Source organism: Aminobacter sp. BA135 (genome assembly GCF_050859125.1).
GTDB lineage: Bacteria > Pseudomonadota > Alphaproteobacteria > Rhizobiales > Rhizobiaceae > Aminobacter > Aminobacter ciceronei.
In genome coordinates this window covers 4,626,562-4,855,119 of sequence record NZ_CP139572.1, presented here as the reverse complement: position 1 = coordinate 4,855,119, position 228,558 = coordinate 4,626,562, and the positions used below count along the sequence as shown (strand labels likewise).

General features: G+C 64.7%; 212 protein-coding genes and 2 tRNA genes (2 of these 214 cut by a window edge). 132 read left to right on the top strand and 82 right to left on the bottom strand.

Annotated elements, in window-relative coordinates:
- On the top strand, nt 1–1,168 hold the 3' portion of the coding sequence (locus SLT36_RS23650; RefSeq protein ID WP_432284690.1) for an MFS transporter. 368 nt of this gene lie to the left of the window's left edge; only the last 1,168 of its 1,536 coding nucleotides appear in the window; its start codon lies off the left edge, out of view; the stop codon is at nt 1,166–1,168.
- Nucleotides 1,169–1,205: 37 nt separating this feature from the next.
- On the opposite strand, the gene SLT36_RS23645 is transcribed toward SLT36_RS23650, so the two are convergent.
- A complete protein-coding gene (locus SLT36_RS23645) occupies nt 1,206–1,808 on the bottom strand; it encodes a helix-turn-helix domain-containing protein (protein ID WP_432284689.1) in 603 nt (200 codons plus the stop codon).
- Between the two features lie 349 nt (nt 1,809–2,157).
- Here SLT36_RS23645 and SLT36_RS23640 point away from each other — a divergent pair, with 349 nt between their 5' ends.
- The 9 genes from SLT36_RS23640 to SLT36_RS23600 are packed head-to-tail and all read left to right on the top strand — an operon-like array spanning nt 2,158 to nt 12,740.
- Complete coding sequence (locus tag SLT36_RS23640) at nt 2,158–3,714, top strand: serine hydrolase domain-containing protein (RefSeq protein ID WP_432284688.1); 1,557 nt, start codon at nt 2,158–2,160, stop codon at nt 3,712–3,714.
- A 26-nt stretch (nt 3,715–3,740) separates the two neighbouring features.
- On the top strand, nt 3,741–5,345 hold the full coding sequence (locus tag SLT36_RS23635; protein WP_432284687.1) for an ABC transporter substrate-binding protein: 1,605 nt from the start codon (nt 3,741–3,743) through the stop codon (nt 5,343–5,345).
- Nucleotides 5,346–5,358: 13 nt separating this feature from the next.
- The gene (locus SLT36_RS23630; RefSeq protein WP_432284686.1) at nt 5,359–6,348 is read left to right on the top strand and encodes an ABC transporter permease; all 990 of its coding nucleotides are present in this window, start codon (nt 5,359–5,361) and stop codon (nt 6,346–6,348) included.
- Nucleotides 6,341–7,237, top strand: a complete 897-nt coding sequence (locus tag SLT36_RS23625; RefSeq protein WP_432284685.1) for an ABC transporter permease — start codon at nt 6,341–6,343, stop codon at nt 7,235–7,237. Before SLT36_RS23630 ends, SLT36_RS23625 begins: the two co-directional genes overlap by 8 nt.
- Nucleotides 7,238–7,239: 2 nt before the next feature.
- A complete protein-coding gene (locus SLT36_RS23620) occupies nt 7,240–8,070 on the top strand; it encodes an ABC transporter ATP-binding protein (RefSeq protein ID WP_432284684.1) in 831 nt (276 codons plus the stop codon).
- A complete protein-coding gene (locus SLT36_RS23615) occupies nt 8,063–8,884 on the top strand; it encodes an ATP-binding cassette domain-containing protein (RefSeq protein ID WP_432284683.1) in 822 nt (273 codons plus the stop codon). Before SLT36_RS23620 ends, SLT36_RS23615 begins: the two co-directional genes overlap by 8 nt.
- A complete protein-coding gene (locus tag SLT36_RS23610) occupies nt 8,877–10,370 on the top strand; it encodes an amidohydrolase family protein (RefSeq protein ID WP_432284682.1) in 1,494 nt (497 codons plus the stop codon). The genes SLT36_RS23615 and SLT36_RS23610 overlap by 8 nt, the downstream gene beginning before the upstream one ends.
- Complete coding sequence (locus tag SLT36_RS23605) at nt 10,367–11,269, top strand: CobW family GTP-binding protein (RefSeq protein ID WP_432284681.1); 903 nt, start codon at nt 10,367–10,369, stop codon at nt 11,267–11,269. The genes SLT36_RS23610 and SLT36_RS23605 overlap by 4 nt, the downstream gene beginning before the upstream one ends.
- Nucleotides 11,270–11,291: 22 nt before the next feature.
- Nucleotides 11,292–12,740, top strand: coding sequence for a M81 family metallopeptidase (locus SLT36_RS23600; RefSeq protein ID WP_432284680.1), 1,449 nt, complete (start codon nt 11,292–11,294; stop codon nt 12,738–12,740).
- Between the two features lie 22 nt (nt 12,741–12,762).
- Here the strand turns inward: SLT36_RS23600 and SLT36_RS23595 are convergent, their stop codons facing one another.
- Together SLT36_RS23595 and SLT36_RS23590 are read right to left on the bottom strand one after the other, a co-directional pair.
- Complete coding sequence (locus SLT36_RS23595) at nt 12,763–13,263, bottom strand: peptide deformylase (RefSeq protein WP_432284679.1); 501 nt, start codon at nt 13,261–13,263, stop codon at nt 12,763–12,765.
- 46 nt (nt 13,264–13,309) lie between these two features.
- Nucleotides 13,310–14,311 (bottom strand): LysR family transcriptional regulator, encoded by a 1,002-nt coding sequence (locus SLT36_RS23590; protein WP_432284678.1) that lies wholly within the window; start codon nt 14,309–14,311, stop codon nt 13,310–13,312.
- 60 nt (nt 14,312–14,371) lie between these two features.
- On the opposite strand from SLT36_RS23590, the gene SLT36_RS23585 reads away from it, so the two are divergent.
- Both SLT36_RS23585 and SLT36_RS23580 read left to right on the top strand, forming a co-directional pair.
- Nucleotides 14,372–15,790, top strand: a complete 1,419-nt coding sequence (locus tag SLT36_RS23585; protein ID WP_432284677.1) for an MFS transporter — start codon at nt 14,372–14,374, stop codon at nt 15,788–15,790.
- 26 nt (nt 15,791–15,816) lie between these two features.
- On the top strand, nt 15,817–16,887 hold the full coding sequence (locus SLT36_RS23580) for an alpha/beta hydrolase (protein WP_432284676.1): 1,071 nt from the start codon (nt 15,817–15,819) through the stop codon (nt 16,885–16,887).
- Between the two features lie 36 nt (nt 16,888–16,923).
- Here the strand turns inward: SLT36_RS23580 and SLT36_RS23575 are convergent, their stop codons facing one another.
- Nucleotides 16,924–17,361: an Lrp/AsnC family transcriptional regulator gene (locus SLT36_RS23575; RefSeq protein WP_067964726.1), complete on the bottom strand. Its 438-nt coding sequence runs from the start codon at nt 17,359–17,361 to the stop codon at nt 16,924–16,926.
- A 130-nt stretch (nt 17,362–17,491) separates the two neighbouring features.
- Here SLT36_RS23575 and SLT36_RS23570 point away from each other — a divergent pair, with 130 nt between their 5' ends.
- From SLT36_RS23570 to SLT36_RS23555, 4 genes are all read left to right on the top strand, one after another.
- Entirely contained in the window at nt 17,492–20,542 is a 3,051-nt protein-coding gene (locus SLT36_RS23570; RefSeq protein WP_432284675.1) for an aminotransferase class III-fold pyridoxal phosphate-dependent enzyme, read from the top strand.
- Between the two features lie 119 nt (nt 20,543–20,661).
- Nucleotides 20,662–21,678, top strand: a complete 1,017-nt coding sequence (locus tag SLT36_RS23565; RefSeq protein ID WP_432284674.1) for an amino acid ABC transporter substrate-binding protein — start codon at nt 20,662–20,664, stop codon at nt 21,676–21,678.
- Between the two features lie 234 nt (nt 21,679–21,912).
- Entirely contained in the window at nt 21,913–22,500 is a 588-nt protein-coding gene (locus SLT36_RS23560; RefSeq protein WP_432284673.1) for an NUDIX domain-containing protein, read from the top strand.
- A gap of 5 nt (nt 22,501–22,505) precedes the next feature.
- Nucleotides 22,506–23,537: a P1 family peptidase gene (locus SLT36_RS23555; RefSeq protein ID WP_432284672.1), complete on the top strand. Its 1,032-nt coding sequence runs from the start codon at nt 22,506–22,508 to the stop codon at nt 23,535–23,537.
- 195 nt (nt 23,538–23,732) lie between these two features.
- On the opposite strand, the gene SLT36_RS23550 is transcribed toward SLT36_RS23555, so the two are convergent.
- The 3 genes from SLT36_RS23550 to SLT36_RS23540 form a co-directional block, all read right to left on the bottom strand.
- Nucleotides 23,733–24,554 carry a DUF3800 domain-containing protein gene (locus SLT36_RS23550; protein ID WP_432284671.1) on the bottom strand — a complete coding sequence of 274 codons (822 nt, stop codon included), beginning with the start codon at nt 24,552–24,554 and terminating at the stop codon, nt 23,733–23,735.
- Nucleotides 24,555–24,618: 64 nt separating this feature from the next.
- The gene (locus SLT36_RS23545) at nt 24,619–26,082 is read right to left on the bottom strand and encodes an amidohydrolase family protein (protein ID WP_432284670.1); all 1,464 of its coding nucleotides are present in this window, start codon (nt 26,080–26,082) and stop codon (nt 24,619–24,621) included.
- Nucleotides 26,083–26,168: 86 nt separating this feature from the next.
- Entirely contained in the window at nt 26,169–26,858 is a 690-nt protein-coding gene (locus tag SLT36_RS23540; RefSeq protein ID WP_115733166.1) for a GntR family transcriptional regulator, read from the bottom strand.
- Nucleotides 26,859–27,116: 258 nt separating this feature from the next.
- Between SLT36_RS23540 and SLT36_RS23535 the strand changes: the two genes are divergently transcribed.
- On the top strand, nt 27,117–27,779 hold the full coding sequence (locus SLT36_RS23535) for a flavin reductase family protein (protein WP_432284669.1): 663 nt from the start codon (nt 27,117–27,119) through the stop codon (nt 27,777–27,779).
- A 102-nt stretch (nt 27,780–27,881) separates the two neighbouring features.
- Here SLT36_RS23535 and SLT36_RS23530 read toward each other — a convergent pair whose 3' ends face one another.
- Nucleotides 27,882–28,325, bottom strand: coding sequence for a MarR family winged helix-turn-helix transcriptional regulator (locus tag SLT36_RS23530; RefSeq protein ID WP_067964711.1), 444 nt, complete (start codon nt 28,323–28,325; stop codon nt 27,882–27,884).
- 175 nt (nt 28,326–28,500) lie between these two features.
- Here SLT36_RS23530 and SLT36_RS23525 point away from each other — a divergent pair, with 175 nt between their 5' ends.
- The 6 genes from SLT36_RS23525 (at nt 28,501) to SLT36_RS23500 (ending at nt 33,742) form a co-directional block, all read left to right on the top strand.
- A complete protein-coding gene (locus SLT36_RS23525; RefSeq protein WP_432284668.1) occupies nt 28,501–29,433 on the top strand; it encodes a LysR family transcriptional regulator in 933 nt (310 codons plus the stop codon).
- A gap of 126 nt (nt 29,434–29,559) precedes the next feature.
- Entirely contained in the window at nt 29,560–30,831 is a 1,272-nt protein-coding gene (locus tag SLT36_RS23520) for a Coenzyme F420 hydrogenase/dehydrogenase, beta subunit C-terminal domain (RefSeq protein ID WP_432284667.1), read from the top strand.
- Nucleotides 30,832–30,854: 23 nt separating this feature from the next.
- Entirely contained in the window at nt 30,855–32,075 is a 1,221-nt protein-coding gene (locus SLT36_RS23515; protein WP_432284666.1) for a PLP-dependent aminotransferase family protein, read from the top strand.
- Nucleotides 32,072–32,923, top strand: coding sequence for an SMP-30/gluconolactonase/LRE family protein (locus SLT36_RS23510; RefSeq protein ID WP_432284665.1), 852 nt, complete (start codon nt 32,072–32,074; stop codon nt 32,921–32,923). Before SLT36_RS23515 ends, SLT36_RS23510 begins: the two co-directional genes overlap by 4 nt.
- A complete protein-coding gene (locus SLT36_RS23505) occupies nt 32,920–33,324 on the top strand; it encodes a RidA family protein (protein WP_432284664.1) in 405 nt (134 codons plus the stop codon). Before SLT36_RS23510 ends, SLT36_RS23505 begins: the two co-directional genes overlap by 4 nt.
- A gap of 67 nt (nt 33,325–33,391) precedes the next feature.
- Nucleotides 33,392–33,742, top strand: a complete 351-nt coding sequence (locus SLT36_RS23500) for an ArsC family reductase (RefSeq protein WP_432284663.1) — start codon at nt 33,392–33,394, stop codon at nt 33,740–33,742.
- 54 nt (nt 33,743–33,796) lie between these two features.
- On the opposite strand, the gene SLT36_RS23495 is transcribed toward SLT36_RS23500, so the two are convergent.
- Entirely contained in the window at nt 33,797–34,669 is an 873-nt protein-coding gene (locus SLT36_RS23495; protein WP_432284662.1) for a LysR substrate-binding domain-containing protein, read from the bottom strand.
- 138 nt (nt 34,670–34,807) lie between these two features.
- On the opposite strand from SLT36_RS23495, the gene SLT36_RS23490 reads away from it, so the two are divergent.
- The gene (locus SLT36_RS23490; RefSeq protein WP_432284661.1) at nt 34,808–35,011 is read left to right on the top strand and encodes a hypothetical protein; all 204 of its coding nucleotides are present in this window, start codon (nt 34,808–34,810) and stop codon (nt 35,009–35,011) included.
- Here SLT36_RS23490 and SLT36_RS23485 read toward each other — a convergent pair.
- On the bottom strand, nt 35,008–35,412 hold the full coding sequence (locus SLT36_RS23485) for an MAPEG family protein (protein ID WP_432284660.1): 405 nt from the start codon (nt 35,410–35,412) through the stop codon (nt 35,008–35,010). The genes SLT36_RS23490 and SLT36_RS23485 overlap by 4 nt on opposite strands.
- Nucleotides 35,413–35,578: 166 nt before the next feature.
- Here SLT36_RS23485 and sbmA point away from each other — a divergent pair, with 166 nt between their 5' ends.
- A complete protein-coding gene (gene sbmA / locus SLT36_RS23480) occupies nt 35,579–36,853 on the top strand; it encodes a peptide antibiotic transporter SbmA (protein WP_432284659.1) in 1,275 nt (424 codons plus the stop codon).
- Nucleotides 36,854–37,097: 244 nt separating this feature from the next.
- On the opposite strand, the gene SLT36_RS23475 is transcribed toward sbmA, so the two are convergent.
- A complete protein-coding gene (locus tag SLT36_RS23475; protein ID WP_432284658.1) occupies nt 37,098–38,096 on the bottom strand; it encodes a polysaccharide deacetylase in 999 nt (332 codons plus the stop codon).
- A 573-nt stretch (nt 38,097–38,669) separates the two neighbouring features.
- On the opposite strand from SLT36_RS23475, the gene SLT36_RS23470 reads away from it, so the two are divergent.
- From SLT36_RS23470 to SLT36_RS23430, 9 genes are all read left to right on the top strand, one after another.
- Nucleotides 38,670–39,335 (top strand): tetratricopeptide repeat protein, encoded by a 666-nt coding sequence (locus SLT36_RS23470; protein ID WP_432284657.1) that lies wholly within the window; start codon nt 38,670–38,672, stop codon nt 39,333–39,335.
- A gap of 10 nt (nt 39,336–39,345) precedes the next feature.
- Nucleotides 39,346–40,782, top strand: a complete 1,437-nt coding sequence (gene der, locus SLT36_RS23465; RefSeq protein ID WP_432284656.1) for a ribosome biogenesis GTPase Der — start codon at nt 39,346–39,348, stop codon at nt 40,780–40,782.
- Between the two features lie 149 nt (nt 40,783–40,931).
- Nucleotides 40,932–42,119 carry a cell wall hydrolase gene (locus tag SLT36_RS23460; protein ID WP_432284655.1) on the top strand — a complete coding sequence of 396 codons (1,188 nt, stop codon included), beginning with the start codon at nt 40,932–40,934 and terminating at the stop codon, nt 42,117–42,119.
- A 240-nt stretch (nt 42,120–42,359) separates the two neighbouring features.
- On the top strand, nt 42,360–42,770 hold the full coding sequence (locus SLT36_RS23455; protein WP_115733150.1) for an AtpZ/AtpI family protein: 411 nt from the start codon (nt 42,360–42,362) through the stop codon (nt 42,768–42,770).
- A gap of 39 nt (nt 42,771–42,809) precedes the next feature.
- Nucleotides 42,810–43,559 (top strand): F0F1 ATP synthase subunit A, encoded by a 750-nt coding sequence (locus SLT36_RS23450; protein ID WP_432284654.1) that lies wholly within the window; start codon nt 42,810–42,812, stop codon nt 43,557–43,559.
- Between the two features lie 64 nt (nt 43,560–43,623).
- Nucleotides 43,624–43,848 (top strand): F0F1 ATP synthase subunit C, encoded by a 225-nt coding sequence (locus SLT36_RS23445; RefSeq protein WP_182575428.1) that lies wholly within the window; start codon nt 43,624–43,626, stop codon nt 43,846–43,848.
- Between the two features lie 61 nt (nt 43,849–43,909).
- Entirely contained in the window at nt 43,910–44,509 is a 600-nt protein-coding gene (locus SLT36_RS23440; RefSeq protein ID WP_432284653.1) for a F0F1 ATP synthase subunit B, read from the top strand.
- Nucleotides 44,510–44,519: 10 nt separating this feature from the next.
- Complete coding sequence (locus tag SLT36_RS23435) at nt 44,520–44,999, top strand: F0F1 ATP synthase subunit B (protein WP_182575427.1); 480 nt, start codon at nt 44,520–44,522, stop codon at nt 44,997–44,999.
- Nucleotides 45,000–45,181: 182 nt separating this feature from the next.
- A complete protein-coding gene (locus tag SLT36_RS23430) occupies nt 45,182–45,568 on the top strand; it encodes a DUF4180 domain-containing protein (RefSeq protein ID WP_432284652.1) in 387 nt (128 codons plus the stop codon).
- A 22-nt stretch (nt 45,569–45,590) separates the two neighbouring features.
- On the opposite strand, the gene SLT36_RS23425 is transcribed toward SLT36_RS23430, so the two are convergent.
- The gene (locus SLT36_RS23425) at nt 45,591–46,241 is read right to left on the bottom strand and encodes a ribonuclease HII (protein ID WP_432284651.1); all 651 of its coding nucleotides are present in this window, start codon (nt 46,239–46,241) and stop codon (nt 45,591–45,593) included.
- Nucleotides 46,242–46,390: 149 nt separating this feature from the next.
- The gene (locus SLT36_RS23420; protein ID WP_432284650.1) at nt 46,391–47,545 is read right to left on the bottom strand and encodes a PA0069 family radical SAM protein; all 1,155 of its coding nucleotides are present in this window, start codon (nt 47,543–47,545) and stop codon (nt 46,391–46,393) included.
- Between the two features lie 147 nt (nt 47,546–47,692).
- Here SLT36_RS23420 and SLT36_RS23415 point away from each other — a divergent pair, with 147 nt between their 5' ends.
- Nucleotides 47,693–48,196, top strand: a complete 504-nt coding sequence (locus SLT36_RS23415) for a glycosyltransferase (RefSeq protein ID WP_182575424.1) — start codon at nt 47,693–47,695, stop codon at nt 48,194–48,196.
- Between the two features lie 51 nt (nt 48,197–48,247).
- Here SLT36_RS23415 and moaB read toward each other — a convergent pair whose 3' ends face one another.
- The 6 genes from moaB to SLT36_RS23385 all read right to left on the bottom strand — a co-directional run bounded on the left by moaB (nt 48,248) and on the right by SLT36_RS23385 (nt 51,922).
- Entirely contained in the window at nt 48,248–48,799 is a 552-nt protein-coding gene (moaB, locus tag SLT36_RS23410) for a molybdenum cofactor biosynthesis protein B (protein WP_432284649.1), read from the bottom strand.
- Between the two features lie 12 nt (nt 48,800–48,811).
- Nucleotides 48,812–49,678, bottom strand: coding sequence for a 4-(cytidine 5'-diphospho)-2-C-methyl-D-erythritol kinase (locus SLT36_RS23405; protein ID WP_432284648.1), 867 nt, complete (start codon nt 49,676–49,678; stop codon nt 48,812–48,814).
- A gap of 10 nt (nt 49,679–49,688) precedes the next feature.
- Entirely contained in the window at nt 49,689–49,874 is a 186-nt protein-coding gene (locus SLT36_RS23400) for an NfeD family protein (protein WP_067964658.1), read from the bottom strand.
- Nucleotides 49,875–49,950: 76 nt separating this feature from the next.
- Nucleotides 49,951–50,814 carry a S49 family peptidase gene (locus SLT36_RS23395; protein WP_432284647.1) on the bottom strand — a complete coding sequence of 288 codons (864 nt, stop codon included), beginning with the start codon at nt 50,812–50,814 and terminating at the stop codon, nt 49,951–49,953.
- A gap of 86 nt (nt 50,815–50,900) precedes the next feature.
- On the bottom strand, nt 50,901–51,671 hold the full coding sequence (locus SLT36_RS23390) for a tRNA1(Val) (adenine(37)-N6)-methyltransferase (protein WP_432288453.1): 771 nt from the start codon (nt 51,669–51,671) through the stop codon (nt 50,901–50,903).
- A gap of 26 nt (nt 51,672–51,697) precedes the next feature.
- A complete protein-coding gene (locus tag SLT36_RS23385) occupies nt 51,698–51,922 on the bottom strand; it encodes a DUF2007 domain-containing protein (RefSeq protein WP_067964652.1) in 225 nt (74 codons plus the stop codon).
- Nucleotides 51,923–52,072: 150 nt separating this feature from the next.
- On the opposite strand from SLT36_RS23385, the gene SLT36_RS23380 reads away from it, so the two are divergent.
- The 4 genes from SLT36_RS23380 (at nt 52,073) to SLT36_RS23365 (ending at nt 56,791) form a co-directional block, all read left to right on the top strand.
- Entirely contained in the window at nt 52,073–53,089 is a 1,017-nt protein-coding gene (locus SLT36_RS23380) for a polyprenyl synthetase family protein (protein ID WP_154386784.1), read from the top strand.
- A gap of 175 nt (nt 53,090–53,264) precedes the next feature.
- Nucleotides 53,265–55,268: a tetratricopeptide repeat protein gene (locus SLT36_RS23375; protein WP_432284646.1), complete on the top strand. Its 2,004-nt coding sequence runs from the start codon at nt 53,265–53,267 to the stop codon at nt 55,266–55,268.
- Between the two features lie 121 nt (nt 55,269–55,389).
- Nucleotides 55,390–56,334: a glycine--tRNA ligase subunit alpha gene (locus tag SLT36_RS23370; protein ID WP_432284645.1), complete on the top strand. Its 945-nt coding sequence runs from the start codon at nt 55,390–55,392 to the stop codon at nt 56,332–56,334.
- A gap of 160 nt (nt 56,335–56,494) precedes the next feature.
- Nucleotides 56,495–56,791 carry an endonuclease domain-containing protein gene (locus SLT36_RS23365; RefSeq protein WP_432288451.1) on the top strand — a complete coding sequence of 99 codons (297 nt, stop codon included), beginning with the start codon at nt 56,495–56,497 and terminating at the stop codon, nt 56,789–56,791.
- Nucleotides 56,792–56,904: 113 nt separating this feature from the next.
- Here the strand turns inward: SLT36_RS23365 and SLT36_RS23360 are convergent, their stop codons facing one another.
- Entirely contained in the window at nt 56,905–57,078 is a 174-nt protein-coding gene (locus tag SLT36_RS23360) for a hypothetical protein (protein WP_432284644.1), read from the bottom strand.
- Between the two features lie 212 nt (nt 57,079–57,290).
- Here SLT36_RS23360 and glyS point away from each other — a divergent pair, with 212 nt between their 5' ends.
- The gene (gene glyS, locus SLT36_RS23355; protein ID WP_432284643.1) at nt 57,291–59,582 is read left to right on the top strand and encodes a glycine--tRNA ligase subunit beta; all 2,292 of its coding nucleotides are present in this window, start codon (nt 57,291–57,293) and stop codon (nt 59,580–59,582) included.
- A 45-nt stretch (nt 59,583–59,627) separates the two neighbouring features.
- On the opposite strand, the gene SLT36_RS23350 is transcribed toward glyS, so the two are convergent.
- Both SLT36_RS23350 and SLT36_RS23345 read right to left on the bottom strand, forming a co-directional pair.
- Nucleotides 59,628–60,011, bottom strand: coding sequence for a hypothetical protein (locus SLT36_RS23350; RefSeq protein ID WP_432284642.1), 384 nt, complete (start codon nt 60,009–60,011; stop codon nt 59,628–59,630).
- A gap of 74 nt (nt 60,012–60,085) precedes the next feature.
- Entirely contained in the window at nt 60,086–60,499 is a 414-nt protein-coding gene (locus SLT36_RS23345; protein WP_432284641.1) for a hypothetical protein, read from the bottom strand.
- A gap of 201 nt (nt 60,500–60,700) precedes the next feature.
- On the opposite strand from SLT36_RS23345, the gene SLT36_RS23340 reads away from it, so the two are divergent.
- The 3 genes from SLT36_RS23340 to SLT36_RS23330 all read left to right on the top strand — a co-directional run bounded on the left by SLT36_RS23340 (nt 60,701) and on the right by SLT36_RS23330 (nt 63,821).
- A complete protein-coding gene (locus tag SLT36_RS23340; RefSeq protein WP_432288449.1) occupies nt 60,701–61,639 on the top strand; it encodes an L-threonylcarbamoyladenylate synthase in 939 nt (312 codons plus the stop codon).
- Nucleotides 61,640–61,655: 16 nt separating this feature from the next.
- Entirely contained in the window at nt 61,656–63,086 is a 1,431-nt protein-coding gene (locus tag SLT36_RS23335; protein ID WP_432284640.1) for an FAD-binding oxidoreductase, read from the top strand.
- A 168-nt stretch (nt 63,087–63,254) separates the two neighbouring features.
- Complete coding sequence (locus SLT36_RS23330; RefSeq protein WP_067964634.1) at nt 63,255–63,821, top strand: DUF6101 family protein; 567 nt, start codon at nt 63,255–63,257, stop codon at nt 63,819–63,821.
- 10 nt (nt 63,822–63,831) lie between these two features.
- On the opposite strand, the gene ubiA is transcribed toward SLT36_RS23330, so the two are convergent.
- Nucleotides 63,832–64,815: a 4-hydroxybenzoate octaprenyltransferase gene (gene ubiA / locus SLT36_RS23325; RefSeq protein ID WP_432284639.1), complete on the bottom strand. Its 984-nt coding sequence runs from the start codon at nt 64,813–64,815 to the stop codon at nt 63,832–63,834.
- Nucleotides 64,816–64,950: 135 nt separating this feature from the next.
- Between ubiA and purD the strand changes: the two genes are divergently transcribed.
- On the top strand, nt 64,951–66,228 hold the full coding sequence (gene purD, locus SLT36_RS23320; protein WP_432284638.1) for a phosphoribosylamine--glycine ligase: 1,278 nt from the start codon (nt 64,951–64,953) through the stop codon (nt 66,226–66,228).
- 24 nt (nt 66,229–66,252) lie between these two features.
- On the opposite strand, the gene SLT36_RS23315 is transcribed toward purD, so the two are convergent.
- Nucleotides 66,253–67,458, bottom strand: coding sequence for a glycoside hydrolase family 25 protein (locus tag SLT36_RS23315; protein ID WP_432284637.1), 1,206 nt, complete (start codon nt 67,456–67,458; stop codon nt 66,253–66,255).
- 72 nt (nt 67,459–67,530) lie between these two features.
- Nucleotides 67,531–67,746 (bottom strand): hypothetical protein, encoded by a 216-nt coding sequence (locus SLT36_RS23310; protein ID WP_432288448.1) that lies wholly within the window; start codon nt 67,744–67,746, stop codon nt 67,531–67,533.
- A gap of 174 nt (nt 67,747–67,920) precedes the next feature.
- On the opposite strand from SLT36_RS23310, the gene SLT36_RS23305 reads away from it, so the two are divergent.
- Nucleotides 67,921–69,699 (top strand): acyl-CoA dehydrogenase, encoded by a 1,779-nt coding sequence (locus SLT36_RS23305; RefSeq protein ID WP_432284636.1) that lies wholly within the window; start codon nt 67,921–67,923, stop codon nt 69,697–69,699.
- A 20-nt stretch (nt 69,700–69,719) separates the two neighbouring features.
- On the top strand, nt 69,720–70,472 hold the full coding sequence (locus SLT36_RS23300; RefSeq protein ID WP_432284635.1) for a crotonase/enoyl-CoA hydratase family protein: 753 nt from the start codon (nt 69,720–69,722) through the stop codon (nt 70,470–70,472).
- Nucleotides 70,473–70,586: 114 nt separating this feature from the next.
- On the opposite strand, the gene pdxH is transcribed toward SLT36_RS23300, so the two are convergent.
- The gene (pdxH, locus tag SLT36_RS23295; RefSeq protein WP_432284634.1) at nt 70,587–71,204 is read right to left on the bottom strand and encodes a pyridoxamine 5'-phosphate oxidase; all 618 of its coding nucleotides are present in this window, start codon (nt 71,202–71,204) and stop codon (nt 70,587–70,589) included.
- A 108-nt stretch (nt 71,205–71,312) separates the two neighbouring features.
- On the opposite strand from pdxH, the gene SLT36_RS23290 reads away from it, so the two are divergent.
- From SLT36_RS23290 to SLT36_RS23275, 4 genes are all read left to right on the top strand, one after another.
- Nucleotides 71,313–71,711, top strand: coding sequence for an RT0821/Lpp0805 family surface protein (locus SLT36_RS23290; RefSeq protein ID WP_432288447.1), 399 nt, complete (start codon nt 71,313–71,315; stop codon nt 71,709–71,711).
- Nucleotides 71,712–71,800: 89 nt separating this feature from the next.
- Nucleotides 71,801–72,751 (top strand): DnaJ C-terminal domain-containing protein, encoded by a 951-nt coding sequence (locus SLT36_RS23285; RefSeq protein WP_432284633.1) that lies wholly within the window; start codon nt 71,801–71,803, stop codon nt 72,749–72,751.
- 129 nt (nt 72,752–72,880) lie between these two features.
- Nucleotides 72,881–73,699, top strand: a complete 819-nt coding sequence (fabI, locus tag SLT36_RS23280) for an enoyl-ACP reductase FabI (RefSeq protein WP_067964622.1) — start codon at nt 72,881–72,883, stop codon at nt 73,697–73,699.
- A gap of 21 nt (nt 73,700–73,720) precedes the next feature.
- Nucleotides 73,721–74,308, top strand: a complete 588-nt coding sequence (locus tag SLT36_RS23275; RefSeq protein ID WP_432284632.1) for a histidine phosphatase family protein — start codon at nt 73,721–73,723, stop codon at nt 74,306–74,308.
- Between the two features lie 20 nt (nt 74,309–74,328).
- Here SLT36_RS23275 and SLT36_RS23270 read toward each other — a convergent pair whose 3' ends face one another.
- Complete coding sequence (locus SLT36_RS23270; RefSeq protein WP_067964618.1) at nt 74,329–74,577, bottom strand: DUF1344 domain-containing protein; 249 nt, start codon at nt 74,575–74,577, stop codon at nt 74,329–74,331.
- Between the two features lie 263 nt (nt 74,578–74,840).
- Here SLT36_RS23270 and aroC point away from each other — a divergent pair, with 263 nt between their 5' ends.
- From aroC to SLT36_RS23255, 3 genes are all read left to right on the top strand, one after another.
- Nucleotides 74,841–75,941: a chorismate synthase gene (gene aroC / locus SLT36_RS23265; protein ID WP_432284631.1), complete on the top strand. Its 1,101-nt coding sequence runs from the start codon at nt 74,841–74,843 to the stop codon at nt 75,939–75,941.
- A gap of 115 nt (nt 75,942–76,056) precedes the next feature.
- Nucleotides 76,057–77,154, top strand: coding sequence for a 3,4-dihydroxy-2-butanone-4-phosphate synthase (gene ribB, locus SLT36_RS23260; protein ID WP_432284630.1), 1,098 nt, complete (start codon nt 76,057–76,059; stop codon nt 77,152–77,154).
- 186 nt (nt 77,155–77,340) lie between these two features.
- Nucleotides 77,341–78,324, top strand: coding sequence for a hypothetical protein (locus tag SLT36_RS23255; RefSeq protein WP_432284629.1), 984 nt, complete (start codon nt 77,341–77,343; stop codon nt 78,322–78,324).
- Nucleotides 78,325–78,370: 46 nt separating this feature from the next.
- On the opposite strand, the gene SLT36_RS23250 is transcribed toward SLT36_RS23255, so the two are convergent.
- Together SLT36_RS23250 and SLT36_RS23245 are read right to left on the bottom strand one after the other, a co-directional pair.
- Complete coding sequence (locus tag SLT36_RS23250; protein WP_432284628.1) at nt 78,371–79,579, bottom strand: MFS transporter; 1,209 nt, start codon at nt 79,577–79,579, stop codon at nt 78,371–78,373.
- A gap of 108 nt (nt 79,580–79,687) precedes the next feature.
- Nucleotides 79,688–80,908: an MFS transporter gene (locus SLT36_RS23245; RefSeq protein WP_432284627.1), complete on the bottom strand. Its 1,221-nt coding sequence runs from the start codon at nt 80,906–80,908 to the stop codon at nt 79,688–79,690.
- A gap of 155 nt (nt 80,909–81,063) precedes the next feature.
- On the opposite strand from SLT36_RS23245, the gene SLT36_RS23240 reads away from it, so the two are divergent.
- From SLT36_RS23240 to SLT36_RS23230, 3 genes are all read left to right on the top strand, one after another.
- Nucleotides 81,064–81,675 (top strand): TetR/AcrR family transcriptional regulator, encoded by a 612-nt coding sequence (locus SLT36_RS23240; RefSeq protein ID WP_432284626.1) that lies wholly within the window; start codon nt 81,064–81,066, stop codon nt 81,673–81,675.
- A 155-nt stretch (nt 81,676–81,830) separates the two neighbouring features.
- Nucleotides 81,831–82,757 carry a histone deacetylase family protein gene (locus SLT36_RS23235; RefSeq protein ID WP_432284625.1) on the top strand — a complete coding sequence of 309 codons (927 nt, stop codon included), beginning with the start codon at nt 81,831–81,833 and terminating at the stop codon, nt 82,755–82,757.
- A gap of 3 nt (nt 82,758–82,760) precedes the next feature.
- Nucleotides 82,761–83,012: an exodeoxyribonuclease VII small subunit gene (locus tag SLT36_RS23230; RefSeq protein WP_432284624.1), complete on the top strand. Its 252-nt coding sequence runs from the start codon at nt 82,761–82,763 to the stop codon at nt 83,010–83,012.
- A gap of 11 nt (nt 83,013–83,023) precedes the next feature.
- Here the strand turns inward: SLT36_RS23230 and SLT36_RS23225 are convergent, their stop codons facing one another.
- Nucleotides 83,024–83,416: a winged helix-turn-helix transcriptional regulator gene (locus tag SLT36_RS23225; RefSeq protein WP_067964600.1), complete on the bottom strand. Its 393-nt coding sequence runs from the start codon at nt 83,414–83,416 to the stop codon at nt 83,024–83,026.
- A gap of 81 nt (nt 83,417–83,497) precedes the next feature.
- On the opposite strand from SLT36_RS23225, the gene SLT36_RS23220 reads away from it, so the two are divergent.
- From SLT36_RS23220 to SLT36_RS23195, 6 genes are all read left to right on the top strand, one after another.
- A complete protein-coding gene (locus SLT36_RS23220; RefSeq protein WP_432284623.1) occupies nt 83,498–83,869 on the top strand; it encodes an MAPEG family protein in 372 nt (123 codons plus the stop codon).
- 88 nt (nt 83,870–83,957) lie between these two features.
- Entirely contained in the window at nt 83,958–84,224 is a 267-nt protein-coding gene (locus tag SLT36_RS23215; protein WP_432284622.1) for a DUF2277 domain-containing protein, read from the top strand.
- Nucleotides 84,225–84,286: 62 nt separating this feature from the next.
- Nucleotides 84,287–85,207, top strand: coding sequence for a pirin family protein (locus SLT36_RS23210; RefSeq protein ID WP_432284621.1), 921 nt, complete (start codon nt 84,287–84,289; stop codon nt 85,205–85,207).
- 97 nt (nt 85,208–85,304) lie between these two features.
- A complete protein-coding gene (dxs, locus tag SLT36_RS23205; RefSeq protein WP_432284620.1) occupies nt 85,305–87,218 on the top strand; it encodes a 1-deoxy-D-xylulose-5-phosphate synthase in 1,914 nt (637 codons plus the stop codon).
- A gap of 138 nt (nt 87,219–87,356) precedes the next feature.
- Entirely contained in the window at nt 87,357–88,091 is a 735-nt protein-coding gene (locus tag SLT36_RS23200; RefSeq protein WP_432288446.1) for a TlyA family RNA methyltransferase, read from the top strand.
- On the top strand, nt 88,088–89,329 hold the full coding sequence (locus SLT36_RS23195; RefSeq protein ID WP_432284619.1) for a class I SAM-dependent RNA methyltransferase: 1,242 nt from the start codon (nt 88,088–88,090) through the stop codon (nt 89,327–89,329). Before SLT36_RS23200 ends, SLT36_RS23195 begins: the two co-directional genes overlap by 4 nt.
- Nucleotides 89,330–89,370: 41 nt before the next feature.
- Here SLT36_RS23195 and SLT36_RS23190 read toward each other — a convergent pair whose 3' ends face one another.
- The 3 genes from SLT36_RS23190 to SLT36_RS23180 form a co-directional block, all read right to left on the bottom strand.
- On the bottom strand, nt 89,371–90,072 hold the full coding sequence (locus SLT36_RS23190; protein ID WP_432284618.1) for an NAD-dependent deacylase: 702 nt from the start codon (nt 90,070–90,072) through the stop codon (nt 89,371–89,373).
- Nucleotides 90,073–90,098: 26 nt separating this feature from the next.
- Nucleotides 90,099–91,511, bottom strand: a complete 1,413-nt coding sequence (tldD, locus tag SLT36_RS23185; protein ID WP_432284617.1) for a metalloprotease TldD — start codon at nt 91,509–91,511, stop codon at nt 90,099–90,101.
- Between the two features lie 88 nt (nt 91,512–91,599).
- Nucleotides 91,600–92,112: an invasion associated locus B family protein gene (locus tag SLT36_RS23180; protein ID WP_184769424.1), complete on the bottom strand. Its 513-nt coding sequence runs from the start codon at nt 92,110–92,112 to the stop codon at nt 91,600–91,602.
- A 381-nt stretch (nt 92,113–92,493) separates the two neighbouring features.
- Between SLT36_RS23180 and coxB the strand changes: the two genes are divergently transcribed.
- The 12 genes from coxB (at nt 92,494) to rnhA (ending at nt 102,060) form a co-directional block, all read left to right on the top strand.
- Nucleotides 92,494–93,360 (top strand): cytochrome c oxidase subunit II, encoded by an 867-nt coding sequence (coxB, locus tag SLT36_RS23175; RefSeq protein ID WP_067964583.1) that lies wholly within the window; start codon nt 92,494–92,496, stop codon nt 93,358–93,360.
- 37 nt (nt 93,361–93,397) lie between these two features.
- Nucleotides 93,398–95,047: a cytochrome c oxidase subunit I gene (ctaD, locus tag SLT36_RS23170; RefSeq protein ID WP_067964581.1), complete on the top strand. Its 1,650-nt coding sequence runs from the start codon at nt 93,398–93,400 to the stop codon at nt 95,045–95,047.
- Nucleotides 95,048–95,122: 75 nt separating this feature from the next.
- A complete protein-coding gene (locus SLT36_RS23165) occupies nt 95,123–96,064 on the top strand; it encodes a heme o synthase (protein ID WP_432284616.1) in 942 nt (313 codons plus the stop codon).
- A complete protein-coding gene (locus tag SLT36_RS23160; RefSeq protein WP_165915792.1) occupies nt 96,064–96,222 on the top strand; it encodes a hypothetical protein in 159 nt (52 codons plus the stop codon). The genes SLT36_RS23165 and SLT36_RS23160 overlap by 1 nt, the downstream gene beginning before the upstream one ends.
- Before the next feature lie 8 nt (nt 96,223–96,230).
- The gene (locus tag SLT36_RS23155) at nt 96,231–96,863 is read left to right on the top strand and encodes a cytochrome c oxidase assembly protein (protein WP_067966957.1); all 633 of its coding nucleotides are present in this window, start codon (nt 96,231–96,233) and stop codon (nt 96,861–96,863) included.
- 1 nt (nt 96,864) lies between these two features.
- A complete protein-coding gene (locus SLT36_RS23150) occupies nt 96,865–97,755 on the top strand; it encodes a cytochrome c oxidase subunit 3 (RefSeq protein ID WP_432284615.1) in 891 nt (296 codons plus the stop codon).
- Between the two features lie 83 nt (nt 97,756–97,838).
- Nucleotides 97,839–98,330: a L,D-transpeptidase family protein gene (locus tag SLT36_RS23145; RefSeq protein ID WP_432284614.1), complete on the top strand. Its 492-nt coding sequence runs from the start codon at nt 97,839–97,841 to the stop codon at nt 98,328–98,330.
- The gene (locus tag SLT36_RS23140) at nt 98,327–98,743 is read left to right on the top strand and encodes a DUF983 domain-containing protein (protein ID WP_432284612.1); all 417 of its coding nucleotides are present in this window, start codon (nt 98,327–98,329) and stop codon (nt 98,741–98,743) included. The genes SLT36_RS23145 and SLT36_RS23140 overlap by 4 nt, the downstream gene beginning before the upstream one ends.
- Nucleotides 98,740–99,495 (top strand): SURF1 family protein, encoded by a 756-nt coding sequence (locus tag SLT36_RS23135; RefSeq protein WP_432284611.1) that lies wholly within the window; start codon nt 98,740–98,742, stop codon nt 99,493–99,495. Before SLT36_RS23140 ends, SLT36_RS23135 begins: the two co-directional genes overlap by 4 nt.
- A gap of 146 nt (nt 99,496–99,641) precedes the next feature.
- Complete coding sequence (gene ispH, locus SLT36_RS23130; RefSeq protein ID WP_432284610.1) at nt 99,642–100,652, top strand: 4-hydroxy-3-methylbut-2-enyl diphosphate reductase; 1,011 nt, start codon at nt 99,642–99,644, stop codon at nt 100,650–100,652.
- Nucleotides 100,652–101,614: a homoserine kinase gene (locus SLT36_RS23125; RefSeq protein WP_432284609.1), complete on the top strand. Its 963-nt coding sequence runs from the start codon at nt 100,652–100,654 to the stop codon at nt 101,612–101,614. The genes ispH and SLT36_RS23125 overlap by 1 nt, the downstream gene beginning before the upstream one ends.
- Nucleotides 101,611–102,060: a ribonuclease HI gene (rnhA, locus tag SLT36_RS23120; protein WP_067964568.1), complete on the top strand. Its 450-nt coding sequence runs from the start codon at nt 101,611–101,613 to the stop codon at nt 102,058–102,060. The genes SLT36_RS23125 and rnhA overlap by 4 nt, the downstream gene beginning before the upstream one ends.
- Nucleotides 102,061–102,133: 73 nt before the next feature.
- On the opposite strand, the gene SLT36_RS23115 is transcribed toward rnhA, so the two are convergent.
- Together SLT36_RS23115 and SLT36_RS23110 are read right to left on the bottom strand one after the other, a co-directional pair.
- On the bottom strand, nt 102,134–102,619 hold the full coding sequence (locus tag SLT36_RS23115) for a peroxiredoxin (protein WP_154386006.1): 486 nt from the start codon (nt 102,617–102,619) through the stop codon (nt 102,134–102,136).
- Nucleotides 102,620–102,734: 115 nt separating this feature from the next.
- The gene (locus SLT36_RS23110; RefSeq protein WP_432284608.1) at nt 102,735–103,541 is read right to left on the bottom strand and encodes a protein-disulfide reductase DsbD domain-containing protein; all 807 of its coding nucleotides are present in this window, start codon (nt 103,539–103,541) and stop codon (nt 102,735–102,737) included.
- 148 nt (nt 103,542–103,689) lie between these two features.
- Between SLT36_RS23110 and SLT36_RS23105 the strand changes: the two genes are divergently transcribed.
- Nucleotides 103,690–104,298, top strand: coding sequence for a YqgE/AlgH family protein (locus tag SLT36_RS23105; RefSeq protein WP_067964563.1), 609 nt, complete (start codon nt 103,690–103,692; stop codon nt 104,296–104,298).
- Here the strand turns inward: SLT36_RS23105 and SLT36_RS23100 are convergent.
- The 4 genes from SLT36_RS23100 to thrC are packed head-to-tail and all read right to left on the bottom strand — an operon-like array spanning nt 104,289 to nt 110,496.
- The gene (locus SLT36_RS23100) at nt 104,289–107,177 is read right to left on the bottom strand and encodes an EAL domain-containing protein (RefSeq protein WP_067964562.1); all 2,889 of its coding nucleotides are present in this window, start codon (nt 107,175–107,177) and stop codon (nt 104,289–104,291) included. The two genes, SLT36_RS23105 and SLT36_RS23100, sit on opposite strands and share 10 nt — an antisense overlap.
- 2 nt (nt 107,178–107,179) lie before the next feature.
- Complete coding sequence (locus SLT36_RS23095; RefSeq protein WP_067964560.1) at nt 107,180–107,776, bottom strand: GNAT family N-acetyltransferase; 597 nt, start codon at nt 107,774–107,776, stop codon at nt 107,180–107,182.
- Between the two features lie 15 nt (nt 107,777–107,791).
- Nucleotides 107,792–109,084 (bottom strand): M16 family metallopeptidase, encoded by a 1,293-nt coding sequence (locus SLT36_RS23090; protein ID WP_067964558.1) that lies wholly within the window; start codon nt 109,082–109,084, stop codon nt 107,792–107,794.
- 14 nt (nt 109,085–109,098) lie between these two features.
- Entirely contained in the window at nt 109,099–110,496 is a 1,398-nt protein-coding gene (gene thrC, locus SLT36_RS23085) for a threonine synthase (RefSeq protein WP_432284607.1), read from the bottom strand.
- Between the two features lie 127 nt (nt 110,497–110,623).
- On the opposite strand from thrC, the gene SLT36_RS23080 reads away from it, so the two are divergent.
- Entirely contained in the window at nt 110,624–111,220 is a 597-nt protein-coding gene (locus tag SLT36_RS23080) for a hypothetical protein (RefSeq protein ID WP_432284606.1), read from the top strand.
- 101 nt (nt 111,221–111,321) lie between these two features.
- Here the strand turns inward: SLT36_RS23080 and SLT36_RS23075 are convergent, their stop codons facing one another.
- Nucleotides 111,322–112,017: an FMN-dependent NADH-azoreductase gene (locus tag SLT36_RS23075; protein ID WP_432284605.1), complete on the bottom strand. Its 696-nt coding sequence runs from the start codon at nt 112,015–112,017 to the stop codon at nt 111,322–111,324.
- Nucleotides 112,018–112,157: 140 nt separating this feature from the next.
- Here SLT36_RS23075 and SLT36_RS23070 point away from each other — a divergent pair, with 140 nt between their 5' ends.
- Nucleotides 112,158–113,039 (top strand): LysR substrate-binding domain-containing protein, encoded by an 882-nt coding sequence (locus SLT36_RS23070; protein ID WP_067964550.1) that lies wholly within the window; start codon nt 112,158–112,160, stop codon nt 113,037–113,039.
- Nucleotides 113,040–113,043: 4 nt separating this feature from the next.
- Here the strand turns inward: SLT36_RS23070 and SLT36_RS23065 are convergent, their stop codons facing one another.
- Nucleotides 113,044–113,625: a CGNR zinc finger domain-containing protein gene (locus SLT36_RS23065; protein ID WP_432284604.1), complete on the bottom strand. Its 582-nt coding sequence runs from the start codon at nt 113,623–113,625 to the stop codon at nt 113,044–113,046.
- A gap of 83 nt (nt 113,626–113,708) precedes the next feature.
- Between SLT36_RS23065 and SLT36_RS23060 the strand changes: the two genes are divergently transcribed.
- A complete protein-coding gene (locus tag SLT36_RS23060; RefSeq protein WP_432284603.1) occupies nt 113,709–114,614 on the top strand; it encodes an alpha/beta fold hydrolase in 906 nt (301 codons plus the stop codon).
- 5 nt (nt 114,615–114,619) lie between these two features.
- On the opposite strand, the gene SLT36_RS23055 is transcribed toward SLT36_RS23060, so the two are convergent.
- Both SLT36_RS23055 and SLT36_RS23050 read right to left on the bottom strand, forming a co-directional pair.
- Nucleotides 114,620–115,903: a glycosyltransferase family 4 protein gene (locus tag SLT36_RS23055; protein ID WP_432284602.1), complete on the bottom strand. Its 1,284-nt coding sequence runs from the start codon at nt 115,901–115,903 to the stop codon at nt 114,620–114,622.
- A 16-nt stretch (nt 115,904–115,919) separates the two neighbouring features.
- Nucleotides 115,920–116,609: an HAD family hydrolase gene (locus tag SLT36_RS23050; protein ID WP_432284601.1), complete on the bottom strand. Its 690-nt coding sequence runs from the start codon at nt 116,607–116,609 to the stop codon at nt 115,920–115,922.
- Nucleotides 116,610–116,781: 172 nt separating this feature from the next.
- Here SLT36_RS23050 and SLT36_RS23045 point away from each other — a divergent pair, with 172 nt between their 5' ends.
- Complete coding sequence (locus SLT36_RS23045; protein WP_432284600.1) at nt 116,782–117,915, top strand: site-specific DNA-methyltransferase; 1,134 nt, start codon at nt 116,782–116,784, stop codon at nt 117,913–117,915.
- A 152-nt stretch (nt 117,916–118,067) separates the two neighbouring features.
- On the opposite strand, the gene SLT36_RS23040 is transcribed toward SLT36_RS23045, so the two are convergent.
- Both SLT36_RS23040 and mutY read right to left on the bottom strand, forming a co-directional pair.
- Entirely contained in the window at nt 118,068–118,679 is a 612-nt protein-coding gene (locus SLT36_RS23040) for an HAD family hydrolase (protein WP_067964539.1), read from the bottom strand.
- On the bottom strand, nt 118,676–119,800 hold the full coding sequence (gene mutY, locus SLT36_RS23035; RefSeq protein ID WP_432284599.1) for an A/G-specific adenine glycosylase: 1,125 nt from the start codon (nt 119,798–119,800) through the stop codon (nt 118,676–118,678). Before mutY ends, SLT36_RS23040 begins: the two co-directional genes overlap by 4 nt.
- 56 nt (nt 119,801–119,856) lie before the next feature.
- Here mutY and SLT36_RS23030 point away from each other — a divergent pair, with 56 nt between their 5' ends.
- The 3 genes from SLT36_RS23030 to smc all read left to right on the top strand — a co-directional run bounded on the left by SLT36_RS23030 (nt 119,857) and on the right by smc (nt 124,760).
- Entirely contained in the window at nt 119,857–120,354 is a 498-nt protein-coding gene (locus tag SLT36_RS23030) for a DUF721 domain-containing protein (protein WP_432284598.1), read from the top strand.
- Between the two features lie 143 nt (nt 120,355–120,497).
- A complete protein-coding gene (locus SLT36_RS23025; RefSeq protein WP_067964534.1) occupies nt 120,498–121,241 on the top strand; it encodes a DsbA family protein in 744 nt (247 codons plus the stop codon).
- A 60-nt stretch (nt 121,242–121,301) separates the two neighbouring features.
- The gene (smc, locus tag SLT36_RS23020; RefSeq protein WP_432284597.1) at nt 121,302–124,760 is read left to right on the top strand and encodes a chromosome segregation protein SMC; all 3,459 of its coding nucleotides are present in this window, start codon (nt 121,302–121,304) and stop codon (nt 124,758–124,760) included.
- Between the two features lie 112 nt (nt 124,761–124,872).
- Here the strand turns inward: smc and SLT36_RS23015 are convergent, their stop codons facing one another.
- Both SLT36_RS23015 and SLT36_RS23010 read right to left on the bottom strand, forming a co-directional pair.
- Nucleotides 124,873–125,634 carry a glycosyltransferase family 25 protein gene (locus tag SLT36_RS23015; RefSeq protein ID WP_432284596.1) on the bottom strand — a complete coding sequence of 254 codons (762 nt, stop codon included), beginning with the start codon at nt 125,632–125,634 and terminating at the stop codon, nt 124,873–124,875.
- Nucleotides 125,635–125,811: 177 nt separating this feature from the next.
- Nucleotides 125,812–126,495 carry a TetR/AcrR family transcriptional regulator gene (locus SLT36_RS23010; protein ID WP_432284595.1) on the bottom strand — a complete coding sequence of 228 codons (684 nt, stop codon included), beginning with the start codon at nt 126,493–126,495 and terminating at the stop codon, nt 125,812–125,814.
- 17 nt (nt 126,496–126,512) lie between these two features.
- Between SLT36_RS23010 and SLT36_RS23005 the strand changes: the two genes are divergently transcribed.
- The 8 genes from SLT36_RS23005 to SLT36_RS22970 all read left to right on the top strand — a co-directional run bounded on the left by SLT36_RS23005 (nt 126,513) and on the right by SLT36_RS22970 (nt 139,912).
- Nucleotides 126,513–127,706, top strand: coding sequence for an efflux RND transporter periplasmic adaptor subunit (locus tag SLT36_RS23005; RefSeq protein WP_432284594.1), 1,194 nt, complete (start codon nt 126,513–126,515; stop codon nt 127,704–127,706).
- The gene (locus SLT36_RS23000; protein ID WP_432284593.1) at nt 127,703–130,789 is read left to right on the top strand and encodes an efflux RND transporter permease subunit; all 3,087 of its coding nucleotides are present in this window, start codon (nt 127,703–127,705) and stop codon (nt 130,787–130,789) included. The genes SLT36_RS23005 and SLT36_RS23000 overlap by 4 nt, the downstream gene beginning before the upstream one ends.
- Before the next feature lie 125 nt (nt 130,790–130,914).
- Nucleotides 130,915–131,511, top strand: a complete 597-nt coding sequence (locus SLT36_RS22995; RefSeq protein WP_432284592.1) for an ANTAR domain-containing response regulator — start codon at nt 130,915–130,917, stop codon at nt 131,509–131,511.
- Nucleotides 131,508–132,743 carry a CmpA/NrtA family ABC transporter substrate-binding protein gene (locus tag SLT36_RS22990; protein ID WP_432284591.1) on the top strand — a complete coding sequence of 412 codons (1,236 nt, stop codon included), beginning with the start codon at nt 131,508–131,510 and terminating at the stop codon, nt 132,741–132,743. Before SLT36_RS22995 ends, SLT36_RS22990 begins: the two co-directional genes overlap by 4 nt.
- A gap of 396 nt (nt 132,744–133,139) precedes the next feature.
- Entirely contained in the window at nt 133,140–134,432 is a 1,293-nt protein-coding gene (locus SLT36_RS22985; protein ID WP_432284590.1) for an MFS transporter, read from the top strand.
- A 20-nt stretch (nt 134,433–134,452) separates the two neighbouring features.
- Nucleotides 134,453–136,903: a nitrite reductase large subunit NirB gene (nirB, locus tag SLT36_RS22980; protein ID WP_432284589.1), complete on the top strand. Its 2,451-nt coding sequence runs from the start codon at nt 134,453–134,455 to the stop codon at nt 136,901–136,903.
- Nucleotides 136,904–136,908: 5 nt separating this feature from the next.
- A complete protein-coding gene (gene nirD, locus SLT36_RS22975; RefSeq protein ID WP_432288444.1) occupies nt 136,909–137,238 on the top strand; it encodes a nitrite reductase small subunit NirD in 330 nt (109 codons plus the stop codon).
- Between the two features lies 1 nt (nt 137,239).
- On the top strand, nt 137,240–139,912 hold the full coding sequence (locus SLT36_RS22970; protein WP_432284588.1) for a molybdopterin-dependent oxidoreductase: 2,673 nt from the start codon (nt 137,240–137,242) through the stop codon (nt 139,910–139,912).
- A 33-nt stretch (nt 139,913–139,945) separates the two neighbouring features.
- On the opposite strand, the gene SLT36_RS22965 is transcribed toward SLT36_RS22970, so the two are convergent.
- Entirely contained in the window at nt 139,946–140,797 is an 852-nt protein-coding gene (locus tag SLT36_RS22965) for a MurR/RpiR family transcriptional regulator (RefSeq protein ID WP_432284587.1), read from the bottom strand.
- 137 nt (nt 140,798–140,934) lie between these two features.
- On the opposite strand from SLT36_RS22965, the gene murA reads away from it, so the two are divergent.
- The 9 genes from murA (at nt 140,935) to SLT36_RS22920 (ending at nt 151,587) form a co-directional block, all read left to right on the top strand.
- On the top strand, nt 140,935–142,191 hold the full coding sequence (murA, locus tag SLT36_RS22960; protein ID WP_432284586.1) for a UDP-N-acetylglucosamine 1-carboxyvinyltransferase: 1,257 nt from the start codon (nt 140,935–140,937) through the stop codon (nt 142,189–142,191).
- 5 nt (nt 142,192–142,196) lie between these two features.
- A complete protein-coding gene (locus SLT36_RS22955) occupies nt 142,197–143,087 on the top strand; it encodes a BadF/BadG/BcrA/BcrD ATPase family protein (protein WP_432284585.1) in 891 nt (296 codons plus the stop codon).
- Between the two features lie 116 nt (nt 143,088–143,203).
- Nucleotides 143,204–144,136 carry an N-acetylmuramic acid 6-phosphate etherase gene (gene murQ, locus SLT36_RS22950; RefSeq protein WP_432284584.1) on the top strand — a complete coding sequence of 311 codons (933 nt, stop codon included), beginning with the start codon at nt 143,204–143,206 and terminating at the stop codon, nt 144,134–144,136.
- A gap of 81 nt (nt 144,137–144,217) precedes the next feature.
- The gene (locus tag SLT36_RS22945; RefSeq protein ID WP_432284583.1) at nt 144,218–145,732 is read left to right on the top strand and encodes an ABC transporter substrate-binding protein; all 1,515 of its coding nucleotides are present in this window, start codon (nt 144,218–144,220) and stop codon (nt 145,730–145,732) included.
- A gap of 153 nt (nt 145,733–145,885) precedes the next feature.
- Nucleotides 145,886–146,845 (top strand): ABC transporter permease, encoded by a 960-nt coding sequence (locus tag SLT36_RS22940; protein WP_432284582.1) that lies wholly within the window; start codon nt 145,886–145,888, stop codon nt 146,843–146,845.
- A complete protein-coding gene (locus tag SLT36_RS22935) occupies nt 146,845–147,678 on the top strand; it encodes an ABC transporter permease (RefSeq protein WP_432284581.1) in 834 nt (277 codons plus the stop codon). The genes SLT36_RS22940 and SLT36_RS22935 overlap by 1 nt, the downstream gene beginning before the upstream one ends.
- A gap of 14 nt (nt 147,679–147,692) precedes the next feature.
- Complete coding sequence (locus tag SLT36_RS22930; protein ID WP_432288442.1) at nt 147,693–149,441, top strand: ABC transporter ATP-binding protein; 1,749 nt, start codon at nt 147,693–147,695, stop codon at nt 149,439–149,441.
- 11 nt (nt 149,442–149,452) lie between these two features.
- On the top strand, nt 149,453–150,466 hold the full coding sequence (locus SLT36_RS22925; RefSeq protein ID WP_432284580.1) for a serine hydrolase domain-containing protein: 1,014 nt from the start codon (nt 149,453–149,455) through the stop codon (nt 150,464–150,466).
- A gap of 2 nt (nt 150,467–150,468) precedes the next feature.
- On the top strand, nt 150,469–151,587 hold the full coding sequence (locus tag SLT36_RS22920; protein ID WP_432284579.1) for an anhydro-N-acetylmuramic acid kinase: 1,119 nt from the start codon (nt 150,469–150,471) through the stop codon (nt 151,585–151,587).
- A gap of 72 nt (nt 151,588–151,659) precedes the next feature.
- Here SLT36_RS22920 and SLT36_RS22915 read toward each other — a convergent pair whose 3' ends face one another.
- The 11 genes from SLT36_RS22915 to SLT36_RS22865 all read right to left on the bottom strand — a co-directional run bounded on the left by SLT36_RS22915 (nt 151,660) and on the right by SLT36_RS22865 (nt 163,538).
- Entirely contained in the window at nt 151,660–152,091 is a 432-nt protein-coding gene (locus SLT36_RS22915; RefSeq protein WP_432284578.1) for a GNAT family N-acetyltransferase, read from the bottom strand.
- A gap of 141 nt (nt 152,092–152,232) precedes the next feature.
- Nucleotides 152,233–153,354 carry a branched-chain amino acid ABC transporter substrate-binding protein gene (locus SLT36_RS22910; protein WP_115733061.1) on the bottom strand — a complete coding sequence of 374 codons (1,122 nt, stop codon included), beginning with the start codon at nt 153,352–153,354 and terminating at the stop codon, nt 152,233–152,235.
- A 144-nt stretch (nt 153,355–153,498) separates the two neighbouring features.
- On the bottom strand, nt 153,499–154,683 hold the full coding sequence (locus SLT36_RS22905) for an acetyl-CoA C-acyltransferase (protein ID WP_432284577.1): 1,185 nt from the start codon (nt 154,681–154,683) through the stop codon (nt 153,499–153,501).
- Between the two features lie 22 nt (nt 154,684–154,705).
- Nucleotides 154,706–155,473, bottom strand: a complete 768-nt coding sequence (locus SLT36_RS22900) for a 3-hydroxyacyl-CoA dehydrogenase (RefSeq protein ID WP_432284576.1) — start codon at nt 155,471–155,473, stop codon at nt 154,706–154,708.
- A gap of 67 nt (nt 155,474–155,540) precedes the next feature.
- On the bottom strand, nt 155,541–156,626 hold the full coding sequence (locus SLT36_RS22895) for an AraC family transcriptional regulator (protein ID WP_432284575.1): 1,086 nt from the start codon (nt 156,624–156,626) through the stop codon (nt 155,541–155,543).
- Nucleotides 156,627–156,642: 16 nt separating this feature from the next.
- Entirely contained in the window at nt 156,643–158,268 is a 1,626-nt protein-coding gene (locus SLT36_RS22890) for an AMP-binding protein (protein WP_432284574.1), read from the bottom strand.
- A gap of 7 nt (nt 158,269–158,275) precedes the next feature.
- Entirely contained in the window at nt 158,276–159,025 is a 750-nt protein-coding gene (locus SLT36_RS22885; RefSeq protein WP_432284573.1) for an enoyl-CoA hydratase/isomerase family protein, read from the bottom strand.
- Nucleotides 159,026–159,035: 10 nt separating this feature from the next.
- On the bottom strand, nt 159,036–160,727 hold the full coding sequence (locus tag SLT36_RS22880) for a methylmalonyl-CoA mutase family protein (RefSeq protein ID WP_432284572.1): 1,692 nt from the start codon (nt 160,725–160,727) through the stop codon (nt 159,036–159,038).
- Nucleotides 160,724–161,722: a methylmalonyl Co-A mutase-associated GTPase MeaB gene (gene meaB / locus SLT36_RS22875; RefSeq protein WP_432284571.1), complete on the bottom strand. Its 999-nt coding sequence runs from the start codon at nt 161,720–161,722 to the stop codon at nt 160,724–160,726. The genes SLT36_RS22880 and meaB overlap by 4 nt, the downstream gene beginning before the upstream one ends.
- Nucleotides 161,719–162,177 carry a cobalamin B12-binding domain-containing protein gene (locus tag SLT36_RS22870; RefSeq protein ID WP_432288441.1) on the bottom strand — a complete coding sequence of 153 codons (459 nt, stop codon included), beginning with the start codon at nt 162,175–162,177 and terminating at the stop codon, nt 161,719–161,721. The genes meaB and SLT36_RS22870 overlap by 4 nt, the downstream gene beginning before the upstream one ends.
- A gap of 23 nt (nt 162,178–162,200) precedes the next feature.
- Entirely contained in the window at nt 162,201–163,538 is a 1,338-nt protein-coding gene (locus tag SLT36_RS22865; RefSeq protein ID WP_432284570.1) for an aspartate aminotransferase family protein, read from the bottom strand.
- Between the two features lie 96 nt (nt 163,539–163,634).
- Between SLT36_RS22865 and SLT36_RS22860 the strand changes: the two genes are divergently transcribed.
- Nucleotides 163,635–164,492, top strand: a complete 858-nt coding sequence (locus SLT36_RS22860) for a LysR family transcriptional regulator (RefSeq protein WP_432284569.1) — start codon at nt 163,635–163,637, stop codon at nt 164,490–164,492.
- A 93-nt stretch (nt 164,493–164,585) separates the two neighbouring features.
- Here SLT36_RS22860 and SLT36_RS22855 read toward each other — a convergent pair.
- Both SLT36_RS22855 and SLT36_RS22850 read right to left on the bottom strand, forming a co-directional pair.
- Nucleotides 164,586–164,660, bottom strand: a tRNA-Gln gene (locus tag SLT36_RS22855).
- Nucleotides 164,661–164,897: 237 nt separating this feature from the next.
- Nucleotides 164,898–165,233 carry a VOC family protein gene (locus SLT36_RS22850; RefSeq protein ID WP_067964478.1) on the bottom strand — a complete coding sequence of 112 codons (336 nt, stop codon included), beginning with the start codon at nt 165,231–165,233 and terminating at the stop codon, nt 164,898–164,900.
- A 206-nt stretch (nt 165,234–165,439) separates the two neighbouring features.
- Here SLT36_RS22850 and ppdK point away from each other — a divergent pair, with 206 nt between their 5' ends.
- Together ppdK and SLT36_RS22840 are read left to right on the top strand one after the other, a co-directional pair.
- On the top strand, nt 165,440–168,106 hold the full coding sequence (gene ppdK / locus SLT36_RS22845) for a pyruvate, phosphate dikinase (RefSeq protein WP_432284568.1): 2,667 nt from the start codon (nt 165,440–165,442) through the stop codon (nt 168,104–168,106).
- A gap of 220 nt (nt 168,107–168,326) precedes the next feature.
- On the top strand, nt 168,327–169,064 hold the full coding sequence (locus SLT36_RS22840; protein WP_432284567.1) for a polysaccharide deacetylase family protein: 738 nt from the start codon (nt 168,327–168,329) through the stop codon (nt 169,062–169,064).
- Nucleotides 169,065–169,082: 18 nt separating this feature from the next.
- Here SLT36_RS22840 and SLT36_RS22835 read toward each other — a convergent pair whose 3' ends face one another.
- Nucleotides 169,083–169,784, bottom strand: coding sequence for a hypothetical protein (locus tag SLT36_RS22835; protein WP_432284566.1), 702 nt, complete (start codon nt 169,782–169,784; stop codon nt 169,083–169,085).
- Between the two features lie 168 nt (nt 169,785–169,952).
- Here SLT36_RS22835 and SLT36_RS22830 point away from each other — a divergent pair, with 168 nt between their 5' ends.
- Both SLT36_RS22830 and SLT36_RS22825 read left to right on the top strand, forming a co-directional pair.
- Nucleotides 169,953–171,590 (top strand): fatty-acid--CoA ligase, encoded by a 1,638-nt coding sequence (locus tag SLT36_RS22830; protein WP_432284565.1) that lies wholly within the window; start codon nt 169,953–169,955, stop codon nt 171,588–171,590.
- Between the two features lie 140 nt (nt 171,591–171,730).
- Nucleotides 171,731–172,549: a DUF1499 domain-containing protein gene (locus SLT36_RS22825; RefSeq protein ID WP_432284564.1), complete on the top strand. Its 819-nt coding sequence runs from the start codon at nt 171,731–171,733 to the stop codon at nt 172,547–172,549.
- Nucleotides 172,550–172,589: 40 nt separating this feature from the next.
- On the opposite strand, the gene SLT36_RS22820 is transcribed toward SLT36_RS22825, so the two are convergent.
- A complete protein-coding gene (locus tag SLT36_RS22820) occupies nt 172,590–173,495 on the bottom strand; it encodes an MBL fold metallo-hydrolase (protein WP_432284563.1) in 906 nt (301 codons plus the stop codon).
- 220 nt (nt 173,496–173,715) lie between these two features.
- On the opposite strand from SLT36_RS22820, the gene SLT36_RS22815 reads away from it, so the two are divergent.
- Both SLT36_RS22815 and SLT36_RS22810 read left to right on the top strand, forming a co-directional pair.
- On the top strand, nt 173,716–174,309 hold the full coding sequence (locus tag SLT36_RS22815) for a biotin transporter BioY (RefSeq protein ID WP_432284562.1): 594 nt from the start codon (nt 173,716–173,718) through the stop codon (nt 174,307–174,309).
- Nucleotides 174,310–174,452: 143 nt separating this feature from the next.
- Nucleotides 174,453–175,460, top strand: coding sequence for an NAD-dependent epimerase (locus tag SLT36_RS22810; RefSeq protein ID WP_432284561.1), 1,008 nt, complete (start codon nt 174,453–174,455; stop codon nt 175,458–175,460).
- A 477-nt stretch (nt 175,461–175,937) separates the two neighbouring features.
- Here the strand turns inward: SLT36_RS22810 and SLT36_RS22805 are convergent, their stop codons facing one another.
- Complete coding sequence (locus tag SLT36_RS22805) at nt 175,938–176,630, bottom strand: outer membrane protein (protein WP_432284560.1); 693 nt, start codon at nt 176,628–176,630, stop codon at nt 175,938–175,940.
- 321 nt (nt 176,631–176,951) lie between these two features.
- Between SLT36_RS22805 and SLT36_RS22800 the strand changes: the two genes are divergently transcribed.
- On the top strand, nt 176,952–177,113 hold the full coding sequence (locus SLT36_RS22800; protein WP_432284559.1) for a hypothetical protein: 162 nt from the start codon (nt 176,952–176,954) through the stop codon (nt 177,111–177,113).
- Nucleotides 177,114–177,265: 152 nt separating this feature from the next.
- Here the strand turns inward: SLT36_RS22800 and SLT36_RS22795 are convergent, their stop codons facing one another.
- Nucleotides 177,266–177,499: a hypothetical protein gene (locus SLT36_RS22795; RefSeq protein WP_432284558.1), complete on the bottom strand. Its 234-nt coding sequence runs from the start codon at nt 177,497–177,499 to the stop codon at nt 177,266–177,268.
- Nucleotides 177,500–177,753: 254 nt separating this feature from the next.
- Here SLT36_RS22795 and SLT36_RS22790 point away from each other — a divergent pair, with 254 nt between their 5' ends.
- A complete protein-coding gene (locus tag SLT36_RS22790) occupies nt 177,754–178,011 on the top strand; it encodes a hypothetical protein (protein WP_432284557.1) in 258 nt (85 codons plus the stop codon).
- Here the strand turns inward: SLT36_RS22790 and SLT36_RS22785 are convergent.
- Nucleotides 177,978–178,316 carry a hypothetical protein gene (locus SLT36_RS22785; protein WP_432284556.1) on the bottom strand — a complete coding sequence of 113 codons (339 nt, stop codon included), beginning with the start codon at nt 178,314–178,316 and terminating at the stop codon, nt 177,978–177,980. The two genes, SLT36_RS22790 and SLT36_RS22785, sit on opposite strands and share 34 nt — an antisense overlap.
- A gap of 137 nt (nt 178,317–178,453) precedes the next feature.
- Between SLT36_RS22785 and cysD the strand changes: the two genes are divergently transcribed.
- The 3 genes from cysD to cysQ are packed head-to-tail and all read left to right on the top strand — an operon-like array spanning nt 178,454 to nt 182,101.
- Nucleotides 178,454–179,359 carry a sulfate adenylyltransferase subunit CysD gene (cysD, locus tag SLT36_RS22780; protein ID WP_067964446.1) on the top strand — a complete coding sequence of 302 codons (906 nt, stop codon included), beginning with the start codon at nt 178,454–178,456 and terminating at the stop codon, nt 179,357–179,359.
- 2 nt (nt 179,360–179,361) lie between these two features.
- Nucleotides 179,362–181,299, top strand: a complete 1,938-nt coding sequence (gene cysN / locus SLT36_RS22775; RefSeq protein WP_432284555.1) for a sulfate adenylyltransferase subunit CysN — start codon at nt 179,362–179,364, stop codon at nt 181,297–181,299.
- Nucleotides 181,250–182,101, top strand: a complete 852-nt coding sequence (gene cysQ, locus SLT36_RS22770) for a 3'(2'),5'-bisphosphate nucleotidase CysQ (protein WP_432284554.1) — start codon at nt 181,250–181,252, stop codon at nt 182,099–182,101. Before cysN ends, cysQ begins: the two co-directional genes overlap by 50 nt.
- 55 nt (nt 182,102–182,156) lie before the next feature.
- Here the strand turns inward: cysQ and SLT36_RS22765 are convergent, their stop codons facing one another.
- From SLT36_RS22765 to SLT36_RS22750, 4 genes are all read right to left on the bottom strand, one after another.
- A complete protein-coding gene (locus SLT36_RS22765; protein WP_432284553.1) occupies nt 182,157–183,299 on the bottom strand; it encodes a DegT/DnrJ/EryC1/StrS family aminotransferase in 1,143 nt (380 codons plus the stop codon).
- 234 nt (nt 183,300–183,533) lie between these two features.
- Nucleotides 183,534–184,457, bottom strand: coding sequence for a carbohydrate kinase family protein (locus tag SLT36_RS22760; protein WP_432284552.1), 924 nt, complete (start codon nt 184,455–184,457; stop codon nt 183,534–183,536).
- A complete protein-coding gene (locus SLT36_RS22755; RefSeq protein ID WP_432284551.1) occupies nt 184,454–184,900 on the bottom strand; it encodes an RbsD/FucU family protein in 447 nt (148 codons plus the stop codon). Before SLT36_RS22755 ends, SLT36_RS22760 begins: the two co-directional genes overlap by 4 nt.
- A gap of 2 nt (nt 184,901–184,902) precedes the next feature.
- Complete coding sequence (locus SLT36_RS22750) at nt 184,903–186,063, bottom strand: ROK family protein (RefSeq protein WP_432288439.1); 1,161 nt, start codon at nt 186,061–186,063, stop codon at nt 184,903–184,905.
- 359 nt (nt 186,064–186,422) lie between these two features.
- Here SLT36_RS22750 and SLT36_RS22745 point away from each other — a divergent pair, with 359 nt between their 5' ends.
- From SLT36_RS22745 to SLT36_RS22680, 14 genes are all read left to right on the top strand, one after another.
- On the top strand, nt 186,423–187,454 hold the full coding sequence (locus tag SLT36_RS22745) for a sugar ABC transporter substrate-binding protein (RefSeq protein ID WP_432284550.1): 1,032 nt from the start codon (nt 186,423–186,425) through the stop codon (nt 187,452–187,454).
- 103 nt (nt 187,455–187,557) lie between these two features.
- Entirely contained in the window at nt 187,558–188,640 is a 1,083-nt protein-coding gene (locus tag SLT36_RS22740; RefSeq protein WP_432284549.1) for an ABC transporter permease, read from the top strand.
- Nucleotides 188,640–189,422, top strand: a complete 783-nt coding sequence (locus tag SLT36_RS22735) for an ATP-binding cassette domain-containing protein (protein WP_192317963.1) — start codon at nt 188,640–188,642, stop codon at nt 189,420–189,422. The genes SLT36_RS22740 and SLT36_RS22735 overlap by 1 nt, the downstream gene beginning before the upstream one ends.
- Nucleotides 189,423–189,654: 232 nt before the next feature.
- Nucleotides 189,655–192,123: a glycogen/starch/alpha-glucan phosphorylase gene (locus tag SLT36_RS22730; RefSeq protein ID WP_432284548.1), complete on the top strand. Its 2,469-nt coding sequence runs from the start codon at nt 189,655–189,657 to the stop codon at nt 192,121–192,123.
- Nucleotides 192,124–192,177: 54 nt separating this feature from the next.
- Complete coding sequence (gene glgB / locus SLT36_RS22725) at nt 192,178–194,394, top strand: 1,4-alpha-glucan branching protein GlgB (RefSeq protein WP_432284547.1); 2,217 nt, start codon at nt 192,178–192,180, stop codon at nt 194,392–194,394.
- Between the two features lie 14 nt (nt 194,395–194,408).
- Nucleotides 194,409–195,671 (top strand): glucose-1-phosphate adenylyltransferase, encoded by a 1,263-nt coding sequence (glgC, locus tag SLT36_RS22720; RefSeq protein WP_432284546.1) that lies wholly within the window; start codon nt 194,409–194,411, stop codon nt 195,669–195,671.
- Nucleotides 195,672–195,674: 3 nt separating this feature from the next.
- Complete coding sequence (glgA, locus tag SLT36_RS22715; protein ID WP_432288438.1) at nt 195,675–197,120, top strand: glycogen synthase GlgA; 1,446 nt, start codon at nt 195,675–195,677, stop codon at nt 197,118–197,120.
- Nucleotides 197,121–198,749, top strand: coding sequence for an alpha-D-glucose phosphate-specific phosphoglucomutase (locus SLT36_RS22710; protein ID WP_432284545.1), 1,629 nt, complete (start codon nt 197,121–197,123; stop codon nt 198,747–198,749).
- Between the two features lie 217 nt (nt 198,750–198,966).
- Nucleotides 198,967–200,988 carry a glycogen debranching protein GlgX gene (gene glgX / locus SLT36_RS22705; protein WP_432284544.1) on the top strand — a complete coding sequence of 674 codons (2,022 nt, stop codon included), beginning with the start codon at nt 198,967–198,969 and terminating at the stop codon, nt 200,986–200,988.
- Complete coding sequence (locus tag SLT36_RS22700) at nt 200,985–202,616, top strand: alpha-glucosidase family protein (protein ID WP_432284543.1); 1,632 nt, start codon at nt 200,985–200,987, stop codon at nt 202,614–202,616. The genes glgX and SLT36_RS22700 overlap by 4 nt, the downstream gene beginning before the upstream one ends.
- 188 nt (nt 202,617–202,804) lie before the next feature.
- Entirely contained in the window at nt 202,805–204,397 is a 1,593-nt protein-coding gene (locus tag SLT36_RS22695; RefSeq protein WP_432284542.1) for a peptide ABC transporter substrate-binding protein, read from the top strand.
- 70 nt (nt 204,398–204,467) lie between these two features.
- A complete protein-coding gene (locus SLT36_RS22690) occupies nt 204,468–205,391 on the top strand; it encodes an ABC transporter permease subunit (RefSeq protein WP_432284541.1) in 924 nt (307 codons plus the stop codon).
- Entirely contained in the window at nt 205,384–206,502 is a 1,119-nt protein-coding gene (locus SLT36_RS22685) for an ABC transporter permease (protein ID WP_067964415.1), read from the top strand. Before SLT36_RS22690 ends, SLT36_RS22685 begins: the two co-directional genes overlap by 8 nt.
- Before the next feature lies 1 nt (nt 206,503).
- On the top strand, nt 206,504–208,120 hold the full coding sequence (locus SLT36_RS22680; RefSeq protein ID WP_432284540.1) for an ABC transporter ATP-binding protein: 1,617 nt from the start codon (nt 206,504–206,506) through the stop codon (nt 208,118–208,120).
- Between the two features lie 103 nt (nt 208,121–208,223).
- Here SLT36_RS22680 and SLT36_RS22675 read toward each other — a convergent pair whose 3' ends face one another.
- From SLT36_RS22675 to SLT36_RS22665, 3 genes are all read right to left on the bottom strand, one after another.
- Nucleotides 208,224–209,927, bottom strand: coding sequence for a pilus assembly protein TadG-related protein (locus tag SLT36_RS22675; protein ID WP_432284539.1), 1,704 nt, complete (start codon nt 209,925–209,927; stop codon nt 208,224–208,226).
- Between the two features lie 57 nt (nt 209,928–209,984).
- Nucleotides 209,985–210,587 (bottom strand): TadE/TadG family type IV pilus assembly protein, encoded by a 603-nt coding sequence (locus SLT36_RS22670; protein WP_432284538.1) that lies wholly within the window; start codon nt 210,585–210,587, stop codon nt 209,985–209,987.
- A 409-nt stretch (nt 210,588–210,996) separates the two neighbouring features.
- A tRNA-Pro gene (locus SLT36_RS22665) sits at nt 210,997–211,073 on the bottom strand.
- Nucleotides 211,074–211,273: 200 nt separating this feature from the next.
- On the opposite strand from SLT36_RS22665, the gene SLT36_RS22660 reads away from it, so the two are divergent.
- Together SLT36_RS22660 and SLT36_RS22655 are read left to right on the top strand one after the other, a co-directional pair.
- Nucleotides 211,274–212,794, top strand: a complete 1,521-nt coding sequence (locus SLT36_RS22660) for a phosphomannomutase/phosphoglucomutase (RefSeq protein ID WP_432284537.1) — start codon at nt 211,274–211,276, stop codon at nt 212,792–212,794.
- An 11-nt stretch (nt 212,795–212,805) separates the two neighbouring features.
- The gene (locus SLT36_RS22655; protein WP_432284536.1) at nt 212,806–215,046 is read left to right on the top strand and encodes a mannose-1-phosphate guanylyltransferase/mannose-6-phosphate isomerase; all 2,241 of its coding nucleotides are present in this window, start codon (nt 212,806–212,808) and stop codon (nt 215,044–215,046) included.
- Between the two features lie 59 nt (nt 215,047–215,105).
- Here the strand turns inward: SLT36_RS22655 and betB are convergent, their stop codons facing one another.
- Genes betB through betI form a run of 5 tightly spaced genes read right to left on the bottom strand, consistent with a single transcriptional unit; the run spans nt 215,106 to nt 221,382 of the window.
- Nucleotides 215,106–216,569, bottom strand: a complete 1,464-nt coding sequence (gene betB / locus SLT36_RS22650; protein WP_432284535.1) for a betaine-aldehyde dehydrogenase — start codon at nt 216,567–216,569, stop codon at nt 215,106–215,108.
- A 53-nt stretch (nt 216,570–216,622) separates the two neighbouring features.
- Nucleotides 216,623–218,275 carry a choline dehydrogenase gene (gene betA / locus SLT36_RS22645; protein ID WP_432284534.1) on the bottom strand — a complete coding sequence of 551 codons (1,653 nt, stop codon included), beginning with the start codon at nt 218,273–218,275 and terminating at the stop codon, nt 216,623–216,625.
- The gene (locus tag SLT36_RS22640; protein ID WP_371818657.1) at nt 218,268–219,266 is read right to left on the bottom strand and encodes a threonine/serine dehydratase; all 999 of its coding nucleotides are present in this window, start codon (nt 219,264–219,266) and stop codon (nt 218,268–218,270) included. The genes betA and SLT36_RS22640 overlap by 8 nt, the downstream gene beginning before the upstream one ends.
- Nucleotides 219,266–220,795 (bottom strand): choline-sulfatase, encoded by a 1,530-nt coding sequence (gene betC / locus SLT36_RS22635; RefSeq protein WP_432284533.1) that lies wholly within the window; start codon nt 220,793–220,795, stop codon nt 219,266–219,268. Before betC ends, SLT36_RS22640 begins: the two co-directional genes overlap by 1 nt.
- Nucleotides 220,792–221,382 carry a transcriptional regulator BetI gene (betI, locus tag SLT36_RS22630; protein ID WP_432284532.1) on the bottom strand — a complete coding sequence of 197 codons (591 nt, stop codon included), beginning with the start codon at nt 221,380–221,382 and terminating at the stop codon, nt 220,792–220,794. Before betI ends, betC begins: the two co-directional genes overlap by 4 nt.
- Nucleotides 221,383–221,583: 201 nt before the next feature.
- On the opposite strand from betI, the gene SLT36_RS22625 reads away from it, so the two are divergent.
- The 4 genes from SLT36_RS22625 to SLT36_RS22610 all read left to right on the top strand — a co-directional run bounded on the left by SLT36_RS22625 (nt 221,584) and on the right by SLT36_RS22610 (nt 225,088).
- The gene (locus SLT36_RS22625) at nt 221,584–222,747 is read left to right on the top strand and encodes an acetyl-CoA acetyltransferase (protein WP_154384976.1); all 1,164 of its coding nucleotides are present in this window, start codon (nt 221,584–221,586) and stop codon (nt 222,745–222,747) included.
- Nucleotides 222,744–223,475: an SDR family NAD(P)-dependent oxidoreductase gene (locus SLT36_RS22620; protein WP_432284531.1), complete on the top strand. Its 732-nt coding sequence runs from the start codon at nt 222,744–222,746 to the stop codon at nt 223,473–223,475. Before SLT36_RS22625 ends, SLT36_RS22620 begins: the two co-directional genes overlap by 4 nt.
- Nucleotides 223,476–223,547: 72 nt before the next feature.
- Nucleotides 223,548–224,552, top strand: coding sequence for an asparaginase (locus SLT36_RS22615; RefSeq protein WP_432284530.1), 1,005 nt, complete (start codon nt 223,548–223,550; stop codon nt 224,550–224,552).
- Nucleotides 224,553–224,617: 65 nt separating this feature from the next.
- Entirely contained in the window at nt 224,618–225,088 is a 471-nt protein-coding gene (locus SLT36_RS22610) for a GreA/GreB family elongation factor (protein WP_432284529.1), read from the top strand.
- On the opposite strand, the gene SLT36_RS22605 is transcribed toward SLT36_RS22610, so the two are convergent.
- Nucleotides 225,085–225,471 (bottom strand): type II toxin-antitoxin system death-on-curing family toxin, encoded by a 387-nt coding sequence (locus SLT36_RS22605; protein ID WP_432284528.1) that lies wholly within the window; start codon nt 225,469–225,471, stop codon nt 225,085–225,087. The genes SLT36_RS22610 and SLT36_RS22605 overlap by 4 nt on opposite strands.
- Nucleotides 225,468–225,698: an AbrB/MazE/SpoVT family DNA-binding domain-containing protein gene (locus tag SLT36_RS22600; protein ID WP_067964384.1), complete on the bottom strand. Its 231-nt coding sequence runs from the start codon at nt 225,696–225,698 to the stop codon at nt 225,468–225,470. The genes SLT36_RS22605 and SLT36_RS22600 overlap by 4 nt, the downstream gene beginning before the upstream one ends.
- Before the next feature lie 174 nt (nt 225,699–225,872).
- Between SLT36_RS22600 and SLT36_RS22595 the strand changes: the two genes are divergently transcribed.
- The gene (locus SLT36_RS22595) at nt 225,873–227,429 is read left to right on the top strand and encodes a helicase HerA-like C-terminal domain-containing protein (RefSeq protein WP_432284527.1); all 1,557 of its coding nucleotides are present in this window, start codon (nt 225,873–225,875) and stop codon (nt 227,427–227,429) included.
- Nucleotides 227,430–227,504: 75 nt separating this feature from the next.
- Here the strand turns inward: SLT36_RS22595 and SLT36_RS22590 are convergent, their stop codons facing one another.
- Together SLT36_RS22590 and SLT36_RS22585 are read right to left on the bottom strand one after the other, a co-directional pair.
- Nucleotides 227,505–228,245, bottom strand: a complete 741-nt coding sequence (locus SLT36_RS22590; protein ID WP_432284526.1) for a L,D-transpeptidase — start codon at nt 228,243–228,245, stop codon at nt 227,505–227,507.
- 179 nt (nt 228,246–228,424) lie between these two features.
- Nucleotides 228,425–228,558, bottom strand: the end of a protein-coding gene (locus SLT36_RS22585) for a haloacid dehalogenase type II (RefSeq protein ID WP_432284525.1). Its footprint extends 529 nt past the window's final position; only the last 134 of its 663 coding nucleotides appear in the window; the start codon falls outside the window, past its right edge; the stop codon is at nt 228,425–228,427.

Here is a 228,558-nt window from a genome sequence, read left to right as displayed (position 1 = left end):
GCCGACCATGCTCGTCGGCCGCGCCATCCAGGGACTCGGCGGCGGCTTCCTGTTCGCGCTCGCCTACGCCCTCACCCGCATCGTCCTGCCGGAGCATCTCTGGGCACGGGCCATCGGCCTCACCTCGGCAATGTTTGGCATCGCTACGCTGGTCGGCCCCGCCATCGGCGGCATCTTTGCCGAATATGGTGCATGGCGGCTCGGCTTCGTCTCGTTGCTGCCGTTCTGCGTTGCCTTCGCCATCGTCGCCTTCGTCACCTTGCCGAAGAAGAGTTGGGACACCAACGAACACGTCGCCGTGCCGTTCCTGCAGCTCGTCATGCTGACGGTGGCCGTGCTCGCGGTGTCTGCCGGCAGCCTGTCGGCGCAGTTGGCATGGAACCTCGCCGGGCTCGGCGCCGGCCTTGCTCTTGTCGTGCTGATATCCGGTGTCGATGCACGGGCCGGCGCACGGCTCCTGCCGCGCGGAGCCTTCAATGTCTCGACGCCGCTGGGCGCGCTTTATCTCACCATCGCGCTGTTGATGCTGGCCATACAGCCCGAGATCTTCGTGCCCTACCTGCTGCAGAACCTTCATGGCCAGTCGCCGCTCTGGTCCGGCTACATCGCGGCCGTCATGTCGCTGGGGTGGAGTGTCGCGTCGTTCATGAGTTCGCGCTGGCAGGCGCATGCCGACCGCCTGATGGTGCTCGGTCCGCTGCTCGTGCTGGCCGGCCTCGTGTTGTTTGCGCTGTTCATGCCTATCAACAGCGCCGGCAACCGCTTGCTGCTGCTGCCGATCTGGCTTGGCCTGCTGCCCATCTGTCTTGGCCTGCTACTGGTCGGCTTCGGCATCGGCGTCACCTGGCCGGGGCTCGTCACCCGCATCTTCCAGAACGCTCCGCCCGCCGAGCAGGACCTCGCCGCCGGAGGAATGACGACAGTGCAGCTGTTCTCCATGGCCCTCGGCACCGCCTGCGCCGGCATGGTTGCCAACTTCGCCGGCATCGCCGAACCGGGCGGAGCTGAGGGCGCTGCCAACGCCGCCGTCTGGTTGGGCGCGATCTTCGCCGTCGCTCCCGGGGTCTGTGTGCTGGTGGCGCTTCGCGTCGTGCGCCTCACCGGTCGGAGGGCTGGCCTTCAGCGATATGACGGTGGTCTGGAGCCTGTCGCGCCGCGCGACCGTTGACCGGCCGCTGCGGAGAAGGTCAGCATCCGCCGCCGGGCTAAGCCTGGTCGATAAGAACCTGTTCCAGCCCGGATTCGGGCGCCGAGCAGATGCACAGGATCGTCGCCTCGCCGTCGCCGACCGAGACGTAGCCATGGCCCATGGTCGAATCGATGTAGACGCCGTCGCCGGCGGCGAGCCGTGTCGGCGCATAGTGGTCGGTGTGGATCTCGATCTCGCCGTCGACCACATAGGCGAACTCCTCGCCGACGTGGCGGACCAGCGGGCCGAATTCGTCGAGCGAACGCGCATGGATCCTGGCGATGATCGGCACCATGCGCTTGTTGGTGAGATCGGTGCACAGATAGCGGTAGTCGTAGTTCCGCGTCGCCAGTTGCAGTGTGTTGGTGCCTGACACGATCGAGCGCCGCGTTCGCTCCACACCCTTTGCCGGCTCGACGTTCAGCAGCTCTGTAACAGGGATATCGAGCCCTGTGCATATCTGCAGGATCTTGTCGTAGGTCAGCGACATCAGGTCGTTCTCGACCTTGGACAGCGTCGACAGCGCCAGCCCGGTGCGCTCGCTGACTTCCTGCAGCTTCAGCCCATGGCGTTGGCGCATGGCGCGCAAGCATTCGCTCAGTCGCGGTTGGTGGGTCACATGGCCTCCGGTCTTCGCGGCGTGAGCGGGTTCATTTTCTGAAAATGGCAGGGATTTAGCGTTTACGCAAACGACTTGACGTATCAAAAAAGAAATCTTACCGATTGCATCACAAAAAAGCGGGAACGGCAAAAGTTTTGATTTTTTGCAGGGTAGCTCCTGCGCTGCAGCACGCCCCAGGCGGACTGCCACGGCCACTGTGGGAGGGCAGGACCATGCGTTGCGACAGGCATCAGGACGGCACGGCATCGACGCCAGTCGAGATGCGCTGCGGCAACGTCTTTCCACGCACATCCGGCGCAGCGCCCAGCGCCGCCGGCGATCCAAAAACTGTAAGGGAGTGACCGGCATGACCAAGGCACCGGCCGATTTCGCCGCGCGCATCGATGCGCTGTTTCAGGATTTCACCGGCCCCGGCAGCCCGGGCGCCGTCGTCGCGGTCACCGAAAACGGCAGCGAGATCTTCGCCAACGCCTACGGCCTCGCCAATATCAACAATGCCGTGCCGATGGGGCGCAAGACGATCATCCGGATCGGCTCGCAGACCAAGCAGTTCACCGTCCTGCTGATCCTGATGCTGGAGGCCGAAGGCAAGCTCAGCCTGTCCGACGAGGTGCAGAAGCACCTGCCTTACGTGCCGCGTCTCGAGCAGCCGGTGACGCTCGCGCATCTGGCCTCCAACACTTCGGGTTTCCGCGACCATCTCGAAGCGATGATCTTCGCCGGCCTGTCCATTTTCACGCCCTCCGACCGCCAGACCGGTCGTGACGTCATCGCTCGCCAGGACGCGCTGAACTTCAAGCCCGGCAGCGCCATGACCTACTGCAATGCCGGCTTCTTCATGCTGTCGGAAATCATCGAGCAGATCGAAGGCGCGACCTTCAACGAGGTGCTGCGCAAGCGCATCACCGGCCCGCTCGGTATGGACGACACTTCGCTTCTGATCCGCGACGGCGCGGCGATGAACCGGCTGGCCGCGCACTACACAAAACGTGAGGAGGGTTGGGCCAACCTCAACTGGGGGCTCGATCTCGGCGGCGAGGGCGGCATGATCTCGACCCTCGACGACATGATCGTCTGGCAGCAGAACATGTTCGATCCCAAGGTCGGCACGCCTGAGATGTACGAGCGCATGGGCACGGCTTGCGTCTTCGACAATGGCGCCACCGGCTTCTACGGCCTCGGCCTCGTCACCGACGTCTATCGCGGCCGCCGCGCCGTCGGCCATGGCGGCACGGTTGCCGGCGGCAAGTCGGAATCGACCCGCTTCGTCGATGATGGCTTCGGCGTCGTCATCATCGCCAACAACGACCAGGTCGCCTCCTTCGCGCTCGGCCGGCGCATCGCCGACATCTATTTCGGCGACACGCAGCCGGCGCCGATCGCGCTTGCGCCCGGCCGCTACCGGCAGGAAGGCGGTCCCGACGTCTTCGAAATCGTTGCCAGGGACGGCGTGCCGACCTTCCTCAATTCCGGCGGTGTCGGCGGCTTCGATTTCGGCCATCGGGGCGGCGCCAAGCCCGAGCGCGCCATCACCGACCTGGTGCTCAGCCCGCGCGCCGACGGCAAGGTCGACGGTGTCTTCTGCGGCACGCCGCGCCTCTATGCGCCGCTTCAGGCCACCGCCGTGGCGGCGCGGCCGCTGGCCGGGCGTTATGTCAACAAGGCGCAGGACCTCGAGGTCGAGATTACGGGCGACGCCTCGAAGGGCGAGTTCCGCCTGCGTTCCGGGCTCGGCGCCATGGCAGCCCCCATTGTCGCTGCCGATGCCGACCTGTGGTTCCTGCTCCAGCCCGGCACCGACATGCGGCCCGGCCTGCCGTGGAACGCCACTTTGGCGGTCACAGCAGACGGCTTCGAAATGAACTCCGACCGCATCAAGAAACTGGCCTTCAAGCGAGCCTGATCAACCACTTTACGGCGAGGTCCACCATGTCCCTACGCACTCTCACCCCTGAACAGTTCGACGCGCTGGCGCGTTCCTATCTCAAGCAGGCGACGCTGACGCGCCGCGCCTTCCTCGGTGGCGCCGCAGCGCTCACGGCCACGGCCATGCTCGGCATGCCCGGCAAGGCACTGGCCGAGCAGACCGGTGGCACGTTGCGCGTCGGCCGCTCGGAAGAGCCCGACACGCTCGATCCGCATAAGACCACGCTGTCGGTGTCGTCGACGACGATGGATATGATCTACGAGCCGCTGGCACGCGCCGGATTCGACGGCGAGGTGCTGCCGGGCCTCGCCGAGAGCTGGGCCTTCAGCAATGACAACAAGACGCTGACCTTCAAGCTCAAGCCCGGCGTCAAGTTCCACGACGGCACGCCCTGCGACGCCGAAGCCGTCGCCTGGACCGTCGCGCGCCATCTGGCGCCCGAGGCCGCTTCGCCCAGCGCCTTCTTCCTCGGCCCGCTCGAGCGCGCCGAAGCCGTCGATCCGGTCACCGTCGCCTACCACTTCAAGGAGCCCTTCGTCGCCGTCTGGGTCGGCCTGACGCTCGGCTATTCCGCGCCGATCTCGCGCGCCGCCGCCGAGGCGGCAGGCGACCAGTTCGGCCGCAAGCCGGTCGGCGCAGGTCCGTTCAGGTTCGTGTCCTGGTCGACAGATCGCGGCATGCGCCTCGAGCGCAACGACGACTACGCGCCCGTCGCCGCGCCGGCGCGTGTCGAAGCCGTCGAGCTGTTCCACTATCCCGAGGATTCGACACGCATCGCCGCCTTCGAAACCGGTGAGATCAACGCCATGTATGGCGGTGCCTCGGTGCCGCTCGACAGCGTGCGGCGCCTGCGCGGCAATCCCGATGCCGTCATGCTCGAGCGCCCGGCCCAGATGATGCGGGCGCTGGTGTTCAACCAGAAGCGACCGCCTTTCGACAATCCGAAGGTGCGCCAGGCCTTTGCGCACGCCATCGACCAGAAGCGGCTGATCGCCTTTGCGCTCGACGGCTTCGCCGTGCCGGCGACCTCGCCGATCGCAAGCTCCATCTCAGGCTATTCGCCCAAGACAGCCGAACTGTCCTACGGCTACGATCCCGAAAAGGCCAAGGCGCTTCTGGCCGAAGCCGGCGTCGACAAGGGCCTCAAGGTCAAGCTCGTCGCCAACGACACGCCGGTCATCCGCCGCACCGCCGAGGTGGTCCAGGCGCAGCTGCGCGAGATCGGCGTCGACATCACCATCGAAACCCTGCCGATCGCGCAATGGGCGGCCATCACCGCACAAGGCGGTCAGGACATGGTCATCTCGACCTATTCCTACACCGATGCCGACATCGTCTACCCGGTGCTGCACACCAAGGGCGCGCTCAACCGGGCCTTCCATGAAAATGCCGAACTCGACGGCATGATCGCCGAGCAGCGCGTGACGTCCGATCCGGCGGCAAGGCAAGTCATCCTCGACAAGATCCAGGCCAAGGTCGTCACCGAGGCCTACTGGAAGCCGCTGTTCGAGCCGCTCAACTTTGCCGTCGTCGCCAAGGACGTCGTCGATGCCCGGATGAATCCCGGCGGAGAGCTGCGCGTCGACCTGCTCGGCATGGCCTCGTGACCCGCGCCGACGGATGCTGAGGCTGGTCGTATCGAGGCTGCTCTATGCGGCCGTCATCCTGCTCGGGGTCATCCTTGTTGTGGCCTCGCTGGTCAAGCTCGTGCCGGGCGATCCGGTCGACGTGATTGCCGCCGGCAATCCCGGCATGAGCGTTCAGGACATGGACATGCTGCGCGAGAAGATGGGGCTGACGCGCTCCGTCCCCGAGCAGTTCGTCGCCTATCTCGGCAATGCCGTGCGGGGCGACCTCGGCACCTCGATCCGCCAGGGCGTTCCGGTCACCAGCCTGATCGCCGACCGCCTGCCGGCGACCGGCGAGCTAGCCTTCTGGACGCTGCTTCTGGCCTTCGTCATCGCCATTCCGCTCGGCATCGTCACCGCACTCAGGCGCGACAGCTGGCTGGATTATGCCGGCACCTTCATCGCCGTGCTCGGCGTGTCGATGCCGGGCTTCCTGCTCGCCGTGCTGATGATCCTGTGGTTCTCGATCGAACTGCGCTGGCTGCCCGCTTCGGGTTACCGCGGCTCGGCTCTTGCCAGCATCGGACGCGCCGTCGTCGAACGCGACATCGGCATCTTCTGGAATGCCTTCCGCTATTTCATCCTGCCGTCGATCTCGCTCGCCTTCGTGCTGGTGGCGGTCAATGCGCGGCTGATCCGCTCGGCCATGCTGGAAGTGCTGCAACAGGACTACATCACCTTTGCCGTCGCCAAGGGCGCGCCGCGCCTCACCATCATCCTGCGCCATGCGCTGCGCAACGCGCTGTTGCCCATCGTCACTTTGGCCGGCCTGCAGATGGGCGCTTTGCTGTCGGGTACTGTTGTCATCGAGACGGTCTTCGCCTGGCCCGGCATCGGCCGCCTCGCCGTCGATTCCATCCATGTCCGCGACTATCCGATCATTCAAGCGGTTGTGCTGGTGTCGGCGGCGCTGTTCATCTCGCTCAACCTGATCGTCGACATCCTGTACCGCTTCATCGACCCGAGGGTGCGCAATGACTGAGGCCGTGATCGTCCCCGCTGCAGCGCGGCCTGCCACTGAGCGCCGCTTCCTCGGCAGCCTCGGCCGCAGCGCCAAGGGCCTGACCGGCCTGTTCCTGATCGCCATCGTCGTGCTCTGTGCGCTGTTTGCGAAATCCATCGCCCCGCACGATCATGCCCAGCAAGTCATCGAATGGCGCTACGCCCCTGTTGTCTGGCAGGTGGGCGGCTCGACCACCAATCTGCTCGGCGGCGACAATATGGGCCGCGATATCCTCAGCCGCACCGTCATGGGCGCGCAGGTGTCGATCCAGGTGGCGCTCATCGTTGTCTCGATCGCCCTTGTCGTCGGCTCGACGCTCGGGGCGCTTGCCGGTTATTTCGGCGGCATCGTCGACACCATCATCATGCGCATCGTCGATTTCCAGCTCGCCTTTCCGTTCCTGCTGCTGGCGCTGATCTTCATGGCCGTTCTGGGCGCCGGTTTCACCACGCTGGTCATGGCGCTGGCCTTTGCGCTGTGGATCAATTTCGCCCGCATCGTGCGCAGCGAAACCATGCGCATCCGCACGCTCGATTATGTCGATGCGGCGATCACCATGGGCGTGTCGCAGCTTCGCATCATCTTCACCCACGTCCTGCCCAATGTGCTGCCGGCGGTGCTTGTCGTTGCCACCCTCGACATCGCGCTGGTCATCATCTCGGAGGCAGCGTTGTCCTTCCTTGGCCTCGGCGTCCAGCCGCCCACGGCATCCTGGGGCGTCATGATCTCGGAAGGTCGCGACTTCCTCTACGAGCAGCCATGGATCGTCATTGCGCCCGGCATCGCCGTGCTGATCTCCTCGGTCGGCATCAATCTGTTCGGTGATTTCCTGCGCGACTATTTCGATCCTCGGCTGGAGCGGATGTGACCATGACGGCCTCTCTTTTGCTCTCCGTCCGCGACCTGACCGTCGACTATCCCAGCCGCAGCGGCCCGGTGCGCGCCGTGGCCGGCGTCAGTTTCGACGTCGCGCCCGGCTCGGTGCTCGGCGTCGTCGGCGAAAGCGGGTCGGGGAAATCCTCGATCGGCTATGCGCTGATGGGCCTGACCGACGCGTCGCATGCCATTCTGGGCGGTGCGGTCACCTTCGAAGGCCGCGACCTGCTTGCCATGTCCCGGCGCGACTGGCGCCAGTTGCGCGGCAACCGTATCGCCATGGTGTTCCAGGATGCGATGGCGACGTTGAACCCCGTCATGCCGGTCGGCGACCAGATCGGCGAGGTGTTCCGTTTCCATCGCCCCGACATGTCGCGCAAGGCGATCCGCGCGGCCAGCCTGGAGCTGCTCGAACGCGTTGGCATCCAGGACGCTGGCCGCCGCATCGATGCCTATCCGCATCAATTGTCGGGCGGCATGCGCCAGCGCGTCGTCATCGCTGCGGCGATCGCGCTGAAGCCGGCATTGCTGATCGCCGACGAGCCGACCACCGCGCTCGACGTCACCGTGCAGGCGCAGATCCTCGGGCTGATGCAGGAGTTGAGCCGCGAGCAGGGCATGGCGATGATCCTGGTCAGCCATGACCTCGACGTCGTCGGCGACGTCTGCGAGGACGTCGTGGTGATGAAGGACGGTGTCGTTGTCGAGGCCGGTCATGTCGACGACGTGCTGAGCCATCCGAAACATGCCTACACCATGCAATTGCTCAATGCGCGGCCAAGCTTCGGCGCCGGCCACATGCAGGCGGAGGCCGCCCATGGCTGATGACGTTCTGCTCGAAGTCAGCGGCCTTGTCCGCCATTTCACCCTGTCAGGCCGGCTATTCGAGAAGCCGCGCCAGCTCACCGCCGTCAACGACGTCAGCTTCACCATCCGGCGCGGCGAAGCCTTCGGGCTCGTCGGCGAAAGCGGCTCGGGCAAGTCGACGATCGGCCGCATCATCGCCCGGCTGACCGACCCGAGCGCCGGCGCGGCAACCTTCGACGGCGTCGACTGGCTGGCTTTGCGCGGCAAGGCCCTGCGCGACAAGCGCCGCGACGTGCAGATGGTGTTCCAGAGCCCCTATGCCTCGCTCGATCCGCGCTGGCGCGTGCGCGACATCCTGGCCGAACCGCTCAAATCCTACACCGGCCTCAGGGGCGCGGCGCTTGTGGCGCGCGCGGCCGAACTGATGCAGCAGGTCGGCCTCAACCCGGACTGGATCGAGCGTTTCCCGCACCAGTTCTCCGGCGGCCAGCGCCAGCGCATTGCCATCGCCCGTGCCCTGGCATCGGGGCCGAAGCTCCTGATCGCCGACGAGCCGGTGTCGGCACTCGACGTCTCCAGCCAGGCGCAGGTGCTGCAGCTGTTGCGCAAGATATGCAGCGAACAGGGGCTGGCGATGCTGTTCATTTCACATGACCTGTCGGTCGTCGATCATCTGTGCCAGCGTGTCGGCGTGCTGAACCACGGCGTGCTCGAAGAGGTCGGCGCGACGTCGGAAATCTTCCGCACGCCTGGAACCGATTACACCCGCCGGCTGATCGACGCCGTCCCGGGCAAGAAGCGCCGCGCCGCCGAAAGGGCTGTCCATGCATGACATCGTAATCACCGGCGGGCGCGTCATCGATCCCGAAACCGGGCGCGACGGCATTGCCGACGTCGCCATTTCGGGCGGCCGCATCGCTGCCATCGGTGCCGACCTCGGCCCGGCGCTTGAAGTCATCGACGCAAGCGGCCTGGTCGTTGCCCCCGGCTTCATCGACCTCCATGCGCATGGCCAGTCCGTGCCTGCCGACCGCATGCAGGCCTTCGATGGCGTCACCACCGCGCTCGAACTCGAAGTCGGCGCCTTGCCGGTCGCCGGCTGGTACGAGGCGCAGTCAAGGACCGCGCGCCTGCTCAACTACGGCACCGCGTCAGCCTGGATCTTTGCCCGCAAGGCGGTGATGATCGGACTGGAGCTCAAGCCGGGCGAAGCGCCGATCAGGGTCATGGGCCGCGGCTTCGACGATCCGCGCTGGTCGACGGACGCTGCGACCGAAGCGCAGGCAGACGAGATCGTGGCACGTACCCGCCAGGGCATAGAGGAGGGCGGCCTCGGCATCGGCATTCCCGCCGGCTATGCGCCCGGCGCAGGCGCCAAGGAAATGAGCCTGATCTGCGATCTTGCCGCCGAAACCGACACGCCGACCTATACCCACATCGCACAGATGTCGAACATCGACCCCAAGAGCTCGATCGAGGCCTACGTCACCTTGATCGGACTGGCCGGGGCAACCGGTGCGCATATGCACATCTGCCACCTCAACTCGACCAGCCTTCAGGACGTCGAGCGCGCCGCGGCGATCATCGCCAAAGCGCAGGCGCAAGGGCTCAGGATCACCACCGAAGCCTATCCCTACGGCACCGGCTCGACCGTCGTCAGCGCCGGCTTCTTCGTCGATCCGGCCTTTTCCGCCCGCACCGGCACCGGCTACGACGCCATCGAGCTTGTCGCCACCCATCGCCGCCTCGACGGCATCGACGATCTCAAGCAGGTCAGGCAGGCCGATCCCTCGGCGCTGGTGCTCTGGCACTTCCTCGACACCGAGGACAATCCGCGCCATCGCGCGCTGCTCGACGTCTCCGTCACCTATCCCGGCGGCGCCATCGCCTCCGACGCCATGCCATGGAGCCAGCCCGACGGCACTCCTTACGAAGGCGACGAGTGGCCGCTCGGAGCCGACAAGACGGCGCACCCCAGATCCTCGGGCACCTTCACCCGCTTTCTCAGCCAGTGGGTGCGCGAGCGCGATGCCATCCCGCTTGCCCAGGCGATTGCCAAATGCACGCTCATTCCGGCGCAAATCGTCGAGAGCTGCGCGCCGCTGTTCAGGCGCAAGGGACGGCTGCAGCCGGGCTGCGATGCCGACATCGTCGTCTTCGATCTCGTCACCGTCACCGACCGCGCCACCTTCGCGGAGATGAACCTGCCCGCCCAGGGCATGCGCCACGTGCTGGTCAACGGCCAGGCGGTGATCTCGGACGGTGTCCTCGACCAGGCGGCGGCACCCGGGCGCCCGATCAGGCGGGGTGACCGGTGAGCGTTCCAGTCCTCGTCGTCACCGGCTTTCTCGGTGCCGGCAAGACGACCTTCATCAACCAGTTGCTGCAGCGTGCCGACGGCCGTCGCATCAGCGCCATCGTCAACGACTTCGGCGCCATAAACATCGACGCCGAGCTGATCGCGGATGCCGCCGACACCGTCGTCGGGCTGAAGAACGGCTGCATCTGCTGCTCGTTGCAGGGCGACCTTCTGCGTACCCTCAAGCTGGTGCTGTCCCAGCCCGTCAAGCCGGACCATATCGTCATCGAAGCCAGTGGCGTCGCTGACCCCAGGGGCATCACCGAAACGCTGATGGACCCGATCCTGTGGCACGATATCCGGCTCGATGCTGTCGTTGCCGTGGTCGACGCCGACGAGGTCGCCGCCAATCCGGCCCGCCTTCGCGACGAGCTCTGGCGCGCCCAGGTCGAGGCGGCCGATTTCATCGCCCTGTCCAAGACGAGGGAAAGCTCCGATGAGGCACTGCGGGCGGAACTCGTCTGGCTCAACAAGACGCTGGTCTTCGAAACCGATGGCGATGCCTTGCCGATCGAGGCGCTTTTCGTCATCGACCGGCCGCAGCCGGTACCGGGCCAGGCCAAGGTCGGTGCATCGCGCTTCACCTCGATCGAATGGCAGTCGTCAGGGCCGGTCACGCTCGACCGCTTCCAGGCTGCCATCGACCGGCTTGCGCCCAAGCTCATCCGCGCCAAGGGTATCGTCAGTTTCGTCGAGCGACCGGGGCAGAGCTTCCTGCTGCAACTCGTCGGTCGCCGCGCCACCTTGCGCCCGTTCCCGAAATTCGAGCCCGATTGCCGCCTCGTCCTGATCGCCGAGGCCAGCGTCCTCGACGCCGCGGCGGCGCATGCCGGCCTCGCCGAAATCACTGCCTCTTAATTCGCAAGCGGAGTTATCCATCATGCGTGTGTTCAGTGCCGTCCTTGCGACCGAGACCAATACCTTCTCGCCCATCCCCACCGGCCTCGGCGCCTTCATGAATGGCGGCGACTACTATCCTGCCGGGAAGCATCCGGACCACATGACGCTTTATGGCGGCCAGCTCTGGGCGGCACGCGAACGTGGCCGCCGCGAGGGCTGGACCTTGTTCGAAGGGCTGAGCGCCTCGGCCGAGCCAGGCGGCACGACGACCCGGCACGCTTATGAAACGCTGCGCGACCAGCTGCTCGACGACCTCCGTGCCGTCCTGCCGGTCGACATGGTCTTGATGTCGCTGCACGGCGCCATGGTCGCCGATGGCTATGACGATTGTGAAGGCGACATCCTCGCCCGCATCCGCGCGATCGTCGGCCCAGACACGGTCGTCGGCTGTGAGCTCGATCCGCACTGCCACATGACTTCAGAGATGGTCGACAGCGTCGACATACTCCTGACCTACAAGGAATACCCCCACACCGACGTCTATGAATGCGGCGTTCAGCTCGTCGACCTCTGCCATCGCATCGCCACCGGCCAGATCAAGCCGACGGCGGCTCTCGTCGACACCGGCATGGTCACCTTCATCCGGACCACCACCGAACCCGGGCTCTCGATCATCAACGGCATCCGCGCCTTGGAGCAGAAGGACAAGGTGCTGTCGGTGTCGATCGCGCAAGGTTTCCCCTGGGCCGACGTGCCTGAGATGGGTACACGCGTCGTCGTCTACACAGACGACAACCAGGACCTGGCGCAGTCGCTGGCCCAGCGGCTGGCCAACGATCTTTACGTCATGCGCTCCGAGATCGTGCCGCCGATGCCCTCGATCGACGAGGCGCTCGATCAGGCCCTTGTTGCACCCGCAGGCACGGTCGTCATTGCCGACACCGCCGACAATGCCGGCGGCGGTGCCGCCAGCGACTCGACCTTCTTCCTCGCCCGCATGATCGCGCGCGGCGTCTCGGATGCCGTGATCGGCCCGTTGTGGGATCCGATCGCCGTTCGCCTGGTGTTCGAGGCGGGTGAGGGGGCGGTGCTGCAGCTGCGCGTCGGCGGCAAGGTCGGCCCGCGCTCCGGCGATCCCGTCGATGTCACCTGCCGCGTCAAAGCCCTCAAGCGCGGCCTCGTCATGACCGGCCTCGGCGGCGTACCGTCGCCGATGGGCGATTGCGCCCTGATCGACTGCGGCGGCGTCGAGGTGCTCCTGGCCTCCGAGCGGTCGCAGGCGATCGACACCGACCTGTTCAGCAATATCGGCTGCGACCTCGCCGACAAGCGGATCGTGGTGGTCAAGTCGACGCAGCATTTCCGCGCGTCCTACGAGAAGGTTGCCAGCGCCGTGATCTATGCTGCCTCGGAAGGCACCGTCACCTCCAATCTCGCCAGCTTGCCCTACACCAGGATCAAGCTGCCGAAATGGCCGGTGACCGCGTAGCCGGGCTGGAACAGCGGGGGATTCAGATCGCCCGCTGCAGCTTTTCGTAGCGCTTGATCAGCCGGTCCCGCTTCAGCTTCGATAGCCGCTGGATCCAGAACATGCCGTCCAGTTGGTCGATCTCGTGCTGATGGCAGACGGCGAGCAGGCCCTCCGCTTCCTCGGTGCGCTCGATGCCCTGGAGATCCTGATAGCCGATGCGCACGCGTGCATGCCGCCTGATCTCATCGGTCACACCAGGCATCGAGACGCTGCCTTCGGTGTGGAGCATCGTCTCCTCCGAGGCCGAGAGTATCTGCGGGTTGACGTAGGTCCTGGCACTGCCAGGGCCTTCGAGCTCGAGCACCACCAGGCGCCTGGCGATGCCGATATGCGGGGCGGTGATGCCGATGCCGGGTGCCGCGCGCATCGTGTCGAGCAGGTCGGACGCCAGCGCGCGCAATTCGTCGTCAAAGACCGTCACCGGCGCGGCGACGAGCTTGAGGCGCGGGTCGGGAAATTTCACGATTGGCCGGGTCGTCACGTCAGGTCTCCCTCGGGCAGCGCTCGGCAGCCGCATAGCGCGAAAGTCACCGCGCGGCCAGCGCCGCGTGGCCTTGGAGCAGCGAGCCCGCCTCGCGGCTCAACTGGTCGATCAACAGCCGCACGCCCGGCAACATGCCCCGATGCGCGGCGTAAACCAGCGAAATGTCGAGCCCGGGTCCGGCCCATTCCGGCAGCACCGGCACGGCCAGGCCATGCTCGACCATCCTCCGTCCGACGAATGTCGGCAGCCGCCCGATGCCAAGTCCCGCCTCGATTGCCTCGGCGATGGCACGTACATTGTTGGCCGACATGCGCGGCTTGAACTCAATCTTCGCCGGTTTCTGCGTCGCATGATGCAGCAGCCATTGCTGCGTGTCCGACGGCGAAATCTGCTCGCCGATCAGCGGATAGGATTGGAGCGACTTGGGGTCTGACGGCAGGCCGTGCTCGGCGACCAGCGACGGTGCGGCAAACATCGAGGCTTCGGTGCTGCCGATCTTTCTGGCGATCAGCGTCGAGTCCTTGAGCCTGCCGACCCGGATGGCGAGATCGTAGCCCTCCGCGACCAGGTCGACATAACGGTCGGAGACGTCGATCTCGCAGCGCAGCTTCGGGTTGGCGGCGACGAAGCGCGCGATCAGCCGTCCCAGCCCGGCTTCGACCAGCACTGACGACATCGTCAGCCGCAGCCGCCCCGACGGTTCCGCGACCGCCTGCGCTGCTTCGTCGGCGGCGCGTTGCAAGGCATCAACGATCAGCCGGCCGTGGGTCAGGAACCGCTTGCCCGGCTCGGTCAGCGAGGATCGCCTCGTCGTCCGCGCAATCAGCCTGACGCCGAGATGCTCCTCGAGTTCGGCCACCCTTTTGCTGACGGTTGCCAGCGGCAGTCCCATCGCCCGCGCCGCGGCGGTGAAGCTGCCGGTTTCAGCCACGCGGGTGAAGATCACCACGGCCTCGACCGGCGGCAGCCTTTCATCCCTGGGGGCACCCGCTTCCCCGGGAGCACCCGTTTCCCTGGGAGCGCCCGCTTTATTGTCTCTGATCATGGATAGTCATTCCAGATTCGGCAAATTATCGACCATACAGGGATAATCTATCTTGTCGCCATGAACCAGATGTTTCCCCACTCCTCACCCGAAGCCGGCACGCCGGCACAACCCGCGTCGCTGCTGCTGCTCATCATCTGCGGCGCCCAGTTCCTGGTGGTCATCGATGCCGTCGTCCTCATGGTTGCCGGCCCCGCGCTGGCGCAGGCGTTCGGAGCCACCGAGCGCGACCTGCAATGGGTCTTCAACGCTTATGCCCTGGCATTCGGCGGCTTGCTGCTGCTCGCCGGCAGGGCCGGCGACCGTCTCGGCCACCGCGCCATGTTCGCTGCCGGCGCCGTCGTCTTCGCGCTGTCCTCGCTCATCGGCGCATGCAGCGTCTCGATGCCGATGCTGATTGCCGCCCGCGCCCTGCAAGGTGCGGGTGCCGCCTTGCTCGCCGCCAACTCGCTGGCCCTGCTGACCTTGTATTACCCTTCCGGTCCGGCGCGGCTGCGGGCGCTCGGCCTGTTTGCCTCCTCGGCCACCGTCGGTGTCGCCTCGGGAACTTTGCTCGGCGGCCTGCTCACCAGCACCTTCGGCTGGTCGTCGGCGCTGCTGATCAATGTCCCGCTCGGGCTGGTCATGGCCTGGGCCACAAGGCGCGCCGGCGGCGCGGCCGGCGACGGCCAGGCCCCGGCCGCCCCCATGGACTGGGCCGGAGCCATCACGGCAACCCTTGGCTTCGGCGCGCTCACGCTTGCCATCGCGCAGACATCACACCCGACGCCAATCACCCTTGTCCTGTGGCTCGCCGCCGCCGTTCTGCTGGTCCTCTTCGTCCTCATCGAGCGCCGCAGCGCAGCACCGTTGCTCGACCTCGCAATCCTGGGAAACCGCCCGGTCGCCGTCGCCAATGCCCTGATCTTCATTCACTCCGCCGGCCCGCTGACCTCGCTGTTCTTCGGCTCGCTCTACTTCCAGCAGTTGCGCGGCCTTGATGCGCTCGAAACGGGGCTGCTGTTCCTGCCCTTCGCACTCGCCTCGATCGTCGGTGCCCGCCTGGCACCCGTGGCGATGGGCTACATGGCGCCGCGCCTCATCGCCGCCCTGGGCTTTGCCTTGATGAGCCTGTCGGCTTTTGCCCTGTCATTCCTACCTGTCGCTGCCGGCGAGCCTTACCTGTTGCTCACCGTCACGGCCTTTGTGGCAGGCGGTTTCGGTTCCTCATTCTCCTTCGTCAGTCTCACCGAGGCAGCCACCGCCTCCGCCCGCAAGGGCGAAGCCGGCATGGTTTCGGGGCTGACCAACACCTCGCTGCAGATGGGCGGCGCCTCGATCCTCGCTTTGCTGATATCAGTCACCGCCTCGCTGCCTGCCGGCGCCGCAGCTCACGCGACCACCTTCTCCGCCGCCGCCGTCATCCTGCTCGCCGGTGCTGTCGCCGGCCTGTTCCTCTTTTCCGCCGCACCGCGCCAGGCCGCTTCGGCCGGCCGCTAATCCACGCCACATCCCAGGAGATCAAAATGCGCCTCAACCGCAGGGACCTTGCCGCCATGTCTTTTACCGCGCTCATGTCTTTTTCCCCCTTCATGCCGGCGTCGGGAGCACGTGCCGAAGCCGCCCCGCCGACCGCCGAACCGGCGGGTTCGGCCATCGACCCGCTGACCCTTGTCGATCCCGAGCTTCGCCCGATCCTCGATCACATCCCGCCGCTCGATCTTGGCATGGGCAATCTCCAGGCGGTGCGCGGTGCCCAGTTCCCGCCGGCGCTGCCAGTGCCGGTGGTCCAGCCGCGGGACCGGCTCATACCAGGCGGCGCCGGAAATCCGCGCCTGCGCGTCGTCCTGCTCGACCCAGCGCCGCAGGCGGCTGCCAAGCCGGCGATCCTGCACATCCATGGCGGCGGCCTCGTCGTCGGCAGGCCCGAAGTGGCCATTGCCGAACTGCAGCAGCTCGCCGCCGATCTCGGCGCCGTTATCGTGTCGGTCGACTACCGCCTGGCGCCCGAGCATCCGTTCCCGGCCGGCCTTGACGATGCCTATGCCGCGCTCGAATGGATGCATGCCTCGGCCGACGAACTCGGCATCGACCCCGCCCGCGTTGCCCTGCTCGGCGAGAGTGCCGGCGCCGGCCTTGCCGCAGCCGTTTCGCTGCGGGCGCGCGACCGTGGAGAACTGCCAATCCGCTTCCAGGCCTTGCGCTACCCGATGCTCGACGACCGCACCGCCCTGCGGAAGCCGCCGGCTCATATCGGCACCTTCATCTGGAACTGGCAGTCCAACGCGTTCGGCTGGGCCGCGGTGCTGGGGCGCAAGCCGGTGATGGATGCCGCACCCGAAGGTGCCGTTCCGGCGCGGGCAAAAAGCCTGCACGGCCTTCCCGCAACCTGGATCGGTGTCGGCACGCTCGATCTGTTCGCCAGGGAATCGATGGCTTTCGCCACCCGCCTCGTCGAAGCAGGCGTGCCGGTCGAGCTGTCGGTCGTGCCCGGCGCCTATCATGGCTTCGACACCATGGTTCCAGCCGCGCGCGTCTCAGCGACCTTCATCGCCGGCTGGAGATCGGCGCTGGGGCGTGCCCTCCAGGCCGACTGACCGGCTGCGGCGTCCGGCGGCAGCCGCTGCCGCCGGCTACTCGCGCCGCTCGATGTCGCGGCGCAGCACGATCAGCGTCGTCAGGTCCTGCACGCTCGGATGTGTGGCGATGATGTCGCGCAGCGTGTTCAGCCGGTCGATCGACGGCACCTCGACCTCGACCATCAGGTCGAGCTGGCCTGTTACCGACGATACCCGCCGCACCTCCGAATAGCGTGCCAACTGGTCGAGCACACCCATCGACGGCGTCGAGACCAGCGTCACCATCAGGAAGGCCGAGACCAGGTTCGAATCCATCTGGCCGATATCGGCGCGATAGCCGCGGATGACGCCGCTCTTTTCCAGCGCCGCGACGCGTTCGCTGGTCGCACTGCGGGAGAGCCCGATGCGCCCGGCAAGCGTCTTCAGCGGGATGCGCGCTTCCTTCGACAGGATGCCCAGAATGTCCCTGTCCTTGGCGTCGAGTTCCTTCATTTCCCGCTTCCGATCTGCGCCGTTAAAGTGCCGGTCCATGCAGTCATAGTGCCGGTGCAACCGGCGCTTTGCCGGATGCCCGATTTTTCGGCCCGTGCCAAGCTCCGTCAACTGCAAATCCGGATAGACCATGACCGACGTGACCCACCCCGCGCCTGCATTCTCCTTTGGCGAGGCCGCCGAGCTGGCGTCGAGCCGGTTCGGCGTCAGCGGTCGCGTGGCATCCCTCGACAGCGAGCGCGACCAGAACTTCAAGCTCTCGGCCGACGACGGCGCTGAGTGGATCCTCAAAATCGTCAATGCCAGCGAGCCGGCCTCCGAAAGCGAATTCCAGGTCGCCTTGCTTGATCATCTCGCGCGCTCGGGCGTCGCCGCTCCCCGCCTCAAGCCGTCCGCCGACGGTGCGGCGCTCTCGGAAGCGACCGGTGCCTCGGGCGAGCGCCATGCGCTGCGGCTGGTGTCCTGGCTGCCGGGCCTGCCGCTGGCCGAAGCGACGCGCACCCCGAAGCTGCTCGAAAATCTCGGCCGCGCGCTCGGCCGGCTCGACGGCGCGCTGCAGGGCTTCATCCATCCCGGCGCGATCAGGAGCTTCGACTGGGATATCCGCCAGGCCGGCGCCGCGCGCCTGCGCCTGCACCATGTTCCCGATGTCGCCGACCGCGCGCTTTTGCGACGCCTGCTCGACCATTTCGACGCTGCCGTGGCACCCCGTCTCGCCGGCCTGCGTGCCCAGGTCATCCACAATGACGCTAATGACTGGAACGTGCTCGTCGACGGGGACGACCACGACCGGGTTGCCGGCATCATCGATTTCGGCGACGCGCTCCATTCGCCTGTGATCGCCGAAGTCGCGGTCGCCTGCGCCTATTCGATCCTCGATGTCGAGGACCCGATCGGCGCCGCCGCGACGCTGGCCGCCGGCTTCCATGCCGAATATCCGCTGCGCGAAGAAGAGCTCGACCTCCTGTTCGACCTCATCGCCATGCGCCTGGTCATTTCGGTCACGCTGTCGGCGCAGCGCAAGGACAAGACCGGCGACAATCCTTATCTCGCCATCTCGGAGGCGCCGGCCTGGCGGCTGCTGCGCCGCCTCGGCGCGATGAACCGCCGTTTCGCCACCGCCATCCTGCGCCACGCCTGCGGTTTCGACGCGACACCAGGCGCCCGCGCCGTCACCGCCTGGATCGAGGCCAACAGGAAGAGCTTTGCACCGGTGCTTGATCGTCACCCGGCAACCCTGGTCAAGGCGCTGGTGCCTTATGGCGATCCGGCTCATCCGATGACGACCACTTCGGCCGGCCAGGAGCCCGACAAGGCCACCGCCTGGTGGGATGCCTGGTGCGCCGAGCACGGTGTCGAGCTCGGCATCGGCCCCTGGGGCGAGGCACGCACGGTCTACACCTCCGACATCTTCTGGTCGCGCTTCGTCGAAGGCGCCCGCCGGGTCCACCATCTTGGCCTCGACCTGTTTTTGCCGGCAGGCACCAAGGTCTACACGCCGCTCGCAGCCACGGTCAAAAGCGTCGAGATCGAGGAAGACCCGCTCGGTTATGGCTGCCTGATCGCGCTGGAGCACACGCCTGAAGGCTGCCCGCCCTTCGTCACGCTGTGGGGTCACATGGCGCATGAGGCGATGGCCCGCCTGAAGCCGGGCGAGACGCTCGAAGCCGGCGCGCTCGTCGGCGAAATGGGTGCACCGAGCGAGAACGGCGGCTGGGCGCCGCATCTGCATTTCCAGATCTCGACCGACCCCGAACTCGCCGCTCGTGACATCCTCGGCGTCGGCGAGGCGCGTTATCTCGACGTCTGGGCCGAGCTGTTCCCGGATGCCGCAACGCTTGCCGGCATCCCGCCCGAGACCTTTCACCAGACCGGCCGCCCCCGCCCCGAGATCGTCGCCGCGCGGAAAGCCTCGCTGCTGCCCAACCTGTCGATCTCCTATTCCGAGCCGATCAAGTTCGTGCGCGGCGAGGGCGCCTGGCTGATCGATGACCACGGCCGCGCCTATCTCGATTGCTTCAACAATGTCTGCCACCTCGGCCACGCCCATCCCGACGTCGTCGAGGCGATCGCCACCCAGGCAGCAAAACTCAACACCAACACGCGCTACCTGCACGACGCCATCGTCACCTATGCCGAGCGACTGACTGCGACCTTGCCCGAGGGCCTGTCGGTCGCCTCCTTCGCCTGTTCCGGCAGCGAGGCCAATTCACTTGCGCTGCGCATGTCGCGCACCTTGACCGGCAGCAACGACGCGCTGGTGCTCGACTGGGCCTATCATGGCACCACCCAGGAGCTGATCGACCTCAGTCCCTACAAATACAAACGCAAGGGCGGCAAGGGCCGGCCGGCCCATGTCTTTGAAGCGACCATCCCCGACAGCTACCACGCGCCGGATGATTGGCCGGTCGAAGAGCATGCCAGGCGCTTCGCCGAAAGCATAGCCGAGCAGATCGAGACGATGCGCACAAAGGGTCGCGCGCCGGCCTTCTTCATCGCCGAATCCATCCCCAGCGTCGCCGGCCAGGTGTTTCTCCCCGAGGGATATCTCAAGGAAGTCTACGCCATGGTCCGTGCCGCCGGCGGCTTCTGCATCGCCGACGAAGTACAGGTCGGCTTCGGCCGTGTCGGCAGCCACTGGTGGGCCTTCGAGACGCAAGGTGTTACCCCCGACATCGTCACCATGGGCAAGCCGATCGGCAACGGCCACCCGATGTCGGCGCTGGTCACCACGCGCGAGATCGCCGACCGCTTCAACAACGGCATGGAGTATTTCAACACCTTCGGCGGCAACCCGGTGTCCTGTGCCGCGGGCCTCGCCGTGCTCGACGTCATCGAGCGCGACCGCCTGCGCGACAATGCCGCCGATGTCGGCGCCTATCTCGTCGCGCGCTTCAGGGAGATGCAGCAGCGCTACGAGGTCATCGGCGACGTCAGGGGTCGGGGCCTGTTCCTCGGCATCGAATTGGTCACCGACCGCAGGACCAAGCAGCCGGCGACCGCCTTCGCCCGCAAGGTCAATGACGGGGCACGCGCCCGCGGCGTGTTGATCGGCACCGAGGGCCCCCACGACAACGTGCTCAAGATGCGCCCGCCGATGATCTTCAGTCGCGCCGATGCCGACCATCTCGTCGGCGTGCTCGAGGAGGCGTTCGCCGCGGTCTCGGTCGAAGGCGCATAGCTCAGGACCCGCGCGGAAAATCTCGCGCGGAGGGAATTTACGACAAGGGAATTCACCGACTTCCGGCGCTTTCGCGCCGGCGGCAAGCAGAGGCTTTGCCTCAACACCAGAGGGAGGAAATGATGAGGACAATTTTTGCAACGGCACTATTGCTGGGCTCGGCCGCGATGACCATTCCGGCAGTGGCCGACACCTTCGACATCGTCAAGCAGCGTGACAAGCTCACCTGCGGCGTGAGCCAGGGCGTCGCCGGTTTCTCGGCGCCTGACGATGCCGGCAAATGGTCAGGCTTCGACATCGACTTCTGTCGCGCCGTAGCCGCCGCCGTGCTCGGCGATCCGGAGAAGGTCAGCTACGTGCCGCTGTCGACCAAGGAGCGTTTCACCGCGCTGCAGTCCGGTGGTGTCGACGTGCTGTCGCGCCAGACCACCTGGACGCTGTCGCGCGATTCCAGCCTCGGCATTCGTTTCGTCGGCACCGCCTATTATGACGGCCAGGGCTTCATGACGCGCAAGGCTCTTGGCGTCGACAGTGCGCTCAAGCTCGACGGCGCCACCGTCTGTACCGAGCAGGGCACGACCACCGAGCAGAACGTCGCCGACTACTTCTCCGCCCACAAGATGAAATACGAGCCGGTGGTCATCGATTCCGCCGACGGCATCATCAAGGCCTTCGACACCGGCCGTTGCGACGTCTACACGACGGATGCCTCGGCACTCTATGCCCAGCGGCTGAAGCTTACCGATCCGGCTGCCTATGTCGTCCTGCCGGAGATCATTTCCAAGGAACCGCTCGGGCCTGCCGTTCGACAGGGCGACGACAAGTGGTTCAACATCGTGCGCTGGACGCTGTTCGCGCTGCTCGAAGCCGAGGAGCTCGGCATCACCAAGGACAATGCCGAAGCCGGCCTGTCCTCGGAAAATCCTGCCATCAAGCGCTTCCTCGGCGCTGAGGGTGACAGCGGCCAGCAGCTCGGTCTCGATCCGCGTTGGAGCTACAACATCATCTCCAAGGTCGGCAATTTCGGCGAGATCTTCGAGCGCAATCTCGGCCAGTCGAGCGAGCTCAAGATCGACCGCGGCATCAATGCGCTGTGGAATGCCGGCGGCCTGATGTACGCCCCACCGGTGCGCTGACAGCTTTCCTCCCCCCGGGGTCGCGCGTCAGCGCGGCCCCTTTTCTTCCCGCAAGAACTTCCAAGTCGCGCGTCAGCGCGGCCCCTTATCTTCCCGCCAGAACTTCCAAGTCGCACGTCAGCGCGGCCCCTTATCTTCCCGCCAGAATTTCCAAGTCGCGCGTCAGCGCGGCCCCGCCTATGCTGCCTCGCGAGATTCCCGGCACGTTCGTCGGGCCGCAGCATGGGTGCATTGATGAGCATAGCCGACCGCGTCCGCGTCAAGGATGTCAAAGTCCTCTCCGATGACTGGTACCTGTTGAAGAAGACGGTCTTCGAATACCGTCGCAACGACGGCGAATGGCAGCTCCAGAGCCGCGAGACCTACGACCGCGGCAACGGCGCCACCATTCTGCTCTACGATCCGACCCGCCGCACTGTCGTTTTGGTCCGGCAGTTCCGTTATCCCGCCTTCGTCAGTGGCTATGACGACATGCTGATCGAGACGCCGGCAGGCCTGCTCGACAATGCCAGCCCGGAGGAGCGCATTCGGGCCGAGACCGAGGAAGAAACGGGCTTCCGCGTCCGCGACGTCCGCCGCGTCTTCGAGGCCTTCATGAGCCCCGGCGCCGTCACCGAGCGGATCTTTTTCTTCGTCGGCCGCTACGAGCCCGGCGACCGCATCTCCGAAGGCGGCGGCCACGAAGGCGAGGGCGAGGACATCGAGGTGCTCGAAGTCGGCATCGACGTGGCGCTGGCCATGGTCGCCGACGGCCGCATCTGCGACGCCAAGACCATCATGCTGCTGCAATATGCGGCCCTTCACCTTTTGCGCGGAGCCTAGCGCCGATGTCGACCATCGCCCGCGAGCTCGGCATCTCCTTTGGCACGTCGCCGACCGGACCGCTCAACGCCATCACCGACGTGCCTGGCGTGGCCATCGGCCACCGCACCATCCGCTCGGGCGACCTCAACACCGGCGTGAGCGCGATCCTGCCCCATGGCGGCAACCTGTATCGCAGGAAGGTGCTGGCCGCCTGCGATGTCATCAACGGTTTCGGCAAGAGCGCCGGCCTGATGCAGGTCGACGAGCTCGGCACGATCGAGACGCCGATCCTGCTCACCAACACCTTTGGTGTCGGCACCTGCGCCAACGCGCTGATCCGCGCGGCGGTTCTGGAGAATCCTGACATCGGCCGCGAGACGTCGACGGTCAATCCGGTGGTCATGGAGTGCAATGACGGCCATCTCAGCGACATCCAGGCGCTTGCCGTCACCGAGGACGATGCCCGCGCCGCACTTGCGGCAGCCGCGTCCGGGCCGGTCGCCGAAGGCAATGTCGGCGCCGGCACGGGCATGAGCTGTTTCGGTTACAAGGGTGGCATCGGCACTGCTTCGCGCCGCATCGAGCTGGCCGGCAGCACGCATCATGTCGGCGTGCTGGTGCTGACCAATTTCGGCCGCGCCGGCGATCTCATCCTGCCCGACGGCCGCCGCCCCGATCCGCGCAGCAGGCGAGAGGCCGAGAAGGGCTCGGTCATCGTCATCCTTGCCACTGACATCGCGATGGAACACCGACAGCTCAAGCGCGTCGTCCGCCGCTGCGGCGCCGGTCTCGCCAGGCTCGGCGCCTATTGGGGGCATGGCAGCGGCGACATCGCGCTCGGCTTCTCGACCACCCAGACCTTCGACCATGACGAGCGTGCCGACTTCGTTTCCATCTCCGCCGTCAACGAAAACCGCATCGACCGCCTGTTCCGCGCCGCGGCTGAAGCAACCGAGGAGGCCGTGGTGAACTCGATGTGTGCAGCCGAGGTCATGCATGGCCGCGCCGGGCATTTCCGGCCATCGTTGGCAGATTGGTTGAGAGAGCGAGGCTAGTTACCTGTGGAACCGATCAGCCGATCAGGAAGCGCACGCCGTCCATTTTGATACCGTGCCGCCAGAAGCGGCGGCGTCTGAAATGCCTTCCTACCACGCGGATACGTCTGAAACGCCGGTGGCGTCACGCCAGCTGAGGCGAACGTATGGTCCGCTCGGGCGCTTGGCGTTGATCAACGCAGAGAGCTATTTCGGCTATCGAGAACCTGCCCCTTCGTCGGCAAGGAACGGGTCGATAGGCGTGAAAAGAATCTGCGCGGCGCGTTCTAGCGTGCCGCCCTTTAGGATGAAGTGATCCCTAATCTCGACCAACCGCTCTCTCGGATAGTGAACGGTCTTGATGCTACGATCTTCAAAGAGGGCGGTGCTGTCCCTTCTGACTGGCTTACCAGATGAGACGTTCGCGTTTCCTTTGCGAACGTGCCACGCAAGCAGGTCTGCGGCCTGTCCGGGATATGAAGCGTCCTTGTCAAAGAAAGAGTGGCGGATTACTGGAGGGCGCCCTTTGTTCCGCCAGACGGCCTCATCTTGGATTGCGAACTGAAGCAGATCGTTTGCTCTAGATTGCGTCTTGTAGCCTTGCTCGAAATAGAGGGATAGAGATTGTGGCCTGTTGGTGATGCACCATTTGGATACTTGAAGTAAGGCGCTCCACAGTAGGAAGCTGTACGCGTCACAGCCAAAGCCGCCGTCCTCCAAAATCTCGCGGTACTCTTCCTGCCAAACCACATACGCTGCGCCGTGAAGAGGGTGCTTTCGGGCAATAGCAATCGCACCTTTTGCGGCCTCAATGCGTTCTGGCTTGGTGAGGTGAGAGAATACATTTTCAGACGATAGCGGATCGTCCGCATTGCACTCCGTCATGTGGAAGTAGGGCAGTCGGTAGGTTTCGAGCAGCTTCGCCCATTCGCCCTCTAAGCCGCGAAGTCCGTCCTCCTCGAAGATGTAACCGGCCACGGTTAGCACTCCGTGGCCGACCTTCTCTTCAGCGCTCTCGTCAAAATAGGCGTGGATCAAGACAGCCAGACCTTCTCCGCCCGCAGCCGGAAGATCGGCAACTGGTCTCTGTTGGGCCTAGATGTTAGCCCGGCAACGGCTGCCGCGCCAAGCGCCAGAACTCCTGAGGTTCTTCCAGCAGATGTGTCAGCCCGACACGCTCGAAGGCGAGTGCCGCCTGTTCGGCGGCATCGGCGAGGATGTCGTCGGCGTCGAGGTGGTCGGTCTTGCGGCCGCGCATCAACACCTTGCCGTTGACGATGACGGTGTCGACGTCGGCGGCGTTGGCGAAATGGGCGATGCGCGTCACCGGCATGACGGGCGGGTAGAGATGCGGCTTGCGCATGTCGACCAGCACGATGTCGGCCTTCTTGCCTGTTTCCAGCGAGCCCAGTTCGTTTTCCAGGCCAAGCGCCCTGGCGGCGTCGATCGTCGCCATCTCAATGGTCTTGCCGGGCGGCAGGTAGGCCGGGTCGCGGAAGTGGCGGCGGTGATAGTGCATGCATTGCGCCATGTGGCGGAACATGTCGTAGCCGCGGTCGGGTGCTGCCGCGTCAGAACCCAGGCAGACAGTGATGCCGGCCTCGATCAGCTCCGGCACCGGGCAGCGACCATAGACCGACATGATGGCGCTCGGATTGTGGATGATCGATGCGCCCGTCTCCTTGAGCGCTGCAAAATCATCCTCGGTGAGGTCGACGCTATGACCCAGAAGCGCGAACTCACCGAGGACACCAAGATCGCGCGCCAGCGCGATCGACCCGTCGCGGTGGCCGTCCTGGGTGAACAGCACGCCCTTGCGACGGCGCAGATCCATGATTGCTTCGCCCATCTCGACGACCTGCCGGCGGGCATCGGCATCCGCCACCTGGGCGGCATAATAGACCGGCATGACAAGGCATACACCGGTGCCGCGGCCGAGCAGGTCGTTCCAGCGGTCGATCAGAATTTCGCTGACCTCGAGCTGGCGCTCGAAGCCGACGGATACGTCGCGCGCCTGACCGGTCTCCGAAAACTGGCGGTAGTTTTTCGGGAAGGGCGTCCGGCCGGGGCCGACAGCCATGAAGGTGCGCAGCCCGGATTCGGCGGTCGCACCGCAATGCGCGTCGCCATAGATGGGATCGTCGGTGCGGTAGATGTCGGCGCCGCCGCCGAGCAGCGTCATACCGGTGGTGATGCCGCCGCGCAGGCGCTCGAGCTGGGTCATGCGTGCCTCGGCGCGCCAGAATGCCGGCGTCGAGCCGCGGGCGTAGATCTCCTCGCAGGCGTCGAACCAGCTGTCGAGCCCGGCGCCGGCATTGCGCACCAGCCCGTGGCCGGCATGCGAATGGCTGTCGATCAAGCCGGGCATCGCCACCATGCCTGTGCCGTCGATGATGTCCCTGGCGCCGACAGGCTCGGCGTCGCCGTCGCCACCGATGGCGCTGATGCGGTCGCCGGCGACAGCGATCCAGGCGCGATCGATCACCCGGCGTTCCGGGTCGACGGTGATCGCCGTCACGTTACGCATGAGGATGTCTGGGCGCACGAGGATGTCTGGCTGCGTCATGTCACTGCTTTCCAAATGTCGGCGGTCGATACCGCATGGTCGCGGAAGGTCCCGGCCGGCCTTCCGCAAGCCATGTCAAACCGGGGCTACAGCCCCAGAATGTCTTCCAGGTCGCGCGCGAGCACGCGTTCGCTTTCGAGATCGAGCTGGTTTTCGATATGGGCGAGGTGGTGGTGCATGACGGCAAGTGCCGCCTTGGCGTCGCGCGCGGTGATGCTCTGCACGATCGCCGCATGCTCGTCGGGGCCGCAGTTCTGGATTTCCTTCTGCTGGTACATCGCCATGATCAGCGACGTCCGCGAAACCAGATCGCGCAGCAGGGTGGCGAGGATCTGCGATTGCGCCAGCTCGGCGATCAGCATGTGGAACGCGCCCGAGAGCCTGATCGCACCGGCGAGGTCGCCGCCCTGGTGGGCCTTGCGTTCCTGGTCGACATGTTCGCCCAGCCGGGCGATTCCGGCGGCGTCGATGGTCGCGCACAGCCGCTCGACCAGCCGTTCCTCGATGGTGCGGCGGGCGAAGAACACATCGCGCGCTTCCTCGATCGACGGTTTGGATACGAACGCACCGCGATTGGGAACCAGTGTGATCAGGCCGTCGCGGGCGAGGTTCTGCAGCACATGGCGGATGCGTGCCCGGCTGGCGCCGAAGATGTCGGCAAGCTGCTCTTCTTTCAGCCGCGTGCCGGGGCCGATCTGCCGCTCGGCGATGGCGCTCCAGATCTTCTCGTAGATTTCCTGATCGGTGGCATGCCGCATGCCTGCTTCAGCGTCCATCCAATCCTCCCCCGTTCGTCCCGATATGCGGCTCCAGCCTATTCAAACCTAAATGGACGCTAAGTCAACAAATCTGTCGACAGCAATTGTTGACAATAATTGGATACGATGTCAGCGTGAGCTGGAAGGAGCCCGAAAGCGCCCTGTACGTGGCAGGATGGGGCCGCCGTCGAAGCCATGAGGCGCCGGCGCTTCGGGTGTATGATTGGTCGATCAGCGCCGTCCATGCGCCTCGAAATGCGGTCCGAAGGAGAAAAGATGGATTTTGATTTCGCCGAGCTGCCCGAAATGGACCGCTACCGGCTGCTCACCAACTTCGTCGGACCACGCCCCATCGCGCTCGTCACCACCATCGACGCGCATGGCTGCAACAACGCCGCGCCGATGAGCTTCTTCAACGTCTTCTCACATGAGCCGCCGCTGCTCATCCTCGGCATGCAGACCCGTCCCGACGGCACCGCCAAGGACACCGTCGCCAACATCCGCCGCTCCGGCGAGTTCGTCGTCCACATGGTCGACATGGCGATTGCCAGCGAGATGATCGTCACCGGCATCAATTTCCCCGCCGACGTCGACGAGATCGAGCTCGCCGGCCTGACCAGCACGCCGTCGAAAAAGGTCGCGGCACCCCGCATCGAGGAATCGCCCTGCGCCATGGAGTGCCGTGTGTCGCAGATCCTCGATTATGGCCGCCGCACCATCGTCATTGGCGAGGTCGTGCAGATGTATGTTCGCGACGACTGCCTCGATGAGCGCGGCCGCTATGTCCGGCCCGAGGTCTACCAGCCGATCGCCCGTCTCCACGCCGACAACTACATCGTTGCCGCCGACCAGTTCGTGCTCAAGCGCCCGGCCGAGCTTTTTCCTCAAGAGGATAAAGCCGCCAATGCCGCCCCGAAGTCGGAAAAGGTCATCGGCTGAGGCTAGAGCCTTGTCGGCCCACCCGCTCCACCGCAAGGCGTAAGCCCCCGACGACCTTGCATGGGAAGGGCGCTCGTTTCGGGCGTCCTTTCTGTTTGGGCGTCAGTCCTCGGCCGCAGCGCCAATGTTCTCGCTCAGCACGCGCAGCACGCGGGTCGCGCTTTCGATGTCGGCGTCGTCAACACCGGTAAGCACTAGGCAGCGCAGCTCGGCGACGTCGGCGAACATGCTGTCGGCCTCGCGCCGCGCCGTCGGCGTCAGAAAGATGCGTTTGGTGCGCCGGTCGCCGTCGGTGGTGCAGCGCACCACCAGCCCCTTCTTCTCCAGCCCGTCGATGAGCCCGACCAGCGACGGCTGCTCGATCTGCATCTGCTCTGCCAGCTCGGCCTGCGTCTTGCCCTCGCATTTGGCGATCTGCATCATCAGTCGGGCGCGCGCCAGCGTCAGGCCGCGCTCCTTCACCCGCGCGTCGAACATCGTCCTGAGCTTGCGGTTGACCTTCAGCAATTCGTCAAAAAACGCGCTCTTCAGCTCGGCGCTGCTCATATCGATCCCCCTTTTGTTCTTTTGATTATCATTAGATACCTATGTAATTCGCGGCAATATCTCCGGCAAGAACCATCCTCCTAGTCCCTTCGGACGAGGCTGCGGCTTCGATCAGCGTAGGTAATGTCCATTCTCGCCAATGGAGCGGCGCAGCCGGGGACGGAGGAGGTAGGGTGTGGTCCTGCGCAATCTGGCAAAGCTCGACCTCAACCTGTTGCATGTCTTCGAGGCCGTCTACGGCGAGGCCAGCATCACCCGTGCCGCCGAAACGCTCAACGTCACCCAGCCCGCCGTCTCCAACAGCCTGGCGCGCCTGCGCGACATCTTCGGCGACCAGCTTTTCGTCCGTGCCCGGCAGGGCATCGCGCCGACGCCGCTCGCCGAAACGCTGATCGGCCCTGTCCGTGAAGCGCTCACCGCGCTCGACCGTACGCTCGCACGGCATGAGCGCTTCGACCCGCTCGCCTCCGAGCGCATCGTCTCCTTCAGCATGAGCGACTATGCCGAGGCGGTCGTGCTGGCGCCGTTTGTCGGCGAGTTGAACCGGCTGGGCTCGAGGCTGACGGTGCGCAACCGCTTCCTTGCCGAGCGCGACCTGTTTCCCGGCCTGGCCTCGGGCGAGATCGACTTCGCCGTAGAGTCGCATCCGCTGGCCGAGGATGGTTTCGGCCAGCGCTTGCTGTTCAGTGACGAATTCGTCTGTGTCATGCGCCGGGGCCATCCGGCGGCGACCGAACCCTTCACCATCGATCGCTACATGGCGCTCAGCCACCTGCACATCTCCAATCGCCCGCGCTTTGCCAATCTGGTCGACGGCGCGCTGGCCCGGATGAAGCTGAAGCGGCAGGTGGCGGTGCATCTCGAACATTGCCTGGCCGCTGCCGCCATCCTGTCGCGCAGCGACCTCTGCCTCACCATTCCGACCTCCTTCGTCCGGCACTTCCTGCCCGAAGATGCCTTCGTTGCGCTGCCCCGGCCTTTCCGCATGCCGCCGCTTCAGACCTGGCTCTACTGGCACCCGGCCTCTGAAGGCAGCCCGGCGCATGATTGGGTTCGCGGCGTGCTCGACGATTGTTTTCCGGACGCCTGCCGGGATCACTCAGGCTGATGTCGGTCATTCGGATTGGCAATTTGCACGGGCAAACACCGCCGACCTATAACTCGAGCCAACATCTGAGATCGAAAACCTGTCGCTGGGGCGACGGCCGCGAGGCTGTCGCCGGGAGGATGGCGCATGCGTGCTGCTGCAAGCATCGAGGAGATTGTCGAGCGTGGGCTTTGCACCGGCTGCGGCGCTTGCGCGAGCCTGCTCGGCCGTGAGGCGCTCAGCATGGACCTGTCGCCGGAAGGTTTCATGCGGCCGCGTCGCTGGCGCCGGCTCGAGAAGGCCGAACAGCAGGCGGTGCTCGAGGTTTGCGCCGGCCGCGCGCAACTGGGCGCAGCCCCAGTCGGGCTCGCGCCGCACCGCATCTTCGGCGCCATGCTGCATCTCGCCAAGGGGCATGCGACCGATCCCGAGATCCGCTTCAGGAGCGCGACGGGCGGCGTGCTGACCGCGCTTGCGGTCTATCTCGTCGAGAGCGGCGAGGTCGACGGCGTCCTCCAGCTCGGCGTCGCCGGTGACAATCCGCTGCTCAACGAACCGAGGTTCAACACCACCCGCGCGCAGATCGTCGCTTCGGCGGGGTCCCGCTACGGCCCGTCGGCGCCGCTGAAGGACGTCGCAGCCCTGCTCGACAGCGGCCGCCGCTTCGCGTTCGTCGGCAAGCCCTGCGACGTCGCCACCTTGCGCAACCTGGCGCTTGTCGATCCGCGCGTCGACCTGCAGATCCCCTACATGCTGGCGATGGTCTGCGGCGGCAATCCCAGCATCGCCGCGACCTACAACATCGTCAGGCGTTTCGGCGAGGACCACCGCGACGTCGACGAGTTCCGCTATCGCGGCCATGGCTGGCCCGGTCCGACCTATCTGCACACGCGGCAGGGCAGGGCGTACAGCCAGAGTTATGACGAGACATGGTTCTCTAATCTCACCTACGAGCTGATGTTCCGCTGCAAGATTTGCGCTGACGGCACAGGCGAGCACGCCGACGTCGTCGCCGGCGATTGCTGGGTCATGGAGGACGGCAGGCCAAGCCACCGCGAGGCCGGCGACGGCTGGAACATGCACATCGCCCGCACCGAGCGCGGCAGGCAGCTGATCGAGGATGCGGTCGTCGCCGGCTACATTCATGAGCAGGCGTTTTCGGTCGCCGAGCTCGAAGCCATGCATGACGACCACGGCACCAAGAAGCGTTCGGTGCTGTGGCGGCTCGCCGCTCTCGCTTTGACCGGCCAGCCGTTCCCCGACTACGGCGCGCTCAGGGTGGTGCAGGCAGGCCTTGCCGCCAGCTGGCGCGAACGCTGGACAGCCTTCTGCGGCACGCTTGCCCGTTCGCTCAAGCGCCGCAACCGCGAGAGCCCGATCACCTCGGGGACCTTCGTCCCGGACACCAAGACAAGCTGACAACGATCACCAAGGAGGAAACCATGTCTGTCGATCATCTGCGCGCCAAGCTCTCCGGCTCAGGTCCGGCCCTTTTCTTCCCCGATCCCGAGGTTCCCGCGGTCTTCAATTTCGACCAGGGACTGGCCGCGCCCGAGACCTTTCCGACCGAGGACCTCGTCCGCCTCGCCCGCAAGGCACTCGACGAGCATGGCGCCAAGGTGCTCGACTATTTCGACCCGGCCACCGGTTATGAGGAGCTGGTCTTCGGCTTCAAGGGCCTGCGCGAGGAGATAGCGGACCGCATCGAGCGCACCCAGGGCAAGCAGCTCGGCACGCTGGGCGTCATCCTGACCTCGGGCTCGGTGCAGGGCATCGCCCTTGCCGCCAACGGCTACGTCAATCCGGGCGACGTCGTCGTCGCCGAAGCCGCCTCCTTTCCCTATGCGCTGCGCTTCATGCAGATGGCCGGCGGTGACCTGCGCACGGTGCCGGTCGACGACCACGGCATGGACATCGACGCGCTCGAAGCGCTGCTGAAGAAGGTCAAATCAGAGGGCAAGAAGGTCAAGGTCGTCTACACCATCCCGACCTTCCAGACCCCGACCTGCACCGAAATGTCGGTGCCGCGCCGCAAGCAGTTGCTGCGCCTCGCCGGCGAGCACGACTTCCTCATCATCGAGGACAATGTCTATGGCGACCTGCGTTTCGCCGGCGAGGAACTGCCGACCCTGCTCAGCCTCGACACCGACGAGCGTGTCATCCAGTGCGGCAGCTTCTCCAAGATCGTGGCGCCCGCGCTGCGGCTCGGCTGGATCGCCGGCCCGGCCGCGGCCATCGAGCCCATTGCTGCCGTGCGCCAGGACCTTGGTGTCAGCCAGTGGTATTCCCGCGTCATGGCCTCGTTCATGGCCGACGGCCTGCTCGACGACCATATCGCCGAGGTCAACAAAGTCTACAAGAGCAAGGCCGAGACGGCGGCGCGCGCGGTGCGCGACTATTGCGGCAACTACGTCACCTTCCGCATGCCGCAGGGTTCGTTCTATCTCTGGCTCGAAATCGACGAGCGCGTCGACTGGCAGCGCGCCGCCGAACTGTCGGCCAAGGAAGGCATCTTCTTCCGCCCCGGCGAGCGTTTCATGGGCGAAAGCGACGGCCGCCAGTTCCTGCGCCTTGCCTACAGCCATGTCAGCGAAGACATCATCGAGCGCGGCATTAAGAAGCTCGGCGAGATCCTCAGCGCGTGCGCCCGGGTTCCGGCATGACGATGGTTGTGCGCACGATTGCGAGGGGATTCGTCTATCCCGAGTGCCCCCGCTGGCATGACGGGGGGCTGTGGTTCGCCGACCAGCATGACGGCCTCGTCCACGTGCTGGACGGCGACGGCGCCAGGCGCGACAGTTTCGCCGTTCCCGGCGGCCCGTCAGGCATGGGCTGGCTGCCGGATGGCGACCTGCTCGTCGTTTCGATGAACGACCGCAAGCTGTTCCGGCGGCATAAGGACGGAAAGCTCGCGCTTCACGCCGATCTCGCCGGCGTCCACCCGTTCCACTCCAACGACATGGTCGTCGACGGTGAAGGCCGCGCCTATGTCGGCAATATCGGCTTCGACTTCTATGCCGGCCAGCCGCCGGCGCCGACGGTGCTGGCCGCTGTCGCGCCGGATGGCGCGGTTGGCATCGCCGCCGACGGCCTGATGTGCCCCAACGGCGCAGTTATGACGTCGGACGGCCGCACCTTGATCATCGCCGAGTCGATGGCCGCACGTCTCACCGCTTTCGACATCTCAGCCGATGGCAGCCTGTCCAACCGCCGGCTGTTCGCAGCGGTCGACGGCCATGTGCCCGACGGCATCTGCCTCGACGCCGAGGGCCATGTCTGGGCTGCCTCGCCTTATGAAAAGACGGTGCTGCGCATCAGCCCGGCCGGCGAGATCGTCGACCGCGTCGTCATATCAGATGCCAACCCTTATGCCTGCATGCTCGGCGGCACTGATGGCCGCGACCTCTACATCTGCGTCGCCCCGCATCATGACCCCAACGTCACCGCCAAGCTCAGGGGAGGGCGCATCGACGTCGTCCGCGCGCCAGCATCGGGAGCAGGACGGCCATGAGCAACGTCGAACGTCTCAATCTTCCAGGCATGGCGTTTCCCGGCATGAGCCAGGCCGTCGGCTGCGGTGATTTCGTGCTCGTCTCCGGCCAGGTGGCGCTGAAGGACAAGCAGATCATCGCGGTCGGCGATCCCGCCGGGCAGACTGAGCAGGTGTTCCGCAACATCGCGGCGGTGCTGGCCGAAGCCGGGCTTACGCTCGGCCATGTCGTGTCGCTGCGCTGCTATCTGACCAGCACCGACGCCTACCAGGCCTATGCCGCGGTCAAGAACCGGATCTTCGCCGACAACCCGCCGGCCGCCAGCGCCATGGTCGTCACGGCACTGGTCCTGCCCGAGATCATGGTCGAGGTCGAGGCCGTCGCCTGGCGTCACGCGCTTGCCAAACCGCCTGTGGTGTAGAACCTAGCCGCATGGAAACTGGCCGAGTCGGGTCCGCCCGGCCGGCCGCGCTTGCGGAGGCCCGGTCTTGTCGATCAGAATGTACGGCATCAAGAACTGCGACACGATCAAGAAGGCTCGTACCTGGCTCGAAGGCCATGGCGTCGCCTACGACTTCCATGACTACAAGGCCTCGGGCATAGACCGCAAGAGTCTGGAAAACTGGGTCAAGGAATTCGGCTGGGAGACCGTGCTCAACCGCGCCGGCACGACATTCAAGAAGCTGCCCGACACTGAGAAGGAAGGCCTCGACGCTGACAAGGCGATTTCACTGATGCTCGCCCAGCCTTCGATGATCAAGCGCCCGATGCTCGACCTCGGCAGCCGCCGCCTCGCCGGCTTCAAGCCCGAGGCCTACGAGGCCGCATTCCCGCACTGATTTGTTCCGCGACCTGGTCGCCGGGCCGCGGTCCCCATGCCGAACCTCCGCCGGCTACTTCGCCCTGGTACCGAACCTTGCCATCGTCGTTGCCACTTCCTCGCGCAGCCAGGTCGAGAAGTCGCGCAGCTTGCGGCTCGGCCGCTCCAGCTTCGAACTGACAAGATAATAGCCGAGCCCGCTGGCGACAGTGATGCCGAAGGGCGCCACCAGCCGTCCGTCGGCAAGCGCATCGGCCGACAGGAGCTGCCAGGCCAGCGCCACGCCCTGGCCGGCCACCGCCGCGTCGATGCCGAGGATCGGGTCGGTGAAGGACGGCCCGGCCGGCTGCACCGGAAACGGCTTTTCCAGCCCCGCCGCCTCGAACCAGCGCTCCCAGCTGATCATCGTGCTTTCGTCGGCGATCACAGGCAGATGCGCGAGATCGGTGGGTTGCCCGAGCTTTGCGGCAAGCGCCGGGGCGCAGACCGGGAACACCTCCTGGGCCAGCAAAAGCTCTGCCCGCACGCCGGGCCATGCGCCGTCGCCCATGCGGATCGCCAGGTCGACGTCGGAATGGTCGAGATCGACAAGCCCGGTAGAGGCGTCGATCCTGAGCTTGATCTCGGGATGGCGCTGGTTGAAGCGGTTCAGCCGAGGCACGAGGAAGCGCGAGGCGAAAGCGGGCGCCACCGATACCACCAGCACGTTGGTGGCTGCCTCGTCGGCCAGCGCCACGGCGCGGCCCAGTTCCTGGAAGCCGCTGGTCAGCCGTGCGCAGAACTCCGCCCCGAAGGCGGTCAATGCCAGGCCCGCGCCGGTGCGCTGGAAGACGGCGCGGCCAAGTTGCGCCTCGGTGCGGCCGATCTGCTGGCTGACCGCGCTGGCCGACACGCCCAGCTCCTCTGCCGCCTTGACCAGCGAACCGCAGCGCGCGACGCTCTCCACCGCACGGAGCCCGTTGAGATGAATACGATTGAGTGCCAGACTTGAGATTTTCTAAACTCCGGCTTCGGCATTCTTGATTGTAGCGTCAGCGTTTGTAGCGAAAATAGCGTGAAAGGATCAACTCCCAGGAGAAGTCGGATGAAGATTTTCTCAAGCCTCATCACCCTGCTGCAAGGCCAGCATGACAACCACGGCATCGACAGCGAGCGTTTCCTCGCCTGGCTGCGCGATCCGCTCTCGCATCCCGATATCGCCCGCATGGACGAGCGCGAGCTCGCCGACCTGCCGCTCGGCCGCGGTTTCCGCCCCGCTTTGCCGGTACCGGGCGAGTGCCGCGCCTAGAGCAAGAGCAGGGCGTGGCCGAGCACGCCGAGAGCGGCCGCGCCAAGCGTCAGCACGCTGAGCCCGAAGCCCGTCGCCCGCTGCCACTGCGCCGCCTCGGCATTGCTGAAGTGCCAGGCATGCAGCGTGCGGCCCAAGGTGAAGGCAGCACCCAGCAGATGGATCGCCATGACCGGCGCGCCGAGCGCTGCCGCAAATCCCAGCAACACCAGCATGACGGGGATGTTCTCGATGGCGTTGGCATGGCCGCGCATCGTGCGGCGGAGATGCGCCACGCCGCCGTCGCCGATCACCACCATATGGCGACGCCTGACCAGCGCTGTCGCCACCGTCAGCCACAACAGGATCAGCGCGTTCAGCCCGGCATAAAGTCCGGCTGCGGCAAGGGCTGACTGGTTCATGCGATCCCCGAACTGGCTAAATGACCAAACTGTAATATTCCGGCGCGGAAAATCGCCACGATCCGGCCTGCATTGCAACAGGCGGTCGCCGCAAGGGATTCCCTTGTGCCACGAAGTGTGACTTCATGCGGCCAACAGGCAATGCCCCCGAAAGGAACCCGGAACCGTGTTCATATCGTTCTTCCCGCAGCCGAAGCTGTTCTTCACCTCGGCTGCCGTCTGGAGCCTGGCGCTTGTGCTGTTCTGGTTCTTTGGCGGGGCGCAACTTGGCGCGCTGTTCGGCCTGCCTCCGGCCGCCGCAGGTACGCCGCCGATCATCGGCATCACTGTGTTCCTGTCGGCGCCGTTCATCTGGTTCTACATCTACTACGTCGCCGGGGTCCTGCTTTTCTATGCCTTCTGGCGCTGGTATTCGCCCCATCCCTGGCAGCAATGGTCGATCCTCGTCACCTCGGTCATCCTGTTCCTGATCTACTTCAACGTTCAGGTCAGCGTCGCCGTGAACAACTGGTACGGCCCGTTCTTCGATTACGTCCAGGGCCTGATGGGTGGGACCACCAATTCGACCAATGCAGAATTCTATGCCGGCTCCGCCAGCTTTGCCTGGCTGGCGCTGATCGGCATGAACGTTTCGGTCGTCAACGCCTATGTCGTGCAGCACTGGATCTTCCGTTGGCGCACCGCCATGAACGACTATTTCATGCAGAACTGGAGCAAGCTGCGCCACATCGAAGGTGCCTCGCAGCGTATTCAGGAAGACACCATGCGCTTCGCCCAGATCATGGAAGACCTGGGCTCCAGCTTCGTGGCGTCGATCATGACGCTGATCGCCTTCCTGCCTGTTCTGATCGAATTGCAGAAGCACATCACCGAGCTGCCGATCATCGGCGCCGTCCCGCAGCCGCTTATTATCGCTGCCATCGGCTGGTGTCTGCTCGGCACGCTGTCGGTCATGCTCGCCGGTGTGAAGCTGCCCGGCCTGCAGTTCCGCAACCAGCGCGTCGAGGCCGCCTACCGCAAGGAGCTGGTCTATGGCGAGGACCACGCCGAGCGTGCCCAGCCGGCGACCACCACCGAGCTTTTCACCAACGTGCGGCGCAATTACTTCCGACTTTATGCCCACTACATCTACTTCAACGTCGTCCGCTACACCTACCTGCAGGCCGACAACATCTTCTCCTTCATCATCCTGGGGCCGTCGATCGTCGCGCACAAGATCACGCTCGGGCCGATGAATCAGATCTCGAATGCCTTCGGCCGCGTGACGGGATCGCTGCAGTTCCTGCTCAACTCATGGTCGACGATCGTCGAGCTGCAGTCGGTGCACAAGCGCCTGCGCGCCTTCGAAGCGACGCTGTCTGGTGAAGCGCTGCCCGACATCGACCAGCGCTATCTCGACCAGAAGAAGACCGGTTCCGAACCGGAGAGCGAGCCGGCCTGAGTGCCGGCGCCCTGGCCAGCGCAATCGCCGGAGCCAGATATCGGCATTGGATCGCCGGAGCCAGTTATCGGCAAGTAACTGAGGGTGTGTGCGAGTTCTGCACCCTCTGGCGGCTTGGCATGAACACAGTTGCCTTGCCGCAACGCTGATGGCACCTGCACGGTGCAGGGTCATCATCATGCATGGCCAGGTCGCGACGGGTAGGGCGTAAGCTCGCGCGAGTGGGCCTACCCGCGCGTCCAGCTTACCCGCCGGTCTGCACCGGCGCCGCGTCCTTGCGCATGCCGACATAGTCGGCATAGCTGATGCACTCGACATCCGCCTTCACGCAGACCTCGCCGGCGAAGCGCTCCAGCGCACGCCAATAGGCGCCGTCATTCATCAGCGTGAAGTGGAAGCCGATCTGCAAAGGAATGCGGCCGCGTTCATATTGCGTGTCGAAGGCCTTGCGGAATGCGCCGTAGGCGCGGCTTTCGTATTTGGCCGCTTCCGCGGGCTTGTCGACGCCGCCGGAATGGCGGACGAACAGGTTGTAGTCCATGGCGATGATGCGCCGCTCCGAAGGGCCCTCCGGAATCTGCGGCAGGGCAAAATCCATCATCGAGCCGTCGAGCCTGGGTTCCTCCGGCCCACGTGACACGCCGCTGGCGTTGTAGGCAAAACCCTTGTCGCGCAGTGCTGCCGTCAGTCCCTTGCTGTCGGAGAGATAGGGCGCGCGAAAACCCTTCACCTGGGCCGCGATCCCGGCCCAGCCCGCCGGCTCGGGCGAGATGCCGTTGATCCTGTAGGCGTCGCGCATGATTGTCGAAAACGCGTCGAACTCCTTGGTCCACTCGGCCTTGCTCCACTTGCCGCCGTCGAAATGGCCGCAGGCGTGGCTGGCGATGTCGTGACCCTCGGATGCGGCGAGGTTGATCTGCTCGAGGCGGTCGGCAACCTCCTGCCTGGTCATGGCAAAGCCGACATTCGACTTTCCGGCCGATCGTCCCGGCGCCTGGTAGCTGCTGCGCGTCTCGCGCGACAACAGGAACACGCAGGACAGGAAATAGGTGAAGCGCGCCCCTGTCCGCGCCGCAAGCTCCCGGCTGCGCTGCCATTGCGCGAGGTCATGGGCGCCGTCGAACGAGATCAGCACGATCTGCGGCTTCCTGACGTCCTCGACCTTGGGCGCTGGCCCGGCCATCGCGGCGGACGCGACCAATGACGCGGATACAAGAGCACTGACTGGGAACGCTTTGATCATGTCGAACTTCGATGCAATTTCGGGGAGCCTGTCGGAGGGGGCGACATCTGCCGGTAGGGCCGAAATGTGGCACGGATGCGTCCCGCCGCCTATGCGTCCATTTGGGCTAGTGGGTGGAGGAACCTTCTGCACTCTCTCATTCCTTCGCACCCCCCTCTGGCCTGCCGGCCATCTCCCCCACAAGGGGGGAGATTAGTCGCGCCGCCGGCAGCGCCCATCCTGCGATGTCGTGAGGACAAGCTTTGCGACGTTGGCGATCGAGCGAGACGTCGATGACGGCCTGATCTCCCTCCTTGTGGGGGAGATGGCCGGCAGGCCAGAGGGGGGTGCGAAGGATCGCTACGCCGAAGGGTTGCGTCGTAGGTACGGCCAAGCCGGCCATATCCCGTGTCGGCAGTTCGGCCATTATTCCCCGTTTGTATGACCGCGCCAAACTCTCCACGGCCGCGGAAGGTGCAAACGAGGCGAGGGATCTCTCCCACCGAATTTCCGCCCCGCCCCCTTCCATGGCGGCGAAATTACGCTAAAACGCAGGCTCAAACGGCCCCCGAGGGGCAGAGGTGATTGGATAGCATGTCGGACGACAGTTTCTTTCGTGAAGTAAACGAGGAAATTCGCCAGGAGAAGGCGAAGGCCCTGTGGGACAGCTATGGCCCCGCAGCCATCGTCATCGCCGTGCTGATCGTCATCGGCACCGGCCTGTTCGTGGTCTGGGAATACTGGGTCGAGACCAAGGCCAACAGCTCCGGCGACCGCTTCTCGCAGGCGCTGACGCTCGCCAATTCCGGCAAGGCCGACGAGGCGCTTGCCGCATTCGATGCGCTCGAAAAGGACGGCTACGGCGCTTATCCGCTGCTCGCCCGCATGCGTGCCGCCACCGTCCAGGCCGACAAGGGTGACTTCAAGGCGGCCATCGCCGGCTTCGACGAAGTGGCTGCCGACAGCTCGATCCCCAATGTCATTCGTGATGTCGCCCGCCTGCGCGCGGCACTGCTGCTCGTCGACAACGGCAGCTATGCCGATGTCTCTGCCCGCGTCGAAGCGCTGACCAACGACACCAACCCGCTGCGCCATTCGGCCCGCGAGGCGCTCGGCCTTGCCGCCTGGAAGGAAGGCAAGCTCGCCGATGCGCAGAAGCTGTTCGAGCAGATTTCCTCCGACGAAGGCGCGCCGCGCAATGCGCGTCAGCGCTCCAACCTCCTGGCCGAACTGATCCGCGGTTCCGGCAACGCGTCGTGATGCGGGCCCGATGGCTTTCAAGATCGCGATAATCGGCCGGCCCAACGTCGGCAAATCCACCCTTTTCAACCGCCTGGTTGGAAAGAAGATCGCCCTTGTCGACGACACGCCCGGCGTGACGCGCGACCGCCGTGTGCATGCGGCCAAGCTCTACGATCTCGTCTTCGACGTCATCGACACGGCCGGCTTCGAGGATGCGGGTGCGGCAACCCTCCAAGGCCGCATGCGGGCGCAGACCGAGATCGCCATCAAGGAAGCCGATCTCATCTTCTTCATGGTCGACGCCAAGGCGGGTCTCACGCCAGACGACCGCACCTTCGTCGAGATCGTGCGCCGTTCCGGCAAGCCTGTCGTGCTCGTCGCCAACAAATCCGAGGCGCGCGGTGCCCAGGGCGGCGCGCTCGAAGCGTGGGAGCTCGGCATCGGCGAACCGGTGCAGATCTCGGCCGAGCACGGTCTTGGCATGCCCGACCTGCGCGACGCCGTCGTCGAGGCGCTCGGCAAGGAAGTCGTCTTTGCCGATGACGAGGACGAGGCCGGCGACATCGCCGAAAGCGACGTGCTGATCGGCGAGGACATCGCCGATCCCGACGCCGAAGAGGCGCCCGCCTATGACGAGACCAAGCCGCTGCGCATCGCCGTCGTCGGCCGGCCGAATGCCGGCAAGTCGACGCTGATCAATGCGCTGATCGGCGAGGAGCGCCTGCTCACCGGGCCCGAGGCCGGCATCACCCGCGATTCGATTTCGGTCGACTGGGACTGGCAGGGCCGCAGCATCAAGATGTTCGATACGGCCGGCATGCGCCGCAAGGCCAAGGTCCAGGAGAAGCTCGAGAAGCTGTCGGTGCAGGACGGACTGCGCGCCATCCGCTTTGCCGAGATCGTCATCATCGTGCTCGATGCGACGATCCCGTTCGAGAAGCAGGATCTGCAGATCGCCGACCTGATCATCCGCGAGGGCAGGGCGCCGGTCATCGCCTTCAACAAGTGGGATCTCATCGACAACCCGCAGGAAACGCTGGCCGAGCTGCGCGAGAAGACCGAGCGGCTGTTGCCGCAGGCGCGTGGCCTGCAGGCAGTGCCGATGTCGGCGGAGACCGGCCGCGGGCTGGAAAAGCTGATGGACGCGGTGATGAAGACGCACCGGGTCTGGAACAGCCGCGTCTCGACCGGCAAGCTCAACCGCTGGCTCGAAGGCATACTTGCCCATCATCCGCCGCCCGCCGTCGCCGGCCGCCGGCTCAAGATCAAGTACATCACCCAGGCAAAGACCCGGCCGCCTGGCTTCGTCCTGTCCTGCTCGCGCCCCGATGCGATGCCGCAGTCCTATGTGCGCTATCTCGTCAACAATCTGCGCGACGCCTTCAACATGCCCGGCGTGCCGATCCGCATGGCGCTGCGCGCCTCGGACAACCCGTTCGCCGGGCGGGCCAAGAAGAAGAAATGAAACACCGAAGGGCTCGCGCAAGCGGGCCCTTTTTTGCATTGCGCCCCTCCCTTCTTGCATTGCACCAACGTTGCGCCCGTTAACGCTCCATCAAGGTTAATGCATCATTTTCCTCTCCAGTAGGGTGTGTTGCGTCCTGGAGAGTTTCCGTGCATCGAGGTGTTGTGAAGCGGCGGTTTGCTGCTGCCCGCGAGGGAAGACGTTCGTTCCTGGCGCCGGCCGTGATCGGCCTCGGCATCTGGCTCGGCTTTCCCACCGTTGCTGCCTATCAGGACATGACCAGCCTCGTCTCCGGCCTTGAGAACAAGGACACGCGCTGGGGCGCTTATGTCGAGAAAGCTGCCGCCGGCTCGGTCCATGCCGCCGAAATGCCGTTCGTCGACGGCATCATCACCGGTCCGATCTCGGGCTCGGGCGTCAAGATCGCCGGTGTCGGCACCGTCGCGTTTCGCGGCAAGAAGTTCGGGTCGTCCGACCTGCCTGACGAGGACCGCATTGTCCGCGTCGACAAGAAGGCCCGCATCGTCAACATCTCAAGGGTCAGTCCGCCGAAGAACTTCACCGCCGGCTCGGTGTTCGAGCGCACCAGTTCGCTTCTGCGCCCCGCCCTCGACAGCGGCCTCAAGCTGACCTTCGCCAAGCCCGACATCAAGGGCAAGGAAGTCGAGATCGCCGCTGCCTTCCACGTCAAGGAGACCGAAAAGCGTTCTGCGCGCGGGGTTCCGGCAATGCTGGCCTCGCTGGTCAACAACGACAAGGCCGACATCCTCGCCACGGCTTACGCACCGGCTGCGCCCGACTACGCCAAGGCCTCGCCCTTCGAGGCGCTGCTGCGCGACGACGACGAGGCGAACGGCCGCTTCATCCCGCCGATGGGCAAGGGCGACCACTGGTGGCTGGCCAATCCGCTGCCGGCAGGCGTCTTCTCCAAGGCCGAGCAGGCCTGCCTCGCCAACGGTATCTACTTCGAGGCGCGCGGCGAAGCGGTGCGCGGCCAGGCGGCCGTCGCCCAGGTCATCCTCAACCGTGTCCGCAACCCGGCCTATCCAGGCACCATCTGCGGCGTCGTCTACCAGAATGATGGCTGGTTCAACCGCTGCCAGTTCTCGTTTGCCTGCGACGGCATCAAGGACCGCGTCACCAGCCCGTCGCACTACAAGACCGCCCAGGACGTCGCCATGGCGGTGACCGCCGGCAAGATCTTCATCCCGGAAGTCGGCTCCTCGACCCACTACTACGCCAACTACGTCAATCCCGGCTGGGCGCGTGGCATGAAGAAGATGACCAAGATCGGCCTGCACATCTTCTACCGCACCTATGGCGGCGGCTGGAGCTGAACGCATCTGGCACGGGCTCATGGAGTCGGCCAGCCGCCGGATTGCACGCGGATTCGGCGGGTGATCACGGAGCGGAGCCGCGGGCAGGATGTCGCACTTCGACAACTAGCTGATTTTCTTACATAAAATACTTAGTTAGATGGGCCTCCCCGTGGCTTGACGGGCAGAGGCCCTCTAACTATGTTGCCGGCGACTTTGAAGCGGACGAACGGATACGCTCGGACCGGGTGGGAGTTTGCAATGGCCAAGCCTTCGGGCCCAGGCGGAAATGGAAACTCCCGGCCTGAAAATCGAGCCGAGAACGATCACCGCGACGACGAACTCGAGCGCCGTCGGCAACAGCTTGAAGCAACGCTTGCGACAAGACGCCAGACTGCCCGCGAGGGGGAAAAGAGTACGGGGTCGAATGGTGTGACCGGCTACGGCCAGGCACTCAAGCTGTCCAGCGAGTTCATCGCCGGGATCGCGGTTGGTGTTGGTCTGGGGTGGATCATCGATCGGCTGGCAGGCACGTCGCCCTGGGGCTTGATTGTGTTTCTGCTGCTCGGCTTCGGCGCCGGCGTGCTCAATGTCCTGCGTTCGGCAGGAATGGTTACTGATGCCGGTATCAGGTCGCCCGACAAGCAGTCGGACGAACCGGAAAAGAAATAGCAGCGCTGCGAGGCGCAATTTAGGCGAAGGGGGGCCAGCGTGGCCAACGATCCAATTCATCAGTTTCAGATCGCGAAATTGATTCCGATCGAGATCGGCGGCCTCGACTTCTCCTTCACCAACTCGTCGGCCTTCATGGTCGCCACCGTGATCGCCGCCAGCGCCTTCCTGTTCCTGACGACGTCGAGCCGCGGCCTGGTGCCGAGCCGCCTGCAGTCGGTTTCGGAGATGTCCTATGAATTTGTCGCCTCGATGCTACGAGACGCGGCGGGTTCCCAGGGCATGCGTTTCTTCCCGCTGGTGTTTTCGCTGTTCATGTTCGTGCTCGTCGCCAACCTGATCGGCCTGTTCCCTTACTTCTTCACCGTCACCAGCCATCTCATCGTCACCTTCGCGCTGGCGCTGCTGGTCATCGGTACGGTCATCGTCTACGGCTTCATGAAGCACGGTTTCGGCTTCCTGAAACTCTTCGTCCCGCACGGTGTGCCTGGCATCCTGGTGCCGCTGGTCGTCCTGATCGAAGTGATCTCGTTCCTGTCGCGTCCGATCAGCCTGTCGGTTCGTCTGTTCGCCAACATGCTGGCCGGCCACATCACGCTCAAGGTTTTCGCTGGTTTCGTCACTTCGCTCAGCGCATTCGGTGCTGTCGGCGTCGTCGGCTCGATCCTGCCGCTGTTCATGACGGTCGCGATCACCGGCCTGGAAGTCCTGGTCGCGTTCCTGCAGGCCTATGTGTTTGCGGTGCTGACCTGCATGTACCTCAACGACGCCCTGCACCCGGGCCACTAATTCGACGGCGGCTGCCGCCGTCTTGGATACCGCAACTAAATTTCGATCCACAAGGAGTTGGACAATGGAAGTTGAAGCAGCAAAGGCAATCGGCGCAGGCATCGCTTGTCTCGGCATGGGCGGCGCAGGCATCGGCCTGGGCACCATTTTCGGTAACTACCTGTCGGGCGCCCTGCGCAACCCGTCGGCAGCTGACGGCCAGTTCGGCCGCCTGATCTTCGGCTTCGCCGTTACCGAAGCTCTGGGCATCTTCTCGCTCCTCGTCGCTCTGCTCCTGCTCTTCGCATAAGAGCCGCGCAAGCGAGTTGACCGGCCGCGTGTCGCGGCCGGTGGGATGACAGGGGATAGAGATGTTTGTCACGCTGGGTTACGCCGAGGAAGTCGCACCTGCGGCCGGGGAAGCTCATTCTACCGACGCTACCGCTGCGCACACCGAAACGGGTGCGGAGCATGGCGGTGGTGGGTTGTTTCCGCCTTTCGATACGTCGAACTATCCGTCGCAGCTGCTCTGGCTCGCGATCACCTTCGGCCTGTTCTATCTCTTCCTGAAGAACGTCGTGCTGCCGCGTGTCGGCGGCATCCTCGAGGTGCGCCGCGATCGCATCGCCGGGGATCTCGACCAGGCTGCCCGGATGAAGTCCGAGGCGGATGCGGCGGTTGCCGCATACGAGCAGGAGCTTGCCGAGGCCAAGGCCAGGGCAAACGCCATCGGCCAGGAAGCACGCGACGAGGCCAAGGCGGAAGCCGAAGCCAAGCGCAAGGAAGTCGAAGCCGGGCTCGACCAGAAGCTGACCGCTGCGGAAGCACGCATCGCTACCATCAAGGCCAATGCCATGAAGGAAGTGGGCACCATCGCCGAGGACACCGCTGCCGCGATCGTCCAGGCACTGGGCGCAGGCAAGGTCGACAAGGCTGACATCGCCGCCGCCGTCAAGGCAGCGAGCAAGTAGGAGAGGGGCCATGGACGCAACATTCTGGGCCACAGTCGCTCTCGTCATCTTCGTCGGTGTCGTCCTGTACCTGAAGGTGCCGGGCATGCTTTCGAAGTCGCTCGACGAGCGCGCCGAACGCATCCGCGCCGAACTCGAAGACGCACGCAAGCTTCGTGAAGAAGCCCAGCAGCTGCTCGCCGAGTACCAGCGCAAGCGCAAGGAAGCCGAGAAGGAGGCCGCCGACATCGTCGATCTGGCCAAGCGCGAAGCCGGCCTTCTCGCCGAAGAAGCGCATAAGAAGACCGAAGAGTACGTTGCTCGCCGGACTGCACTTGCCGAGCTCAAGATCGGCCAGGCCGAACGCGACGCCGTCAACGAAGTTCGCGCCAACGCTGTCGACCTCGCGGTCGAGGCAGCTCGCCAGATCTTCGCCGGCAAGGCCGACGCCAAGACCAATGCCGACCTGTTCAAGGGCTCGGTTCAGGAACTGAAGGCCAAGCTCAACTAAGTCGAGCCGCCACTTAAGTCACGCAGCCAATTAAGTTGGGCAGCCGGGTAGATTTGAAGAAGCCGCTGGAATTTCCGGCGGCTTTTTTGTTTTCAGGACAGCCAAGGGCGACTGTCTTTCGTTTGGCAGGAGCTGCTCCGGTGCGGCTTGCACCTTGCCGCGGCCGCTGCTAGCCGGGTCACATGACCCAGATCGTCGAAATCGGCAAATCCCGCGTGCTTTTTTTCAGCCGGAGCGGTGCGTTGCTGCGCGCGCCCGGCGACGCCAATGACTTCATCAGCGAGGCGTGGTCGAACGAGGCCGATGTCCTCGCCATCCCCGTGGAAAGGCTTGGCCCGGATTTTCTCAAGCTCAGCACCGGCGTTGCCGGTGAGGTGTTTCAGAAGTTCGTGAATTATGGCCTGGGCTGCGCCATTGTCGGCGACATCACGCAGGCGCTCGAGGCAAGCGGCGCGCTGCGTGACTTCGTGCGCGAAACCAACAAGGGCAAGTCGATCTGGTTCGTTGCCGATCTTGCCGAACTTGACATCAGGCTCGGGACGTCGCCGCTTCAGAGTAGGCAGGGTTAGGCGCCAGGCGTTTCTGCCGTGGCTAGTCCCTGAACGGGGCAAAGGAAATGCGGTGCAGCCGAAGCGATGCGCCGTGCTCGATGATCGCCGCCCGGTGGCGGGCGGTGGCGTAGCCCATATGGACTTCGAAACCGTAGCGGTTGTCGTTCGAGCCGCAGACAGACATCATGCGGTCGCGCGTCACCTTGGCGACGATCGAGGCGGCGGCGATGGATTGCGAGCGCTGGTCGCCCTTGACCAAAGCGCGGCAGGTGCAGCCGAGGCCGGGCGGCACGTCGCGGCCGTCGGCCAGCGCCGACTTCGCCGCCACCGGCAGGCCGGCAAGCGCCCGGCGCATTGCTTCCAGGCTCGCCTTGCGGATATCGCTGCGGTCGATGCTGTCGGCCGAAACCGACGCCACGGCGACGCCAAGGGCCTTGCACAGCACCTCGTCGAACAGCGCGTCGCGCTGGGCGGCTGTAAGGCGCTTGGAATCGTCCAACCCTGATGGAATGTTGCCGGGGTCGAGCACCACGGCGGCAGCGACAACCGGGCCGGCGAGGGGGCCGCGTCCGGCTTCGTCGAGGCCCGCGCATGGCCATAGGCCACCCGATATCGCTTTCGTTTCGAAGGCGAAGTCAGGCTTGTCGATGAATTCGAAGAGGGGCGGAGAATCGGAGCGCGCGCGAGCCATGGTGCGGCGATGCTCGCATCGGCCCCGATCCTCCGCAAGACCTTCCCGGCCGATTAGGGCGGCGGCTCGGGAAGGCACCGTCAACTGGCCACGGGGAACGGCCGGACGGAATTTCTTGCACGGGCGGACGAAGCTGCCCGCCCGGATGTTCAAAGCAGCGTCAGTTGCAGCTGATCCTTGGGGCCGGCTTCGAAAAGGTCGGTGCGGAGCGGGGTGCGCACCGAGTTGAGGCCGAGGCGCTGTGCCGCGATCTCGAAGCGGCGGCCGATCTGCCAGGCATAGGGCCCCTTGCCCTTCATGCGCTTGCCCCATTCCGAATCGTAGTCCTTGCCGTCGCGCATCGAGCGGATCAACGACAGCACGTGGCGATAGCTGTCGGGATAATGGCGCAGCAGCCAGTCCTTGAAGATCGGGCTGACTTCCAGCGGCAGGCGCAGGATGACGTAGCCGGCGCTGGTGGCACCTGCGGCTTTGGCCGAATCGAGAATGCGCTCGATCTCCTGGTCGGTGAGGCCTGGGATGATCGGCGCCACCATCACCGAAACCGGAATGCCGGCATCGGAGAGCTGCCTGACCGCTTCCAGCCGCTTGGTCGGCGTCGCTGCCCGCGGTTCCATGGTCCGTGCCAGCATGCGGTCGAGCGTCGTCACCGACAGCGCCACCTTGGCCAGGCCCTTTTCGGCCATGCGGGTGAGGATATCGATGTCGCGTGTGACCATTGCCGACTTGGTGACGATGCCGACAGGATGGCTGCGCGCCTCCAGCACCTCGAGCACCTCGCGCATGATGCGCCAGTGCTTCTCGATCGGCTGATAGGGATCGGTGTTGGTGCCGATGGCGATGGTGCGCGGCTGGTAACCGTCCTTCGACAGTTCGCGGTCGAGCAGCCGCGCCGCATCCGGCTTGGCAAACAGCTTGGATTCGAAATCGAGCCCGGCCGACAGGCCCATATAGCTGTGGGTGGGGCGGGCGAAACAGTAGACACAACCATGCTCGCAACCACGATAGGGATTGATCGAGCGGTCGAAGGAGATGTCGGGCGACTCGTTGCGGGTGATGATGGTGCGCGGCTTCTCGACCTGAACCTCGGTCTTGAACGGCGGCAGCTCCTCGATTGTGCTCCAGCCGTCGTCGAAGACATGGCGGCTGACCGGCTCGTAACGCCCCGACGGGTTGACGCCGGCACCGCGGCCGCGCCGACGCTCATGGTTGATGCGCAGGCCGCTTTCCTCGATCATGGCATTGGCCATTCCGGCTCCGCCACCCTTGAAAGCGGCAATATCGGCCCGTGCGATGGGTTCCATTTCGCTATCTCCCAGAGGGAAAATGACCGTCCGTCGATTCGGTCGGCATGAAACTATTCCTATTTTGGAAATGAGAACAAAGCAAGAACTTTGTTCTCCGGGCCGCAAGGCTGGCGCTTCGGCCGGCTTTCCGATATGCGGCTGGATATGCTGAGCGTTCTGATCGAGACCAGGGACGACGAGGAGGGGCTGGCCCGCACGCTGGCGGCGCTGGTCGGCGGCGCCGTCGAGGGTGTCGTGCGCGAGGTGATCGTCTGTGACCTCGGCTCCACCGACCAGACTCACTATGTCGCCGAACATGCCGGCTGCGCCTATCTCGCCAAGGGCGGCATCCAGGCGGGCATCGCGCAGGCCAGGAGCGACTGGCTGCTGCTGCTCGAGCCGGGCGCGCGGCTGGCCGAAGGCTGGACCGAGGATGCTGTTCGCCACATGAGCCGGCTGACCATGGCGGCGCGCTTCACCCGGTCGCGGGCGAGCAACCGGCCGTTCTGGGAACGGGTGACGTCGCGGCCGCGCGCTCTGGAGCAGGGGCTGGTCATCACCAGGAAGCAGGCAGCTATTCTGGGTCGCAACGGGGCGGACGCCGAAGGCATCGCGCGCGGACTTGCCATGAAGACGCTGGATGCCGAAATCGTCGTTGCGCCGCGCTAGGGCAATTCCAGCAGCGCCATTTCGTCGGAAATTGCGAAAGACGCCCTGGCTTCAGGCTGACTTGGTGCCGCCACGCCTGAGGTGCTCGTCGAGCCGCGGCATGATCTCGACGAAATTGCACGGCATGTGGCGGTAATCGAGCTGCGCCTTGAGAATGCCGTCCCAGGCGTCGCGGCACGCCCCTGGCGACCCCGGCAGCACGAAGACGAAGGTGGCGTTGAGCACGCCGCCGGTGGCACGCGACTGGATCGTCGACGTGCCGATCTTGTCGTAGGAAATGCGGTGGAACACCTCCGAGAAGCCGTCCATGCGCTTTTCGAAGATCGGCTCCAGCGCGTCCGGCGTGACGTCGCGGCCGGTGAAGCCGGTACCGCCGGTGGTGATGATCACGTCGATTTCGGCATCGAGCGACCAGGCGGTGACGCGGTCGCGGATCTTGTCCCTGTCGTCGGTGACGATGTCGCGCGCCTTGAGCACGTGCCCGGCTTCGGTGATGCGGTCGGCTAGCGTCTGGCCTGACTTGTCCTCGGCCAGCGTGCGGGTGTCGGAGACGGTCAGCACCGCGATGCGGACGGGAACGAAGGGGCGGGGCTCGCTGGCCATTATGTTGGGCTCCTAGGTCCGGGTCGTTGTGGCGGCGCTGAACCAGCCGGGGCGCTCTGCCGAGATCGCCGTCGCCGCGTGCGCGGCGGCAGCGTTGCTGTCGAAGATGCCGAAACAGGTGGCACCCGATCCCGACATGCGGGCGAAGGCGGCACCCGAATTGCGAAGGGTGGTCAGCACCGCGACAATCGAGGGTTCGATCGACATTGCTGCAGGCTCGAGGTCGTTGCGGCTGGTTGCCAGCCAGTCGAGCACGGTATCGGCGCTGTCGAGCGGCGCGAGCGGGGGATTTTCACGTGAGGCCAGCGCCCGGAAGACGCTCGGTGTCGCCACCGCGATGCCGGGATTGACCAGCACCATCGGTAGCGAAGGAAAATGCCTGACCGGGGCGAGCTGCTCGCCGATGCCGCGGGCGATCAGCGGATGCCCAGCCAGGCACATCGGCAGGTCGGCGCCAAGCGGCAAGGCGAGGCGGGCAAGGGTTGCAGCATCGGTCGGCAGGCGCCAAAGGCGGCTCAGGGCGCGCAACGCGGCAGCCGCGTCGCTCGAACCGCCGCCGATGCCCGAGGCGACCGGCAGGTTCTTTTCGAGCGCTATGGCGACCGGCTGGGTGGTGTGGTGGGGAAAGGCAGCGCGCAGCGCGTCCCGGGCCTTGAGCACCAGGTTGCCGCCATCGACCGGCACATCGGCGGCAAAGCGGCCATCGACGACGAAACTGTCCTCTGTTGCCGCCGCAACGGTGATGCGGTCGCCAAGATCGGCAAAGACGACGAGGCTTTCGAGCAGATGGTAGCCGTCATCGCGCCGCCCGGTGACATGCAGCGCCAGATTGATCTTGGCCGGGGCGAGTTCGGCGAGCGGAACGCTGTTGAAGGTCACGGGCGGGGCGTCAGTCTTTCTCGAGCCGGTACTCGCCGGTTTCGGGGTCCTTGACCAGCGTCCCGTTGGCGCCGGTCTGGCGCTGCTTTTCGTTGCGCCGCACCTTGGCAGTCACCCGTTCGGCCTCCTTGATGAAGGAGCGGTAGCCGATATAGGCGACCACGCCGACAAGCGCGAAAAAGATGAGCTGCGGCATTTCATTCTCCTCCCTTCGGTGCCGTTTCCGGCCGGCCGGGGCTGTCCCCACATGATAATCCGCCGTTTCGGCTTTTTCAAAGGCCGAACCGGCTCCACAATGCGCGTTCTTCCGCCGCATCCACCAGGCCGGTGGCAACCGCGCCGGCTGCCTCAGGCGTGAAGCCGAGGGATGAGCCAAGGCCGAGCCTGCGGCCGAACAGGCCGCGCGGTGCTGTGATCAGCTTAAGCTCGGCCTTGGGGCCATAGCGGTCCTTGAGCACGGTGCGCATGTCGCCGAGCGCGTCGACGAGGCCGAGTTCGAGGCCCTTCTTGCCCGACCAGAACAGGCCGGTAAACAGGTCCGGGTCGTCTTTGAGCTTGCCGCGGCGGCGCTCCTTGACCATCTCGATGAAGGTCTCGTGCACTTCGCGCTGCAGCTTCTTCAGCCGCTCGACGTCTTCGGCCTTTTCCGGCTGGAACGGATCGAGCGTCGCCTTGTTGGCGCCGGCGGTGTAGACGCGGCGCTCGACGCCGATCTTCTTGATCAGGTCGGTGAAGCCGAACGAGGCCGATACCACGCCGATCGAGCCGACAATGGAGGAGGGGTCGGCGAAGATCTCGTCGCCGGCAATGGCGATCATGTAGCCGCCCGATGCGGCGACGTCCTCGACGAAGACCAGCACCTTCTTGTTCTTCTCGGCGGCAAGGTCGCGGATGCGCTTGAAGATCAGGCGCGACTGTACCGGCGAACCGCCCGGCGAATTGATCGAGATGGCGACGGCGGGCGCGCTGGAAATCGAGAAGGCCTTTTCGATCAGCCCGGCTGTGCTTGCCAGTGAAAGCGTCGGCCGGAACTGGCTGCCGCCCGACATGATCGCGCCTTGCAGCCTGATGACGGGGATGACGATCTCGCCGCCTCGCATAGATCTCGGCAGCAGGCGGCGGAACAGGTTCTTCACGTAATCTCTCCGGTCTCTGGTCATGCGGATGTATGTATTCCCGCGACAACCGCAATGCTTCGGCCCAGTTCTATCGCCGAAAAGCTTCAATCGCCGAAAAGCGACGCGCGGCCGTTGCTTATGTCGTCGGCGCGTTGCGAGAAGCTGTCGCCGGGATCGCGCAGGACCAGCGGCGGGCAGAGCGTCAACGGCGCCCGCGAGGCGCGAACCGCCCGCACGATGATACGGATCGCGGCCGCGTCGGCGCGCGGATGCACCGGTACGATTTCGGCCTTGCCGAAGCGGCCCTCGAGGGCCGTAAGGATCGCTGCGAGCTGCTCCGGCCGGGCGATGATGGCGAAGCCGCCGCGCGGCTTGACCATGGCGGCAGCACTCCGGAGCCAGTTTTCGAACAGCCCGTCCTCCATGACATGCGCCTGCCGCTTCAGCGCGTCCGGCGTCGGCCGGTGATGCGCAGGATTGAAGGGCGGGTTCATGATGACGAAGTCGAGCGAGGCGTCGGCAAGGCCTGCCTCGGTGCGTGCCTTGCCGGAAAGGCCGACATCGGCGACGAGCACCGACGCGCGCTCGCGCAGCGAGGCGTTGCCGGGATAAGCGAGCGTCGCCTCGGCGAAGCGCGCCATATCCGTGGTGAGCTCGACAAGTTGTACCCTGGCCTGCCTGCAGCGCGACGCAACCGCAAGGCCGGCAGCACCCGCACCTGCGCCGAAATCGGCAAGCCGGCCGGCGAATGTGCCCGGCACGGCGGCTGCCAGCATCAAGGCGTCCATGCCGGCGCGGTGGCCGCTGTCGCTGGGCTGCACCAGCCAGAAGTCGCCGCGATGGAATGCGTCCACCGTATGGGGTGGCAAGTCCAGATGTTTTGCGGGTGGCGGTTCGGCTGTCACTTCCGGCGAATTTCGTGCTCGATGCCGGCGTCGGTCAGCAATTGCCGTGCTTCGTCGGCGTCGTCGGCATCGATCATGATCCGGCGCGGCAGGATGCCGATCGAACCGTCGAGCACGCTCATGTTCTCGTCGGCGGTGAAGCTGCCGATGCCGGCGTCGCGCAGCAGTGCCTCGACGAAGGAGATGATGACGGCGTCATTGGTGCGGATGAGTTCGATCATCTCAGGAAATTCGCAGTTTGGAGCGGCGAAGTAAACGCTGCCTGTTGCACCGCGCCAATTCGCCACTTGCGGGCACGGTGCATGCCGCCCTAGAATCGCCTAAGAGCTACGCGCGCGACCACGCGCCTGTGTAATTTGGGAGTGTTGGCCTTGGGTGTCGTTCTCAACATCGAGAAGGGAAAGCGGGACGCTGCGTCGATCAAGGACCTGATCGACCTGACGTCCGCCGACATGGGGCGGGTCAACGAGCTGATCCTGTCCAAGGCCGGCTCCGACGTCGAGATGATCCCCGAGGTGGCCAACCACCTGATCTCTTCCGGCGGCAAGCGCCTGCGCCCGATGCTGACGCTCGCTGCCGCGCAGATGTTCGGCTACGCCGGTGAAAACCACGTCAGGCTCGCGACCTCCGTCGAGTTCATGCACACAGCTACGCTTTTGCATGACGACGTCGTCGACGAAAGCGACCTGCGCCGCGGCAAGAAGACGGCGCGCACCATCTGGGGCAACCAGGCGAGCGTGCTCGTCGGCGACTTCCTGCTCGGCCAGGCCTTCCGCATGATGGTCGAGGTCGGTTCGCTGGAAGCGCTCGACATCCTGTCCTCCGCTGCCTCGATCATCGCCGAGGGCGAGGTGATGCAGCTGGCCGCCGCCAAGAACCTCGACACCACCGAGGACGAACATTTCGCCGTCATCAAGGCAAAGACCGCTGCCCTGTTCTCGGCTGCCGCCGAAGTCGGCCCGGTCATTGCCGGCGCGTCGAAGAACGACAAGGCAGCACTGCGCTCCTACGGCATGAATCTCGGCCTTGCCTTCCAGCTCATCGACGATGCGCTCGACTATGGCGGGTCGAGCAAGGACCTCGGCAAGAATGTCGGCGACGACTTTCGCGAGGGCAAGGTCACGCTGCCGGTGATCCTGAGCTATCGCCGCGGCACCACTGCCGAACGCGCCTTCTGGAAGAGTGCGATCGAGGAGGGCAAGACCGACGATGCGGCGCTGGAGAAGGCCGTCGGCCTGATGGTGCGCCACGGCGCCATCGCCGACACGATCGGCCGCGCCAGCCATTTCGGCGAGATCGCCCGCGATGCGCTGGCCCCGCTGGAGCAGACGCCGCAGAAGTCGGCCCTCATCGACGTCATCGATTTCTGCATCAGCCGCGTCGTTTGAGGCAGGATTCCACCTGCCGTTGGTTCAACATTGTGAATTCGTTGAGCCGCCTGTCGTATTGTGAAGCCGGTGCGGATTGAAGCGTGACCCCAAAAAGGCCATGCTTGGCACCGACAAGCGGTTGCGACCCGGCCACCGGCTGGACGACCGTAGGACCTTGGTAGGAAGGATTTTCATGCGGCAGCGACGCGCGATCTGGCTGTTGGGCCTTGCGGCTCTGGCGGGCTTTACCGCCCTGACCCAGCCTGGATATGCCAAACAGCTCACCGAACCGGTCGAGATCAGTTCGTTTTCCGGCGCCTATCTCGCGGCCCGCACCGCCGAGGCCGACGACGACCTGGATAGCGCAATTGCTTATTACAAGCGCGCTTTGGCCTTCGATCCCGAAGATGCCGCCCTGCAGCAGAGCCTGATGCTGGCGCTGATCGCTCAAGGCCGCTTCGATGAATCGCTGCCTTATGCCGAGATGCTGAAGACAGTTCCCGACGTGGAGCGTTTCTCGCGCCTGGCGCTTGCCGTCGATACCTTCCGCAAGAAGGATTACGAGGGCGCGGAGAAGTGGCTCAAGCTGGCGCTCGAATCCGACCTCGACCGGCTGATCACAGGCGTCATGACCGCCTGGGCCAAGCAGGGCGAGGGCAAGGCCGGCGACGGCCTGCAGTTCCTCGACAAGCTCGAAGGCCCGGAATGGTACGAGCTGTTCAAGACCTACCACCGCGCTTTGATCGCCGAGACCGCCGGCCAGAAGGACAAGGCGGACGAGATCTATCGCGCTACCATCGACAATCTCGGCGCCGGCAGTGCGGCACCCGAGACCTGGATGCGCGCCGCCGAATCCTATGCCGGTTTCCTGGCCCGCACCGGCAAGAAGACCGAGGCGCTGGCCATCCTCGACCGCGCCGACGAGTTTGCTCCCGGCAAGCTGCCGATCGCTTCCTTGCGCGAAAAAATCACCAAGGGCGAGAAGATCAGCCCACTGGTCGGCAACCCGCAGGATGGTGCTGCCGAAATCCTGCTCAACCTGTCGACGGCACTGAACCGCGGCGGGGGCGAGCCTTTCGTCAGGCTCTATCTGCAATATGCGCTGGCGCTGAAGCCGGAGAGCGACGAACTCTTGGTGCAGCTCGCCGCGATTGCCGAGCAGCAGCAGAATGGCGAAGAGGCGATCGCGCTTTACCGCCGCGTGCCCGCAGCCTCGCCGCTCAAGCGGCTGTCGGAATTGCAGCTCGGCCTCAACCTCGCCGATCTCAAGCGCCATGACGAGGCGATCAAGCATCTCAAGGCACTGGTCGAAGCCAACCCCGACGACATGCGCGGCTATCTCGCGCTTGGCGGGGTCTATGCCTCGACCGACAATTACCGCGCCGCCGCCGATGTCTATGACAAGGCAGTCGGCGTGCTGAAGACGCCGACCAACACCAACTGGAACGTCTTCTACCAGCGCGGCATCGCCTATGAGCGGCTGAAGGAATGGCCCAAGGCAGAGCCGAATTTCCGTGAAGCGCTGAAGCTGTTCCCCAACCAGCCGCAGGTTCTGAACTATCTCGGCTATTCCTGGGTCGACATGAACATGAATCTCGAGGAAGGCCTCGGGATGATCAAGCAGGCCGCCGACCTGCGCCCGAGCGACGGCTACATCATCGATTCGCTGGGCTGGGCCTATTACCGCCTCGGCAAGTTCGAGGACGCGGTGCGCGAGCTCGAGCGCGCGGTGTCACTGAAGCCGGACGATCCGGTGCTGAACGACCATCTCGGCGACGCTTACTGGCGTGTCGGGCGCAAGCTCGAAGCGACATTCCAGTGGAGCCATGCCCGCGACATGAAGCCGGAGCCGAAGATCCTGGCCGATGTAGAGCAGAAGCTCGCCAAGGGCCTGCCGGACCTGCCGGAGAAGCCGACAGCACTTGAGGCGCCGGCCAAGCCGATCTCGGTCAAGCCGGCAGCCCCTGCCCAGGACAGCCAGAAGAAGAGCGAACTGGAAACGCCAGTAGTCGCACCGGCCGCCCAGGTGATCCCAGCCGCCTACAAGGTGCAGCGTGGGCAATCGCTGTGGTCGATCGCCAATGACGTGCTCGGCAATGGTGACCGCTATCGCGAGATTCTCGATCTCAACCCGCAGCTGCGCGGCGATCCCGCGCGGCTGGCACCGGGCCAGGAACTCCAGCTGCCGGGCAAGTGAGCCGATTGCGCGGCGGTCGTCTTTGCACCGCAGCTTGACCCTAACAATCGGGCGGAATAGGACGGGGCCTTCTGTGGCCCCGTTTTCTTGCGGGGCGCGCGCCAATGATCGAGCTTTGCCCGTGACCGACCAGATGCCTGCCCACATGCACCCCAGCCGCTCCTTCCAGGGCCTGATCCTGACGCTGCACAATTACTGGGCCGAACACGGTTGCATCATCCTGCAGCCCTACGACATGGAAGTGGGCGCGGGCACGTTCCACCCGGCAACGACGTTGCGTGCGCTTGGACCCAAGCGCTGGAACGCAGCCTATGTGCAGCCTTCGCGTCGCCCCAAGGACGGCCGCTACGGCGAGAACCCGAACCGGCTGCAGCACTATTACCAGTACCAGGTCATCCTGAAGCCGAACCCGTCCAACCTTCAGGAGCTCTACCTCGGCTCGCTCAAGGCGATCGGCATCGATCCGCTTGTCCATGACATCCGCTTCGTCGAGGACGACTGGGAAAGCCCGACGCTGGGCGCCTGGGGCCTCGGCTGGGAGTGCTGGTGCGACGGCATGGAAGTGTCGCAGTTCACCTATTTCCAGCAGGTCTGCGGCATCGAATGCGCGCCCGTCGCCGGCGAGTTGACCTATGGTCTCGAACGCCTGGCGATGTATGTGCAGGGCGTCGACAATGTCTACGACCTCAACTTCAACGGCCTCGAAGGCGACGACAAGGTCACCTATGGCGACGTCTTCCTGCAGGCCGAGCAGGAATATTCCAGGCACAATTTCGAGCATGCCAACACGGCGATGCTGCTCAAGCATTTCGAGGATGCCGAAGCCGAATGCAGGGCGCTGCTCGCTGCCGGCGCGCCGGCCGATGGCGGCAATCTGGCCCAGCACAGGATGGTCTTCCCGGCCTATGACCAGTGCATCAAGGCGAGCCACGTCTTCAACCTGCTCGACGCGCGCGGCGTGATCTCGGTCACCGAGCGCCAGAGCTACATCCTGCGTGTCCGCAACCTGTCCAAGGCCTGCGGCGAGGCATTTTTGCTTACGGAAGCCGGCGGTCTGGCGGCTTGACGGCTTTTACCTCCCCCTCGATGGGGGAGGTCGCCGCGGAGCGGCGGGTGGGGGTGATGAGGAGGAGGGCTAAGTGCCCAAACTCGATCGTTTCCGACTGGCGTCAGCGCGTCGCCTTCGCTCGGCAATGACCGACGAGGAACGCATCTTGTGAAAGCACATTTGGCGCATTCCCGTTGAAGGAACGCATTTCCGCAGACAAGCTTCACTAGGCGTCTATTTCCCTGACTTCGTCTCGCATCGACTGAAGTTGATCATCGAGGTCGACGGCGCCCATCATGGCCTTGATGATCAAAGGCGGCATGATCATACGCGAACCCTGTGGCTCGAGAGCCAAGGATATTGCGTACTTCGCTTCTGGAATCATGAAGTGAAACAGGAACTGGAAGCAGTTCTGGACACTATCTTTGCGGTTGTTGACGAACGTCGCAGAGACCTGTCCAGCGACGTTTCCTGACTGGAAAGCACCCCACCCCGGCGCTTCGCGCCGACCCTCCCCATCGAGGGGAGGGTAAGATCGCGCGACCTCAGCCCTTCGCCAGATGTGTGCGGCATCGAAATCCATCAGCGTTACACGGCGGCGAGTTCCAGCCCCTCCGGAAGGCGGGGTTGCAGCGTTTCGCCATTGATCGTCTGCAAAGCCTTGCGCACGCCGGGCATCCGGAATTCGGCCGGGGCCGCCACATGCATGGCGAGCAGGGCACTGAGGCTGAAGATCTGGAGCAGGGCAGAGGCGGTTTTCATTGTCGTTCGGCCAATAGGTGTCTGTCTGAGCGTGGGTCGCTCCAGCGCAGCATCCGGTTCATGGAAATCTTCATCCCTAGGACGATTGTCCCGGCGACGGTCCGACAGCTCGACGGATTTGCCGATCGCGTTCGGGCCGATCGCGTTCGGGAAGTGACAGCGGGCGGCTGACTTGCTATGCCGCGCGGACCATTTCCGCGTGAGCCCGTCCGATGCCCGATCTGCTTTTAGAGTTGCGTTCCGAAGAAATCCCCGCGCGCATGCAGCGCAAGGCGGCGGGTGACCTCAGGAAGATGCTGACCGACGGTCTTGTCGAGGCGGGTCTGACCTATGAGGCGGCGCGCGAATACTGGACGCCGCGCCGGCTGACGCTCGACATCAGGGGGCTGACGGCCCGCTCCAAGGACATCCATGAAGACCGCAAGGGCCCGAGCACCAAGGCGCCGGAAGCGGCGATCCAGGGTTTTCTGCGCAGCGCCGGCCTGAGCTCGATATCCCAGGCGCATGTCCACAGCGACCCAAAGAAGGGCGATTTCTACGTCGCCCATATTTCCAAGCCCGGCCGCTCGGCGGAGGAGATCATCGCCGAGCTGGTGCCGGCGATCGTCAAGACCTTCCCCTGGCCCAAGTCGATGCGTTGGGGCCCGGCCTCGGCCAAGCCGGGCAGCCTGCGCTGGGTGCGCCCGCTGCAGTCGATCGTCTGCACCTTCGGCCCCGAGACCGAGGAGCCGGTGGTCGTCGACTTCGAGGTCGACGGCATCCGTTCCGGCAGCGTCACCTTTGGCCATCGCTTCCATGCGCCCGAGGCAATCACCGTGCGCCGCTTCGACGACTATGCCGCCAAGCTCGAGGCCGCCAAGGTCGTCATCGACGCCGAGCGCCGCAAGGAGATGATCTCCGCCGATGCGCGCAACCTCGCCTTCGCCAATGGCCTTGATCTCGTCGAGGACGAAGGGCTGCTCGAAGAGGTTTCCGGCCTCGTCGAATGGCCGGTGGTGCTGATGGGCACCTTCGAGGATACGTTCCTCGAGATCCCGGCTGAAGTCATCCGGCTGACCATCCGCGCCAACCAGAAGTGTTTCGTCACGCGGCCGCAGGGCAGCGAGGACGCGCTCTCCAACCACTTCATCCTGACCTCGAACATCGAGGCCAAGGATGGCGGCAAGGAGATCGCGCATGGCAACGGCAAGGTTGTGCGCGCCCGCCTTTCGGACGCGCTCTATTTCTGGAAGACGGACCAGGGCGACCTGCCCGATCTCGATACGCTGAAGCAGTCGGCCGAAGCCTTCGGCCTCGATATCCACAAGCCGCTCGACCAGCGCATGGCCCGCCTCGACCATCTTGGCGTGACCTTCCATGCCAAGCTCGGCACGCAAGGGCAGCGCGTCCAGCGCATCCGCGGGCTCGCCCGTGAGATCGCGCCGCTTGTCGGTGCCGAGCCGAAGCTGGCCGACCGCGCCGCAGTGCTCGCCAAGGCAGACCTGCAGACCGAGGTCGTCGGCGAGTTCCCCGAACTGCAAGGCGCCATGGGCCGCAAATATGCGCTGCTGCAGGGCGAGAGCCCGTCGGTGGCTGCCGCGCTCGAAGAGCACTATAAGCCGCAGGGGCCGTCCGACCGCGTGCCGGCCGACCCGGTTTCGGTGTCGGTAGCGCTGGCCGACAAGCTCGACACGCTTGTCGGCTTCTGGACCATCGACGAAAAGCCGACGGGGTCGAAAGACCCCTATGCGCTTCGTCGTGCCGCACTCGGCATCGTCAGGATCATCCTGTCGGCGCGGGGCAAGCTGCCGCTGCAGGCATTGTTCGATGCGGCGCTGCGTCAGCTCAATGAGAGCTCCATCGCCAAGAAGCTCGCCGCGTTCGAGGCAAAGCAGGACGCGATCGACAGCGGCGATGTCGACGGCGAACAGGATGTCGACAATGCGCTGGCTGCCTATGAGGCGGAGCTGCGCAAGGAAACGATCGGCCGTGCCGCGCCGCTCAAGGCCGACCTGATCGCCTTCTTCCATGACCGTCTCAAGGTCTATCTGCGCGAGCTTGGCGCCCGCCACGATCTTATCGACGCCGTCATCACGCCGGAGGCCGACGACCTGTTGACCATCACCCGGCGTGTCGAAGCGCTGGGTCACTTCGTCGACAGCGAGGATGGCAAGAACCTGCTCGCCGGCACCAAGCGCGCCGCCAACATCCTGGCCGCCGAAGAGAAGAAGGGGACCGCGGTTGCCGACGCCGTCGACCCGGCTCTCTTCCGCGAAGAGGCGGAAAAGGCGTTGTTCGCGCCGATGAATCAGGCTGTCAGCGAAGCCGGCCAGGCGATTCGGAACGAAGACTTTTCCGGCGCCATGCGCGCCCTCTCCGTGTTGCGTGAACCCGTCGATTCATTCTTCGAGAAAGTTCTCGTCAACGACGACGACGTCGCCGTGCGTGCCAACCGCCTGGCGCTGCTCGCGCGCATCCGTGCGGCGACCGACCAGGTCGCCGATTTCTCGAAGATTTCGGGATAGAGTGGGATCGCAGGATAAGGATGGGCGGCGCAAAGCCGCCCTCACTCAGTCGAGCAGGCGAACCTTGACGCTCTGGCGATAGACCTGGACCTCGATCAGCGGCTCGCCGTGGAGGATGGCGCTGCGCGTCGAGTTGCTCATCGCGCCAGGCTTGTTCAACAGCTGCTCGAAGCGCGCACGCTTGGCATTGCTGGTGAACCAGTCGTCGAGGTCGTCTTCCTCGTCGGTCTGGATGTGCCGATGTACATTGGCGCGGTCCTGCCGCACGACCTGGGCGGCACTGTCCAGGGCATAGCCATCGCTGGCCTGATGGTCCTTCTCCGAGATCCGCGCGACATAGGTGCCGAGCAGCTGATCGGCCTGTGCCGCGCCTGTGCCGGAAAGCAGCATGGCCAGGAGCCCCGCTGCGATGCTGCGACCTGCCTTCATGGATCAACCCCTTGCCCAGATTGCCGATATGTTGCCGCGACGGTGCACAACGACGGCGTGACGGTCAAGCCGGCCTATTCGGTTTTGACATGGGCTGGCGCTGGGTCGATCGGGGTCCCGTCGGGCGCAACAGGCAAGGGCGACTGGTCGCCGGTCGCGGCCTGCTGGGCGGGCACGGCTTCCGCGGCAACAGGCGCGCCAGCCGACGTATCAGGCGACGCTGAACCAACCTCGCCGCCGCGGATGACCATCAGCTCAGGCCCCATCTTATGGTTGGTGCTTGTCGGTTCGGCTTCGATCGCCGCGACCTTGCCGGCGTCGACCTGGGCAGCGCCGAGCGCGACGATCGACCTGCTGGCCGATTTCGGGGCGTCGACGCTGACCGATGACGGGCTGGCCGCACTGGCGTCGACGATAACGATCGAAGATGCGTGAGCCGTACCGGACGCGGCGATGCCGGCAACAAGAAACGCAGCACAAAGGCGCATTTGACCCTCGGAGTTGAATCAACTTCAAGGCGCAATGTAACAGCTGGGCGGTTGCAGCCCGATTTCGAAGTTGCGGTGCATTTTAGGCAATGCCGGAAATCTTGGCGGTGGCGCACTTGTCGCATGAGGCCGCGCGGAGTAGGGACCGGGCATGCAACAGGAAGCTGAGACGTGGCGGAACTGATCGCAGCCGACAAGGCGATGGATGCGGCACTGGCATTGCTCGACGCCGGCGAGGTGGTGGCCATTCCAACCGAGACCGTCTATGGCCTGGCAGGTGACGCGACCAATGGCGAGGCCGTCGCCCGCATCTTCGAGGCCAAGGGCCGCCCGCGTTTCAACCCTTTGATCGCCCATGTCGCCGACATGGCCATGGCCGAGCGCATCGGCGTGTTCGACCCGCTGTCGCGCAAGCTCGCCGAAAAGTTCTGGCCAGGCCCGCTGACCCTCGTCGTGCCCCTTCGCCCCGGTTCGGGCATTCATCCGCTGGTGACAGCTGGGCTCGACACCATTGCGCTGCGCATGCCCAAGGGTTTTGGCGGCACGTTGATATCACGGCTCGGCCGGCCGCTGGCAGCCCCCAGCGCCAACAGCTCGGGCAAGATCAGCTCGACCAGCGGCGAGGCGGTGGCCAGCGATCTCGGGGCGCGCATCCCGCTCGTCGTCGACGGTGGTTCGACGCCGGTCGGGCTGGAATCGACGATCGTCAAGGTCGAGGACGGCCGCGTGCGGCTGCTGCGCCCCGGCGGCGTTCCGGCAGGTGACATCGAAGAGGTGGCCGGTGCGCCGCTGCTGCGCGGCATGACCGCCGGCATCGAAGCGCCCGGCATGCTTGCCTCGCACTACGCGCCGGGCGCTGCGCTGCGGCTCAATGCCGACGCTGTCGCGGCAGGCGAGGCGCTGCTGGGTTTTGGCCGGCGCCGTGCCGATGGCTGGCAACAGGCCCGCGCCTTTCTCAATCTGTCCGAGACAGGCGACCTGCGCGAAGCGGCGACAAATCTCTTCGCACATCTCCAGGCGCTCGACCGCAGCGGCGCCGAGCTGATCGCCGTCGAGCCGATACCGTTCGACGAACTCGGCGAGGCGATCAACGACAGACTGGCGCGCGCCGCTGCCCCCCGTGACAATCCTCACGTCTGAACTTAGCTTTCGTCACATGACCCAGAATCTTCCCGGCCTCGATCCCGCGCTTGCCGAGCGCTTCGCTGCCATCGTCGGCGCGCGTTATGCTGTGCGCGCAGAAGGCGAAATCGAACCATACGTGCATGAGCCGCGTGGCCTGTTCACCGGCGCCAGCTCGCTGGTGCTGCGCCCGGCAAATGTCGAGGAGGTGAGCGCGATCATGAGGCTCGCCACCGAAACGGGGACGCCGATCGTGCCGCAGGGCGGCAATACCGGCCTCGTCGGCGGCCAGGTGCCGGATCGTTCGGGCGGCCAGATCGTGCTGTCGCTGTCGCGCCTCAACCGCATCCGCGAGATCGATCCGGTCTCCAACACCGTCATTGCCGAGGCCGGCGTCGTGCTTGACGTGCTGCACAAGGCAGCCGACGAGGTCGACCGGCTCTATCCCCTGTCGCTAGCATCGCAGGGCTCCTGCCAGATTGGCGGCAATCTGTCGTCCAATGCCGGCGGCACCGGCGTGGTGGCCTATGGCAATGCGCGCGAGCTGTGCCTTGGCGTCGAGGTGGTGCTGCCGACGGGCGAGGTGCTCGACGACCTGCGCAAGCTCAAGAAGGACAACACCGGCTACGACCTCAAGAACCTGTTCGTCGGCGCCGAAGGCACGCTCGGGGTCATTACGGCAGCGGTGCTGAAGCTCTATCCCAAGCCCAAGGGCCGCGAAGTCGCCTGGGTCGGACTGGCATCGCCAGAGGCAGCGCTCGCCTTGTTCGATCGCGCCCAGGACATGGCCGGCAGCGCGCTGACGGCGTTCGAGCTGATCGGCCACCTGCCGATGGAATTTGCCATGCGCCACATTCCCGATGCGCGGCCGCCGCTGGAAGGCGACTGGCCCTGGCAGGTGCTGATGGAAATCTCCTCGGGCCGTTCGGCCGAGGACGCGCGCGCGCTGATCGAGGACATCCTCTCGGCCGGCTTCGAGGCCGAGCAGGTCGGCGATGCGGCGATTGCCGCAAGCGTTGCTCATGCCAACGAGTTCTGGCGCCTGCGCGAGATGCTGCCGGAAACGCAGAAGGTGGAAGGCGCGTCGATCAAGCACGACATCTCTGTGCCGATCGCCAGTATCCCTGCCTTCATCGCACAGGGTGCCGTCGCGGTTGCCAGCGTCTGTCCGGAGGCGCGCGTTGTCTGCTTCGGCCACATGGGCGACGGCAATCTGCACTACAACGTCTCGCAGCCGGTCGGCATGGCGGCCGACCCGTTCCTGGCGCTCTACCGCGACATGAACAAGGCGGTGCACGACGTCGTACGCGCCATGAACGGCTCGATCTCGGCCGAACATGGCATCGGCCAGCTCAAGCGCGATGAGCTCATTGCCACGGCGCCGCCGATCGCCATCGAGCTGATGCGCCGCGTCAAGGCGGCGTTCGATCCCGCCGGCATCATGAACCCCGGCAAGACGATTTGAACGTCTCTGGTGGTATTCCGATAACCATCGCCGAGATCAGCAAAATTTAACCCAATTTCTTAAGCGGGGCGGTAAGGTCACCCCGCTAGTGTCCTTCCTAACGAGACCGGGAAAACTGGTCCGGAGAGACCGGAAACCGGCTCTCAGGAGATAACAGGAAGGCACACCATGAACACCGGACTGAAGCCAGTCTGGGCGGGACGCAACATGCGCCTCGACCCGTTCCGCTTGCCGCAGATGGTCAGCTACGCGACGCGTGACGACCTTGGCGACGTCACCTTCACCATCGATCACCGCGGCGCGGTGATCCGCCGCCTGCTGGCGCTCAGCGGGCTGCCGGCGACGATTGCGCTGCCGGCGCGCGCGTTCCGCGGCGTTGCGGCTCGTGCGATGGAAGACGAGGACCTGAACGTCACGGTGACGCTGGAACTGCTGCACAACGATCCGATGCTGTCTGTGCCGCTTTTGGTCGCCGACGATCTCGACGACGTTGCCGCCGACTGGCGCGCCTGGGCGGACTATTACAGCCTGCCCATGCTGCTGATCGAGGCGGACGGCGTGGCCCGCACGCTCGAGGAGTCGCTCGGCGCGGCGATCAAGACCCTGCCGGCGCAGGACCGACGCAAGGGCCGCGTCTCCAGGATGCGCAGGCCGCGTTTCCTCGCCCGCCGCAAGTCGGGCGCGCTCGGTGTCCGCCTCGTCATCGACGGCGAAGAGATCATCGCCCGGGCGTAGGACGACACTTCTAGATCAGCGGCTTCAGCGCCACCCAGGCGCCGCCGCAGATCAGGCCGATGAAGATGATCCAACCGACCTGGCCGTTCGACCTGAACAGCCTGAGGCACTGGTCGGGATTGTCGATGTCGAGCACGACGATCTGCCTGATCATATGTGCGCCGGCGGCGACAAGGCCGGCGAGTGCCGGCATCGGCACCTGGGCGATGGCAAAGGCCGTCGCAAACAGCATCAACGCCCCGGCATAAAGCCCGAACAGCCATGACTTGGTGTTTTCGCCGAAGAAGCGTGCGGTCGACTTCACGCCGACAAGCGCGTCGTCTTCCTTGTCCTGGTGGGCGTAGATCGTGTCATAGCCGATCACCCACATGATCGAACCGAAATAGAGCAGCACGGCCGGGCCGTCTATGTCGCCGAATTCGGCTGCCCAGCCCATCAGCGCGCCCCAGGAAAAGGCGAGGCCAAGCACGAATTGCGGCCAGTTGGTGATGCGCTTCATGAACGGGTAGATCGCAACAATCGCCAGCGACGAGATGCCGAGCAGAATGGTGAAGCTGTTGAACTGCAACAGCACGACCAGTCCGACAAGCGCTTGCAGCACCAGGAACACCCAAGCCTGGCGGCGGCTGACCTGGCCCGAGGGCAGGGGGCGCGAACGCGTGCGCTCGACCTGGGCGTCGATGCCTTCGTCGACGATGTCGTTGTAGGTGCAGCCGGCGCCGCGCATCGCCACCGCTCCGATGAGGAACAGCACCAGGAACGAAGGCGAAGGCAAAAGCGACATCAGGCTGTCGCCCGGCCGCGCATAAGCGCTGGCCGCCATCGCCGCCGACCACCAGCATGGCCACAGAAGCAGCACCCAGCCGATCGGCCGGTCCCAGCGCGCGAGCTGGGCGTAAGGCCACAGCCCACGTGGCAAGGCACGGTAGACCCAGTGACCGCTGGGAGCATCGGCGACCCGGCCCTGGCCGGCTTTTGATTGGATCTGTTCCATGCCATGGGAGTGCCAGCGGCGTGGGCAGGCGTCAAGCCGACGATTTGTCCGTGTTTGGCAGCGCTGCAGCTTGACCTCGTCCCTCCCGGCCACTAGCGGGTGCATCACGTCAAGCATCGGCAAGAGGTCAAGCGCATGAACATCCTGCTCATCGGTTCCGGCGGCCGCGAACACGCACTGGCCTGGAAGCTTGCGGCATCGCCGATGCTGACCAGGCTTTATGCCGCGCCAGGCAATCCGGGCATCGCCCGCGAAGCCGAACTGGTGGCGCTCGATATTGCCGACCACGCCGCCGTCGCAGCCTTCTGCAAGGACAAGGCGATCGACCTCGTCGTCGTCGGCCCCGAAGGGCCGCTGGTCGCCGGCATCGGCGACGACCTGCGGGCAGCCGGCATTCGTGTCTTCGGTCCCTCCAAGGCGGCGGCGCAGCTCGAGGGGTCGAAGGGCTTCACCAAGGATCTTTGTGCCCGCTACGGCATTCCGACAGCTGCCTATGGCCGTTTCGACAATGCCGGCGACGCCCGTGCCTATGTCGAGAAGACGGGCGCGCCGATCGTCATCAAGGCCGACGGCCTCGCCGCCGGCAAGGGCGTGACGGTTGCGATGACGCTGGACGAAGCGTTGGAAGCTGTCGACGCCTGTTTCGAGGGTGCCTTCGGTGGTGCCGGCGCATCTGTCGTGGTGGAAGAATTCATGACCGGCGAGGAGGCGAGCTTCTTCTGCCTGTGCGACGGCAAGACGGCGCTGCCCTTCGGCACGGCGCAGGATCACAAGCGTGTCGGCGACGGTGATGTCGGACCGAACACTGGCGGCATGGGCGCCTATTCGCCGGCGCCCGTCATGACGCCCGAACTGATCGAACAGACCATGCGCGAAATCATCGAGCCGACGATGCGCGGCATGGCCGAAATGGGTGCGCCGTTCTCGGGCGTGCTGTTTGCCGGCCTGATGCTGACCGACCAGGGCCCGAAGCTGATCGAATACAACACCCGCTTCGGTGATCCCGAATGCCAGGTGCTGATGATGCGCCTGAAGGAGGACCTTCTCGTGCTGCTCAACGCCGCCGCCGACGGTCAGCTTGCCCATGTCTCGGCGCGCTGGCGCGACGAGGCGGCACTGACCGTGGTGATGGCGGCCAAGGGTTATCCGGGCACGCCGGAAAAGGGCTCGGTCATTTCGGGCATCGACAGGGCGGAAGCCGCCGGCGCGCAGGTCTTCCACGCCGGCACGGCAGTCAGCGACGGCAAGATCGTCGCCTATGGCGGCCGCGTGCTGAACGTCACCGCCACCGGCAGCAATGTCAGCGAAGCGCAGCAGAAAGCCTATGCGGCCGTCGACGGGCTCGACTGGCCGGAAGGGTTCTGCCGCCGCGACATCGGCTGGCGCGCCGTCGAGCGCGAACAGCAGAAATAATCGGCTGGACGCCGGGGCGACCGACTAGCGTTCGGCGCGGTCGCTCTCGGTCGAGGCGGTGGCGACAGGATCGAGCCTTGCGGCGTTCTGGCTGGCCACGCGCACCATTTCGTCACGCCTCAGTGCTGCGAATTCCGCCATGCCGTTGATGTAGCGGCTCGGTGCCGGCCTGAACGCCGGCAGCGCGCCGAGCACGGCCTTGTCCCAGCTCGAGCGCAGCGTCTCGGCAAGCAGGTCGAGCCGCACCGGATAGGCGACCGAGGCATAGGTGATGCGGCTTTCGCCTTTCAGCCCGTCATCCCTTGCGATCGGCAGCGGCACATTGAGCATGAAGTCGTCTGTCGTTTCGACAAGCTGGCCGAACGGCCAGACCTGGCGCAGGCCTTCGGCGTCCATCGGCGCGACATTGACGTCGATGTCGTTGGGCGTGCCGGCGACGCGGTAGGGGCAGCGGCGTTCGCCGCAATTGGCCTGGGCCGAGAACTGCCACAGCGAATAACGCTGCCAGTTGCCCTTCGGGAAATGGATGCCGATTTCCGGCTTGTAGCGCGCATACCAGAGCGGCAGCCGGGACAGCAGCCGGTAGCGATAGCGGTTGTCGGCGATGTACCGCGAGGTCGTTCCGTTGGTGTAGAGGATCGGGTAGCGGCCGGTGCGCAGGAAGATGTGGCGCACGAACAGTTCGGCGTCCTCGAGCGACATCCATTTGGTCGGGTCGTTTTCCTCGATGTCGATCGCCATCAGATCGTCGGGGCCGGGCTCGGCGAAATCGAGGAAGTTCTCGGCCTGCTCGATCGGGTTGCCGGGACGGGCAAGGTGGTAGGCACCCCATTTCAGCCCGAGCGCCTTGGCGACGACCTTGCGCGTGTGGAACAGCTCGCGGGCAACCGCATGTCGTTTCCACAGCGCCTTGCACAGCCTGTAGGCGGTTTCGTCGCCGGTGCAGGAATAGGCCGGGGGCAGTCCGTCGGAGGCCTTGTTGATGAAGCCGACGATGCGCTTGTCGCCCGACAGCTTCTGCCAGTCGATGGAATTGTATTCGTAGGCGTCGATGACCAGCGCTCGGTCGGCCTTCTTCCATGGTTCGGAGAAGTCGGAGGCCGCGGCCGGCGCGGGGATGTGGTTTACCCAAGCGGCGGTCAGCGCTGCGAGCGCGAGGCGATGAAATCTAGACGCCAGTCCCCTCAAAAGGCGATCCTCGGTGATCGATATCAGATCGTGGACCGCCATGGTTAAGGAAATGCTGATGCGGCTCCACCGCCTGCAGGTTGAAAGCAAGCGCTTTTGGGGCCGATTGAGGCGTTATTCGAACGGATCGGGGGCGGGTTTGGTCGGCAGCGTGCCTTCGGCCGCGCGCTTGCTGTGATGGGCAAGCGAGCATTTCGGCGAACACAGTATGCCGCGATCGGTCCAGTAGGCGGCGCCGTCTTCGATCTTGCCGCCGTGATACCAGAAGCCCTCGGAACGGTAGGGCAGGCCGCATTCGATGCAGGTGAAGGTGTCGGGCCGGGCGAGCATGGCGTCCTCGATGATTTTTGCCGGTTCTACCAAGCCGAAGGCCTTGGCGCAAAGCGTGATGAAATTTGACGTTTACGTAAAAAGTCACTTCCCCTCGGCTCGGGAAGGCGGCTAGTGTGGAGGCCAAGCGGTGGTGAGGCCGCAAGCAGATCGTCAGGTGCAGGAGGAAGCATCATGTACCGCGCCCCGGTGGAAGAGATAGCGTTCGCGCTGAAGCATGTTGCCGGCCTCAAGGCCGCCATGGATGCCGGCACTTTCGGCGACCTTGGCGAGGATCTGGTCGACGCCATTCTTGGCGAGGCCGGGCGTTTCGCCAGCGAGGAGGTCGCGCCGCTCTACAAGGTCGGCGACCGCACCGGCGCCAAGCTCCGCGATGGGGCCGTCACCATGCCGCCGGGCTGGAAGGAGCTTTACAGGCACTGGACCGAAGGTGGCTGGAACAGCCTGAACGGCCCCGAGGAGTATGGCGGGCAGGGCCTGCCGACGATGATGGGCGTGGCGACGCTCGAAATGTGGAACTCGGCCTCGATGGCCTTCGGCATCGGCCCGACGCTGTCGATGGGCGCGGTCGAGGCGCTGGAAAAGCATGCCTCCGAGGATCTGAAGTCGGCCTATCTCGCCAAGCTCGTCTCCGGCGAGTGGATGGGCACGATGAACCTGACCGAACCGCAGGCCGGTTCCGACCTTGCGGCGCTGCGCACCCGTGCCGAACGGTCGGGCGACGGCACCTACCGCATTTTCGGCCAGAAGATCTTCATCACCTATGGCGAGCACGACTTCACCGACAACATCGTCCATCTCGTGCTGGCGCGGTTACCCGATGCCCCGGCCGGCACACGCGGCATCTCGCTGTTTTTGGTGCCGAAGTTCCTGCTTAACGAGGACGGCACGCCGGGGGCGCGCAACGACGTGTTCTGCTCTGGTATCGAGGAAAAGCTCGGCATCCACGCCTCGCCGACCTGCACGATGATCTATGGCGACGGTTTCGCCAAGGGCCGCGAACCAGGTGCTGTCGGCTGGCTGATCGGCGAGGAAAACCGCGGGCTCGCCTGCATGTTCACGATGATGAACAATGCCCGCCTGCTGGTCGGCATTCAGGGCGTGGCGGTTGCCGAGACGGCGTTCCAGAAGGCGCTCGCTTATGCCAATGAGCGCCGCCAGGGCAAGGCGTCGTCCTATTCGGGCGAAGGCATGGCGCCGATCGTCCATCACCCCGACGTGCAGCGCAATCTTCTGACGATGAAGGCGCTGACCCAGGCAGCACGCGCCATCGCCTATTCCTGCGCCCATGCCATCGACATGGCGCGGGTGTCGACCGGCGCCGACAAGGCGCATTGGCAGGACCGCGCCAATCTGCTGACGCCGCTGGCCAAGGCATTCTCCACCGATGTCGGCGTCGACGTCGCCTCGCTCGGCGTGCAGATCCACGGCGGCATGGGCTTCATCGAGGAAACGGGTGCGGCTGCCCTTTTGCGCGATGCCCGCATCGCCCCGATCTATGAGGGCACCAACGGCATCCAGGCGATCGACCTCGTCACCCGCAAGCTGCCGCTCGGCAATGGCGAGCATGTCTTCGGTTATATCGGCGAACTCGACGGCATCGCCATTGCCGTTGCCGCCATGAACAGCGACGCCTATGGCCGCACGGCGCTCATTCTCGAACAGGCGCTCGACGATCTCCAGAGCGTCACCCGCCATCTGCAGAGGCAGCTTGGCGACGGCCGAACGGACGATGTGCTGGCCGGCGCCACGCCCTATCTCAGGCTGTTCTCCTTGGTTGCCGGCGGCGCTTATCTGGCGCGCGCCGCACTCGCCGACGGCGACGAGCGCCGTATCGCGCTGTGCCGCTTCTTTGCCGAAAACCTGCTCGGCGAGACCGCAGCACTCAAGGACCGCATCACCGGCGGCACGGCAAGCCTTGCCGCCGCCGCCAAAGCGCTGATCTCGGCGTAGCTTCTTGGACGAGGACCGACGTGACCGACCACATTCTCATCGAGCGCCAGGGCGCCGTGCAGATCATCCGGATGAACCGTCCGGACAAGAAGAACGCCATCACCCGCGCGATGTATGCCGAGATGGCGGCGGCACTCGTCGCCGGCGACAAAGATCCGGCCGTGCGCTGCCACGTCTTCCTGGGCGTGCCGGGCGCATTTTCGTCGGGCAATGACCTCGCCGACTTCATGGCGATCGCCACGGGCGGTGAGGGCGGCGGCGAGGTGTGGGAGTTCCTGCTCGCTTTGGCCGGCACCGAAAAGCCCGTCGTCTCGGGCGTCGACGGCATTGCGGTGGGCATCGGCACGACGATCAACCTGCATTGCGACCTGACCTTCGCCACGCCGCGCACGGTGTTCCGCACGCCTTTCGTCGATCTCGGGCTGGTGCCCGAGGCCGGCTCGAGCCTGCTCGCGCCACAGTTGCTCGGCCTGCAGGGCGCCTTTGCCCTGCTCGGTCTGGGCGAGGCCTTCCCGGCCGAACGCGCGCTCGCTGCCGGGCTGATCTACAAGGTCGTGGCGGAAGACGAGCTCGAAGCAGCGACATTGACAGCTGCCGGTGAAATCGCGGCCAAACCGCCCGAGGCGCTCAAGATCGCACGCGACCTGATGCGCGGCGACCGGACCAAACTCGTCGCGCGCATCAAGGAAGAGGGCGCGCATTTCCGCGCCCGGCTGAAGTCCGACGAGGCGCGTGCCGCACTCGTCGCCTTCATGACGCGCAAGAAGGGCTGACCCCTTACCCGTCAGGGCCGGCGAACCGAAGCAGGGCGAATGGCTGGAGCGCGCTTCATCACCCCCAGCCCCTCCGCTTCAGGAGCGACCCTCCCCACAAGGGGAGGGTGAGAATCACGGATAGAGCCGATCCTTGTCCCAGCCACCGTCTGCTGTGCGCGTGAAGACGACACGGTCGTGCAGGCGGAAGGGGCGGTCGTGCCAGAATTCGATCTGGCTCGGCACGATGCGGAAACCCGACCAGTGCGGCGGACGCGGGATTTCACCGATGACGTGCCGGGCGGTGTATTCGGCGACGGCCTTTTCCAGCGCGAAACGGCTTTCGAGCGGGCGCGACTGCTTCGAGGCCCAGGCGCCGATGCGGCTGCCGCGTGGGCGCGAGGCGAAATACTCGTCCGCCTCTGCATCGGTGACGATCTCGACCGGACCGCGCACGCGGACCTGGCGGCGCAGCGATTTCCAGTGGAAACACATCGCCGCTTTCATGGTGGCGAGGATTTCGCGGCCCTTGGCGCTTTCGAAATTGGTGTAGAAGACGAAGCCATGTTCGTCGAATCCCTTGAGCAGCACCATGCGCACGTCAGGCAGTCCGTCGGTATCGACGGTGGCCAGCGCCAATGCGGTGGGGTCGTTGGGTTCGCTGGCCGTGGCGTCCTTCAGCCAGGAGGCAAAGAGCTGGAAAGGCTCCGCAGCCTCCGTGAAGTCACCCGTTGTTAACTCTGTGTCCGTCATAGCTTTTACTCGACCTGCCATTTCCGACCGGGAGAATGCCTATTGTCGCGCTTCGCGCAAGCCTTTGAGGGCCATTGCCTCCCACAATTCGGGTTCCGCTCCTTCAAGGTGTTGCTGCTGCTCGGCCTGACGACGATCAGCGGGTGTGGCGCGGGCGGCTTCAGCCTCGAAAAGGCGGAGGTCGACCGCAGCCTCGTCACCAGCAAGGTTCCCGACGACGCAAACAGGACCACCGACGCGAATCGACTGTCCGACGAGACGACGATCCGCAACGCGGTTTCATCCGTCGACGTCGACGAGCTGAAAGGCCAACCGATTCCCTGGGCCAATGCCGAAACCGGTTCGCGCGGCGCGATCACGGCGCTTGTCGAAAGCAAGGAACGCGGGGTGCTGTGCCGCGAATTCGCCGTCTCGCGCGAGAGCTTCGACGGGGTGAGCCTGTTCAAGGGCGAGGTCTGCGCCGCCGGTTCGGGCACCTGGCAGATGCTGTCTTTCGCGCCCGCCTGACGGTTGCGGCGTTCCGCCTCTGGAATTTCTTCCTAGCCGAGCGCATATAGGAAGCAACAAACCCTTTTTCTCTGTTGTGGATTGACGTAATGCGCGACCCCTATGAGGTGCTGGGCGTTGCCAAGAACGCCTCGGCCAAGGACATCAAGGCGGCTTTCCGCAAGCTCGCCAAGAAGCACCATCCGGACCAGAATCCGGACGATCCCAAGGCCAAGGAACGTTTTGCCGCGGCAAACCAGGCCTATGAGATTCTCGGCGACGAGAAGAAGAAGACGGCTTTCGACCATGGCGAGATCGACGCCGAGGGTAAGCCGCGCTTCCATGGCTTCGAAGGTGCGGGCGGTGGCGACCCGTTCGGCGGCTTCCGCCGCCAGCAGGCGGGACCCGGCGGCTCGCGCTTCGAGTTCCGCTCCGGCGGTCCGGGCGGCGCGTCCTTCGACGCCGGCGACATCTTCAGCCAGATCTTCGGCGATTCCTTCGGCCAGCGTGGCCCCGGTGCTGGTCATGGTGCCGGCATGGGCGGAGGCGCGGGAGCCCAGCGCGCGCAGCCGGGCGGCGACGTCAATGTCACGCTCGACGTCACCATCGAAGAGGCAGCGACCGCACCCAAGGTGACGGCGATGTTCCCCGATGGCCGCAAGATGGCGGTGAAGCTGCCGGAATTCGTCGAGGACGGCCAGACGATCAGGCTCAAGGGCCAGGGCGAGCAGGGCCTTGGTGGCGCCGGCGACGCGCTGGTCAAGATCAGGTTCCGCCGCCATCCGCGCTACCGCGTCGAGGGCCGCGACCTGCATGTCGACCTGCCGGTGAGCCTCAAGGAGGCGGTGCTCGGCACCAAGGCGGCGGTGGAGACGCCGACCGGCCGGCTGGCGGTGAAGATCCCCGAATGGTCGAGTTCCGACAAGGTGCTGCGCCTCAAGGGCCGCGGCCTGCCGGAAAAGGCAGGCGGCCATGGCGACCTTTATGCCCATGTCCGCGTCATGCTGCCGGAAGGCGGCGATGCGGCACTCGAGGAATTGCTGCGCAAGTCTGCCGACTGACGCAAGGCTTGCGTCATCTTCGCAGTCCATGGGCCTGGCCTTGCGACGAAGGTCGCATGAAAGCTTGAAGGTGCAGGTTGCCTATGCGATAGGCTCTGCAAAACAGTCAAAGCATTGGAGAGCGCTCATATGGCGGGTGGACAGGGCCTGATGGCCGGCAAGCGCGGCCTTATTCTCGGCGTCGCCAACAACAGATCGATTGCCTGGGGCATTGCCAAGGCCTGCGCCGACCAGGGCGCGGAGCTTGCCTTCACCTATCAGGGCGATGCGCTGAAGAAGCGTGTCGAGCCGCTGGCCGCCGAAATCGGCGCGTTCGTCTGCGGACATTGCGACGTCACCGACATGGCGACCATCGACGCCTGCTTCGAGACGCTGGAAAAGAAGTGGGGCAAGCTCGACTTCGTCGTCCACGCCATCGGCTTCTCCGACAAGGACGAGCTGACCGGCCGCTATGTCGACACCAGCCATGCCAACTTCCTGCGCACCATGGACATCTCGGTCTATTCCTTCACGGCTGTCGCCCAGCGCGCCGAGAAGCTGATGACCGATGGCGGCTCGATGCTGACCATGACCTATTACGGCGCCGAAAAGGTGATGCCGAACTACAACGTCATGGGCGTTGCCAAGGCGGCACTCGAGGCGAGCGTGAAGTATCTCGCCGTCGACCTCGGCCCGAAGGCGATCCGCGTCAATGCGATCTCCGCCGGCCCGATCAAGACGCTTGCCGCCTCCGGCATCGACGACTTCCGCTACATCCTGAAGTGGAACGAGTACAACGCGCCGCTGCGCCGCACCGTTTCGATCGAGGAGGTCGGCGATTCCGCGCTCTACTTCCTGTCGAACCTGTCGCGCGGCGTCACCGGCGAAGTGCACCACGTCGATTCCGGCTACCACGTCGTCGGCATGAAGGCCGTCGATGCGCCTGACATCGCCGCCGTGAAGGACTGATCCTTCCCGAACAGCATCGCCATGATCCCGCTCCTCTATGTCGTGCGCCATGGCCAGACGCCATGGAACGCCGAGCAGCGGCTGCAAGGGCAGGCCGACATCGACATTGATGCGGTCGGGCGCGAGCAGGCCGACCGCAACGGCCACCGGCTCGCCGAACTGATCGCAGATCCCGAGGCCTTCGATTTCATCGCGAGCCCGATGCGGCGCACCCGCGAGACCATGGAGCGGGCACGGACAGTGATGGGGCTCGATCCCATGGCCTACCGCACCGATTTGCGCCTCGTCGAAGTCAATTTCGGCGACTGGCAGGGTTATACCTTCGCCGAGCTCGAGGCACGCCTGCCGGGCGCCAGCACGGCGCGCAAACACGACAAGTGGGATTTTGTTCCGCCCGGAGAGGACGCCGAGAGCTACGAGATGCTGGCCTGCCGCATCCGTCCGTGGCTCGTCGAGCTTGCGCAGCCGACGGTCTGCGTCACCCATGGCGGCGTGATGCGGGCGATTTTCCGGCTTGTCGAAGCCCTGCCCAAAAACAAAGCCGCGGCCTTGGATATCCCCCAAGACCGCGTGCTGAGAGTGCAGGATGGCCGCCTCGACTGGCTGTAAAGCCCGAGGCGCGATTTCTGTTACTGCGGCAGTTCCATGTCGGTGATCAGGTTCTCGCCCTCGACCACGTCATAAGCGAGCAGGATGTCCATGCCCGGCTTGATGTTCTCGACGTCGAACTCGCCCGGCAGCTTGTACGACTTGCCGTTGGAGAGCGTGATGGTGGACTTTTCCTTGTCGACCGACTTGACCTGACCTTCGGCTTCGGCAGCGAGCGCAGCGCCAGACATCATGAGCACGGCGGCAACGGCGCCAATAAGGGTACGCATTGTCGTCCTCTTTTTTCTGCGCCCCGCAAGGCGAGGCAAAAATGTTAACGAGCGGTTGGAAGGAAGCAGAAACCAACCGAATGTGTCAAAACTAAATCTGCTGCGATCACGGTTTGACCACTGTTAATGCAGCCAATTGACCGCTTCGGGCCCATGCCGATGCACAAAAGATGCCCGCCATTGGAGGGTTCGGGGCCGAAAAGCAATTTTACTTTTCAGGGGCATGCGTTAGAACGCGGCCATATCCGGAAAGGCCCGCTTGCATGTCGCACAACACCTTCGGCCATCTGTTTCGCGTCACCACATGGGGTGAGAGCCATGGGCCGGCGCTTGGCTGTGTCGTCGACGGCTGCCCGCCCGGCATCCGCTTCACGCTGAAGGACATCCAGGACGAGCTCGACAAGCGCAAGCCCGGCCAGTCGCGCTTCGTCACCCAGCGCCGCGAGCCCGACGAGGTCAAGGTGCTGTCGGGCGTGATTACAGACGAGGACGGCGAGACGCTGATCTCGACCGGCACGCCGATCTCGATGCTGATCGAGAATGTCGACCAGCGCTCCAAGGATTATGGCGAGATCGCGCGGCAGTATCGCCCCGGCCATGCCGACTATGCCTATGACGTCAAATATGGCCTGCGCGACCACCGCGGCGGCGGCCGCTCGTCGGCCCGCGAGACGGCGGCGCGTGTCGCTGCCGGCGCCATTGCCCGCAAGATCGTGCCGGGACTGGTGGTGCGCGGCGCGCTGGTGGCGATGGGCACCAGGTCGATCGACCGGGCCAACTGGAACTGGGATTTCATCGGCAGCGCCGAAAACCCGTTCTTCACGCCGGACCCCGCCTCGGTCCAGCTCTTCGCCGACTATCTCGACGGCATCCGCAAAGCCGGCTCCTCGGTCGGTGCGGTGATCGAGATCGTCGCCGAGGGCGTGCCGGCCGGCCTTGGCGCGCCGATCTATGCCAAGCTCGACCAGGACATCGCCTCCAACCTGATGTCGATCAACGCCGTCAAGGGCGTCGAGATCGGCAACGGCTTCGAGGCGGCGCGCATAACGGGCGAAGAGAATGCCGATGAGATGCGCATGGGCAATGACGGCACACCGCTGTTCCTTTCCAACAATGCCGGCGGCATTCTGGGCGGCATTTCGACCGGACAGGACGTGATCGCCCGTTTCGCCGTCAAGCCGACATCCTCGATCCTGACGCCGCGCAAGTCGATCGACAAAGACGGCAAGGACGTCGATGTCATGACCAAGGGCCGCCACGATCCCTGCGTCGGCATCCGTGCCGTGCCGATCGGCGAGGCCATGGTTGCCTGCGCCATCGCCGATCATTATCTGCGCCATCGCGGACAGACGGGCAGAATCTAGGCGCGTAGGGCACGACGTCGGCAGGCAATTCGCCCTGCCTGCAAAAAAGCCTACTTCCTCACTGCCTTAATGCCCTAATCTGCCCCAACAACCACACGCACCGAGTGACCACGCCATGCCATACGACCAGAAGAAAGTTGTCGAAGCGCTGCGCGCTTTCGAGCGCGGCGAGATCGTGGTCGTCATGGACGATGACGGGCGCGAGAACGAGGGCGACCTGATCGTTGCCGCCGTCCACTGCACGGCGGAAAAGATGGCCTTCATCGTGCGCCACACCTCCGGCATCGTCTGCACGCCGATGCTCAAGGAAGACGCCAGGCGCCTCAACCTGGCGCCGATGGTCGCCGACAACGATTCCGCCCACACCACCGCCTTTACCGTCAGCGTCGACTTCAAGCACGGCACCACGACGGGCATCTCGGCCGACGACCGCACGCTGACCGTGCGCAACCTGGCCAATCCCAATGCCGGCGGCGGCGACTTCGTCCGCCCGGGCCACATCTTCCCGCTGATCGCGCGCGAGGGCGGCGTGCTGATGCGTTCGGGCCATACCGAGGCCGCCGTCGACCTGTGCAAGCTTGCCGGTCTGCCGCCGGTCGGCGTGATCTCGGAACTGGTCAATGACGACGGCACCGTCATGCGCGGCCCGCAGGTCGCGGCCTTCGCCGAAAAGAACGGGCTGCAGCAGGTCTCGGTTGCCGATCTCATCGCCTATCGCCAGCGCCAGGAGACGCTGATCGAGCGGGTCAACGTCTTCGACATCGACACCCCGGCCGGCAAGGCCAAGGCCATCACCTACACGCTGCCGTGGGATTCGATGCATCATCTCGCCATCGTCTTCGGCGACATCCGCGACGGCGAGGAAGTGCCGGTGCGCCTGCACACCGAGGACGTCGTCACCGACGTGTTCGGCACCAGCAACAAGCTTGCCGACATCATGAAGACCTTTGGCGAATGCAAGCGCGGCGTCATCGTCTATCTGCGCGAGGGCTCGGTCGGCGTCTCCAATCTCGGCCGCAACCGTCCGTCGGCGGAGCGCGAGGACCATGAAGAGGCGCGCCGCCGCGAGGACGAATGGCGCCAGATCGGCCTCGGCGCGCAGATCCTCAAGGATCTCGGCATCTCGTCGATCAACCTGGTCGCCTCGCGCGAGCGCCACTATGTCGGCCTCGAAGGTTTCGGCATCCGCATCGCCAAGACCGAAATCCGCTGATTTCCGCGCAGCGACGCGGGAAGATGCCCCGTCCCCGGGGCTGACTGGCTCGACCCCGGGGTGATTGCGTCATCCCTAGGGGTGACCGTGTCATCCCCCTCGGGGTGATCAGCTCATCCCCCGGGGCGATTGACATCCGCCTGATGCGGCGCATCCTCCTGTCCATCTCTTAGGGGAGAGTCGGCTATGTGGGATTTCAGCATCGGCCAGAGCCTGGCGATCATGGCGCGCACCTGGCCGTTCATCGTGCTGCGCATGGTCGTCTATTTCGGCATCACGCTCGCCTACATAGTGGCAATGGGAGCGGGCGCTGGCGTCGGCTACGGCGTCGGCCATATCGCAACCGACCCTGAAGGGCCGGTCTCATTCGCCGTCTGGGGCGGCATCGCCGGCTTCGGCGTGGTCTCGGTCGCGGTCTACTGGATCCGCGAATACATTCTCTACATCGTCAAGGCCGGCCACATCGCCGTCATGGTCCACCTGATCGACGGGCGCGAGATTCCCGGCGGCCAGAACCAGATTTCCTATGCCCGCGAGGTCGTCACCGAACGCTTCACCGAGGCGAGCGTGCTGTTTGTGCTCGACCAGCTGGTGAAGGGCGTGATCCGCACCATCACCGGGCTGATCGGCGGCATCGCCGCTTTCCTGCCGATCCCCGGCCTCGACGGGCTGGTGCGGTTGCTCAACACCATCGTCCGCATGTCGCTGACCTATGTCGACGAGATCATCCTCGGCTACAACATCCGCATCGGCAGCAACTCGCCCTGGCAGAGCGCGCGGCAGGGCGTGGTGCTTTATGCCCAGAACGGCTCGACCATGATCAAGAACGCGGTCTGGCTGTCGCTCGTCGTCTGGGTCGTGTCGCTGTTCATCTTCCTGTTCATGCTGGCACCCGCAGGCGCCATTCTCTACTTCATGCCGGGAGAAATGGGCGGCTGGGCATTCGTGCTGGCGATCGTCTTTGCCTGGGCGTTCAAATCGGCGCTGATCGAACCTTTTGCCGTGGCCTCGCTGATGCAGGTCTATTTCAAGGTGATCGAAGGCCAGGTGCCCAATCCGGAATGGGACCGGAAGCTGGAAGAGGCGTCGTCGAAGTTCCGCGAGCTCAAGGAAAAGGCTTTTGGCTCAGGCGAAGCGTCGCGCTGGGACGGGTCGGCAAAGAACGTCTGAAGGCAAAAAGGCACGGCCCGCTGGTGCGTGCCGTGCCGTGAACAGTCTATTCGGCCGGAGCCGGGACGAGGCGCGACGTCGAACGCCGGAAGCTGGCTTGGCCGACAAGGGTGACGGCAAGGGCGATGAAGCCGGCGAGCATCGAGACGAAGAAGCCGCTGGTCGGGCCGAGATTGTCGATGAACCAGCCCGATGCCGAGGACCCTGCGGCCATGCCGATGCCGATGCCGGTGATTGCCCAGGTCATGCCTTCGGTGAGCTTGGACGACGGAACGATCTTTTCCACCAGCGCCATCGAGATGATGATGGTCGGCGAGACGGCGACGCCGGCGACGAACAGCACCACGGCCAGTGTCGGGATGCTGGCGACCATCATCAGCGGCAAGGTGGTGAGGGCGGCCAGTGCGATCGCCAGCAGCAACTGGCGCGGCAAGGCAAGCTTGAGCTTCAGCGCGCCGAAGGCGAGACCGGCGACAAGCGAGCCGGCGGCATAGGCCGACAGCGCAAAACCGGCGGAGGCCTTGTCGCCCTGGGCTTCGGCAAAGGCGACGGCAGTCACCTCGGCGGTGCCGAAGATGGCGCCGATGGCGATCAGCGTCAGCACCAGTATCTGCATCGAGCCGAGCCAGATGACCGACTTGCCGCCCGATTTATCCTGGGCGTGGACCGGCGGCTCCGTCGACGTCTGGGCCGCAAAGAGGAAATTGCCGATGGCAAGAAGCGTCGTGGCGACAAGTGGACCCGCTTCCGGAAAGAACCCGACGCTGAGACCGATGGCGACGATCGGACCGGTCATGAAGATGACCTCGTCGACGACGGATTCGAAGGCAAAGGCGGTGTGCAGCTTCGGCGAACCACGGTAGATATGCGTCCAGCGTGCGCGCACGAATGCGCTCATGCTCGGCATGGTGCCGGCAAGCACGGCAAACAGGAACAGCGTCCAGCTTGGCGCGCGATAGTGGGTCGCAAGCATCAGGCTCGAGAGCGCCACGACGGCGACGATGGTGCCGGGGATCAGGATGCGGCGCTGGCCGTAGCGATCGACGAGGCGCGACACCTGAGGCGCGATCAACGCATTGGAAAACGCAAATGTCGCTGCCACCGCGCCGGCGAGCCAATACTCGCCGTGGGTTTCCGAGAGCATCGTGACAATGCCGAGCGTGATCATCGACAGCGGCAGCCGTGCGATGAAGCCTGTGGCGGAGAACGCCTTGGCGCCGGGCGCCTTGAAGATTTCGTTGTAGGGATTACGCATTTGGATCACCGGGAGGGCAGATATCTGAAATTTCATATACAGTCGAGCCGCCTGAAGAGGCGGCTCGTTGGCACAGATGGGAGAGGCTTTGACGGGGGATGTGCTGCCTCATTCCGCCGCTTGTGGTCTCGCTTGCGGCAACTCGACTTCGTGCTCGCCGGCGAGTGCTTTCTGACCGAGAAGGACGACGAGTAGGGAGATCGTGCCCGCGGCCACCGACACCCAGAAGCCGTTCTGCGCGCCGAAAGTGTCGACCACCCAGCCCGCCACGAAGGCCCCCAGCGCCATGCCGATGCCGATGCCGGTCATCACCCAGGTGATGCCTTCGGTCAGCATGGCTTCCGGCACCCGCCGCTCGATCAGGCCGAAGGCCATGATGAAGGTGGGCGAGATCGCAACGCCGCTGACGAAGATGGCAAGCGCCAGCAGCGGCACCGTGTCGGCGACCAACAGGGGCAGCGTGGTCAGCGCCACGATGGCGATCGACATGGCAAGCAGGCGCTGCTTCGGGGCCTTGAGGTTCAGCGCGCCGACGATCAGGCCAACAATGAGCGAACCGGCGGCATAGACGCCGATGACGAGGCTTGCCGCGGTGGGCTGGCCGAGTTCCTTGGTGATCGCCACGGCGCTGACCTCGGCAGTGGCGAAGATTGCACCGACGAAGATGAGCGCCAGGGTGATGATCTGAACCGGGCGCAGTGCGATCGCCGAACCGACACTTGCAAGTTCAGGCGCCCTGACCTTGGGCTCGCTCGACCGCTGCAGCAGGAAAGCTGCCATGCCGACGGCCAAGAACAGCGTGCTGACCAGCATGCCGGCTTCCGGGAACAAGGCGACGCTCAGGCCGACCGAAAGCGAGGCACCGGCGATGTAGACCATTTCGTCGGCGACGGATTCAAAGGCGAAGGCGGTATTGAGTTCGGGACGGTCGCGGAAGATCTCGGTCCAGCGGGCCCGCACCATGGCCGGCATGCTGGGCATGGCGGCGGCGATGAAGGCCAAGACGAACAGGGTCCAGACCGGCCAGTCATAGCGGGTGGCAATGAGCAGGACGGCAAAGGCGAGGATGGAGATGATGGTGGTGGGCAGAGCCACCGATGTCTGGCCGAGCCTGTCGATCCGGCGCGAAATCTGCGGCGCAGCGAAGGCGTTGGTCAAAGCGAAAGTGGCAGACACCGCACCGGCCAGCCAATATTCGCCGCGCGTCTGCGACAGCATCGCGACGATGCCGATAGGTGCCATGGCGATCGGCAGACGGGCGATGAATGCCGCCGCCGCGAAGCCTTTGGTCCCGGGAACTCTGAAGATCTCAGCATAAGGATTGTGCATCGGAGCACTCCTGGAATTTCGAGGGTGCGCCACTTACATACGTGGCGTATGTCAATGAGATAATTGCATACGCGGCGTATGTCAATTACCATGGACGTCAGGTCGAGAAAAATATACGCGGCGTATGTGAAGGACGGCGCGACAGGAAAAACACCATGAAGGCGGCACACAAACCCCGCAGCGAAATGATTGCCGAAACGCGCGCCAAGCTGATCGCGGCCGCGCGGCGGGCCTTTGCGACGACGGGCTATACGAACGCATCGATGGACGATTTCACCGCCGAAGTCGGGCTGACGCGCGGCGCGCTGTATCACCATTTCGGCGACAAGAAGGGGCTATTCGAAGCCGTGCTCGCCCAGATCGACAAGGAAATGTGGGCACGCCTCAACGAGATTTCGGCCAGGGCCGAGACGCGCTGGCAGGGCTTTCTTGACGAAAACATCGCTTACGTCGAAATGGCGCTCGAGCCGGAAATCCAGCGCATCGTCCTGCGCGACGGGCCGGCGGTCCTCGGCGATCCGGCGCAATGGCCCAACGCCAATGCCTGTATCTCGGCGATCGCGGCGAACCTCGTCGCGCTCAAGGCGGAAGGCCTTATCCGCGACATCGATGCGGAAGCGATGGCGCGGCTGATCAGCGGCGCTTCGCTTTATGCCGCCCAGTGGATCGCCAATTCGGAAGATCCCGACGCGACCTCGATCAAGGCGGTGAAGGCGTTTCGCGCCCTGATGGAAGGGCTGCTCGTGGCCGGCAAGCCGACCATCTGATCTTTTCGGCCGCGGCTGGACATGCCGGGCGCAGCGTTCCCCGGCTCGTTCCTGCCGGCCCGGCCATCGGGGTCGTCGGCCGGCAGACTGCCGTTTTCCCCAGGGCTTTGACAGCTATGCGTGGTCTGTCCGGCCATTGCTGATAAGGTGCGGCGATGACCACGCGGCTCTACACGCACCCGATCTACCTCGAACACCTGACGACGCCAGGACATCCCGAGCGGCCCGACAGGTTGCGCGCCATCGAGCGCGCCCTCGACGACGAAGCTTTCGAGATGCTCGATCGCGTCGAGGCGCCGATGGGCGACGAGCGCACGATCCTCTATGCCCACCCCGAAGGGTTTGTCGAAAGCGTCCGCCGCCAGGTGCCGGTGGAAGGCTTCGCCAGGATCGACGGCGACACCACGCTCAGCCCGAAAAGCTGGCAGGCGGCACTGACCGCCATCGGCGCTGCCAATGCCGCCGTCGACGACGTCTTTGTCGGCAGGGCAGCCAATGTCTTCGTCGCGTCGCGACCGCCCGGCCACCATGCCGAAAAGACCACGGCGATGGGCTTCTGCCTGTTCAACAATGCGGCAATCGCGGCGCGCCATGCCCAGCGCGCTCATGGCGCCGAGCGCGTGGCGATCGTCGATTGGGACGTGCATCATGGCAACGGCACCCAGGACATCTTCTGGGACGATCCGAGCGTGCTCTACTGCTCGACGCACCAGATGCCGCTGTTTCCCGGCACGGGGGCAAAAAGCGAGACAGGTGTCGGCAACATCGTCAACGCGCCGCTGGCGCCCGACACCGGCAGTGATCATTTCCGCGAGGCATTCCGCTCGCGCGTTTTGCCGGCGCTCACCCGATTCGTGCCCGACCTGATCATCATCTCGGCCGGTTTCGACGCCCACCATCGCGACCCGCTGGCCGAGATCAACCTCACCGAAGCCGATTTCGACTGGGCAACCGGGCAATTGATGGACAGTGCGGCACGCCACTCATCGAACCGTCTGGTCAGCCTGCTCGAGGGCGGCTACGACCTGCACGGGCTGGCCTTCTCCGTGGCCGCCCACGTTTCTCGCCTCATGAAAGGATAAGCCATGGCCGCCGAGCCCAACGACGAAATCAAGGCGCTGAGCTTCGAGCAGGCACTCGCGGCACTGGAGAAGATCGTCGACGATCTCGAGCGTGGCGACGTGCCGCTCGACCAGTCGATCAAGATCTATGAGCGCGGTGAGGCGCTGAAGGCGCATTGCGACCGCCTGCTGAAGGCCGCCGAGGACAAGGTCGAGAAGATCCGCCTGTCGCGCGATGGCAAGCCGGTCGGCACGGAGCCGCTCGACAGCGAGTAGAGCCGTCCAGTTCAGTCCGCGGCGGCATCGCCGTCGCGGACGTCGAAATCGCCGGGCCGGGCCGCGTAGAAGCGATCCGGCGGTGTCCAGCGGTCTGGCAGCTGGCTTTCGCCCCAGCGGGCCAGTTCCTGCACCACGGGAATGAGTGCAGCCCCTCTGGCAGTCAATGCATAGGCGCCGCGGATGGAGCCCTGGCGCGGCAAGGATTGCCTGATGAGACCGGCATCTTCCAGCCGGCGCAGCCTTTCGGCCAGGATGTTGGTCGAGATCTTTTCCGGCGTGGACAACAGGTCCGAATAGCTGGTCGCCCCCATCACCATCGCCCTGACGATCACCAGCGACCACTTGTCGCCGATGATGTCGAGCGCTGACGCGATGGGGCAGCCGGAGCGAAACTGGGTCATGGCGGCACTTTGGATTTTTAACTTGCAAAATGCAAGTAAGAAGTGATTAGCTGCGGCAATGCTCGTCGGGGAGGACCTGTCATGTTGCAGATAACGTCGATGACTTCAGCACTCGCCGCCGTGGCTCTCGTCGTTCTCAGCATCCGGGTCAGCCTGCGCCGCAAGACAGTCGGCGTGAAGCTCGGCCACAGCGAGGATGTCGTCCTGATGCGGCGCATCCGCGCCCAGGGCAATTTCATCGAATATGTGCCGCTCGCCCTGATCCTGCTCGCCCTTGCCGAATACCGCCAGGCGCCGGCGGCGATGCTGTGGACGATCGCCGGACTGCTGATCATCGGCCGTAGCCTCCACCTTGCAGGCATATTGACCGCGCGGACGCCGTTGAGCGCGCCCGGAATGGTCGGCACCTATGGCGCCTTGCTCGTCGGAGCGGCCACCCTGGTCCTGGGATGATCGCTGGCGACCGAACGGCTTGACCTAGCGGCACGTTGCGCCCAGTTATGGAAAACCCATACCGTTGGTGAAAACCCGGGAGCAGGCGATGTGCCGCAACATCAAGACATTGTTCAATTTCGACCCGCCGGCGACGCATGACGAGATCCGCGACGCAGCCTTGCAGTTCGTGCGCAAGCTGAGCGGAACGACCAAACCTTCGAAGAAGAACGAAGAGGCCTTCAACCGCGCCGTCGACACGATCGCCGAGGCAGCGCATGAGATGCTGCATGCGATGGAAACGCACCAGCACCCGCGCAACCGCGAGGAAGAGGCCGCCAAGGCCAAGGCCCGTTCGGCGCTGCGATTTGCCTGAGCGCCGGCTCTGGTGACATCAGCTCGGCAAACACACTCCAGAATGCGACCCAGGATACGACCATGAGCTTCTTTCCCGCCGAAGACCCGACGCCGGGCGATGCCTTTTCCTGCGACCAGCTCGAACTGATGGTCATCCCCAACGCCAAGGATATCGACGGCTTCCAGGTGCGCCGGGCATTGCCGACGGCAAAGCGTCGCCTGGTCGGGCCGTTCATCTTCTTCGACCGCATGGGCCCGGCAATCCTCAGGGCAGGGCATGCGCTGGATGTGCGTCCACACCCCCATATCGGGCTTGCGACCGTCACCTATCTGTTCGACGGCAAGATCCGCCACCGGGATTCGCTCGGCACCGAGATGGTCATTGCGCCCGGCGACGTGAACCTGATGACGGCGGGCCGCGGCATCGTCCATTCCGAGCGTACGCCGGAAGAGTTGCGCGGCGCGCCGATGTCGGTGTCCGGGCTGCAGACGTGGCTGGCGCTGCCCGACGGCAAGGAAGAGGTCGCGCCGCTGTTCGAGAACACGGCTGCGGCCGCGCTGCCGACCTTCGAGGCCGACGGGGTCAGCGGGCGGCTGGTGATCGGCGCGTTCAAGGGCCTGACGTCGCCGGTGCGCCAGGCCTCCGACACGCTCTATGCCGACATCAGGCTGGCGCCCGGTGCCAGGATCAAGATTCCGGCCGACGCCGAGGAGCGTGCCATCTACACGCTGGGCGGCGAGATCGACATCCTTGGCGATCGTTTCCCGATCGAGCGGCTTTTGGTCTTCAGGCCCGGCGACGAGATCGTCGTGGGTTCGGAGATGGGTGCGCATTTCATGCTGTTCGGCGGCGCCTCGCTCGGCTCCAAGCGCTACATCTGGTGGAATTTCGTCTCGTCGTCGAAGGAGCGCATCGAAGAGGCGAAGAACGAATGGAAGACCGGCCGCTTCGATATCGTTCCCGGTGACGAGGAGGAGTTCATCCCGTTGCCTGAGAGCTGACGGGCAGGCGTGAGGCCGGCCCGCGTCACCGCCACGCATTTACTTTCCAAGCATGCGGTCGTATCTGCCGGGTGGTTAACCGAGTTAGTGCGGATTGATGAACGCGAAACCTGAAACGCCCCTGCTGGACAAGGTCCGCGTGCCCTCCGACCTGCGCACGCTCGACGAGGCCCAGCTGCCGCAGCTGGCAAGCGAACTGCGCGCCGAGCTTATCGACGTGGTGTCGCAGACCGGCGGGCATCTCGGCGCCGGCCTTGGCGTCGTCGAACTGACGGTGGCGCTGCATTATGTCTTCGATACGCCCGACGACCGCATCATCTGGGATGTCGGCCACCAGGCCTATCCGCACAAGATCCTGACCGGCCGCCGCGACCGCATGCGCACGCTGCGCCAGGAAGGCGGGCTCTCCGGTTTCACCAAGCGCTCGGAAAGCGAGTACGACCCGTTTGGCGCCGCGCACTCCTCGACCTCCATTTCCGCCGGCCTCGGCATGGCGGTGGCACGCGACCTCGACGGCGGCAGGAACAACGTCATCGCCGTCATCGGAGACGGCGCCATGTCGGCCGGCATGGCCTATGAGGCGATGAACAATGCCGGTGCGCTCGATGCCCGCCTGATCGTCATCCTCAATGACAACGACATGTCGATCGCTCCGCCGGCCGGTGCGATGAGCGCCTATCTGGCGCGCCTTGCCTCGGGCCGCACCTATGCCGGCGTGCGCGAGCTCGGCAAGAAGCTGACCTCCTATCTCGGCCGCCGCGTCGACCGCGCCATCACCCGCGCCGTCGAGCATGCGCGCGGTTTCGTCACCGGCGGCACGCTGTTCGAGGAGATGGGCTTCTTCCATATCGGCCCGATCGACGGCCACAATCTCGAGCATCTCGTGCCGGTGCTGAAGAACGTGCGCGACAATGGCACCGGCCCGGTGCTGATCCATGTCGTGACCCAGAAGGGCAAGGGTTATGCCCCGGCCGAAGCGGCTGCCGACAAATATCACGGCGTCAACAAGTTCGACGTCATCACCGGCGCCCAGGCCAAGGCGCCTGCCAACGCGCCTGCCTACACCAAGGTGTTTGCGGAAAGCCTGATGCAGGAAGCGCGCGACGACGACAAGATCGTTGCCGTCACCGCCGCCATGCCGTCGGGCACCGGCCTCGATCTGTTCGGCGAAGCGTTTCCGTCGCGCAGCTTCGACGTCGGCATTGCAGAGCAGCATGCCGTGACCTTTGCCGCGGGCCTCGCGACCGAAGGCTACAAGCCGTTCGTCGCGATCTACTCGACCTTCCTGCAGCGCGCCTATGATCAGGTCGTGCACGACGTCGCCATCCAGAACCTGCCGGTGCGTTTTCCCATCGACCGCGCCGGCTTCGTCGGCGCGGACGGCGCCACCCATTGCGGCGCCTTCGACACTGCCTATCTTGCCTCGCTGCCCGGTTTCGTCGTCATGGCGGCGGCCGACGAGGCGGAACTGCGCCATATGGTGCGCACCGCCGTCGAATATGACGACGGACCGATCTCCTTCCGCTATCCGCGCGGCAACGGCGTCGGTGTCGACATGCCCGAGCGTGGCCAGGCGCTGGAGATCGGCAAGGGCCGGATCGTGCGCGAGGGCACCAAGGTGGCGCTGCTGTCCTTCGGCACACGCCTCAAGGACTGCCTGCTCGCCGCCGAGGAACTTGGTGCTGCCGGCCTGTCGACGACGGTCGCCGACGCCCGTTTCGCCAAGCCGCTGGACGAGGACCTGATCCGTCGCCTGGCGCGCTCGCACGAAGTGCTCGTCATGGTCGAGGAAGGTTCTGTCGGCGGTTTCACCAGCCAGGTGCTCGACTTCCTCGCCCGCAACGGCCTGCTCGACAACGGCCTCAAGGTGCGGCCACTGACCATGCCGGACAGCTTCGTCGACCATGCCAGCCCCGACAAGATGCATGTCGACGCCGGGCTCGATTCCGCCGGCATCGTGCGTGCCGTCTTCGCAGCCCTTGGCAAGTCGGCCCAGGCCGTCCGCGCCTGACATGATCGCGCGGGCGCTTGCCTTGCAGGCGCGCATTCGCCATTGAAAGCCATGGAAAACTCTGGGCAAGCCCCCGCGTCGGCCCGAAAATCGAAGTCGGTTTTCGGAAAGCACGATGCGCAGACAAAACAAGCCAGCCTGAGGCTCGACGAATTGCTCGTCAGCCGCGGTTTCTTCGCCAGCCGTTCGCGGGCCCGCGACGCGGTGGCGCGCGGGGCCGTGTCCGTCGCAGGCCAACCGGCGAAGAAGCCCGGACAGATGGTGCCGGCGAGCGCCGAAATCGCCGTCGACGACCCGGCGCAGGCCTATGTCTCGCGCGCCGCACTCAAGCTGATCGCCGGGCTCGACCATTTCGGCTTCGATCCGGCTGGAGCCACGGCGCTGGACATCGGCGCGTCGACCGGCGGCTTCACCCAGGTGCTGCTCGAACGCGGCGCGGCGCATGTCGTCGCGATCGATGTCGGCCATGGCCAGATGGACGAGAGGCTGAAGTCGGATCCGCGCGTCACCTGCCTGGAGGGCCTCAACGCCCGCAATCTGACGTCGGATGATCTCGGCGGCCGGACACCCGATCTGCTGGTCTCCGACGTCAGCTTCATCTCGCTCAGGCTGGCTCTGCCCAATGCACTCGAACTGGCAGCACCAGGCGCCAGGGGCGTGTTCCTGGTCAAGCCGCAGTTCGAGGCCGGGCGCGAGGCGATCGGCAAGGGCGGCCTGCTCAGGAATGTCGAGGACGGCCCGCGCATGGCTGAAGAGCTGCGCACCTGGCTCGACACGGTTCCCGGCTGGCGTGCGCTCGGCATCTGCCCGTCGCCGCTCGAAGGTGGTGACGGAAATCGTGAATACCTGCTCGGTGGAGTGAAAGAACAATGACGACACGTTTCGAAATTGCGCGGCTGGGCGCGCATGGCGACGGTGTCGTCGATGCCAATGGCGGGCACATCTTCATCCCGTTCGCGCTGCCGGGCGAGACGGTGACAGCCGCGCGCGACAAGGATCGCGCCCAGCTGATCTCGGTTCTCGAGCCGTCGCCGCAGCGCATCGATCCGGCCTGCCGCCATTTCACCGAATGTGGCGGCTGCGCGATCCAGCATCTTGAGGACCAGGCCTATCGCGAGTGGAAGCGTGGTCTTGTCGCCCATGCGCTAAAGGGCAGGGGCATCGACGTTGCAGTCGGCGATCTGGTGGCGTGCCCGCAGCACAGCCGCAGGCGTGCGGCGTTTACGGCCCGGAACACCGAGACCGGGCTCCATCTCGGCTACAACAAGGCGTTTTCCCATACCCTGGTCGACATCGAGGAATGCCCTGTCCTGCTGCCGGCCATCGTCGAGGCGGCCGGGACCTTGCGGCACCTTGCCGGCATCATCGCCAATACCTCGAAGCCGTTCCGCTTCCTCGTCACGGCCACCGAGTCGGGCTTCGACGTGGCCGCCAGCGATTGCGGTAAACCGACCGAAGCGATCCGCCGTGCCGCGACCGATTTTGCCATCAAGTCGAAGATCGCCCGCCTGTCCATCGACGGCGAGATCATCGTCGAGCCGGTCAAGCCGATGCTGACCTTTGGCGCGGCGACGGTCAGCCCGCCGCCGGGCGCTTTCGTCCAGGCCGTGGCCGAGGCGGAGGGCGCGATGGTGTCGCTCGTCACCGGCCATATGCGCAAGGCCAAGAAGGTCGCCGACCTGTTCTCGGGCTGCGGCACCTTCGCGCTCAGGCTTGCCGCGGGGTCGGAGGTTCATGCGGTTGAAGGTGAGGCGCCGGCGCTGGCCGCACTCGACCGCGGCTTCCGCTTTGCCAGTGGCCTGAAGCGCGTCACCGTCGAGCGCCGTGACCTCGACCGCCGCCCGCTGACCTTCAAGGAACTCAACGCCTTTGACGGCATCGTCTTCGACCCGCCGCGCGCCGGCGCCGAAGACCAGTCCAAGCAGATCGCCCGCTCCGATGTTCCTTACGTCGCAGCCGTATCGTGCAATCCGGCGACGCTGGCGCGAGATCTCAGGATCCTCATCGACGGCGGCTATGCGCTGAAAAGTGTTGTGCCGATCGACCAGTTCCTCTGGTCGCACCATGTCGAGGCGGTGGCTTTGCTGGAGAAGCCGAAGAAGCGGCGGTAGGCGGACGCGTCAGGTCTATCCGTGGATGGACGGACCGGCGGCTAGGCCAATATATGCTCGACGAATTCGGGCACGATTTCGGTGGCGCGGCCATTTATGGCCTGTTCGAAGAGGTCGTAGCCCTCCGACGGTTCGAGATTGAGTTCGACCGTACGGGCGCCTGCATGGCGCGCCTGCTCGACGAAGCCGGCGGCGGGATAGACGTTGCCGCTGGTGCCGATGGAGACGAAGAGGTCGCAACTTGCCAGCGCCTCGTCGATCTCGTCCATCAGATAAGGCATCTCGCCGAACCAGACCACATCAGGCCGTAACTGGCGGACCTCCAGGCATGACGGGCAGCGGGACGTGCGCAGCATGTCGCCGTGCCACGTGTTCCTTGCACGGCAATGGGCGCACAAGGCCTTGGTCAGTTCGCCATGCATGTGGATCAGCCGCTGCGACCCGGCCCGCTCATGCAGGTCGTCGATGTTCTGGGTGACGAGCAGGAACTTGCCCCGGAACTGCCGTTCGAGCCGCGCCAATGCCACATGCGCGGCATTCGGCGCGACATCGGCAAGACCCGCGCGGCGCTGGTTGTAGAAGTCGTCAACCAGCTCCGGATTGCGGGCAAAACCTTCCGGCGTCGCCACGTCGCGGTAGTCGATCTTCGACCAGATGCCGTCCTTGTCGCGAAAGGTGTCGACACCTGATTCGGCAGAGATTCCGGCCCCGGTGAGCACGACGATCGAGGTGGGGCGTTGCATCGGCATTCGTCCTGTCGGCGCTCGGCCTAGACCCGTGTGCCGCCGACAGTCATCTGGTTCATCCTGAGATGCGGCTGGCCGACGCCGACGGGCACGCCCTGGCCGGCTTTGCCGCACATGCCGATGCCGTTGTCGAGCTTCATGTCGTTGCCGACCATGGTGACGCGATGCATCGCATCGGGTCCATTGCCGATCAGCATCGCGCCCTTGATCGGCTGGGTCACCTTGCCGTCCTCGATCATGTAGGCCTCGGTGCAGCCGAACACGAACTTGCCCGAGGTGATGTCGACCTGGCCGCCGCCGAAGGACACGGCATAGATGCCGTTCTTGACCGAGGCGATGATCTCTTCCGGCGTTTTGTCGCCCGAGGTCATGTAGGTGTTGGTCATGCGCGGCATCGGCTGGTGGGCGTAGGATTCTCGGCGGCCGTTGCCGGTCGCCTTCATGCCCATCAGCCGGGCGTTCTGGCGGTCCTGCATGTAGCCGACAAGTTTGCCGTCCTCGATCAGCACGTTGCGGGCGCTGGGCGTGCCTTCGTCGTCGACGGTGATCGAGCCGCGGCGTTCGGCGATGGTGCCGTCGTCGACGACCGTGACGCCCTTGGCGGCGACCTGCTGGCCGAGAAGACCGGCGAAGGCAGAAGTCTTCTTGCGGTTGAAGTCGCCTTCGAGGCCGTGGCCGACCGCTTCATGCAGCATCACGCCCGGCCAGCCGGACGACAGCACGATGTCGAAAGTGCCGGCAGGAGCGGGGATGGCTTCGAGATTGACCAGCGCCTGGCGCAAGGCCTCGGTCGCGGCACCCTTCCAGCTTTCGTCGGTCAGGAATTCGTCGAAATTCTTGCGGCCGCCGGCACCATAGGAGCCGCTTTCCTGGCGGTCGCCGTCGCCGACGATGACGGACACGTTCATCCGCACCAGCGGGCGGATGTCGCGCACGATCTGGCCGTCGCCGCGCAGGATCTCGACATGCTGCCACGACGAGGCGAGCGAGGCGGTCACCTGGCGGACGCGCGGATCCTTGTCGCGCAGCCAGGCGTCGATTTCCTGCAGCAGCTTGGCCTTGGCTTCGAAGGACGGCGACGAGATCGGGTTCTCTTCGCCGTAGAGATGTGTGTTGGTGCGGGCAGGGGCAGCGGCCAGCGTGCCGGAATAGCCGCCCTTGACAGCCGATACCGCATCGGAGGCGCGCAGCAATGCCTGCTCGGACAGGTCGCTCGAATGCGCATAACCGGTGGCTTCGCCTGATACGGCGCGCAGGCCGAAACCCTGGTCGGTGTTGAAGCTCGCCGTCTTCAGCCGGCCGTTGTCGAACATCAGCGCCTCGCCCTCGCGATATTCGAGGAAGAGCTCGCCATCGTCGGCGCCCTCGATCGTCTCGGCGACGATCTTGCGCACGCGGTCTTCAGTGATGTCGAACTGGCTGAGAAGGCTGGTCATGGCGGGTCGCCTCATATTCCAAGGTGAGTGTGTTCACCCCGATGTAGGCGACGCAGAGGCTCCGGACAATGTGTCCAGTGCCAAACGCTTACGGCAGGGCGGCGAAGCCTTCGCCGAAGCCGTTGAGGTCGACGGGGATGCCGATGCCTTCTTCGGGCGTCTGGAAGACGATGAAGGTCGCCGACTTGCCTGACTTCAGCGTGTCGAGCAGCGTCTTGTCGAGGATCACCTCGGCGTAGCAGCCGTCCTGGAAGCAGCGCACGAAATAGGCGCGGCCGATGTCCTTCTGGTCGACATTGAGGCCGAGGCCGTTGGGCAAGAGCACGCCGAGCGGCGCCAGCACGCGCAGGATCTCGGCCTTGTTGTCGGCGGTGCGCAGGATGACCACCGAAAGCCCCATCTCGGGGCGGTCCTCGGCAATCACGTTCTGCATCATCACGCATTGCTCGTTGGTGGCGCCAGCGGGCGTGTCGCAGATGATCGACCATGCGCCATGGGTGGACTTGACCGTGCCGCTCTGCTGCGCGCCGGCTTGCATGGGAACCACGCAGGCGGCGGCGACGAGCATCTTCGCCACGGTTTTCAAAAGCCCAGACTTCATGACGGCTCCATTGCGAATCACGACTATCAGGCCGTGCAGGCAGCAAGTAAATAACAAGACGGCACGTTCGCCATCCTGCAATCTCAGGTTTTCCAGACATTCGAAGCCAATTTGGCCCGAATTGCGACGCCTTTTGATGGCATGGCAGCACAAGCGGGGCGATTGGCCTGTCGCCTGCGCGTTCTTCACCTAGCGCCAAACGCGTCGCGGCGCCAGCCTCTGTGCCTGCGCGCAAAAATGCCGCACGGGTTAAGCCTCTGCTTCCTTGCGGTTATAAAGAGAGTATGGTTTGAACCTCCGAACGTCTCTGGGATTCCCGTCCCGGAGCGGCACGATGTCCTTGCGGCTACGCCCGCACGGAAATGGGAGATACAGAGGGCGATGAGAAAGATCTTTGCTAGCGCCGTCGCGGCGACTGCTTCCCTTGCCAGCGTCGCGGCCTATGCGGCTCAGCCGACGCCTTGGCAAACCACTTTCCAGCCGGCCGCGACCGGCATCATGGAACAGATCACCTGGTTCGAGCACTACACGCTGTGGTTCATCGTTCCGATCACGCTGTTCGTTCTTTTCCTGTTGGCCTATTGTATCTTCAGGTTCCGCGCGAGCGCCAACCCGGTGCCGTCGCGCACCAGCCACAACACGCTGATCGAGGTCATCTGGACCGTCGGTCCGGTCGTCATCCTGCTGTTCCTGGCCATTCCGTCGTTCCAGCTCCTGACGGCGCAGTATTCGCCGCCGGAAGACGCCAAGCTGACGATCAAGGCGACCGCCAACCAGTGGAACTGGGACTACGAGTACCAGAACGCCGAGCCGCTCTCCTTCAACTCGGCGATGCTCGCCGATGCTGACCGCGCCGCGGCCGGCAAGGAAGACAGGGCCGCGTATCCGCGCCTTCTCGCCGTCGACAACGAAATCGTCGTCCCGATCAACACGCTGGTTCGCGTGCTCGTCACCGCCAGCGACGTCATCCACGCCTTCGCCATGCCGGCCTTCGGCGTGAAGACGGACGCGGTGCCGGGTCGTATCAACGAGATCTGGTTCAAGGCTGAGAAGGAAGGCCTCTATTACGGCCAGTGCTCCGAGCTTTGCGGCAAGGACCACGCCTACATGCCGATCGCAATCCGCGTCGTCTCCGACGCACAGTACAATACGTGGCTTGCCGCCGCTAAGACCGATCTGCCGGGTGCCAACAAGGCGCTGATGGCCGAGACGGACGGTGCGGCCAAGGTCGCGGCCGCTGGCAACTGAGCCGCGGTAGAATAGGGATCAGGGAACGGAGCGGAACATGGCAGGCGCTGCAGCTCACGACCATCACGACCACAAGCCGAAGGGCTGGGTTCGGTGGGTGTACTCGACCAACCACAAAGATATTGGAACGCTCTACCTGATCTTCGCGATCATGGCAGGCTGCATCGGCGGCTTCCTGTCCGTCATGATGCGCTGGGAACTCGCCGAGCCGGGTATCCAGATCTTCCACGGCCTGGCCTCGATGGTCTATGGCGTCGAAGGCGACTCGGCGATCGACGCCGGCAAGAGCATGTTCAACGCGTTCACGACGGCCCACGGCCTGGTCATGATCTTCTTCATGGTCATGCCCGCGCTGATCGGCGGCTTCGCCAACTGGATGGTTCCGATCATGATCGGCGCGCCTGACATGGCGTTCCCGCGCATGAACAACATCTCGTTCTGGCTGCTTCCGCCCGCCTTCATCCTGCTGATCCTCTCGGCCTTCATGCCGAGCGCTCCCGGCGCCCACGGCGTCGGCGGCGGCTGGACGATCTATCCGCCGCTCTCGACCTCGGGCCAGCCCGGTCCGGCGATGGATCTGGCGATCCTGTCGCTGCACATCGCCGGCGCGTCGTCGATCCTCGGTGCGATCAACTTCATCACCACCATCTTCAACATGCGCGCTCCGGGCATGACGCTGCACAAGATGCCGCTGTTTGCCTGGTCGGTGCTGATCACCGCCTTCCTGCTGCTGCTGTCGCTGCCGGTCCTGGCAGGTGGCATCACCATGCTTCTGACCGACCGCAATTTCGGCACGACCTTCTTCGCGCCTGAAGGCGGCGGCGACCCGATCCTGTTCCAGCACCTGTTCTGGTTCTTCGGTCACCCGGAAGTGTACATCCTGATCCTGCCGGGCTTCGGCATTGTCAGCCACATCGTGTCGACCTTCTCGCGCAAGCCGATCTTCGGTTACCTCGGCATGGCCTACGCCATGGTCGCCATCGGCGCCGTCGGCTTCGTCGTGTGGGCTCACCACATGTACACCACCGGCCTGTCGCTCGACACGCAGCGCTACTTCGTGTTCGCCACGATGGTCATCGCGGTTCCGACCGGTGTGAAGATCTTCTCGTGGATCGCCACCATGTGGGGCGGCTCGATCACCATGAAGACGCCGATGATCTGGGCGATCGGCTTCATCTTCCTGTTCACCGTCGGTGGCGTCACCGGCGTGCAGCTGGCCAATGCCGGTCTCGACCGTTCGCTGCATGACACCTACTATGTCGTGGCGCACTTCCACTACGTGCTGTCGCTGGGTGCCGTGTTCGCGATCTTTGCGGCCTGGTACTACTGGTTCCCGAAGATGACCGGCTACATGTACTCGGCGGCGATCGCCAACACCCACTTCTGGGTGACGTTCGTCGGCGTGAACCTGATCTTCTTCCCGCAGCACTTCCTCGGCCTCGCCGGCATGCCGCGCCGCTACATCGACTATCCGGATGCTTATGCCGGCTGGAACGCGGTGTCGTCCTACGGCTCCTACATCTCGGCCATCGGCGTGCTGATCTTCCTGTTCGGCGTCTTCGAAGCCTTCTCCAAGAAGCGCGTCGCCGGTGCCAACCCCTGGGGCGATGGTGCGACCACGCTCGAATGGCAGCTGCCTTCGCCGCCGCCCTTCCACCAGTGGGAACAGCTGCCGAAGATCAAGTAAGGCACTGATTGAACTACGAAGCCGCCGGCAAGACCGGCGGCTTCGGCCAAACGGAACGACTGGACGTAAGTACGCATGGCCCTTGTCCACAACCGGTTTGACGATCAAACCATCCGCATGTCGGAAGCGACGGCGGGCGATTTCTTCGCCCTGCTGAAGCCGCGCGTCATGTCGCTGGTGGTCTTCACCGCCTTTGTCGGCATGGTTGCCGCGCCTGCCACCATCAACCCGTTCCTCGCCATCGTCGCGATCCTGGCGATCGCCATCGGCGCAGGCGCTTCGGGTGCGCTCAACATGTGGTACGACGCCGACATCGACGCCGTCATGACGCGGACCGCCAGCCGGCCGGTTCCGTCGGGCAAGGTGACGCCGCATGAAGCGCTGACCTTCGGCCTCGTGCTCTCGGTCCTTTCGGTGATGACGCTCGGCGTCCTCGTCAACTGGCTTTCGGCAGCACTGCTCGCCTTCACCATCTTCTTCTATGCCGTCATCTACACGATGTGGCTCAAGCGCTGGACGCCGCAGAACATCGTCATCGGTGGCGCGGCCGGTGCGCTGCCGCCGATGATCGGCTGGGCCGCCGTGACCGGTTCGGTCAGTTTCGAGAGCGTCGTGCTCTTCCTCATCACCTTCCTGTGGACGCCGCCGCACTTCTGGGCGCTGGCGCTGTTCAAGTCGCAGGACTACGAGCGCGCCGGCATCCCGATGATGCCGAACGTCGCCGGCGAAGCCTCGACGCGGCGCCAGATCTTCGCCTATTCACTGCTGCTCGCCCCCGTCGGCGTGGCGCCCTGGCTGCTCGGCTACACCACCATCGGTTATGGCGTGGTTGCGCTGGCGCTGGGCGCAGGCTTTGTCTGGTACGCCTGGAAGGTTCTCCGGATGCCGGACAGCGATCGCGTGATGAAGCCCGCCAAGCAGCTCTTTGCCTATTCGCTGCTGTATCTGTTCGTGATCTTTGCGGCCTATCTGGCCGACAGCATCATCGAGCGTGTCTTTGCGCTTGGAGGTGCATGATGTCGGACAAGGACCTGGTGACGCTCACCGACAAGCAGAAGAAGGCGCGCCGCAGCCGCAACGTCGCCATCGGCCTGGCGCTGGCGGCACTCGTCATCATCTTCTATCTCGCCACCATCGCCAAGTTCGGCCCGGCCATTCTGGACCGGCCGCTATGAGCAACGGCATGACCGACGACACCAAGGCTGTCGACCTGAAGAAGCAGAGCTCCAACCGGATGGTTGCGGGCATGTGCGTCGCTTTCGTCGGCGGCATGGTCGGCATGGCATATGCCGCAGTGCCGCTCTACGCCATGTTCTGCCAGATCACCGGTTATGGCGGCACGACGCAGCGCGTCGAGCAATATTCCGACAAGATCCTCGACCGCGAGATCACCGTGCGTTTCGACGCCAATGTGTCGGGCGGCCTGCCGTGGGATTTCCAGCCCGTGGCCCGCGACGTCCAGATCAAGATCGGCGAGACCAAGCAGATCCATTACACGGCGAAGAACGTCTTCGACACGCCGACCCAGGGCCGTGCGACCTTCAACGTCACACCGGAGATCGCCGGCGCCTATTTCAACAAGGTCGAGTGCTTCTGCTTCACCGACACGACGTTGAAGCCGGGCGAAACGCTCGACATGCCGGTGGTGTTCTTCGTCGATCCGGAAATCGTCAACGTGCCTGAAATGAAGGACGTCAAGACGATCACGCTGTCCTATACCTTCTTCCCCATTGCGGGGGAAAAGCCTGTAGCTGTCGCGCCCAAGGTTGACGGCGAAGCGAAAAATGTTAATTCCGACGGAAAAGCCGGGGGCTGATATGGCAGACGCGCACGCGAAACCACAACACGACTATCACATCATCGATCCCAGCCCGTGGCCGTTCCTCGCCTCGCTGGGTGCGCTGATCATGGCATTCGGCGGCGTTGCCTGGATGCAGCACCTCAAGGGCGGCAACTTCCCGGTCTTCGGTTACAACATGGCCGGCGCCAACTATTGGCTCTTCTTGATCGGCCTTCTGATCGTGCTCTACACCATGTTCGGCTGGTGGTCGGATACGATCAAGGAAGGCAACGAGGGCCATCATACCCGCGTCGTCTCGCTCCACCTGCGCTATGGCATGATCATGTTCATAGCCTCCGAGGTGATGTTCTTCGTCGCCTGGTTCTGGGCGTTCTTCGACGCGGCGCTGTTCCCGAATGAAGCGCACCAGGTCATGCGCGCTGAATTCACCGGCGGCGTCTGGCCTCCGAAGGGCATCGAGATCCTCGATCCGTTCCACCTGCCGCTCTACAACACGATCATCCTGCTTCTGTCGGGCACGGCCGTGACCTGGGCGCACCACGCGCTGCTGCACAACGACCGCAAGGGCCTGGTCAACGGCCTCGCGCTGACGGTCGGCCTCGGCATCCTGTTCTCGTTCGTGCAGGCCTACGAGTACATCCACGCTCCGTTCGCCTTCAAGGACTCGATCTACGGCGCGACCTTCTTCATGGCGACGGGCTTCCACGGCTTCCACGTCATCGTCGGCACCATCTTCCTGCTGGTCTGCCTGTTCCGCGCCATGCGCGGCGGCTTCACCCCGAAGCAGCATTTCGGCTTCGAGGCAGCGGCCTGGTACTGGCACTTCGTCGACGTGGTGTGGCTGTTCCTGTTCGCCGCGATCTACATCTGGGGTTCGGTCGGCGGCACCATCGCCCACGGCCACTGATCGATCCGGTTCCTGATGCAAGGCGGTCGCGGCAACGCGGCCGCCTTCTCTTTTTAGGCGCTTTCCCGGTGCAATCATCCGGCATGCAGACAAGACGCTTCGCCGTTCTCATGATTGCCCTGTGTGCCCTGACGATGACCGCGCAGGCCGGCGAGGTCGATCTCGTCCGCGTCGACAAGTCCGAGCGCCGGCTGGAACTTGTCTCCGGCGACAAGGTGGTGCGCAGCTACGCCATGGCGCTCGGCGCGAACCCGGTGGGGCACAAGGCGATGGAGGGCGACGAACGCACGCCCGAAGGCCGCTACGTGCTCGACTGGCGCAACCCGCAGAGCGGCTACTACAGGTCGATCCACATCTCCTATCCCAATGCCGACGACGTGGCTGCGGCAAAGAGGGCAGGTGTCGAACCGGGCGGAATGATTATGATCCATGGGCAGCCGAACAGGTATGGCTGGTGGTCCTGGCTGACGCAGATGTTCGACTGGACGAATGGCTGCATCGCCGTTACCGACGAGGACATGGCGGAGATTTGGCAGATGGTCGCAAACGGCACTCCCATCGAGATAAATCCATGAGTGATTACAAGGCGAGCGAGGACAAGCCGAGCGAGGACCAGGCGATCTGGCCGCCGGTCGAACCGGTCGCGGCCGGGCTCAAGGGGCGCTGCCCGCGTTGCGGCGAAGGCAGGCTGTTCTCCAGCTTCCTGTCGGTGGGCAAGGAATGCGGCTTTTGCCGGCTCGACTATTCCTTTGCCGATGCCGGCGACGGGCCGGCGGTGTTCGTCATCCTCATCATCGGCTTCGTCGTCGTCGGCCTCGCACTGTGGCTCGAGGTCAATTATGGGCCGCCGCTGTGGCTCCATCTGCTGTTGTGGATTCCGCTGACCGTCATTCTCGGCCTCGGCTCGCTGCGCCTCATCAAGGGCGTGCTGATAACGCTGCAGTATCGCAACAAGGCAGCCGAAGGGCGTTTGGACAAGGGCGAATGATCCAGGAAAAGACGATGACGGTCCCGGCGCGACGTTCCGGGCACGTGTTGATGCTCGTGCTCGGCACGATTGCCTTTGCGCTGCTGCTCGTGCTTGGCAGCTGGCAGGTCCAGCGGCTCTATTGGAAAGAGGAACTGATCGCGCAGATTGCCGAACGGACGAAGTCGCAGCCATTGCCATTGGCTGAAATGGAAGTGAAGTACCGCGCCACCGCCGACGTCGACTATTGGCCGGTCGCGCTATCGGGCACCTTCATGCATGACGGCGAGCGGCATTTCCTGGCGACATGGGAAGGCCAGTCCGGCTTCTACGTCTACACGCCGCTGAAGCTGGATGACGGCCGCTTCGTTCTGGTGAACCGCGGCTTCGTTCCCTACGACCTCAAGGATGCGACCAAGCGGCCGACCGGACAGGTGACGGGCCCCGTCAGCATCGTCGGGTTGGCGCGCAATCCGCTGGAGGGCAAGCCGGGTTCGCTGGTGCCGGACAACGACACGGCCAAGAACGTCTTCTACTGGAAGGACCGCGACGCCATGGCGGCGAGCGCCGGGCTGCCTGCCGGTGCGGTCGTGCTGCCGTTCTTCGTCGATGCCGACAAGACGCCCAATCCGGGTGGCCTGCCGGTCGGCGGGGTGACCATGGTCGACATGCCCAACAACCACCTGCAATACGCGGTCACCTGGTATGGGCTGGCTGCGGCACTGCTGGGTGTCATGGGGGTCTGGTTGCTGCGCCGGCCCGAAGGCAAATGAACCATCCGATCGATTTTGGAATGGTGCACAGCTTCAGAGGACGACAGCAGCCTTTGCGTGTCCGATAGCACGCTTAGCGCAATAGCCTCCCTTGACAGCAAGGGGGCACAGACATCATTTCGGCACTGAACGAAGAAGCGGATTAGATGCTCCAGACGATTGCCAAACCGCCCCTGACGATCAGGCTCTGCCAGCCGCGCGGCTTCTGCGCAGGTGTCGACCGGGCGATCCAGATCGTCGTGCTGGCATTGAAGAAGTACGGCGCGCCGGTTTATGTCCGCCACGAGATCGTGCACAACCGTTATGTCGTCGAAGGGCTTCAGAACCTCGGCGCTGTTTTCATTGAAGAGCTGAGCGAGATCCCGGCCGAACACCAGGACGCGCCGGTCGTGTTTTCCGCCCATGGCGTGCCGAAATCGGTGCCGGCGGATGCGGTTGCGCGCAATCTGTTCTATCTCGACGCCACCTGCCCGCTGGTCTCCAAGGTGCACAAGCAGGCGATGCGTCACCAGCGCAAGGGCCGCCACGTGCTGCTCATCGGCCATGCCGGCCACCCCGAGGTGATCGGCACCATGGGCCAGCTGGACGAGGATGCTGTCACGCTGATCGAAACCGAGGCCGACGTCCGCAACTTCACGCCGGCCGACCCCGAAGCACTCGGCTTCGTCACCCAGACGACGCTTTCGGTGGAAGACACAGCGGGCATCCTCAAGGCGCTGCAGGAGAAGTTCCCGGCGATGGAGGCGCCCGCCGCCGAATCGATCTGCTACGCCACCACCAACCGCCAGGACGCGGTGAAGGAGACGGCGCCGGGCTCCGACCTCTATCTGGTCGTCGGCGCCCCCAACTCGTCCAATTCGCGCCGTCTCGTCGAAGTCGCCGAGCGGGCAGGGGCCAAGATGTCGCTGCTGGTTCAGCGCGCGTCGGAGATCCCGTGGAACGACATCGGCGGCATCGCTACGCTGGGTCTGTCGGCGGGTGCTTCGGCGCCCGAGATCATCGTCGACGAGATCATCAACGCTTTCCGCGAACGCTTCGAGGTGAACGTGGAACTCGCCATCACGGCGACCGAGACGGAGGAATTTCCGGTGATGCGGGTATTGCGCGACGTCGAGCTGACGCCGGCCGACATGGCCTTCGTCAACGGTAACGGCTGATGGCTGTCTATACCGACGTCGGCGAGGGCGAACTCGAAGCGTTCCTGCGCAATTATCCGGTTGGCGAGTTGCTGTCCTACAAGGGCATTGCCGAGGGGACCGAGAACACCAACTTCCTGCTGCACACCACGACAGGGTCATACATCCTGACGCTGTATGAGAAGCGAGTCGACAAGGCGGACCTGCCGTTCTTCCTCGGCCTGATGCAGCATCTTGCCCACAAGGGCATTTCCTGCCCCCTGCCGGTCGACGGCAAGGACGGCAATGTCATCGGCACGCTGGCCGGCCGTCCGGCCGTCGTCATCACCTTCCTGGAGGGCATGTGGCTGCGCCGGCCGCAGGTCGTGCATTGCCGCGAGGTCGGCAGGGCGCTGGCCGAACTGCACATCGCCGGCAGGGACTTTGCGATGACGCGGCCGAATTCGCTCGCCATCGATGGTTGGCGCAAGCTCTGGGATGCAGCACATCCACGTGCCGACGAAGTCGAGCCCGGGCTCGCCCGCGAAGTCGACGCCGACTTTGCCGAGTTCGAGAAGAACTGGCCAAAGAACCTGCCGTCGGGCGTCATCCACGCCGACCTGTTCCCGGACAATGTGTTTTTCCTCGGCGACAATCTGTCGGGCCTGATCGACTTCTATTTCGCCTGCAACGACGCCTACGCCTACGACCTCGCCACCTGCCTCAATGCCTGGTGCTTCGAGAAGGATTTTTCCTTCAACCTGACCAAGGGCACGGCCCTGCTGGACGGCTATCAGAGCGTCCGCCCGCTCAGCGCGGACGAGAAGGCAGCGCTGCCGATCCTGGCGCGCGGCTCGGCCCTGCGCTTCATGCTGACGCGGCTCTACGACTGGCTGACGGTGCCGGACGGCGGACTGGTGATGAAGCGTGACCCGTCGGAATACATCCGCCGCATGCGCTTCCATCGGACGATCAAGACCGCCCAGGAATACGGACTGAAATGAAGCAAGTTGAAATTTTCACCGATGGCGCCTGCTCGGGCAATCCGGGTCCGGGTGGCTGGGGGGCGCTCATGCGCTACAAGGCCAAGGTCAAGGAGCTGTCGGGCGGCGAGGCGGAGACCACCAACAACCGTATGGAGTTGCTGGCTGCGATATCTGCCCTGAACTCCCTCAAGGAGCCGTGCGAGATCGACCTGCACACCGACAGCAAATACGTCATGGACGGGATCTCGAAATGGATCCACGGCTGGAAGAAGAACGGCTGGAAGACCGCCGACAAGAAGCCGGTCAAGAACGGCGAGCTGTGGCAGGCGCTTGATGAGGCCAACAGGCGTCACAAGGTCAAGTGGCACTGGGTCAAGGGCCATGCCGGCCATCCTGAGAACGAACGCGCCGACGAGCTGGCGCGTGAGGGCATGGCGCCGTTCAAGAGTGGCCGCAAGGCGTAGGCCTTCTGCCAGGCCCGAGTGGGGCGCGCCGCCGTAAGGCCGCGCGCCCTTTTCAGTCTTGGAGCTGTGTCAGTCAGAGCTGTTCGAGAATGCGGGCCGCGCCAGAATCGACGGCCTGGCCGGGTGCGCCCTCGAGGTTGAGCTGGGCGACCTTGCCGTCTTCGACAATCATCGAATAACGCTTCGAGCGCAGGCCCATGCCGGCGGCCGAAAGGTCGGTGTCGAGGCCGATGGCGCGGGCGAAATCGCCGCTGCCGTCGGCGAGGAACTGCACCTTGCCTTCGCCGCCGCTGAACCGGGCCCAGGCGCCCATGACATGGACGTCGTTGACCGAAACCACCGCAATGGTGTCGACGCCGCGCGCGATGATCGCGTCATGGTTCTCGACATAGCCGGGCAGGTGGTTGTTGCTGCAGGTCGGCGTGAAGGCGCCCGGTACCGCAAACAGCACGACCTTCTTGCCGGCAAAGATTTCATCGGAGCTGATGCTCTTGGCGCCATCGGCGGTCATCGTCTTGAACGTGGCCGCTGGCAGCTTGTCGCCGATCGAAATGGTCATGAATTCCTCGTAAGCATAGAGTTCGAGTTGAAATCGGAAGGACGCGGCAATCACCTAGCGCAGATGTCGCCCGCGTCCAATGGCCAGCTGGATATAGGAAGCTGGACAGCCCTTTTCAGGGATAGGGCAAAAATCCCTCGACGGCGCCTGCAGCACTTGTCAGCGTGTAGGGCAGTCCCTTGCCGGCTGGCTTTGTGTCAGGGCGTTCGAGCAGCTTGACGGTGAACACCGCCTTGCCGCCCTCTATGTGCCGCTCGGGCGTGCCGAGGACGTAGCCGTCCACGCCGGCGACGAAGACATCAAGCGCATCTGCAGGGCCGGGTGCCTTGGCCACGATCGAGACGTGCTCGCCTTCGGCCGGCTCCAGCGTGGCGCCGAAGTCCTGTTGTGCGGCACCGGGGAGGGCGGCAAGCGCCGTCTTCACCAGGATGGCATCGCCTGGATTGTCGGGGTCGGCGGCGGGATCGACCTCAAGCGTGGCCTGCACCGGCACGCAGATCGTCTCGCAGACGCCGAGGAACACGTTGGCGGTGATGGTCGCCGGTTCGCCCGGGGCGGCAACGGTGAAGCTCACGGGCAGGCGCACGGAGTGGTCGTAGCCGGCCCATTTGGCATAGCCGTCGTCATGACGGCGCGGCGCCGGGTAGGACAGGTCGATGCCCGATACGTTGCGGCTTGCCGAGACGTCGATCTGCGGCGGCACGCCGGAATTGCCGGGGTCACGCCAATAGGTTTTCCAGCCACGCTTGAGCTCGATGTCGAGCACGCCCTGCAGCTTGCCGGATGCATCAGGCACCCCCGAGGTGACCAGGCGGAAACGGCCGCCATCGGCTTCGAACCAGGCTGACGAGGAGGCGTGGGCCGGGGCAGTGGCAAGCAATGCCGCGCAGAGGCCGATCGCGGAGTGGAGCGCTATTTTCATGGCGGTGATTTGATAGCCTCCCGCAGCGTCCGCAACAGGGGGCGCCAACACATCGCATCATTTTTGCGTGACGTTGCCTGTCAAAAGATGAATGCGTCGCGCCGTGCGCCATCTTTCAAGACGGCAGGAAACGCGTTACCTTCAAGCCATGGACCTCTTACGCCAGAAAAAGGGCGCTTCGCAGCGCGGTTTTCTCGACGATCAGTTCCTCATCGCCATGCCGGGGATGAAGGACGACAGGTTCTCGCGTGCCGTGATCTACATCTGTGCCCATAGCGACGAAGGCGCCATGGGTCTGATCATCAACCAGGTCCAGCCGCTGCTGTTTCCTGATCTGCTTGTGCAACTCGGGATCCTCGACGAGCAGGAGGCGATCCGGCTGCCTGGCAAGGCCAAGGACTTCATCGTCCGCAATGGCGGGCCGGTCGACCGCAGCCGCGGCTTCGTGCTGCACAGCGACGACTACAAGGTCGAGTCCTCGTTGCCTGTCTCAGAAGAGATCTGCCTGACGGCGACCGTCGACATCCTGCGCGCCATTTCCGCCGGACGCGGGCCGCGCCATGCGCTGATGGCGCTCGGCTATTCCGGCTGGGGCGCCGGCCAGCTCGAAAGCGAAATCGCCGAGAATGGCTGGCTGACCTGCCCGGCGACGTCGGAGCTTCTGTTCGACACCGACATCGACCGCAAATACGACCGCATCCTGGCCACGCTCGGCATCGACCTTGCGCGGCTCAGCAGCGCTGCCGGTCACGCCTGAGCAAGCGGATACTGCTCTTTCAGCATCTTCAGGGCCTGGTCGCCGGGAACCGGCGCGCCGAACATGAAGCTCTGCACATATTCGCAGCCCATCTGCCGCAGTTCGAGCGCGTCGCTCTCGTCGGAGATGCCTTCGGCGACCACCGATAGCCCGAGCTCATGCGCCATGTTGACCATCGACTTGAGCAGCACCGCGCGCTTGGGTGAGGTGTCGTCGACGAAGCTCTTGTCGATCTTGATGGTGTCGAAGGGGAAGCGGGTGAGATAGGCGAGTGACGAATAGCCGGTGCCGAAATCGTCGAGCGACAGGCCGATGCCCAGCTGCTTGAGCTTGGTCAGCACGTGGTTGGTCTGCTCGGGATTGTCCATGACCAGCGATTCCGTCAGCTCCAGGCGGAAGCAGCGCGGCTTGAGATTGGCCCGTGCGATGACCGAGCGGACATCGCTGACGAGGTCGCGGCGGATGAGCTGGCGGCTCGACAGATTGACCGACACCGACAGCGGCGCGTCGCTGATCTGCTTCTGCCAGTCGGCCAGATCCTCGGCGGCGCGCTGCATTGCGAACAGGCCGAGCTGGACGATCAGGCCGCAGCCCTCGGCTACGGGGATGAAATCGCCCGGCGGGATCATGCCGCGACGCGGGTGGTCCCATCTGAGCAGCGCCTCGAAGCCGGCGACGCTGCCGTCTTCCAGCCGCACGATCGGCTGGTAGGCGAGGGTGAATTCCTTGCGCTCGATGGCGCGGCGGAGGTCCGATTCGAGCTGCAGGCGGTCGGTGCCCACGGTGCGGAAGGCCGGACGGAACGGTTCGATGCGGTCGCCGCCGAAACGCTTGGCCTGGTGCATGGCAAGCTCGGCGTCCTTGACCATGTCTTCGGCCGTCGCCTGGGCGGTTGTCCAGGTGATCAGGCCGACGGAGGCGGTCAGCACGATCTCGCGCTTGGCGAAGGTGATCGGCGCCTTGATCGCCTGCTTGATGGCGTCGGCGACGGCGGCGATGCGCGACGGGTCCTGTTCCGACAACAGCATCAGCGCGAATTGGTCGCCGGCAAAGCGCGACAGCGAATCCTTGGGCTTGAGCAGCCGGTGCAGGCGGCGCGCGATGGTCAGAAGGATGGTGTCGCCGGCCGAAATGCCCAGGCCGTCATTGACCTGCTTGAAGCGGTCGATGTCGATGACGAACACCGACGGCCGGACCTTCTCTTCGGTGCGGGCGATCGAGATGATCGCCTCGAGCCGGTTCATGAACAGCTCGCGGTTGGGCAGGCCGGTCAGGTTGTCGTGCACGGCGTCGTGCAGCAGGCGCTCTTCGGATTTCTTCTGTTCGGTGACGTCGACCATGGTGCCGACGCAGCGGATGACCTCGCCATCGGAGCCGATGACTGGCCGCGCCTTGAGCTGGAACCAGTGGTAGTGGCCGTCGGCGCCGCGCAGGCGGAAGCTCTGCGAGACGCGGCCGCGGCGGTGCTCCAGCACCACGTCGAGCGTTGTGCGGAAGGTGTCGCGGTCGTCGGAATGCAGCACCGGCAGCCAGTTGCGGGCAGCACCGCCAAGGCTGTTCGGCGCAAGGCCGAGCTGGACCGAGACGTCGGGACGGGTGACGACGCGGTCGCGCAGCACGTCCCAGTCCCAGACGATGTCGCCGGAGCCGGAGATGGCGAGCGCCTGCCGTTCCATGTCGCTGAACAGGCCCTGATGGGCGCCGCCGCCGGCGAAGGCGTGCTGCATGACGGTGAAGCCGATCAACAGGATGATCAGGATCAGGCCGCCGCCGAGCGCCGGCTGGACGATGTCGTTGTCGAGGACGCCTGTTATCGCCATCCACGAGCCGCTGAGCCATATCAGCACCATCGCCCAACTGGGCACCAGCATGATGGCGCGGTCATAGCCGCGAATGCTGAGATAGACGATCAGGCCGAGGCCGGTGAGCGCGGTTGCCGCAAACGAGATGCGCGCGATGCCTGCGGCAACGGCCGGATCGATGATGGCGACGCCGGCGATCAGGAACAGGCCGATGATCCAGACGAAGGCGCCATAGCTGAAATGGCCATGCCAGCGGTTGAGGTTGAGATAGGCAAACAGGAACACGACGAAGGTGCCGGCGAGCGCCACCTCCGTGCCCGCTCGCCATATCTGCTCGTTGCCGGGGGATACCTCGATGACCTTGTTGAGGAAGCCGAAGTCGACGCAGATATAGGCAAGCACCGCCCAGGCAAGCGCTGCGGTGGCAGGAAACATCGAGGTGCCCTTGACCACGAACAGGATGGTCAGGAACAGCGCGAGCAGGCCGGCGATGCCGATGACGATGCCGCGGAACAGCGTGTAGGAATTGACGGTGTCCTTGTAGGATTCCGGATCCCACAGATAGACCTGCGGCAGCTTGGGTGAAGCAAGCTCGGCGATGAAGGTGACGACGGCACCCGGGTTGAGCGTGACCAGGAAGACGTCGGCGTCGGGGCTCGCCTGGCGGTCGACAGCGAGGCCTTCGGAAGGCGTGATGGCGGTGAGGCGGTTGGAGCCGAGGTCGGGCCAGAACAGGCCGGAGCCGACAAGCCGGAAGTGCGGCGCAACGATCAGGCGATCGAGCTGCTGGTCGGTGGTGTTGGCGAGCGCGAAGACGGCCCAGTCGCCGCTGGAGCGCTGGTCGTTGGCTTCAACCTCGATGCGGCGCACGATGCCGTCGGCGCCGGGGGCCGTGGAAACCTGGAAGTTCTCGCCCTGATTCCTGTAGATCTCGACCGCGCCCGTGAGATTGAGCGCGACGTCGTCCCGGGAGATCTTGATCGGCTCCACGGCCAAGGCCTGCGACACCGCGCAGACGCTCGCGACAACGGAAACGATGAGCGCAAACAACGGCGCCAGCAGGAAATGCTTCGACAAGTTCAGGCCTTCATGGTGACAGCTTGCGGGTCGTCCGCAATCAGTGCGTAGAGGTAGTGGTCATGCCATTCGCCGTTGATCCTGAGGTAGGATCGCAAAAGTCCTTCGCGCCGGAATCCGGCTTTTTCAAGCACGCGTACGGAGCGTGCGTTGTCGGGGATACAGGCAGCCTCGATCCGGTGCAACCGAAGCGTATCGAAGGCATGCCGCACGACCAGCTTGAGGGCATCGACCATCAGGCCCCGGCCGGCATATCGCTCGCCGATCCAGTAGCCGATATGCCCTGTCTGGGCGACGCCGTAGCGTATGTTGCCAAGCGTGATGCCGCCGACGAGCTTGCCGCTCGCATTTTCATAGATGAAGAAGGCGGCCGCGGTGCCCTGGATGAATTCATCCTGGTAGCGCGCAAGGCGAATGCGCCAGGCTGAACGGTCGAGTTCGTCGGGCGCCCAGCGCGGCTCCCACGGTTCGAGGAAAGAGCGGCTTTCCCCGCGCAGCGTGACCCATTCGTGATAGTCGCGCCAGTTTGGCAGGCGCAGATTGACGCGTTCGCCTCTCAGTGCCGGGGTATCGCGGCGAAAAAGCGAGAGCGAGAACATGCGTGCAAATGCTGCTCAGACGGCGAGCTTGCGGGCGGTTGCCTGTGCGCCCGGCAGCGAGTCCAGGATTGATTCGTAAGGCGCCAGCGTGCCGACGGGACCAACCGCGGTGATGGTCGGGCGGGTCGAGAACAGCCGCGACGACAGGTCGGTCAGGCGGTCGACGGTGAGTGCGCCGAGCCGTTCCATCAGCTCTTCCTTGGCGATCGGACGGCCGAACAGCAGGAGCTGGCGCGCGATCTGCGAGGCGCGGCTGGAGCAGCTCTCGGCCGACATGATCAGGCCGGCGCGATACTGCGCGCGGGCGCGGTCCAGCTCTTCGAGCAGGATGTTCTCGCCGGTCCGCTGCAGCTCGTTGATGATGACGGGAATCAGTTCGGCGATGTCGCTCTGGCCGGTGGCGGCATGGATGCCGAAGATGCCGGTGTCGGAAAAGCCCCAATGGAAGGCATAGACCGAGTAGCAGAGGCCGCGCTTCTCGCGCACTTCCTGGAACAGTCGCGAGGACATGCCGCCGCCGAGGATCATCGACAGCACCTGCGAGGCGTAGAAGTCGCGCACATGGTAGGCGCGGCCTTCGAAGCCGAGCACGATCTGCGCGTCCATCAGGTCGCGGTCTTCGCGGAAGTCGCCGCCGACATATTGCGCATATTGCGGAATGGCGCTTTCGGCCTTGGAGCGGAAATTGCCGAGACGCTTTTCGACGTGGCGGACGAACTCGTCATGCTTGACGTCGCCGGCAGCGACCACGACCATCCGCTCGGCGCCGTACTGGCGGGTCATGAAGTCGTGAAGATTGGCAGAGGTGAAGGATTTCACCGTCTCCGGCGTGCCGAGGATCGAACGGCCGATGGTCTGGTGACGGAAAGCCGTTTCGGTGAAGCGATCGAAGACGATGTCGTCCGGCGTGTCGTGCGCGGCACCTATTTCCTGCAGGATGACGTGCTGCTCGCGTTCGAGCTCGTCCGGGTCGAACTCCGAATCCTGGAGAATGTCGGACAGGATGTCGACGGCCAGCGGCACGTCGTCTGACAGCACGCGGGCGTAGAAGGAGGTCGTTTCGACCGATGTGGCGGCGTTGATTTCGCCGCCGACATTTTCGATCTGGGAGGCAATCTGGAAGGCGGTCCGGTTCTTGGTGCCCTTGAAAGCCATGTGCTCGAGCAGGTGGGCCATGCCATGTTCGTCATCACGCTCGTTGCGCGCGCCAGACTTGACCCATGTGCCGAGAGCGACTGTCTCTACGCTTGGAAGTGTTTCAGTGGCCACTGTCAGGCCGTTCGACAGACGGCTTACCTCAACACCCATATTACGCGTACTCCCTAATCCGCCACTCGTGTGCGGCGGCTAATGTAATCTTCCACCATTTTTATCTCTGATGGAAGTACCGTGAACTTTTCCTTACGTTCCATCAGCCCCGACAGCCATTTTGGCAAAGCGGGCTCGATGCCGCTGGCTGCAAGTACGGCGGCGGGGAACTTTGCCGGGTGCGCGGTGGCGAGTACGACCATTGGCACATCGCTTTTCGGCAGGCTGGACGCGACATGCACGGCGGTCGCGGTGTGGGGGTCGAGCAGGTAGCCGCTCTTGTCGAGCGTCGCGCGGATGGTCGCTGCGGTCTCGCTCATGTCGGCGCGCCCGGCGCCGAACTCGCCGCGGATCGCAGCCAGTGCCTGCGCCTCGATGGTGAAGGCGCCGGACTGCTTGAGGCTGGCCATGTAGCGGCGTACCACCGCTGGATCGCGGTCGGAAGCCTCGAACAGCAGGCGCTCGAAGTTGGACGAAACCTGGATGTCCATCGATGGCGAGGTGGTGGCCACCACCCCGGTCTGGCGGTACTCGCCGCTCTTCAGCGTGCGGTCGAGAATGTCGTTGTCGTTGGTGGCGATGACCAGCTGGTCGATCGGCAGCCCCATCTTCTTGGCGGCATAGCCGGCGAAGATGTCGCCGAAATTGCCGGTCGGCACGGTGAACGACACCAGCCGGTCGGGGGCGCCGAGCGAGATGGCGGAGGAGAAATAATAGACGATCTGGGCCATGATGCGGGCCCAGTTGATCGAATTCACGCCCGACAGCTGAACACGGTCGCGGAAGCCGTGGTCGTTGAACATGTCCTTCACCAGGCCCTGGCAATCGTCGAAGTTTCCTTCGATCGACAGCGCATGCACGTTGGCGGCGTCGGAGGTGGTCATCTGGCGCTGCTGCACCGGCGAGACGCGGCCATGCGGAAACAGGATGAAGATGTCGGTGCGTTCGCGCCCGGCAAAGGCTTCGATCGCAGCGCCGCCCGTATCGCCCGAGGTTGCGCCGACGATGGTCGCGCGCTGGCCACGTTCGGCAAGCACATGGTCCATCAGCCGCGCCAGGAGCTGCATGGCGACGTCCTTGAAGGCGAGGGTGGGACCATGGAACAGCTCGATCACGAAGCTGTTGGCGCCGGTCTGGACCAGCGGGCAGACCGCTTCATGGCGGAACGTGCCATAGGCTTCGCGAACCAGGCGCTCGAAGACATCAGGCTTGATTTCGCCACCGAGGAACGGGGTCAGCAGTTTGATCGCGAGATCAGGATAGCTCAGGCCTCGCATCGCCCGGATTTCGGCGGGGCTGAAAGTCGGCCATTGCGCCGGGAGGTAAAGGCCGCCGTCGCGTGCCAGACCGGCAAGTACAGCATCAGAAAATCCGAGCGTGGGCGCTTCCCCACGGGTGCTCACATAGTGCATATCTATCCAATCCAAGGCTATGCGACCTGCTGCCTGTCGGCAGGACGGGAAAACTGCGCTCCGTCAGTCGCATTTTTGCCGCGCGGTTGATATAGAACGACTGCTTTGCGAGAGGGAAGTGCAGTTCATGGTGTTTCGTTTGATCGACGGCCGTTTTCTGACGGCTTTGGCGACCGCCGGCTTTATGCTCGCCGTCACAGGCTGCCAATCAGGCGGCAGCGGCGGCTTTTTTAGCCCTCCCGCCCCGAAGGATCCCAAGGTGGTCGCGGCCGAAGAGGGCAAGATCCTGGCCAGCGAGCTGCTCGCCTACTGCCCCAACATCACCTTGCGTGACGGCACTGCCTTCTTCAACAGCTATGCCAAGGGCGGTCAGGACGACCCGGCAAAGCTCGTCCATCAGTCGGCGATCACCGACGTCACCCGCAGCTGTACGCGCGCCGATGGCACGATGACCATCAAGGTCGGCGTTGCCGGCAAGGTCGTTGTCGGTCCTGCCGGCGGTGCCGGTACGATCACCATGCCGATCCGCGTCGCGGTGACCCGTGGCGAGGAGGTACTTTATTCCGAGCTGCACAAGAACGCCGTGCAGGTGACCGATCCGTCGGTGGCGACACAGTGGGTGTTCACCGTGCCGAACATCAACATCCCCAATCCGACGGCGCGCGACATCGTGATCTATGTCGGCTACGACGAAGGTCCGGCGAAGAAGCCCGCCAAGCAGTAACGTCTCGGCCAGACGATCCGGAGCCGTCGCGAAGCACGCAGCACCGGTTCGCATGCCAGAAGCGCCCGCGTCCAAAGGAGGACGCAGGCGCCGGCAATGCCTCAAGCGGCGTTTCGCTGCTGTCGTTCCCTGACCAGTGTCTCGACAAGCGCGTCGACCTCGGCTTCGGCCTTTTCGATCGACGCCTTTAGTCTGGGGTCGGCGAATTCGTCGAACTCGATTGCCACCGACCTGATGTCGGTGATGCCGATGTAGTTGAAGGCGGTCGAGATGCTGGCCTCGACGTGGTTGAGCGCCTCGATCCTGCCGCCCTCGCCATAGCCGTGGTCGCCGCGCGAAGACAGGATGACGAGTGTCTTTTCGGCGCCGGCGAGCAGCGGAAAGTAGGGATCGCCTGGCCGCGACCGGTCGAAGCCGAAGGTGCGGCCGACCCGCACGATGTTGTCGATCCACGCCTTGAATTGTGCCGGCGGCGCGAAATTGTACATCGGCACGCCGGCAACGATGATGTCGGCCGCAAGCAACTCGTCGATCAAGACATCACTTTCGGCAAGCGTCTCGCTCATCCAAGGCAGGCGCTGCTCGGGCTTGGTGAACGCGGCGTGGATCCAGGCACCTGACACCGGCTGTGGCGGCTGCTGGCCGACGTCGCGATAGACGATGTTTTCATCGCTGCCATGGGCAGTGCGCCATGCCAGCGCAAAACGCGCACCTAGGCGCCGGCTGTGCGATCCGAACGGAGTCTCGGCTGAAGAATGCGGCCGAGCGCTGGCGTCGATATGCAGGATCCGGGTCATTTCAGGGGTTCCCATAAGATAGAGGAATTCATGTGAGTGCGCGCGGTGCATTGGCGTGCCGCTCGCGTTCCATATGAAAATAATGGGTGATATGGTGCGTGGCGAAATCGAATTCGTCATGCAATGGATGAGCTGAAATCATGCATCGCCAACTGCCTCCGCTTGCGACGCTGCGTGCCTTCGAGGCCGCCGCCCGTCATGCGAGCTTCAAGCAGGCCGCTTGGGAACTGGGGGTTACGCCAACCGCCATCAGCCACCAGATCAGGCTGCTGGAGCAAACTCTGGCCTTGCGGCTGTTCGATCGCCGCACGCGGCAGGTGGTGCTGACGCGTGAGGGGCGTGAGCTTTACCCGGTGCTGCGCGACGGTTTCGACGCGTTCGCCGAAGCGCTCGACCGTGTCTCGGAGCGCCGCCGCAGCGTGGTCACGCTTTCGGCCACGACCTCATTCACCGCGCGCTGGCTGGTGCCACGGGTGGCGTCGTTCCGTGAGCGATACCCAACTGTCGACCTCAGCCTGCATGCGTCGGACGATCCTGTCGATTTTCGCACCGGCATCGCCGACGCTGCGGTGCGGTATGGTCGCGGGCCCTTTCCGGATCTCAGTTCGACCTGGCTGATGGCCAATCGCTTCGCTCCGGTGTGCAGTGCCCGCCTGGGCTTGAAGACGCTTGACGACATGCGCCATGTCACGCTGCTCCATTCGCGATGGAGGCACCCGAATGCCGACACGCCGACATGGCGGCGCTGGTTCGACGCGGCTGCGGTTGACGGCGTCGACGCCGATGCCGGCATCAGCTTCAACGACGACGGCCATGCCGTGCAGGCGGCGGTGGCCGGGCAGGGAGTGGCGCTGCTCAGCCTCGTGCTCGTCGCCGACGATCTTGCGTCAGGCGTTCTGGTCCAGCCGTTCGGGCCGACCATCGATGGTTATGATTTCCACCTCGTCCATCCCAGGACGCCGCGGCCGGAGGTGCGCATGCTGAGCGAGTGGCTGCTCGATGCGCTGGGTTCCGGGCACTGAACGTTCAGCTGTCCTTGTGGCGCTGGTAGTAGCGCGCGACGCGCATGCGGTTGCCGCAGCGCGCCGCAGCACACCAGCGGCGGCGACTGCTCGCCGGCAGAAAAAGCATGGTGCAATCCTCGGCTTCGCATTTGCGGATGGTGCCGACGCCGGGGTCGGTCAGCACAAGTGCCACTGCTTCGGCAAGATGCGCGGCGAGATCGGCGATGACCGAGCCGGTGCGCCTTGGCGCCACCGCCATTGACGACCCCGACCATCGCAGTTCGAGATGAACCGGCGCAGCAGACAGCGTCCGGTTGAGTTCGCGCAGGCTGGCGTCTGAAGGCGCCTTGCCGTGCCTGATATCGTCGACGAGCTGGCTCGCAGTTTTGCGTACCGCGTGAATGGCGGCGAGGTCGGCTTGCGACGCCTCTGCCAGAACATCCCCGCCATATTGTGCCAGCTGCTCGCCCTGCAGCGCCACCCAGGTCCGCAACCCGTCAGGCGTCGCCAGATGGTCGATGCTGTCCGTGCCGCTGCGTGCGCGCGTGTTGATCAGGTCCAGCCCAAGCAGCTCGCCGGTGAGAGGGGGGATGTCGGCGCTCATGCTAACTCCAAAAATTGCCATTGACACATTAGGTAATTCGGCCAAGATTGCTAATGCGTAGTTCTACATTGAAGGCATGTGAAATGACAATCCTGGCTTTTCCTCGCGTGGCCCATCGTTATCTCGACGTCGATGGCATCCGCGTCTTCTACCGCGAGTCGATCCCGGCCCAAGCCAGCCCTGACGCGCCGGTACTGCTGTTGCTGCACGGCTTTCCCTCGGCTTCGCACCAGTTCCGCCGACTGATCGACGCCATCGGCAACAGCTACCGGGTCATCGCGCCCGATTATCCCGGGTTTGGCCACAGCGACGCGCCGCTCCCGACAAGCGCCGGCGGCACGTTCGGCTACAGCTTCGACCGCCTCGCCGACACGATGGAAGGCTTCGTCAAGGGACTGAGGCTGGACCGCTTCGTCGCTTATCTCTTCGACTTTGGCGCGCCTGTCGGTTTTCGCCTGGCGACGCGGCATCCCGAATGGTTTGCCGGCCTGATTGTCCAGAATGGCAATGCCTATGAAGAGGGCCTGTCGGACGGTGCCCGCGACTTCATCGCCTTGCGGCCGGATCAGCCCGACGCGGAGCAGAAGATCCGAGACCTGCTGACGCTTTCAGGTACGCGCTTCCAGTACGAGACCGGTGTCGGACAGTTGGAACTGCTGGCGCCGGACGGCTGGACGCTCGACCAGCATTTCCTCGACCAGCCCGGTCGCAAGCAGCCGCAGGTCGACCTGGCGTTCGACTACCACAGCAACGTCGCGCGTTACGGCGAATGGCAGGCCTGGCTGCGGCAGCACCAGCCGCCGACGCTGGTCGTCTGGGGCAAGGACGATCCGTTCTTCCCGGAGCCGGGCGCCCATGCCTTCCTTCGCGACGTGCCGGAGGCCGAACTGCATCTGTTTCAGACCGGGCATTTCGCCCTGGAGGAGAAGCTGCCCGAAATCGTGCCGCTGATCGCCGATTTTGTCGATCGGACGTGGTCCGGCAGCTAGTCGCCCTACTGCAAGGCGAGGAGTTTTGTCAGCCTCGCCGTTGCGGCCTCCACCCCATATCTGGCGACGCAGCGGTCACGCAGGGCTGCCGCCTGCTGCCCGACAAGGGCGGGGCTCGAGGCGACCTCGTCCAGCCGCCGGACGAGATCTGCGACGCTGCGCGGATCGAAGAAGATCGCCAGATCGCCTGCTATCTCGCGGAAGACCGGCAGGTCCGAGCAGATGACCGGTAGCCCGAACAAGGCACCTTCGACGATGGGAATGCCGAAGCCTTCACTCAGGCTTGGAAAGACAAGGGCCGAGGCCGAGCGCAGCAGCTCGGCCTTGTGGTCATCGCTGATCTGGCCGACGAAACGGACGTTTGAGCCGGCGCGTGGAAAATTGCTGGCCGGGACGCTGCCTATGATCACCAGCTCGGCACGGTCTGCCATGCCGGCGAAGGCTTCGACCAGAAGGGCGATGTTCTTGCGCGGTTCGTTGGAGAGGATCGAGACGAATCTCGGCCGCTCTGGTTTCGGTGTGGCGCTTGCAGTCCGTGCGGCCGACTGAAGATCGGGCCGAATGACCGGCGGGAAGAGCGACGCAGGCAGTCTTGCAGCGTGGTCGCGAAAGCGGCTGTTGAATTCGTCCCTGGTTGCTGCCGAGACGAACATCAACTCGGTCGCCTCGTCGAGAGCCGTCCCGAATTTCTGCTCGAAAGTGAACCTGTAGCGTCCCGAGAGCTCGTCGAGCGGGATGAGGTCGTGGATCACCAGCACGACCCGCGCGCCTTGGTCCGTAACCGGTTGCACGTAGTGGAAGGCGTCCATCAGCACGATGTCGAAGCCGCGTGCGTCGACAGCCGGAGGCGGCAAGTCATAGGACGCCCGCAAGGTACTGTCGCTGTAGAAGCCGGCGACGGGCATGAAGGCATCGATCCAGGCAAGGTGCGGCGCTGCCTTGTCCATCTCCGTGGGGCGGCCCGGCGTCGCGGCAGGGACCAGCTTGCGCACCGGCAGTCGAGAGGAGACCGCAGATCGGCCACGTTGGCGCCGCGACTGGACGTATTTTACGTAGAGATGTTTCCAATGCGGCCTGTGACGGATAGCGCCATCGACAGTGCCTTCGACGAGGAAGCGGATGATCTCGTCAGGCGACGACGGGGCCGCTTGCTGCGTCTCGACGAGCAGCGTCGTTTCGACACCGAGGCGCTTGCAGCAGGCAAGCAGGCCGGCGCTGTAGTTGAGAATGCCGCGCGCCGGCGTCGGCGTCCCCACGCTCTCGCTGATCAGCAGCAGCCGCTTGCTCATTGCGCGGCCGCGTGTCTCAGGCGTGTTCCGACCACATGCTGAGTGCCTGGATCACGCCGCCAAGGTCGGCCCAGCGGCGAATCACCGTCTCGGCTCCCGCCTCGGTCAACATGTCGGCATGTCCGGGATAGCTGTGGGCGCCGCCGGTAAAGCCGATGACACGCATGCCGGCCGAGACGGCGCCCGAAATGCCGTGCACCGAATCCTCGATGACAAAGATCCTGGCCGGGTCGGCGCCATAGGTCTTTGCGGCGTGCAGGAAGACATCCGGCGCGGGCTTCGGCCTCTTGCTCGGCGTTTCCAATGCCGAAAAGATGCGGCCGTTGAACAGCGGCAGGATGCGGGTGCGGTCGAGCATCATCTCGATGCGTTCGCTGGTCGAGTTGGAGCAGATGCAGCGCGGCGCGGTGACGGCGGCAACGGCCTCGTGAACGCCGTCGATGGCGCGCACGTCGGTCTTCAGTTTGCGGTCGACAAGCTCCTCGGCCTGGCTGATCAGCGAGGCCTGGAAGGGGATGGCCGCCTTCTCCTCGATCTTCAGCATGATGTCCTTGAAGGTCAGGCCGGCATAACTCTCGGCGATCTCTTCAGCAGATATCTCAAAACCGGCTGCGGTCAGCAGTTCTGCTTCGACGCGGGCGGCGATGATTTCGGAATCGACGAGCACGCCGTCGCAATCGAATATCACTAGGTCTGGCTGGGTCATGGCAGTCCGGGAAGCTGGGGCGCCGTCGGGGCGCGGACGGAAAAGTTCAAGGCGCGGCAACTACACCATTCCAGCCCGATCCGCAAATTAGAACGCTCGCTTCATCAATTGTTTACGCTGATCGGTAACCATAACGGCGAGTAAATAGTAACGCGTCATCCCGGGTATCAGAATGTCAGCAGTGCGTCCTCTCGACCAGCTTTCCCGCACGCCAAAGCCGTCCGAATGGCTCGACACCATCATCAAGGGCGACTGCGTGGCGGCGCTCGACAAATTGCCGGCGAACTCCATCGACGTCATCTTCGCCGATCCGCCCTACAACCTGCAGCTCGACGGTGACCTGCATCGTCCGGACCAGTCGAAGGTCGACGCGGTCGACGACCACTGGGACCAGTTCGAGAGCTTCGGCGCCTACGACGCCTTCACCCGCGCCTGGCTGCTTGCCGCCCGCCGCGTGCTGAAGCCCAACGGCACGATCTGGGTCATCGGCTCCTATCACAACATCTTCCGCGTCGGCGCGACGATGCAGGATCTCGGCTTCTGGATCCTCAACGACGTCGTCTGGCGCAAGACCAACCCGATGCCGAACTTCCGCGGCCGCCGTTTCCAGAACGCCCATGAGACGATGATCTGGGCTTCGCGCGACCAGAAGGGCAAGAACTACACCTTCAACTACGACGCGCTGAAGGCCTCCAACGACGACGTCCAGATGCGCTCGGACTGGCTGTTTCCGATCTGCACCGGCGGCGAGCGCCTGAAGGACGACGACGGCAACAAGCTGCATCCGACGCAGAAGCCGGAAGCGCTTCTGGCCCGCATCATGATGGCCTCGACCAAGCCGGGCGACGTGGTGCTCGATCCGTTCTTCGGCTCGGGAACGACGGGTGCCGTTGCCAAGCGTCTCGGCCGCCACTTCGTCGGCATCGAGCGTGAACAGGCCTATATCGACGCCGCCAACGAGCGCATCGCCTCGGTGCGTCCGCTCGACGGCCCGTCGCTGACGGTGCTGACCGGCAAGCGCGCCGAGCCGCGTGTCGCTTTCGGCAGCCTGCTCGACATGGGCCTGCTGGCACCTGGAGCGACGCTGTACGATGCCAAGAAACGCTGGGCGGCAAAGGTCCGCGCCGACGGCACGCTGGCGATCGGCGACACTGCCGGCTCGATCCACCGCGTCGGCGCTTCGGTCCAGGGGCTCGACGCCTGCAATGGCTGGACCTTCTGGCACTATGAGCGTGCCGGCGGACTGACCCAGATCGACGAGCTGCGCCGCATCGTCCGTGTCGGCATGGAAAAGGCGGGCGCCTGAAGCTTCAGCCGCGCCGGATCGTCCGGCGCGAGCGTTCAGGCATCATCGGTCGCCGGTTCTGGACCTTCAGCGACCGCGCCGCGCCTGCCATAGCAATCGAATTCCGGCAGCCAAACTAGCCAGTCCGGGTTCGCTGATCGGCCGGTTTCCAGTCACCGTCCGATCCCGAGACGCTCGAGGTCCGCCTCGAGCGTTTTCGCATTTGTGAACAGCACCGCCTGCCAGCCGGCGTCGATGGCGGCATTCACGTTCTTCTGGCTGTCGTCGATGAACAGCGAAGCCTTTGGGTCGAGCCCGAAGGTTTCGACATGCAGGTCATAGATGCGCCGGTCCGGCTTGATCAGGCCGACATCGCCTGAAACCGTCACGCCGCGCGGCGTTTCGAGGAACGGGAAACGGCCGCGCGCCTCGCGGAACGTGTCCGAGGCCCAGTTTGTCAGCATGGTGACGTCGTGGCCGGCAGCGACGAGACCCTCCATCAGCGCGACGCTGTCTTCATAGTGATGCGGCACCATGTCATGCCAGTGCTGGCGGAAGGCACGAATGTTCTTTTCATGCTCGGGGAAGTCGGCGATCAGCAATGCCTCGGCTTCTTCCCAGCTTCGGCCGCGGTCCTGCTCGATATTCCACTCGCTGGTGCAGACATTGTCAAAGAACCAGCGCCGCTCGACTGCATCGGGAATGATACGGCTGAAAGGGATATCTGGGTCGTAATGGATCAGAACCTTGCCGATGTCGTAGACGATATGGCGGATCTCGCTCATGACTTTCCCTGGTGTGCTCGTTTCGTTGCGCCGGGTATGGCAGCTTCGATGACCTTTTTCATGACCGTTGGCAAGGCTTCGCCATTGAGCTCGTCTGCCGCCGACCAGAAGTGGCCGTCGAGCGCGGTTCGCGATGCGACGTCGGCGCGGAACACCTCGAGGTCGAGCGAAAAATGGGTGAAGACATGGTTGATGCTGCCGGCGCGTCGCCATTGGGCGGGAAAAGGCGCGCTGTCTGTGTCCGTCGCGCCGTCGATGCGCGAGGTCCAGCCTGTCGTTGGCACTTCGGTCATGCCGCCGAGCAAGCCCTTGCCCAATCGCTTGCGCAGCAACACGGAGCCATCAGGCGTGACGGCGACGAAGGCAGCACCGCGTCGCATCGGCTTCTCGGCCTTGGGCGGCTTGACCGGATAGAGCTCGGGGTCGCCATTGACGATCGCGCTGCAATCGGCGCGCAGCGGGCACAACATGCAGCGCGGCCGGCGCGGCGTGCAGATGGTGGCGCCGAGATCCATCATCGCCTGGGCGAAATCTCCGGGCCGTGCGACAGCCAGCATGCGTTCGACATGGGCGCGAATTTCCGGCTTGGCCTCCGGCAGCGGCGTCGAGATCGAGAACAGCCGTGTGACCACGCGCTCGACATTGCCGTCGACCACTGCCGCAGGCCGCATGAAGGCGATGGAAGCGATGGCAGCCGCCGTGTACGGCCCGATGCCGGGCAGGGCGCGCAGACCATCCTCCGTTTCAGGAAACTGGCCGCCGGGCAGGGCGGCGACAGTCTCGGCGCAAAGCTTGAGGTTGCGGGCGCGGGAGTAATAACCGAGGCCGGCCCAGGCCTTCATGACGTCTTCGGTTTCGGCTGATGCAAGCGCGGCCACGTCGGGCCATTTCTCCAGGAAGGCCCTGAAATAGGGTTTCACCGCCTCGACGGTCGTCTGCTGGAGCATGATTTCCGACAGCCAGACGCGGTAGGGATCGGGTCTCAGGCCCTTGGCGAGCTCACGCGGCGGCATCCGCCAGGGCAGTTCGCGATGGTTGGCATCGTACCAGCCGAGCAGATCGGCGGCGATCCTGTTGTCGGCGGCGTCGGCATGCTTGCGGGTCGGTGCTGGGGATGCCATTGGTGGTCGGAACTGCCTTCGGCTTTACATGTCGACAAGGTTACCTGGAGAACGACATGGCAGGGAAAAGATGGACGGGCAATCCCGTTCCGGTCAGCGATCTGGCAAGCGCCATCCTCGATCCCGTCCTGCGCAAGCGCACCGGCATCTCCGTCGGGCTCGTCCAGTCCTGGGAAGAGATCGTCGGCCCACGCCTGGCCCACAACACGCGGCCCGAGAAGATCCAGTGGCCGCGGCGCATGCATGAGGATGATCCGTTCGAGCCGGCGGTGCTGATCGTCGCCTGTTCGGGGCCGGCAGCACTCCATCTCCAGCATGAAACCGGCGAGATCATCGGCAGGGTCAATTCCTTTCTCGGCTTCAACGCCATCGGTCGCATCCGCATCGTGCAGAAGCCGGTGGCCAACACGGGTGCCAAGCCGCGTCCACGCCTGCGCAAGCTGACCGATGCGGAGCAGGGCAAGCTTACCGGCGCAGTAAGGCTCATCGAGGATGAAGGACTGCGAGCGTCGCTGGAAAAGCTGGGCGCGAGCATCCTGGGCAGCCGAAAGTAGAAAATGCCGGCTTTCTCGCGCTTTCGTGATTGAAACTGCGGCAAATTGCGATTGGTTTGGGGACAGCCATGCCTTAATTCGCGCCAACTATCGCTTTCACGTAACCGCACATTGCAAAATCCAACCATCGTCAGGTGATTCGTATGCTTCGTTCGATTTCTCGCAGGACCGCACTTACCGGGCTCGCAGCCGTTTCGGCCGCGGCGCTGCTCTCCGCTTGCAGCGACTCCGGCGAGCAGGCCAACGCAGCGACGCCCAAGCCTGCCGAGCCGGCGACGCCGGCTGCCACGCCGGCCGCACCGGCAACGCCTGTTCAGGCGGTGAAGGTGCCCGAGGCACAGGGCTCGGTCGACATGGCCAAGCTGCTGGAGGCCGGCACCCTGCCTGACATGCAGCTCGGCAAGGCCGATGCGCCCGTCACCATCGTCGAATACGCCTCGATGACCTGCCCGCACTGCGCGCATTTCCACGAGACGACGCTGCCGGCGCTGAAGACCAAATACATCGACACCGGCAAGGCTCGCCTGATCTATCGCGAGTTCCCCTTCGACCCGCTGGCCGAGGCCGGCTTCATGCTGGCACGCTGCTCGAAGGACAACTACTTCCCGATGGTCGACGTTCTGTTCAAGCAGCAGCAGAGCTGGGCCGGTTCGCAGAACCCCAAGGACGCGCTGCTGCAGATCTCCAAGCTCGCCGGCTTTACACAGGAGTCGTTCGAGGCCTGCTTGACTGACCAGAAGCTTCTGGACGATATCAGGGCTGTGCGCGCCCGCGGCGAGAACGATTTCAAGGTCGACTCGACGCCGACCTTCTTCATCAACGGGAAAGTCTACAAGGGGGCAATGACGATTGAGGAAATGTCGGCGGTTATCGACGGCATGCTCTGATAGGCCCATGGCACCGAGGCGACACGGCTTCGGTGCACCCTTCCGTGCGGACTGGCGCGAATGAAGTTTTCGCGCCTCCGCCTTCTCGGTTTCAAATCCTTTGTGGAGCCCGGCGAGTTCGTCATCGAACGCGGGCTGACCGGCATCGTCGGGCCGAATGGCTGCGGCAAGTCCAATCTCGTCGAAGCGCTGCGCTGGGTGATGGGCGAAAGCTCATACAAGAACATGCGCGCTTCCGGCATGGACGACGTCATCTTTTCCGGTTCCGGAACGCGCCCGGCTCGCAACACCGCCGAAGTGACGCTGTTCCTCGACAATAGCGACCGTACCGCGCCCGCCTCCTTCAACGATGCCGACGAGCTGCAGGTGTCGCGCCGCATCGAGCGCGAGGCCGGCTCCGTCTATCGCATCAACGGCAAGGAAGCCCGCGCCAAAGACGTGCAGCTGCTGTTCGCCGACCAGTCGACCGGCGCGCGCTCGCCCTCGATGGTGGGGCAGGGCCGCATCGGCGAGCTGATCCAGGCAAAGCCGCAGGCACGCCGCGCGCTGCTCGAAGAGGCCGCCGGCATTTCCGGTCTGCACACCCGCCGCCACGAAGCCGAGCTTCGCCTGCGCGCCGCCGAACAGAATCTCGAGCGCCTCGACGATGTCGTCGGCGAGCTGGAAAGCCAGATCGAAAGCCTGAAGCGGCAGGCGCGCCAGGCGTCACGCTTCAAGAACCTGTCGGCCGACATTCGCAAGGCGGAAGCGACGCTGCTGCATCTGCGCTGGACGCTGGCCAAGGCGCAGGAGGGCGAGGCGCAATCGGCGCTGGCCACCGCCACCGCTGTAGTCGGTGACCGCGCCGCCTCGCAGATGGCGGCGGCCAAGGACCAGGCCGTCGGCGCCCACAAACTGCCCGAGATGCGCGACGCCGCGGCTGCTGCCGCCGCAACCTTCCAGCGCCTCTCTATTGCGCGCTCGCAGCTCGAGGAAGAAGCCGGCCGCATCAATTCACGCCAGAGCGAGCTCGACCGCCGCCTGCAGCAGCTCGATGCCGACATCGCCCGCGAACAGCGCATGATCGGCGACAATGCGGCGATCCTGGCGCGTCTCGATGCCGAGGAGAAGGCGCTCAACGACGAGAATGCCGGCGCGACCGACCGCGAGACGCATACGCGCGCTGCCTTCGAAGAGGCGATGGCGACGCTGGCGCTGACCGAGGCCGAGCTTGGCCGCCTGACCGCCGAACGCGCCGAGGCGGCTGCCGGCCGCACCCAGGCCGAACGCGCCATGCGCGACGCTGCCGAACGCCGCGACCGCTTCGCCCGCCAGCTTGCCGAACTCGACCGCGAGGCCGGCGAGATTGCGGCGCGCATTTCGGCGCTGGCCGATCCGGCGGAAAAGCAGATGCTGGCCGAGGCGGCGCAGGAAGCGCTCGAGGAAGCCGAGTTTACGGCAACCGAGGCCGAGCGCGCCGTCACCGAGGCACGCCAGGCCGAGGCTTCGTCGCGCACGCCGCTGCAGGAAGCCAAGGCCGATCTGGCGGGGATCGAAACCGAAGCACGCACGCTGGCCAAGATCATCAACGCCGCGTCTGGCGATCTCTTTCCGGCGGTGCTGGAGCAGATCGGCGTCGAGCGCGGCTTCGAGACAGCCCTGGGTGCTGCCCTTGGCGACGATCTCGAAGCAGCGCTCGACCGCGCAGCACCCGTACACTGGGGTGATGCCAAGGTGGCTCCGAGCGATCCGAAGCTGCCCGATGGCGTGCGCAGCCTCGCCGAGGTCGTGCGCGCGCCGCATCAGTTGGCCCGCCGTCTCGCGCAGATCGGCGTCGTCGATGCCGCCGATGCGACAAGGCTGCAGCCGCTGCTTGCGCCGGGCCAGAGGCTGGTGAGCAGGCAGGGCGGGCTGTGGCGCTGGGACGGGCTGACGGCCAGCGCCGACGCGCCGACCGCAGCAGCGCAGCGCCTCGCCCAGAAGAACCGGCTCGCCGAGCTCGACGCCGAAGCGGTCCAGGCGACGCTTGTCGTGCGCGCCGCCGAGGAGGCCCTGGCGCGGGCGGAAAACGCCGTTCGCGAAAACACCGAGGCCGAACGCCAGGCGCGGCAGGCATGGCGCGACGCCCAGCACCATGTCGGTGCGGCGCGCGACGCACTTGCACAGGCCGAAAAGGCCGCGGGCGAACTGACCAGCCGTCGCGCGGCGCTGGATGAAGCCCGCGCGCGCGTCGCCGATGCGCATGAGGAAGCGCAGGCCGGCTATGTTGAAGCCGAGGACATGCTGGGCTCGGCACCTGATCTTGCCGACCTGCAGGCGCGGCTCGAACAGCTGTCCGGTGCGGTGGCGCGCGATCGCTCCGCGGTTGCCGATGCACGCGCCGTGCATGACGGCCTCAACCGTGAAGCCGAGGCGAGGGGGCGCCGTCTCAGCGCGATCGCCGCCGAGCGCCAGAGCTGGGTGCTGCGCGCCGAAAGTGCCGCCGAGCAGGTCGAGGCGCTGGCTGAGCGGCGCGAGGAAGCAGCCGCCGAACGCGAGACGCTGGCCGAGGCGCCCGACGAACTCGACGCCCGCCGCCGAACCTTGATGTCGGAGCTGACGCGCGCCGAGGCCACGCGCAAGGAAGTCTCCGACCGGCTGCAGGAGGCGGAGAACAAGCAGTCCGTTCTCGACAAGGCCGCAACCGCTGCCATCCAGGGATTGGCCGAGGCGCGCGAAGCAAGAGCCCGCGCCGAGGAGCGCCTGACCGCCGCCGACGAACGTCGGCGCGAGGTCGAGGCGCGGATTCAGGAAGTGCTGGCGACGCCGCCACATCTGGTGATCAAGCATACGGGTCTCGAAGCCGACGATCAGATGCCCGATCCCGGCGAGGTCGAGCGGACGCTGGAGCGGCTGAAGATCGAGCGCGAGCGGCTGGGCGCGGTCAATTTGCGCGCCGAAGAAGAGCAGAAGGAGCTGTCCGACCGGCTGGAGGCGATCGTCTCCGAGCGTGAGGACATCATCGAGGCGATCCGCAAGCTGCGCCAGGGCATCCAGGGCCTGAACCGCGAGGGCCGCGAGCGCCTGCTGGCCGCCTTCGATCTGGTCAACGGCCACTTCAAGCGCCTGTTCACCCATCTGTTCGGCGGCGGCACCGCCGAGTTGCAGCTGATCGAGTCGGAAGATCCGCTCGAAGCCGGTCTCGAAATTCTCGCCCGCCCGCCCGGCAAGAAGCCGCAGACGATGACGCTTTTGTCCGGCGGCGAGCAGGCGCTGACGGCGATGGCGCTGATCTTTGCGGTGTTTTTGACCAATCCGGCGCCGATCTGCGTGCTCGACGAGGTCGACGCGCCGCTCGACGACCACAATGTCGAGCGCTTCTGCAACCTGATGGACGAGATGTCGGCATCGACCGAGACGCGTTTCGTCGTCATCACCCACAATCCCATCACCATGGCGCGCATGGACCGCCTGTTCGGCGTCACCATGGCTGAGCAGGGGGTGAGCCAGCTGGTCTCGGTCGACCTTCAGGCTGCCGAATCTCTCCGCGAAGCGAGTTGATCTCCAGCGCTCGCGTAGCGAGCTGCTCCCGATCGCTCGCGCAGCGAGCTGATCTGCGTTCGCGCAGCGAACTGCTCTGACTCCTCGACGATGCGCGCTGGTCCGAACGCCGCTACTTGAGCTTGAGGCTGTAGTGCTTGCGGTGGCGCCGATAGTTGATCTGGCGCAGCGCGGTCTGGCCGAGCGCCTTGACCGACACAGTCCAATGCCGCCTCAGCTTGACCTCGTTGCGATCGGCCTCGATCAGGCTGCCGCCGAGTTCGGCGCTGACGTCGGTCACCAGATTGGGCTTGACCGAGAGCACGCGCAGCTTGAGTTCCCAGAAGAACTTTATGTCTTCGTCGATCTGGCGGTAGACGGTGGCCCGGCTCAGGAAACTCTCCGCGCCACGCCGCGTGATGAGGTAGCCGACCATGCCGGCAGTCGGGCTGCCATGCGAAACGATGGCGATGTCGGCGACGGCGACGGAGTCCACCACCGGCCGATCCTGGAAATCGAACAGCTTGAGGATGTCCCATTCGACAGGCGCTTGCTGCAGCGCCGCTATGCGGGCGGCAAAGGCTCCCGGCTCCAGCAGGCGGAAATCGTCCTCGAGGATAAGAGCCGTCGGCGCATCGGTGTCGAGGAAGGCGCGCATCGCCTTGCGATGGCTGGCATAGGCCGCCACTTCGGCCGGCGCCAGCGGGCGCTTGGAATGCTTGCGGTTCTGCCTGGCGTCGTAAAGCTGAATGGTTTCAGCACATTGAGGGGTAAGGCCTTCGACGAACGCGAAGGGCCACGAAAGTGCTGAAAGCTGTGCGTTCGCCGACTTGCGCCGGGGCCCAGCTTCGGCATCCACTGTCACGACAAAGGTGACCGGCAACGACGAAGTCATATAGTGGCTCGCTTATATGCGTGTACCGCTAAACTACGCGCAACCATTGGGCAACATGGCCACGCGTTCGAATGCAACGATATTTTGTGCGGTGGTTGAATCTCATAAACTCGACGCAACGTATAGTAGGAAAATGGCAAATGTCGCAAAAGCAGCGTTTCGCCTGACGCGACCGGCTTACGAAGCCGCGGCTTCGCCGAGCAGGTAGGAAAGCGCCATGTTGCGCTCGTCGTCGTTCAATATGTCCATGTCGAACAGCTTCATGCTGCGCAGCCCTTCAATGACCAGAAACGCCACCATCAGCTTGGCGGTATCGGGTGTTTCCGACTTCAGGCGGTCGAGCAACTGACGCTTGAAGTCCCTGACAGGATTGAGAAAATCGGGGTCTTCGGCAAGTGCTGCGAGCACTCCGGCCGCTGACGGCTGCTTCTGTTCGCACTCCCGCGCCGACAGTTCAATGTAGGCGGTCAGACTATTTTTGGTGGCATCGCCGTGCTTTGACGCCTCTGCCTCCAGCGCGTCCTCGAAGCTCTTGAGATAGTCCTGGACCAGCGCCTGCATGAGCTTGGCCTTGGTCGGGAAATTATACAGCAATCCGCCCTTCGACACGCCGGCGCGCTGGGCCACCGCGTCGAGCGACAAGTTGCCCGGGCCGACGATGTCGGCCAGCTCGCTGGCCGCGGCCAGAATCTTGTCGCGTGAACTCGGTCGATGACCAGCCATCGGCGCTACCTCCTGAAAGTTCACTTTATCGTATGTTGACAATACCGTCCAGACGGTACAGTAAGCCCGCCGCCCTTGGGTTTTCGCCAAAATGGGTTCATTGTGCACCGCAACCCATCCGGGGATATGCGGTTCCAAATCGATTGGGGTCTCCTTTGATCAAGCGTCTCATCATCGCTCTCGTTCTGCTTGTCCTTGTTTGTGGCGGTATCGTCGGGTTCAATATGTTCCGCGACAATGCGATCCAGCAGTTCTTCGCCAACATGCCGGTGGCATCGGTGACGGTGGCGACCGCCAAGGTCGAACCGGCACCGTGGACGCCGGGTATCGAAACCATCGGCACGGTCAATGCCTCGCAGGGCGTCGACCTGACTGTCGAGCAGGCCGGCATCATCAAGGACATCAATTTCGTCGCCAACCAGCGCGTCAACAAGGGCGACGTGCTGATCCAACTCGACGACACCGTCCAGCAGGCGGACCTCGCCGCATCCAAGACCCAGGCCGCGCTCGACCAGCAGTCGCTCGACCGCGCCATCGAGCTTCAGCGCCGCGGCGTCGGTTCGGAAGTGGCCCTCGATGCCGCCCGCGCCACCGCTTCGACCTCGGCGTCGCAGGTGCAGAAGCTGCAGGCCGTGCTCGACCAGAAGCAACTGCGTGCCCCGTTCTCCGGCACCATCGGCATTCCCAAGGTCGATGACGGCCAGTATCTCGCTCCCGGCACCATCGTCGCCACCCTGCAGGACCTCGACACCATGCGGGCCGACTTCTCCGTTCCCGAGCAGCAGCTCGGTTCGCTGAAGATGGGCCAGCCTGTGGGCTTCGGCGTGACCGCCGACGACATGCCGTTCAAGGGCGCTGTTACCGGTATCGATCCCAAGGTCGATCCGCAAAGCCGCCTCGTTTCGGTCCGTGCCGAGATCACCAATCCCGACGGCAAGCTGAGCCCCGGCCAGTTCGTGCGCGTGCGTGTCGAGCTGCCCAGAGAAGATGGCGTGCTGGCCGTGCCGCAGACGGCACTGACCACCAGCCTCTATGGCGACTATGTCTATGTCGTGCGGCCAGCCGAGGCCAAGCCTGAGGCTGCCGCGGGTGCTGCCGCCCCGGCGGCGGCTGCCGAGGCACCGGCTGCCGCTGCGAACGCCAAGGCTGAACCGGCGCTCGCCGTCAGCCAGGTCTTCGTCAAGGTCGGCCGCCGTTCGCAAGGCCGCGTCGAGATCATCGAAGGCGTCAAGGCCGGCGACGAACTGGTGATTGCCGGCCAGAACAGGCTGACCAATGGCAGCCCCGTCAAGGTCGACAACACGGTGTCGCCGATCACCTCTGCTGACGCCAAGGCGGCCGCAAAATGAGTTTTTCAGACATCTTCATCCGCCGCCCCGTCCTGTCGACGGTGGTCGCCTTCATGATCCTGCTCCTGGGCTTCCAGGGGTTGTTCAACCTGTCGGTGCGCCAGTACCCCAAGGTCGAGGAGACGGTGATCACCATCACCACCGTCTATCCCGGCGCCAGCGCCGACCTGATCCAGGGTTTCATCACCGCACCGATCGCCGCCGCCGTGGCGACGACCGAAAACATTGACTACGTGACGTCGCAGAGCCGGCCGTCGTCGAGCACGGTGACCGTGCAGATGGAGCTTGGCTCCAATCCCGACACGGCTCTGACCGAGGTGATGTCCAAGGTCCAGCAGGTGCGCGGCCAGTTGCCGTCCGACGCCAAGGACCCGACCATCGTCAAGGGCACGGGCCAGCAATTCGCCATCATGTATCTGGCGATGCAGAACCCGAACATGAGCTCGGAGGAACTGACCGAATACATCCAGCGCGTCATCCGTCCGCGCATGTCGACGATCGAGGGCGTTGCCGAAGTCCAGGTGCTCGGTGCCGCCAACTATTCGATGCGCGTCTGGGTCGATCCGGTGAAGCTCGCCGCGCGTGGCCTGACCGCAGCCGAAGTGCTCCAGGCGATCAACGCGTCCAACTTCCTGTCGGCCCCTGGCAAGACCAAGAACGAGTACGTCGCTTATTCGATCACCATGAAGTCGACGCTGCAGACGCCGGAATCCTTCGGCGAACTGCCGCTCAAGTCGGACAATGGCAATGTCGTCAGGCTGCGTGACGTCGCCCATGTCGAACTCGCCGCCGAAAGCACCGACACCGTCGTCAACTTCAACGGCCAGCCCGGCACCTTTATCGGCATCTTCCCGACGCCGTCGGCCAACCCGCTCAACACGGCGGCCGCCGTCATCAAGGAACTGCCGGCGATCAGCGCCAGCCTGCCGCAGGGCATGACCATCACCATGGTCTATGACTCGACCGAGACCATCAGCGCCTCGATCGATGAGGTGTTCAAGACCATCGCCGAAGCGGTGGCCATCGTCGTCGTCGTCATTTTGCTGTTCCTGGGCTCGTTCCGCTCGGTGCTGATGCCTGTGGTGACGATCCCGCTATCGCTGATCGGCGTCTGCTTCATCCTGTTGATGATGGGCTATTCGATCAACCTGTTGTCGCTGCTCGCCATGGTGCTTGCCATCGGCCTTGTCGTCGACGACGCCATCGTGGTGGTGGAGAACATCCACCGCCACATCGAGGACGGCATGTCGCCGATGCAGGCGGCATTCAAGGGCATGCGTGAGATCTTCGGGCCGGTGGTCGCCATGACCATTACGCTTGCGGCGGTGTTCGCGCCGCTGATGTTCACCGGCGGCCTCACAGGCTCGTTGTTCCGCGAGTTCGCCGTCACCCTTGCCGGTGCCGTCGTCCTCTCCGGCTTCATCGCCGTGACCATCACGCCGATGATGTCGGCGCGCATGCTCAAGGCCGGCAACCACAGCCGCTTCGCGCAGGCCGTCGATCGCACCTTCGAGCGCATCGCCAACCGCTACGAGCGGCTGGTTGCCGGCTCGCTGAAGTATCGCCCGGTGACATTGCTGATCGTCGTCGCGCTGGTCGGCGTCACCGGCTTCATGTTCTTCAAGACGTCGAACGAACTGGCGCCGGAAGAGGATCAGGGTGCGCTGTTTGCGCTGGTGACGGCGCCGCGTTATGCGACGACCGAGTACACCAGCATGTACACCGACCAGATCCGCGACCTCACCAAGGACCTGCCGGAGCTCAAGACCAGCTTCTCGATCGTTGGCATGGGCGGCGGCACCAATTCGGGCTTCTCCGTCTGGGTGCTCAAGGACTGGGCCGACCGCACGCGCTCGCAGAAGGAGATTCAGGCGGATATCCAGGCGCGCCTGTCCAAGGTCAGCGGCGTCGAGGCATTGGTGTTCGCACCGCCCTCGCTGCCGGGCGCCGGCGGCGGCCTGCCGATCTCGATGGTCATCCAGTCGACCGGCGATCCAAGCCAGGTCTTCGAGGTGGCGGAGCAGATCAAGCAGAAGGCGCAGGCCTCCGGTCGCTTCATTGTCGTGCAGAACTCGCTGTCCTTCGATGCGCCGCAGGTCACCGTGACCATCGACCGCGACAGGGCGGCAGCGCTCAACCTGTCGGTGCGCGACATCGGCACGACACTCAGCCTGCTCGTCGGCGGCGGTTCGATTGCCGAGTTCGACCGCGATTCCAACAGCTACGACATCATAATGCAGGTGCCGGAGGAATACCGGAACAATCCCGAGAAGCTCGGCGAGTTCTTCGTCCGCAGCGTCAACGGGCAGATGGTGCCGCTGTCGGCGGTGGTGGAGATCAAGACCAACTCCTCGCCGGCCTCCATCGACCAGTTCAACCAGCTCAACTCGGCGACGATCTCGGCACTGCCGGTGCCCGGCGTCACCACCGGCGATGGCCTGAAGGTGATCGAAGACATTGCCGGGCCATTGCTGCCGGCCGGTTTCTTCATCGACTATTCCGGCCAGTCGCGCCTGGAGAGCGAGCAGGGCAGCACCATCCTGATCGCCTTTGGCCTCGCCATCGTGGTGATCTACCTAGTTCTGGCGGCGCAGTTCGAAAGCTTCCGCGACCCCTTCATCATCATGATGTCGGTGCCGCTGTCGATCTTCGGCGCCATCGTGCCGCTCAATCTCGGGCTTGGCACGCTCAACATCTACACCCAGGTCGGTCTGATCACACTGATAGGACTGATCACCAAGCACGGCATCCTGCTGGTCGAATTCGCCAACCAGCAACGTGAGGAGCACGGGCTGTCACGCAGCGAGGCGATCATCGCTTCGGCCAAGGTTCGCCTGCGGCCGATCCTGATGACCACGGCGGCGATGGCGCTCGGCGTCGTGCCGCTGATCATCGCTTCGGGCGCCGGTGCCGCCGCGCGCTATTCGATGGGCCTGGTGATCTTCTGCGGCGTGATCGTCGGCACAATCTTCACCTTGTTCGTGGTGCCGATGTTCTACACCTTCATCTCGCGCAAGGACCTCGCCGCCCATGTCGAGGAACCCGATGCCGCGCAGATGGCGGAACCCGCCCATCATCACTGAGCGGACGATCTGAAATGAAGAAGGCCCCGGAGCGATCCGGGGCCTTCTGCCTTGGCGGGCTCTCTGCGCCGGTTTGCTGAATTTTTGCATTGCACAATGGCAGCCGGCGCGCAAAGAAGAAGGGCATGAAGACCGCCGCGCTCCGGGTACTCGTCATCGACGAAAACCGTATCCGCGCCTCGATCATCGAGGCGGGGCTGCGCGAGGCCGGGCATGAGGACGTCACGCTGGTCCATGACGTGGCGGGCATCGGGCGCCGCATCGCCGAGACCAATCCCGACGTCATCGTCATCGATCTCGAAAACCCCAACCGCGACATGCTGGAAAACATGTTCCAGCTGTCACGTGCGGTGAAGCGGCCGATCGCCATGTTCGTCGACCGCTCCGACAGCGCCTCGATCGAGGCCGCCGTCGACGCCGGCGTCTCCGCCTATGTCGTCGACGGACTGAAGCGTGAGCGGGTCAAGCCGATCCTCGACATGGCCGTCAGCCGTTTCAACGCGTTTTCGCGGCTGGCGCGCGAGCTGGAGGAGGCGCGCAGCGAGCTCGAGGACCGCAAGGTGATCGACCGCGCCAAGGGCATCCTGATGAAGTCGCGCGGCATCTCCGAAACAGAGGCCTACGGGCTGATGCGCAAGGCGGCGATGAACCAGAACCGCAAGCTGTCGGAGATCGCGCAGAGCCTCGTCACCGCCGCCGGGCTTTTGGGAGACGACGCATGAGCGATGCCCGCTTCGAAATCTCGGCCGGTTTCCTGCCGCTGCTCGACAGCGCGCTCCTAGTCACGGCCAGGGAGAAGGGATTTGCGGCAGCCGAAGGCATCGATCTCACCCTGATGCGAGAGACCTCCTGGGCCAACATCCGCGACCGGCTCGCCGTCGGGCATTTCCAGGTCGCGCACATGCTGGCGCCGATGCCGATCGCCTGCAATCTCGGCCTGACCCCGCTGGCGGCAACAACCGTCGTGCCGATGGCGCTCGGCCTCGGCGGCAATGCCGTCACCGTGTCGAACGCGCTTTGGCGCGACATGGCCGCCCAAGGCGCAAGCGGCGATCTTTCGCCACGCGCCGCCGGCGACGCGTTCAGGGCCGTGGTCGCCGAGCGCGCCCGCAGCAATGCTGCGCCGCTGCGCCTCGGCGTCGTCCATCCGCATTCTGGCCACAACTACGAACTGCGCTACTGGCTCGCCGGCTGCGGCATCGATCCCGACCGCGACGTCGAGATCGTGATCCTGCCGCCGCCGCTGATGGCCGACGCCTTGGGCTCGGGTTCGCTCGACGGCTTCTGCGCCGGCGAACCCTGGAACACCGCCGCCGTCCTGCTCGGACATGGCCGTATCGCCACGGTCAAGGCCAAGATCTGGCGTTCGAGCCCGGAAAAGGTGCTCGGCGCCGACGCGCGCTGGAGCGAGGCCAATCCCGAGGCGCTGCAGGCGTTGCTTCGCGCCATCCATCATGCGGCGCAGTGGTGCGCGGAACCGGCCAATCACGCCGAGCTTGCCGGCATCATGTCGGCGCCTGCCTATGTCGGGCGCCCGGCCGAATGGATGCTGCCGGCATTGTCAGGCCATCTCGGCACGGCAGTGGACAAAGTCGTCGACGTCGACGATTTCTTCGTGCCGCAGGCCAAGGCCGCGACCTTCCCGTGGAAGAGCCATGCCTTGTGGTTCTACAGCCAGATGGTGCGCTGGGGCCAGGTGGAGCATTCCACCGCCAATGCCACGATCGCCCGCGACACCTACCGTCCCGACCTCTACCGCACCGCGCTCAAGCCGCTGGGGGCGGCACTGCCAGGCGCCAATGCCAAGGTCGAAGGTGCGCTGCCGGTGCCGACGCCGGTCGGCTCGGCCGGCGCCAGCCTGATGCTTGGGCCGGACGGGTTCTTTGACGGCGGCCTGTTCGATCCCGACGATCTCGACGGCTATATCGCTGCCCAGCGGAACGTGGCCGGCTGATCGGTCGTCAATTGTTGTGCACTGCACATAAATTGGGCAGATGCCGACGTGAGTTGGCTATCGATTGATCGCCTGTAATTCGGCAGCCGATGCGGCTGATTTTACATAAGCATCTGAAAATAAAAAAGGAAAGCCGTGATCAGTCAAACTGGCACGGCTTGTGCATTGCAATAGACGAGGCCACCGCATCGGCCTGAAACTCGAGATCGAGTTTCGGTGAGCACGATGCGGCAGGGCCAGACATATCGGCGTCCAATGGCGGGCGCCCCAGGCGAAGCTGCCGACCAGATGACCGCGATCCCGGATGTACGGACGCGCGACCCTGGCCGGCAGCTTTTTTTGTTTTCGCGATCCAGATCAGCGCGGCGCCTCCCACGCCGCCCAACGGAGCCGACAATGACCACCAACCCCCCAGCCGCGCCCAGCCAGGACAATGCTCCGGTGAGGGCGCTTGCCATCTCCACCATCGCCTTCACCGTCTGCTTTGCCGTGTGGACGATCTTTTCGATCATCGGCGTGCGCATCAAGCAGGAGCTCGGCCTCTCCGAGACCCAGTTCGGCCTGCTCATCGGCACGCCGATCCTGACCGGCTCGCTGGTGCGCATCGTGCTCGGCGTCTGGACCGACCGTTTCGGCGGGCGTCTCGTCTACACCGCGACAATGCTGGCGGCGGCCATCGCCACCTTTGCGCTGGCCTTCGCCCAGACCTACACCCAGATGCTGATCGCCGCCCTCGGCGTCGGCCTTGCCGGCGGCTCCTTCGCCGTCGGTGTCGCTTATGTCTCGCGCTTCTTCCCCGCCGCAAAGCAGGGCACGGCACTCGGCATCTTCGGCGTCGGCAATGTCGGCGCCGCCGTCACCAAGTTCCTGGCACCCTTCGTGCTGCTCGCCGGCGGCTGGCAGGAAGTGGCGTTGATCTGGGCCGCCTGCCTCGGCTTCATGGCCTTCATCTTCTGGTTCGGCAGCGAGGACGATCCGGTCATCCGCCAGCGCCGCGTCCATGGCGGACAGGCAAAGAGCTTCTGGGCCGAGTTCGCGCCGCTCCGCAACGTCCAGGTCTGGCGCTTCGGCCTCTACTATTTCTTTTCCTTCGGCGCTTTCGTCGCCCTGGCACTGTGGCTGCCGCGCTACCTGATCGGCGTCTATGGCTTCGACATCGTCACCGCCGGCATGATCGGTGCCGCCTATTCGATCCCGGCCAGCATCTTCCGCGCCTATGGCGGCATCCTCTCCGACCGCGTCGGCGCCCGCACGGTGATGTACTGGACCTTCGGCGTCTCGGCGATCGCCACGCTGATCCTGTCTTTGCCGACGGCCGATTATGTCGTGCACGGCATCAGCGGACCGATGTCCTTCCACTTCGAGGTCGGGCCGATCGCCTTCATGGTCGTCGCTTTCGTGCTCGGCTTCTTCATGAGCCTGGGCAAGGCCGCCGTCTACAAGCACATCCCGGCCTACTATCCTGACAATGTCGGCGCCGTCGGCGGCCTCGTCGGCATGATCGGCGGCCTTGGCGGCTTCATCCTGCCCATCGCCTTCGGTGCCCTCAACGACCTCACCGGCCTGTGGTCGAGCTGCTTCATGCTGCTGTTTGCCATCGTCCTGGCGTCGCTGGCCTGGATGCACCTGTCGGTCCGCAGGATGTCGCGCGACGGCGCCGGCGAGCCGCTGACCTTCGCTGCCCAGTGACACCGTCAAGGAGCACCGCAATGACCGAGAGACTTGTCATCATCGGCAACGGCATGGCCCCCGGGCGCATGCTGGAACATCTGCTGGAAGCAGTACCCGACCGCTACCAGGTCACCATCTTCAACGCCGAGCCGCGCGTGAACTACGACCGCATCATGCTGTCGCCGGTCCTGTCGGGCGAGAAGGCCTTCGAGGAGATCGTGATCCACGGCGACGGCTGGTACATCAAGCACGGCATCACACTCTACAAGGGCCACAGGATCGTCGCCATCGACCGCGTGGCAAAGACCGTCACATCGGACCATGGCGTGACCGAGCCCTATGACAAGCTGGTCGTCGCCACCGGGTCGGTGCCCTTCATCATTCCGGTGCCGGGCACGGATTTGCCCGGCGTGCTGACCTACCGCGACCTCGACGACGTCAATGCCATGCTGCTTGCCGCCCAGTCGCGGGCCAGGGCCGTCGTGATCGGCGGCGGACTGCTCGGCCTGGAGGCCGCTGCGGGACTGAAGGAGCAGGGCATGGATGTGACGGTGCTGCACGTCATGCCGACGCTGATGGAGCGCCAGCTCGACCCTGCCGCCGGCTACCTCCTGCAGAAGGCGGTCGAGGCGCGTGGCATCAAGGTGATGACCAAGGCCAACACCAAGGCCATCGTCGGCGATGGCAAGGTCGAGGGCGTGGAGCTCGCCGACGGCACCATCATCCCGGCGACGCTGGTGGTGATGGCGGTCGGCATCCGGCCCAATGCTTCGATCGCCAGGGATGCCGGCATCGACACCAATCGCGGCATAACAGTCGACCACGGCATGCGCACCTCCGATCCCGACATCCTTGCGCTCGGCGAATGCGCGGAGGTCGGCGGCCAGGTCTACGGGCTCGTCGCGCCGCTCTACGAGATGGCACGCGTCGCAGCGGCCCATCTCGCCGGCGACGAGACGGCCGGCTTCGTCCATTCCGACACGCCGACAAAGCTCAAGGTCACCGGCATCGACCTCTATTCGCTCGGCGACTTCGCCGATGGCGACGACCGCGAGGAGATCGTGCTGCGCGATGCCGCAGCCGGCATCTACAAGCGGCTGGTGCTCAGGGACAATCGTGTCATCGGCACGGTGCTCTATGGCGAAACGGGTGACGGGGCCTGGTTCAACGACCTCAAGAAGAAGCAGGCCGATATCTCGGAGATGCGTGACACGCTGATCTTCGGCCAGGCCTATCAGGGAGGATCGCCGCTGGACCCTATGGCGGCCGTTGCGGCACTGGCGGATGATGCGGAAATCTGCGGCTGCAACGGCGTCTGCAAGGGCAAGATAACCGGCACCATCACCGAAAAGGGCCTGACCTCGCTCGACGACGTCCGGGCGCACACCAAGGCGTCGGCTTCATGCGGTTCCTGCACCGGGCTTGTTGAGCAGCTGATGTCGCTGACTTTGGGCGACAGCTACAACCCCACAGCCGTGCAGCCGATGTGCACATGCACCGAGCTCGGCCATGACGACGTGCGCCGGCTGATCAAGGCCAAGGGACTGAAGACGATCCCCGAGGTGATGCAGGAGCTGCAGTGGAAGACCTCCTGCGGCTGCGCCAAATGCCGGCCGGCGCTCAACTATTATCTCGTCTGCGACTGGCCCGACGAATATGCCGACGACTACCAGTCGCGTTTCATCAACGAGCGCGTCCACGCCAACATCCAGAAGGACGGCACCTATTCGGTGGTGCCGCGCATGTGGGGCGGGGTGACCAATGCGAATGAACTGCGCGCCATCGCCGATGTCGTCGACAAGTTCGAGATCCCGCTGGTCAAGGTGACGGGCGGCCAGCGCATCGACATGCTGGGCATCAAAAAGGAAGACCTGCCTGAAGTCTGGTCCGATCTCGGCAAGGCCGGTTTCGTCTCGGGTCATGCCTATGCCAAGGGCCTGCGCACGGTGAAGACCTGCGTCGGCTCCGACTGGTGCCGTTTCGGCACCCAGGATTCGACCGGACTCGGCATCCGCATCGAGAAGTTCATGTGGGGCTCGTGGACACCGGCCAAGCTCAAGATGGCGGTGTCGGGCTGCCCGCGCAACTGCGCCGAGGCGACCTGCAAGGACATCGGCGTCATCTGCGTCGACAGCGGTTTCGAGATCCATTTTGCCGGTGCTGCCGGCCTCGACATCAAGGGCACCGAGGTGCTCGGCCTTGTGAAATCGGAGGACGAGGCGCTCGAGGTGATCGTCGCGCTGACGCAGATGTATCGCGAGCAGGGCCGCTATCTCGAACGCATCTACAAATGGGCCAAGCGTGTCGGCATTGCCGAGATCAGGCGCCAGATCCTCGACGATGCCGGCAAGCGCAAGGCCTATTACGAGCGTTTCGTCTTTTCCCAGAAATTCGCCCAGGTCGATCCATGGTCGGAGCGCGTCTCCGGCAAGGACAAGCACGAGTTCCGCCCGATGGCCTCGGTCGGCTTCGCGGAGGCAGCGGAATGAGCGGGATGGACTGGATCGCGATCGGGACGATCGCCGACATACCGTTGCGCGGCGCGCGCTGCGTCAACACACCCCAGGGCAAGATCGGCGTGTTCCGCACCGCCGAGGACCAGGTTTTCGCCATCGAGGACCATTGCCCGCACAAGGGCGGGCCGCTGAGCCAGGGCATCGTCCATGGCGCGTCGGTGACCTGCCCGCTGCACAATTGGGTGTTTTCACTGGCAACCGGCAAGGCACAGGGCGCCGACGAAGGCGCGGTCAGGACCATTCCGCTCAAGGTCGAGGACGGGCGGCTGTTCATCGCGCTCGAGCTTCGCGCTTCGAAGGCTGCCTGACATGACGGATGCACGCGAGGTGAGGACCACCTGTCCCTATTGCGGGGTGGGTTGCGGCGTGCAGGCGCGGGTCGCCGCGGACGAAACAGTGTCCGTGCGCGGCGACCCCGGCCATCCCGCCAACGCCGGCAAGCTTTGTTCCAAGGGCTCGGTGCTCGGCGAGACGCTCGGCCTCGACGGGCGCGTGCTGCATCCAGAAATCGGCGGCCGCAGCGCCTCCTGGGACGCGGCGCTCGAACTGGTGGCCAGTCGCTTCTCCGACACCATCGCCCGGCATGGACCGGATGCGGTCGCCTTCTATGTCTCGGGGCAATTGCTGACCGAGGACTACTACGTCGCCAACAAGCTGATGAAGGGTTTCATCGGCTCGGCCAACATCGACACCAATTCGCGGCTGTGCATGGCCTCCAGCGTCGCCGGCCACAAGCGCGCCTTCGGCGAAGACATCGTGCCCGGCGTCTACGAAGATTTCGAACAGGCCGACCTTGTCGTGCTTGTCGGGTCCAACACCGCCTGGTGCCATCCGATCCTCTACCAGCGCCTGCTCGCCGCGCGCGCCGAGCGCGGAACCAGGATCGTCGTCGTCGATCCGCGCCGCACGGCAACCGCAACCGAATGCGACCTGCACCTGCAACTCAGGCCGGGCACCGACGTGGCACTGTTCAACGGCCTTTTGGCGCATCTCGCCGGCTGCGGCGCCATCGACCGGAACTATGTCACAGCCCACACGTCTGGCTTCGATGCCGCGGTCAGTCTCGCTTGCGCCGATGCGCCGACGCCGAGGCGTGTTGCCGAAAGCTGCGATCTCGACGCGGCCGATGTGGCCGCCTTCTACGATTGGTTCGCGGCGACGGCGCGCACTGTCACCGTCTACAGCCAGGGCGTCAACCAGTCGGCGCATGGCACCGACAAGGTCAACGCCATCCTCAATTGCCACTTGGCGACCGGCCGCATCGGCAGGCCGGGCATGGGGCCGTTCTCGGTCACCGGCCAGCCCAACGCCATGGGCGGGCGGGAGGTCGGCGGACTGGCCAACCAGCTTGCCGCGCATATGGGCTTCGACGATCCCCAGGCCCCAGATCGCGTCGGCCGCTTCTGGCGCACGGCTGCGGTCGCCCGCAAGCCGGGCCTGAAGGCGGTCGACATGTTCGAGGCCGCCGGCGACGGCCGCATCAAGGCGCTCTGGGTCATGGGCACCAACCCGGCCGTCAGCATGCCGGATGCCGCCAAGGTGCGCGCTGCCCTGAAGGCCTGCGAATTCGTCGTCGTCTCCGACGTCACCCGCACCGACACCAACCATTTCGCCGACGTGCTGCTGCCTGCCGCCGCATGGGGCGAGAAGGACGGCACGGTGACAAATTCCGAGCGTCTGATATCGCGCCAGAAAGCGTTCCTGCCGATGCCGGGCGATGTCAGGCCCGACTGGTGGATCGTCTCGCAGGTCGCCCGGCGCATGGGTTTTGCCGAGGCCTTCGACTACGCCAACCCGGCGGCGATCTTTCGCGAGCACGCGGCACTGTCCGCCTTCGAGAATGACGGCGCCCGCTTGTTCGACATTGGCGGCCTCGCCGACATCGAGGACAGCGCCTATGACGCGCTTGTGCCGCTGCACTGGCCTTTTCCCCGGGGCGTTTCAGCCGGGACCCAACGCTTGCTTGGCGATGGCCGCTTTCCCACCTCAGACGGCCGCGCCCGTTTCGCCGCCGTGCGCCAGGAAGGTGCGGCACTGCCGGTCGATGCCGCTTTTCCAATTGTTCTCAACACCGGCCGTCTGCGCGACCAGTGGCACACCATGACCCGCACCGGCCGGGTGCCGCGCCTGATGGCCAATGCGCCGGAGCCGGCGATCGAGCTCAACGCTGCCGACGCAGCTGCGCTGGGGGCCGCAGACGGCGATCTCGTCCGCATCGAAAGCCGTTATGGCGGCGGCCGGGCCAAGGTGGCTGTCAGTCCCGGCCAGCGGCGGGGCGAGGCGTTCCTGCCGATGCATTGGAGCGGGCGCTTTGCCGCAAATGCCGCCGCAGGCTCGTTGTCGGCACCGATCACCGATCCATTTTCCGGCCAGCCGGAACTCAAGCACGTGCCGGTGCGGATATCGCGCGAGCCGGTCGCCTGGGCCGGCGTGCTGATGACCCGCCGCGACATCAGGCCGACCGGCTTTGTCCATTGGAGCCGCGCGGCGGTGGCAGGCGGCTGGGTCTACGAACTGTCCGGCACCGAACCGCCCGAACAGGGCATCCTGCTCGCCCGCCGGTTGGTCGACGTCGTGCCGGCCGACCAACTGCTCGAATACACCGACCGGCGCAGCTCGACCTTCCGCGCTGCCGCGACCGACGGCGAGGGCAGGCTCAGCGAGGCGCTGCTGGTCGCGCCGCACGGCCATCTGCCCGAGCGCGACTGGCTGCTGTCGCTGCTCGCTGCGGCCGAGCCGCTGTCGCCGCTCGATCGCCGCGCCCTGCTGTCGGGGCGCGCGCCGGTGCCGGTCCCGTCAGTCGGCCGCATCGTCTGCTCCTGCTTCAATGTCGGCATGAACCAGCTCGCCAGCGCGATCTCGGGCGGCAGCAAAAGCCTCGACGACATCGGCAAGGTGTTGAAAGCCGGCACCAATTGCGGCTCCTGCCGCTCTGAGATCAAGACGATGCTCGAGGCGTCACGCCTGCTGGCCGCCGAGTGAAGCCGGCGAGGGGAACAGCCGCGCCTGTCGCTATCACCGCATCTTGAGCGCCGCCACCGCCGCCTCGCTGCGGTGGATATGGTCGTTGGCGTCGTCCTGGCGCTGGACCAGCAGGATGAACAGCAGGTCGGTCAGCGCCAATTGCGCGTCGCGGGCGGTGATCGACGACGAGCGGACATTGTCCTCGTCGCTCACCGAGTGCAGCACGACATCTGAAATGGCGCTGAGCGGATTGTCCCTGAGCGAGGAGATGACGACGACGGCAGCGCCCCGCTCTTTGGCGAGTTCGGCGATGCGGACCGTCTCGATGCTGGTGCCCGAATGCGAGAATGCCAGCAGCACGTCACGCGATCCCAGCGATGCGGCGCTGGCGAGCTGGACGTGGCTGTCGCTGTCGTGCAGCACGTTGCGGCCGAGCTTCATCAGCTTGATGGCGAAGTCGCGCGCCACCAGCGACGAGGCGCTGACGCCGGCGAGGTGGATGCGGTCGGCCCGGTCGAGCAGGTCCAGCACCCGCTCCACCGTCTGTTCGCTGTTGACCGACATCGTCTGCTGCATCGCCGCCAGCTTGCCGGCCACCAGCTTCTGCTGCACGGCGATGTAGCCGTCGGCACGGTCGATGCTGCCATGGACCATGCCGGGCGGCGCCTGCCATTGCTGGGCCTTGGCCTCGCTGACGGCGAGTTTCAATTGTTGGTAGCTGGGATAACCGAGCTTCTGGGCGAACTTGACCACGCTGGACTGGCTGCGGCCGGTCTGTTCGCCCAGCGCGACCGACGACAGCCGCAGCATCTCGTCAGGATTGTCGACGATGAACTGGCCGATCTGCCGGTCTGCCGGCGCCATGGTGTCGAGCGTCGCAATGATTTTCGTGAGAACCGACATGAAGCTCCTCGGGGCTCTCCCATCCAGCTGACATCAAGGAATAGAATATTCCAGGCAAGGTTGACAGAGAAGAATATTGCGATCAACTCTCTTGTCAGTTCTGCCGGTTCGATCGGCTGCTGAACGGATTCTTTGATATGGACAAGTTGCGTATCGTCGGCGGGCAGAGGCTGCAGGGTGCGGTCGCCATTTCAGGCGCCAAGAACGCGGCATTGCCGCAGATCGCCGCCTCGCTGCTGAGCCCCGAACCGCTCGAACTGACCAACCTGCCTGCGGTCAGCGACGTCGAGAACATGCTCGGCGTCATCACCCAGCATGGCGCCGAGATCAGCCGCCAGGGCCGTTCCGTCCGTGTCGACGCGAGCAAGGCCTCGTCGCGCGAAACCAGCTACGACACGGTGCGCAAGATGCGCGCCACGGTGCTGGTGCTGGGGCCGCTGCTGGCCCGCTTCGGCAAGGCCGAGGTGTCGCTGCCCGGCGGCTGCGCCATCGGCGCGCGGCCGGTCGACATGCACATCAAGGCGCTCGGCCAGCTCGGCGCCGACATCGCCATTCGCGGCGGCGCGATCGTCGCATCTGCGCCAAACGGGCTGACCGGGGCGCGGATCGTGCTCGGCTCGCCGTCTGTCGGCGCGACCGAGACGGCGATGATGGCGGCGACCACGGCGAAGGGCGAGACCGAGATCGTCAACGCCGCGCGCGAGCCCGAGGTAATGGACCTCGCCGCCTGCCTCGGCGCCATGGGCGCAAACATCGAAGGGGCGGGCACGCACCGCATCCTCGTCCAGGGCGGCACGTCCTGGCGCGCCGCCAGCCATCACACCATCCCCGACCGTATCGAGGCGGGGACATATGCCATCGCGGCGGCGATTTCGGGCGGTCAACTCGAGCTGACCAATGCCCGGCTCGAGCATATGGCCTCGGTCGTGCAGGTACTGGAGGCGGCGGGCGTCACCGTCTGGCCCGGCGACCGTGGCCTGATCGTCTCGCGCGATGGTCCGTTGTCGCCGGTCGACATCACCACCGAGCCTTATCCCGGCTTTCCGACCGATCTCCAGGCCCAGTTCATGGCCCTGATGTGCTGCGCGCCGGGCGCCTCGCTGCTGCGCGAGACGGTGTTCGAAAACCGTTTCATGCATGTGCCCGAGCTGGTTCGCCTCGGCGCCAACATCACCTTGCAGGGCACGACGGCGCTGGTGCGCGGCGGTGTGCCGCTGCGCGGGGCGCAGGTCATGGCGACCGACCTCCGGGCCTCGGTGTCGCTGGTGCTGGCAGCCCTGGTCGCCGAGGGCGAGAGCATCGTCAATCGCGTCTACCACCTCGACCGGGGTTATGAGAGCCTCGACCGCAAGCTCCAGATGTGCGGAGCGACGATCGAGCGGCTACCCGGATGAGTTCGGTGGCGCTCCCCCGTTTCTATCTCGGCGTCGATGGCGGCGGCACCGGTTGCCGCGCCCGCATCGTAGATGCGGCCGGCGATGTGCTCGGCCAAGGGCTCTCCGGTCCGGCGACGACGCGGCTCGGCATCGACGTCGCCTGGGCCTCAATCGCCCGTGCCTATGGCGCGGCTGTCGAGGAGGCCGGCTTCAGCCCAGCGGAGCTGGCGCGCACCTTTGCCGGCATCGGCCTTGCCGGCATCGGCCGCAAGGGCGCGCTGGAGGCGCTGCAGGCGCTGGAACACCCCTTCGCCGCCATCGGCTTCACCAGCGACGGCATGGGCGCCTGCCTTGGCGCCCATTCGGGCAAGGACGGCGCCATCGTCATTGCCGGCACCGGTTCGATCGGGCTGGGCGTCGTCGAGGGGCGGGACCTCAGGGTCGGCGGCTATGGTTTTCCGATCTCGGACGAGGGCAGCGGTGCCGATCTCGGCCTGAAGGCGGTGCAGCTTGCGCTGCGCGCCCATGACGACCGCCACGACCGCTCGGCGCTGCTCGGCGAGATCATGCAGCGCTTCCACAACGATCCGATGGAAGCCGTGGCCTGGATGGACCGCGCGACCGCCACCGATTACGCAGCACTTGCGCCGACAGTCATGCGCCACGCCGACCAGGGTGATGCCGCGGGACGGCGCATCGTGCAGTCGGCGGCGGAGCAGATCGACACCATCGTGCGCGCCCTGTTCGACAAGGGCGCGCCGCGCGTCACCCTGCTCGGCGGCCTCGCCAGCCCGCTCGAACCCTGGCTTGCGCCCGATGTTCGCCGTCGCCTCAAGCCGGCGGACGGCGATGCGGTGTCGGGGGCGATCATCCTGGCGCGGCAGCTCGACCCGTCGCCTGTTGACAAGGAATAATCCATTCCAAAATTTATTGACATTAGGAATATGCCATTCTAAAACGTTAACGAAAGCCTAGGAGAACCGGCTCCGCGTGGCTCTTTGCATTTTGAGAACCGGGCAGGTGGCGACAAGTGTCAGAACAAGCCTTGATTTCGGAGCTGGGGCGTTTGGTTTCCGAGGAGCGGAACCCGCGCACCATGGACATCGACCTGCTGCCGACGGTCGATGTCCTCAAAAAAATCAATGACGAAGACAAGCTTGTCGCCCATGCGGTCGAGCGTGTGATCCCCGAGATCGCGGCCGTGGTCGACCGCACCGTCGCCGCCTTCCGCCAGGGCGGGCGCCTGATCTATATGGGCGCCGGCACCAGCGGCCGCATCGGCGTGCTCGACGCTTCCGAGTGTCCGCCGACCTTCCGTGTCCCGCCGACAATGGTCGTCGGCCTCATCGCCGGCGGCTACAGCGCGCTGCTGAAGGCGACCGAAGGGGCCGAGGACAGCCAGACAAAGGGCGCCGAGGCGCTGGCCGAAATCGATCTGACGTCGAAGGACGTCGTCGTCGGCATCGCCGCCAGCGGTCGCACGCCCTACGTCATCGGTGGTCTCAACTACGCCAGGAAGATCGGCGCCACCGCGGTCGCGCTGTCGTGCAACCCGCATTCGGCCATCGCTGCCATCGCCGACATCGCCATTTCGCCCGTCGTCGGTCCCGAGGCGCTGACCGGCTCGACGCGGATGAAGTCGGGCACCGCCGAAAAGCTGGTGCTCAACATGCTGACCACCGCCAGCATGATCGGCATCGGCAAGACCTACGAAAACCTGATGGTCGATCTCAAGGCGTCCAACAAGAAGCTTGTTGCCCGCGCGGCCCGCATCGTCATGCAGGCAGCCGACTGCACGCTGGAAGAGGCGCAGGCAGCGCTCGCCCAGACCGACAACGACGTGAAGCTCGCCATCCTCATCGTCATGACGGGGATGGACGTCGCCACGGCGCGATCGGCGCTGGACGGTTCCAGAGGCTTCTTGCGGCAGGCAATCCAGGATGCGAAGCAGGCATCCATATGATCCGGGCCACTGATCCGGACAGGTGAGTGATCCGGGCGGCCATTCCGGCCGCACCGGCGAAAGAGTAACAGGGAGGATGAAATGACCAGCAAGTTCAAGTATTTCCTTGGCGCGACGACGGCCGTGATGATCGGCCTGTCGGCAGTCGCCGGCCATGCCGACGCAGCGAACCTGCGCATGGCCTGGGCCCAGGACGCCACCGGCCTCGACCCGCACAAGCAGACCGCGTTCTCGTCGCTGCGCCTGCTCGAGCTGATCTATGAGCCGCTGGTGCGCCTCGACGCCGACCTCAAGATCATTCCCGGCATCGCCACCTCGTGGGAATTTGCCGCCGACGGCAAGCAGCTCACCTTCAAGCTCGACCCCAAGGCCAAGTTCCAGAACGGTGCGGCCGTGACCTCGGCCGACGTCAAGGCTTCGTTCGAGCGCATCCTCGACGAGAAGACCGGTGCCGCCAACCGCGCCAACTACCTCTCCATCGAGAGCATCGAGGCGCCCGATGCCGGCACCGTGGTGTTCAAGCTGAAGCAGCCCGACGCGCCGATCCTGACCGCCATGACCGACACCAATTCGTCAATCGTCCCGGCAAGCGAGATCGCGGCCGGCACCATCGGCACCAAGGCTGTCGGCTCGGGTCCGTTCAAGCTCGAGAAGTGGGATCCCAATTCCAAGGCGGCACTCGTCGCCAACAAGGACTGGGCCGGGGGTGCTACCGGCGTCGACGGCATCGAGATCAGCGTCCTGCCCGACGAAACCGCGATCCTCGCGGCCATGCGCACCGGCCAGATCGATTTCGCCCTGCTCAACGATCCGCTGATCGCGACGCTGGTGCCCAACGAGCCGAAGCTCCAGCTCAACCGCGCGCCGCTGCTCGCCTATCACGTGCTTCAGCTCAACCCGGCGCGCAAGCCGATGAACGAGCTCGCCGTGCGCCAAGCGATCTCCTGCGCCGTCGACCGCAAGGCGGTGCTCGACACGGCGTCCCTCGGCGAAGGCCAGGTGACCGGACCGATCACCGCACCGTTCTTCGCTTCGGATCCGAATTCGCTGTTCTGCTACAAGCAGGACTTGGAGAAGGCCAAGAAGCTGATGGCCGATGCCGGTTTTGCCGACGGCTTCAGCGCCACGGTGATCGCCGCCACCGGCGAGCCGCCGACGGCTGCCGCCGAAGCCCAGGTGCTGCAGTCGCAGTTGGCCGAGATCGGCGTCAAGCTCGACATCAAGATGATGGAGCTCAATGTCTATGTCGACACCTGGCTGAAGGGCGACTTCGACATGGCGGTGGCGCTGAATGGCGGTCGTCCCGACCCCTACACCATGTACAACCGCTACTGGACCAAGAACGGCAACCTGCAGAAGGTTTCCAACTTCGCCGACGACACGCTCGACAAGCTGCTGCAGGACGGCCGCGCCGAGACCGATCCGGAAAAGCGCAAGGCGATCTTCGCCGAGTTCGACAAGCAGCTTGCCGAAAAGGCGCCGTGGATCTGGCTCTATACCGGCTATGGCTACACCGCGCAGCAGAAGAACGTGCAGGGCTTCGTGCCGATGCCGACCGGTTCGCTGGTCAGCCTCGGCAAGGTCACCATCCAGTAGCAACTGCGTTTTGGGCGGCGGCAATTCTCCCTGCCGCCGCTCGAAGGCGGTCGCCGTTGAGCCGATGGCGACCGCCCTTGAACCCTGGACCGGCATCGACTGGTCCGGCCCGGGAACCGCAACGGCTCCCCAACTCCAGATGGTCCTTACGCCATGAGTTACGTGATACGTCGCCTGCGGGCCTTTCCCCTGGTGCTGATCGGCGTCTCGATCATCGTCTTCGTCGCCATCCGGCTGGTGCCGGGCGATTCCATAACCGCCATGCTGGGCACCGAGGCCGGGCTTCTGACGCCGCAGCAGCGGGATTCGCTGGCCGTCTATTTCGGCATCGACCAACCCTGGCCGGTCCAGTACTGGCGCTGGTTCACCGGCCTGTTCAGCGGCGACCTCGGCATATCGGTGACCTATGGCAAGCCGGTGCTGTCGGTCATCCTCGAACGCTTTCCGCTGACGCTCGAACTGGCGCTTCTGGCGATGCTGATCGCGCTGTCGATCGGCGTGCCGGCCGGCGTCTTCGCCGCCACCCGCAACGAGCGTCCCGCCGATCTCGGCGTCCGCATCGCCGCCATGATCGGCCAGTCGACGCCGAGCTTCGTCGTCGGCCTGGTCATCATCTACATCCTGTCGGCCGGCTTCGGCGTGCTGCCGACGATGGGCGCCTTCACCCCGTTCTGGCAGGACCCGCTGCAGAATCTCGGCCAGATGATCCTGCCGGCGATCACGCTCGGCTGCGCCTTTGCCTCGTCGGTCACCCGCGTCACCCGCTCGGCCATGCTCGACGTGCTGAGCGACGACTATGTCCGCACCGCGCGCAGCAAGGGCGCTTCCGAGCGCAGCGTCATCTGGCGCCACGCTCTGCCCAATGCGCTGGTGCCGGTGGTGACGCTGAGCGGCATCGAATTCGGCTACCTGCTCGGCGGCGCCGTCATCGTCGAGCAGATCTATGCCTTGCCCGGCCTCGGCCGCATGGTGCTGGAAGCCATCCTGCAGCGCGACTACGCGCTGGTGCAGGGTGCGGTGCTGTTCATCGCCCTCAACTTCATGATCGTCAATCTGCTCGTCGACCTCGCTTATGCCGCGCTCGACCCCCGTATTCGCCTGGAGGGCCGTTGATGCGTGTCGTGAAGGCCATCTTTTCGCATCCGAGCGGCCGCATCGGCGGCGTCATCGTGCTGGTCTATCTGCTCGTCGCCCTGGCCGGCGCTGCCGGCCTGACCCCGCATGACCCGCTGATGCAGTACCGCATCGACCGCCTGCATGCGCCGACATCGTCCTACTGGATGGGCACCGATCTGTTCGGCCGCGACGTCATGAGCCGCCTGATGAAGGGCATCGGCCAGTCCTTCACCGTGGCGTTCTTCTCCGTAGCACTTGCCACGCTCGCCGGCACCGTGCTCGGCCTCACCGCCGCCTGGTTCGGCGGCCGCTGGGACACGGTGATGATGCGTTTCATGGACGTGCTACTGGCCTTCCCGGCGATCTTGCTGGCGCTGCTCATCGTCACCATCGTCGGCCCGGGCACCTGGACCAGCGTCGCCGCCATCAGCATCGTCTACACCCCGATCTTCACCCGCGTCGTGCGCGGCCCGGCGCTGTCGCTCAAGGCGCGCGACTTCGTCGATGCCGCCCGCACCTTCGGCTCCAGCCGCAGCTACATCCTGACCCGGCACCTGCTGCTCAACCTGGTGGCGCCTTTGACCGTGCAGGTGACTTTGGCGCTCGCCTGGGCGCTGCTGACCGAAGCCGGCCTCAGCTTCCTCGGCCTCGGCACCCAGCCGCCGGCCTCGTCGCTCGGCCTGATGCTGAGCGATGCCCGCAACCTGATGGAGCAGGCGCCGTGGCTGCTGGCCTTTCCGGCCGTCGCCATCATGCTCTCGATCCTCGGTTTCAACCTTCTCGGCGATGCGCTGCGCGACATCCTCGACCCCAAGACGAGGAGGGCGTGACCATGGCGCCTGATATGAAGCCGATCCTTTCGGTCCGCGACCTGCATGTCAGCTTCGGCCCGGCCGCCAGCGCCAAGGAGGTCGTCCACGGCGTCAGCTTCGACCTCGGCGTCGGTGAGGTGCTGGCGATCGTCGGCGAGAGCGGCTCGGGCAAGTCGGTGACGGCGCTGTCGACCAACCGCCTGATCGATTATGCCGGCGGCCGCATCACCAGCGGCACGATCGAATTGCTGCGCGCCGACGGCAGCGTGCTCGACGTCACCCGTGCCGGCCGGCAGGAACTGACCGGCATTCGCGGCGCCGAGATCGGCGTCATCTTCCAGGAGCCGATGACCTCGCTCAATCCGGTGCTGACCATCGGCGCCCAGATCGAGGAATCGTTCCGCCTGCATCGCGGCCTGACCGGCGCGCAGGCGCGCAGTGCTGCGCGCGAGGCGCTGGAGCGGGTACGCATCCCCGATGCCGAACGCCGGCTCAAGGCGACGCCGAACGAGCTTTCCGGCGGCATGCTGCAGCGGGTGATGATCGCCATGGCGCTCGCCTGCAATCCGCGCCTTTTGATCGCCGACGAACCGACAACCGCCCTCGACGTCACCGTGCAGGCGCAGATCATGGCGCTGCTGGCCGAACTCAGGCGCGAGACCGGCATGTCGATGATCTTCATCAGCCACGACATCGGCCTTGTCGCCGGCATCGCCGACCGCGTGATGGTGATGCAGGACGGCAGGGTCGTCGAGCAGGGCGAGCTGAGCGAGATCCTCGACAAGCCGCAACATCCCTACACGCAGCATCTGCTGCACGCTGTGCCGCATTTCTCCAGCGGCGTCGCGGCACGGACCGACGGCGCGCGCATGACGGAGCCGCTGCCCAGGCCGACGCTCGAAGTCGACGACCTCGTCGTGCGCTATCCGCTGAAGGGCGGCTGGTTCAGCAAGCCGGTGGGTGCGGTGCATGCCGTCGACGGCGTCGGCTTCGACCTGCTGCCGGCCGAGACGCTGGCGATCGTCGGCGAAAGCGGGTCCGGCAAGTCGACGACCGCGCGCGCCGTGCTCGGCCTGGTGTCGCCGACGCGCGGAGCGTTTGCCGTCGAAGCCCAGGCGGCGCGCCCCGGCCAGAGCCGGCTGCCGGTGCAGATGGTGTTCCAGAACCCCTATGCCTCGCTCAATCCGCGCCTCACCGTCGAGCAGATCCTGGCCGAGCCGGTGATCGCCACCGGCGCTTCTGCCGACAAGGCGGTTCGCGACAGGATGGCAGCACTGCTCAAGCGTGTCGGCCTGCCCGAAGACAGCCTTGCGCGTTATCCGCACCAGTTCTCCGGCGGCCAGCGCCAGCGCCTGTGCATCGCGCGTGCGCTGATGCTCAATCCGTCAGTCGTGGTGCTCGACGAGGCGGTCTCGGCGCTCGACGTCTCGGTCCAGGCGCGCGTGCTCGAGCTGCTTGTCGACCTGCAGCACGAATATGGTCTCGCTTATCTGTTCATCTCGCACGACATGGCGGTCGTCGAACGCATCGCGCATCGTGTCGCGGTGATGTATGCCGGGCAGATCGTCGAGATCGGCGATGCCAGATCGGTGCTGTCCGACCCGCAGCACCCCTATACCAGGAAGCTCATCGAGGCCGTGCCGACAATCGACCGCCGCAAGCAGCATTTCGAGCTCGACACCCGCCAGGTGCCGTCGCTGGTGCGCCCGGTCGGCTACGAGCCGCCGGCCGCGACCTGGATGCAATACGGCGCCGACCACAAGGTCCGCGCCGAGGCCTGAGGGAAGCGAACATGGCCAGCCACGACATCGCCCAGCGTTTCGAGCGTGCATTCGTCCCGCTCGAACAGGCCGTCGCCGCTGGTCGGATTCCCGGCGGTGTGATGGGGGTCGTCGACAAGGACGGCCGGCGCTTCTCCCGTGCCATCGGCCATGCGCAGCGGGTGCCGTCCGAGCGCCCGATGCGAGAAGACTGCTGGTTCGACCTGGCGTCGCTGACCAAGGTCATCTTCACCACGCCGCGCATCCTGGCGCTGGCCGAGGCCGGCAGCATCGACCTCGACGCGCGGCTGACGACTGTTTTACCCGACCTGCGCCAGTATGACCCCGACGCCTGGGAGCGGCAGGTCACCTTCCGCCAGTGTCTCGGCCACCAGACGCCGTTCCCGGCCGTCGAGCCAATCTACAGCTATGGCCGCGATCCTGATCTGCTGCGGACCTTCATCCTGCAGCGCCAATGGCGGAAGCTGGAGGCGCCTGTCTATTCCGACATCAACTTCATCCTGCTCGGCTTTGCCATGGAGCGCCTGTCGGGCACCTGGATCCGCGGCATGGATGCCGGCCCGGGCTTTGCCTTTTCGGCCGATCCCGACCAGTCGGCAGCGACCGAGGACTGCACCTGGCGCCACCGCGTGCTGTCAGGCGAGGTCCATGACGACAATTGCTCGGCGCTCCAGGGTGCGGGCCATGCCGGCCTGTTCGGCACGGCGGCCTCGGTGCTCGATTTCGCGCACGGCCTGCTCGACGGCAGCGGCGCGTCGCCGGCCGCGATCGGGCTGATGCGCACGCCGCTTTCGGACAAGCGCACCCATGGCTGGGAACATGCCTATGCCAGCTGGTCCGGCGGCGACCGCTGCAGCGCAGCCACCATCGGCCATACCGGCTTTACCGGCACCGGCCTGTGGATCGATTTCGACGCCGGCCGCGCCTGGACCCTGCTCACCAACCGCATCCACCCGACGCGTCATTTCGACAGCGGCATATCGGATCTGCGCCGCCAGGTCGGCGACATCATGACAGGAGCTTGAACATGCAACCCATCTGGTCGGTCGGGCTGATGACCGGAACCGTGCTCGACGGCAATATCGACGTCGCCCTGCTCAAGACCGACGGCGAGCGCATCGAGGCCTTTGGTCCTTACGCGCTGGTGCCTTACGAAGCCTCGGTCCGGCCAATGCTGGAGCAGGCGCAGGCCGAAGCCCGTGTCTGGAACTTCGAGGGGCCGGAGCCGGCGATCTTCGCCGAGGCCGAGCAAGCCCTGACCCGCGCCCAGTCGGCTGCCGTGCGCCAGGTCGTCGAGGGCGCCGGCATGGCGATGAGCGACATCGGCGTCGTCGGTTTCCACGGCCAGACCGTGCTGCATCGCGGCCCGCAGAAGGGCGGATTGCCGGGCGAAACCCGCCAGCTCGGCGATGGCGCGCTGATGCAGTCGCTGCTCGGCACCAAGGTGGTCTATGACTTCCGCACCGCCGACATCCGCGCCGGCGGGCAGGGTGCGCCGCTGGCCGCCGCCTACCACGCCGCCCTGCTGGGCACGGCTGGCGCCAGCGGCGACAGCGCCATCCTCAATCTCGGCGGCGTCGGCAACGTCACCTGGTGGGACGGCCGCTCCGATCTCGTCGCTTTCGACACCGGCCCGGCCAACGCGCCGATCAACGACTTCGTTAAGGCGCGGGGGCTGGGCGAGATGGACCGGGGCGGGGCGCTTGCTGCCGCCGGCACCGTCGACGAGGCGAGGCTCGCGCGCCTGCTCGAACACCCCTATCTCACGGCTGCCTATCCCAAGTCGCTCGACCGCTTCGATTTCACCGCTGCTATGGCCGACGGGCTGAGCAATGAGGACGGTGCCGCCACCCTGACCGCCTTCAGCGCGTCCTGTGTCGGCAAGGCGCTCGACCTTCTGCCGCAGCGGCCGAAGAGGCTGTTCGTCTCAGGTGGCGGCCGCCACAACCCGACCTTCATGGCGATGCTGGGCAAGCGGGCGGGCGTCGAGGCGGTTTCCGCCGATACCATCGGCTGGCGCGGCGATGCGGTGGAAGCCGAGTGTTTTGCCTTCCTCGCCGTGCGTGTCCTGAGCGGCATGCCGATCAGCTTCCCGAGCACGACAGGCGTGCCGCAGCCGATGACCGGCGGCCGCATCGCCGGCTGATCGGTTGCAGGTTGCGACCTGCAAGGCAGCCAGTCCATCGACAGGAGGGGTGGCAAGCAACTTGCCGCCGGTTCAGGCCGCCGGCTGGAGCGGCTTGGACAGGAAGGTCCGTGTGCGCCCCTTCGGGAAATCGGGCAGTTCGCCGAAGGGCTTGTAGCCCTGGCGCTGATAGACCTTCAGCGCCGTCGGGTTGAAGGTGTCGATATAGGCACCGTGGCAGCCGCGCGCGGCGGCCTCGTCCTCGGCGGCCTGCAGCATGCGTGACGCCATGTTCTGGCCGCGCAAGCTGTCGTCGACCCAGAGCCACTGTATGTAGAGCCAGCCCCAGGCGGTGTAGCCCGAAATGCCGGCAAGGAGTTTTTCGTCCTCGTCGCGGACGGCAACGATCAGCGCTTGCTTTTCCGCCGGGCCGACATCCCCCGTGTTGAAGGTGGCGAGGCGTTCGCCGATGATGTCGAGCTCGTCGGGAGACGGCTTATCGAGGACGGTGATCGTGTGGTTCATTGCGGGGATCCGGTGGCGGATCCTTCTAGCAGGAAAATCCGGCCGCGCCGCATCGATTGGCCCCTGACAGGCACATAATCCTGTGCGCCAACACCGGCGGAATGCCCGACCCCGCGGAGCCGGGCATCCCTCCCTCAGACGCTACTGCTTCTGGGCATAGGTCGGCTTGCCGTCGTCGCCTCGCTTCCATTCATAGATGACGTAGTCGGGGCGGGTGATGTCGCCCTTGGCGTCGTAGCCGATGTCGCCGATCGCCGTCGTCCAGGGCCCGTTCGCCCGCATCGTCTCGGCGACCTTCTGGGCGTCGTCGGCCGCGCCCGTCTTGGTTATGGCGGCGGCGATGATCTGCACGGCGGCGTAGGAGTACAGCGTATAGGCTTCCGGCTCGAAGCCCTTGGCCCGGAAGTTCTCGACGAGGTCCTTTGCCGCCGGGTTCTTGCGCGGATCGGGCGAGAAGGTGTTGAGCGTGCCGACAACGGCGTCGCCGGCGATCGAGGCGAGCTCGTTCGACACCATGCCGTCGCCCGAGAACAGGATCGCCTTCAGGCCCTGGTCGGCCGACTGGCGCATGATCAGGCCGGCCTCGGTGTGCAGGCCGCCGAAATAGATCAGGCTGACGCCGGCCTGCTTCAGCTTGCCGATCAGGGCCGAGAAATCCTTGTCGCCGATATTGATGCCTTCATACAGCACCTCGTTGATGCCGTTGCCGTTGAGTACCGCCTTGGCGACGTCGACCAGCCCTTGGCCATAAGGGCTCTTGTCGTGGATCATCGCGATCTTGGCGTCCTTGAAATTGGCGGCGATGTAGTCGCCGGCGACCTTGCCCTGCTGGTCGTCGCGGCCGCAGGTGCGGAAGGTGTTCCACAGGCCGCGCTCGGTATATTGCGGATTGGTCGAAGCCGGCGAGATCTCGAGCACGCCGTTTTCGGCATAGACCTCGGAGGCCGGGATCGACACGCCCGAATTGAAGTGGCCGACGACATATTTGACGCCGTCGGCGACGAATTTGTTGGCCACCGAAATGCCCTGCTTCGGATCGGAAACGTCGTCACCGACCTGGATCCTGATCTGCTCGCCGAGCACGCCGCCGGCGGCGTTGATGTCGGCGGCGGCCTGCTCGGCGCCCTTCTGGAACTGCGCGCCGAAGGCGGCGTTGGGTCCGGTGATCGGGCCGGCGACGCCGATGACGATGTCGGCCCAGGCCGTGCCGCCAAAGGCGACCAGCGCGGTCAAGGCAACTGCTGACAACAGCGATTTTTTCATGTGAAGACTCCCATTGGCATTGTGGGCGTTGGTTGATGCCTTGCCGCGATGCCCACGCTCGCTGACAGGGCTGGCCGTTCCGGACCTGCCGCCGATGTTCCCTTGTTGAACGGCGGCCATGTCCTTAGGGTCGTGTACGGTCGTCTAGGACATCAGCTCCACGGCAATCGCGGTCGCCTCGCCGCCGCCGATGCAGACAGCGGCGATGCCGCGCCGCAGCCGGTATTGGCTCAGCGCAGACACCAGCGTGACGAGGATGCGTGCGCCTGAGGCGCCGATCGGATGGCCGAGCGCGCAGGCGCCGCCATGGATGTTGACCTTGTCGCGCGGCAGGTCGAGCTCGCGCATCGCCACCATCGGCACCACAGCGAAGGCCTCGTTGATCTCGAACAGATCGACATCCTTCAGGCGCCAGCCGATTTTTTCGCAGAGCTTGCGCATGGCGCCGACCGGTGCCGTGGTGAAGAGATGCGGCGCCTGGGCATGGCTGACGTGGCCGCGAATGGCCGCGAGCGGGGCGAGGCCGGATTTGTCCGCCTGTGACAGGCAGGTCAGCGCTAGTGCTGCGGCACCATCCGAAATCGACGAGGAATTGGCCGCCGTCACCGTGCCGCCGTCGCGGAAGGCCGGCTTCAGCAGGGCGATCCTGTCGGGGCGCGCTTTCCCAGGCGGCTCGTCGTCGCCGACCAGCCGTTCGGCCTTGCCGTCGGCTGCCGTAACAGGGACGATCTCGTCGCGAAAACGCCCGTCGGCCGCTGCCTGCCGTGCCCTGTCGAGCGACTGCAGGGCGAATGTGTCCTGCGCCTCGCGCGTGAAGCCGTAGGCCTCGGCACAGTCTTCGGCGAAGCTGCCCATCAGGCGGCCCTTGTCATAGGCGTCCTCGAGCCCGTCGAGATACATGTGGTCGATGAGGCGATGATGCCCCATGCGGTAGCCGGAGCGGGCGCGGTCGAGCAGGTAGGGCGCGTTCGACATGCTTTCCATGCCGCCGGCGACGACCGTCCTGGCAGAACCCGCGGCGATCAGGTCATGCGCCAGCATCGCCGACATCATGCCGGAGCCGCACATCTTGTTGACCGTGGTGGCGCCGGTGCCGAGCGGCAGCCCGGCGGCAAGCGTTGCCTGGCGCGCCGGCGCCTGGCCCTGGCCGGCGGCCAGGACGCAGCCCATCAGCACCTGGTCGACGACGCCGAGCCCCGACCGTTCAAGGGCGGCGCGGATGGCTGCCGCGCCGAGCTGTGCGGCAGGGACGTCCTTCAGGCTTCCCAGGAAGCCGCCCAGTGGCGTCCGCGCTGCCCCTGTTATGACGACCGGATCACGACTGTTCACCCAGCTTTCCTCCTGCATGTCTTCAGCGCGGCGCCATGCGCAGTGCACCGTCGAGGCGGATGACCTCGCCGTTCAGCATGGTGTTTTCGCAGATGTGCCGGACCAGCCCGGCATATTCGGCGGGGCGGCCGAGGCGCGGCGGAAACGGCACGCTGGCGCCGAGCGCGTCGCGCACTTCCTGCGGCATCGCCGCCATCATCGGCGTCTCGAAGATGCCGGGCGCGATGGTGGCGACGCGCACGCCATGGCGGGCGAGTTCGCGTGCCACCGGCAGGGTCAGCGCAGCGACGCCGCCCTTCGATGCGGCATAGGCGGCCTGGCCGATCTGGCCGTCGAAGGCAGCGATCGAGGCGGTGTTGACGATGATGCCGCGCTCGCCCTCGGCGTCGGGCTCGCCCTTGACCATGATGTTGGCCGCCAGCCGCAACATGTTGAAGGTGCCCACCAGATTGACGGCGACGGTGCGGGCGAAGCTGTCGAGGCCATGCGGTCCGTCGCGGCCGATGACCCGTTCGCCAGGCGCAATGCCGGCGCAGTTGACCAGTCCGTTGATGCCGCCGAACATCTCTTCGGCATGTCTCACTGCGGCGATGCCGTCGGCTTCGCTGGTGACGTCGGCGCGAAAGAAACGCGCCTTGCCGCCGAGTTCCGCGGCCGTCTTCTCTCCCGCGGCAGCGTTGATATCGATGGCGAGCAGGCTGGCGCCCGCATCGGCAAGCATGCGGGCGACCGCCGCTCCCAATCCCGAGCCTGCGCCGGTTACCAGAAAAACCCTGTCCTTGATCTGCATTTTTCGGGCCCGTTGTTCTCGCCGGCATGTTGCAACGAAGCCAGGTGGCCGACGATGACCGCCGCGCTCAGATTTGGTGATCGATTTTGCAATGTTTGCCGCTCGCGCCGGACCGGGCGTAAGGAGCGAGCGGGCCGAGCGACGGGCTGTCCTCGGCGTCCGTCATGGCGCCGGCCTCGCGGCGAAACGAAGCCGGGCTCTTGCCGGTCCATTTGTGGAAGGCGCGATGGAAGGCGCTCGGTTCGGAAAAGCCGATATCGGCCGCCACGTCGGCGACGGAGCGGCTACCGCCCAGCAGCGCCTCCATCGCCAGCGCCCGGCGCATCTCGTCCTTGATCGAGCGATAGGTCTGGCCCTCCAACTGCAGCCGGCGGCGCAAGGTCGGCTCCTGCATGCGCATGCCGGTGGCCAGGTTGCCGAGGCTCGGCCAGGCCGACGGCAGCATGTTGTGCAGGCGTCCGCGTATCGCCGCCGAAAGCCCTTCGTCATGGCGATGGCGCACCAATATGTTGGCCGGCGCCTGGCGCAGGAAGTCGCGCAGGGCGGTGCTGTCGCGGATGACGGGCAGCTTGAGGAAGTCGGCGTCGAAGACCAGCCGGGTCTCGGGCTGGTCGAAGCGCACCGGGGCGCCGAAGAACAGGCGGTAGTCGGTTCCGGTCGGCGGCGCGCTGCATTTGAAGTCGACCCAGCGGATCGGCAGGCGTCGCCCGACGAGCCAGCAGTTCAGGCCGTGGACGATGATCCAGAAGGTGCGGTAGGCAAAGGCCGAGCGCAGCGGGCCGGCATCGCGCAGGGTGACTTCGGCGAGCCCGTCCCTGACGATCAGTTCGCCATGCGGATCGTCGAGCACGACGCGCAGGAAGCGCAGGCTGCGCCGCAGCGCATGCTCGAGAGTCTCAGTCGTCAGCACCGCGTGGCACAAAAGGGCAAAGCTGCCTGAGCGCATCGGCCGTGCGCCTTCGCCGAAGAACTCGTCGTCCATGGACTCGGCCACCGCCCGCCAGAGCGCGCCATACTGCCGTGCCGAGATCGGTTCGGTGATCTCGGGCGGCAGCCCCAGCCGGGCCAGCAGCGGGGCAACGGGCACGTCATGGCGGCGAAGGCAGTCGAGCGTGTCGTCGACGAAACAGGGCGCGACCATCCGACGTTCCACCGCATCTGCTCCCGCGCTAGCGCTGACCCCGGTCGAAGGTCGCCGGCCCGACGCCGCGCTGGCGCAGGCTGTTCCGCGCCACCTTCTCCGTCGGCGTTCTCGGCAATGGCGTGTCGGTGATCTCGATGTAGCGCGGCACCATGTGACGGGGTGCGAGCTCCCTGAAATGGTCGAGCAGGTCGGCCGCCTCCACCGACGAGCCGGCGCGCCGCAGGGCCACCACCATGATGTCTTCTTCGGTGAATTCGGAAGGGATGCCGAAGGCAGCACTTTCCAGAATGTCGGGGTGTTTTTCGGCGACCGTCTCGACCTCGTAGGCGGAGATGTTTTCGCCGCGGCGGCGGATCGCCTCGTTCAGCCGATGCTTGAAATAGAGCCAGCCGTCCTTGTCCATGTAGCCGGCGTCGCCGGAATGGTACCAGAGGTTGCGCAGCGTCTGCACCGTCTTGGCCTCGGCCCTGTAATAGCCGGAAAACATGCTCCAGCTCTTGTTCGGGCGCGACACGATCTCGCCGACGCTGCCCGGCGGCAGCGGCCTGTCGGCCTCGTCGACGATCGCCACCTGCCAGTCCGGATGCGGCCGGCCGCAGGACCCGGGACGGGTCTCGTCCACCGTGTCCAGCGTCACGAAGCTGGTTTCGGTCTGGCCGTAGCCGGTGACGAGCCGCATGTCGAAGCGGCGTTCGAAGGCCTCGCGGTCCGGCACCATCGGAATGCACTGGCATACCCGGACCGGATTGTTGCGGTCGTTGTCGGAGGGCGCAGCACGCATCAGGATGACGGCCATCGCGCCGAGCAGATTGGTCGCTGTTGCGCCGCTGGCGCGGAGCTGGTCCCAGAACCTTGAGGCGCTGAAGCTTTCGACAAGCGTGGTTTTGGTGCCGTAGATCAAAGGCAGCAGCACGCCGAACATCTGGGCGTCGGTGTGAAACAAGGGCAGGGCCGAGAAGTAGCTGTCGCCTTGGGTGTAGCCGAGGTTGGCCGCCATCGCCGCCGCCCAGGCATAGCAGTGATGGTGCGACATCAATGCCCCCTTGGCCGGACCGGTCGTGCCCGAGGTGTAGAGGATCGCCATCGGGTCGGCGTAGTGGACGTCGACGAGGTCGAAACCCAGCTGCGGTGCCATGCAGTCGTCGAAGGCGACGATGCGGTCGATCCTGATGCCCGCCGCCCGCGCCTCGGCCGGGTCGGTGCCGACGAGGATCAGCGTCCGCAGGCTGGGCAGATTGTCCTGGACCTTGGCCAGCTCCGCCAGCGCGCCGGCGTCCGCTACCAGCACCTCGGCGCCGCAATTGTTCAGATTGTGGCAGAGCAGGTCGCCCTTCAGGCCGGGATTGGTCGGCACCTCGATCGCCCCCAGGCTCGCCGTCGCAAACCACAGCGCGACGAGTTCGAACGAGTTGGGCAACAGCATCGCCACGCGGTCCGACCTGACGACCCCCAATTGACGCAGGCCGCGCGCCAGCCGGCTCGACGCCAGCAGCATCTCCTCGAAGCTCGCGCTGCGCCCGCAGACGTCGATGAACGGCTTGCTGCCGAAGCGCTCGGCCTGCCGCAGCAGGATCCGCGGCAGCACCCGGTTCTCCAGTTCGTCGTCGCTTTTGCCGGGGATGTAAGCGGGGGAAAAGACGCTCGATGTCATGGCGCGTTCAGAACCTTTTTGCCCGGGCCTGCGCCTCGGCGGACATGAAGCCGCTGACCGTGGCCCTGGTCTCGAGCGCCATGGCGGCGGCGAGCGAGGAGTGGAAACCTTCGTTGATGGCGTGCTTGATGTCGGCGACAGCCTCTTCGGGCCGCGCGGCGATCGCCAGCGCCAGCGTCCTTGCCGCCTCGAGCAGCTCGGCCTCGGCAACGAGTTTCCAGGCGATGCCGACCTCGACCGCCCTGGCCGCATCGTGGCGTTCACCGAGGATCATCAATTCCTTGGCGATCTGCGGCCCGACCTGCTTGGTCAGAAGTGCTGTCACCCCGCCTGTCACGAACAGGCCGTAGCCGACCTCGGGGAAGAACCAGCGCGTGGTGTCGGCAAACAGCCGGAAGTCGCAATTGACCACCCATTCCAGCGCGCCGCCGACGCACCAGCCATGCACCGCGGCAATGACGATCTTGCGCGACTGCATGATCTGCAGCGTGATCTGCTGGATGGACTCGACCCAGGCCTCCGTCGCCGCTTCCGACGTCGTCTGCGCGTCGAGATCCTTGAGGTCGTCGCCAGAGCAGAAGGCGCGGCCTTCGCCATGCAGGATGACGACACGGGTGGCGGGCCTGGCCTCGGCTGCCGCCAGTGCTGACGAAAGCTCATTGACGAGATCGCCATTCATGGCGTTGAGCCGTTCCGGCCGGTTCAGCCTGATCCAGCTGATGACGCCGTCGTCGGTCGAAATGACTGCTCTGGTCATGATGGGGTCCTCATACGATCATCGGTTCGGCGTAGGAGCCCCAGACGTCTCTCAGCGCGCTGCAGATCTCGCCGAGCGTCGCGCGCGCCTTGACCAGCTCGATCGTCTTGGGCAGCAGGTTGATGTCGTCTGACTGGGCCTGATCGGCGAGTTCGGCCAGCAGCTGCTTGACCAGTCCGTTGTCCCTTTCGGTCCGCACCGCGTTGAGGCGGTCGATCTGCAACTGAGTGCACTGGTCGTCATAGGGATGGATGTGGACCTCGGCGGAACCGCTGGTCTCGTCGACATGCCGGTTGACGCCGACCGAGACCTTTTCGCCGCTGTCGATCTTCTTGAAGGTGGCATAGGCGGAATCGGCCAGCTTCTGCTGGAACCAGCCTTCCTCGACCAGCTTGATGGCGCCGCCGCGCTCCTTGACCTCGTCCAGCACCTTCCAGATTTCGGTCTCCATGTCATGCGTCAGGCGCTCGACGAAATAGGAGCCGCCGAGCGGATCGATCACCGACGTCACGTTGATTTCGTCGCGGATGATCTGCTGCGTCCGGATCGCCAGCTTCATCGCCTCCTCGGTCGGGATGGCGAAGGCCTCGTCGAGGCCATTGGTGTGCATGCTCTGGCAGCCGCCGAGCACCGCACCCAAAGCCTGGATCGCCGTGCGCATCAGGTTGTTGTGGTGTTCGACCTTGGTCAGGCTCATCGCCGCCGTCTGCACATGCACCCTGAGGCGCATCGATTCCGGCTTTTTGGCATGGAATTGCTCGGACATGATCCTGGCGTAGACCCGCCGGGCCGCCCTGAACTTGCAGATCTGTTCGAAGAAATCCTGGTGGCTGATGAAGAAGAACGACAGCCTGGGCGCGAAGTCGTCTATGTCCATGCCGGCGGCGATGACCTCCTCGCAATAAGCGATGGTGAAGGCCATGATGAAGGCGATCTCCTGCAGCGCGTTGCCGCCGACATCGGAGAGATGGTAGCCGCTGAGGCTGATCGGATTGAGCTTCGGCGTCGTCCTGGCGCTGTGCATGATCAGGTCGCGCAGCAGCCTGACGGCAGGCCGCACCGGATAGATCCATTCCTTCTGGGCGACATATTCCTTGAGCGGATCGGCCTGCAATGTGCCGGTCAGCTTGTGAAGGTCGTAGCCGCGCCTTTCCGCCACCGCGACGAACATCGCGTAGATCACCCAGGCCGAGGGGTTGATGGTCAGCGACACCGAGATCTTTTCGAGGTCGATGCCGTCGAAGAGGCGGTCGACGTCGTCGACGGTATCGATCGCCACGCCGACGCGCCCGACCTCGCCGAAGGCCATCGGATCGTCCGAATCGAGGCCGAGCAGCGTCGGCAGGTCGAAGTCGGTCGAAAGCCCGGTCTGGCCGGTCTGGATCATGTATTTGTAGCGCTGGTTGGTCGCCTCGGGATTGCCGAAACCGGCGACCTGCCGGATGGTCCAGGGGCGGCCGCGATACATCGTCGGATAGGCACCGCGGGTGAAGGGATAGGCGCCCGGAAATCCGAGATCGCTGGCCGGGATGCCGGCGACGTCGGCAGCGGTGTAGATCCGCTTCAACGGAATGCCGCACTCCGTCTCATATTCCGCCTTCTCCTCGGGCCTGCTTTTCAGCGTGGCCGCGAGTTCGTTGGCTTCCCACTCGGCCTGTTTTTCCCTGATCTCCTCGATCGCCTCGGCTGAGAACAGCTTCATGCCAGCACCTCATTGTCCCAACCCAGCAAAAGGCAGGCGGCGGCTGCCGGATCCATGGTCCGGTCAACCACCGCCTGAAGGTGGGCCTCGAGTTCGTCCGTGTCGCGTTTGAACCTGTCCTGGAAAAGCTGCCTGGCGGTGCCGAGGATCCGCATCCGGCCGATGCTGCGCTCGCGCTCATGCAGCTCGCCGCTGTCGCGGAGATGGTCCCAGTGCCTTGATATGGCGTCCTTCAGCTCATTGATCCGTTCGCCCGACAGCGAGCTGACCGGCAGGACGGGCGTCTGCCAGCCCGATCCGGGTCTTGCAGGTCCGAGGCTCATCATGCCGCGCAGGGCGGCGACGGTTGCCGATGCGTCGGGCCTGTCGCTCTTGCTGACGGCATGGATGTCGGCAATCTCGAGGATGCCGGCCTTGATCGCCTGGATGTCGTCGCCAAGTCCCGGCGCCGACAGCACCACGATGGTGTGGGCGGCGGTGACGACTTCGACCTCGTCCTGTCCGACGCCGACAGTTTCGATGATGATCGGCGAATAACCGGCGGCGTCGAGCACATCGACTGCCTGAAGCGTCGCGCGGGCGAGGCCGCCGAGATGTCCGCGCGTCGCCATGCTCCGCACGAAGGCCTGGCAGGACTGCGCCGCCTCGCTCATCCGCACCCGGTCGCCGAGGATCGCGCCGCCGGAAAACGGGCTGCTCGGATCGACGGCAACCACGCCGACCTTGTGCCCGTCTGCGGCAAAGGCCTTGATCAGGGCCGCGACAAGCGTCGACTTGCCGGCGCCGGGAACACCGGTGATGCCGAGCACATGGGCCTTGCCGCTGTGGCGGTAGATCTCGGCCAGCGCCTCGGCTGCTTCGGCATATCCTGCCTCAGCCCGGCTGATCATCCGGGCGACCGCCAGCACGCTGCCCTTGAGCACTTCGGGCACGAGGTCCGCCGAAGGCACATAGGCCGTTCGCCGGGCGGGCCGGGATGAGGCAAACGCCGTCATTTCAGGCCACGTTCGGCGATCAGCTTCCTGATCGTCGTGACGATCAGGTCGCCCCTGGCTTCCTGCGGCACGATGGCGTCGACGCCGCTGTCCGACAAAGCGGCATAGTCATGCTCGGGAATAACGCCGCCGGCGACGACGAAAATATGCTCGGCCTGCTTTTCCCGGAGGCAACGGCCGAGTTCCTGGAACAAAGGCAGGTGCGAGCCCGACAGCAGGCTGACGCCGATGACGTCGACATCCTCCTGGATCGCGGCAGTGACGACGTCCTTGGGCGATTTGTAGAGGCCGGTATAGACGACCTCCATGCCGGCCTCGCGCAGGATCCGGGCGACCACCTTGGCGCCCCGGTCATGGCCGTCGAGGCCGAGCTTGGCGACGAGCACCCGGATGGTGCCGGGCGAGTTGACGTCGATCTCCGCCCGGGCGGCGTCGCCCTGGCTGATGCTGTTCATGTCGGTCATGTCTGGAGTGCCTTTCACTCTGCGGCGATGCTGGAGCCGCCGGTGCCGGCGGCCAGCCCGGCTTCGATCGAGTCCGAAATGATGCTCAGGCCGAGGTCGAGTTCGGCCTCCGAGATCGTCAGGGGAGGGGCGATGCGGAACACGCCGCCCATGCCGGGAAGCTTGACGATGTTCATGCTGAGGCCGCGATTGAACGCCTCTGCAGCGATGCGCGCCCCGAGCTCATGGTCGGGTTCCCTGTCCTTGCCGTTCCTGACGATTTCGACCCCGAGCATCAGGCCGCGGCCGCGCACGTCGCCGACACAGTCATGGCGCTGCTTGAGCTGCGACAGGCCGTCGAACAGCCTGGCGCCGAGCTGCCGGGCGCGTTCGACCAGCTTTTCATCTTCGACGACGTCGAGCACGGCAAGGCCGACGGCTGCCGGCAACGGGTCGGAGACATGGGTGGTGTAGAACAGGAAGCCCTTGGCATAGGCCGCTTCCTCGATCTCCGCCGTGGTCATGACGGCCGAAAGCGGCAGGCCGGCGCCGATGGTCTTGGACAGGGTCAAAATGTCGGGGGTGACGCCGTCGCGCTGGAAGGCAAACATCGTTCCGGTCCGGCCGATGCCGGTCTGCGCCTCGTCGAGGATGAGCAGCATGCCGCGCTCGTGGCATTTCTGCTTGAGCGCGGCGAGATACCCCTCGGGCAGTTCCAGCATGCCGCCGCTCGACAGGATCGGCTCGGCGACGAAGGCCGCCAGGCTCCCCGTCGACTGGCTGTCCACCAGGGTGAAGGCGTCGTCGAGCTCGCTGCGCCAGTCGAGGCTGCCGTCGGCATGCCGGAAGCGCGGGCGAAAGCTGTTCGGCGCCGGTATGGCGATCGATCCGACGGCGGCAGGGCCATATCCCTTGCGGCCGGCGCTGTAGGTCGCCGAGGCCGCGACACCGGTCATGCCGTGCCAGCTCTTGGAGAAGGCGACGATCTCGTGTTTGCCGGTGACCAGCTTGGCCATGCGGATGGCGGCTTCGTTGGATTCGGCGCCCGTCGACAGCAATAGCGCCCTGTCGAGACCGGGCGCCAGCCCGGCCAGGCGCTCGGCGAGATCGACGACCGGGCGGGACAGCATGCCGCTGAACAGATGCGCGACCTTTTCGACCTGTCGGGCGACTGTCGAGACGATCCTCGGATGGGCATGGCCGAGCAGGGCGCTCATCTGGCCGGAGGTGAAGTCGAGGATCGGCCTGTCGTCGGCGTCATAGACGAACGAGCCGGCAGCACGCTCGATGATCGCCGGCTCGAAGCTGCCGCCATAGCGGATCAGATGCTTCCGCGCCGAAGCCCAAAACGCCTGATCCCGGTTGTTCGACATGTCTCACCCCTTTGATGATGCTCGGTCGAACGATAGGGATTGGCGCTTGTGCAGTAAAATTGATAATATTAGGATTCAGATATAAGGGGATTTGATATGCAGGCGCCGCTCGACCTGAGATTGGTGACGACCTTCGTCCGCGCCGCCCAACTGGGCACGCTGAGCGCTACCGCGGTGCAGGTCGGGCGGACGCAGTCGGCGGTGACGATGCAGATCCAGCGGCTGGAAGAGGTGCTCGGCCAGAGCCTGTTTCACCGCCGGGGCAGCGGCGTCAGCCTGACGGCCAGCGGCGCCCGTTTCCTCGCCTATGCCGAACGCATCCTCAAGCTGCAGGACGACGCGGTTTCGGCCCTTTCGGACAAGGGCCTGCACGGCTCGATCATCTTCGGCAGCCCGGAGGACTATCTGATCGCCTTCTTCCCGGCGATCCTGAAGACCTTCGGCAGCCTCTATCCCGATGTCGAGATCAAGGTCGTCTCGGCGCCGACGGTCGAATTGCGCGGGCTGCTGCACCAGCGCCAGCTCGACCTGGCGCTGGTCTCGACGCCGAATGCGAGTGATTCCCCAGACGTCGTGCGCCCCGAGCCGCTGGTCTGGGTCGGCAGCCGGCCGACGCTGGAACAGCATGAATTCGGGGAAATCATCCCGATGGCGCTGCCGGCCTCCAATGCGATGGATCACCGCGCTGCCTGCGATGCCATGGCCCATGCCGGCCTGCGCTACAAGATCTCCTATGCCAGCAACAGCCTGGCCGGCCTGATCGCGGTTGCCCGCTCGGGCCTGGCGATCAGCGTCATGACCAAGGAGGCGGTGCCGTCCGACCTCCACATCCTCAACGCGCCGCTGCCGCCGCTCTCAAGCCTCGGCATGCTGATCGCCTATGGCGACACCGAACGCTCGCCGGCCGTCGAGGCGTTTGCCAATCATATCCGGCAGGTTCTGCCGACGCTGTGAGGTGCAGCTTTGTCGAGGATGCGACTGCCGCGCGCACGAGGCCGGTCGGCAACCTTGCGAACTGAGGTGATTTCGAGCGATTTGCGAAAATTGTGGCTGGGGCGCCAGGATTCGAACCTGGGAATGTCGGTACCAAAAACCGATGCCTTACCGCTTGGCGACGCCCCAACACGCTTCAGCCGCAAATGCGCCGCAGCGAGTCAATCGACAGCCGCCTTATATGCAGCGCGCGGCAAAAGCACAATCGTAGCCTTGCTGCTTTCCGCATCATCTTGCGGCAGCTCGCGTCAGGTTTGAGCGGCTACGGGGGCCGGTCGCTTTAGGCTCGTATCGACCGAATCGCATGCGCCGACGTGTCGATGATTGCCGAGCCTCTGCAACGCTGCCCCCTCGGAGCGATGGCGGTCATTCGCCCCAGACGGCGAGCTCGTTTCCGGCCGGATCGACGAAATGGAATCGCCGGCCACCGGGGAAGGAGAAGATCGGCTTGACGATCGTGCCGCCGGCCTCTTCGACCGCGGCAAGGCTGTCTTCCAATGCCTCGGAATAGAGTACAGGCAGCGGTTTTGCCGGGACTTCGGCCTGGAAACCGCCGTCGAGGCCTTCCGCGAAGGCTGAATAATCGGGGCCGTAGTCGGTGAATGTCCAGCCGAAAGCCGCGCTGTAGAAGGACTTCACATGGTCGAGCGTGCCGCCAACCGCCGCCATTTCGATGTAGTCGAGCTTGCCGGTCTTGCGCATGGTCGTCTCCGATATTCGTTCTTGATATGTTCTATATGAGGCAAGGGGTGGCCGCAAGGGTGTCGCAGTCCCGGTTCATTAATCGATTGTAGGACATTCCGTGGCGGAACAGTGCCTTGCCTTTTGCAGTGCAGCATCCTATCGCTCCCCGCAGAAGCAGGCGGCGGCCACCGCCCGGCTCCACACTCAGTCGGCGAGGAGAAGGCATGACCAAGTGGGTTTACAGTTTTGGCGACGGTGCAGCGGAGGGACGGTCCAGCGACCGCGACCTGCTCGGCGGCAAGGGGGCGAATCTCGCCGAGATGTGCAGTCTCGGCCTGCCGGTGCCGCCCGGTTTCACCATCACCACGGCAGCCTGCAACTGGTTTTATGCCAATGGCCGCGCCTATCCCGCGACGCTCGAAGCCGACGTCCGCGCCGCCCTCGAGACTGTCGGCGCCATCACCGGCCGCCGTTTCGGCGATCCGGAAAAGCTGCTGCTCGTCTCGGTGCGCTCGGGCGCCCGGGCCTCGATGCCGGGCATGATGGACACAGTGCTCAATCTCGGCCTCAACGACGTCACCGTCGAGGCGCTGGCGGCGGATGCCGGCGACGCACGTTTTGCCTATGACAGCTACCGCCGCTTCATCACCATGTATTCCGACGTGGTGCTGGGTCTCGATCATGAAGTCTTCGAGGAACTGCTCGAAGACGAAAAGGGCCGTCTCGGCTATGAGCTCGACACCGAGTTCACCGCGCCGCAGTGGCAGGACGTCATCAAGCTCTACAAGGCCAAGGTCGAGGAAGAGCTCGGCCGCGCCTTCCCGCAGGATCCGCACGAGCAGCTTTGGGGCGCCATCGGTGCGGTGTTCCAGAGCTGGATGAACCACCGCGCCATCACCTATCGCCGCCTGCACGACATTCCCGAGAGCTGGGGCACGGCGGTCAACGTCCAGGCCATGGTGTTCGGCAATATGGGCGAGACCTCGGCGACGGGGGTCGCCTTCACGCGCAACCCCTCGACCGGCGAGAAGATGCTCTATGGCGAGTTCCTGGTGAACGCCCAGGGCGAGGACGTCGTTGCCGGCATCCGCACGCCGCAGAACATCACCGAAGCCGCGCGCATCGCCGCCGGCTCCGACAAGCCCTCGCTGCAGAAGCTGATGCCGGAGGCGTTCAACACCTTCGTTGCGATCTCCAATCGCCTCGAACAGCATTACCGCGACATGCAGGACCTCGAATTCACCATCGAGCGCGGCAAGCTGTGGATGCTGCAGACCCGTTCGGGCAAGCGCACCGCCAAGGCTGCCCTCAAGATCGCCGCCGAGATGGCCGGCGAAGGGCTGATATCGAAGGAAGAGGCGATCTGCCGGATCGATCCGTCGGCGCTCGACCAGCTGCTGCACCCGACCATCGACCCCAAGGCGCAGCGCGAAGTCATCGCCGTCGGCCTGCCGGCCTCGCCGGGGGCTGCCACCGGCGAGATCGTGTTCTCCTCCGACGAGGCTGAAGAGCTGAAGTCGGCGGGGCGCAAGGTCATCCTGGTGCGCATCGAGACCAGCCCCGAGGACATTCACGGCATGCATGCCTCGGAAGGCATCCTGACGACGCGCGGCGGCATGACCAGCCACGCGGCGGTGGTTGCCCGCGGCATGGGCAAGCCCTGCGTTTCCGGCGCCGGTTCGCTGCGCGTCGACTATCGCGCCGGCACGCTGGTTGCCATGGGCCACACCTTCCGCAAGGGCGACATCATCACCATCGACGGCTCCAACGGCCAGGTGCTGAAGGGCTCGGTGCCGATGCTGCAACCGGAACTGTCGGGCGATTTCGCCGCCATCATGGAATGGGCCGATGCGGCGCGCCGCATGAAGGTGCGCACCAATGCCGAAACGCCGGCCGATGCGCGCATGGCGCGCTCCTTCGGCGCCGAAGGCATCGGCCTGTGCCGCACCGAGCACATGTTCTTCGACGGCGACCGCATCGTTGCGATGCGCGAGATGATTCTCGCCGACACCGAAAAGGACAGGCGCACGGCTCTTGCCAAGCTGTTGCCGATGCAGCGTTCGGACTTCCTCGAACTGTTCGAGATCATGGCCGGCCTGCCGGTGACGATCCGCCTGCTCGACCCGCCGCTGCACGAGTTCCTGCCCAAGACCGAAGAAGAGATCGCCGAGGTCGCAACCGCGATGAATGTCTCGGCCGACAAGCTGCGCCAGCGCACCGAGGCGCTGCACGAGTTCAACCCGATGCTCGGCCATCGCGGCTGCCGTCTCGCCGTCTCCTATCCTGAAATCGCCGAGATGCAGGCGCGCGCCATCTTCGAGGCGGCTGTCGAGGCCGGCAAGAAGACCGGCAGCCCGGTCGTTCCCGAGATCATGGTGCCGCTGGTCGGCCTGATGAAGGAGCTCGATTACGTCAAGGCGCGCATCGACCAGGTCGCCCAGAGCGTGATGCAGGAAACGGGCGTCAATATCGATTATCTCGTCGGCACGATGATCGAGCTGCCGCGCGCGGCCATTCGCGCCCATGTCATTGCCGAGGCGGCCGAATTCTTCTCCTTCGGCACCAACGATCTGACGCAGACGACCTTCGGCATCTCGCGTGACGATGCCGCGTCCTTCCTCGAGACCTATCGCCAGAAGGGCATCATCGAGCAGGACCCGTTCGTTTCGCTCGACGTCGACGGTGTCGGCGAACTGGTCAAGATCGCCGCCGAAAAGGGCAGGGCGACGCGGCCGGAAATCAAGCTCGGCATCTGCGGCGAGCATGGCGGCGACCCGGCCTCGATCCATTTCTGCGAAAGCGTCGGGCTGGACTATGTCTCCTGCTCGCCGTTCCGCGTGCCGATCGCCAGGCTTGCCGCCGCGCAGTCGGCGGTCAAGGCGCAGCGCTAGGGCGAAAACGTAGACAGTTATGCCCATTTCAAATTGGGCATAACCGACGGCATCAGGTAGTTTCGCGAAGCAGGCGGTCGAAAAAAAAACCTACACAAGCAACTCGTGTGGGGTATCGGCTTTTCCAGGGACCTCCGCCAAATGGCCGCCACGGTCATCATCGCGCCAAGATTGGGGTGCCAGTGGCCGCGATTCCAGACTGCATTTCCCGGAAATTCGCATGCGCATGCTCGGCAGGTTTTTGATTGGCGTTGGTTTTGCGGCGCTGATGGGGTCTTCAGCTTGGGCCACACTTCTCGAACCGCGTTTGCATCTCAGGCCTTCCACCGAAGCCACTCCCCGCGTGGCGCTGACGCTCGACGCCTGCGGCGGCAAGACCGATGCCCGCATCCTCTCGGCACTCGTCGACAACAGGATACCGGCGACGATCTTCGTCACCGGCAAGTGGCTGAAGCGCAACGCCGAGGCGCTCGCCGTCATGCGGGCGCATCCCGAGCTGTTCGAGCTGGAAAATCACGGCGCCGAGCATGTGCCGGCGGTCGACACGCCACACAGCATCTATGGGCTGAAGAGCGCCGGCAGCAGCGAGGCCGTGCAGGCAGAGGTCGTGGCCGGCGCTCTGGCCCTGACCGAGCGCGGCGGGCCGGCGCCGAAATGGTTCCGCGGCGCTACCGCGCAATACAGCAAGAGCTCGATCGCACTGATCCGCAGCCTCGGCTTCAGGATCGCCGGCTATTCGATCAATGGCGACGGCGGCTCGTTGCTCGGTGCGCGCGAAACCGAGCGCCGCGTGTCAGCTGCCAGGGATGGCGACGTCATCATCGCCCACATCAACCAGCCTACCCACGCGGCAGGCGGCGGGCTGGTCAAGGGCCTGCTGGCGCTGAAGGCAAAGGGCTACACCTTCGTCCGGCTGGACGATGTCGAAGATGACGGTACCGACGACACGACGAACTGATGCCGTCGCGCCGCCGCTTCACGCTGCGGCGCGGAAAGCCTCGACCACGCCGACATAGGCTTCGGCGAGTTTTGCCAATGGACTGTTGCTGCGGCTGGCCGATTCGACCTTGAGCTTGCCGCCGGTGACAGGCAGCGACAGCAGCAGGAACTGGCGCCTGGCGCCGTCGCCGATCGATGCCGCCGCGACATGCCTGTCCTCGCCGGCCTCGTCGAGACGCATCTTGAACAGCAGGATGCCGCCGACGGCCTCGAGCGCATCGTCCACCATCACGGCGAATTCCGATTCCGAGACGCTGCCTGGAGCGATCGAGGGGGCGGCGATGTTTGCCGGTCCGGCATCCTCCGGCGCTTGCGCGGTCAGCTCCTCGGGGCCAAGCACGACGGGCGCAGCTTCCTCGGCGGCCGGCGCTTCCGCCTCAACTTCGGTTTCGTCTGATGTTTCCGCCGCAAGCTCAGGCGCTACCGCAGCCTCGGGAACCACGGCAGCTTCGGTGGACAGCTCCTCCGCCGAAAGCTCGACATCGGCCGCAGCTTCCGCGACCGATTCGGATGCAGCCTCGTCGCCGGCCGAAATCTCTTCGTTTGCGATAAGCTCCGGGGCTGCGATCAGCTCCGGCTGAACCGTTTCGGCAACATTGTCCAGTTGAGCCTCTGGCTCCTGCGATGACGCTTCGTGCTGCGGCAGGCCTTCGTCTTCCGCGCGGGGATGCGTATCCATGTGATGCCTCACAATATCTTACCAATCCCGCCAGCCGGTAACAAAGGTTAACCGGGACCGTGGCCGCAATATGGCCGCTGGATTTGCCGGCTTGGCTTTCCCCTTGGTCAGACTGGACAATCCGGCCATTGCGCCCAGAATGGCCTGATAAGATCTGGGAGGATCCACATGCTCGGACTGATGCAGGAGTGGCCGCTTTTGTGCCACAAGATCATTGACCACGCCGCACGGCAGCATCCCAACCGGGAGATCGTGTCGCGCTCGATCGAGGGGCCGATCGTTCGCACAAATTTTGCCGAGCTGCGCGCGCGCTCGCTCAAGGTGGCGCAACGGCTGGAGCGTGACGGCTACAAGCTCGGCGACCGTATCGCCACGCTGGCCTGGAACTCGGCGCGGCACATGGAGGCCTGGTACGGCATCATGGGCATCGGCGCCGTCTATCACACGCTCAATCCCAGGCTTTTCCCCGAGCAGCTCGTCTGGATCATGAACCATGCCCAGGACCAGGCGCTGTTCGTCGACCTGACCTTCATGCCGCTGGTCGAAAAGATCGCGCCGCAGGTCGCGTCGCTGCAGCGGATCATCGTCCTGACCGATGCCGCCCATCTGCCGCCGACGGCGCTGCCCAATGTCATAGCTTATGAGGAGTGGCTGGCCGAAGCCGACGGTGACTTTGCCTGGAAGGCGCTCGACGAACATGCGGCGGCCGGCATGTGCTACACCTCGGGCACGACGGGCGATCCCAAGGGCGTCGTCTACAGCCACCGCTCCAACGTGCTGCATGCGATGATCGCCGTGATGCCTGACGCCATGGGCATTTCGGTGCGCGACGTCGTCCTTCCGGTGGTGCCGATGTTCCATGCCAATGCCTGGGGGCTGGCCCAGAGCGTGCCGATAGTCGGCGCCAAGCTGGTCATGCCCGGGGGCAAGATGGACGGCGCCTCGATCTACGAACTGCTCGACACCGAACGTGTCACCTTCACCGCGGCCGTGCCGACCGTCTGGCTGATGCTGCTGCAGCACCTCGAGGAAACCGGCAAGAAGCTGCCGCATCTCAACAAGGTGGTGATCGGCGGCTCGGCCTGCCCGCGCATGGTGACGGAGAAGTTCGAGCGCAATTACGGCGTCGAGGTCATCCACGCCTGGGGCATGACCGAGATGTCGCCACTCGGCACGCTCTGCACCATCAAGCCCGAATATGACGAGCTCGAAGGCGATGACAGGCTGAACCTGCAGCAGAAGCAGGGCTACACGCCTTTCGGCGTCGAGATGAAGATCACCGACGACGACAACAACGAGCTGCCCTGGGATGGCAAGACCTTCGGCCGGCTGAAGGTGCGCGGTCCTGCGGTATCCGGCTCCTATTTTGGCGGCGCCAGCGCCGAGCAGTTCGACGCCGACGAATGGTTCGACACCGGCGACGTCGCCCATGTCGATGAACATGGCTACATGCAGATCACCGACCGCTCCAAGGACGTGATCAAGTCGGGCGGCGAGTGGATTTCTTCGATCGAACTCGAAAACCTGGCGGTCGGACATCCCGACGTTCAGGAGGCAGCGGTGATCGGGGTCAAGCACTCGCGCTGGGAAGAGCGTCCGCTGATGGTGATCGTGTGCAAAAAGGGCAAGGAGCCTGATAAAGCCGACATATTGGCGTTCCTCGACGGCAAGGTCGCCAAGTGGTGGATGCCCGACGACGTCGCTTTCGTCGACGAAATCCCCCATACCGCGACCGGCAAGATCCTGAAGACGGCGCTGCGCGATAAATTCAGGGACTATCGCCTGCCGACGGACACTGCGGCATAGACAAGTTCATGTGCGGGAAGGGGGCACGAGCCGCCTTTCCGCTTCAACCGCAGCCGGAAACCTTCTAGTTTGACCAGGCAGCGACGTCTGCCGTGGGGACGGCAGTGCTGCCATATAGACTGGGTGGGTAACGGGGTTCCATGGCTGAGTTCCAGACGAGATATCATGAGGTGCGCACCACGCGTTCGGCCGGTCTGTCCAGGGGCATGGCATCGTTTGCGGCGGTGCTGCTGGTCACGGTGGTTCTCGGCCATCGCCGCGGCCTCGTCGACACCACGGCGTTCTTCTGGGTGCTCGGCATCGTCGCACTGCTTGCCGCTTTTGCCCTGCTTTTGTCGGGTCTTGCCTTTTCGCGGCTGTGGAAGTTCGGCGATCGCGGCGGCCACGATTTGACCTTCGGTGCCCTGCTGGCGTTGGTGGTGCTGGCGCCGTTCGGTTTCGTCGCCTACCAGATCGCCACCTTGCCGATGCTGCGCGACATCTCGACCGATGTCGAAGACCCGCCGGCGCTGATGGCGGCGGTCTCGCTCAGAACGTCAGCCATGAACAGGCTCGAAATCCCGACCGCAGGCGAGCGCACCCTGCAGACCCAGTCCTATCCGCTGGTTGCCGGCCGGCGCTACGACCTGTCGCTCGACCAGGTGTTGCAGAGTGTCTCGGCCGTGCTCGCCCGCCAGGGCTGGGAGGTCGTCGTGCCGCCGCCGGCCGCCGACAAGGCCACTGGTGAAGTCGACATCGAAGCTGTGGCACGGACCTTCGTCCTCGCCTTGCCCTCCGACGTGGCCATCCGGATGGTCGATGACGGCGATTCGACCTTTGTCGACATGCGCTCAGCCTCGCGCTACGGCCGCCACGACCTCGGCGAAAACGCCGCGCGGATCACGGCTTTCCTGGCCGAGCTCGACCAGGAAATAGCCAACCAGGCCGGAACCGCGACGACGGCGACGCCCGAACAATAGGCCTGGCAGGCACGATCGATTTATTCTGGCCAGATGTTCTTCAGGCTGGGGAATAGAGACTGTCGATCGCCGGTGCCTCGTTGCTGACGGCCTGGCCGCGGCCGACGAGATCTTCGAGATGCGCGAGCACCGAAAGCCCGGCCGCGCCATGGAGGCTGGGATCGGTGTTGCGATAGATGGCGCGCACGATGTCGGGGATCGAGCTGTCGCCGGCAGCGAGGCGTTCGAGGATCGCGGCTTCGCGCATCTGACGGTGGGCTTTCAGCCCGCGCACGAATGTCTGCGGCGAGGCGACCGGGCCGCCATGACCGGGCAGATAGGTTGCGTCGTCGCGTTCGATCAGCTTGTCGAGCGACGCCATGTAATCCGACATCGCACCATCAGGCGGCGCCACGATCGAGGTCGACCAGGCCATGACATGGTCGGCCGAAAACAGGATGCCGCTGCCGTCGAGCGCAAAAGCGGCGTGATTCGCCGCATGGCCAGGCGTCAGTACCGTTCGCATGCGCCAGCCGTCGCCATCGACGAGCTGGCCGTCGGCGACAATGACGTCGGGGACGAAGTCGGTGTCGCTGCTGGCATCGAGCGGCGCCACTTCGCCGATACGCAGCGGACGCGCCGAGCGGTGCGGCCCCTCGGCAACCGTCATCGCACCGGTCGCAGCCTTCAGCCGGGCCGCCAGCGGCGAGTGATCGCGATGGGTATGGCTGACGAAGATATGGCTGACCGGGCGGCCGGCAATGGCTGAAAGCAGCGCCTCGAGATGCGCGTCGTCATTGGGCCCGGGATCGAGCACGGCAAGCGTGTCGGTGCCGATGATGTAGCTGTTGGTGCCATGGAAGGTGAAGGCGCTTGGGTTGTTGGCGGTGAGCCGCATGACGCTGTCGGCAACAGTGACAGGCTGGCCGTAGGCAGGGTCGAAGCGTGTGTCGAAATCGAGAGACATGACCGGCCGATATCTGTGGGTTCGAGGTGCCCTGGGCAAATTCGTTTGCCGCTTAGCATGGAAGACAATATAGGGAAAACCATGACTACAGCGCCGCGCGTTGAGGCGCAAAGGACGCTGTAGCAGTTTTGAATCGGTGCATGATCCCCAGCGAAAATCGAGTTCGATTTTCAGGGGCATGCAAGGCGTGCCTCGGCGCGCATACCACAAGGGGATTTACATGGCCGCTGCATCCAGTTCCACAGCACTCATCTCGGCGGCATTGCCCGAAAAGGGCGCGACGCGCCTGGCGACCCAGCTGTTGCTGGCCGTTGCAGGTTCGCTGCTGCTCATCGCTTCGGCCAAGACCAAGGTCGTGCTCGGACCGGTCGACATGTCGCTGCAGACGCTGGCCGTGCTCGGCATCGGCGCGGCCTATGGCCTGCGCCTCGGCGTGGCGACGCTGATGCTCTACATGGCGCAGGGCGCGATGGGTTATCCGGTGTTCCAGAGCACGCCTGAAAAGGGCATCGGTCTTGCCTACATGCTTGGTTCGACCGGCGGCTACCTGCTCGGCTTCGTCGCCATGGCGGCGATCGTCGGCTGGGCCGTCGACCGTGGCTGGGGCCGCAGCATCGTCAAGATGCTCGGCGCAATGCTGGTCGCCGAGGTCGTCATGATGGCGCTCGGCTTCTCCTGGCTGTCGCTGCTGATCGGCGTGGAAAAGTCCTGGCAGTTCGGCGTCGTGCCGTTCATCGTGCCCGACCTGATCAAGGTGGCGCTGGCTGCCGCCGCCGTTCCGGCGATCTGGGCGCTGCTGCCCAAGAAGGCCTGATCGCCTCCACAGGCATCTGATCTGCCGGGCGGTGGATTTGCTTGGCGATGGATTGACGGGCGATGGATTGACGGGCGATGGATTAATGGACGCCCCGGCCTTAGAAAGGCCGGGGCGTTTTGCATTTGAAGAGCAGTGAATTCATGACCGTTCTCGTCACCGGCACGGCCGGCTTCATCGGTTTCCACGTCGCCCGCCGCCTTCTGGCCGATGGGCACGAGGTCGTCGGCTTCGACAGCGTCACCGACTATTACGACACGTCGCTGAAGGCAGCACGGCTGGAGCTTCTGGCTGAACATGGCGATTTCCGCTTCATCCAGGCCGATCTGGCCGATGCGGCGGCGGTGAAGTCCGCTTTCGAATGCCGGCCCGAGATCGTCATCAACCTCGCCGCACAGGCCGGCGTGCGTTATTCGCTCGACAATCCGCAAGCCTATGTCGATGCCAATGTCACCGGCTTTCTGAACATCCTCGAGAACTGCCGAGCAACGCAGCCGAAACACCTGATCTATGCCTCGTCGAGTTCGGTCTATGGCGGCAACAAGAAGCAGCCCTATTCGCCGCGCGACGGCGTCGACCACCCGGTCAGCCTTTACGCCGCCACCAAGAAGGCCAATGAGCTGATGGCGCATACCTACAGCCATCTGTTCGGCGTGCCGGCAACGGGCCTGCGCTTCTTCACCGTCTATGGGCCATGGGGCCGGCCCGACATGGCCTATTACAAGTTCACCAGGGCGATCTTCGCCGGCGACACCATCGACATCTACAACAATGGCGATATGTACCGCGACTTCACCTATATCGACGACATCGTCGAAGGCATCGTGCGCCTGATCGACCTGCCGCCCATTCCCGACCCTGACTATGACATTTCAGCCGGCGGGGCATCGGGCAGCTGGGCGCCGCATCGGGTCATGAACATCGGCAACCGTCGCAAGGAACATCTGATGGAGATGATCCGCATCCTCGAACGGGCGACGGGCCGCGAGGCAGTGAAGAACTTCATGCCGCTGCAGCCCGGTGATGTGCTCAGCACCTGGGCCGATGTCAGCGACCTCGAAAACCTGATCGGCGAGCTGCCGCACACGCCAATCGAAGAGGGACTTGTCCGCTTCGTCGACTGGTACGGCCGATACTACCGCGTCCAGTAAAGGGGCGGGCCGTCAATCAAACGTCTCCTCGCCGAGGCTTCACCGACCTCGCCAAGAAGATCGATGGTGTCAGCGGCACGCCTAACTGTATGGCCATGCTGGCCTAAGATCGCAAATATCCGTCCAAGGGGCCGTCTGCAGCGTGATGGGAAAGGCGTTCAACGTCTTTTTTGCTGCTGGCAAAATGGGGCGCAATCGTTGTCGCGTCATTCCTGCTTCATGGCGCCGCGTTCATGACCGATTCCCCTGTCCTTGTTCTTCTATTGTTTCTGTCTGCTTGGATTGTTTGGCGCCTGCTTTTCCGAAGGGCAGGCGCTGACCCGTTGCCTCGCGCCGGCAGAGCTGACGAGCATCGATAGCGTCGCTCTCCGGTGGCGCGCGAGCGAGCGAAACGCCGTCTTTCGGCCTCGTCCAGGCGTTCCAGTCCGCTTCGCCACCTTCCTGAACTGGGGCCTGCTTTGTTGTCCAGAACCGCGATCAGAAGTGATAATTCACCCCAAGCCGTGCGGTGTGGAATCTGAAGTCGCCGTGGAAGCCGTCGCCGTTGCCCTCGCCAAAGCGGGCTTTTCCAAGGTCGACGAACAGATACTCAGCCTTGGCTGACCACTTGTCGTTGAATGCCCATTCGAGGCCGCCGCCGGCCGTCCATCCGGCTTTGGTGTCGCTGCCGCACCAATAGTCGCCGGGACACTGTTCGTTCAAATCGCCGCTGACGCGACCAACTGCGATACCGGCGGAAACAAAGGGCAGGACGGGCCCGACGGCATATCCCAGACGTGCTCTCAACGTGGCCGACCAATCCACCTTGAAGGTGCAGATATCTTCGCTGCCGCCGCAATACCAATCGTCGCCGCCGTCGCCCGACCCCGATATGCTCGCCCCTGAAACGTCACCTTCCAGGCCCAGGACGAGATTGCCCAACTGTCTGTTGTAACCGAGCGTCAGTCCGCCAGCCGCGCCGGAGATGTGAACTCCGTCTGCTGCATACTCACCATCAATGGCTTTTGCAGTGCCCGATCCATATCCGACCACGCCGCCCAGGTAGATCCCGGACCAGTCCACGGCGGAGTTGCTTTCGCCGGCGTGTGCCAGACCGGGACTCGCCAAGCTCGCGCTCAACAGCAGCGCAAAAAGAGTCGATGTGTTGATAAGAGGGAAGCTGGAGGTCATCGATCGGTGCCCTGGTTGCAAGCTCTGGTCGAGCGAACAGGGCAGCGTTCGCGTTATGCGTCAGTAGCTATCACGGGCCGCGACACAAGGCAAGCTGGCCGTCCGCCACCGCAGCGACTCATGATATTGTCAGACATTCCTCCCGCCCCACTGCCGAAAGGTGGCGGGGCCTTTTTGCGTCCTGGCGGCACCTGACAACGTTCAACGATGGTGGCTGGCAGTCGGCTCGGAGGTATGCTGATGTGGGCAGGGCGCAAGTTTGCAATCGGCGACATTGCAGACGTCTTCAATTGACGCGCTGCCGGTTTGGAGTTTGATCGGATGCAAGTCGACGATTTGTTTCATCTCGGCGGCATCTTCTTTGAAAAGATCATCCAGGCCATTTATTCAGATCGGCTTCGGCTTGGTGATGTTGTCGATGCCGGAGTCATGGTCTCCACACCTTTCCCATCTCGGAACTGGTCGGGCGTAATGGCCAGGTGATCGCCTACGAACCTATCCGCCGTCTTGCCTAGTGCCTTTGGCGAAAGACCTTGAGCATGCGCCAGGTCAAGATTGTGAACGCGGCACTTTCGGACCGTTCAGGGAAAGCAAGCTTCAATCTGGTCCAGGGGCTCGAAAATGCCTGGCTCTGTTCAGGCGTTGTCCGGATTGCCGCTTCCATTGTGATCAAGAACGCCAAAATCTTGCGACTTCGCTCCGGCGGTTGCCTCCATGAAGCCTTCTGCGGCCAATCCTCGACGCAGCAACTCGCGCACCGCGGAAGCCCGGCTCGGCATTCTTCGTTGGAAACGGAAGTCCTCGACAGCCGCCAGTTCCTCGGCATTGAGCATAATCTGCAGGCGTTCGCCTCTCTCAAGCTCCGGCATCGACACCACCATCTTTCGGCATAAATGTGCTGAATGAGTAAGTGCATAAAATATGGTTCTTGGCACAAACGTAGTCAAGACTGCCATGGTCTAAACCTGCTCAGCATTTTCATTTGGCGTCCAACCCTAGTTCTGCCCTCACCACCCTTTTGCCGTAATCTACTAACTATATGATTTTATTAATTTATTTTTGGATTTCTCTTGCCGGAAGCTCGTCTGCCAGCAATAATCGGGCTTCAAAAGGAACAATCCAGATGCGCCTGCTATCCCGAGATTTGATGAACAGCATATCGGCGGCCGTCGCAGCCGCCAGATCCTCCAGCCCGATCAACGTCGTCGAGATCGCGCAGACGGTTCAGAGCGAGAACCCACAGGAGAATGTGGCCTTCGAGGATATCTTGAGTTACGTCCTCGATGTCGCGCAGTGCACCGGAGAGCCGCTATTGTTCGAGCGGCAGCACAGCACACCCGAAGGGGCTCACATGAACGGTGCCGGTGTAATCGACAGGTGATATCCCGACTTTCGTGTGCGCGCCGGGACGCTTCTGGCTTTGCCAAGACCTGGGGCCTGCCGGTCACCCGCACCACAGGGCTGCCTGACCTTTGGCCGCCGCATGATCACATCACCCTTGGCCAGCAACAGGCCCTCGGCCAGCCTGATGCGGACCAACGGCAGGCGGTCTGAGCTCTTGTCCCGCCGGCCTGTGTCCTTGATGCTCAGCCGCATGATCGGCATGCCCTGTCCGAGGACAAATTTCGCGCCAAGATCACCTGCCCGACCGTGCGGGGGAATTGCATTCCAGAAGATGTGGAACATGGGCAAAAACTGACTGTGCAGGCGGTGGTTTTTGGTCGTGTCCTGCTTGCGACACTGCTAATTTGTGCGACACTGCAGCCAATCGGTCGTTTCGGCACTCAAACCGCGGCCATGGAACGATTTCCGAAGGCTTTTCAATGCTTGCCAGACTGACTCACCTGGACCGTCTCGAGGCGGAGGCGATCCACATTTTCCGTGAGGTCGCTGCCACTTTCACCAAGCCCGTGATGCTCTATTCCGTCGGCAAGGATTCCTCGGTCCTGCTGCATCTGGCGATGAAGGCCTTCTATCCTGCCAAGCCGCCATTCCCGTTCCTGCATGTCGACACGACGTGGAAGTTCCGCGAGATGATCGAGTTCCGCGACGCGATGGCGCGCGAGCTCGGCTTCGACCTCCTGGTCCATGTCAATCCGGACGGCGTCCGCGACAACATCAACCCGTTCGATCACGGCTCGAACACCCACACCCATGTGATGAAGACTGTCGGCCTGCGCCAGGCGCTCGACAAATACGGCTTCGACGCCGCCTTCGGCGGCGCCCGCCGCGACGAGGAGAAGTCGCGCGCCAAGGAGCGCATCTTCTCCTTCCGCAATGCCCAGCATGCCTGGGACCCGAAGAACCAGCGTCCGGAAATGTGGAAGATCTTCAACACCCGCGTCGCCCAGGGTGAATCGATCCGCGTCTTCCCGCTCTCCAACTGGACCGAGCTCGATATCTGGCAGTACATCCTGCAGGAAAACATCCCGATCGTGCCGCTCTATTTCGCCAAGCACAGGCCGGTGGTCGAGCGTGACGGCATGCTGATCCTGCGCGACGACGACCGCATGAAGCTCAGGCCGGGCGAGGTGGTCGAAAACAAGCTCGTGCGCTTCCGCACGCTGGGCTGCTACCCGCTGACCGGCGCGATCGAATCCGACGCCGACAGCCTCGAAGGCATCGTCAGCGAGATGCTGACCGCCCGCACCTCCGAGCGGCAGGGACGCCTCATCGACCGCGACGAAGCCGGCTCGATGGAAAAGAAGAAGCGCGAAGGGTATTTCTGAGAATGCGCCACGCCATGGCCACCAAGATCGAGGCCGCCGAGAGCGTCCGCGAATATCTCGCCGGCCAGGAGCAGAAGTCGCTCCTGCGCTTCCTGACCTGCGGCTCGGTCGATGACGGCAAGTCGACGCTGATCGGCCGGCTTCTCTCCGACACCAAGCAGATCTTCGAAGACCAGCTCGCAGCCCTCGAGCGCGATTCGCGCAAGCACGGCACGACAGGCGAGGACGTCGATTTCGCGCTGCTTGTCGACGGCCTCGAAGCCGAGCGCGAGCAGGGCATCACCATCGATGTCGCCTACCGGTTCTTTGCCACGCCGAAGCGCAAGTTCATCGTCGCCGACACGCCCGGCCACGAGCAATACACCCGCAACATGGCGACGGGCGCCTCGACCGCCGACCTCGCCATCGTGCTCGTCGATGCGCGCCAGGGCGTGCTGCGCCAGACGCGGCGGCATTCGATCATCGCCTCGCTGCTCGGCATCAGGAACATCGTCGTCGCGATCAACAAGATCGACCTCGTCGGCTTCGACCAGGGCGTGTTCGACCGCATCACTGCAGAATATGCCAGCTTCGCCGAAAGCCTCGGCTTCAAGTCGATCGTGCCGATTCCGATGTCTGCGCGCTTCGGCGACAATGTCACGCGGCGCTCGGACAAGATGGGCTGGTATTCCGGCCCGACCCTGATCGAGCATCTCGAGACGGTTGTCGTCGAGGAAGAGGCGACCGACCGGCCGTTCCGCTTCCCGGTGCAATATGTCAACCGGCCCAATCTCGATTTCCGCGGCTTTGCCGGCACGATCGCCTCCGGATCGATCTCGCAGGGCGACGAGATCGTCGTTGCCAAGTCAGGCAAGCCGTCGACCGTCAAGCGCATCGTCGCCCATGGCGGCGACCTGCGCAGCGCCGTTGCCGGCCAGGCCATCACCCTCGTGCTCGAAGACGAGGTCGAGGTGTCGCGCGGCAACCTTTTGGTTTCGCCTGATGCCCGGCCCGATGTCGCAGACCAGTTCGCCGCCAATGTCGTCTGGTTCGACGAGCAGGCGCTGCTGCCCGGGCGCTCCTACATCCTGCGCACCGAGACCGACCAGGCAAGCGCTACCGTCACCGAGCTGAAGTACCGCATCAACGTCAACGACTTCGCCCATGAGGCGGCGAAGTCGCTGGAGATGAACGAAGTCGGCGTCTGTAACATCTCGACCCAGTCGCCTGTCGCCTTCGACAGTTTCTCTGAAAACCGCACCACCGGCGCCTTCATCCTGATCGACCGGATCAGCAACGCCACCGTCGGCGCCGGCATGATCCTGCATCCGCTGCGGCGTTCTGAAAACATCCACTGGCAGTCGCTCGACGTGACCCGCCATGCCCGCGCCGACCTCAAGAACCAGCGCCCGGCGGTGCTGTGGTTCACCGGCCTGTCCGGTTCGGGCAAGTCGACCGTCGCCAACATGCTGGAAAAGAAGCTGCACGCGGCCGGCCGCCACACCTACATCCTCGATGGCGACAATGTCCGCCATGGCCTCAACCGCGATCTCGGCTTCACCGACGAGGATCGTGTCGAGAACATCCGCCGCGTCGCCGAAGTCGCCAAGCTGATGGCCGATGCCGGCCTGATCGTCATCGTCTCCTTCATCTCGCCGTTTCGCGCCGAGCGCCGCATGGCGCGCGAATTGATGGGGCAGGGCGAGTTCGTCGAGGTCTTTGTCGACACGCCGTTCGAGGAATGCGCCAGGCGCGATCCGAAGGGGCTGTATGCCCGCGCGCTCGCCGGCGCGATAAAGAACTTCACCGGTGTCGATTCGCCCTATGAAACGCCGGAGAATCCTGAGATTCATCTCCAGACACTCGGCAAGACCGCTGAAGAGATGGTCGAGACCGTCGAGAACTGGCTGAATGAGCGAGACCTTGCAGAGCATCAATACGACGACGGTGGCGGCATCTGACGAAGCCATACTCGAGACCTTCGAACGCCTGGCCATCGCGGCCGGGCGGGCGATCATGGAGGTCTACAATTCCGAGATCACGGTGACGGACAAGGCCGATGCCTCGCCCGTCACGCAGGCGGACAGGGCTGCTGAAAAGATCATCCTCGAAGGATTGCGCGCGGCCTTCTCAGGTGTGCCATGTGTCGCCGAGGAAGAGACGTCGGAGGGTGTGATTGCGCCCGATCTCGGCCGCGCCTTCTTCGTCATCGACCCGCTCGACGGCACCAAGGAATTCGTCAAGCGGCGAACCGACTTCACCGTCAATATCGCGCTCGTCCGCGACGGCGCTCCCGAAATCGGCGTCGTCTATGCACCTTGCACCGGCCGGTTTTTTGCCGGCCGCCCTGGCAAGGCCGAAGCCTTCGAGATCGTCGACGGCGTGGCCGCCGGCCGCCGCCAGATCCATGTGCGAGAAGGCCGCGAGCCGCTGACAATCGTCGCCAGCCGGTCGCATTTGACCCCCGAGACCGAAACCTTCATCAAGCGTGTGCATGCCGCCGAGATCGTCTCGGTCGGCTCGTCGCTGAAGTTCTGCCTGCTGGCTTCAGGCGAGGCCGACCTCTATCCGCGCTTCGGCAGGACGATGGAGTGGGATACGGCGGCAGGCGATGCGGTGTTGCGCGCGGCAGGCGGCACCACGCATACGCTGGATGGTGCGCCGCTGGTCTACGGCAAGCGCAACCAGGCCAATGATGCGGATTTCGCCAATCCGCATTTTGTCTCGAGCGGCCGGATCATCGACCCGGCCTTCATGTTCTGAGCTCTGGAGCAATTCCGCGATTCGAAGAAAAGCGGAAACGCTCGAGACGTGCTGCTTACTCGGCCGCGATCTTGGCCGAGTTGGAGCCGACATAGTTGCGGATCGTCGAGATGATCCGGTCCTGGTCGGCTGCGCTGAGGTAAGGATGCATCGGCAGGCACAGGATGGTGCCCGGCACGGCATCGGATACCGGCAGGCCGCCCGGCGTGCGCGGGTAGTGGCTGTAGGCCACCTGCACATGCAGCGGCTTCACATAATAGATGACCGACGGAATGCCCTCGGCCTGCAGGTGCTGCTTCAGGCCGTCGCGGTCGGCGGTCTCGATGGCGTATTGGGCCCAGGCCGAGCGGCCGCCCGAGGGCGCGCGCGAGGCTTTCACCACATCGCCGAGGCCGTCGGCATAACGCTGGGCGACGCGCGCACGCGCCTCCATTTCGTCTTCCAGGATCGCCAGCTTTTCGATCAGGATCGCTGCCTGCAGCGTGTCGAGGCGCGAGTTCAGGCCGACATGGATGTTGTCGTACTGGGTCTCGCCCTTGCCGTGGAAGGCAAAGGAACGCAGCTTGGCGGCGAAATCGTCGTCATTGGTGAACATCGCACCGCCGTCGCCATAGCAGCCGAGCGGCTTGGCCGGATAGAAGCTGGTGGCGGCGACATGGCCGTAGGCGCCGCACATCCTGCCGTCCTGCGAGCCGCCGATCGACTGGGCGGCGTCCTCGATGACCAGCAGGTTCTCGCGCTTGGCAATCGCATCGATGGCCGCGTAGTCGGCGGCGATGCCGAACAGGTCGACCGGGATGATCGCCTTGGGCTTCAGGCGGCCTTCGGCCTTGATCATGGCGATCGCGGCTTCGAGGCTCTCGATTGATATGTTGTAGGTGTCCGGCTCGATGTCGACGAAGACAGGCTCGGCCTTGGCAAGCGCCACCACTTCGGCGGTGGCCGCGAAGGTGAAGCTCGGCACGAACACCGCATCGCCGGGGCCGATGCCCGAGGCGAGCAGCGGCAAGAGCAGCGCGTCGGTGCCGTTGGCGCAGGCGACCACATGCTTGACGCCGACATATTTGGCGAGCTGGTTCTCGAATTCGGTGACTTCCGGACCGAGGATGTAGCGTCCTTCATCGACAACCTTGTCGATGGCCGCCTTCAGACGGTCGCGGATTCGTTCGCGCTGCGCGCCGAGATCGATGAACTGCATTATTGCCCCAAAACCCAATCGTTTCTTCGCGCCGCTGATAGCAGAGTTGGGGTGTCCGAAAAAGCCGAGCACCCTGCGGCATGCAGGGCGCGGCTGCAGTTCCTGTTACTTTCGGTTGCGGCGATTTCGCGCCGAAAATGGCGGAAAACAGGGATTTTCCCGCCAGGCGTGTTTAAGCCGGCTTGGCGATGCGAAACATAAAGTGATCGGCGAAACCGCCTGTAAACGCCCGATTCAGGCCAGTTCGCGCCGCCATGGCGGGTTTGCGCCTGCCCTGGATACGGTTACCGCCGCGGCCCGCGCGCCGAGCGAAAGTGCCGCTTCGATGGCTGATTCCGACAGGTCCGTAACAGCGTCCTTGGTCAGCATCTGCTGTTCGTGCAGCGAGGCGAGAACGCCGGCATTGAAGGTGTCGCCGGCGCCGACTGTGTCGACCACCGTTACCTGTTCCGGCGTCACCGCGACGGTATGGCGGGCGCTGTAGGCGGTTGCGCCCTTGCTGCCCTTGGTGATGATCACCAGCTTCGGACCCTTGCCCAGCCAGTTCGCCGCGATCTCGTCATGGCTGCCCGTCTCGCCGAACCAGGCGAGGTCCTCGTCCGAAAGCTTGACGATGTCGGCCATGGCAAGCATGCGGCGCATGCGTCCAAGATGCGCATGCTTGTCCTGGATGAAGCCGGGCCGGATATTGGGATCGAACATCATCACGCGGCGCTGGTGCTCGCGCTTCATCAGCGCCTCATAGGCGGAACCGCATGGCTCGGGAATGAGGCTGATCGCGCCGAACAGCATGGCGTCGATGTCGTCGCCAAGGCTGGGCAGGTCGGCCTCGGTCAGCATGCGGCCGGCGGTGTTTTCGTCATAGAAGGTGTAGGTGGCGTGGCCATTGTCGAGCCGGACGAAGGCCAGCGTCGTCGGCCGCCCCGACAGGTTGGCGTAACGCGAGCCGACATTGCTCGCGGCTAGCACGTCGCGGATCTGCTGGCCGAACAGGTCGGACGAAAGGCCGGAGAAGAATTCGGTCGGCACGCCGAGGCGCCCGAGCGCGATCGCCGAATTGAAGATCGCCCCGCCGGCATAAGGCGCAAAGGCAGGTTCGCCGTCGGGACTTTGCCGTGGCAGCATGTCGATGAGCGCTTCGCCGCAGCACAGGATCATGATTTGCCGGTTCCCTTGGGATAGATGACGCCCTTGCGGACGATGACATTGGCGTAGAGCCTTGGCTCGCTGGTGGCAATGATGGTGTGGGCTGCCTTGACCCTGTCGTAGAAGGCATCGCCGGCGAGCGGCACGACGGCGAAGCCGGGTGCGCGATGGGCACAGACCTCTGCGATTTCGCCATGCACGGGGTCGGACACATCAGGGTCGCCCTTGACCGAGGAGCGGAAGATTGCCTGCGGCACGAAATCGTCGACCGGCAGCACCTGCAGCACGGCGTCGAGCATGGGGATCAGATCGAGCCCGTCGGCGCGGATGAGGCGGCGGCCATGCTCGAGCGCGGGATAATTGCCGTCGACGATGGCGATCTCGTCGCCATGGCCCATGGCGCGCAAGGTGAAGAGCAGTTCGGGTCCGAGCAGGGCGGGAATGTTGATGAGCACGATCAGACCCCTCGCGACGGTGCGGTCGAGCCGATGAGGAAGCGCTCGGACAGCGGCAGGCTGGCGCCGCCCATGGCGCGCGCATGGATGCCGACGGTGCCTTCGCGGACGGAGGGGATACGCAAGCCCTCGACGTCGATCCTGCCGATCGCCGATTGCACTGCCTGCACCAGGCGGGCGCGGATCGACGCCGGCATCCAGCCGTCGATGACGGCACTTTCGAAATCGATGACCGAGGCCGACGCCACGATGGCATAGGCAAGCGCCTCCGAGGCAGTCGTAATCCAGTTGTCGAGGTCGGGGGCCATGTCGGGCCCGAGATCTTGCCATTCCTCGGGCGATGTCCAGAGGTAGGCCGCTTCGATACCCCTGGCGTTCAGTGCCTTTTCGAGCACGGCGATGGAGGCGACGTCGATGAGCTGGGTTGGCCTGCCGCCGGGGCCCGGTACCGGCATCGAGCCGAGCGCGCCGGCATTGCCCGTCGGCCCGCTGTAGAGCCTGCCGTTGAGCACCACGCCGCCGCCGGCAAAGGCGCCGATGTAGAAATAGACGAAGTCGCGCAGCGCGCCGATGTCGCCGAACACCAGTTCGGCGCCGCAGGCGGAGGTGGCATCGTTCTGGAGATAGACGGGGAAGGAAAACAGCGCCTGCAGGTCGGCGCGGATGTCGCGGTTGCGCCAGGCATCCATGATTTCTCGCGGAGCACCCGCCGTGTCGACCCAGCTCCAGAGCTCGAACGGCATGGCAACGCCGAGGCCGGCGATGCGCTTGTCCTGCTCGCGCGTCAGGCCGGCACGCATCCGGGCGATGCCTGATTTCACGAATTCAATGGTGTCCTGGGGCGTCGGGTAGCCATAGGAATTCTGCAGCATTGCCCGCGTTCTGCCGAGAAAATCGATCAGCACCAGTTCGGCGCTGCGGCGACCGATCTTGAGGCCGATGAAGAAGGCGCCTTCCGGGTTGAGCGCCATCGGAATGGAGGGCTGGCCGATCTTGCCGCGGATCGGTTCCTGGCGCAGCAGAAGCCCTTCGACCTCGAGTTCGCGCATGATGACGGAAACGGTCTGCGCCGACAGGCCGGTCATGCGCGCAATGTCGGACTTGGCCAGCGCGCCGCTCTGCCTGACCAGAGACAGCACCAGCCGCTCGTTCTGGTCGCGCATGCCGCTCTGATTGGTGCCGCGCAGCTGCGGCGCTTCCGCAGCATCGGGCGAACCGTGCTTCAAACTCCCGGCCTCCACCGGCTTCCTCCCGTCATTTCGCGGTTTTCTTCGAAAATCCGCACGCAGTCGTCTCTGACGATCCGCCCGCGGTTTTCCGTGAAAATCCGCAATGCTCTTTTGGGACAGAATGTGCGGTGACTGCAATCCTGTCAATAATAAATAAGAGTGATTTAATTATTGACAGACGATCCCGATTGGTGTTTCGTCAGTGCCGGATACTCGACTGGGAAGAGTGAACGAGTATCCGGAGCGCGGCCCGCTGATGGGCTCGCATGGTTTGGTTCTGGGAGGAGTGCCCTATGAAATTTTCAGTTCTGAAGACGACTGTCTTTGGTGCGGCCGTCGCCGCGCTCGCTGCCATCGCAGCCCCTGCATCGGCTGCCGATGTCGGTGCCTGCCTGATCACCAAGACCGACACCAACCCCTTCTTCGTCAAGATGAAGGAAGGTGCCACCGCCAAGGCGACTGAGCTCGGCGTGACGCTGAAGAGCTATGCCGGCAAGATCGACGGCGACTCGGAAAGCCAGGTCGCGGCGATCGAGACCTGCATCGCCGACGGCGCCAAGGGCATCCTGATCACCGCGTCCGACACCAAGGGCATCGTGCCGACGATCAAGAAGGCGCGCGACGCCGGCATCCTGGTCATTGCGCTCGACACCCCGCTTGAGCCGGCAGATGCTGCCGATGCCACCTTCGCCACCGACAATCTGCTTGCCGGCAAGCTGATCGGCCAGTGGGCTGCCGCCACGCTCGGCGACAAGGCCAAGGACGCCAAGGTTGCCTTCCTCGACCTGACCCCGTCGCAGCCGACCGTCGACGTGCTGCGCGACCAGGGCTTCATGATGGGCTTCGGCATCGACGTGAAGGACGCCAACAAGATCGGCGACGAGGATGACGCGCGCATCGTCGGCCACGACGTCACCAACGGCAATGAAGAAGGTGGCCGCAAGGCGATGGAGAACCTGCTCCAGAAGGATCCGGGCATCACCGTCGTCCACACCATCAACGAGCCTGCCGCTGCCGGCGCCTATGAAGCACTCAAGGCCGTGGGAATGGAGAAGAACGTGCTGATCGTCTCCGTCGACGGCGGCTGCCCGGGCGTCAAGAACGTCCAGGATGGCGTCATCGGTGCGACCTCGCAGCAGTATCCTCTGATGATGGCCGCTCTCGGCATCGAGGCGATCAAGAAGTTCGCCGACAGCGGCGAGAAGCCCAAGCCGACCGAAGGCAAGGACTTCTTCGACACCGGCGTTTCGCTGGTGACAGACAAGCCGGCCACCGGCGTGGAATCGATCGACGTGAAGACCGGCCTGGAAAAGTGCTGGGGTTGATCTGACCGCCTGACGGCGAGACACTTCCTTGCAGACGAAGGGCGACCCCTTGGTCGCCCTTCCTACAAGGGGGATATGAAATCCCTCATGGGAGGAAATCGACATGAGTGACGCTTCGGCAGGTGCCAGGCGGCCGCAGGAGTTCGAGAAGGTTCTCTCGGGCAGCGACACCTCAGTGGCCAGCTTCGATACGCATACAAGGTCGTCGATCGAGAAGATCCAGCATTTCCTGCATTCCAACCCGGCCGCAGTCCCGCTGATCGTGCTTGTCGCCTCGGTAGCACTTTTCGGCCTGATCATCGGCGGCAAGTTCTTCTCGGCCTTCTCGATGACGCTGATCCTGCAGCAGGTGGCGATCACCGGCATCATCGGCGCCGCCCAGACACTCGTCATCCTGACCGCCGGCATCGACCTGTCCGTCGGTGCCATCATGGTGCTGTCGTCGGTAGTGATGGGGCAATTCACCTTCCGCTACGGCCTGCCGCCGTCGCTGGCGATCCTGTGCGGCTTTGCCGTCGGCGCGCTCTGCGGCTGGCTGAATGGCGTGCTTGTCTCCTACATGAAGCTGCCGCCGTTCATCGTCACGCTCGGCACCTGGCAGATCGTGCTGGCAACGAACTTCCTTTATTCGGCCAATGAGACGATCCGGGCCCAGGATATCGAGACGCAGGCGCCGATCCTCCAGTTCTTCGGTGCCAATTTCCGCCTCGGCAATGCGGTCTTCACCTTTGGCGTCGTCGCCATGGTGCTCTTGGTGGCGGTGCTCTGGTACATCCTGAACCACACTGCCTGGGGGCGCCATGTCTATGCCATCGGCGACGATCCCGAGGCCGCCCAGCTTTCCGGCGTGCGCGTCAACAGGGTGCTGATTTCAGTCTATGTCATCTCCGGCCTGATCTGCGCCCTCGGCGGCTGGATGCTCATTGGTCGCATCGGCTCGGTTTCGCCGACGGCAGGTCAGTTCGCCAACATCGAATCCATCACCGCTGTGGTGATCGGTGGCATCTCGCTGTTCGGCGGTCGTGGCTCTATCCTCGGCATGCTGTTCGGTGCGCTGATCGTCGGCGTGTTCCAGCTCGGCCTGCGCCTGATCGGCACCGACCCGCAATGGACCTATCTGCTGATCGGCACCCTCATCATCATCGCGGTCGCAATCGACCAGTGGATCAGAAAGGTTGCAGGCTGATGGCTACCGAACCTCTTCTCACCGCACGCGGGCTGGTCAAGCGCTACGGCCGCGTCACCGCCCTCGATCAGGCCGACTTCGATCTTTATCCCGGCGAAATCCTTGCTGTCATCGGCGACAACGGCGCCGGCAAGTCGTCACTCATCAAGGCGATTTCGGGTGCCATCACCCCTGACGAAGGCGAGATCCGCCTCGAAGGCAAGGTGGTGAACTTCAAGGCGCCGATGGAGGCGCGCGACGCCGGCATCGAGACCGTCTACCAGAACCTGGCTCTGTCGCCGGCGCTGTCGATCGCCGACAACATGTTCCTCGGCCGCGAGATCCGCAAGCCGGGCATCATGGGCAACTGGTTCCGCATGCTCGACCGGGGCGCGATGGAAAAGCGGGCGCGCGAAAAGCTGACCGAACTTGGCCTGATGACCATCCAGAACATCAGCCAGGCCGTCGAAACGCTGTCCGGCGGCCAGCGCCAGGGCGTGGCGGTGGCACGCGCCGCCGCCTTCGGCTCCAAGGTGGTGATCATGGACGAGCCGACGGCCGCCCTTGGCGTCAAGGAAAGCCGCCGCGTGCTCGAACTGATCCTCGACGTGAAGCGGCGCGGCCTGCCGATCGTGCTGATCTCGCACAACATGCCGCATGTCTTCGAGGTCGCCGACCGCATCCATATTCACCGCCTCGGCCGCCGGCTGACGGTCATCGATCCGAAGGAATATTCGATGTCCGATGCGGTTGCCTTCATGACCGGCGCCAAGGCGCCGCCAGAAGCCGCAATCGCTGCCTGACCGGCCGGCCACATCCCAGGGTCTCCGCGTTGCGGAGATCCCCAGGGTCTCGGCATCGCAGGATCCCCGGGGTCTCGACTTCCGAGATCCCCCTGTCTCCGCGTCGCGAGATATTGACGCGGTCATTTAAATCGATTGAGATCGCATTCGGAATGGCTAACATGCGTGTGGGAGGACAGGTGTCGGCAAGGGAGGCAAAAGAATGGTGGCCGAACAACATGCGAGAGGCGAGATGACCCGCGCAGTGACCCCCAAAAACCCCCAGCCGCCGCTTGGCGATACCAGCCCCGAGGCATTGGCCGCCGAAATCCTGAGCGCGCTGAAGTACCGGCTCGGCAAGGACGCGACGGTTGCGACCGACTATGATTGGCTGACGGCCTCGATCAAGGTGGTGCGCGACCGCATCGTCGACGAGTGGATTTCCTCAACCAAGGAGGCCTATGACCAGAGCGCCAAGCGGGTCTATTACCTCTCGCTGGAGTTTTTGATCGGTCGCCTGATGCGCGACGCCTTCTCCAATCTCGGCCTGATGGATGCGATGCGCGAAGCGCTGGCCTCGCTCGGCGTCGAGTTCGACGTCATCGCCAGGCTCGAGCCCGATGCCGCACTCGGCAATGGCGGTCTCGGCCGGCTCGCCGCCTGTTTCATGGAAAGCATGGCGACCGTCGACATTCCGGCCCATGGCTACGGCATTCGTTACGCCAACGGCATGTTCCGCCAGGAAGTCCATGACGGCTGGCAGGTCGAACTGCCCGAGACCTGGCTGGAGCACGGCAATCCCTGGGAATTCGAGCGCCGCGAACGTGCCTTCGAGGTCGGCTTCGGCGGCTCGGTCGAGTCCGTCACCGCGCCTGACGGACGGCTCGAGCGCCACGTCTGGAAACCCACCGACCGCGTGCTCGCCGTTGCCTACGACACCCCGGTCGTGGGCTGGCGCGGCGCGCGCGTCAACACGCTCAGGCTGTGGTCGGGCATGCCGCTCGACCCGATCCTGCTCGACAGGTTCAATGCCGGCGACCACATCGGCGCGCTGGCCGAGAGCAACAAGGCCGACGCGCTGTCGCGCGTGCTCTATCCCGCCGACTCGCACAAGGAGGGCCAGGAGCTCAGGCTGCGGCAGGAGTATTTCTTCTCGACCGCCTCGCTGCAGGACATCCTGCAGCGCCACATCAGCAAATATGGCGACCTGCTGTCCCTGCCGGACAAGGCGGCGATCCATCTCAACGACACCCATCCCGCTGTCGCCGTACCCGAATTGATGCGCCTGCTGATGGACGTCCATGGCATGGATTTCGACACCTCCTGGGACATCACCAAACGGACCTTTGCATACACCAACCACACACTTTTGCCCGAAGCGCTCGAAAGCTGGCCGGTGCCGCTGTTCGAGCGGCTTTTGCCGCGCCACATGCAGATCGTCTATGCCATCAATGCCGAAGTGCTGCTCGAAGCGCGGGCGACAGGCCGCTTCAGCGGCGAGCAGATCAGCCGCATTTCGCTGATCCAGGAGAATGGCGAGCGCCGCGTCCGCATGGGCAACCTGGCCTTTGCCGGCTCGCACAGCGTCAATGGCGTGTCGGCGCTGCACACCGAGCTGATGAAGGAAACGGTGTTCGCCGACCTGCACAGCCTCTATCCCGACCGCATCAACAACAAGACCAACGGCATCACGCCGCGGCGCTGGCTGATCCAGTGCAATCCCGGCTTGACCGGCCTGGCGCGCGAAGCCATCGGCGACCGCTTCCTCGACGACATCGAGGCGATCCGCGAGCTCGACGGCTTTGCCGGAGATGCCGCGTTCCGCGACAAGTTCGCCGCCGTCAAGCGCGCCAACAAGGTGCGGCTGTCGAACCTCGTCGCCGAGCGGCTGGGCATCCGGGTCGATCCGTCGGCGCTGTTCGACATCCAGATCAAGCGCATCCACGAATACAAGCGCCAGCTGCTCAACATCATCGAGGCGGTGGCGCTCTACGACCAGATCCGCTCGCATCCCGAGCGCGAATGGATGCCGCGGGTGAAGTTCTTCGGCGGCAAGGCCGCTCCCAGCTACCACAACGCCAAGCTGATCATCAAACTGGCCAATGACGTCGCCAGGGTGATCAACAGCGATCCGTCGGTGCGCGGGCTGCTCAAGGTCGTCTTCGTTCCGAACTACAATGTCAGCGCGGCCGAGATCCTGATGCCGGCGGCCGACCTGTCGGAACAGATCTCGACGGCGGGCATGGAAGCGTCCGGCACCGGCAACATGAAGTTCGCCCTGAACGGCGCCTTGACCATCGGCACGCTCGACGGCGCCAATGTCGAGATCAAGGAGCATGTCGGCGACGACAACATCTTCATCTTCGGCCTGACCACCGAGGAGGTCGCCCAGCGCCGCAGCAGCGGTTACCAGCCGCAGGCGGTGATCGACGGTTCGCCCGAGCTCAAGCAGGCGGTGGCGGCGATTTCGTCAGGCGTGTTCTCGCCAGACGATCCCGCCCGTTACCGCGAGCTGATGGACGGGCTCTACCAGCACGACTGGTTCATGGTCGCTGCCGATTTCGATTCCTATGCCGCTGCCCAGCGCCAGGTCGACACTGTCTGGCGCGACAGCCCGGACTGGTACGCGCGCGCCATTCGCAACGTCGCGCGTGTCGGCTGGTTCTCGTCCGACCGGACAATCCGTCAATATGCCAAAGAAATCTGGAACGTACCGGCCTGATGTGATTGCATGAACTGACCTCGCCGAAGAAACCCTGGGAGGGGACACCAAGACATGCTGAAGCCCGGCGCGGCCGCCGAAACGAAACCGGAGCTCGACAGAGCCACGGACGGCGATATCGAGGCGATCGTGAACGGCACCCATGGCGACCCGTTCGCGGTGCTCGGGCTCCAGCAGTCGGGCAAGGGGTTTCTCGCCCGCTGCTTCGTGCCGCATGCCGAAACCGTCACCGCCCATACGCTTGAAGGCAAGGCGTGCGGCGATCTTGCCCGCCGCAACGATGCCGGTTTCTTCGAAGGCAAGCTGTCGATCCGCAAGCGCCAGCCGCTGCGTTATCTGGCAAAAAATGCCGGCGGCGACTGGTGGGTGACCGATGCCTACAGCTTCGGCCCGGTGCTCGGGCCGATGGACGACTACTTCATCTCTGAAGGCTCGCATCTCCGCCTGTTCGACAAGCTCGGCGCGCATCTGATTACGCATGAAGGCGCTGACGGCGTGCATTTCGCCGTCTGGGCGCCCAACGCGCACCGGGTTTCGGTGGTCGGCGACTTCAACGACTGGGACGGCCGCAGGCATCCGATGCGCCTGCGCCAGGACACCGGCATCTGGGAGATCTTCGTGCCCGACATCGGTCCGGGCCGGCCCTACAAGTTCGAGCTGATCGGGTCCCGCGGCGTCAGGCTGCCGCTCAAGGCCGATCCGTTCGCCATCCGCTCGGAACTGCGCCCGGCAACCGCCTCTGTGACCGACACGCCGCCGGCGCATGAATGGGGCGATGCCGAGCATCGCGCCCACTGGAAGTCGGCCGACCACAGGCGCGAGCCGATCAGCATCTATGAGGTCCATGCCGGCTCGTGGCAGCGCCGCGACGACGGCGGCTTCCTGTCGTGGGACGAGATGGCCGACCGGCTGATCCCCTATGCCGTCGAGACCGGCTTCACCCATATTGAGTTCCTGCCGATCTCGGAACATCCCTATGATCCGTCCTGGGGCTACCAGACGACGGGGCTTTATGCGCCGTCCGCCCGCTTCGGTGAACCCGAGGGCTTTGCCCGCTTCGTCGACGGCGCCCATCGTGCCGGCATCGGCGTCATCCTCGACTGGGTGCCGGCACATTTCCCCGTCGACGAACACGGACTGGCGCATTTCGATGGCACAGCACTCTACGAGCATGCCGACCCCCGCCAGGGCTTCCATCCCGACTGGAACACCGCGATCTACAATTTCGGCCGGCGCGAAGTGGTGTCGTTCCTGGTCAACAATGCCCTGTTCTGGGCCGAGAAATACCATGTCGACGGGCTGCGCGTGGATGCGGTGGCCTCGATGCTCTATCTCGACTACTCGCGCAAGGAAGGCGAGTGGATCCCCAACGAGTTCGGCGGCCGCGAGAACCTGGAATCGGTGCGTTTCCTGCAGAAGATGAATGCGGCTGTCTATGGCGCCCATCCCGGCGTGATGACCATCGCCGAGGAATCGACATCCTGGCCCAAGGTGTCGCAGCCCGTGCATGAAGGCGGGCTCGGCTTCGGCTTCAAATGGAACATGGGCTTCATGCACGACACGCTGGAGTACCTCGCCAAGGAGCCGGTGCATCGCAAGCATCATCACAACGAAATCACCTTCGGGCTGCTCTACGCCTTCAGCGAAAATTTCGTCCTGCCGCTGTCGCATGACGAGGTCGTGCATGGCAAAGGCACGCTGCTCAACAAGATGGCCGGCGACGACTGGCAGAAATTCGCGACTTTGCGCGCCTATTACGCCTTCATGTGGGGTTATCCCGGCAAGAAGCTCCTGTTCATGGGCCAGGAGTTTGCCCAGCGCGCCGAGTGGAGCGAGGCAAGGGCGCTCGACTGGAACCTGCTCGACTTCACCCCGCATCGCGGTGTCTGGCAGCTGGTGCGCGATCTCAACCACCTCTACCGCGCGCGCCCGGCGCTGCATGCCCGCGACTGCGAGCCCGAAGGCTTCGAGTGGCTGATCGTCGACGATGCCGCGAATTCCGTCTTCGCCTGGCTGCGCAAGGCGCCCGGCGCGGCACCCATCGCCGTCATCTCGAGCTTCACGCCGGTTCTGCGCGACGGCTATCGTGTGCCGCTGCCAAAGGCAGGCACATGGCGGGAAATCTTCAACTCCGACGCGCTGGACTATGGCGGGTCGGGCAAAGGCAACGGCGGCATGGTCACCGCGCAATCGACGGATGGAGGAGGGGCGGCGGCCACGCTGGTCCTGCCGCCGCTGGCGACGATCATGCTCGAATTTGTGGCGGACTGAGCAGGGAGGATGGCATGGAACTGAAGAGAAACCAGCCGCTGGCGCGCGATGCCATGGCCTATGTGCTTGCCGGCGGGCGCGGCAGCCGGCTCAAGGAACTGACCGACCGGCGCGCCAAGCCCGCGGTCTATTTCGGCGGCAAGACCCGCATCATCGATTTTGCGCTGTCCAATGCCTTGAACTCCGGCATCCGCCGCCTTGGCGTCGCCACCCAGTACAAGGCGCATTCGCTGATCCGCCACCTGCAGCGCGGCTGGAACTTCCTCAGGCCGGAGCGCAACGAGAGCTTCGACATCCTGCCGGCGAGCCAGCGCGTCTCGGAGACGCAATGGTATGAAGGCACCGCCGATGCGGTCTACCAGAACATCGACATTATCGAGGCTTACGGCCCCGAATACATGGTCATCCTCGCCGGCGACCACATCTACAAGATGGATTACGAGCTGATGCTGCGCCAGCACGTCGATGCCGGCGCCGACGTCACCGTCGGCTGCCTCGAAGTGCCGCGCATGGAAGCCACGGGCTTCGGCGTGATGCATGTCGACAAGAAGGACAACATCATTTCCTTCATCGAAAAGCCGGCCGATCCGCCCGGCATTCCCGACAAGCCGGACTTTGCGCTGGCCTCGATGGGCATCTATGTCTTCAAGACCAAGTTCCTGATGGAGCAGTTGCGCCGCGACGCCAACGAGCCGGAATCGAGCCGCGACTTCGGCAAGGACATCATTCCCTACATCGTCCAGCACGGCAAAGCCGTGGCGCATCGTTTCGCCAAGTCCTGCGTGCGCTCGAGCATGGAAGGCGAGGCCTACTGGCGTGACGTCGGGACCGTCGACGCCTATTGGGAAGCCAACATAGATTTGACCGACATCACGCCCGAACTCGACCTCTATGATCGCGACTGGCCGATCTGGACCTATTCGGAACTGACCCCGCCAGCCAAATTCGTCCATGACGAGGACGGCCGACGCGGGTCCGCCATTTCGTCTTTGGTCTCGGGCGACTGCATCGTCTCGGGCGCCTCGCTCAAGCGCAGCCTGATCTTCACCGGCGCGCGCATCAATTCCTATTCGACGCTCGAGGATGTGGTGATGCTGCCGGCCTGCTATGTCGGCCGCAATGCCCGCCTTAAACGGGTTGTCATCGACCATGGTGTACAGATACCCGAGGGACTTGTCGTCGGTGAGGACCCGGTGCTCGACGCCAAGCGTTTCCGCGTCTCGGAGAAAGGCATCTGCCTGATCACCCAGGACATGATCAACAGGCTGGAGACGTAATTGGTGCAGGTGCTTTCGGTCACGCCCGAGATCTTCCCGCTGATCAAGACCGGCGGGCTGGCCGACGTCACCGGCGCGTTGCCGGGGGCACTCGCCGGGCTTGGCGTCGCCACACGCAGCCTGGTGCCCGGCTATCCCGTGGTGATGAATGCGCTGAAGAAGAAAAAAGCGGTTCATCACTACGCGGCCCTGCAAGGCGGCAAGGCAGCACTCCATTCAGCCGAAATCGCCGGCCTCGACATGCTGGTGCTCGACGCGCCGCATCTGTTCGACCGCCCCGGCGGTCCTTATGGCGACGCAACCGGTGCCGACTGGCAGGACAATTGGCGGCGCTTTGCGGCACTTGGCCGTGTCGGCGCCGACATCGCCGCCGGTGCTGTCAAGGACTACAGGCCCGACATCGTCCATGCCCATGACTGGCAGTCGGCGATGACGCTGGCCTATATGCGCTACGGCGAGGCGGCCAAGGTGCCGTCTGTCATGACGGTGCACAACCTCGCTTTCCAGGGCCAGTTCGGCGTCGGCATCTTTGCCGGGCTCGGCCTGCCGCAACAGGCGATGGCGCTCGACGGCGTCGAATATTATGGCGGCGTCGGCTTCCTCAAGGCCGGCCTGCAGGCGGCATGGGCGATCACCACCGTCAGCCCGACCTATGCCCAGGAAATCCGCACCCCGGCCTTCGGCATGGGCCTCGACGGGCTGATCAATCTGCGCTCGCCCGACCTGCACGGCATCGTCAACGGCATCGACGACGACATCTGGAACCCGGAGACCGACAGCCATCTTGCGGCTGCCTACACGGCAAAGACGCTGAAGGCGCGCAAGGCCAACAAGCGGGCGATCGAGGAGCGCATGACGCTCGATCGCGACGACGGTCCGATCTATTGCGTCGTCAGCCGCCTGACCTGGCAGAAGGGCATCGACATTCTTTCGACCATCATCGATCCGGTGATCGCCTCCGGCGCGCGGCTGGCGATACTGGGTTCGGGCGATGCCGGGCTGGAAGGCGCGCTTCTTGCTGCCGCCGCACGCCATCGCGGCCGTGTCGGCGTCGTCATCGGTTATGACGAGGGCCTGTCGCATCTGCTGCAGGGCGGCGCCGACGGCATCCTGATCCCGTCGCGCTTCGAGCCGTGCGGCCTGACCCAGCTTTACGGCCTGCGTTATGGCTGCGTGCCGATCGTCGCGCGCACCGGCGGCCTGGCCGATACCGTCATCGACGCCAATGAGGCGGCGGTGGCGGCCGGCGTCGCCACCGGTTTCCAGTTCGCGCCCGAAGACGCCGGCGCCTTCCACCACGCCATTTCGAGGGCCAATGCGCTGCATGCCGAACCGGCGACTTGGGCGGCAATCCAGAAGCAGGGCATGAAGTCGGATGTATCCTGGGACCGCAGCGCCCAGAAATATGCCGCACTTTACCGCATGCTTCTCTCAAAAAGGGATGCCTGAATGATTCGTACCGTCGCCACCACGCCCTACACCGACCAGAAACCCGGCACGTCGGGCCTGCGCAAGAAGGTGCCGGTCTTCCAGCAGCCGAACTATGCCGAGAACTTCATCCAGTCGGTGTTCGATTCGCTCGAAGGCTTTGCCGGCAAGACGCTGGTCGTCGGCGGCGACGGCCGCTTCTACAATCGGGAGGTGATCCAGAAGGTCATCGCCATGGCGGTGGCCAATGGCTTCGGCCGCGTCGTGGTCGGGCAGGGCGGCATCCTGTCGACGCCGGCGGCCTCCAACCTGATCCGCAAGCGCAAGGCCTTCGGCGGGCTGATCCTGTCGGCCAGCCACAATCCTGGCGGCCCGCACGAGGATTTCGGCATCAAGTACAATGCCGAAAACGGCGGTCCGGCGCCGGAGAAGATGACCGATGCGATCTACGCCCGCAGCAAGGTCATATCAGCCTACAAAATCGCCGATATCGGCGCCGTCGATCTCGACAAGACAGGCACCTTCGAAGTCGGCGGCATGAAGGTCGAGGTCGTCGACCCCGTCGCCGACTATGCCGAGCTGATGGAGACCTTGTTCGATTTCGACGCCTTGCGTGCGCTGTTCAAGTCGGGCTTCCGCATGCGCTTCGACGCCATGCATGCGGTGACGGGGCCTTACGCCAAGGAGATCCTCGAGCGCCGCCTCGGCGCTGCCGAGGGCACTGCCCGCAACTTCGTGCCGCTGGAGGATTTCGGCGGCCACCATCCCGACCCGAACCTGGTGCACGCCAAGCATCTCTATGACGAGATGATGGGGCCCGATGCGCCCGACTTCGGCGCCGCCTCCGACGGCGACGGCGACCGCAACCTGATCATCGGCCGCGGCATCTTCATCACGCCGTCGGACTCGCTGGCGATGCTGGCGGCCAATGCGCATCTCGCGCCCGGCTACAATGCCGGCCTCAAGGGCATCGCCCGCTCGATGCCGACCAGCGGTGCCGCCGACCGGGTTGCCGAGAAGCTCGGCATCGGCATGTACGAGACGCCGACCGGCTGGAAGTTCTTCGGCAATCTGCTCGACGCCGGCATGGCGACGATCTGCGGCGAGGAGAGTGCCGGGACCGGTTCCGACCATGTCCGCGAGAAGGACGGGCTGTGGGCGGTGCTTTTGTGGCTCAACATTCTCGCCGTGCGCGGCGAGAGCGCCAAGGACATCGTCGCCAAGCATTGGGCGACCTATGGCCAGAACTATTATTCGCGCCATGACTATGAAGAGGTCGAGACCGACAAGGCCAATGCGCTGGTCGACGAACTGCGCGGCAAGCTGGCGTCGCTGCCGGGAACCAGCGTTCAGGGCATGAAGATCGCCAGTGCCGACGACTTTGCCTACAACGACCCTGTCGACGGCTCGGTGAGCAAGAACCAGGGCATCCGCGTACTGTTCGAAGGCGGCTCGCGTGTCGTCTTCCGCCTGTCCGGCACCGGCACCTCGGGCGCCACCTTGCGCGTCTATATCGAGCGCTACGAACCCGATCCGGCGCGGCACGGGCAGGACACGCAGGCCGCACTTGCCGACCTGATCAAGGCCGCCGACGACATCGCCGGCATCAGGAGCCACACCGGCCGCGACAAGCCGAGCGTGATTACGTGAGATGGGTGACGCCGCCTGATCTCCCCCCTTGCGGGGGCCGGCAGGACAGAGGGGGGCAACGTCGAGCGCTTTCCTCTGAAGTTCACGGGACGAGCCTGCTCCACTGGCAAAATACTCGTCCGGTCTTGAAAGGTCGCGATCCTTCGCACCCCCCTCTGTCCTGCCGGACATCTCCCCCGCAAGGGGGGAGATTGGCCAACCGGACGTGTCCTTCCCGATGACAGCATCGCGCGCCGTTCCAGCGTTGGGCGCGACCGTCGGCGATGACGGCATCCGGTTTGCCGTCTGGTCCGGGGCAGCGGAGCGCATGTGGGTGTCGCTCTACGACGTCGACGGCAAGGCGGAGACCGCACGGCTGGAAATGCCCCGCAGTGACGACGGCGTCTTTGCGCTTGATGTCGCCGGGCTGGGCGAGGGCACGCGCTACGGCTTTCGCGCCGACGGACGATATGCGCCCGACAATGGCTTGTGGTTCGATCCCGACAAGCTGCTGGTCGATCCTTATGCGCGGCGAATAGATCGACCCTACCGCTATGACGCCCGGCTTGCCGCACCCAGGGGGCAGGGCGGCGACAGCGCCGCGCTGATGCCGAAGGCGATCGCCGCGACGTTGCCGCTCGCGCCGCACGCGGCACCGGCGTTCAGACCAGGCGGGCTGATCTACGAGGTTCCCGTCCGCGCCTTCACCATGCGCCATCCCGATGTGCCCAAGCGCCTGCGTGGCACCATCCGGGCGCTGGCCGAGCCCGTCATCATCGACCATCTGCTGAAGATCGGCGTCTCGGCGGTCGAGCTGATGCCGGTGACGGCTGTGATGGACGAGCGCCACTTGCCGCGCCTCGGCCTCAGCAATGCCTGGGGCTACAATCCGGTGAGCTTCATGGCGCTTGATCCGCGCCTGGCGCCTGGCGGTATCGCCGACCTCAGCGAGACGACGGCGGCACTTCATGCCGCCGGCATCGGGGTCATCCTCGACCTGGTCTTCAACCACACCGCCGAAAGCGATGAACTGGGACCGACCCTGTCGCTGCGCGGCCTCGACAACGGCGCCTATTATCGCGCCGCCGTCGACGATCCCGGCCGTTATGCCAACGACACCGGAACCGGCAACACGCTCGCTTGCGACCATCCGGTGGTTCAGGAACTCGTGCTGGACAGTCTGAGACACTTCATCGTCCATGCCGGCATCGACGGCTTCCGCTTCGATCTCGCGCCGGTGCTGGGGCGGGTCGGCGGCGAGTTCAGCACCGACGCGCCCCTGTTGCAGGCGATGCGGCACGACCCCGTCATCGGCGACCGTGTCCTGATCGCCGAGCCCTGGGATATCGGCCACAACGGCTACCGGCTCGGCGGCTTTCCCGCGGAGTTTCTCGAATGGAACGATCGCTACCGCGACGACGTCAGGCGTTTCTGGCGCGGCGACCGCGGCCTGGTCGGGGCGCTGGCGACGCGGCTTGCCGGATCGTCCGACAGCTTCGGCGGCGGGGCGCAGACGCGGACGGTCAACTTCATCGCTGCCCATGACGGCATGACGGTCGCCGACCTCGTCCGCTACGAGCGCAAGCACAACGAGGCCAATGGCGAACACAATCACGACGGCCACAACGAGAACTTTTCCTGGAACAACGGCGTCGAGGGCGAGAGCGGCGATCCCGAGATATCGGCGGAGCGCAGTCGCGATATCAGCGCCTTGCTGGCGACGCTGTTTGCCTCGCGCGGCGCCATCATGCTGACGGCGGGAGACGAATTCGGCCGCAGCCAGCGCGGCAACAACAATGCCTACGCCCAGGACAACGAACTGACCTGGCTCGACTGGGCCGAGCGTGACGTCGCCCTGGAGGACTTCGTCGCTGAACTCGGCAAGCTGAGGCGAGAGGTGCCGGCGCTGGCGCAACTCGGCTTTCTCAGCGGCGCAGTCCCTGATGGCGCGCAGGTGGCGGACGTCGAATGGCTGACCGAGGCCGGCCGGGCGATGAGCGACGCCAACTGGTATGAACCCGACCGTCACCGCCTGACGATGCTTCTGGGCAATGGTGCCGCAGAGGGCGGCCGGCTTGCCGTCATGATCAACGGCGCGCGGCGCGATGTCCATTTTGCCCTGCCGGCGCGTTCGGCCTTCGAATGGCGACACGCGATGGTCGGGGCACATCCGGCCGGCGGGCGCTTCAGCGTGCCGGCGCGAAGTGTTTCATTTGCGATCGAACGGCCTCAGGCCGAAAGCCCAGGAGATCAGCCATGACCCAGCAATCCGGTGCCGACTGGTGGCGCGGCTGCGTCATTTACCAGGTCTATCCGCGCTCGTTCCAGGACAGCACCGGCGACGGCAGCGGCGATCTCGCAGGCATCACCAGGCGTCTGCCACATATCGCCTCGCTGGGCGTCGATGCGGTCTGGCTGTCGCCCTTCTTCAAGTCGCCGATGGCCGACATGGGCTACGACGTCTCCGATTATTGTGACGTCGATCCGATGTTCGGCACGCTCGCCGACTTCGACGCGATGATAGCGGAGGCGCACCGGCTCGGGCTGAAGATCATCATCGACCAGGTGCTGTCGCACTCGTCCGACAAGCATCCCTGGTTCGTCGAAAGCCGGATGAGCCGCGACAATCCCAAGGCCGACTGGTATGTCTGGGCCCAGCCCAAGCCCGACGGCACCGCGCCGAACAACTGGCTGTCGATCTTCGGCGGTCCAGGCTGGGAGTGGGATTCGACGCGCAAGCAGTACTACCAGCACAATTTCCTCGCCTCGCAGCCCGATCTCAACTTCCACAATCCCGAGGTGCAGGACGCGCTTCTGGAAACGGTGCGTTTCTGGCTCGACCGCGGCGTCGACGGCTTCCGGCTCGACACGGTGAATTTCTACGTCCACGACAAGTGGCTGCGCGACAACCCGCCCTTGGCGAAAAGCGTTGCCGGCGAGAACGACGAAGCCAACCCCTACGAGTATCAGGACCATCTGTTCGACAAGACGCGACCGGAAAACATCGTCTTCCTCGAACGTTTTCGCGCGATGCTCGACGAATATGACAATCGCAGCTCGGTGGGCGAGGTCGGCGACGGCGAGCGCTCGCTGCAGACGGTTGCGGCCTATACGGCGGGCGGCGACAAACTGCATATGTGCTACACATTCGACCTGCTCGGCCCGAAATTCTCCGCCGCCCACGTCCACAAATGCATTGCCGATTTCGAGGCGGCGGTGACCGACGGCTGGGTTTGCTGGGCCTTCTCCAACCATGACGTGATCCGTCATGTGACGCGCTGGACCAGGCCCGGCGGCGACCCCGAGGCGGTGGCCAAGTTTTCCATCGCCCTGCTTGCCTGCCTGCGCGGCTCGATCTGCATCTACCAGGGCGAAGAACTTGGTCTTGAAGAAGCCGACGTTGCTTTCGAAGACTTGCGCGATCCTTACGGCATCCGCTTCTGGCCAGGCTACAAGGGTCGCGACGGCTGCCGCACGCCGATGGTGTGGGAGGCCCAGGCGGAGCAGGGCGGTTTCTCCGACGGCAAGCCCTGGCTGCCGATTCCGGCCGCCCATCGCGCGCTCGCGGTCGATCGACAGCAGGGCGACGCGGAATCGGTTCTGTGTCGTTACAGGGCGGTGCTGGCGGCGCGCAGGACGCTTCCGGCACTTATCCACGGCTCGATTGAGCTGCTGGAAACCGAGGGCGACGTGCTCGCTTTCCTGCGTGAGGAAGGGGCCGAACGGGTGCTCTGCGTCTTCAACTTTTCAGAGAAAGCGGCCTCATTGCCAGTTCCGGCAAGGCTTGCCGGCGTGAGCCAAGTGTCGTTCCCCGGCGCTTCAGGTGAACTCGAAAAAGACCGTATCACCTTGGCGCCGCTCGATTACTTTATCGGGCGCTTAGTTTGAACTCGCTCAAGTTGACTTTAGGTGAGCACGAGTCGTGTTGAAAATAAAAATTGTCGTGTCTAGTGTCAGCCACCGCTGGCGGTAGGGAGCTGCCGGCTCGCTCAACGAAACCGGAAACATCCGGCATTCGGGCGCTAACCAGGCGAGGCCGTGTTTACGGGGAACACGCCTATTTGGGAGAAGTACACATGCTGAAGAACATGCTGAAAGCGACAGTGTTCGCTACGACGCTTGCGCTGTCTGCTGGAGCGTTGTCCGTTCCGGCTTTTGCGGAGGTCGTCTTTAATCGCGGCAATTCGGCCGATCCGGAATCGCTGGATCCGCACAAGACATCGACGGTCTATGAAGCCCACATCCTGCGCGACCTGTTCGAAGGTCTTGTCATGCAGGACCAGAATGCCGAAGTCATTCCGGGTGCAGCCGAGAGCTGGACCGTTTCGGACGACGGCACCGTCTACACCTTCAAGCTTCGCCAGGGCGGCACCTGGTCGGACGGCAGCCCGGTTACCGCTGACGATTTCGTCTACTCCTTCCGTCGCCTCGAGGACCCGGCCACCGCCGCTGAGTATGCCTCGATGCTCTACGTCGTGAAGAACGCCGAGGAAGTGAACACCGGCAAGGCCAAGCCCGAAGAACTCGGCGTCAAGGCAGTCGATGCCAACACCTTCGAAGTGACGCTGAAGTCGCCGACCCCCTATTTCCTCGAGATGCTGACGCACCAGTCCACCTATCCGGTGAACAAGGCTGCCATCGAGAAGCTCGGCGCCGACTGGATCAAGCCGGGCAACCTGGTGTCCAACGGCGCCTTCACGCTCGCTGAGTTCGTCCCGAACGATCACATCAAGCTCGTCAAGAACCCGAAGTTCCATGACGCCGCCAATGTGAAGCTCGACGCCGTCAACTACTTCCCGACCGAAGACCGCTCGACCGCCATCAAGCGCTTCGAGGCCGGCGAGCTCGACAGCAACGACGATATCCCGACCGAGCAGATGGCCGACCTGAAGGCCAAGTTCGGCGACCAACTGCGTATCGGCGCCTATCTCGGCACCTACTACTACGCGATCAAGACGGACAAGGCGCCGTGGGACAATGTCGAGCTGCGCAACGCAGTCTCGATGGCCATCGACCGCGACTTCCTGGCCGAGAAGGTCTGGCAGAATTCGATGCTGCCCGGCTACTCGATGGTGCCTCCCGGCATCGAAGGCTACAAGTCGTCGGTGGCGAAGTTCGCCGAGATGTCGCAGATCGACCGTGAGGACGAGGCCAAGAAGGTCTTGGAAAAGCTCGGCTACGGTCCCGACAAGCCGCTGAAGATGGAAATCCGCTACAATACCTCGGAAAACCACAAGAACACCGCGGTCGCCATCCAGGAACAGCTCAAGCCGCTCGGCATCGAGGTGACCCTGCTCAACACCGACACCAAGACCCATTACGGCCATCTCGAGCAGAAGGGTGACTTCGACGTCGCTCGCGCCGGCTGGATCGCCGATTACAAGGATCCGGAAAGCTTCCTCGGCATTTCGCGCAAGGCTTCCGGCAACAACTACTCGAACTACAACAGCCCGAAGTTTGAAGAGGCCATGAACAAGGCTGCTGCCGATGGCGGCAAGCCGGAGCTCCGCCTCAAGGACCTCGAAGAAGCAGAACGCATCCTGATCGACGATGTCGGCCAGATCCCGCTGCTCTACTATAGCTACAAGAACCTCGTTTCGCCGAAGATCAAGGGCTTCGACGAGAACGTCATGGACGTTCATCCTTCGCGCTTCGTCAGCAAGGACTAGTCCCGGCTCTGCCGCCGCCTCCTGAAAACGGGGGCGGCGGTCCCGGCTAACCTGCGAAGGCGTGGTAGCTATGTTTCTCTATGTATTCCGGCGGCTTCTGACCGCCATTCCGACGATGTTCGTCATCGTCACGCTGGCCTTCTTCCTGATCCGCGTCGCCCCCGGCGGCCCATTCAATCAGGAGCGCGGTCTCAGTCCCGAGATCAAGGCCAATCTCGAAGCGCAATTCGGTCTCAGCGACCCGATCTGGCTTCAATACGTCAACTATCTCAAGAACCTGCTGCACGGTAATTTCGGGCCCAGCTACAACCTGCCCGATTTCACCGTCACCGAGCTGTTCGCCAACGGCCTGCCCATCTCGGTCCAGCTTGGTCTGTCGGCTCTCGTCTTGGCGCTTGCCGTCGGCACAGTGCTCGGCATCGTCGCAGCGCTCAACCAGAACAAGCTTGGCGACTACTCGGTCATCGCACTTGCCACCGCTGGCAGCACGATCCCGACCTTCGTCATTGCGCCTGTCATCCAGCTGCTGTTCGGCCTGACCTGGAAGCTGCTGCCGATCGGCGGCTGGGGCGATGGGGCATGGATCAACAAGATCGGCCCGATCCTGACTTTGTCGCTGCCGCAGATCGCCATCGTGGCGCGCCTGATGCGCGGTTCGATGATCGAGTCGCTGCGTTCCAACCACATCCGGACCGCGCGTGCGCTTGGCCTGTCCGACTGGTCGGTGGTGGTCAAGCACGCACTGCGTGGCGCTGTCCTGCCCATCGTGTCTTATGCGGGCCCGGCGGCGGCGGCATTGCTCACCGGTTCGATCATCGTCGAGACGATCTTCGCCATTCCCGGAATCGGCCGCTACTTCGTCGATGCGGCACTCAACCGCGACTACACGCTGGTGATGGGAACGGTGGTGGTGATTGCGCTGTTTACGATCGCGTTCAACCTGATCGTCGACATCCTCTATGCCTTCTTCGATCCGCGGGTGCGCTATGACTGATACAGCCATTTCAGCGCCCGTCGTCGGGCGATCGCTCTGGGGCGATGCCTGGGCACGCCTCAAGGCCAACAAGGCTGCGATGTTCAGCCTTTTCTACCTGATCGCCATGGCGACCGTCTGCATCGTCGGACCGTTCTTCGTGCCGCATCAGTACACGACGATCTATGCCGACTATGTCCGGACGCCGCCAAGTCTCTCGGCTTATCCCAAGCCGGAAATGATCGAGACCGCCATGAACGACGCCGTCAAGCGCATGCGTGTCGACGTCAAGGAATGGCGCCAGGAAGGCGAACGGGTGTTCATCACCGTGACGTCGAGCAAACCGCTCGACGAGCGCAACATCCGCTATCTCGACCGTTCCGACACCTTCGACGACGGCAAGCTCGAAAGCACCTCTGCTGATGGGCTGACGGCGGTGATGAGCGCCTCGATCAAGCAGCAGTACTTCCTGTTCGGCACCGACAACACCGGCCGCGACCTGCTGTCGCGAACGCTGATGGCGGGCCGCATCTCGCTGGCGATCGGCCTTCTGGCCGGCATCGTCGCCGTGGTCATCGGGGTCATCTATGGCGCCACTGCCGGCTTCATGGGCGGCAAGACCGACGAGGTGATGATGCGCATCGTCGACGTGCTCTATTCGCTTCCCTTCATCTTCTTCGTCATCATGCTGGTCGTCTTCTTCGGGCGAAACTTCGTGCTGATGTTCTTAGCTGTGGGGGCGGTGTTGTGGCTCGACATGGCGCGCATCGTGCGTGGCCAGGCCCTGTCGATCCGCCGGCAGGAATATGTCCAGGCGGCCGAAGCGCTCGGCGTGCGCTCGCGCGGCATCGTCCAGCGCCACGTCATCCCCAATCTGCTCGGGCCGGTGGTCATCTACATGACCCTTCTGGTGCCGCAGGTCATCATCCTGGAGAGCTTCTTGTCGTTCCTGGGGCTCGGCGTGCAGGAGCCGATGACAAGTTGGGGCGTGCTCATCTCGGTCGGCGCCAAGAACATCGGCACCGCCAACTGGCTGCTGTTGTTCCCGGCCTTCTTCCTGGTCTCGACGCTGTTTGCGCTGAACTTCATCGGCGACGGCCTGCGTGACGCTCTCGATCCGAAGGACAGGTGAGATGGCTGGAGAAACAATACTTTCGGTCAAGGACCTGCGCGTCCGTTTCCGCACGCTGGACGGCGTGGTGGAGGCGGTGAAGGGCATCCACCTTCACGTCGACGCCGGCGAGACTGTTGCCGTGGTCGGTGAGTCCGGCTCCGGCAAGAGCCAGACGATGATGGCGGCGATGAGCCTTTTGGCCTCCAATGGCGAGGCCACTGGCGCTGTCGACTACCGCGGCAAGAACCTGCTGACACTCGGCAAATCGGAACTCAACAAGGTCCGTGGCCGCAAGATCAGCATGATCTTCCAGGAGCCTATGACCTCGCTCGATCCGCTCTACACCATCGGCAACCAGCTGATGGAGCCGATCCGCAAGCATCGTGGGTTGAGTGGTGCGGCAGCGCGTGCCGAAGCCCTCAGGCTGCTCGAACTGGTCAAGATTCCCGACCCCGAGCGGCGCCTGAAATCCTATCCGCACGAAATGTCGGGTGGCCAGCGCCAGCGCGTGATGATCGCCATGGCGCTTGCCAACGACCCCGACATCCTGATCGCCGACGAGCCGACCACTGCACTCGACGTGACGATCCAGGCGCAGATCCTGACCCTGCTGGCCGAACTGCAGCGCAAGCTCGGCATGGCCATCGTCTTCATCACCCATGACCTCGGCATCGTCCGGCGCTTTGCCGACCGTGTCTATGTCATGCGCTATGGCGAGGTGGTGGAGGAGGGCAAGGCCGACGAGCTGTTTGCCAACCCGCAGCACGACTACACCAGGATGCTGCTGGCAGCCGAGCCGACCGGCCGCAAGGCGCCGCCTGCCGCCAATGCGCCGATCCTGCTCGAAGGGCGCAATGTCGAGGTCGAGTTCAAGATCGGCGGCGGCTTCCTTGCCGGCCCGCCGATGCTGTTGCGGGCGGTCGACCGCATCTCGATCATGCTCAAGCAGCGCCAGACGATCGGCATCGTCGGTGAATCGGGATCGGGCAAGTCGACGCTGGGCCGGGCCTTGCTCCGGCTACTGCCGAGCCAGGGCACGATCCGCTTCGGCAACAAGGATCTGTCCAACGCCGACCGCGCCGAGATGCGGCCGCTGCGCCGCGAGCTTCAGCTCGTCTTCCAGGATCCGTTCGGCTCCTTGTCGCCGCGCATGACGGTGGGCCAGATCATCACCGAAGGCCTGCTCGTGCACGAGCCGTCGCTGTCGTCAAAGGAACGCGACAACCGGGCGGTGGAGGCCCTGCGTGAAGTCGGGCTATCCCCCGAAACACGCAACCGCTATCCGCACGAGTTCTCCGGCGGCCAGCGCCAGCGCATCGCCATTGCGCGGGCGATGATCCTGAAGCCCAAGGTCGTCGTGCTCGATGAGCCGACCTCGGCGCTCGACCGATCGGTGCAGAAGCAGATCGTCGAGCTTTTGCGCAAGCTGCAGGCCGACCACGATCTGTCCTACCTGTTCATCAGTCACGATCTGGCCGTGGTGCGCGCCATGTCGGACTACATCATCGTGATGAAGCAGGGAAAGATCGTCGAGGAGGGACCGACGGAGGAGATCTTCGGCGCGCCGCGTGAAGCCTACACCAGGACCTTGATGGCGGCGGCGATCGACGAGACGAAGTTCCGCCAATCGGCCTGACGGTTTGGCAGCCTGACGGTTTGTCAGCCTGACGGCTTTTGGCAGGCCACTGGTGAAAAACAGCAGCAGGCCCGGAGACGCCAGTCTCCGGGCCTGTTCGCATTCAGAGCACCAGAACGGAGCGGCCGCAGTTGACGCCGTGAACCCGGACATCGGCTTCGCCGACCTTTACGCCGACCAGCGACAGAACGTTGTAAAGCAGCCCGTCGATGGGGGCGGTCACGCCGGACAGCAGGCCGACGATGGCGGTCTTGACCGCGGCGTCTGTCGGCACGAACAGGCCGAGGCCAAGGCCCAGCACCTTGAGATCGACATCCAGCGTCAGCCCGCTCAACAGCGAGGCGGTCAGCGACTGCGTCAGGTTGCGTGTCGACACCGACTTGACCCGGCGTGCGTCGATGTCGCTCTTGTTGAACGTAAGGGCCTGCGGCGTCATGTTGCCGATCCGCACATTCGCGGCACCCTTGACGTCGACGGTCAGCACGTTGAGGCCGACCGGGTTGAGCTTGACCAGCTGCGCGGGCTGCACCACGGGCCTCTTGGTGAAGACCCTGAGTTCCGCCGGGTTGATGTCGCCGAGCCAGATCTCGGCGACGCCGGGCTGGGCGTCGACCGTGACGATCGCGCTTGCCGGCTTGCCGGTGGGACAGGAAACGCTTTTCAACTGAGCCTCGGCATAGGCCAGCTCGACATAGAGCGGCACGCGGACCGATCCACCCAGCACGCTGTCGACCAGTCCCCCGGTGCCGCCAACGGTGACGACGAGTTGCAGCCTCGTCTGCGCCGTTCGCACGATCTTGCCCGGCTCGCCGACCGCAAACCAGCTGTATCCTTGCGGTGGTTCGCCGATGGCGACGTTCAGCTTGACGCCGAGCAGGCCCGGCACGCCGGCGCCAAGGTCGACGGCGACCTGGTTTTTGCCGTTGGCGATGGCGGCTGCGGCGCTGACCAGTTCCATAATGCCGACATCGGCGTCCAGCCCGGCGGCGCCACGACCCGTCGACAGTTTGCCGATCGCGCCGAGGTCGATGTAGTTCTTGAGCGGCACCTTGAGCGAACCGGGGATGTGAGAGCCCAGAAGCTTGTTCAAGGCGATGTCGGCGTCCCTGTCCTTGTTGACCGTCGCCAGAGCCGACAGTATCTGCCCGACGCTCGCTTCAGCTTGCAGCACCTCATTGTAGGTACCCGCCGTCAGGTTCAATCCGGTCTTCAGCGCATCGATGAACTGCAGCGCGTTGACGTCGGCCCCCAGAAGCGCGTTGTAGTCCATCACATTGAGCGAAAGCGTCGTACCCAGCAGGCCGCCAAGAAGGCTATTGAGCAGGCCGCCATTGAGGCTGGCAAGCCTGGAGCCCACGGAGAAGGCGGCTTCCGCCGGCGCGGTCGCGACCGCCGTGGTGACAATCTTGCGCTCACCGATCAGCGCATTGGCGAAAAAGGTCGTGCCGTCCTTGGAGTAGGTGACGCGCACGGCGTTTGGCGGCGTTGCACCGACGACGAAGCGCGCGTCGACTGAGACAGTGGGGTCGGCGGCATAGCGCCCCTTTTCGACGAGCACGCGCTTGTAGCCGACAGTGAGTGTTTGAGGGGTGGAGCCGTCAACCAGGACGACGTTGTTCTGCTGATTGTTGTTGAATACCTTCAGCACCGCGGCATCGGCCTTGGCGATGTTGCCGGCGGCATAGATTGCTGCAAGATCGGTAATCGACTGGGCCTCGCGGCGCTCGACATAAAGCGAGCCTTCGTCGACTGCCAGTGCAGCCGTGGCAAGGCCGATCGGCAGCGACAGCGCGAACATGGTCGCCATGTTGCCTTTTCGCGCGCGCCGGAACTCGGACAGTCTGTTCAGGATTGCCGTAAACATTCAGATGCCCCCCACCCGAATTGTCGAACTGCGTTTGATGGTCTGCTCCGGCATCGGCAGCATTGTCAGCAGATTCCAGATCGGAAGCTGGCGGGCGTCGTAGCTCAAGGAGACGACGAACTGTTCGCTGTCATTGGCGCTGTCCTTGGCGTCCACTGTCAGTTTTGTCTTGTCGATGAGGACGTAGCCGTCGCCGTTGAGATCGATGTATCTCTGTGCGAGCGTTTTGCGCTCGGCTTCGTTGAGCCCGCCGATGGCGGTGCGGGCTGCGTCGGCTGCCATCTGCTGGACGGAATGCAGGGCGCCGAAGTAGATGCCGTAGGCAATCATCCCGAAAACAAGAAGGATGAAGATCGGTGCGACAATTGCAAACTCTATTGCCGAAGTACCGGATTTCGACTGAAGGAAGTTGCTTCTATCAGGCGGTCGTCCGCGAAGCAGGTTCCTTTGCCATCTGCCCAGGCCAATCCGTTCGGTAAACGGCCTCGAACCGTCTGCTCCGAGCTTGCAGTGCAGTCGGCACGAGCGCCATGCCCCAGACGTCCTGCGTGCCGTTAGCTCCCTGAAATTTTGTTTGTACACAAAGTAATTATGCCCAGTCATATGCCACCTGTTTGGCTTTTGCCAAGATCTTCGGCCTCGATGATCAGAGATCAGCAAGATCAAAGACAGAGTGAGCGCAGAAGATTATCGATTTGCTAATATGGCGCTTCGCGGTGACGAATGATCAAGAATGGTTCAACGCCGATACCAAAATCCGCTTAAAACAATCAACAATTCGTATGAGGTGCGGATGCATTGTCAGACGTGACACGTAGATGGCGCGTGTCCATCTTCTTGCGGCAGGTAGTGTGCAACTCTTGATTGTCGTCTTGTGAATAGTACGCGCTGGTTCCGGAAATCTTGCCAGCGTCAGTCGAGTATTCTGGCGCAGTGCTGCCAAAAGTTGCAAGCACGCGAAAAGCCGATCTCTGGCGCTTCGGCTTAAGGAATTGTGATTTCGGGATTTTTCTGGTCGGAGTGGCAGGATTCGAACCTGCGACCCCATCGTCCCGAACGATGTGCGCTACCAGGCTGCGCTACACTCCGTGACCAGTGGGCGGGCTTATAGCCGCCGGTTCGGGTTCCTGCAAGCGCCAAAGGTTCGACTGGCGCAATTTTTCGCAAGTGAGTAATCTTGTTGTGCTTTTGAGCCTTTTTGCTGCCGTGGCGGTAGGGGACAGTGACCCGATCTTGCGGTATTCGATGCCGAACAGAATCTATGCGCAGCATGGCGCCGGAGTGCAGTAGTGAATTTCAAGCCAGTCGCCCAGGCATCTCCAAATACGTTCGAATTCGAAACGCGCGCACTGGTCAAGCCGACCGGCTTTCGCGAATACGATGCGCGCTGGTGGTTCGGCCATCCGAGCTCGTCCAAGGAGCCGGAGCTCAACCTGATCGGCGTCCAGGCGCTGGGCATGGGCATCGGCACGTTGATCCGGCGTCTCGGCGCCGGACCCGACATCGTCGTCGGCCACGATTTCCGCTCTTATTCGATGTCGATCAAGCTGGCGCTTGTGTCAGGTCTTCAGGCGGCGGGCGCACGGGTCAAGGATATCGGCCTGGCGCTGTCGCCGATGGCCTATTTCGCCCAGTTCGCGCTCGACACCCCGTCGGTCGCCATGGTCACCGCCTCGCACAACGAGAATGGCTGGACCGGCGTGAAGATGGGCGCGCAGCGGCCGCTGACCTTCGGCCCGGACGAGATGTCGGCGCTCAGGGATATCGTGCTCAATGGCGACTTCGACCTGACCGGCGGCGGCTCCTATGAGTTCGTGCCCGATTTCCGCAAGACCTATATCGACGACCTGGTGGCCGGCAAACGCATCACCCGCAAGCTGCGCGTCGTCGCCGCCTGCGGCAACGGCACGGCAGGGGCGTTTGCGCCGGAAGCGCTCGAGCGCATCGGCTGCGAGGTCATCCCGCTCGATATCGAGCTCGACCATTCGTTCCCGCGCTACAACCCCAACCCCGAGGACATGCAGATGCTGCATGCGATCAGGGACAAGGTGCTGGAAACAGGCGCCGATGTCGGGCTCGGCTTCGACGGCGACGGCGACCGCTGCGGCGTGGTCGACAACGAAGGCAACGAAATCTTCGCCGACAAGGTCGGCGTCATGCTCGCGCGCGACATCTCGGCGCTCCATCCGAACGCGACCTTCGTCGTCGACGTCAAGTCCACGGGCCTGTTCAACACCGACACGGTGCTCGCCGCCAACGGCGCCAAGACCGACTACTGGAAGACCGGCCACTCCTATCTCAAGCGCCGCGTCGCCGAACTGGGAGCCATCGCCGGCTTCGAGAAGTCGGGCCACTTCTTCTTCAACCCGCCGATCGGCCGCGGTTATGACGACGGCATCGTCACCGCGATCGCCGTCTGCCAGATGCTCGACCGCAGTCCCGGCAAGTCGATGGCAGACCTCTATCGCGACCTGCCGCTGACCTATGGCACGCCGACAATGTCGCCGCATTGCGACGACGAACTGAAATATGGCGTCGTCGACAAGGTCGTCGCCGATTTCGAGGCGATGAAGCGCAATGGCGAGATCTTCGCCGGGCAGAAGATCGTCGACCTCGTCACCGTCAACGGCGTGCGTGTCGTTGCCGAGGACGGCACCTGGGGGCTCGTTCGGGCATCCTCCAACAAGCCGGAGCTCGTCGTGGTGGTCGAAAGCCCTGTTTCGTCGGAGCGTCGGCGCGAGATGTTCGAGGCGGTTGACGAAGTGTTGAGGCGCAATCCGTCCGTCGGCGCTTATAACCAGACTTTCTGAGGGGAGCGGGCATGGCCGAGAGGATCGTCAGTTTTGTCATGAGCGGCGGCGTCGGCTCGCGGCTCTGGCCGCTGTCGCGCGAGGACAACCCCAAGCAGTTCCATGACCTGTCGGGCGACGGCTCGATGCTGGTCAAGACGCTGAAGCGGCTTGCCGCGCGCGACGAAGGCGAAACGCCGATCTATCTGATCGCCTCCGAGCGCCATGCCGAACGGGTGCGGGCCGATCTTGCGGCGATCGATCTTGCCGGCGGCGGCGCGATCTTCGAGCCTGCGGGCCGCAACACGGCGGCGGCCGTGGCGGTCGCCGCTTTGCAGACGCTCAAGGCCTATGGCGACGGCATCGTGCTGGTGGTGCCCTCCGACCACGAAATCTCGACGCAGCGCCAGTTCTGGGAAACCGTCGAAAACGGGGTGCCGGCAGCCGTGGCCGGCCGGATGGTGGTGTTCGGTATCCGCCCGACCGCACCCGAGACGGGTTACGGCTACATCGAGGCCGGTGCCGAAGGCGGCGGCGTGTCCGACGTCACCCGCTTTGTCGAAAAGCCCGACCTCAAGACGGCCGAAGGTTATCTCGCCGCCGGTAACTTCTTCTGGAACGCCGGCATCTTCCTGTTCAAGGCCAGCGCCATGCGCGACGCTTTCCTGAAGCACCAGCCGGAGATCTGGCACAAGGCCGACGCTGCCTTTCAAGCCCAGACCAGCGACCTCTCCGGCGTCTACATGCCGCTGGACCTCTATCAGGCCATTCCGTCCAACTCGATCGACTATGCCATCATGGAGCGTGTCGACGGCATCGCCATGGTGCCGGCCAGCTTCCGCTGGAACGATCTCGGCTCGTGGCAGTCACTGCTCGACGTCAGCCCGTCCGACAAGGATGGCAATGTCATCGTCGGCGACGTCGTCGCCATCGATTGCGAGAACTCCTATCTGCGCGGCGAAGGCCGCCTGCTTTCGGCCATCGGCCTGAAGGACGTCGCCATCGTCTCGACCTCGGACGCGACCTTCGTCGCCCCGGTCAGCCACAGCCAGAACGTCAAGAAGATCGTCGAGCAGCTCGAAAAGAGCGGCCGGCTGGAGACGAAGTTCACGCCGGCGCATGGCCGTGTCATCGCCAACGGCGCCTGGCGTCGGCGGGTGCAGCACTGGCTGATGGATGAAACCTTGCCGCTTTGGTCGACTTCGGGCGTCGACGAGCAGTTCGGCGGCTTCTACGAGGCGCTCGGCTTCGATGCCAGGCCTCTGGCCAAGCCCAAGCGCATGCGCACCATGGCGCGCCAGGTCTATGCCTTTGCGGTCGCCAAGCAGCGCGGCTGGGACGGCCGGGCCGACCAGCTCATCGATCACGGTATCCGCTTCATGGCCGACAAGGGCCGGACCGAACGCGGCGGCTGGGTGCGGACGCTGAACCCTGACGGCAGCGTGCTCGACCCGGTCGAGGACGCCTACGACCATGCCTGCGTGCTGCTGGCGCTGGCCCATGCCCATCGTTCCGGCAACGCCGAGGCGCTGGCGCTCGCCACCGAAACATTCGCCTTCCTCGACAAGCATCTCGAGGACGAGCGCATGACCGGCTTCATGGAAAGCCCTGACGGCGAGGGCGTGCGCCGCTCCAACCCGCACATGCACCTACTGGAGGCGTTTCTCGCCTGGCACGCGGTGACCGGCGACCGCGCCTATCTCAGGCGCGCCGCGCGCATCATCGATCTGTTCCGCAGCCACTTCTTCGAGGTCGACAGCTGGACGCTGGGCGAGTTCTTCGACCGCGACTGGCATCCGGCACCTGGCGAAAAGGGCCAGTGGACCGAACCCGGGCATCATTTCGAATGGGCCTCGCTGCTTGTCGATTTTGCCGACAAGAGCGGCCAGAAGGATCTCGTCGCCTTCGGCCGCAAGCTCTATGCCTCGGCGGTCGCCAACGGCCTCAACCGTGCGACGGGGCTGGCCTATGGCGCGGTGTCGCGGCAGGGCCTGCCGCTCGACAGCATCTCGCGCAGCTGGCCGCAGACCGAAGCCATCAAGGCGGCTGTCGCGCTCGACGGCACCGGCGGCCCCGATCTCAAGCCCGAGATCGAAGCACGTGTCGGCCGCCTGTTCCGCTGGCACATCGACCCCGCACCGCAAGGCCTGTGGATCGACCAGATCGACGAGCGCGGCCGCTCATTGGCCAAGGAAGTGCCTGCCAGCATCTTCTACCATCTGGTGACGGCGCTGACGCAGTATCTCGACAAGACCGAGGACGTCGCGCACTGACTTCGAACCAACAAAAAAGCCGGCCAATTGGCCGGCTTTTTTGTCTCGATGCGGTCAGCTCAGTACGGGCTCGCGACGTCGCCTGTTTCGACATAGACCGTCTTGAGCTGCGAATAGTGCGACAGGGCGGCGAGCGAGTTCTCGCGGCCGATGCCCGACTGCTTGGCGCCGCCGAAGGGGATTTCGACCGGCGTCAGATTGTAGGCGTTGATCCAGCACGTCCCGGCCTTGAGTTCGCCGATGATGCGATGGCCGCGCGCAATGTCCTTGGTGAAGACGCCGGCGGCGAGGCCGAATTCGGTGTCGTTGGCGCGGGCGATGACCTCGTCCTCGCTGTCGAAGGACAGCACGCTCATGACCGGGCCGAAGATCTCTTCGCGGGCGATGCGCATGGTGTCGGTGACGCCGGTGAACACGGTCGGTTCGACGAAGAAGCCGCCTTCGAAGCCCTGCAGTGAGGGCACCCCACCACCACAACGCAACTCGGCACCTTCGCCTTTGCCGACGCCGATGTAATCGAGAACCTTGTCGTGCTGGGCCTTGCTGACCAGCGGGCCCATCTGCGTCTCGGGGTCGAGCGGGTCGCCGATGCGGATCGACTTGGTGCGCTCGACCAGCCGTTCGACGAAACGGTCGTGCAGGCCTTTCTGGACGAAGACGCGGGTGCCGTTGGAGCAGACCTGGCCGGTCGAGTAGAAATTGCCGAGCATCGCGCCGCCGACGGCGTTTTCGAGATCGGCGTCGTCGAAGACGATGATCGGCGACTTGCCGCCGAGCTCCATCGTCGCGTGTTTCATATGCGAGCCGGCGAGCGACAACACCTTCTTGCCCGTCGGCACCGAGCCGGTGAGCGAAATCTTGTCGACGACCGGATGCGCGGCGAGTGCCGCGCCGACATCGCCGTAACCCTGGACGACGTTGAACAAGCCATCGGGCAGGCCGGCCTCGGTGTAGATCTCGGCCAGCGCCAGCGCCGACAGCGGGGTGTTCTCTGAGGGCTTGAACACCATGGCATTGCCCATGGCGAGCGCGGGTGCCGACTTCCAGCCGGCGATCTGGATCGGGTAGTTCCAGGCGCCGATGCCGACGCAGACGCCGAGCGCCTCGCGCCTGGTGTAGGCGAAGGGGCCGCCGAGATCGACATAGTCGCCGTTGAAGGCAGCGACCGCACCGGCGAAATATTCGAGACAGTCGGCGGCGGAGGCGGCGTCGGCCACCAGCGTTTCCTGGATCGCCTTGCCGGTGTCGAGCGTCTCGATGCGCGACAGCTGCTCATTGCGGGCGCGCAGTATGTCGGCGGCACGGCGCAGGATGCGGCCGCGCTCGATGGGCTTCAGCCGTGCCCAGGCCGGCTGCGCCTCGCGCGCGGCCTCGATCGCCAGCTCGACGATGTTGGGTGTTGCCGACCGCAGCTCGGCAATGGTCTCGCCGGTTGCCGGATAGATGACCGGGATCGATGCTCCACGCTCGTCGTCGATGTAGCGGCCGTTGACATAATGCGAGGCTTTGGGCTGGGCGCGCATGCGTTTGCTCCAGTTGTCTATTCGATGGTCCGGCGGGTGGGCCGGATGATGCTTTATCTGTCGGAGACCTGCCAGCGCGGATTGATCCACGGCTCCTGGTTCGACGGGGCGAGCGGTGTCCGCCCCAATATGTGGTCGGACGCCTTTTCGCCAGTCATGATCGACGGGCTGTTGAGGTTGCCATTGGTGACGCGCGGGAAGATCGAGGAGTCGGCAACGCGCAGGCTGTCCACGCCGATCACCCGGCACTCGGGATCGACGACGCTGGTCGGGTCGTCAGCCCGGCCCATGCGGCAGGTGCCACAAGGGTGGTAGGCGCTTTCCGAATGCTCGCGGATGAAGGCGTCGAGTTGCTCGTCCGACTGCACATGGCTGCCGGGCGATATCTCCTTGCCGCGGAACGGGTCGAAGGCGGCCTGGCCGAAGATCTCGCGGGTGAGGCGGATGCAGTGGCGGAAGTCTTCCCAGTCGTCGGGATGCGACATGTAGTTGAAGCGGATCTCCGGCTTGTCCCACGGGTCGTTTGAGCGAAGCGTGATCGCGCCGCGCGACTTCGACCGCATCGGCCCGACATGGGCCTGGAAGCCATGCGACTTGGCCGCCGCCTTGCCGTCATAACGTACGGCCGCCGGCAGGAAGTGGAACTGGATGTCTGGGTAGTCGACGCCTGATTTCGAGCGCACGAAGGCTGCGGCTTCGAAATGGTTGGTGGCGCCGAGGCCGGTCTTGAACAGCAGCCACTCCGCGCCGATCAGCGCCTTGGAGAACGGGTTGAAGACCGAGTGCAGGGTAATCGGCTGGGTCGCCTCCTGCTGGATATAGAGCTCCATGTGGTCCTGGAGATTCTGCCCGACGCCGCGCCTGTCGGCGACAACTGCTATGCCGTGCTTCTTGAGATGCTCGGCCGGTCCGATGCCCGACAGCATCAGCAGTTTCGGCGAGTTGATGGAGGAGGCGGCGACGATCACCTCACGTCGTGCCTTAACGACCTGAATCTTCCTGCGAGTCTCGATCTCGACGCCGGTGGCACGTTGGTTCTCGATCACCACGCGCCGGGCGAAGCCATTGACGACACGGACATTTCCGCGTTTCAGCGCCGGCCTGAGATAGGCATTGGCGACAGACCAGCGGCGCCCGCCATGTATGGTCTGCTCCATCGCGCCAAAGCCTTCCTGCTTGGCGCCATTATAGTCTTCGGTCAGCTCGAAACCGGCCTGGCGGCCGGCCTCGACGAAGGCCTGGTAGAGCGGGTTCTTGCGCGGCCCGCGCTGCACGTTGAGCGGACCCGATGTACCGCGCCAGCCTTCCTCGCCGCCATTCGAATGCTCCATGCGCTTGAAGTAGGGCAGCACGTCGGCATAGCCCCAGCCGGCAGCACCCTGTTCTGCCCAGTGGTCGAAGTCGTGGGCATGGCCGCGGACATAGACCATGCCGTTGATCGAGGACGAGCCGCCGAGGACCTTTCCGCGTGGGGTGGCGAGAACGCGGCCGCCGAGATGCGGCTCCGGCTCGCTGGCAAAGCCCCAGTCGTAGCGGCTCATATTGAGCGGGATCGACAGTGCCGACGGCATCTGGATCAGCGGGCCGAAATCGGTGCCGCCATATTCGATGACGATCACCGAGTTTTTGCCGTCCTCCGACAGGCGATAGGCCATTGCCGAGCCGGCCGAGCCGGAGCCGACGATTACGTAATCTGCTTCAAGCATTGTTCACATGAACCAAAAAATCGGCGAGCGAGACGTTGCCGCCGGTTGCGACGACGAGCACGGTCTTGCCGGCCACGTCGACCTTTCCTCCCAGAAGTGCCGCCAGCGACGAGGCGCCCGACGGCTCGAGCACGAGTTTCAGCCGCTCGAAGGCCGTGGTCATCGCGCGGCGGACGGAGGCATCGTCGACGGTCAGCGCGCGAACATTGGTGGTCGTGATGGCGGCAAAGGGCGCTTCGCCCGGCCGGCGCGCCATCAGGCCGTCGCAGATCGATTTCTCCGCCAGCGGCACGGCGGAAAGTGCGCCATTGGCGAGCGATGCGCCCAGCCCGTTGAAGCCTTCGGGCTCCACGGCGAACACTTCGGTCGACGGCGAAAGGTGATGGAAGGCCAGAGCCACGCCGCCGATCAGCCCGCCGCCGCCGACGGGGCAGAGCACGATGTCGGCGACCACACCCTTTGCTGCCAGTTGGTCGAGCGCTTCGAGGCCGGCGCCGGCCTGGCCGGCGACGATCTCGGGATCGTCGAACGGATGGAGCAGGACGAGCCCTTCGGTCTCGGAGATTTCGCGTGCCCTGGCGGCAGCGACCTCTTCGCGGGCGCGGTCGCCATGGTCGGTCAGGACCACGCGTGCGCCATAGGCCTTGGTCGCCTCGCGTTTGGCGGCGGGAGCGTCGATGGGCATGACGATGGTGACGGGAATGCCGAGCGACTGGCCGGCCGCGGCAAGGCCCTGGGCGAAATTGCCGGAGGAGAAGGCGACAACGCCGCGTCTGGCTTCTTCAGGTGAAAGCTGCTTCAGCCGCCAATAGGCGCCGCGCGCCTTGAACGATCCGGACCATTGCAGCGACTCCGCCTTGACGAAGACACGCGCAGCACCAGTCTCACGGGCAAGGACGGCAGATTCGAGCAGCGGCGTCAGCTGCGTCGCCTGCGATGTCTCGGCATAGGCTTCTCGCAACCGGTCGAGACCTGGAACTTCGGTGCTCATCATTCACCCCTCGGGAAACGCTTGCTCTCTTCGAGCACGTTGAGGTCCATGTGATTGCGCATGTAGCGCTCCGACGCTTTCTGCAGCGGCTGGAAATCCCATGGGTAGTAGGCGCCGTTGCGCAGCGCGGGATAGATCACCCAGCGCCGCGCCTGGCTCTCGCGCACGGCGGCGTCGAAGCCCGCCATGTCCCAGCGGGCTCGGACTTTTGCCATGAAGTCGGTGACCAGATCGGCATAAGCGGGGTCAACTGCGAGGTTGCGCAGTTCGCTGGCGTCCGATTCCAGATCAAACAGCTGCGGCGGGTCGATCTCGCAGTGGACGAACTTGAAGCGGCCGTCGCGGATGGCGACCAGCGGCGCATAGGAGCCTTCGGCGGCGTATTCCATGAGCACCGGCGCGCTGCGCTGCTCGCCGCGCGCCAATGGCAGCAAAGACTGCCCGTCGGTCCAGGGCGCGATAGCGGAGAGGTCGATGCCGGCGAGGTCGCACAGCGTCGGCAGCACGTCGAGGTTGGAGGTCGGTGCGGCGATAAGGCCCGCCGGCAGGCCCTTGCCCGCGACCATCAGGGGGACACGCGCCGAGCCTTCGTAGAAGCACATCTTGAACCACAGGCCGCGCTCGCCCAGCATGTCGCCGTGGTCGGAGCAGAACAGGATGACGGTGTCGTCGACCATGCGCGTGCGCTCGAGCACCGACAGCAGCTCGCCGACCTTGTCGTCGAGATAGGAGATGTTGGCGAAATAGCCGCGACGCGAGCGGCGCACCTGCTCCGGCGTGATGTCGAAGCTTGCATAGTCGCTGGCGAGGTAGAGGCGCTGCGAATGCGGGTCCTGCTGGTCCTCGGGGATGAAGCCGACCTCGGGGTCGAGGGCGGGGCAGTCCTCATAGAGGTCCCAATACCGGCGGCGCGCGACATAGGGGTCGTGTGGATGGGTGAAGGAGACGGTGAGGCACCAGGGACGGCGCTCGGCCTGATCGGAGACGCGGGCGAAATCGTAAAGCTTCTGGGCAGCCAGGAAAGCGACCTCGTCGTCATACTCCATCTGGTTGGAAATTTCGGCAGTGCCCGCGCCGGTGACCGAGCCGAGATTGTGGTACCACCAGTCGATGCGTTCGCCCGGCTTGCGATAGTCCGGCGTCCAGCCGAAATCGGCCGGATAGATGTCGGTTGTCAGCCGCTCCTCGAAACCGTGCATCTGGTCCGGGCCGACGAAATGCATCTTGCCCGACAGCACGGTGTGGTAGCCGGCACCGCGCAGGTGATGCGCAAAGGTCGGGACCGACGAGGTGAATTCGGCGGCGTTGTCATAGACGCCGGTGCGCGATGGCAACTGCCCCGACATGAAGGCGGCGCGGCCCGGCGCGCAGAGCGGTGAGGCGGTGTAGTTGTTGCGGAAACGTGCCGAGCGCGCAGCGAGCGCCTTGAGGTGCGGGGTGTGCAGGAAGTCGGCTGGACCGTCGGGGAAGAACGTCCCGGCCAACTGGTCGACCATGACGATGAGGATGTTGGGCTGCCTGGTCTTCATGCCTTGCCCGCCTGCGAGAGCTTGGTTTCGAGGTAGTCCTCGACCAGTGCTATGGCCGAGGCGGCATTGGGAATTCCCTCCCGCAACGCCCGGCGAATGTAGAGACCGTCGATCAGCGCCGCTGTCGCCTCGGCGACGCGCTCGGCCTCATGGCGTTGCAGGAGCCGGGTCAGGCCGCTCATCAGATTCGAATGCAGGCGATGGGCGTAGACACGCAGCAGCCGGCGCAGCGCCGGCGATTTCTGCGCCTCGACATAGAAGGCAAGCCAGGCGGCGATCGTCTCCGACCGGAACTGCTTGTCGGAGAAGTTAACCGCGATGACGGCAGAGACACGGGCGCGCGCCGTCTCAGCCTGTCGAAGTGCGACGGTCGTGTCGATCAGCAGTTCGGACAGAAGGTGCCGCATGGTCGCGGCAAGCAGTTCGTCCTTGGCGCCGAAATAGTGATGGGCAAGCGCGGAGGAGACGCCGGCGCGTCCGGCGATCTCCGACATGGTCACGTCCAGGTTGCCGCGCTCGCCGATCGCCGAGATCGTCGCGTCGATCAGCGCCTTGCGGCGCAGCGGCTCCATTCCGACTTTGGGCATGCGGGATCCTCCAGTGGCCAAAGTATTTTTAATTGACTCGTCAATCAATAAAAATCACGGCGCATGTCGTCTCGAATGCGTCATGGAACCCCCATCTGGACCATTGAATGTTGTCGAAAACTGTTCATATTTGAACGGAATTGAAGGGCGTTGGAATCGCCCGCCAAATGGCGCAACATACCAATGACGATGGAGACGAAGATGACCGCATGCATCGTGGGCTGGGCGCATTCGCGTTTCGGCAAGCTGGAAGGCGAGACGCTGGAAAGCCTGATCACGCAGGTTGCCACCGAGGCGCTGGCGCATGCGGGCGTCGGGCCGGAAGATGTCGACGAGATCGTGCTCGGCCATTTCAATGCCGGCTTCTCCGCCCAGGATTTCACCGCGAGCCTTGTGCTGCAGGCCGACGATCGCCTGCGTTTCAAGCCGGCGACGCGTGTCGAAAATGCCTGCGCCACCGGCTCTGCCGCCGTGCGCCAGGGCATCCGTGCCGTCAATGCCGGCCAGCGCATCGTGCTGGTGGTCGGCGCCGAACAGATGACCACCACGCCTGGACCGGAGATCGGCAAGAACCTTTTGCGCGCCTCCTATCTGCCCGAGGATGGCGACACCCCGGCAGGCTTTGCCGGCGTCTTCGGCAAGATCGCCCAGGCCTATTTCCAGCGGTATGGCGACCAGTCCGATGCGCTGGCGATGATCGCTGCCAAGAACCACAAGAACGGCGTCGAAAACCCGTACGCCCAGATGCGCAAGGATTTCGGCTTCGACTTCTGCCGCCAGGAGAGTGAGAAGAACCCTTTTGTCGCCGGCCCGCTGAAGCGCACCGACTGCTCTCTCGTCTCCGACGGTGCGGCAGCCCTGGTGCTGACCGATGCGACCACGGCGCTGAAGATGAAGCGTGCGATTGCGTTCCGCGCCAACGAGCATGTGCAGGACTTCCTGCCGATGTCGAAGCGCGACATCCTGCAGTTCGAAGGTTGCGAACTGGCCTGGAACCAGGCGTTGAAGGCGGCGGGCGTTTCGCTCGACGACCTGTCCTTCGTCGAGACGCATGACTGCTTCACCATCGCCGAGCTGATCGAATATGAGGCCATGGGGCTTGCGCCGCGCGGCGAGGGTGCCCGCGTCGTCATGGAGGGCATCACCGCCAGGGACGGACGCCTGCCGGTCAATCCCTCGGGTGGTCTCAAGGCCAAGGGGCATCCGATCGGTGCGACCGGCGTGTCGATGCATGTCTTGACCGCGATGCAGCTTGCCGGCGAAGCCGGCGGCATCCAGGTCAAGGATGCCAGGCTGGGTGGCATCTTCAACATGGGCGGTGCCGCGGTCGCCAACTACGTGTCGATCCTGGACCGCATCAGATGAGGCATTCGGCCGTCGTCATCGGCGGTGCGTCGGGCATCGGCCTTGCCGTGGCCGAGCGCCTGGTATCAGATGGATGGCCGGTGGCAATGATCGATGGCGATGCGGCAGCCCTTGCCGCTGCCGCAGACGCAATCGACAATGACGATGTCCTCTTCATCGAGGCCGACCCGACAGACGAGGACAATGTCGCCGAAGCGTTCGACCAGGTGGTCGACAGCCTTGGTCTCATTGGCGGACTGGTGGCGGTGGCCGGCTTCGACCGGCATGCAAGTGCCGAAGACACCAGCGCCGAAATGTTGCGCGAAGCGCTCGACGTCAATCTGGTCGGGCCGTTCATCGCTGCCCATGCCGCACTCGAGCGGATGGGAGCGTCCTTGTCCATCGTCAATGTCGGCTCGGTCGCCGGCCTGCGCGCGCATCGCGGCAGGCTCGCGGTTGCTGCCTCACAGGCCGGGCTGAAGCTGATGGCCGAGGTGCTGGCGCTGGAGGTCGGCAGTCGCGGCGTTCGCGTCAATGCCGTTGCCGCCGGGCCGACCGAAATCGAGGCAGACGGCAATGGCAGCGGGATCGCGCCGCGGCTGATGCCGCAGGGCCGTTATGCCGAGCCCGAGGAGATCGCCGCCGCCGTTGCCTTTCTGCTGTCGCCGGAAGCAAGTTATGTCAACGGTCATACACTTGCGGTGGATGGCGGTTTCCTCGCCGCCGCGCTATCGGGTGACAAGGCATGATGCTGCACCGCCAGTCGGGCACGCGCATGCCCGGCAAAAAAACATCCGCTAGCGCATGAAGGCTCGTTGAAAATGGCAAATCCGGTTCTTGTCGAGGTGCTGCGCGGCGACCTCGTAGAAAGCGTGCATCGTGGTGCGGTGGTCGTCGTCGACGGCGACGGCAAGCAGGTCTGGGCCATGGGCGACGCGCAGCAACAGGTCTTCCCGCGCTCGGCGGTCAAGGCGATCCAGGCGCTGCCCTTCGTCGAAAGCGGCACGGCCGATGCATATGGCTTCGGCGATCGTGAACTGGCGCTGGCCTGTTCCTCGCATTCCGGCGAAGTCGCCCATGCCGAGCTTGCCAATGCCATGCTCGCCAGGGCCGGCCTCGATGTCGATGCGCTCGAATGCGGCGCGCACTGGCCTTCAAACCATGCCGCGACGATTGCGCTGGCCCGCAGCGGCGCCTCGCCGAGCGCGCTGCACAACAATTGCTCGGGCAAGCATTCCGCCTTCGTCTGCACCTGCCGCCACCTCGGCATCGCGCATCAGGGTTATGTCAGGCCCGAGCATCGTTTCCAGGAGATGGTGCGCGAGACGATGGAAGCGGTCACAGGGGCCCGGCACGACGAGGCCAATCGCGGAATTGACGGCTGTTCGATCCCGACCTTTGCCGTGCCGCTGCAAAACCTTGCCTTGGGGTTCGCGCGCATGGTCACCGGCAATGGGCTCGGCACCGAGCGGGCAGGGGCTGCACGCCGGCTGATGTCGGCCTGCATGAGCGAACCTTTTCTGGTCGCTGGAACCGACAGGGCCGATACGGAGTTGATGCAGACTGCACCCGGACGGATCTTCGTCAAGGTTGGCGCCGAAGGCGTGTTTTGCGCGGCCGTGCCCGAACTCGGGCTCGGCATTGCGTTGAAATGCGACGACGGCGCCGGCAGGGCGGCCGAGGTCATGATCGCGGCGGTCCTGGCCAGGCTTCTGGCCGCTGACGAAGCGCTGTCCGGCAGCATGAAAAAGGCTGCCAATCCTGTGCTCAAGAACTGGAACGGCATTCAAGTTGCGTCGCTTCGGCCCAGCGCTGCATTCGGCTGAGGACGCAATGGGCGGGTCAGCGTGGCTGGCTTGTTATCCATGCAGCGAACACCTAGGTTCGGTTGATGAGTAGAGCTTTTACCCGCGAAGACGATAGCGAAAACGTAATCGCCGACATTGGCGAACGGCCGGTCAGCGCGTCGCGAAACCTGGTCACCGAGCAAGGCCTCGCCCATATCGAAGCCCAGCTCGCCAGCCTGCGTGAGGATCTGGCCAAGGCCGAGGCCGATGCCGATCGCGAGCGCATTGCGACGGTGTCGCGCGACCTGCGCTATTGGCAGTCGCGCCGCGAGACGGCAGAGGTTTCCATTCCCGAACCTGACAGCACGGTCGTTCGCTTCGGCATGAAGGTTGTCATCGAGGACGACAAGGGCAAGCGCAACGTCTGGCAGATCGTCGGCGAAGACGAGGCCGACGCCGCCAAGGGCCGCATCTCGCATGCCTCGCCGATGGCGGTCGCGCTGTTCGGCAAATCGGTCGGCGACCTCGCCTCGGTCAACGGCCATGAATGGGAAATCGTCGAACTGGGCAGCTAGCTTTCGACAGGAACCGTGTGGTCGCGGAAGAATGCGGTGGCGCCGGCTTCATCGATTTCGCCGGCCGCGACCATGAGCACGAACTGGATAACGTCCTGTTGCGATGCCTCGACGCTCAAGCCATTGAAAAACAGAAACAAGTCCGCTGCGGCAAATGCCGTGCGCTTGTTGCCGTCGACAAAGGGATGGTTCTTGGCGATGCCGAACAGATAGGCCGCTGCCAGTTCGCATCGGTCCGGTGTGCCGTAAGCGACCTTTTGCAGCGGGCGCGCCGGCGCCGACTCCAGCATGTCCTCTGATCGAACGCCCGGTGCGCCACCGTGCAGGCGCAGCTGTTCGGCATGCAGCGCCTCGACGAATTGACGCGAGTGGAACTCGGTCATTTCGCCAGTGCGCGATAGGCAACCTCGTACTTCTTCATCCGTTCGCGCGCGATCTTCATCTTGCGCTCGAATTCCTCTGGGTCGTCCTGTGCCGGGCTGAGGCGCAATTCGTTGCCGTCTTCGGTGAGAACCAGCGTGTCGCCAGCCCTCAGATTGTGCCGCTCCAGCACCTCCTTCGGCAGGATCACGCCTTCCGAGTTTCCGATCTTGCGCACTGTCACATTCATGGCCAAGTCTCCATGTTATAACTTATGTATAACATGCCGACTCGCCGGAACCAAGCCCCGGCCGGAACCAAGCCCCGGCCGGAACCAAGCCATTGTCGCTTGCGTAGACCGCCACTATACCTTGCAGGTGGCCGCAGCTGCGGTCGGAAAATAGCATTGCCGGAGACAACGCCCATGGCGCAGGACGACAGCATTTTCATTGGTGCCAGCCGCAAGCCGGACGATAGCTATCAACGACCCGAAGAATTGCTGTTGAAATACGGCAATCGCCACGGCCTGGTTACAGGCGCGACCGGCACCGGCAAGACGGTGACGCTGCAGATACTGGCCGAGGGCTTCTCCAATGCCGGCGTTCCGGTGTTCTGCGCCGACATCAAGGGTGACCTGTCGGGCATCTCGATGATCGGCGAGGCCAAGGATTTTCTCACTGCCCGCGCCGAGGCGATCAAGCTCGACCCATATGAGTTCCAGGAATTCCCTGTCATTTTCTGGGACCTGTTCGGCGAACAGGGGCATCCCATCCGCGCGACCATTTCCGAAATGGGCCCGCTGCTTCTGTCGCGGCTGATGAACCTGACGGAGGCGCAGGAAGGCGTGCTCAACATCGCTTTCCGCATTGCCGACGAGGAAGGCCTGCTGCTGCTCGACATGAAGGACTTGCAGTCGCTCTTGGCCAACATCGCCGATCGCGCCGACGAAATCGGTACCCGCTACGGCAATATCACCAAGCCTTCGGTCGGCGCGATCCAGCGGTCGCTGCTGGTGCTCGAGCAGCAGGGCGGCAACCACTTCTTCGGTGAGCCGGCGCTGAAGATCGCCGACATCATGCGCACCACGCGCGACGGCCGCGGCGCGATCAACGTGCTGGCCGCCGACAAGCTGATGATGAACCCCAGGCTTTATGCCACCTTCCTGCTCTGGCTGCTGTCGGAGCTGTTCGAGGTGCTGCCCGAGGTCGGCGATCCCGACAAGCCGAAGCTGGTGTTCTTCTTCGACGAAGCCCACCTTCTGTTCGACGAGGCACCCAAGATTGTCGTCGACCGGGTCGAGCAGGTCGTGCGCCTGATCCGCTCCAAGGGCGTCGGCGTCTATTTCGTCACCCAGAACCCGCTCGACGTCCCCGAAGCCGTGCTCGCCCAACTCGGCAACCGTGTCCAGCATGCGCTGCGCGCCTACACGCCGCGCGAGCAGAAGGCGGTGAAGACCGCTGCCGATACCTTCCGTCCGAACCCCGACTTCAACTGCGCCACCGCCATCACCCAGCTCGGCACCGGCGAGGCGTTGGTCTCGACGCTCGAGGCCAAGGGTGTGCCGTCCATGGTGCAGCGGACGCTGATCCGGCCGCCGGCATCGCGGCTCGGGCCGATCACGCCGCAGGAGCGCCAGAAGCTGATCAACGAAAGCCCTGTTGCCGGACAGTACGACCAGACGGTCGACCGCGAATCGGCCTTCGAGATGCTGCAGAAGAAGGCGCTCGAGGCGCAAAAGGCCCAGGAGCAGGCGCAGCAGCAGGCGAATACCGGCGGCGGCAGCGGCTGGACCATTCCGGGCTTTGGCAATGATGCGCCGGCGCCCGGTGGCCGCAACACCGGCAATGCGCCCAGGCCGCGAACCTCGAACCGGCAGACGGTGACGGAAGCTGCGCTGAAGTCGGTCGTGCGCTCCGTCGGCTCGTCGGTCGGCCGTGCGCTGGTGCGCGGCATTCTGGGCAGCCTGAAGAAGGGCTTTTGAAACACCATGAGGCTCCAAAGAAAAACGGCGCGTCGATGACGCGCCGTTTTTCGTTGATGGGCAGCCCTGGGCTGGTCAGGCCATGCCGAGGCCGTTGGTGACCAGGATCGGCGTCTTGGACGGCACGCGGTCGTAGAGATCGATGATGTCCTGGTTCATCAGGCGCACGCAGCCCGACGACACCGACTTGCCGATCGTCCACCATTCCGGCGAACCATGGACGCGGTAGAGCGTGTCTTCGTTGTTCTGGAAGATGTAGAGCGCACGGGCGCCGAGAGGGTTGTTGAGCCCCGGGGCCATGCCGCCATTGCGGACGCTGTACTTCTCGAGTTCCGGCTGGCGGCCGATCATGTCGTCCGGCGGCGTCCACTTCGGCCACTTGCGCTTCCACTGGATGACGGCGCGGCCCTGCCAGGCAAACCCGGCGCGGCCCAGGCCGACGCCGTAGCGGATCGCCTGGCCGTTTTCGCGCACGAGATAGAGGAAGTGGGTCGAGGTATCGACGACCAGCGTGCCGGGACGTTCGCCGGTCGGATCGGCGACGATCTGGCGAAGGAACTGGGGCTTCACCTTTTTGACCGGAATGCCGGGAACCTCATAGCCCTCGTCGCTGACCGGGCCATACATGTTGACGTAGTCGCCGAAGTCCGGATCGATGGTGGGCGTCGGCGGGACGATCTGAGGCGCTTGCACGAACTGGCCGCCGCCGCTGACGGTCGAGCAGGCCGAAAGCGCTGCCGTGGCGGCACCCGCGGCTGCCAGGTTGAGAAAGCCGCGCCTCGACAGAGGGCGGGATGAATCATTGGATATGGGCATGGCTGCGATCTAGGAGTCCAGTTCGAAAGAAATGGTGAATTCAGGGAAACGGTCGGCGTCCCCTTAACGCTCACGGAGATAGGCGGGTCAAAATCAGACCTTAGGGTGGACAAAGCATGGCAACGATGTGACGCGCCAATCACTGTTGCGTTATGGCAACATACCTGACCTATGGTTAGCTAACCAATTGTAACTAAACCTTCCAGCGACGGCAGGATCAGGGATGGCGGGAAGTCGCGATATTCGTCCGGCTGGTCGGCGCGGTTGATCCAGACGGTGCGGCAGCCGAACTTGGCGGCGCCCGCTATGTCCC

Coding starts and splice junctions, on each gene's coding strand:
- cysN (WP_432284555.1), top strand. CDS start 179,362: ATGCGCCACGCCATGGCCACCAAGATCGAGGCCGCCGAGAGCGTCCGC.
- SLT36_RS23330 (WP_067964634.1), top strand. CDS start 63,255: ATGAACACCGGACTGAAGCCAGTCTGGGCGGGACGCAACATGCGCCTC.
- betB (WP_432284535.1), bottom strand. CDS start 216,569: ATGCGCGCCCAGCCCAAAGCCTCGCATTATGTCAACGGCCGCTACATC.
- SLT36_RS23060 (WP_432284603.1), top strand. CDS start 113,709: ATGACAATCCTGGCTTTTCCTCGCGTGGCCCATCGTTATCTCGACGTC.
- SLT36_RS23420 (WP_432284650.1), bottom strand. CDS start 47,545: ATGGAACCCATCGCACGGGCCGATATTGCCGCTTTCAAGGGTGGCGGA.
- SLT36_RS22785 (WP_432284556.1), bottom strand. CDS start 178,316: ATGTTCCACATCTTCTGGAATGCAATTCCCCCGCACGGTCGGGCAGGT.
- SLT36_RS22605 (WP_432284528.1), bottom strand. CDS start 225,471: ATGACCGAGTTCCACTCGCGTCAATTCGTCGAGGCGCTGCATGCCGAA.
- SLT36_RS23470 (WP_432284657.1), top strand. CDS start 38,670: ATGTCGGACGACAGTTTCTTTCGTGAAGTAAACGAGGAAATTCGCCAG.
- SLT36_RS23445 (WP_182575428.1), top strand. CDS start 43,624: ATGGAAGTTGAAGCAGCAAAGGCAATCGGCGCAGGCATCGCTTGTCTC.
- SLT36_RS22690 (WP_432284541.1), top strand. CDS start 204,468: ATGTTTCTCTATGTATTCCGGCGGCTTCTGACCGCCATTCCGACGATG.
- SLT36_RS23565 (WP_432284674.1), top strand. CDS start 20,662: ATGATGAGGACAATTTTTGCAACGGCACTATTGCTGGGCTCGGCCGCG.
- SLT36_RS22900 (WP_432284576.1), bottom strand. CDS start 155,473: ATGCAGATCAAGGACAGGGTTTTTCTGGTAACCGGCGCAGGCTCGGGA.
- SLT36_RS22850 (WP_067964478.1), bottom strand. CDS start 165,233: ATGCGCAAGACCGGCAAGCTCGACTACATCGAAATGGCGGCGGTTGGC.
- SLT36_RS23150 (WP_432284615.1), top strand. CDS start 96,865: ATGGCAGACGCGCACGCGAAACCACAACACGACTATCACATCATCGAT.
- SLT36_RS23230 (WP_432284624.1), top strand. CDS start 82,761: ATGGCCGCCGAGCCCAACGACGAAATCAAGGCGCTGAGCTTCGAGCAG.
- SLT36_RS23530 (WP_067964711.1), bottom strand. CDS start 28,325: ATGAGCAGCGCCGAGCTGAAGAGCGCGTTTTTTGACGAATTGCTGAAG.
- SLT36_RS23485 (WP_432284660.1), bottom strand. CDS start 35,412: ATGAACCAGTCAGCCCTTGCCGCAGCCGGACTTTATGCCGGGCTGAAC.
- SLT36_RS22610 (WP_432284529.1), top strand. CDS start 224,618: ATGAGTAGAGCTTTTACCCGCGAAGACGATAGCGAAAACGTAATCGCC.
- SLT36_RS23285 (WP_432284633.1), top strand. CDS start 71,801: ATGCGCGACCCCTATGAGGTGCTGGGCGTTGCCAAGAACGCCTCGGCC.
- SLT36_RS23535 (WP_432284669.1), top strand. CDS start 27,117: ATGGATTTTGATTTCGCCGAGCTGCCCGAAATGGACCGCTACCGGCTG.
- pdxH (WP_432284634.1), bottom strand. CDS start 71,204: ATGACGGACACAGAGTTAACAACGGGTGACTTCACGGAGGCTGCGGAG.
- SLT36_RS23400 (WP_067964658.1), bottom strand. CDS start 49,874: ATGCCGCAGCTCATCTTTTTCGCGCTTGTCGGCGTGGTCGCCTATATC.
- SLT36_RS23195 (WP_432284619.1), top strand. CDS start 88,088: ATGACGACACGTTTCGAAATTGCGCGGCTGGGCGCGCATGGCGACGGT.
- SLT36_RS23615 (WP_432284683.1), top strand. CDS start 8,063: ATGGCTGATGACGTTCTGCTCGAAGTCAGCGGCCTTGTCCGCCATTTC.
- SLT36_RS22710 (WP_432284545.1), top strand. CDS start 197,121: ATGATTCGTACCGTCGCCACCACGCCCTACACCGACCAGAAACCCGGC.
- SLT36_RS23220 (WP_432284623.1), top strand. CDS start 83,498: ATGTTGCAGATAACGTCGATGACTTCAGCACTCGCCGCCGTGGCTCTC.
- SLT36_RS23640 (WP_432284688.1), top strand. CDS start 2,158: ATGACCAAGGCACCGGCCGATTTCGCCGCGCGCATCGATGCGCTGTTT.
- SLT36_RS23490 (WP_432284661.1), top strand. CDS start 34,808: ATGAAGATTTTCTCAAGCCTCATCACCCTGCTGCAAGGCCAGCATGAC.
- SLT36_RS22750 (WP_432288439.1), bottom strand. CDS start 186,063: ATGCGCGACCAGAACGAGCGGCTGGTGCTGTCTCTGGTCAGGCAGAGC.
- SLT36_RS23385 (WP_067964652.1), bottom strand. CDS start 51,922: ATGATCGAACTCATCCGCACCAATGACGCCGTCATCATCTCCTTCGTC.
- SLT36_RS23215 (WP_432284622.1), top strand. CDS start 83,958: ATGTGCCGCAACATCAAGACATTGTTCAATTTCGACCCGCCGGCGACG.
- SLT36_RS23425 (WP_432284651.1), bottom strand. CDS start 46,241: ATGGCTCGCGCGCGCTCCGATTCTCCGCCCCTCTTCGAATTCATCGAC.
- SLT36_RS23505 (WP_432284664.1), top strand. CDS start 32,920: ATGAGCAACGTCGAACGTCTCAATCTTCCAGGCATGGCGTTTCCCGGC.
- SLT36_RS22595 (WP_432284527.1), top strand. CDS start 225,873: ATGGCGCAGGACGACAGCATTTTCATTGGTGCCAGCCGCAAGCCGGAC.
- SLT36_RS23580 (WP_432284676.1), top strand. CDS start 15,817: ATGCGCCTCAACCGCAGGGACCTTGCCGCCATGTCTTTTACCGCGCTC.
- SLT36_RS22815 (WP_432284562.1), top strand. CDS start 173,716: ATGGCCGCTGCATCCAGTTCCACAGCACTCATCTCGGCGGCATTGCCC.
- SLT36_RS22670 (WP_432284538.1), bottom strand. CDS start 210,587: ATGACTGGGCATAATTACTTTGTGTACAAACAAAATTTCAGGGAGCTA.
- SLT36_RS23345 (WP_432284641.1), bottom strand. CDS start 60,499: ATGCGCCTTTGTGCTGCGTTTCTTGTTGCCGGCATCGCCGCGTCCGGT.
- SLT36_RS23135 (WP_432284611.1), top strand. CDS start 98,740: ATGATCCAGGAAAAGACGATGACGGTCCCGGCGCGACGTTCCGGGCAC.
- SLT36_RS22745 (WP_432284550.1), top strand. CDS start 186,423: ATGAAATTTTCAGTTCTGAAGACGACTGTCTTTGGTGCGGCCGTCGCC.
- glgX (WP_432284544.1), top strand. CDS start 198,967: ATGACAGCATCGCGCGCCGTTCCAGCGTTGGGCGCGACCGTCGGCGAT.
- SLT36_RS23110 (WP_432284608.1), bottom strand. CDS start 103,541: ATGAAAATAGCGCTCCACTCCGCGATCGGCCTCTGCGCGGCATTGCTT.
- SLT36_RS23310 (WP_432288448.1), bottom strand. CDS start 67,746: ATGCTCGCCCGGCCCGACACCTTCACCTGCATCGAATGCGGCCTGCCC.
- SLT36_RS23600 (WP_432284680.1), top strand. CDS start 11,292: ATGCGTGTGTTCAGTGCCGTCCTTGCGACCGAGACCAATACCTTCTCG.
- SLT36_RS22935 (WP_432284581.1), top strand. CDS start 146,845: ATGCGTGTCGTGAAGGCCATCTTTTCGCATCCGAGCGGCCGCATCGGC.
- der (WP_432284656.1), top strand. CDS start 39,346: ATGGCTTTCAAGATCGCGATAATCGGCCGGCCCAACGTCGGCAAATCC.
- thrC (WP_432284607.1), bottom strand. CDS start 110,496: ATGCACTATGTGAGCACCCGTGGGGAAGCGCCCACGCTCGGATTTTCT.
- SLT36_RS22870 (WP_432288441.1), bottom strand. CDS start 162,177: ATGAACAGCATCAGCCAGGGCGACGCCGCCCGGGCGGAGATCGACGTC.
- SLT36_RS22930 (WP_432288442.1), top strand. CDS start 147,693: ATGAAGCCGATCCTTTCGGTCCGCGACCTGCATGTCAGCTTCGGCCCG.
- SLT36_RS23090 (WP_067964558.1), bottom strand. CDS start 109,084: ATGGGTGTTGAGGTAAGCCGTCTGTCGAACGGCCTGACAGTGGCCACT.
- SLT36_RS23125 (WP_432284609.1), top strand. CDS start 100,652: ATGGCTGTCTATACCGACGTCGGCGAGGGCGAACTCGAAGCGTTCCTG.
- SLT36_RS23105 (WP_067964563.1), top strand. CDS start 103,690: ATGGACCTCTTACGCCAGAAAAAGGGCGCTTCGCAGCGCGGTTTTCTC.
- SLT36_RS23165 (WP_432284616.1), top strand. CDS start 95,123: ATGGCCCTTGTCCACAACCGGTTTGACGATCAAACCATCCGCATGTCG.
- meaB (WP_432284571.1), bottom strand. CDS start 161,722: ATGACGGCGTTTGCCTCATCCCGGCCCGCCCGGCGAACGGCCTATGTG.
- SLT36_RS23585 (WP_432284677.1), top strand. CDS start 14,372: ATGAACCAGATGTTTCCCCACTCCTCACCCGAAGCCGGCACGCCGGCA.
- SLT36_RS23305 (WP_432284636.1), top strand. CDS start 67,921: ATGTACCGCGCCCCGGTGGAAGAGATAGCGTTCGCGCTGAAGCATGTT.
- ppdK (WP_432284568.1), top strand. CDS start 165,440: ATGACCAAGTGGGTTTACAGTTTTGGCGACGGTGCAGCGGAGGGACGG.
- ribB (WP_432284630.1), top strand. CDS start 76,057: ATGCCATACGACCAGAAGAAAGTTGTCGAAGCGCTGCGCGCTTTCGAG.
- SLT36_RS23430 (WP_432284652.1), top strand. CDS start 45,182: ATGACCCAGATCGTCGAAATCGGCAAATCCCGCGTGCTTTTTTTCAGC.
- glgB (WP_432284547.1), top strand. CDS start 192,178: ATGCTGAAGCCCGGCGCGGCCGCCGAAACGAAACCGGAGCTCGACAGA.
- SLT36_RS23270 (WP_067964618.1), bottom strand. CDS start 74,577: ATGCGTACCCTTATTGGCGCCGTTGCCGCCGTGCTCATGATGTCTGGC.
- SLT36_RS23335 (WP_432284640.1), top strand. CDS start 61,656: ATGACCCAGAATCTTCCCGGCCTCGATCCCGCGCTTGCCGAGCGCTTC.
- SLT36_RS22915 (WP_432284578.1), bottom strand. CDS start 152,091: ATGAACCACACGATCACCGTCCTCGATAAGCCGTCTCCCGACGAGCTC.
- SLT36_RS23435 (WP_182575427.1), top strand. CDS start 44,520: ATGGACGCAACATTCTGGGCCACAGTCGCTCTCGTCATCTTCGTCGGT.
- SLT36_RS23040 (WP_067964539.1), bottom strand. CDS start 118,679: ATGAGCGAGATCCGCCATATCGTCTACGACATCGGCAAGGTTCTGATC.
- SLT36_RS22695 (WP_432284542.1), top strand. CDS start 202,805: ATGCTGAAGAACATGCTGAAAGCGACAGTGTTCGCTACGACGCTTGCG.
- SLT36_RS22995 (WP_432284592.1), top strand. CDS start 130,915: ATGAAGACCGCCGCGCTCCGGGTACTCGTCATCGACGAAAACCGTATC.
- nirD (WP_432288444.1), top strand. CDS start 136,909: ATGGACTGGATCGCGATCGGGACGATCGCCGACATACCGTTGCGCGGC.
- fabI (WP_067964622.1), top strand. CDS start 72,881: ATGGCGGGTGGACAGGGCCTGATGGCCGGCAAGCGCGGCCTTATTCTC.
- SLT36_RS22810 (WP_432284561.1), top strand. CDS start 174,453: ATGACCGTTCTCGTCACCGGCACGGCCGGCTTCATCGGTTTCCACGTC.
- SLT36_RS22600 (WP_067964384.1), bottom strand. CDS start 225,698: ATGAATGTGACAGTGCGCAAGATCGGAAACTCGGAAGGCGTGATCCTG.
- SLT36_RS23440 (WP_432284653.1), top strand. CDS start 43,910: ATGTTTGTCACGCTGGGTTACGCCGAGGAAGTCGCACCTGCGGCCGGG.
- SLT36_RS23515 (WP_432284666.1), top strand. CDS start 30,855: ATGTCTGTCGATCATCTGCGCGCCAAGCTCTCCGGCTCAGGTCCGGCC.
- SLT36_RS22860 (WP_432284569.1), top strand. CDS start 163,635: ATGCAGGCGCCGCTCGACCTGAGATTGGTGACGACCTTCGTCCGCGCC.
- SLT36_RS22830 (WP_432284565.1), top strand. CDS start 169,953: ATGCTCGGACTGATGCAGGAGTGGCCGCTTTTGTGCCACAAGATCATT.
- SLT36_RS23610 (WP_432284682.1), top strand. CDS start 8,877: ATGCATGACATCGTAATCACCGGCGGGCGCGTCATCGATCCCGAAACC.
- SLT36_RS22880 (WP_432284572.1), bottom strand. CDS start 160,727: ATGAAGCTGTTCTCAGCCGAGGCGATCGAGGAGATCAGGGAAAAACAG.
- SLT36_RS22800 (WP_432284559.1), top strand. CDS start 176,952: ATGCAAGTCGACGATTTGTTTCATCTCGGCGGCATCTTCTTTGAAAAG.
- SLT36_RS23510 (WP_432284665.1), top strand. CDS start 32,072: ATGACGATGGTTGTGCGCACGATTGCGAGGGGATTCGTCTATCCCGAG.
- rnhA (WP_067964568.1), top strand. CDS start 101,611: ATGAAGCAAGTTGAAATTTTCACCGATGGCGCCTGCTCGGGCAATCCG.
- SLT36_RS22700 (WP_432284543.1), top strand. CDS start 200,985: ATGACCCAGCAATCCGGTGCCGACTGGTGGCGCGGCTGCGTCATTTAC.
- SLT36_RS23050 (WP_432284601.1), bottom strand. CDS start 116,609: ATGACCCAGCCAGACCTAGTGATATTCGATTGCGACGGCGTGCTCGTC.
- cysD (WP_067964446.1), top strand. CDS start 178,454: ATGCTTGCCAGACTGACTCACCTGGACCGTCTCGAGGCGGAGGCGATC.
- nirB (WP_432284589.1), top strand. CDS start 134,453: ATGACCGAGAGACTTGTCATCATCGGCAACGGCATGGCCCCCGGGCGC.
- SLT36_RS22740 (WP_432284549.1), top strand. CDS start 187,558: ATGAGTGACGCTTCGGCAGGTGCCAGGCGGCCGCAGGAGTTCGAGAAG.
- SLT36_RS22590 (WP_432284526.1), bottom strand. CDS start 228,245: ATGCCCATATCCAATGATTCATCCCGCCCTCTGTCGAGGCGCGGCTTT.
- SLT36_RS22940 (WP_432284582.1), top strand. CDS start 145,886: ATGAGTTACGTGATACGTCGCCTGCGGGCCTTTCCCCTGGTGCTGATC.
- SLT36_RS23255 (WP_432284629.1), top strand. CDS start 77,341: ATGTGGGATTTCAGCATCGGCCAGAGCCTGGCGATCATGGCGCGCACC.
- SLT36_RS22890 (WP_432284574.1), bottom strand. CDS start 158,268: ATGACATCGAGCGTCTTTTCCCCCGCTTACATCCCCGGCAAAAGCGAC.
- murA (WP_432284586.1), top strand. CDS start 140,935: ATGGACAAGTTGCGTATCGTCGGCGGGCAGAGGCTGCAGGGTGCGGTC.
- glyS (WP_432284643.1), top strand. CDS start 57,291: ATGCCCGATCTGCTTTTAGAGTTGCGTTCCGAAGAAATCCCCGCGCGC.
- SLT36_RS23045 (WP_432284600.1), top strand. CDS start 116,782: ATGTCAGCAGTGCGTCCTCTCGACCAGCTTTCCCGCACGCCAAAGCCG.
- SLT36_RS23095 (WP_067964560.1), bottom strand. CDS start 107,776: ATGTTCTCGCTCTCGCTTTTTCGCCGCGATACCCCGGCACTGAGAGGC.
- SLT36_RS23455 (WP_115733150.1), top strand. CDS start 42,360: ATGGCCAAGCCTTCGGGCCCAGGCGGAAATGGAAACTCCCGGCCTGAA.
- SLT36_RS23545 (WP_432284670.1), bottom strand. CDS start 26,082: ATGACGCAGCCAGACATCCTCGTGCGCCCAGACATCCTCATGCGTAAC.
- SLT36_RS23630 (WP_432284686.1), top strand. CDS start 5,359: ATGCTGAGGCTGGTCGTATCGAGGCTGCTCTATGCGGCCGTCATCCTG.
- SLT36_RS22625 (WP_154384976.1), top strand. CDS start 221,584: ATGACCGCATGCATCGTGGGCTGGGCGCATTCGCGTTTCGGCAAGCTG.
- purD (WP_432284638.1), top strand. CDS start 64,951: ATGAACATCCTGCTCATCGGTTCCGGCGGCCGCGAACACGCACTGGCC.
- SLT36_RS23340 (WP_432288449.1), top strand. CDS start 60,701: ATGGATGCGGCACTGGCATTGCTCGACGCCGGCGAGGTGGTGGCCATT.
- smc (WP_432284597.1), top strand. CDS start 121,302: ATGAAGTTTTCGCGCCTCCGCCTTCTCGGTTTCAAATCCTTTGTGGAG.
- betI (WP_432284532.1), bottom strand. CDS start 221,382: ATGCCCAAAGTCGGAATGGAGCCGCTGCGCCGCAAGGCGCTGATCGAC.
- SLT36_RS23520 (WP_432284667.1), top strand. CDS start 29,560: ATGCGTGCTGCTGCAAGCATCGAGGAGATTGTCGAGCGTGGGCTTTGC.
- betC (WP_432284533.1), bottom strand. CDS start 220,795: ATGAAGACCAGGCAGCCCAACATCCTCATCGTCATGGTCGACCAGTTG.
- SLT36_RS22835 (WP_432284566.1), bottom strand. CDS start 169,784: ATGGATACGCATCCCCGCGCGGAAGACGAAGGCCTGCCGCAGCACGAA.
- SLT36_RS23250 (WP_432284628.1), bottom strand. CDS start 79,579: ATGCGTAATCCCTACAACGAAATCTTCAAGGCGCCCGGCGCCAAGGCG.
- SLT36_RS23190 (WP_432284618.1), bottom strand. CDS start 90,072: ATGCAACGCCCCACCTCGATCGTCGTGCTCACCGGGGCCGGAATCTCT.
- SLT36_RS23075 (WP_432284605.1), bottom strand. CDS start 112,017: ATGACCCGGATCCTGCATATCGACGCCAGCGCTCGGCCGCATTCTTCA.
- SLT36_RS22680 (WP_432284540.1), top strand. CDS start 206,504: ATGGCTGGAGAAACAATACTTTCGGTCAAGGACCTGCGCGTCCGTTTC.
- SLT36_RS23160 (WP_165915792.1), top strand. CDS start 96,064: ATGTCGGACAAGGACCTGGTGACGCTCACCGACAAGCAGAAGAAGGCG.
- SLT36_RS22615 (WP_432284530.1), top strand. CDS start 223,548: ATGGCAAATCCGGTTCTTGTCGAGGTGCTGCGCGGCGACCTCGTAGAA.
- SLT36_RS22805 (WP_432284560.1), bottom strand. CDS start 176,630: ATGACCTCCAGCTTCCCTCTTATCAACACATCGACTCTTTTTGCGCTG.
- SLT36_RS22925 (WP_432284580.1), top strand. CDS start 149,453: ATGGCCAGCCACGACATCGCCCAGCGTTTCGAGCGTGCATTCGTCCCG.
- cysQ (WP_432284554.1), top strand. CDS start 181,250: ATGAGCGAGACCTTGCAGAGCATCAATACGACGACGGTGGCGGCATCT.
- aroC (WP_432284631.1), top strand. CDS start 74,841: ATGTCGCACAACACCTTCGGCCATCTGTTTCGCGTCACCACATGGGGT.
- SLT36_RS23055 (WP_432284602.1), bottom strand. CDS start 115,903: ATGAGCAAGCGGCTGCTGCTGATCAGCGAGAGCGTGGGGACGCCGACG.
- SLT36_RS23590 (WP_432284678.1), bottom strand. CDS start 14,311: ATGATCAGAGACAATAAAGCGGGCGCTCCCAGGGAAACGGGTGCTCCC.
- SLT36_RS22945 (WP_432284583.1), top strand. CDS start 144,218: ATGACCAGCAAGTTCAAGTATTTCCTTGGCGCGACGACGGCCGTGATG.
- SLT36_RS22990 (WP_432284591.1), top strand. CDS start 131,508: ATGAGCGATGCCCGCTTCGAAATCTCGGCCGGTTTCCTGCCGCTGCTC.
- SLT36_RS22620 (WP_432284531.1), top strand. CDS start 222,744: ATGAGGCATTCGGCCGTCGTCATCGGCGGTGCGTCGGGCATCGGCCTT.
- SLT36_RS22865 (WP_432284570.1), bottom strand. CDS start 163,538: ATGTCGAACAACCGGGATCAGGCGTTTTGGGCTTCGGCGCGGAAGCAT.
- SLT36_RS23315 (WP_432284637.1), bottom strand. CDS start 67,458: ATGGCGGTCCACGATCTGATATCGATCACCGAGGATCGCCTTTTGAGG.
- SLT36_RS23625 (WP_432284685.1), top strand. CDS start 6,341: ATGACTGAGGCCGTGATCGTCCCCGCTGCAGCGCGGCCTGCCACTGAG.
- SLT36_RS23415 (WP_182575424.1), top strand. CDS start 47,693: ATGCTGAGCGTTCTGATCGAGACCAGGGACGACGAGGAGGGGCTGGCC.
- SLT36_RS22820 (WP_432284563.1), bottom strand. CDS start 173,495: ATGTCTCTCGATTTCGACACACGCTTCGACCCTGCCTACGGCCAGCCT.
- SLT36_RS22685 (WP_067964415.1), top strand. CDS start 205,384: ATGACTGATACAGCCATTTCAGCGCCCGTCGTCGGGCGATCGCTCTGG.
- SLT36_RS23555 (WP_432284672.1), top strand. CDS start 22,506: ATGTCGACCATCGCCCGCGAGCTCGGCATCTCCTTTGGCACGTCGCCG.
- SLT36_RS23540 (WP_115733166.1), bottom strand. CDS start 26,858: ATGGACGCTGAAGCAGGCATGCGGCATGCCACCGATCAGGAAATCTAC.
- SLT36_RS23275 (WP_432284632.1), top strand. CDS start 73,721: ATGATCCCGCTCCTCTATGTCGTGCGCCATGGCCAGACGCCATGGAAC.
- SLT36_RS22735 (WP_192317963.1), top strand. CDS start 188,640: ATGGCTACCGAACCTCTTCTCACCGCACGCGGGCTGGTCAAGCGCTAC.
- SLT36_RS22730 (WP_432284548.1), top strand. CDS start 189,655: ATGACCCGCGCAGTGACCCCCAAAAACCCCCAGCCGCCGCTTGGCGAT.
- SLT36_RS23570 (WP_432284675.1), top strand. CDS start 17,492: ATGACCGACGTGACCCACCCCGCGCCTGCATTCTCCTTTGGCGAGGCC.
- SLT36_RS23375 (WP_432284646.1), top strand. CDS start 53,265: ATGCGGCAGCGACGCGCGATCTGGCTGTTGGGCCTTGCGGCTCTGGCG.
- ctaD (WP_067964581.1), top strand. CDS start 93,398: ATGGCAGGCGCTGCAGCTCACGACCATCACGACCACAAGCCGAAGGGC.
- SLT36_RS23065 (WP_432284604.1), bottom strand. CDS start 113,625: ATGAGCGCCGACATCCCCCCTCTCACCGGCGAGCTGCTTGGGCTGGAC.
- SLT36_RS23225 (WP_067964600.1), bottom strand. CDS start 83,416: ATGACCCAGTTTCGCTCCGGCTGCCCCATCGCGTCAGCGCTCGACATC.
- coxB (WP_067964583.1), top strand. CDS start 92,494: ATGAGAAAGATCTTTGCTAGCGCCGTCGCGGCGACTGCTTCCCTTGCC.
- SLT36_RS22675 (WP_432284539.1), bottom strand. CDS start 209,927: ATGGCGACCATGTTCGCGCTGTCGCTGCCGATCGGCCTTGCCACGGCT.
- SLT36_RS23475 (WP_432284658.1), bottom strand. CDS start 38,096: ATGATCAAAGCGTTCCCAGTCAGTGCTCTTGTATCCGCGTCATTGGTC.
- SLT36_RS22760 (WP_432284552.1), bottom strand. CDS start 184,457: ATGATCCTGTGCTGCGGCGAAGCGCTCATCGACATGCTGCCACGGCAA.
- SLT36_RS22765 (WP_432284553.1), bottom strand. CDS start 183,299: ATGCAGTTCATCGATCTCGGCGCGCAGCGCGAACGAATCCGCGACCGT.
- SLT36_RS22885 (WP_432284573.1), bottom strand. CDS start 159,025: ATGACCAGAGCAGTCATTTCGACCGACGACGGCGTCATCAGCTGGATC.
- SLT36_RS22825 (WP_432284564.1), top strand. CDS start 171,731: ATGGCTGAGTTCCAGACGAGATATCATGAGGTGCGCACCACGCGTTCG.
- ispH (WP_432284610.1), top strand. CDS start 99,642: ATGCTCCAGACGATTGCCAAACCGCCCCTGACGATCAGGCTCTGCCAG.
- SLT36_RS22640 (WP_371818657.1), bottom strand. CDS start 219,266: ATGAGCACCGAAGTTCCAGGTCTCGACCGGTTGCGAGAAGCCTATGCC.
- SLT36_RS23140 (WP_432284612.1), top strand. CDS start 98,327: ATGAGTGATTACAAGGCGAGCGAGGACAAGCCGAGCGAGGACCAGGCG.
- SLT36_RS22965 (WP_432284587.1), bottom strand. CDS start 140,797: ATGTCGGTTCTCACGAAAATCATTGCGACGCTCGACACCATGGCGCCG.
- SLT36_RS22655 (WP_432284536.1), top strand. CDS start 212,806: ATGGCCGAGAGGATCGTCAGTTTTGTCATGAGCGGCGGCGTCGGCTCG.
- SLT36_RS22970 (WP_432284588.1), top strand. CDS start 137,240: ATGACGGATGCACGCGAGGTGAGGACCACCTGTCCCTATTGCGGGGTG.
- SLT36_RS23560 (WP_432284673.1), top strand. CDS start 21,913: ATGAGCATAGCCGACCGCGTCCGCGTCAAGGATGTCAAAGTCCTCTCC.
- betA (WP_432284534.1), bottom strand. CDS start 218,275: ATGCTTGAAGCAGATTACGTAATCGTCGGCTCCGGCTCGGCCGGCTCG.
- SLT36_RS23080 (WP_432284606.1), top strand. CDS start 110,624: ATGGTGTTTCGTTTGATCGACGGCCGTTTTCTGACGGCTTTGGCGACC.
- SLT36_RS23360 (WP_432284644.1), bottom strand. CDS start 57,078: ATGAAAACCGCCTCTGCCCTGCTCCAGATCTTCAGCCTCAGTGCCCTG.
- SLT36_RS23240 (WP_432284626.1), top strand. CDS start 81,064: ATGAAGGCGGCACACAAACCCCGCAGCGAAATGATTGCCGAAACGCGC.
- SLT36_RS23070 (WP_067964550.1), top strand. CDS start 112,158: ATGCATCGCCAACTGCCTCCGCTTGCGACGCTGCGTGCCTTCGAGGCC.
- SLT36_RS22790 (WP_432284557.1), top strand. CDS start 177,754: ATGCGCCTGCTATCCCGAGATTTGATGAACAGCATATCGGCGGCCGTC.
- SLT36_RS23145 (WP_432284614.1), top strand. CDS start 97,839: ATGCAGACAAGACGCTTCGCCGTTCTCATGATTGCCCTGTGTGCCCTG.
- SLT36_RS23620 (WP_432284684.1), top strand. CDS start 7,240: ATGACGGCCTCTCTTTTGCTCTCCGTCCGCGACCTGACCGTCGACTAT.
- SLT36_RS23025 (WP_067964534.1), top strand. CDS start 120,498: ATGCTTCGTTCGATTTCTCGCAGGACCGCACTTACCGGGCTCGCAGCC.
- SLT36_RS22920 (WP_432284579.1), top strand. CDS start 150,469: ATGCAACCCATCTGGTCGGTCGGGCTGATGACCGGAACCGTGCTCGAC.
- ubiA (WP_432284639.1), bottom strand. CDS start 64,815: ATGGAACAGATCCAATCAAAAGCCGGCCAGGGCCGGGTCGCCGATGCT.
- SLT36_RS22910 (WP_115733061.1), bottom strand. CDS start 153,354: ATGAAAAAATCGCTGTTGTCAGCAGTTGCCTTGACCGCGCTGGTCGCC.
- SLT36_RS23575 (WP_067964726.1), bottom strand. CDS start 17,361: ATGAAGGAACTCGACGCCAAGGACAGGGACATTCTGGGCATCCTGTCG.
- SLT36_RS22840 (WP_432284567.1), top strand. CDS start 168,327: ATGCGCATGCTCGGCAGGTTTTTGATTGGCGTTGGTTTTGCGGCGCTG.
- mutY (WP_432284599.1), bottom strand. CDS start 119,800: ATGGCATCCCCAGCACCGACCCGCAAGCATGCCGACGCCGCCGACAAC.
- SLT36_RS23180 (WP_184769424.1), bottom strand. CDS start 92,112: ATGAAGTCTGGGCTTTTGAAAACCGTGGCGAAGATGCTCGTCGCCGCC.
- tldD (WP_432284617.1), bottom strand. CDS start 91,511: ATGACCAGCCTTCTCAGCCAGTTCGACATCACTGAAGACCGCGTGCGC.
- moaB (WP_432284649.1), bottom strand. CDS start 48,799: ATGGCCAGCGAGCCCCGCCCCTTCGTTCCCGTCCGCATCGCGGTGCTG.
- dxs (WP_432284620.1), top strand. CDS start 85,305: ATGAACGCGAAACCTGAAACGCCCCTGCTGGACAAGGTCCGCGTGCCC.
- SLT36_RS22985 (WP_432284590.1), top strand. CDS start 133,140: ATGACCACCAACCCCCCAGCCGCGCCCAGCCAGGACAATGCTCCGGTG.
- SLT36_RS23235 (WP_432284625.1), top strand. CDS start 81,831: ATGACCACGCGGCTCTACACGCACCCGATCTACCTCGAACACCTGACG.
- SLT36_RS23000 (WP_432284593.1), top strand. CDS start 127,703: ATGAGTTTTTCAGACATCTTCATCCGCCGCCCCGTCCTGTCGACGGTG.
- SLT36_RS23155 (WP_067966957.1), top strand. CDS start 96,231: ATGACCGACGACACCAAGGCTGTCGACCTGAAGAAGCAGAGCTCCAAC.
- SLT36_RS23210 (WP_432284621.1), top strand. CDS start 84,287: ATGAGCTTCTTTCCCGCCGAAGACCCGACGCCGGGCGATGCCTTTTCC.
- SLT36_RS23030 (WP_432284598.1), top strand. CDS start 119,857: ATGGCAGGGAAAAGATGGACGGGCAATCCCGTTCCGGTCAGCGATCTG.
- SLT36_RS23245 (WP_432284627.1), bottom strand. CDS start 80,908: ATGCACAATCCTTATGCTGAGATCTTCAGAGTTCCCGGGACCAAAGGC.
- glgC (WP_432284546.1), top strand. CDS start 194,409: ATGGAACTGAAGAGAAACCAGCCGCTGGCGCGCGATGCCATGGCCTAT.
- SLT36_RS23015 (WP_432284596.1), bottom strand. CDS start 125,634: ATGACTTCGTCGTTGCCGGTCACCTTTGTCGTGACAGTGGATGCCGAA.
- SLT36_RS23635 (WP_432284687.1), top strand. CDS start 3,741: ATGTCCCTACGCACTCTCACCCCTGAACAGTTCGACGCGCTGGCGCGT.
- SLT36_RS22795 (WP_432284558.1), bottom strand. CDS start 177,499: ATGCCGGAGCTTGAGAGAGGCGAACGCCTGCAGATTATGCTCAATGCC.
- SLT36_RS23115 (WP_154386006.1), bottom strand. CDS start 102,619: ATGACCATTTCGATCGGCGACAAGCTGCCAGCGGCCACGTTCAAGACG.
- SLT36_RS23350 (WP_432284642.1), bottom strand. CDS start 60,011: ATGAAGGCAGGTCGCAGCATCGCAGCGGGGCTCCTGGCCATGCTGCTT.